This is a genomic window from Lentzea kristufekii (assembly GCF_033949925.1).
Lineage (GTDB): Bacteria > Actinomycetota > Actinomycetes > Mycobacteriales > Pseudonocardiaceae > Lentzea > Lentzea kristufekii.
In genome coordinates, this window is sequence record NZ_JAXAVV010000006.1 from 230,687 (window position 1) to 421,698 (window position 191,012).

At 70.7% G+C, this 191,012-nt stretch carries 196 protein-coding genes and 6 pseudogenes (1 of these 202 cut by a window edge); 112 read left to right on the forward strand and 90 right to left on the reverse strand.

Annotated features, from left to right (window positions below; genetic code table 11):
- Window positions 1-529, forward strand: partial view of a class I SAM-dependent methyltransferase gene (locus SK571_RS14900; protein WP_319984650.1) — the 3' portion only. The gene continues 182 nt to the left of window position 1, outside the view; 529 of the gene's 711 nt are visible here — the last part of the coding sequence; its start codon lies beyond the left edge, outside the window; it ends in the stop codon at window positions 527-529.
- A 9-nt stretch (window positions 530-538) separates the two neighbouring features.
- On the opposite strand, the gene SK571_RS14905 is transcribed toward SK571_RS14900, so the two are convergent.
- The gene (locus tag SK571_RS14905; RefSeq protein ID WP_319984651.1) at window positions 539-2,089 is read right to left on the reverse strand and encodes a substrate-binding domain-containing protein; all 1,551 of its coding nucleotides are present in this window, start codon (window positions 2,087-2,089) and stop codon (window positions 539-541) included.
- A 134-nt stretch (window positions 2,090-2,223) separates the two neighbouring features.
- Here SK571_RS14905 and SK571_RS14910 point away from each other — a divergent pair, with 134 nt between their 5' ends.
- Window positions 2,224-4,233, forward strand: coding sequence for an ATP-dependent Clp protease ATP-binding subunit (locus SK571_RS14910; RefSeq protein WP_319984652.1), 2,010 nt, complete (start codon window positions 2,224-2,226; stop codon window positions 4,231-4,233).
- Between the two features lie 7 nt (window positions 4,234-4,240).
- On the opposite strand, the gene SK571_RS14915 is transcribed toward SK571_RS14910, so the two are convergent.
- Window positions 4,241-4,999, reverse strand: a complete 759-nt coding sequence (locus SK571_RS14915; protein ID WP_319984653.1) for a YwqG family protein — start codon at window positions 4,997-4,999, stop codon at window positions 4,241-4,243.
- Between SK571_RS14915 and SK571_RS14920 the strand changes: the two are divergent.
- From SK571_RS14920 to SK571_RS14930, 3 genes and pseudogenes are all read left to right on the forward strand, one after another.
- Window positions 4,930-5,385 (forward strand): annotated as a pseudogene (locus SK571_RS14920) (nuclear transport factor 2 family protein); the annotation flags it as partial. The gene SK571_RS14915 and the pseudogene SK571_RS14920 overlap by 70 nt on opposite strands.
- Window positions 5,386-5,534: 149 nt before the next feature.
- Entirely contained in the window at window positions 5,535-5,747 is a 213-nt protein-coding gene (locus tag SK571_RS14925) for a hypothetical protein (RefSeq protein WP_319984654.1), read from the forward strand.
- Between the two features lie 32 nt (window positions 5,748-5,779).
- Window positions 5,780-6,640 carry a hypothetical protein gene (locus SK571_RS14930; RefSeq protein WP_319984655.1) on the forward strand — a complete coding sequence of 287 codons (861 nt, stop codon included), beginning with the start codon at window positions 5,780-5,782 and terminating at the stop codon, window positions 6,638-6,640.
- Window positions 6,641-6,668: 28 nt separating this feature from the next.
- On the opposite strand, the gene SK571_RS14935 is transcribed toward SK571_RS14930, so the two are convergent.
- Both SK571_RS14935 and SK571_RS14940 read right to left on the reverse strand, forming a co-directional pair.
- Window positions 6,669-6,818, reverse strand: coding sequence for a hypothetical protein (locus tag SK571_RS14935; RefSeq protein ID WP_319984656.1), 150 nt, complete (start codon window positions 6,816-6,818; stop codon window positions 6,669-6,671).
- 192 nt (window positions 6,819-7,010) lie between these two features.
- On the reverse strand, window positions 7,011-7,376 hold the full coding sequence (locus SK571_RS14940; protein ID WP_319984657.1) for a DUF1330 domain-containing protein: 366 nt from the start codon (window positions 7,374-7,376) through the stop codon (window positions 7,011-7,013).
- Between the two features lie 116 nt (window positions 7,377-7,492).
- Here SK571_RS14940 and SK571_RS14945 point away from each other — a divergent pair, with 116 nt between their 5' ends.
- The 5 genes from SK571_RS14945 to SK571_RS14965 all read left to right on the forward strand — a co-directional run bounded on the left by SK571_RS14945 (window position 7,493) and on the right by SK571_RS14965 (window position 11,506).
- The gene (locus SK571_RS14945; protein WP_319984658.1) at window positions 7,493-8,062 is read left to right on the forward strand and encodes an RNA polymerase sigma factor; all 570 of its coding nucleotides are present in this window, start codon (window positions 7,493-7,495) and stop codon (window positions 8,060-8,062) included.
- Complete coding sequence (locus SK571_RS14950) at window positions 8,055-8,933, forward strand: CU044_5270 family protein (protein ID WP_319984659.1); 879 nt, start codon at window positions 8,055-8,057, stop codon at window positions 8,931-8,933. The genes SK571_RS14945 and SK571_RS14950 overlap by 8 nt, the downstream gene beginning before the upstream one ends.
- A 73-nt stretch (window positions 8,934-9,006) precedes the next feature.
- The gene (locus tag SK571_RS14955) at window positions 9,007-9,447 is read left to right on the forward strand and encodes a nuclear transport factor 2 family protein (protein ID WP_319984660.1); all 441 of its coding nucleotides are present in this window, start codon (window positions 9,007-9,009) and stop codon (window positions 9,445-9,447) included.
- A 13-nt stretch (window positions 9,448-9,460) separates the two neighbouring features.
- Complete coding sequence (locus tag SK571_RS14960) at window positions 9,461-10,111, forward strand: TetR/AcrR family transcriptional regulator (RefSeq protein ID WP_319984661.1); 651 nt, start codon at window positions 9,461-9,463, stop codon at window positions 10,109-10,111.
- Window positions 10,112-10,258: 147 nt separating this feature from the next.
- A complete protein-coding gene (locus SK571_RS14965) occupies window positions 10,259-11,506 on the forward strand; it encodes an extracellular catalytic domain type 1 short-chain-length polyhydroxyalkanoate depolymerase (protein ID WP_319984662.1) in 1,248 nt (415 codons plus the stop codon).
- 31 nt (window positions 11,507-11,537) lie between these two features.
- On the opposite strand, the pseudogene SK571_RS14970 reads toward SK571_RS14965, so the two are convergent.
- A pseudogene (locus SK571_RS14970) lies at window positions 11,538-12,969 on the reverse strand (amidase); the annotation flags it as partial.
- Between the two features lie 160 nt (window positions 12,970-13,129).
- On the opposite strand from SK571_RS14970, the gene SK571_RS14975 reads away from it, so the two are divergent.
- The gene (locus SK571_RS14975) at window positions 13,130-13,714 is read left to right on the forward strand and encodes a TetR/AcrR family transcriptional regulator (RefSeq protein ID WP_319984663.1); all 585 of its coding nucleotides are present in this window, start codon (window positions 13,130-13,132) and stop codon (window positions 13,712-13,714) included.
- A 20-nt stretch (window positions 13,715-13,734) separates the two neighbouring features.
- The gene (locus SK571_RS14980) at window positions 13,735-15,681 is read left to right on the forward strand and encodes an ABC transporter ATP-binding protein (protein ID WP_319984844.1); all 1,947 of its coding nucleotides are present in this window, start codon (window positions 13,735-13,737) and stop codon (window positions 15,679-15,681) included.
- A gap of 23 nt (window positions 15,682-15,704) precedes the next feature.
- Here the strand turns inward: SK571_RS14980 and SK571_RS14985 are convergent, their stop codons facing one another.
- Both SK571_RS14985 and SK571_RS14990 read right to left on the reverse strand, forming a co-directional pair.
- Window positions 15,705-16,163, reverse strand: a complete 459-nt coding sequence (locus SK571_RS14985) for a YybH family protein (RefSeq protein ID WP_319984664.1) — start codon at window positions 16,161-16,163, stop codon at window positions 15,705-15,707.
- A 70-nt stretch (window positions 16,164-16,233) separates the two neighbouring features.
- On the reverse strand, window positions 16,234-16,497 hold the full coding sequence (locus SK571_RS14990; protein WP_319984665.1) for a UBP-type zinc finger domain-containing protein: 264 nt from the start codon (window positions 16,495-16,497) through the stop codon (window positions 16,234-16,236).
- A gap of 56 nt (window positions 16,498-16,553) precedes the next feature.
- On the opposite strand from SK571_RS14990, the gene SK571_RS14995 reads away from it, so the two are divergent.
- The 4 genes from SK571_RS14995 to SK571_RS15010 all read left to right on the forward strand — a co-directional run bounded on the left by SK571_RS14995 (window position 16,554) and on the right by SK571_RS15010 (window position 20,484).
- Window positions 16,554-18,221: an FAD-dependent oxidoreductase gene (locus tag SK571_RS14995; protein ID WP_319984666.1), complete on the forward strand. Its 1,668-nt coding sequence runs from the start codon at window positions 16,554-16,556 to the stop codon at window positions 18,219-18,221.
- Entirely contained in the window at window positions 18,221-19,633 is a 1,413-nt protein-coding gene (locus SK571_RS15000; RefSeq protein ID WP_319984667.1) for an ATP-binding protein, read from the forward strand. The genes SK571_RS14995 and SK571_RS15000 overlap by 1 nt, the downstream gene beginning before the upstream one ends.
- 41 nt (window positions 19,634-19,674) lie before the next feature.
- A complete protein-coding gene (locus tag SK571_RS15005) occupies window positions 19,675-20,214 on the forward strand; it encodes a hypothetical protein (protein WP_319984668.1) in 540 nt (179 codons plus the stop codon).
- A gap of 147 nt (window positions 20,215-20,361) precedes the next feature.
- Window positions 20,362-20,484 carry a hypothetical protein gene (locus SK571_RS15010; RefSeq protein ID WP_319984669.1) on the forward strand — a complete coding sequence of 41 codons (123 nt, stop codon included), beginning with the start codon at window positions 20,362-20,364 and terminating at the stop codon, window positions 20,482-20,484.
- A gap of 18 nt (window positions 20,485-20,502) precedes the next feature.
- Here the strand turns inward: SK571_RS15010 and SK571_RS15015 are convergent, their stop codons facing one another.
- Window positions 20,503-21,774, reverse strand: a complete 1,272-nt coding sequence (locus SK571_RS15015; RefSeq protein WP_319984670.1) for a DUF6357 family protein — start codon at window positions 21,772-21,774, stop codon at window positions 20,503-20,505.
- Between the two features lie 192 nt (window positions 21,775-21,966).
- Between SK571_RS15015 and SK571_RS15020 the strand changes: the two genes are divergently transcribed.
- A complete protein-coding gene (locus SK571_RS15020; protein ID WP_319984671.1) occupies window positions 21,967-22,707 on the forward strand; it encodes a ribonuclease activity regulator RraA in 741 nt (246 codons plus the stop codon).
- 29 nt (window positions 22,708-22,736) lie between these two features.
- Here the strand turns inward: SK571_RS15020 and SK571_RS15025 are convergent, their stop codons facing one another.
- The 5 genes from SK571_RS15025 to SK571_RS15045 form a co-directional block, all read right to left on the reverse strand.
- Window positions 22,737-24,014 carry a mandelate racemase/muconate lactonizing enzyme family protein gene (locus SK571_RS15025; RefSeq protein WP_319984672.1) on the reverse strand — a complete coding sequence of 426 codons (1,278 nt, stop codon included), beginning with the start codon at window positions 24,012-24,014 and terminating at the stop codon, window positions 22,737-22,739.
- A complete protein-coding gene (locus tag SK571_RS15030; RefSeq protein ID WP_319984673.1) occupies window positions 24,011-26,020 on the reverse strand; it encodes an ABC transporter permease in 2,010 nt (669 codons plus the stop codon). The genes SK571_RS15025 and SK571_RS15030 overlap by 4 nt, the downstream gene beginning before the upstream one ends.
- Window positions 26,017-27,396: an extracellular solute-binding protein gene (locus tag SK571_RS15035; RefSeq protein ID WP_319984674.1), complete on the reverse strand. Its 1,380-nt coding sequence runs from the start codon at window positions 27,394-27,396 to the stop codon at window positions 26,017-26,019. Before SK571_RS15035 ends, SK571_RS15030 begins: the two co-directional genes overlap by 4 nt.
- 138 nt (window positions 27,397-27,534) lie before the next feature.
- Window positions 27,535-27,756 (reverse strand): hypothetical protein, encoded by a 222-nt coding sequence (locus SK571_RS15040; RefSeq protein ID WP_319984675.1) that lies wholly within the window; start codon window positions 27,754-27,756, stop codon window positions 27,535-27,537.
- A gap of 47 nt (window positions 27,757-27,803) precedes the next feature.
- On the reverse strand, window positions 27,804-28,547 hold the full coding sequence (locus tag SK571_RS15045) for a FadR/GntR family transcriptional regulator (RefSeq protein WP_319984676.1): 744 nt from the start codon (window positions 28,545-28,547) through the stop codon (window positions 27,804-27,806).
- A 72-nt stretch (window positions 28,548-28,619) separates the two neighbouring features.
- On the opposite strand from SK571_RS15045, the gene SK571_RS15050 reads away from it, so the two are divergent.
- From SK571_RS15050 to SK571_RS15095, 10 genes are all read left to right on the forward strand, one after another.
- On the forward strand, window positions 28,620-29,777 hold the full coding sequence (locus tag SK571_RS15050) for a mandelate racemase/muconate lactonizing enzyme family protein (RefSeq protein WP_319984677.1): 1,158 nt from the start codon (window positions 28,620-28,622) through the stop codon (window positions 29,775-29,777).
- Between the two features lie 185 nt (window positions 29,778-29,962).
- Window positions 29,963-31,333 (forward strand): glycoside hydrolase family 43 protein, encoded by a 1,371-nt coding sequence (locus tag SK571_RS15055; RefSeq protein ID WP_319984678.1) that lies wholly within the window; start codon window positions 29,963-29,965, stop codon window positions 31,331-31,333.
- Between the two features lie 11 nt (window positions 31,334-31,344).
- Window positions 31,345-32,784 (forward strand): family 43 glycosylhydrolase, encoded by a 1,440-nt coding sequence (locus tag SK571_RS15060; RefSeq protein ID WP_319984679.1) that lies wholly within the window; start codon window positions 31,345-31,347, stop codon window positions 32,782-32,784.
- 53 nt (window positions 32,785-32,837) lie between these two features.
- A complete protein-coding gene (locus tag SK571_RS15065) occupies window positions 32,838-33,812 on the forward strand; it encodes an arabinan endo-1,5-alpha-L-arabinosidase (RefSeq protein WP_319984680.1) in 975 nt (324 codons plus the stop codon).
- 10 nt (window positions 33,813-33,822) lie between these two features.
- On the forward strand, window positions 33,823-35,298 hold the full coding sequence (locus tag SK571_RS15070) for a family 43 glycosylhydrolase (RefSeq protein WP_319984681.1): 1,476 nt from the start codon (window positions 33,823-33,825) through the stop codon (window positions 35,296-35,298).
- 185 nt (window positions 35,299-35,483) lie between these two features.
- Complete coding sequence (locus SK571_RS15075) at window positions 35,484-36,299, forward strand: rhamnogalacturonan acetylesterase (protein ID WP_319984682.1); 816 nt, start codon at window positions 35,484-35,486, stop codon at window positions 36,297-36,299.
- A 42-nt stretch (window positions 36,300-36,341) separates the two neighbouring features.
- Window positions 36,342-37,178 (forward strand): SGNH/GDSL hydrolase family protein, encoded by an 837-nt coding sequence (locus SK571_RS15080; RefSeq protein ID WP_319984683.1) that lies wholly within the window; start codon window positions 36,342-36,344, stop codon window positions 37,176-37,178.
- 47 nt (window positions 37,179-37,225) lie between these two features.
- Window positions 37,226-38,371, forward strand: a complete 1,146-nt coding sequence (locus tag SK571_RS15085) for a hypothetical protein (RefSeq protein WP_319984684.1) — start codon at window positions 37,226-37,228, stop codon at window positions 38,369-38,371.
- Between the two features lie 194 nt (window positions 38,372-38,565).
- Entirely contained in the window at window positions 38,566-40,152 is a 1,587-nt protein-coding gene (locus tag SK571_RS15090) for a glycoside hydrolase family 64 protein (protein WP_319984685.1), read from the forward strand.
- A 101-nt stretch (window positions 40,153-40,253) separates the two neighbouring features.
- Window positions 40,254-40,826, forward strand: a complete 573-nt coding sequence (locus SK571_RS15095; protein ID WP_319984686.1) for a hypothetical protein — start codon at window positions 40,254-40,256, stop codon at window positions 40,824-40,826.
- Window positions 40,827-40,861: 35 nt separating this feature from the next.
- On the opposite strand, the gene SK571_RS15100 is transcribed toward SK571_RS15095, so the two are convergent.
- On the reverse strand, window positions 40,862-42,049 hold the full coding sequence (locus SK571_RS15100) for an MFS transporter (protein ID WP_319984687.1): 1,188 nt from the start codon (window positions 42,047-42,049) through the stop codon (window positions 40,862-40,864).
- Window positions 42,039-43,370 carry an FAD-dependent oxidoreductase gene (locus tag SK571_RS15105; protein ID WP_319984688.1) on the reverse strand — a complete coding sequence of 444 codons (1,332 nt, stop codon included), beginning with the start codon at window positions 43,368-43,370 and terminating at the stop codon, window positions 42,039-42,041. The genes SK571_RS15100 and SK571_RS15105 overlap by 11 nt, the downstream gene beginning before the upstream one ends.
- A gap of 99 nt (window positions 43,371-43,469) precedes the next feature.
- On the opposite strand from SK571_RS15105, the gene SK571_RS15110 reads away from it, so the two are divergent.
- Window positions 43,470-44,306, forward strand: a complete 837-nt coding sequence (locus SK571_RS15110) for a helix-turn-helix domain-containing GNAT family N-acetyltransferase (RefSeq protein WP_319984689.1) — start codon at window positions 43,470-43,472, stop codon at window positions 44,304-44,306.
- A 58-nt stretch (window positions 44,307-44,364) separates the two neighbouring features.
- On the forward strand, window positions 44,365-45,381 hold the full coding sequence (locus SK571_RS15115) for a flavin-containing monooxygenase (RefSeq protein WP_319984690.1): 1,017 nt from the start codon (window positions 44,365-44,367) through the stop codon (window positions 45,379-45,381).
- Between the two features lie 11 nt (window positions 45,382-45,392).
- On the opposite strand, the gene SK571_RS15120 is transcribed toward SK571_RS15115, so the two are convergent.
- Window positions 45,393-45,905 (reverse strand): DinB family protein, encoded by a 513-nt coding sequence (locus tag SK571_RS15120; RefSeq protein ID WP_319984691.1) that lies wholly within the window; start codon window positions 45,903-45,905, stop codon window positions 45,393-45,395.
- A 127-nt stretch (window positions 45,906-46,032) separates the two neighbouring features.
- On the reverse strand, window positions 46,033-46,635 hold the full coding sequence (locus SK571_RS15125) for a TetR/AcrR family transcriptional regulator (protein WP_319984692.1): 603 nt from the start codon (window positions 46,633-46,635) through the stop codon (window positions 46,033-46,035).
- An 85-nt stretch (window positions 46,636-46,720) separates the two neighbouring features.
- Between SK571_RS15125 and SK571_RS15130 the strand changes: the two genes are divergently transcribed.
- Window positions 46,721-47,365 (forward strand): class I SAM-dependent methyltransferase, encoded by a 645-nt coding sequence (locus SK571_RS15130; RefSeq protein WP_319984693.1) that lies wholly within the window; start codon window positions 46,721-46,723, stop codon window positions 47,363-47,365.
- Window positions 47,366-47,386: 21 nt separating this feature from the next.
- Here SK571_RS15130 and SK571_RS46380 read toward each other — a convergent pair whose 3' ends face one another.
- On the reverse strand, window positions 47,387-48,157 hold the full coding sequence (locus SK571_RS46380; protein ID WP_406601984.1) for an alpha/beta fold hydrolase: 771 nt from the start codon (window positions 48,155-48,157) through the stop codon (window positions 47,387-47,389).
- A gap of 62 nt (window positions 48,158-48,219) precedes the next feature.
- Here SK571_RS46380 and SK571_RS15140 point away from each other — a divergent pair, with 62 nt between their 5' ends.
- The gene (locus tag SK571_RS15140) at window positions 48,220-48,975 is read left to right on the forward strand and encodes an alpha/beta hydrolase (RefSeq protein WP_319984695.1); all 756 of its coding nucleotides are present in this window, start codon (window positions 48,220-48,222) and stop codon (window positions 48,973-48,975) included.
- Window positions 48,976-48,994: 19 nt separating this feature from the next.
- On the opposite strand, the gene SK571_RS15145 is transcribed toward SK571_RS15140, so the two are convergent.
- Together SK571_RS15145 and SK571_RS15150 are read right to left on the reverse strand one after the other, a co-directional pair.
- Complete coding sequence (locus tag SK571_RS15145) at window positions 48,995-50,026, reverse strand: beta-ketoacyl-ACP synthase III (RefSeq protein WP_319984696.1); 1,032 nt, start codon at window positions 50,024-50,026, stop codon at window positions 48,995-48,997.
- A 228-nt stretch (window positions 50,027-50,254) separates the two neighbouring features.
- The gene (locus tag SK571_RS15150) at window positions 50,255-51,142 is read right to left on the reverse strand and encodes a LysR family transcriptional regulator (RefSeq protein ID WP_319984697.1); all 888 of its coding nucleotides are present in this window, start codon (window positions 51,140-51,142) and stop codon (window positions 50,255-50,257) included.
- 61 nt (window positions 51,143-51,203) lie between these two features.
- Between SK571_RS15150 and SK571_RS15155 the strand changes: the two genes are divergently transcribed.
- The 3 genes from SK571_RS15155 (at window position 51,204) to SK571_RS15165 (ending at window position 53,568) form a co-directional block, all read left to right on the forward strand.
- Window positions 51,204-51,533 carry a DoxX family protein gene (locus SK571_RS15155; protein ID WP_319984698.1) on the forward strand — a complete coding sequence of 110 codons (330 nt, stop codon included), beginning with the start codon at window positions 51,204-51,206 and terminating at the stop codon, window positions 51,531-51,533.
- 43 nt (window positions 51,534-51,576) lie between these two features.
- Window positions 51,577-53,133 (forward strand): HD domain-containing phosphohydrolase, encoded by a 1,557-nt coding sequence (locus SK571_RS15160; protein WP_319984699.1) that lies wholly within the window; start codon window positions 51,577-51,579, stop codon window positions 53,131-53,133.
- 69 nt (window positions 53,134-53,202) lie between these two features.
- Window positions 53,203-53,568, forward strand: coding sequence for a DsrE family protein (locus tag SK571_RS15165; protein ID WP_319984700.1), 366 nt, complete (start codon window positions 53,203-53,205; stop codon window positions 53,566-53,568).
- A gap of 79 nt (window positions 53,569-53,647) precedes the next feature.
- Here the strand turns inward: SK571_RS15165 and SK571_RS15170 are convergent, their stop codons facing one another.
- Window positions 53,648-54,130 carry a YybH family protein gene (locus tag SK571_RS15170; protein WP_319984701.1) on the reverse strand — a complete coding sequence of 161 codons (483 nt, stop codon included), beginning with the start codon at window positions 54,128-54,130 and terminating at the stop codon, window positions 53,648-53,650.
- A gap of 100 nt (window positions 54,131-54,230) precedes the next feature.
- Here SK571_RS15170 and SK571_RS15175 point away from each other — a divergent pair, with 100 nt between their 5' ends.
- Window positions 54,231-54,893 carry a TetR/AcrR family transcriptional regulator gene (locus SK571_RS15175; protein WP_319984702.1) on the forward strand — a complete coding sequence of 221 codons (663 nt, stop codon included), beginning with the start codon at window positions 54,231-54,233 and terminating at the stop codon, window positions 54,891-54,893.
- 914 nt (window positions 54,894-55,807) lie between these two features.
- On the opposite strand, the gene SK571_RS15180 is transcribed toward SK571_RS15175, so the two are convergent.
- Window positions 55,808-56,386 (reverse strand): TetR/AcrR family transcriptional regulator, encoded by a 579-nt coding sequence (locus SK571_RS15180; RefSeq protein WP_319984703.1) that lies wholly within the window; start codon window positions 56,384-56,386, stop codon window positions 55,808-55,810.
- Between the two features lie 87 nt (window positions 56,387-56,473).
- Here SK571_RS15180 and SK571_RS15185 point away from each other — a divergent pair, with 87 nt between their 5' ends.
- Genes SK571_RS15185 through SK571_RS15200 form a run of 4 tightly spaced genes read left to right on the forward strand, consistent with a single transcriptional unit; the run spans window position 56,474 to window position 59,887 of the window.
- The gene (locus SK571_RS15185) at window positions 56,474-57,373 is read left to right on the forward strand and encodes an NmrA family NAD(P)-binding protein (protein WP_319984704.1); all 900 of its coding nucleotides are present in this window, start codon (window positions 56,474-56,476) and stop codon (window positions 57,371-57,373) included.
- A gap of 54 nt (window positions 57,374-57,427) precedes the next feature.
- The gene (locus SK571_RS15190; protein WP_319984705.1) at window positions 57,428-58,195 is read left to right on the forward strand and encodes an arsenate reductase/protein-tyrosine-phosphatase family protein; all 768 of its coding nucleotides are present in this window, start codon (window positions 57,428-57,430) and stop codon (window positions 58,193-58,195) included.
- Window positions 58,192-58,572 carry a VOC family protein gene (locus SK571_RS15195; protein ID WP_319984706.1) on the forward strand — a complete coding sequence of 127 codons (381 nt, stop codon included), beginning with the start codon at window positions 58,192-58,194 and terminating at the stop codon, window positions 58,570-58,572. The genes SK571_RS15190 and SK571_RS15195 overlap by 4 nt, the downstream gene beginning before the upstream one ends.
- 55 nt (window positions 58,573-58,627) lie before the next feature.
- Window positions 58,628-59,887 carry an APC family permease gene (locus tag SK571_RS15200; RefSeq protein ID WP_319984707.1) on the forward strand — a complete coding sequence of 420 codons (1,260 nt, stop codon included), beginning with the start codon at window positions 58,628-58,630 and terminating at the stop codon, window positions 59,885-59,887.
- Window position 59,888: 1 nt separating this feature from the next.
- On the opposite strand, the gene SK571_RS15205 is transcribed toward SK571_RS15200, so the two are convergent.
- The 3 genes from SK571_RS15205 to SK571_RS15215 are packed head-to-tail and all read right to left on the reverse strand — an operon-like array spanning window position 59,889 to window position 62,180.
- On the reverse strand, window positions 59,889-60,731 hold the full coding sequence (locus SK571_RS15205; RefSeq protein WP_319984708.1) for a cytochrome c biogenesis CcdA family protein: 843 nt from the start codon (window positions 60,729-60,731) through the stop codon (window positions 59,889-59,891).
- Window positions 60,728-61,291 carry a redoxin domain-containing protein gene (locus SK571_RS15210; RefSeq protein WP_319984709.1) on the reverse strand — a complete coding sequence of 188 codons (564 nt, stop codon included), beginning with the start codon at window positions 61,289-61,291 and terminating at the stop codon, window positions 60,728-60,730. Before SK571_RS15210 ends, SK571_RS15205 begins: the two co-directional genes overlap by 4 nt.
- Window positions 61,292-61,319: 28 nt before the next feature.
- Complete coding sequence (locus SK571_RS15215) at window positions 61,320-62,180, reverse strand: alpha/beta hydrolase (RefSeq protein WP_319984710.1); 861 nt, start codon at window positions 62,178-62,180, stop codon at window positions 61,320-61,322.
- Window positions 62,181-62,284: 104 nt separating this feature from the next.
- Here SK571_RS15215 and SK571_RS15220 point away from each other — a divergent pair, with 104 nt between their 5' ends.
- The gene (locus tag SK571_RS15220; RefSeq protein ID WP_319984711.1) at window positions 62,285-62,728 is read left to right on the forward strand and encodes an SRPBCC family protein; all 444 of its coding nucleotides are present in this window, start codon (window positions 62,285-62,287) and stop codon (window positions 62,726-62,728) included.
- A 26-nt stretch (window positions 62,729-62,754) separates the two neighbouring features.
- Here the strand turns inward: SK571_RS15220 and SK571_RS15225 are convergent, their stop codons facing one another.
- Complete coding sequence (locus SK571_RS15225; RefSeq protein WP_319984712.1) at window positions 62,755-64,050, reverse strand: glycosyltransferase; 1,296 nt, start codon at window positions 64,048-64,050, stop codon at window positions 62,755-62,757.
- Window positions 64,051-64,268: 218 nt separating this feature from the next.
- Here SK571_RS15225 and SK571_RS15230 point away from each other — a divergent pair, with 218 nt between their 5' ends.
- The 9 genes from SK571_RS15230 (at window position 64,269) to SK571_RS15270 (ending at window position 73,137) form a co-directional block, all read left to right on the forward strand.
- Window positions 64,269-65,870 (forward strand): glycosyltransferase family 4 protein, encoded by a 1,602-nt coding sequence (locus SK571_RS15230; protein WP_319984713.1) that lies wholly within the window; start codon window positions 64,269-64,271, stop codon window positions 65,868-65,870.
- A gap of 126 nt (window positions 65,871-65,996) precedes the next feature.
- Window positions 65,997-66,539, forward strand: coding sequence for a hypothetical protein (locus tag SK571_RS15235; protein WP_319984714.1), 543 nt, complete (start codon window positions 65,997-65,999; stop codon window positions 66,537-66,539).
- A 112-nt stretch (window positions 66,540-66,651) separates the two neighbouring features.
- Window positions 66,652-67,227 carry an RNA polymerase sigma factor gene (locus SK571_RS15240; protein ID WP_319984845.1) on the forward strand — a complete coding sequence of 192 codons (576 nt, stop codon included), beginning with the start codon at window positions 66,652-66,654 and terminating at the stop codon, window positions 67,225-67,227.
- Window positions 67,214-67,891 (forward strand): anti-sigma factor, encoded by a 678-nt coding sequence (locus tag SK571_RS15245; protein WP_319984715.1) that lies wholly within the window; start codon window positions 67,214-67,216, stop codon window positions 67,889-67,891. The genes SK571_RS15240 and SK571_RS15245 overlap by 14 nt, the downstream gene beginning before the upstream one ends.
- Before the next feature lie 85 nt (window positions 67,892-67,976).
- On the forward strand, window positions 67,977-68,186 hold the full coding sequence (locus tag SK571_RS15250; protein WP_319984716.1) for a DUF2795 domain-containing protein: 210 nt from the start codon (window positions 67,977-67,979) through the stop codon (window positions 68,184-68,186).
- An 11-nt stretch (window positions 68,187-68,197) separates the two neighbouring features.
- A complete protein-coding gene (locus SK571_RS15255; RefSeq protein ID WP_319984717.1) occupies window positions 68,198-69,715 on the forward strand; it encodes an FAD-dependent oxidoreductase in 1,518 nt (505 codons plus the stop codon).
- Window positions 69,712-70,548, forward strand: coding sequence for a carotenoid biosynthesis protein (locus tag SK571_RS15260; RefSeq protein ID WP_319984718.1), 837 nt, complete (start codon window positions 69,712-69,714; stop codon window positions 70,546-70,548). The genes SK571_RS15255 and SK571_RS15260 overlap by 4 nt, the downstream gene beginning before the upstream one ends.
- Window positions 70,545-71,663 (forward strand): glycosyltransferase, encoded by a 1,119-nt coding sequence (locus SK571_RS15265; protein WP_319984719.1) that lies wholly within the window; start codon window positions 70,545-70,547, stop codon window positions 71,661-71,663. Before SK571_RS15260 ends, SK571_RS15265 begins: the two co-directional genes overlap by 4 nt.
- 1 nt (window position 71,664) lies before the next feature.
- A complete protein-coding gene (locus SK571_RS15270) occupies window positions 71,665-73,137 on the forward strand; it encodes a phytoene desaturase family protein (protein ID WP_319984720.1) in 1,473 nt (490 codons plus the stop codon).
- Here SK571_RS15270 and SK571_RS15275 read toward each other — a convergent pair.
- Window positions 73,099-73,821, reverse strand: coding sequence for a CDP-alcohol phosphatidyltransferase family protein (locus SK571_RS15275; RefSeq protein ID WP_319984721.1), 723 nt, complete (start codon window positions 73,819-73,821; stop codon window positions 73,099-73,101). The genes SK571_RS15270 and SK571_RS15275 overlap by 39 nt on opposite strands.
- A gap of 21 nt (window positions 73,822-73,842) precedes the next feature.
- On the opposite strand from SK571_RS15275, the gene SK571_RS15280 reads away from it, so the two are divergent.
- The 3 genes from SK571_RS15280 to SK571_RS15290 all read left to right on the forward strand — a co-directional run bounded on the left by SK571_RS15280 (window position 73,843) and on the right by SK571_RS15290 (window position 79,251).
- Complete coding sequence (locus SK571_RS15280; RefSeq protein WP_319984722.1) at window positions 73,843-74,682, forward strand: YhjD/YihY/BrkB family envelope integrity protein; 840 nt, start codon at window positions 73,843-73,845, stop codon at window positions 74,680-74,682.
- A gap of 122 nt (window positions 74,683-74,804) precedes the next feature.
- Entirely contained in the window at window positions 74,805-79,028 is a 4,224-nt protein-coding gene (locus tag SK571_RS15285) for a SpoIIE family protein phosphatase (RefSeq protein ID WP_319984723.1), read from the forward strand.
- A complete protein-coding gene (locus SK571_RS15290) occupies window positions 78,958-79,251 on the forward strand; it encodes an STAS domain-containing protein (protein WP_319984724.1) in 294 nt (97 codons plus the stop codon). Before SK571_RS15285 ends, SK571_RS15290 begins: the two co-directional genes overlap by 71 nt.
- A 55-nt stretch (window positions 79,252-79,306) precedes the next feature.
- Here the strand turns inward: SK571_RS15290 and SK571_RS15295 are convergent, their stop codons facing one another.
- The gene (locus tag SK571_RS15295) at window positions 79,307-79,708 is read right to left on the reverse strand and encodes a winged helix-turn-helix transcriptional regulator (RefSeq protein ID WP_319984725.1); all 402 of its coding nucleotides are present in this window, start codon (window positions 79,706-79,708) and stop codon (window positions 79,307-79,309) included.
- Window positions 79,709-79,736: 28 nt separating this feature from the next.
- On the opposite strand from SK571_RS15295, the gene SK571_RS15300 reads away from it, so the two are divergent.
- From SK571_RS15300 to SK571_RS15310, 3 genes and pseudogenes are all read left to right on the forward strand, one after another.
- On the forward strand, window positions 79,737-80,297 hold the full coding sequence (locus tag SK571_RS15300) for a hypothetical protein (RefSeq protein WP_319984726.1): 561 nt from the start codon (window positions 79,737-79,739) through the stop codon (window positions 80,295-80,297).
- A gap of 70 nt (window positions 80,298-80,367) precedes the next feature.
- Window positions 80,368-80,721: pseudogene (locus tag SK571_RS15305) on the forward strand (transposase); the annotation flags it as partial.
- A gap of 164 nt (window positions 80,722-80,885) precedes the next feature.
- The gene (locus SK571_RS15310; protein WP_319984727.1) at window positions 80,886-81,314 is read left to right on the forward strand and encodes a hypothetical protein; all 429 of its coding nucleotides are present in this window, start codon (window positions 80,886-80,888) and stop codon (window positions 81,312-81,314) included.
- Window positions 81,315-81,579: 265 nt separating this feature from the next.
- Here SK571_RS15310 and SK571_RS15315 read toward each other — a convergent pair whose 3' ends face one another.
- The 3 genes from SK571_RS15315 to SK571_RS15325 form a co-directional block, all read right to left on the reverse strand.
- A complete protein-coding gene (locus SK571_RS15315) occupies window positions 81,580-81,702 on the reverse strand; it encodes a hypothetical protein (RefSeq protein ID WP_319984728.1) in 123 nt (40 codons plus the stop codon).
- Window positions 81,703-81,771: 69 nt separating this feature from the next.
- Window positions 81,772-82,467: a glycoside hydrolase family 11 protein gene (locus SK571_RS15320; protein ID WP_319984729.1), complete on the reverse strand. Its 696-nt coding sequence runs from the start codon at window positions 82,465-82,467 to the stop codon at window positions 81,772-81,774.
- Between the two features lie 183 nt (window positions 82,468-82,650).
- Window positions 82,651-84,174: a non-reducing end alpha-L-arabinofuranosidase family hydrolase gene (locus SK571_RS15325; protein WP_319984730.1), complete on the reverse strand. Its 1,524-nt coding sequence runs from the start codon at window positions 84,172-84,174 to the stop codon at window positions 82,651-82,653.
- A 305-nt stretch (window positions 84,175-84,479) separates the two neighbouring features.
- On the opposite strand from SK571_RS15325, the gene SK571_RS15330 reads away from it, so the two are divergent.
- On the forward strand, window positions 84,480-85,424 hold the full coding sequence (locus SK571_RS15330) for an acyltransferase domain-containing protein (RefSeq protein ID WP_319984731.1): 945 nt from the start codon (window positions 84,480-84,482) through the stop codon (window positions 85,422-85,424).
- A 74-nt stretch (window positions 85,425-85,498) separates the two neighbouring features.
- Here SK571_RS15330 and SK571_RS15335 read toward each other — a convergent pair whose 3' ends face one another.
- Entirely contained in the window at window positions 85,499-86,329 is an 831-nt protein-coding gene (locus SK571_RS15335) for a glutaminyl-peptide cyclotransferase (protein WP_319984732.1), read from the reverse strand.
- A 141-nt stretch (window positions 86,330-86,470) separates the two neighbouring features.
- Here SK571_RS15335 and SK571_RS15340 point away from each other — a divergent pair, with 141 nt between their 5' ends.
- The gene (locus SK571_RS15340) at window positions 86,471-87,772 is read left to right on the forward strand and encodes a diacylglycerol/lipid kinase family protein (RefSeq protein ID WP_319984733.1); all 1,302 of its coding nucleotides are present in this window, start codon (window positions 86,471-86,473) and stop codon (window positions 87,770-87,772) included.
- Window positions 87,773-88,231: 459 nt separating this feature from the next.
- On the opposite strand, the gene SK571_RS15345 is transcribed toward SK571_RS15340, so the two are convergent.
- Genes SK571_RS15345 through SK571_RS15355 form a run of 3 tightly spaced genes read right to left on the reverse strand, consistent with a single transcriptional unit; the run spans window position 88,232 to window position 91,499 of the window.
- Window positions 88,232-88,723 carry a hypothetical protein gene (locus SK571_RS15345; RefSeq protein ID WP_319984734.1) on the reverse strand — a complete coding sequence of 164 codons (492 nt, stop codon included), beginning with the start codon at window positions 88,721-88,723 and terminating at the stop codon, window positions 88,232-88,234.
- A gap of 59 nt (window positions 88,724-88,782) precedes the next feature.
- Window positions 88,783-90,114, reverse strand: a complete 1,332-nt coding sequence (locus SK571_RS15350) for a hypothetical protein (RefSeq protein WP_319984735.1) — start codon at window positions 90,112-90,114, stop codon at window positions 88,783-88,785.
- A 5-nt stretch (window positions 90,115-90,119) separates the two neighbouring features.
- Window positions 90,120-91,499 (reverse strand): MFS transporter, encoded by a 1,380-nt coding sequence (locus SK571_RS15355; protein WP_319984736.1) that lies wholly within the window; start codon window positions 91,497-91,499, stop codon window positions 90,120-90,122.
- A gap of 158 nt (window positions 91,500-91,657) precedes the next feature.
- Between SK571_RS15355 and SK571_RS15360 the strand changes: the two genes are divergently transcribed.
- From SK571_RS15360 to SK571_RS15370, 3 genes are all read left to right on the forward strand, one after another.
- Window positions 91,658-93,055 (forward strand): DUF2252 domain-containing protein, encoded by a 1,398-nt coding sequence (locus SK571_RS15360; protein ID WP_319984737.1) that lies wholly within the window; start codon window positions 91,658-91,660, stop codon window positions 93,053-93,055.
- A gap of 22 nt (window positions 93,056-93,077) precedes the next feature.
- Window positions 93,078-93,905, forward strand: a complete 828-nt coding sequence (locus tag SK571_RS15365; RefSeq protein ID WP_319984738.1) for a class II glutamine amidotransferase — start codon at window positions 93,078-93,080, stop codon at window positions 93,903-93,905.
- A 94-nt stretch (window positions 93,906-93,999) separates the two neighbouring features.
- Window positions 94,000-94,908, forward strand: coding sequence for a universal stress protein (locus SK571_RS15370; RefSeq protein WP_319984739.1), 909 nt, complete (start codon window positions 94,000-94,002; stop codon window positions 94,906-94,908).
- Here SK571_RS15370 and SK571_RS15375 read toward each other — a convergent pair.
- Window positions 94,898-95,737 carry a patatin-like phospholipase family protein gene (locus SK571_RS15375; RefSeq protein WP_319984740.1) on the reverse strand — a complete coding sequence of 280 codons (840 nt, stop codon included), beginning with the start codon at window positions 95,735-95,737 and terminating at the stop codon, window positions 94,898-94,900. The two genes, SK571_RS15370 and SK571_RS15375, sit on opposite strands and share 11 nt — an antisense overlap.
- Before the next feature lie 124 nt (window positions 95,738-95,861).
- Here SK571_RS15375 and SK571_RS15380 point away from each other — a divergent pair, with 124 nt between their 5' ends.
- The gene (locus SK571_RS15380; protein WP_319984741.1) at window positions 95,862-98,495 is read left to right on the forward strand and encodes an MGH1-like glycoside hydrolase domain-containing protein; all 2,634 of its coding nucleotides are present in this window, start codon (window positions 95,862-95,864) and stop codon (window positions 98,493-98,495) included.
- Window positions 98,492-99,940 (forward strand): alpha-amylase family glycosyl hydrolase, encoded by a 1,449-nt coding sequence (locus SK571_RS15385; protein WP_319984742.1) that lies wholly within the window; start codon window positions 98,492-98,494, stop codon window positions 99,938-99,940. Before SK571_RS15380 ends, SK571_RS15385 begins: the two co-directional genes overlap by 4 nt.
- Here SK571_RS15385 and SK571_RS15390 read toward each other — a convergent pair.
- Both SK571_RS15390 and SK571_RS15395 read right to left on the reverse strand, forming a co-directional pair.
- Window positions 99,902-100,909: an AI-2E family transporter gene (locus SK571_RS15390; RefSeq protein ID WP_319984743.1), complete on the reverse strand. Its 1,008-nt coding sequence runs from the start codon at window positions 100,907-100,909 to the stop codon at window positions 99,902-99,904. The genes SK571_RS15385 and SK571_RS15390 overlap by 39 nt on opposite strands.
- The gene (locus tag SK571_RS15395; RefSeq protein ID WP_319984744.1) at window positions 100,909-101,313 is read right to left on the reverse strand and encodes a DUF7144 family membrane protein; all 405 of its coding nucleotides are present in this window, start codon (window positions 101,311-101,313) and stop codon (window positions 100,909-100,911) included. The genes SK571_RS15390 and SK571_RS15395 overlap by 1 nt, the downstream gene beginning before the upstream one ends.
- A gap of 151 nt (window positions 101,314-101,464) precedes the next feature.
- Here SK571_RS15395 and SK571_RS15400 point away from each other — a divergent pair, with 151 nt between their 5' ends.
- The gene (locus SK571_RS15400; protein ID WP_319984745.1) at window positions 101,465-103,288 is read left to right on the forward strand and encodes a glycoside hydrolase family 15 protein; all 1,824 of its coding nucleotides are present in this window, start codon (window positions 101,465-101,467) and stop codon (window positions 103,286-103,288) included.
- A 35-nt stretch (window positions 103,289-103,323) separates the two neighbouring features.
- The gene (locus tag SK571_RS15405; protein ID WP_319984746.1) at window positions 103,324-103,809 is read left to right on the forward strand and encodes a DUF1269 domain-containing protein; all 486 of its coding nucleotides are present in this window, start codon (window positions 103,324-103,326) and stop codon (window positions 103,807-103,809) included.
- A 127-nt stretch (window positions 103,810-103,936) separates the two neighbouring features.
- Here the strand turns inward: SK571_RS15405 and SK571_RS15410 are convergent, their stop codons facing one another.
- Both SK571_RS15410 and SK571_RS15415 read right to left on the reverse strand, forming a co-directional pair.
- A complete protein-coding gene (locus SK571_RS15410) occupies window positions 103,937-104,644 on the reverse strand; it encodes a coiled-coil domain-containing protein (RefSeq protein ID WP_319984747.1) in 708 nt (235 codons plus the stop codon).
- Window positions 104,641-105,657 carry a hypothetical protein gene (locus SK571_RS15415; RefSeq protein ID WP_319984748.1) on the reverse strand — a complete coding sequence of 339 codons (1,017 nt, stop codon included), beginning with the start codon at window positions 105,655-105,657 and terminating at the stop codon, window positions 104,641-104,643. The genes SK571_RS15410 and SK571_RS15415 overlap by 4 nt, the downstream gene beginning before the upstream one ends.
- A 178-nt stretch (window positions 105,658-105,835) precedes the next feature.
- Between SK571_RS15415 and SK571_RS15420 the strand changes: the two genes are divergently transcribed.
- Window positions 105,836-106,072, forward strand: coding sequence for a hypothetical protein (locus tag SK571_RS15420; protein ID WP_319984749.1), 237 nt, complete (start codon window positions 105,836-105,838; stop codon window positions 106,070-106,072).
- Between the two features lie 54 nt (window positions 106,073-106,126).
- Entirely contained in the window at window positions 106,127-108,745 is a 2,619-nt protein-coding gene (locus SK571_RS15425) for a LuxR C-terminal-related transcriptional regulator (RefSeq protein ID WP_319984750.1), read from the forward strand.
- Window positions 108,746-109,003: 258 nt separating this feature from the next.
- Here the strand turns inward: SK571_RS15425 and SK571_RS15430 are convergent, their stop codons facing one another.
- Window positions 109,004-109,627, reverse strand: coding sequence for a hypothetical protein (locus tag SK571_RS15430; protein WP_319984751.1), 624 nt, complete (start codon window positions 109,625-109,627; stop codon window positions 109,004-109,006).
- Window positions 109,628-109,784: 157 nt separating this feature from the next.
- Between SK571_RS15430 and SK571_RS15435 the strand changes: the two genes are divergently transcribed.
- The 3 genes from SK571_RS15435 to SK571_RS15445 all read left to right on the forward strand — a co-directional run bounded on the left by SK571_RS15435 (window position 109,785) and on the right by SK571_RS15445 (window position 112,200).
- The gene (locus SK571_RS15435; RefSeq protein WP_319984752.1) at window positions 109,785-110,621 is read left to right on the forward strand and encodes an alpha/beta fold hydrolase; all 837 of its coding nucleotides are present in this window, start codon (window positions 109,785-109,787) and stop codon (window positions 110,619-110,621) included.
- A 138-nt stretch (window positions 110,622-110,759) separates the two neighbouring features.
- Complete coding sequence (locus SK571_RS15440) at window positions 110,760-112,001, forward strand: MFS transporter (protein ID WP_319984753.1); 1,242 nt, start codon at window positions 110,760-110,762, stop codon at window positions 111,999-112,001.
- Window positions 111,994-112,200, forward strand: a complete 207-nt coding sequence (locus tag SK571_RS15445; protein WP_319984754.1) for a hypothetical protein — start codon at window positions 111,994-111,996, stop codon at window positions 112,198-112,200. Before SK571_RS15440 ends, SK571_RS15445 begins: the two co-directional genes overlap by 8 nt.
- 168 nt (window positions 112,201-112,368) lie before the next feature.
- On the opposite strand, the gene SK571_RS15450 is transcribed toward SK571_RS15445, so the two are convergent.
- The 6 genes from SK571_RS15450 to SK571_RS15475 are packed head-to-tail and all read right to left on the reverse strand — an operon-like array spanning window position 112,369 to window position 118,295.
- The gene (locus SK571_RS15450) at window positions 112,369-113,292 is read right to left on the reverse strand and encodes a fumarylacetoacetate hydrolase family protein (RefSeq protein ID WP_319984755.1); all 924 of its coding nucleotides are present in this window, start codon (window positions 113,290-113,292) and stop codon (window positions 112,369-112,371) included.
- A 1-nt stretch (window position 113,293) separates the two neighbouring features.
- The gene (locus SK571_RS15455) at window positions 113,294-114,232 is read right to left on the reverse strand and encodes a VOC family protein (RefSeq protein WP_319984756.1); all 939 of its coding nucleotides are present in this window, start codon (window positions 114,230-114,232) and stop codon (window positions 113,294-113,296) included.
- A complete protein-coding gene (locus tag SK571_RS15460; RefSeq protein WP_319984757.1) occupies window positions 114,229-115,233 on the reverse strand; it encodes an amidohydrolase family protein in 1,005 nt (334 codons plus the stop codon). The genes SK571_RS15455 and SK571_RS15460 overlap by 4 nt, the downstream gene beginning before the upstream one ends.
- Window positions 115,230-116,354, reverse strand: a complete 1,125-nt coding sequence (locus tag SK571_RS15465) for an FAD-dependent oxidoreductase (RefSeq protein ID WP_319984758.1) — start codon at window positions 116,352-116,354, stop codon at window positions 115,230-115,232. The genes SK571_RS15460 and SK571_RS15465 overlap by 4 nt, the downstream gene beginning before the upstream one ends.
- A gap of 13 nt (window positions 116,355-116,367) precedes the next feature.
- On the reverse strand, window positions 116,368-117,321 hold the full coding sequence (locus SK571_RS15470; RefSeq protein ID WP_319984759.1) for a cyclase family protein: 954 nt from the start codon (window positions 117,319-117,321) through the stop codon (window positions 116,368-116,370).
- Window positions 117,318-118,295: a fumarylacetoacetate hydrolase family protein gene (locus SK571_RS15475; RefSeq protein ID WP_319984760.1), complete on the reverse strand. Its 978-nt coding sequence runs from the start codon at window positions 118,293-118,295 to the stop codon at window positions 117,318-117,320. The genes SK571_RS15470 and SK571_RS15475 overlap by 4 nt, the downstream gene beginning before the upstream one ends.
- 106 nt (window positions 118,296-118,401) lie before the next feature.
- On the opposite strand from SK571_RS15475, the gene SK571_RS15480 reads away from it, so the two are divergent.
- Together SK571_RS15480 and SK571_RS15485 are read left to right on the forward strand one after the other, a co-directional pair.
- Window positions 118,402-119,319 carry a LysR family transcriptional regulator gene (locus tag SK571_RS15480; RefSeq protein WP_319984761.1) on the forward strand — a complete coding sequence of 306 codons (918 nt, stop codon included), beginning with the start codon at window positions 118,402-118,404 and terminating at the stop codon, window positions 119,317-119,319.
- A gap of 193 nt (window positions 119,320-119,512) precedes the next feature.
- Window positions 119,513-120,682 carry a hypothetical protein gene (locus SK571_RS15485; protein WP_319984762.1) on the forward strand — a complete coding sequence of 390 codons (1,170 nt, stop codon included), beginning with the start codon at window positions 119,513-119,515 and terminating at the stop codon, window positions 120,680-120,682.
- A 3-nt stretch (window positions 120,683-120,685) separates the two neighbouring features.
- On the opposite strand, the gene SK571_RS15490 is transcribed toward SK571_RS15485, so the two are convergent.
- Genes SK571_RS15490 through SK571_RS15500 form a run of 3 tightly spaced genes read right to left on the reverse strand, consistent with a single transcriptional unit; the run spans window position 120,686 to window position 122,793 of the window.
- Window positions 120,686-122,284: a SulP family inorganic anion transporter gene (locus SK571_RS15490; RefSeq protein WP_319984763.1), complete on the reverse strand. Its 1,599-nt coding sequence runs from the start codon at window positions 122,282-122,284 to the stop codon at window positions 120,686-120,688.
- Window positions 122,281-122,613, reverse strand: a complete 333-nt coding sequence (locus SK571_RS15495) for an ArsR/SmtB family transcription factor (RefSeq protein ID WP_319984764.1) — start codon at window positions 122,611-122,613, stop codon at window positions 122,281-122,283. Before SK571_RS15495 ends, SK571_RS15490 begins: the two co-directional genes overlap by 4 nt.
- Window positions 122,614-122,616: 3 nt before the next feature.
- Window positions 122,617-122,793, reverse strand: coding sequence for a hypothetical protein (locus SK571_RS15500; RefSeq protein WP_319984765.1), 177 nt, complete (start codon window positions 122,791-122,793; stop codon window positions 122,617-122,619).
- Window positions 122,794-123,238: 445 nt separating this feature from the next.
- On the opposite strand from SK571_RS15500, the gene SK571_RS15505 reads away from it, so the two are divergent.
- From SK571_RS15505 to SK571_RS15525, 5 genes are all read left to right on the forward strand, one after another.
- Complete coding sequence (locus SK571_RS15505) at window positions 123,239-124,852, forward strand: SpoIIE family protein phosphatase (protein WP_319984766.1); 1,614 nt, start codon at window positions 123,239-123,241, stop codon at window positions 124,850-124,852.
- 298 nt (window positions 124,853-125,150) lie between these two features.
- Window positions 125,151-126,575 carry a hypothetical protein gene (locus SK571_RS15510; protein ID WP_319984767.1) on the forward strand — a complete coding sequence of 475 codons (1,425 nt, stop codon included), beginning with the start codon at window positions 125,151-125,153 and terminating at the stop codon, window positions 126,573-126,575.
- Between the two features lie 33 nt (window positions 126,576-126,608).
- Window positions 126,609-126,974 (forward strand): P-loop NTPase family protein, encoded by a 366-nt coding sequence (locus SK571_RS15515; RefSeq protein WP_319984768.1) that lies wholly within the window; start codon window positions 126,609-126,611, stop codon window positions 126,972-126,974.
- Entirely contained in the window at window positions 126,971-127,858 is an 888-nt protein-coding gene (locus tag SK571_RS15520) for a WXG100 family type VII secretion target (RefSeq protein ID WP_319984769.1), read from the forward strand. The genes SK571_RS15515 and SK571_RS15520 overlap by 4 nt, the downstream gene beginning before the upstream one ends.
- Window positions 127,855-128,298, forward strand: coding sequence for a hypothetical protein (locus SK571_RS15525; protein WP_319984770.1), 444 nt, complete (start codon window positions 127,855-127,857; stop codon window positions 128,296-128,298). Before SK571_RS15520 ends, SK571_RS15525 begins: the two co-directional genes overlap by 4 nt.
- A gap of 248 nt (window positions 128,299-128,546) precedes the next feature.
- Here SK571_RS15525 and SK571_RS15530 read toward each other — a convergent pair whose 3' ends face one another.
- Window positions 128,547-129,296, reverse strand: coding sequence for an SDR family NAD(P)-dependent oxidoreductase (locus SK571_RS15530; protein ID WP_319984771.1), 750 nt, complete (start codon window positions 129,294-129,296; stop codon window positions 128,547-128,549).
- 90 nt (window positions 129,297-129,386) lie between these two features.
- Between SK571_RS15530 and SK571_RS15535 the strand changes: the two genes are divergently transcribed.
- Window positions 129,387-129,986: a TetR/AcrR family transcriptional regulator gene (locus tag SK571_RS15535; RefSeq protein ID WP_319984772.1), complete on the forward strand. Its 600-nt coding sequence runs from the start codon at window positions 129,387-129,389 to the stop codon at window positions 129,984-129,986.
- Here SK571_RS15535 and SK571_RS15540 read toward each other — a convergent pair whose 3' ends face one another.
- On the reverse strand, window positions 129,987-130,274 hold the full coding sequence (locus tag SK571_RS15540; protein ID WP_319984773.1) for a DUF3040 domain-containing protein: 288 nt from the start codon (window positions 130,272-130,274) through the stop codon (window positions 129,987-129,989).
- Between the two features lie 145 nt (window positions 130,275-130,419).
- Here SK571_RS15540 and SK571_RS15545 point away from each other — a divergent pair, with 145 nt between their 5' ends.
- Both SK571_RS15545 and SK571_RS15550 read left to right on the forward strand, forming a co-directional pair.
- The gene (locus tag SK571_RS15545; RefSeq protein WP_406601987.1) at window positions 130,420-130,746 is read left to right on the forward strand and encodes a BlaI/MecI/CopY family transcriptional regulator; all 327 of its coding nucleotides are present in this window, start codon (window positions 130,420-130,422) and stop codon (window positions 130,744-130,746) included.
- 70 nt (window positions 130,747-130,816) lie between these two features.
- On the forward strand, window positions 130,817-131,077 hold the full coding sequence (locus SK571_RS15550) for an ATP-binding protein (RefSeq protein WP_319984774.1): 261 nt from the start codon (window positions 130,817-130,819) through the stop codon (window positions 131,075-131,077).
- Here SK571_RS15550 and SK571_RS15555 read toward each other — a convergent pair whose 3' ends face one another.
- On the reverse strand, window positions 131,078-131,542 hold the full coding sequence (locus SK571_RS15555) for an FHA domain-containing protein (RefSeq protein WP_319984775.1): 465 nt from the start codon (window positions 131,540-131,542) through the stop codon (window positions 131,078-131,080). It lies immediately after the preceding gene.
- 162 nt (window positions 131,543-131,704) lie between these two features.
- On the opposite strand from SK571_RS15555, the gene SK571_RS15560 reads away from it, so the two are divergent.
- The 3 genes from SK571_RS15560 to SK571_RS15570 all read left to right on the forward strand — a co-directional run bounded on the left by SK571_RS15560 (window position 131,705) and on the right by SK571_RS15570 (window position 135,762).
- Window positions 131,705-132,709 (forward strand): BtrH N-terminal domain-containing protein, encoded by a 1,005-nt coding sequence (locus SK571_RS15560; protein WP_319984776.1) that lies wholly within the window; start codon window positions 131,705-131,707, stop codon window positions 132,707-132,709.
- Between the two features lie 349 nt (window positions 132,710-133,058).
- Window positions 133,059-134,714 (forward strand): RICIN domain-containing protein, encoded by a 1,656-nt coding sequence (locus SK571_RS15565; protein ID WP_319984777.1) that lies wholly within the window; start codon window positions 133,059-133,061, stop codon window positions 134,712-134,714.
- 190 nt (window positions 134,715-134,904) lie between these two features.
- Complete coding sequence (locus SK571_RS15570; protein WP_319984778.1) at window positions 134,905-135,762, forward strand: DUF6585 family protein; 858 nt, start codon at window positions 134,905-134,907, stop codon at window positions 135,760-135,762.
- A 24-nt stretch (window positions 135,763-135,786) separates the two neighbouring features.
- On the opposite strand, the gene SK571_RS15575 is transcribed toward SK571_RS15570, so the two are convergent.
- On the reverse strand, window positions 135,787-136,506 hold the full coding sequence (locus SK571_RS15575; RefSeq protein ID WP_454780184.1) for an aminotransferase class I/II-fold pyridoxal phosphate-dependent enzyme: 720 nt from the start codon (window positions 136,504-136,506) through the stop codon (window positions 135,787-135,789).
- Between the two features lie 91 nt (window positions 136,507-136,597).
- Here SK571_RS15575 and SK571_RS15580 point away from each other — a divergent pair, with 91 nt between their 5' ends.
- On the forward strand, window positions 136,598-136,990 hold the full coding sequence (locus SK571_RS15580) for a hypothetical protein (protein WP_406601985.1): 393 nt from the start codon (window positions 136,598-136,600) through the stop codon (window positions 136,988-136,990).
- A gap of 78 nt (window positions 136,991-137,068) precedes the next feature.
- Here SK571_RS15580 and SK571_RS15585 read toward each other — a convergent pair whose 3' ends face one another.
- Window positions 137,069-137,875, reverse strand: coding sequence for a metallopeptidase (locus SK571_RS15585; RefSeq protein WP_319984779.1), 807 nt, complete (start codon window positions 137,873-137,875; stop codon window positions 137,069-137,071).
- 38 nt (window positions 137,876-137,913) lie between these two features.
- A complete protein-coding gene (locus SK571_RS15590) occupies window positions 137,914-138,369 on the reverse strand; it encodes an Hsp20/alpha crystallin family protein (RefSeq protein WP_319984780.1) in 456 nt (151 codons plus the stop codon).
- A 234-nt stretch (window positions 138,370-138,603) separates the two neighbouring features.
- Between SK571_RS15590 and SK571_RS15595 the strand changes: the two are divergent.
- A pseudogene (locus SK571_RS15595) lies at window positions 138,604-138,855 on the forward strand (cytochrome ubiquinol oxidase subunit I); the annotation flags it as partial.
- A gap of 6 nt (window positions 138,856-138,861) precedes the next feature.
- Here SK571_RS15595 and SK571_RS15600 read toward each other — a convergent pair.
- Together SK571_RS15600 and SK571_RS15605 are read right to left on the reverse strand one after the other, a co-directional pair.
- The gene (locus SK571_RS15600) at window positions 138,862-140,331 is read right to left on the reverse strand and encodes a PP2C family protein-serine/threonine phosphatase (protein ID WP_319984781.1); all 1,470 of its coding nucleotides are present in this window, start codon (window positions 140,329-140,331) and stop codon (window positions 138,862-138,864) included.
- 5 nt (window positions 140,332-140,336) lie between these two features.
- Window positions 140,337-141,059, reverse strand: a complete 723-nt coding sequence (locus tag SK571_RS15605) for a GAF and ANTAR domain-containing protein (protein WP_319984782.1) — start codon at window positions 141,057-141,059, stop codon at window positions 140,337-140,339.
- A gap of 314 nt (window positions 141,060-141,373) precedes the next feature.
- Here SK571_RS15605 and SK571_RS15610 point away from each other — a divergent pair, with 314 nt between their 5' ends.
- Together SK571_RS15610 and SK571_RS15615 are read left to right on the forward strand one after the other, a co-directional pair.
- Complete coding sequence (locus SK571_RS15610; protein ID WP_319984783.1) at window positions 141,374-142,144, forward strand: GAF and ANTAR domain-containing protein; 771 nt, start codon at window positions 141,374-141,376, stop codon at window positions 142,142-142,144.
- Window positions 142,145-142,888: 744 nt separating this feature from the next.
- The gene (locus SK571_RS15615) at window positions 142,889-143,458 is read left to right on the forward strand and encodes a DUF2231 domain-containing protein (protein ID WP_319984784.1); all 570 of its coding nucleotides are present in this window, start codon (window positions 142,889-142,891) and stop codon (window positions 143,456-143,458) included.
- A gap of 37 nt (window positions 143,459-143,495) precedes the next feature.
- Here the strand turns inward: SK571_RS15615 and SK571_RS15620 are convergent, their stop codons facing one another.
- From SK571_RS15620 to SK571_RS15640, 5 genes are read right to left on the reverse strand one after another with little or no spacing between them, the layout of a single operon-like run.
- Window positions 143,496-143,660, reverse strand: coding sequence for a hypothetical protein (locus tag SK571_RS15620; RefSeq protein WP_319984785.1), 165 nt, complete (start codon window positions 143,658-143,660; stop codon window positions 143,496-143,498).
- Window positions 143,661-143,686: 26 nt separating this feature from the next.
- Window positions 143,687-144,478, reverse strand: coding sequence for an MBL fold metallo-hydrolase (locus SK571_RS15625; protein ID WP_319984786.1), 792 nt, complete (start codon window positions 144,476-144,478; stop codon window positions 143,687-143,689).
- A gap of 34 nt (window positions 144,479-144,512) precedes the next feature.
- Window positions 144,513-144,707, reverse strand: a complete 195-nt coding sequence (locus SK571_RS15630; protein ID WP_319984787.1) for a hypothetical protein — start codon at window positions 144,705-144,707, stop codon at window positions 144,513-144,515.
- A 46-nt stretch (window positions 144,708-144,753) separates the two neighbouring features.
- Complete coding sequence (locus tag SK571_RS15635; RefSeq protein ID WP_319984788.1) at window positions 144,754-145,923, reverse strand: zinc-dependent alcohol dehydrogenase; 1,170 nt, start codon at window positions 145,921-145,923, stop codon at window positions 144,754-144,756.
- Window positions 145,920-146,330, reverse strand: coding sequence for a hypothetical protein (locus SK571_RS15640; RefSeq protein ID WP_319984789.1), 411 nt, complete (start codon window positions 146,328-146,330; stop codon window positions 145,920-145,922). Before SK571_RS15640 ends, SK571_RS15635 begins: the two co-directional genes overlap by 4 nt.
- Before the next feature lie 102 nt (window positions 146,331-146,432).
- Between SK571_RS15640 and SK571_RS15645 the strand changes: the two genes are divergently transcribed.
- On the forward strand, window positions 146,433-146,675 hold the full coding sequence (locus SK571_RS15645; RefSeq protein ID WP_319984790.1) for an acyl carrier protein: 243 nt from the start codon (window positions 146,433-146,435) through the stop codon (window positions 146,673-146,675).
- Between the two features lie 119 nt (window positions 146,676-146,794).
- On the opposite strand, the gene SK571_RS15650 is transcribed toward SK571_RS15645, so the two are convergent.
- From SK571_RS15650 to SK571_RS15660, 3 genes are read right to left on the reverse strand one after another with little or no spacing between them, the layout of a single operon-like run.
- Complete coding sequence (locus SK571_RS15650) at window positions 146,795-147,427, reverse strand: DUF3618 domain-containing protein (protein ID WP_319984791.1); 633 nt, start codon at window positions 147,425-147,427, stop codon at window positions 146,795-146,797.
- Entirely contained in the window at window positions 147,403-147,819 is a 417-nt protein-coding gene (locus SK571_RS15655) for a phage holin family protein (protein ID WP_319984792.1), read from the reverse strand. The genes SK571_RS15650 and SK571_RS15655 overlap by 25 nt, the downstream gene beginning before the upstream one ends.
- Window positions 147,806-148,447: a hypothetical protein gene (locus tag SK571_RS15660; protein WP_319984793.1), complete on the reverse strand. Its 642-nt coding sequence runs from the start codon at window positions 148,445-148,447 to the stop codon at window positions 147,806-147,808. Before SK571_RS15660 ends, SK571_RS15655 begins: the two co-directional genes overlap by 14 nt.
- A gap of 480 nt (window positions 148,448-148,927) precedes the next feature.
- Here SK571_RS15660 and SK571_RS15665 point away from each other — a divergent pair, with 480 nt between their 5' ends.
- Window positions 148,928-149,329 (forward strand): AfsR/SARP family transcriptional regulator, encoded by a 402-nt coding sequence (locus SK571_RS15665; RefSeq protein WP_319984794.1) that lies wholly within the window; start codon window positions 148,928-148,930, stop codon window positions 149,327-149,329.
- 378 nt (window positions 149,330-149,707) lie between these two features.
- Here SK571_RS15665 and SK571_RS15670 read toward each other — a convergent pair whose 3' ends face one another.
- The 4 genes from SK571_RS15670 to SK571_RS15685 form a co-directional block, all read right to left on the reverse strand.
- Entirely contained in the window at window positions 149,708-150,181 is a 474-nt protein-coding gene (locus tag SK571_RS15670; RefSeq protein ID WP_319984795.1) for a MarR family winged helix-turn-helix transcriptional regulator, read from the reverse strand.
- Window positions 150,182-150,185: 4 nt separating this feature from the next.
- A complete protein-coding gene (locus tag SK571_RS15675; protein WP_319984796.1) occupies window positions 150,186-150,791 on the reverse strand; it encodes a nitroreductase family protein in 606 nt (201 codons plus the stop codon).
- 23 nt (window positions 150,792-150,814) lie between these two features.
- The gene (locus tag SK571_RS15680) at window positions 150,815-151,465 is read right to left on the reverse strand and encodes a GTP cyclohydrolase II (RefSeq protein ID WP_319984797.1); all 651 of its coding nucleotides are present in this window, start codon (window positions 151,463-151,465) and stop codon (window positions 150,815-150,817) included.
- Between the two features lie 162 nt (window positions 151,466-151,627).
- Window positions 151,628-152,068 carry a hypothetical protein gene (locus SK571_RS15685; protein WP_319984798.1) on the reverse strand — a complete coding sequence of 147 codons (441 nt, stop codon included), beginning with the start codon at window positions 152,066-152,068 and terminating at the stop codon, window positions 151,628-151,630.
- Window positions 152,069-152,205: 137 nt separating this feature from the next.
- Here SK571_RS15685 and SK571_RS15690 point away from each other — a divergent pair, with 137 nt between their 5' ends.
- The 5 genes from SK571_RS15690 to SK571_RS15710 are packed head-to-tail and all read left to right on the forward strand — an operon-like array spanning window position 152,206 to window position 156,669.
- Window positions 152,206-153,414: a cytochrome P450 gene (locus tag SK571_RS15690; protein WP_319984799.1), complete on the forward strand. Its 1,209-nt coding sequence runs from the start codon at window positions 152,206-152,208 to the stop codon at window positions 153,412-153,414.
- Window positions 153,415-153,417: 3 nt separating this feature from the next.
- The gene (locus tag SK571_RS15695; RefSeq protein WP_319984800.1) at window positions 153,418-154,098 is read left to right on the forward strand and encodes a TetR/AcrR family transcriptional regulator; all 681 of its coding nucleotides are present in this window, start codon (window positions 153,418-153,420) and stop codon (window positions 154,096-154,098) included.
- The gene (locus SK571_RS15700) at window positions 154,095-154,289 is read left to right on the forward strand and encodes a ferredoxin (protein WP_319984801.1); all 195 of its coding nucleotides are present in this window, start codon (window positions 154,095-154,097) and stop codon (window positions 154,287-154,289) included. The genes SK571_RS15695 and SK571_RS15700 overlap by 4 nt, the downstream gene beginning before the upstream one ends.
- Complete coding sequence (locus SK571_RS15705; protein ID WP_319984802.1) at window positions 154,286-155,470, forward strand: NAD(P)/FAD-dependent oxidoreductase; 1,185 nt, start codon at window positions 154,286-154,288, stop codon at window positions 155,468-155,470. Before SK571_RS15700 ends, SK571_RS15705 begins: the two co-directional genes overlap by 4 nt.
- Window positions 155,471-155,478: 8 nt before the next feature.
- The gene (locus SK571_RS15710; RefSeq protein ID WP_319984848.1) at window positions 155,479-156,669 is read left to right on the forward strand and encodes a cytochrome P450; all 1,191 of its coding nucleotides are present in this window, start codon (window positions 155,479-155,481) and stop codon (window positions 156,667-156,669) included.
- A gap of 136 nt (window positions 156,670-156,805) precedes the next feature.
- On the opposite strand, the gene SK571_RS15715 is transcribed toward SK571_RS15710, so the two are convergent.
- Window positions 156,806-157,783, reverse strand: coding sequence for an NADPH:quinone reductase (locus SK571_RS15715; RefSeq protein WP_319984803.1), 978 nt, complete (start codon window positions 157,781-157,783; stop codon window positions 156,806-156,808).
- Window positions 157,784-157,904: 121 nt separating this feature from the next.
- On the opposite strand from SK571_RS15715, the gene SK571_RS15720 reads away from it, so the two are divergent.
- Window positions 157,905-158,405 carry a MarR family winged helix-turn-helix transcriptional regulator gene (locus SK571_RS15720; RefSeq protein WP_319984804.1) on the forward strand — a complete coding sequence of 167 codons (501 nt, stop codon included), beginning with the start codon at window positions 157,905-157,907 and terminating at the stop codon, window positions 158,403-158,405.
- A 7-nt stretch (window positions 158,406-158,412) separates the two neighbouring features.
- Here SK571_RS15720 and SK571_RS15725 read toward each other — a convergent pair whose 3' ends face one another.
- A complete protein-coding gene (locus tag SK571_RS15725) occupies window positions 158,413-159,303 on the reverse strand; it encodes a LysR substrate-binding domain-containing protein (RefSeq protein WP_319984805.1) in 891 nt (296 codons plus the stop codon).
- A 79-nt stretch (window positions 159,304-159,382) separates the two neighbouring features.
- On the opposite strand from SK571_RS15725, the gene SK571_RS15730 reads away from it, so the two are divergent.
- The 4 genes from SK571_RS15730 to SK571_RS15745 all read left to right on the forward strand — a co-directional run bounded on the left by SK571_RS15730 (window position 159,383) and on the right by SK571_RS15745 (window position 162,834).
- Window positions 159,383-160,597: an acetyl-CoA C-acetyltransferase gene (locus SK571_RS15730; protein WP_319984806.1), complete on the forward strand. Its 1,215-nt coding sequence runs from the start codon at window positions 159,383-159,385 to the stop codon at window positions 160,595-160,597.
- 228 nt (window positions 160,598-160,825) lie between these two features.
- On the forward strand, window positions 160,826-161,224 hold the full coding sequence (locus tag SK571_RS15735) for an alpha/beta hydrolase (protein WP_319984807.1): 399 nt from the start codon (window positions 160,826-160,828) through the stop codon (window positions 161,222-161,224).
- A gap of 184 nt (window positions 161,225-161,408) precedes the next feature.
- Window positions 161,409-162,185, forward strand: a complete 777-nt coding sequence (locus SK571_RS15740; protein ID WP_319984808.1) for a CoA transferase subunit A — start codon at window positions 161,409-161,411, stop codon at window positions 162,183-162,185.
- A gap of 1 nt (window position 162,186) precedes the next feature.
- Window positions 162,187-162,834, forward strand: a complete 648-nt coding sequence (locus SK571_RS15745) for a CoA transferase subunit B (protein ID WP_319984809.1) — start codon at window positions 162,187-162,189, stop codon at window positions 162,832-162,834.
- A gap of 6 nt (window positions 162,835-162,840) precedes the next feature.
- On the opposite strand, the gene SK571_RS15750 is transcribed toward SK571_RS15745, so the two are convergent.
- Window positions 162,841-163,680, reverse strand: coding sequence for a class I SAM-dependent methyltransferase (locus tag SK571_RS15750; RefSeq protein WP_319984810.1), 840 nt, complete (start codon window positions 163,678-163,680; stop codon window positions 162,841-162,843).
- A gap of 70 nt (window positions 163,681-163,750) precedes the next feature.
- On the opposite strand from SK571_RS15750, the gene SK571_RS15755 reads away from it, so the two are divergent.
- Window positions 163,751-164,338 carry a TetR/AcrR family transcriptional regulator gene (locus tag SK571_RS15755; protein WP_319984811.1) on the forward strand — a complete coding sequence of 196 codons (588 nt, stop codon included), beginning with the start codon at window positions 163,751-163,753 and terminating at the stop codon, window positions 164,336-164,338.
- A gap of 41 nt (window positions 164,339-164,379) precedes the next feature.
- Complete coding sequence (locus SK571_RS15760; protein ID WP_454780185.1) at window positions 164,380-164,883, forward strand: mycothiol transferase; 504 nt, start codon at window positions 164,380-164,382, stop codon at window positions 164,881-164,883.
- Between the two features lie 15 nt (window positions 164,884-164,898).
- Here the strand turns inward: SK571_RS15760 and SK571_RS15765 are convergent, their stop codons facing one another.
- The 7 genes from SK571_RS15765 to SK571_RS15790 form a co-directional block, all read right to left on the reverse strand.
- Window positions 164,899-165,465 (reverse strand): GNAT family N-acetyltransferase, encoded by a 567-nt coding sequence (locus tag SK571_RS15765; RefSeq protein WP_319984813.1) that lies wholly within the window; start codon window positions 165,463-165,465, stop codon window positions 164,899-164,901.
- Window positions 165,462-165,653 carry an RGCVC family protein gene (locus SK571_RS46385; protein ID WP_406601988.1) on the reverse strand — a complete coding sequence of 64 codons (192 nt, stop codon included), beginning with the start codon at window positions 165,651-165,653 and terminating at the stop codon, window positions 165,462-165,464. Before SK571_RS46385 ends, SK571_RS15765 begins: the two co-directional genes overlap by 4 nt.
- 216 nt (window positions 165,654-165,869) lie before the next feature.
- Entirely contained in the window at window positions 165,870-166,739 is an 870-nt protein-coding gene (locus SK571_RS15770) for a transglutaminase-like domain-containing protein (RefSeq protein ID WP_319984814.1), read from the reverse strand.
- Window positions 166,736-166,891: a DUF6307 family protein gene (locus SK571_RS15775; protein ID WP_319984815.1), complete on the reverse strand. Its 156-nt coding sequence runs from the start codon at window positions 166,889-166,891 to the stop codon at window positions 166,736-166,738. Before SK571_RS15775 ends, SK571_RS15770 begins: the two co-directional genes overlap by 4 nt.
- Entirely contained in the window at window positions 166,888-167,412 is a 525-nt protein-coding gene (locus SK571_RS15780) for a DUF5994 family protein (protein WP_319984816.1), read from the reverse strand. Before SK571_RS15780 ends, SK571_RS15775 begins: the two co-directional genes overlap by 4 nt.
- Before the next feature lie 203 nt (window positions 167,413-167,615).
- Window positions 167,616-168,083 carry a DUF6292 family protein gene (locus tag SK571_RS15785; RefSeq protein ID WP_319984817.1) on the reverse strand — a complete coding sequence of 156 codons (468 nt, stop codon included), beginning with the start codon at window positions 168,081-168,083 and terminating at the stop codon, window positions 167,616-167,618.
- Between the two features lie 341 nt (window positions 168,084-168,424).
- Window positions 168,425-168,886 carry a MarR family winged helix-turn-helix transcriptional regulator gene (locus SK571_RS15790; RefSeq protein WP_319984818.1) on the reverse strand — a complete coding sequence of 154 codons (462 nt, stop codon included), beginning with the start codon at window positions 168,884-168,886 and terminating at the stop codon, window positions 168,425-168,427.
- An 86-nt stretch (window positions 168,887-168,972) separates the two neighbouring features.
- Here SK571_RS15790 and SK571_RS15795 point away from each other — a divergent pair, with 86 nt between their 5' ends.
- Window positions 168,973-170,196 carry an amidohydrolase family protein gene (locus SK571_RS15795; RefSeq protein ID WP_319984819.1) on the forward strand — a complete coding sequence of 408 codons (1,224 nt, stop codon included), beginning with the start codon at window positions 168,973-168,975 and terminating at the stop codon, window positions 170,194-170,196.
- A 6-nt stretch (window positions 170,197-170,202) separates the two neighbouring features.
- Here SK571_RS15795 and SK571_RS15800 read toward each other — a convergent pair whose 3' ends face one another.
- On the reverse strand, window positions 170,203-171,066 hold the full coding sequence (locus SK571_RS15800; protein ID WP_319984820.1) for an NAD(P)H-binding protein: 864 nt from the start codon (window positions 171,064-171,066) through the stop codon (window positions 170,203-170,205).
- Window positions 171,067-171,143: 77 nt separating this feature from the next.
- On the opposite strand from SK571_RS15800, the gene SK571_RS15805 reads away from it, so the two are divergent.
- Window positions 171,144-171,821, forward strand: a complete 678-nt coding sequence (locus SK571_RS15805; RefSeq protein WP_319984849.1) for a TetR/AcrR family transcriptional regulator — start codon at window positions 171,144-171,146, stop codon at window positions 171,819-171,821.
- A 140-nt stretch (window positions 171,822-171,961) separates the two neighbouring features.
- Here SK571_RS15805 and SK571_RS15810 read toward each other — a convergent pair whose 3' ends face one another.
- Both SK571_RS15810 and SK571_RS15815 read right to left on the reverse strand, forming a co-directional pair.
- Window positions 171,962-172,261 carry a DUF4342 domain-containing protein gene (locus SK571_RS15810; RefSeq protein ID WP_319984821.1) on the reverse strand — a complete coding sequence of 100 codons (300 nt, stop codon included), beginning with the start codon at window positions 172,259-172,261 and terminating at the stop codon, window positions 171,962-171,964.
- A 94-nt stretch (window positions 172,262-172,355) separates the two neighbouring features.
- On the reverse strand, window positions 172,356-173,465 hold the full coding sequence (locus SK571_RS15815) for a DNA alkylation repair protein (protein WP_319984822.1): 1,110 nt from the start codon (window positions 173,463-173,465) through the stop codon (window positions 172,356-172,358).
- Between the two features lie 318 nt (window positions 173,466-173,783).
- Between SK571_RS15815 and SK571_RS15820 the strand changes: the two genes are divergently transcribed.
- The 4 genes from SK571_RS15820 (at window position 173,784) to SK571_RS15835 (ending at window position 179,944) form a co-directional block, all read left to right on the forward strand.
- Window positions 173,784-174,899, forward strand: coding sequence for a glycosyltransferase (locus tag SK571_RS15820; protein WP_319984823.1), 1,116 nt, complete (start codon window positions 173,784-173,786; stop codon window positions 174,897-174,899).
- 181 nt (window positions 174,900-175,080) lie between these two features.
- On the forward strand, window positions 175,081-175,866 hold the full coding sequence (locus SK571_RS15825; RefSeq protein ID WP_319984824.1) for an ANTAR domain-containing response regulator: 786 nt from the start codon (window positions 175,081-175,083) through the stop codon (window positions 175,864-175,866).
- A gap of 149 nt (window positions 175,867-176,015) precedes the next feature.
- Window positions 176,016-178,733, forward strand: a complete 2,718-nt coding sequence (locus tag SK571_RS15830; RefSeq protein ID WP_319984825.1) for a SpoIIE family protein phosphatase — start codon at window positions 176,016-176,018, stop codon at window positions 178,731-178,733.
- Window positions 178,730-179,944 carry a PP2C family protein-serine/threonine phosphatase gene (locus SK571_RS15835; RefSeq protein ID WP_319984826.1) on the forward strand — a complete coding sequence of 405 codons (1,215 nt, stop codon included), beginning with the start codon at window positions 178,730-178,732 and terminating at the stop codon, window positions 179,942-179,944. The genes SK571_RS15830 and SK571_RS15835 overlap by 4 nt, the downstream gene beginning before the upstream one ends.
- 80 nt (window positions 179,945-180,024) lie before the next feature.
- Here SK571_RS15835 and SK571_RS15840 read toward each other — a convergent pair whose 3' ends face one another.
- Entirely contained in the window at window positions 180,025-180,813 is a 789-nt protein-coding gene (locus SK571_RS15840) for an SDR family NAD(P)-dependent oxidoreductase (RefSeq protein ID WP_319984827.1), read from the reverse strand.
- A 312-nt stretch (window positions 180,814-181,125) separates the two neighbouring features.
- On the opposite strand from SK571_RS15840, the gene SK571_RS15845 reads away from it, so the two are divergent.
- The 5 genes and pseudogenes from SK571_RS15845 (at window position 181,126) to SK571_RS46400 (ending at window position 183,779) form a co-directional block, all read left to right on the forward strand.
- On the forward strand, window positions 181,126-182,442 hold the full coding sequence (locus SK571_RS15845; RefSeq protein WP_319984828.1) for an MFS transporter: 1,317 nt from the start codon (window positions 181,126-181,128) through the stop codon (window positions 182,440-182,442).
- Window positions 182,443-182,483: 41 nt separating this feature from the next.
- A complete protein-coding gene (locus SK571_RS15850; RefSeq protein WP_319984829.1) occupies window positions 182,484-182,768 on the forward strand; it encodes a hypothetical protein in 285 nt (94 codons plus the stop codon).
- 93 nt (window positions 182,769-182,861) lie between these two features.
- Window positions 182,862-183,110, forward strand: a pseudogene (locus SK571_RS46390) (DUF47 domain-containing protein); the annotation flags it as partial.
- A gap of 100 nt (window positions 183,111-183,210) precedes the next feature.
- Window positions 183,211-183,495: pseudogene (locus tag SK571_RS46395) on the forward strand (erythromycin esterase family protein); the annotation flags it as partial.
- A gap of 137 nt (window positions 183,496-183,632) precedes the next feature.
- A complete protein-coding gene (locus SK571_RS46400; RefSeq protein WP_406601989.1) occupies window positions 183,633-183,779 on the forward strand; it encodes a hypothetical protein in 147 nt (48 codons plus the stop codon).
- Window positions 183,780-183,816: 37 nt separating this feature from the next.
- Here the strand turns inward: SK571_RS46400 and SK571_RS15865 are convergent, their stop codons facing one another.
- From SK571_RS15865 to SK571_RS15890, 6 genes are all read right to left on the reverse strand, one after another.
- The gene (locus SK571_RS15865) at window positions 183,817-185,007 is read right to left on the reverse strand and encodes a glycosyltransferase (protein WP_319984832.1); all 1,191 of its coding nucleotides are present in this window, start codon (window positions 185,005-185,007) and stop codon (window positions 183,817-183,819) included.
- Between the two features lie 183 nt (window positions 185,008-185,190).
- Window positions 185,191-186,384 (reverse strand): UDP-glucose dehydrogenase family protein, encoded by a 1,194-nt coding sequence (locus SK571_RS15870; protein ID WP_319984833.1) that lies wholly within the window; start codon window positions 186,382-186,384, stop codon window positions 185,191-185,193.
- Window positions 186,342-187,322 carry a glycosyltransferase family 2 protein gene (locus SK571_RS15875; RefSeq protein ID WP_319984834.1) on the reverse strand — a complete coding sequence of 327 codons (981 nt, stop codon included), beginning with the start codon at window positions 187,320-187,322 and terminating at the stop codon, window positions 186,342-186,344. Before SK571_RS15875 ends, SK571_RS15870 begins: the two co-directional genes overlap by 43 nt.
- A complete protein-coding gene (locus SK571_RS15880) occupies window positions 187,319-188,911 on the reverse strand; it encodes a carbamoyltransferase family protein (RefSeq protein ID WP_319984835.1) in 1,593 nt (530 codons plus the stop codon). Before SK571_RS15880 ends, SK571_RS15875 begins: the two co-directional genes overlap by 4 nt.
- Window positions 188,911-189,816 (reverse strand): NAD-dependent epimerase/dehydratase family protein, encoded by a 906-nt coding sequence (locus tag SK571_RS15885; protein WP_319984836.1) that lies wholly within the window; start codon window positions 189,814-189,816, stop codon window positions 188,911-188,913. Before SK571_RS15885 ends, SK571_RS15880 begins: the two co-directional genes overlap by 1 nt.
- Window positions 189,817-189,908: 92 nt before the next feature.
- Window positions 189,909-190,493, reverse strand: a complete 585-nt coding sequence (locus SK571_RS15890) for a GAF and ANTAR domain-containing protein (protein ID WP_319984837.1) — start codon at window positions 190,491-190,493, stop codon at window positions 189,909-189,911.
- A gap of 267 nt (window positions 190,494-190,760) precedes the next feature.
- Between SK571_RS15890 and SK571_RS15895 the strand changes: the two genes are divergently transcribed.
- A complete protein-coding gene (locus SK571_RS15895) occupies window positions 190,761-191,009 on the forward strand; it encodes a hypothetical protein (RefSeq protein ID WP_319984838.1) in 249 nt (82 codons plus the stop codon).
- Window positions 191,010-191,012 lie beyond the last annotated feature (3 nt).

Here is a 191,012-nt window from a genome sequence, read left to right on the forward strand (position 1 = left end):
CTCCGTCGGGGCCGCGGTGGTCGCCGTCGACCCGTTCGTCGAGGGCAGGCTGTTCGGCGGCACGCCCACCCGCACCCGGTTCGAGAAGAACCTCGCCCGTGCGGGCCTGACCGACGTCGTGCGGCTCGAAGCCGAGTACAGCACCAAGTTGCGCCGGGAGTGGGACGAGCGCATCGACCTGCTGTACATCGACGGCAAGCACGACTACTGGACCTACACCGACGACATGCTGTGGTCGGAGAACCTCGTTCCCAACGGAGAGATCCTGGTCCACGACGCGTTCTCGTCCATCGGGGTCACCGCCGGCATCCTGGTGAAGGTGCTGTGCGGCAACCGATACGTCTACGTGGACCGGGCGGGCTCCCTCGCGCGCTTCCGTTTGACGCAACCGGGCTGGGCCGATCGCAGGCGGGTGCTCGCCGAGATGCCCTGGTTCGTCCGCAACGTGTGGATCAAGGTTCTGCTCCGTCTGCGGCTGCGGCGGGTCGCACGGCTGTTCGGCCACGACGGCCCGTACGACCCGTACTGACGCTCTCCGCTACTGAGGACGGCACGCAGGCGGCTGGCAGAGCATCGTGCTCAGCGCCTGCGCGAAGATGTCGCTGATGCCGGCGGGATCGGCGGTGGTGAAAGCCCGGCCGCCGGTCACGTCGGCGATCCTCGTCAGTTCGTCGACGTCGACGTCCGGGCCCATGCCGATCGCGATGACGGGCAACGGCCTGCGCTTGTCCTGCAGCTTGCCCAGTTCGTCCAGCAACTCCCGCTGACTGATCGAGTCGGCGTCCTCGTTGCGGCCGTCGGTCATGATCGCGACGATGTTGATGCGGCCGAGCTCCCAGTTCTTCCGCGCCTCCTTGTAGGCGGCCAGCGTGGTGTCGTAGAGGCCCGTGGCCCCGTTCGCGGTCGCCCTGGTCGCCCGGACCGCGGCGACGGCCTGGCCGCTCGCGAGGTGCTCCTTGACGGACGCGAAGGGGATGATCTCCTTGTAGTCCTTGTCGCCGTCCAGCCTGGTGGAGAACTTCCACAGGCCGATCTGCGTGCCGGGCTTGAACATGCCGAGGCCGCGTTCGGCCGCGCCGACGGCCAGCGCCATCCGCGTGGTCCCCGTCCTGGGCACGGGCTGGTTCATCGAGCCCGACACGTCCAGGACGCCCAGCACCCGCGCGGTCAGCGTGAGCCCGCTCCAGAGGCGCAACGTCTCGTCCACGAAACCCTGGTCCAGGCCGGCGGCCTTGTCGTCGGGTGCGCGCAGGCCGAACCTGTCGAGGTCGGTGACGGACCGCAGGCGCGCCAGGAACTTCTCCGCCCCTGCCCGCTGCGCCTCGTTCGCATCGGGCAGCACGACGTACGGGAAGTCCAGCGGCGGCAACGGGTTCTCCGAGGCGACCGCCGTCAGCCGGGTCGCGCCGGGCGTGGAGTTGTGCCGCTCGAGAGCCTGCTCGGACGTGGGGAACACGTCCAGCGGCCGGGTGAACAGATCCTCGGCCCGCTCGGAGTAGTCACCGGACACGGGCCTGATGGCGGCGACCGTCGCCGCTGCGGGATCCTTCTCCGCCGACGCGAACCCGCGCAGCGCCAGCAACGCCGACAGGCTGGCCGGATCCCTGGCCGGATCGGCGATGCCCGCGACCGCGGTGGCACCGGGCCCGATCAGTTCCCGCCAGCTCCTGCCCTTCACGGATTCCTTGGCGGCGAGCACGACCGGCGACAGCGCCACGGAGATGCCCGCCTCGGGCACCCGCCACGCACCGGAGTCCCGCGCCTGCCGCAACCACATCGTCGACTCGGGCACCCAGACCGAGGGCGACGCCTGTCCGGCGACGAGCCGGGTCATCGTCTCGCGTGCGGGCTCGGCCTTGACCTCGACGCGGTAGCAGTCGTCGTCAGCCGCGCCCAGCTCGTCCGCGACCTCGCTCAGGGCCGGAGCGACCGCGGGGGCAGCGGTGACGAGAACCGTCGCCGGATCCGTGCAGCGGGTCGCGTTGAGCCGGTCGAGGACGGCGTCACCACCGATCCAGGCGACGACGGACAACACGAGCAGCACCGAGAGCCCGACGACGGGCGCTGTCACCCGCCGTGGTCTCACCATGGCGGACACCTTAGACAACCGGTCCACGCACCACCAGAACTCGCCGGTTCCGATTCCGGTCTGGTCTGTGTTCCTGGCCCAGGAGGCGGAGAATCGGAGACGCAGGCCCCTCGATCGAGCGGAGATGGCGGCCGATGGCAGACGACTGGGTGTTCGGCTTCGGGTCCCGTTCGTTCGAGGACCTGGTCGGAAAGCTGTTCGGCGGGCTGGTGGAGCCCCAGTCCGCGACGCGGCGCACCGACCGCTTCGGGCGTGACCTCACCGCCGCGGCACGGGACGGCCTGCTCGATCCGGTGATCGGCCGGGAGGACGTGATCGACGAGTTGCTCGAGGTGTTGTCGCGGCGCACCAAGAACAACCCCGTCCTGATCGGCGATCCCGGCGTGGGCAAGACCGCCGTCGTCGAAGGCATCGCGGCACGGATCGCGAGCGGCGAGGTGCCCGCCACGCTGAGCGGCAGGCGGCTGATCTCGCTGGACATGGCCGGCATGGTCGCCGGGGCGAAGTACCGGGGCGAGTTCGAGGAACGGCTCGAAGGGGTCATCGCCGAGGTGGCCGCGACGGACCGGATGGTGGTCCTGTTCATCGACGAGCTGCACGTCGTGGTGGGCGCGGGCAGTGCGGAAGGCGCGCCGATGGACGCGGCGACCATGCTCAAACCCGTGCTCACGACCGGACGGGTGCAGGTCATCGGGGCCACGACGGCCGAGGACTACCGGCGGTACATCGCGAAGGACGCCGCGCTGGAGCGGCGGTTCCAGCCGATCCAGGTCGCCGAACCGTCGGTCGACGAGGCGATCGCCATCCTCCGCGGCCTGCGCAGCCGGTACGAGATGCACCACGGCGTGCGGATCACGGACGAGGCGATCGTGTCCGCCGTGGAGCTGTCGGCCCGCCACGTCACCGATCGGTTCCTGCCGGACAAGGCCGTGGACCTGGTGGACCGCGCGGGTGCGCGCGTGCGGTTGCGGGAGAAGTCCGCGATGCCACCGGATCCGGTGCGGCTGGAACAGCGGGTGCGGCGGCTGGAACGGGAGAAGGACGCCGCGCAGGGCGAGGACGCGGTGTTCCTCGCCGGCGAGCTCGACCGGGCGGTCGCCGAACTGGAGGCCGCTCGCGCCGCACTGGCCGACGCGCCCCAGGTCGCGGCGAACGACGTCGCCGAGGTCGTGTCCCGCAGCACGGGCATCCCGGTCGCCCAGCTCACCGAGGCGGAACGGCACCGGTTGCTCCACCTGGAGGACCACCTGCACCAGCGGATCGTCGGGCAGGACGAGGCGGTGGAAGCGGTCGCCGACGCGGTCCGCCAGGGCCGCGCGGGCCTCAAGCACCCGCACCGGCCCGTCGGCTCCTTCCTGTTCCTCGGCCCGACCGGCGTGGGCAAGACCGAGGTCGCACGAGCGCTGGCCGAAGCGCTGTTCGGCTCGGAGGACCGGCTGATCCGGTTCGACATGAGCGAGTTCTCGCAGCAGCACGCGGTCGCGCGGCTGATCGGTGTGCCACCGGGGTACGCGGGCTACGAGGAAGCCGGTCAGCTCACCGGTGCGGTCCGGCGCGCCCCGTACTCGGTCCTGCTGCTGGACGAGATCGAGAAGGCGCACAGCGACGTCTTCAACACCCTGCTGCAGGTGCTCGACGCCGGCAGGCTCACCGACGCCGGAGGACGTACCGCCGACTTCGCCAACACCGTGATCATCATGACCAGCAACATCGGCGCCGACCAGCTCCTCGCCGCGGCCACCTCGGGTGTTCCGGTCGAGCAGCTGAGGGAACCGCTGATGGCGGCGGTGCGCCGCAGTTTCCGCCCGGAGTTCCTCAACCGCCTCGACGAGATCATCCTGTTCCGCGGCCTGAACGCCGGCCAGTTGCGGCAGATCACCTCGCTGCTGCTCGGCCGCACCCGCCAACGGCTGCGCGAGCAGAACATCACGCTGGAGGTGGACGAGCAGGCCGTCGACTGGCTCGCCGCCCGCGGTTACGTGCCCGAGTACGGCGCACGACCGTTGCGCCGGACCATCGGCAGGGAGCTCGACCGGCGCCTGTCCCGTGCTCTGCTCGCGGGCGAGCTGCGCGGCGGACAGCACGTCGTCGTGACGGTCACCGACGCGGAACTGACCCTGACCGTCACCGACACCCCGGACTGACCCGGTCTCAGGGGTTCCAGTCCACGAGGACCTCGGTGCGGTCGAAGCGTCGTGCGATCAGGTCGTCGCGCCGGATCACCCAGAAGATGGCGGCGCCCCCGCCTGACCTGTACACGTTGAACTCCAACAGCAGCACCGAATCGCCGTCGGCCGCCGCACACCCGTTGCAGTCCGTGCCGTACCCGCCCAATACCAGGGCCGCTTCACCCCACTGGTCCGCCCACACCTCGGCCAGTGCTTCGGAGTGCGGGTGCCCTGGCACCGGTACGAGGTAGGCGGGTGGAGGCGCGTCGACCGTGCCGACGAAGGGCAGGGACACATCGGGCGTGAGGTGGACATCGCCTTGCAGGAACTCGCCGCAGATCTCCGCGAAGTCCTCGCTGCACGCCGGATAGGACGATGGATCCAGCTCCCGTTCCTCGACGGCCGCGCCTTCCGGCACGTACAGCACCTCGCCCATGCCGTGCTCTTCCGGATACCCGAAGAACATCAGCCTGCCGTCGCGCGGCAGCGGAAGATCCGTCGCTTCCCGCGGAAGGGCGGCGCAGTCGATGGTGGCGACCAGGGGGTACCCCTGCGTTTCGACGTCGGCGGGAAGCATGATCGGGCCACCGAACCGGCCCACGACCGGCCCCTCTCCGTCCGGCGTCAGCAGCGCGGACGGGCGGACGAGCTCCATCCACCGCTCCACGTCGGGTGCCGGGATCTTCCTTTCGAGCGCCTCGGTTCGGAAGTCGTCGAGGATCTCCACGTTCCTGGTGTTCACGGCGGCACCGTAGCGCCGGGTCCCGGCAGTTCTGGTCGTCCCCTGTTCGGACCCGTGGCCGCCGGGTTTCCATTCGTCCAAGACCGGGCGCCCGGCGGCTGCCAGGATGCCGCGCATGGCGACGTGGGACGGCGCCTTGTCGCAGGCCGCCGGCGACCATCGCGGTCGCCGATCTGGTCGAGCTGGCCCGCGGCACCCTCGAAGGCTTCGACCGCACCCATCACGCCGCCGCGAACCCGCAGGTGCGGCTGTCGGGCGACCAGGCCGAGTGCCGTGTGCACGTGGTCGCCTACCACCACGTTCCCGCAGCTCCGGGCGTCGTCGACTTCTGCACGATGCGGGGCGGTTGGCAGCTGACGCTGCGCAAGCTCGACGGCCGCTGGCTCATCACCCACTGGGCCGTTCGGCGGACCTGCCCGTGGGAGGGGTCTCCGGACGTCTACGAGATCCGCACGGAACACGCCCGCGCCGGCTTCGGCGCGGAGCTGGCCCGGTACATGGACGACACCGTCGTCCCGCTGCAGCAGGAGAGGGGATGGCGGTGGTCGGATCCTTCACCGCGATCGACGACGAGGACACCTTCGTCTGGATCCGGCGCTTCGAGGACGACGCGGACCGCGCACGCGTCCTGGAGTCCGTGCACAGCCATCCCCGGTGCGCGGCCGTGGCCGACACCGTGCCCGCACTGGTGGGCCGGACCGAGACCACGGTCCGGCTGGAGCCGACCTCTCGATCCGGGCTCCGCTGAGGTCACGTGGCACCGAATGCCACAATGGACGAATGGCTCTGGGATACGCACTCGCTGTTTTGGCGACCCTGGCGTCAGGCAGTGGCTCGATCCTGGCGTCCACGGGTGTCCGCCGAGCGGGTGCGTACGGCGGCACGTCCCTGGATCTCATCGCACTCCGGCGGCAGTGGCTCTACTTCCTCGGTCTCGGCGTCGACCTGCTGGGATTCGCGTTCGCGGCCGCGGCGCTGCATCGGCTGCCGCTGTTCCTCGTCCAGTCGATGCTCGCGTTCAGCGTCGGCGTGACCGCCACGATCTCCGTCTTCCTGGGCTCCCGCCTCGGCACACCGGGCTGGGCGGCGCTGGGTGTCGGCGCGACCGGGCTGATCCTGCTGGGCGTGTCCGCCGAACCGGGTCCGGCACACTCCCTGCCACCGCAGTGGCGCTGGATCCTCGTGTTCGTGGCGGTACCGGTGGCGGCGATCGCCCTCTACGCCAGGAACCACAACCAGGTCTGGGCGACGGTGGCGCTGGCCTTCGGCGCCGGTGTCTCGTACAGCATCGTCGGCATCTCGGCGCGAACGCTCGACTTCCCGGACGCGGTGTGGCAGCTCGTCCTGGAACCGGCGGCCTGGGCCATCGCCCTCAACGGTCTCGCCGCGGCGGTGGTGTTCGCGATGGCGCTGCAGAAGGGCGGCCCGACCTCGGTCACCGCGATCATGTTCACCACGAACACGGCACTGTCGTCGGCCGTCGGCCTGATCTACCTCGACGACCGCGTCCGCGCCGGTTACACGACCGCGGCGGCCGCCGGATTCCTCCTGGCGATCACCGGAGCGATCGCCGTCGCCCACTACGCGGCCGACACCAGCCAGAAGGACCACTCGAAGGCACCGGCCGGAATGCGGTCGTGAGCCGCCCGCGTGCGGCCCGGCCTGGGACTCAGGCCGTCTCGGCGGTGTTCTGCGGCGTGTCGGCCGGCTCGCGGAACAGGCCGGTGTAGGAACGCTGGTCCTCGTCGGGCGACGAATGAGCTGCCGTGTCCTGGTGGTTCGTGTCCGGGTGGCTGAAAAGGCCGTTTTCTGGCTGCATGATCTCCGAGTTTCTCCGCGTCCTGTGCGTGCTCACGGCGAGTGTGCTGGAGCTGTCGCACGGCGCTAGGGGTCCGGGAAAACTGATGAATCCAGTCCCGGCTCCCCCTAGGGTACAACCTCGTGCGCCGGCGTGCGTCGCGGCTCGCTCCAGTCCCATGTGGACTTTCGGTCGTTCGCGGGGCGCCGGGGATCAGACCCAGGGGGTGGTGGCCTGGAGCACCGCCTCGGTCAACGCCTCCGTGCGCAACCGCGTCACCTCCTGGTAGCCGGGATCGGCCACCATGCGGCTGAAGGCGGTCCGGTCCGGATAGCGCACGACGACCACCGCGTCCCAGCTCTGCCCGTCCTCCGCCACCAGCGCGGTGGAGCCGGTTCCGGCGTAGAGGATCTCGCCGCCGTAGCGGGGCAGGAACGTCTCGCGCAGGTGACGCGCGTACTCCTGGTAGGACTCGGCACCGCCCTCGGCGAACCGCAGCAGGTTCAGCATCACCACCGGGCCGCCAGGGTCCTCGGCGAGCAGTCGTTTCAGGTCGGCACCACGGGGATCGACGGCCATGGGGCACAGCATGCCTCCCGGCTCCGCCGCCCGCATCGGTCGAACCGCCCGTCCGTGAACTCGTCAGGGACGTACAGCGGATAGCAGGGTGAAGACCCTTCGCCCGAAAGGCCACCATGACAGCAACCGACGCGGAGCTCATCGAGGCGTCGCTGCGCGTGCCGGAGAAGTTCGCCCTGATATTCGACCGGCACGCGCCGCACATCCAGCGCTACCTCGCCCGCCGTCTCGGCGGGCAGGTCGCCGACGACCTGCTGGCGGAAGCGTTCCTCGTGGCGTTCTCCAAGCGGGAGCGCTACGACACCTCCCGGCAGGACGCCCGGCCGTGGCTGTACGGCATCGCCACCAACCTGGTCGGCCAGCACCGCCGGGAGGAGGTGCGCCGCCACCGGATGCCCTCCCCCGGATCTTCCGTGGGCGATCACGCCGACCGGGTGGCAGCGGACGTCACCGCGCAGGCCATGCGGTCGATGCTCACCGGAGCGCTGGCGGCGTTGTCCGCCGAGGACCGGGACGTGCTGCTGCTGGTGGCGTGGGAGCAGCTGAGCTACCTCGAGATCGCCGAGGCGCTCGCGATTCCGGTCGGCACGGTGCGGTCCCGGCTGAACCGCGCCCGCCGCAAGGTCCGGGAGGCGTTGGGAACCGACAACCACACCGAGGTAGAGGAGCTGCTCAACAATGGATGACCTCCAGCTCGTCCGGGAACTGGACGAGACCCCGCTCAAGTCCGCCGACCAGCTGGCGGCCGCACGCGCGCGGCTCGTAGCGGGCATGAGGCCGCCCCGGCGCGGCCGCGCCGGGATCATCGCCGTCGCCGCGCTCACCGCGGCGGCGACGGTCACGGCCGTGGCGTTGGTGCTGCCGTCCACCTCGACGGACCCGGTCCGCCACGACGCCGCGCCCACCGAGTCCGAGGCCGCGGTGGACACCGCCGTGCAGCTGCTGAACCACGCTGCCGCGGCCGCCCGTTCGAAGCCCGACCAGGTGCCCCGGCCCGACCAGTTCTACTACGTCCGCGACGGCGGCTGGGAGGCCTGGTTCTCCGTCGACGGCACCCGTGACGGCCGGATCATCACCGCCGCGGACGCCGCACCGTCGACCACGCCCGGCTGCGTCGACGGCGTCAGGAAGGTGCTCGACAAGTACGACAAGCCCACGGGCGCGACGGAGAAGTGCACGCCGGTCCGCGCCTACCGCGACGACCTGCCCACCTCGGCGGACGAGATGCTGAGGTGGTTGAAGGGTGACGACAAGGATCGGCCGGTCAACTCGTACGGCAAGGACGTGCTGGGCACGTTCCGCTTCGCGTACCTGCCGGGACCGCAGCGGGCCGCGTTGTTCGAGGCGGCGACGCAGGTGCCGGGGCTGACGGTGGTGAAGAAGGTGTCCGCCGGTCGTCCCGGGATCGGGATCAGCTGGCCGGTGCCGGAGGGCTCGGCGCCGTGGGCCGAACCGGTGGTGATGGTGTTCGACGAGAAGACCTACGAGTACCTCGGCACGAAGAACGAGCCGCAGGACGCGTCCGGGTTCGTCGACCGGGTGGGTGACCGCGTCTAGTCCCGCCTTGCCGTTTTACGACAACCTGTCGTAATCTTCACGACAGGTTGTCGTAAAACCGGAAAGAGGGCTCATGACCACGCTCGACGATCGCGCCGAACTCATCGAACTGATCAGCCGGTACGCCGACATCGCGGACCTGAAGGAGTTCACGACCCTGCCCGACCGGGTCTTCACCGACGCGCTCACGCTGGACTTCGGGTCAGTGACGGGCATGCCGGAGATGACGATCCCGCTGACCGACTACGTCGAGGTGCTCCGCGCCGGTTTCGCGCCCTTCAAGGCGACCCACCACGCCATCACCGGTCACGTCGTCGAGATCGACGGCGACACCGCGAAGATCCACGCCCACGTCCGTGCGGAACACTGGCTCCCGGACGCCGATCGATGGCTGGTCGTCGGCTTCTACGACAACGAAGCGGTCCGCACGCCGGACGGCTGGCGCCTCACCCGTGTCAGGCTGACCGCGATCCACCAGGAGAACCAGCCCGAGCTCGTCACCGCCGCGAACTGAGGAGAACCGCACGATGCCGCGGATCCGCGCCGCCACCATCGAGGAACACCACGAGATGGTGTGGGCCGACCTCACCGAGGCGGTGCGGCGGCTGCTGCTCGAACGCGACTACGACTCGATCACCATGGGCCACATCGCGACCGAGGCCGGTCTCGCGCGCAACACCCTCTACAACTACGCCGCCGACAAGAAGACGCTGGTACTGGAGCTCGCCCGCCGGGCGAGCCGTCCGCTGGCCGAGCAGGTGGCCGCGATCGCCGCGCGGTCGCGGGAGCCGGCGGCGCAGAGGCTGCGGGAGATCATCGAGGTGATCCTGTCGGGGTCGACGAACCACGCGATGCGGCTGATGTTCCTCCCGAGCGCCGGCCCGATGGTCGCCGACCTGCCGGACGGACAGGCCAACCCGTTCACCGTGCTCGTCGTCGAGGTCGAGAAGGTCGTGAGGGAGGGCGTCACCGCCGGCGAGTTCCACGGTGTCGACGACGTGCAGCTCACCGTGGAGCTGCTGTCCGGTGCCATGCGCGCGGGATGCGACCGCATCAGCCGCGATCCGGCCTCCCTCGCCGCCACCGTCCGCGCGGCGCAGCGGATCACCCTCGCGTCGATCGGCATCGACACCGGCATCGACGCCGCCGCAGGCATCACCACGCACGACAAGAACTAGGCACGGGCAGTCGTTCGTCGAACGCCTCACCGCCTTCATTGGTCGAAACTTTGACGACCGTCACCAAAGTGAATAGCTTCGCACTCCGGGAGGACCAAGAAACCCCCTGACCGGAGGTCGGTTGTGAACACGCGCAGAACACCCCTCGTGGCCATCTTCATCGCCGTGCTCGCCCTCGCCGGGGTCGTGCCGGCGACACCGGCGTCCGCCGCGTCGCTGGTGGAGGTGACCGGCTTCGGCGCCAACCCCGGCGGAATGCGCATGCATGTCTACGTGCCGGACACCCGCCCGGCCAAGCCTGCGGTCGTCGTCGCCATGCACGGTTGCGGCGGCTCCGGACCCGGCTTCCACTCGAGCAGCGAGTTCAGCTCCCTCGCCGACCGGCACGGGTTCGTCGTCATCTACCCGAGCGCGCAACAGGAAGCCGGGTTCGGCAAGTGCTTCGACACGTGGTCCGACGCGGCCAAGCGGCGCGGCGGCGGAAGCGACCCGGTGTCGATCGTGTCGATGGTGACCTACGTCCAGCAGCGCTACGGCGGCGACCCGGACCGGGTCTTCGCCACCGGGTCGTCCTCCGGCGGCATGATGACCAACGAGATGCTCGCCCTCTACCCGGACGTCTTCAAGGCGGGCGCGGCGTTCATGGGCGTGCCGTTCCACTGCTTCGCCAACGCCGCCGACTATCCGCCCGGCAGCAGCCGGTGCACCGGGGGCGGTGGCCTGAACCGCACGCCGCAGGAGTGGGGCAACCTCGTCCGGCAGGCCTATCCCGGCTACACCGGCCCGCGTCCGCGAATGCAGCTGTGGCACGGCACCGCGGACACCCTCGTGCCGTACTCGTTGCTGCAGGAGGAGATCGAGCAGTGGACGAACGTGTTCGGGCTGAGCCAGACCCCGACGTCCACCGACACTCCACGCCCCGGCTGGAACCGCAGCCGTTACTCGGACAAGGTCGAGGCGTACAGCATCCAGGGCGCCGGCCACAGCCTGCCGTCCTCGGGCATGGCCGCCGCGGCCCTGGAGTTCTTCGGCATCACCGGCGGTGGTGCCCCCGACCCGCCCACTCAGGGCACGTGCAGCGTCAAGGCCACCGTCAACGCCTGGAACACCGGCCTGACCGCCGGCCTCTCCATCACGAACACCGGTACCGCGGCGATCAACGGCTGGTCCCTGGCCTTCACCTTGGCCGGCGGGCAGACCATCACCTCCGGCTGGAACGCCACCTACTCGCCGTCCTCCGGGCAGGTCACCGCGCGCAACGCCGTCCACAACGCCACGATCCCGCCCGGCAGGTCCGTCGACATCGGCTTCCAGGCGGTCCACAGCGGGAACACGGCCTCCCCGTCCTCGTTCGTCCTGAACGGGACGGCCTGCGCCACCGGGACACATGCTTGAAAGTTCCCGGCAACGCCGGTACGCCCTGGTTCGGCGCCTGGAAACCGCCGATCCTCTGCTCGAGCAGTTCGGCCAGCCGCAGCGGGGTGCGGTCCTCGAACATCGGACCGATGAGCTGCACCCCGACCGGCAGGCCCTCCGGGGACAGGCCGCGGGGACGGCGGTGGCGGGCAGGCCGGGCATGGTGGCCAGCCCGGCCCAGACGAGCTGGTCGAAGTACGGGTGGTCGACACCGTCGACGTCGATGCGCCGCTCCAGCGGGTTCGGGCTGTGGTCGTGCGGGAACGCGGGCGTCGGCGTGATCGGGCAGACCACGGCGTCGAACTCGGTGAACAGCTGCCGCCAGCCGTGGCGGTGGACCTCGCGGCGGTTGTTCGCCTCGATCCACTCGTGGTGGCTGCACTCCACGGCGCGCAACCGCACGGCGTCAAGACTCTGATCGTCCGCGCTGGTTCGCAGCAGCTCGTGCGATCCCATGGGAAAACGCGCGACGGTGCCCGAAACCAGCAACCGCATGTAGAGCGTCGCGGCTTCGGTCAGATCGGGCAGCAGCGGACTGTGCCGGTCGACGTGGGCGCCGCCCTCGACGAGCGCGGCGGCCACGCGGTGCACACCCGCCCGCACGGCGGACCCGGTCGGGATGAGCGGATGCTCGTCGAGGACCAGGACCCGGAAGTCGCGGAGCCGCTCGTGGCGGGCGGGCCGCAGAGCCAGGACGTGCGCCTTGCCGAGCGTCAGCGGGTCCGCTCCGGCCATGACGTCGAGCAGCAGCGCGAGGTCACGGGCGGTGCGCGCCATAGGTCCGACCACGGCGAGGTCCAGGTCGACCGGCAACGCCGACTCGGACGGCGGGACCATGCCGCGGCTGGCCGCCAGCCCGAGCGTCGGCTTGTGCGCGTAGACGCCGCAGAAGTGCGCGGGGGTGCGCAGCGAGCCGCCGATGTCGGAGCCGATGGACAGCGCGCCGAACCCGGACGCCAGGGCCGCGGCCGATCCGCCGGAGGATCCGCCCGGCGTGCGACCGTGGTCCCAGGGGTTGGTGGTGGTGCCGTAGACCTCGTTGAAGCTCTGGATGTCCTGCAGTCCCAACGGCACATTGGTCTTGCCCAGCACCACCGCGCCCGCGGCCTTGATCCGTGACACCCGCACCGCGTCCTCGGCCGGCACGAAGTCCCGGTGTTGCGGCATGCCCCAGGTCGTGGGCAGCCCGGCGACGTTGTACGACTCCTTGACCGTCACCGGTACGCCGAGCAACGGCCGGTCCTCACCACGCGCGCGTGCCTGGTCGGCACGGTGTGCGGCGGCCCGCGCGCGCGGTCGAAGTCCGGCACGCAGATCGCGTTGGTCACCTCGTCGTCGCGCTCGATGCGGGCGATCGCCTCGTCGGTCAGTTCCACTGACGTCACCGCGCCGGTGCGCATCGCGGACACGAGTTCTTCGGCCGCGTGAAAGCTCCACCCCATGAATCCGAAGCTGGTGAAGTGCTGCCGGGGGCACGAAATCCCGGTTTGCGAAAGAGGGCAACACGGCGGACGTCTCACTGCCCATCTGACGGAGTGAGCACTCACTCCGCAGTATGGGTGCATGACACCAGCACCCGAGACCCGGCGGAGAGCGCCGAGCATGAGCGCCGAGGACCGGCGCGCCATGATCGTGCACGCGGTGCTGCCGCTCCTGATGGAGCACGGCGCGAACGTGACGAGCAGCCAGATCGCCCGCGCCGCGGGCATCGGTGAGGGCACCATCTTCCGCGCGTTCAAGGACAAGGACGAGCTGTTCGACGCCTGCACGGCCGAGGCGCTGAAGCCCGACCACGTGCTCGACGCGATCGCCGAGATCCCCGTCGACCAGCCGTTGGAAGACCGGCTCGTCGAAGCCGCCGAAGCGCTCGGCGCGCACCTCGAACGGATGGGCGCGCTGATGGGCGCCCTGCACGCGTCCGGCCGGGTCAAGCACCGCGAACAGCGCACCGAGGACAAGGGCCGCACCTGGAAGGGCGGTCGCCGCGAGTCGATGGCCGCCATCCGGGGGGCGATGGTCGAGCTGTTCACGCCGGAGAAGGATCGGCTGAGGCTGCCGCCCGAACAGCTCGCAGCCCTCTTCCTGACCCTGTTGTTCGGCGGCCGCCGGCTGGCGCCGGACGTCGGCGCGCCCACCACGCGCCAGATGGTCGACTTCTTCCTCCACGGCGCCGTGGAGGCTGGATGATGCCGGGCGGCGGGGGCGGCATGGAGTTCGTGCTGGCCCGGCGCGGCCGTCGGCGGCGCGCCACGACGGTGCCGGACAGCGGGCTCACCGGACCGGTGGACATCCCCGAACCGAAGCAGGAAGACGGACCGAAGGACCTGCGCTCCCGGCTGAAGCGCGCGAAGACGTCCGTGGCGGGCACGGTCCGCGGCCTGCCGAAGGTCGCGAAGCTGACGTGGCAGGCCAGCCCGGTCCTGACCGTCCTCCTGGTGCTGATCACGGTCCTGTCGGGACTGCTGCCGACCGTGACCGCGTACATCGCGAAGCTGCTGCTGGACTCCGTCGTCGCGGCGATCCAGCACACCGGCACCACGGGTGACATCGCGAAGGTCGCCCTGTTCCAGTTCGGCGTGCTCGCCGCGTCCGCGATCAGCAGCGCGCTGACGTCGATCGCGCAGTCGCTGTTGCAGGAACGCATGACGCTGACCATCCGCCACCAGGTCATGGCACACGCCAGCGACCTGCACCTCGCGTACTTCGAGGGTTCGACGTCGTACGACATGATGCGTCAGGCCGCGCAGGAGGCGCCGACGCGACCGCTGTCGATGATGAACTCCGCGCTGGGACTCCTGCGGACGCTGATCACGTTCACCAGCATGGTCGCGCTGCTCGTCTCGATCAGCCCGCTGCTGGCCCTGGTCGCGCTGGTGGCGCCGATCCCGGCGTTCATCTCGCAGTCGCGGTACGGCTCGCGCGCGTTCTGGCTGACCTTCATGATGTCGCCGATCAAGCGGCGGATGGACTACCTGTCCTCTTTGGTCACGACGGACACCTACGCCAAGGAGACGAAGCTGTTCGGGCTCGGCCCGTACTTCGTCGACAGGTTCCGCCGGCTCGGCACGGTCTCCTACGAGCGGCAGCGGAAGCTGACGATCAACCGCAACATCAGCTCGACGTCCTGGGGGCTGCTGAGCACGCTCTCGGGTTCGGCGATCACCTTGTACATCGCGCTGGAAGCGGTCGGCGGACGGCTCACGCTGGGAGACCTGGCGCTGTACACGGCCGCCGCAGCGTCCGTGCAGACATCAGTTTCCGGGCTGTTCACGGCGTTCTCGGGGATGTACGAGAACAACCTCTACCTCGACACGCTGTACCGGTTCCTCGACACCAAGCCGGAGATCACCGCACCGGCGTCACCACGGCCGATGCCGTCCACAGTGGAGGGTCACATCGAGTTCGAGTCGGTGACCTTCAGCTACCCGGGAGCCGAGGAGCCCGCGCTGGACGACGTCAGCTTCGAGATCCGGCCCGGTGAGACGGTGGCGGTGGTGGGCCGCAACGGCGCGGGCAAGTCGACGTTGTTCAAGCTGCTCTGCCGGCTCTACGACCCGACCGGCGGCCGCATCCTGCTCGACGGCGTGGACATCCGCGAGTACGACCCCGTCGAGCTGCGCACGCGGATCAGCGCGATGTTCCAGGACTACGTGACGTACCAGGGCACGGCCGCGGAGAACATCGGCCTCGGCGACCTGACACGCCTGGAAGACAGGCCGCACATCGAGGACTCGGCCCGCCGCGCCGGCGCGGACGAGCGGATCGAGCGGCTGCCCCAGGCGTACGACACCCCGCTCGGCCGCTGGTTCGACCAGGGCGTCAGCCTGTCCGGCGGCGAGTGGCAGAAGATCGCGCTGGCCAGGGCGTTCCAGCGGGAGGCGCCGATCCTGGTGCTCGACGAACCGACCTCCGCGCTGGACGCGCGGGCCGAGCACGACCTGTTCTCGCGACTGCGGGAGCTGTCGGAGGGCCGGACGACGCTGTACATCTCGCACCGGTTCTCGACCGTGCGGCAGGCGGAGCGGATCTTGTTGCTGGAGCACGGCAGGGTCGCCGAGTACGGGACGCACGAGGAGCTGATGGCGGCCAAGGCCGGGTATGCCGAGCTGTTCACGCTGCAGGCGCAGGCTTACCTGGACGAGGTGCCCAGCTGAGTGACGGCGGTCCGGCACTGGCTTCAGGCGTCGTCGAAACGGCCGTCGAGCTCCCCCACCGGCAGGACCGCGGTGGAGTTGTGCTCACGGACGATCCGCCACCCGTCCGGCGTCCGGCGCCACACCAGCGAGGTCGTGGTCCGGATGTCCGTGGCGCCGGCGGGTGTCACGATCCGGGCCACGAACCTCAGGGTGGACGTGGCCAGGTCGCCACCCGCGACGACGTGCGGTCCGTCGTCGATGGCGTGGTGCGCGGACACCATCTCGCGGAAGGCGGGCTCCCAGATCGAGCCGTAGCCGGCGGCGGTCGTAGCCACCCGGTGTTCGGGGTCGAAGTCGTCGTAGAGGCGGACGTCCGGTGAGCTGAAGTCGTAGAACTCGCCGAAGACGCGCTGGAAGCCGAACGGCGCGTCCCCTTCGCGACGGTCCCAGCCGAACACCCACCGGCGGTGCAGGTCCGCGATCAACTGTTCGTCGTTCATGATCTCGACGCTAGGACCGCACGAGGATTTCAGGCAGGGTGCGTCACACCCACCCGACGGCCCGGAGTCGTCACACGACCGTGTTGTCCACGAAGCACCAGCGCCAGGTCTCCCCCGGCTCGAACGAGCGCATGATCGGGTGCCCCTCGCCGGCGAAGTGCTTCGAGGCGTGCTTGGCGGGCGACGAGTCGCAGCAGGCGACCTTGCCGCAGCCGAGGCACAGGCGCAGGTGCACCCACCTGCCGCCGTCGGCCAGGCAGTCCTGACACCCCTCCGGCGTGGTGGGAACGGGCTCGGGCCCCAGCTCGGCGACGTGGGCGCAGGTAGTGGTCACGGCCCGACGGTACCTCGATCGCGGCCGTCGACGAGTTCGGGTGTTTGACTGGGCGCATGACGACTGCCGGTCGCGTCGCGCGGCCTTCGATCCTCACGGTGGACGACGACCCTGCCGTGTCGCGGGCGGTGGCGCGCGACCTGCGCCGGAAGTACGGCGAGCAGTACCGCGTCGTGCGGGCGGAGTCAGGGGCCCAGGCGCTCGAGGCCCTGCACGAGATCAAACTGCGCGGCGAGGAGGTCGCGGCCCTGCTCGCCGACCACCGGATGCCGCAGATGAACGGCATCGAGTTCCTCGAGCAGGCCATGGACGTGTTCCCCCAGGCGCGCCGGGTGCTGCTCACGGCGTACGCCGACACCGACGCCGCGATCCAGGCGATCAACGTCGTGGACCTCGACCACTACCTGCTCAAGCCGTGGGACCCGCCGGAGCAGAACCTCTACCCGGTGCTCGACGAGCAGCTGCGAGCCTGGGCCGTGAGCGACCGGCAGCCGGCGCGGCGGGTGCGGGTGGTCGGGCACCGCTGGTCGCCGCGTTCCTACGAGGTGCGGGACTTCCTGGCACGCAACAACGTTCCCTTCCGCTGGCACGCGCTCGACGAGCCGGAGGCGCGCTGCCTGCTCACCGCGGCGCACCAGGACGGGACGACTCTGCCGGTCGTGGTCACGGCGCAGGGCAAGGCCCTGGTCGACCCGTCCGACGCGGAGCTCGCCGCCGAGGTGGGCCTGAGCACGGAGCCGTCGGCGGAGTTCTACGACCTGATCGTCGTGGGCGGCGGGCCCGCGGGGCTCGGCGCCGCGGTGTACGGAGGGTCGGAGGGACTGCGGACCGTCCTGGTCGAACGGATCGCGACGGGTGGCCAGGCCGGTACGAGCAGCCGCATCGAGAACTACCTGGGCTTCCCCGACGGGGTGTCCGGCGGGCAGCTGACCGAACGGGCCCGCAGGCAGGCGGTCAAGTTCGGGGTGGAGCTGCTCACCACACGCGACGTCGTCGCTCTGGAACGCCGGGGAGCCGCGCGCGTCGTGCGGTTCGGCGACGGCACCGAACTGGCCGCGCACACCGTCATCCTCGCCACCGGCGTCTCGTACCGGTTGCTCGACGCACCCGGACTCGGCGAGCTGACCGGGCGCGGCGTGTACTACGGCGCCTCGACCACCGAAGGCCCGAACTGCGCCGGTCAGGACGTCTACCTGGTCGGTGGCGCGAACTCCGCGGGCCAGGCGGCCGTCTACTTCTCCGGGCACGCGCGCAAGGTGGTGATCCTGGTGAGGGGTGACTCGCTGGAGCAGTCGATGTCGCGGTACCTGATCGACCAGCTCTCGGCGATCCCGAACGTCGAGGTGCGCACGCAGACCGAGGTCCGCGGCGGCACAGGTGAAGACCACCTCGAGACGCTCACGTTGCTGCACAACAAGACCGGTGAGACGACGACCGTTGAGGCGAGCTGGTTGTTCGCGTTCATCGGCGCCGCCCCGCGCACGGACTGGCTGGACGGCACGCTGGAACGGGACGAGCGCGGCTTCCTCCTCGCCGGACCCGACCTCGGCGGCTCGCCCCCTGGATGGGACCTCGAGCGGGCGCCGTACCACCTGGAGACCAACATGCCCGGTGTGTTCGTCGCGGGCGACGTCCGGGCGGAGTCGGTGAAGCGCGTCGCGTCCGCGGTCGGTGAGGGTGCCATGGCGGTCACCCTGGTCCACCGCTACCTGGAGAGGTCGTGATGGAGAGGCTCACCGAGGCTGAACTGCGCGAACTTTTCCTGTTCGAGAAGCTCGGCCAGGAACAGCTGGACTGGCTGGCCGCACACGGCCACGTCGAGACCCGCGAGGCGGGCACGGCCGTGCTCACCGAAGGCGAGCCGGCGACGTGCTTCTTCGTGCTGCTCGGAGGAACGGTCGCCCTGTGCCGCAACATCGGCGGCCAGCGCGTCGAGGTGAGCCGCAGCAGCCTGCGCGGCTCGTACTTCGGTGCCACCCAGGCCTACCTGGAGCTCGACCAGCCGACCTACCAGATGACCGTCGAGTCGATCACCGCCACGTCGATGCTGCAGTTCGACGCCGACGAGTTCGGGCCGATGATCCGCGCGTGGTTCCCGATGGCGATGCATCTGCTGGAGGGCCTGTTCTGGGGCATGCGGAACACCCAGGCGACGGTGGGCCAGCACGAGCGGCTCACCGCGCTCGGCGCGCTGTCCGCGGGCCTCACCCACGAGCTGAACAACCCGGCCGCGGCCGCCGTGCGGGCGACCGCGGCGCTGCGCGAACGGGTCGCGGGAATGCGGCACAAACTCGCCCTTCTCGCGCAGGGTGCGATCGACCCGGCCGTGCTGCCGGCCCTGGTCAAGCTCCAGGAGAAGGCGGTCGAACGAGTCGCGAAGGCACCGAAGCTCAGCCCGCTGGAGGCCAGCGACGCCGAGGACCAGGTCGCCGACTGGCTCGACGACCAGGGCATCGGCGGCGGCTGGGACGTCGCGCCCGTCCTGGTCGCGGCCGGACTGGACGTCGAGTGGCTGGAGGGATCACTCGCCTCGTGCCCTGGGGCTGTCACCGGATCCACCGTGCACTGGCTCAGGTACACGGTCGAGACCGAGATGCTGATGAACGAGATCGAGGACGCCACCACCAGGGTGTCCACTTTGGTCGGTGCCGCCAAGCAGTACTCGCAGATGGACCGCGCGCCGTTCCAGGTGGTCGACGTGCACGAGTTGCTCGACTCCACCCTGGTCATGTTCGGCGGGAAGCTCACGGGCGTGCAGGTGGTCAAGGACTACGACCGGGCGCTCCCCCGCATCTCCGCGTACGCCGGCGAGCTCAACCAGGTGTGGACGAACATGATCGACAACGCGCTGAGCGCGATGGGCGGTCCGGGAACGTTGACCGTGCGGACCTTCGGTCAGGACGAGCACCTCGTCGTGGAGATCGGCGACACCGGCCCCGGCATCCCGGCGGAGGTCAAGGACCGGATCTTCGAACCGTTCTTCACGACCAAGCCGGTCGGCGAGGGCACCGGACTCGGCCTGGAGATCTCGTGGCGGATCGTGGTCAACAAGCACCACGGCACCATCCGGGTCGAGTCCGCACCGGGTGACACGAGGTTCCAGGTCTTCCTGCCGCTGGAGGCGACAGGGCTGTGACGGTCGAACGCCACCGAAGGTCCACACCCACCAGGAGAGGCATGCCGATGGTTCCCGAAGACCTCGCCGTATGGCGCAGCCGGCAGGAAACGGGTGCGTCGAACCCCTGGTCGGACGGCCTGCGCCTGCTCGCCGACGACGAGTTGCCGGCGGCGCTGGACACCGGTTACCTGACCGCCGCGGACCTGGCGAACCCCGACATCGTCGCCAACGTCAGGGCGATCGAGGAGACGGCAGCGCTGATCACCTGGGTCGCCGAGGACGAGGACGAGGGCCGGGCGTTCGGTTACTGGCGCGGTCCGGACGACCTCCCGCTCGCCTCGGCACCGGTCGTGGGTCTCGACAACGAGGGCCAGTTCCAGCTCCTGCGGGGCACCACCCTCAGCGAGGCCCTGAGCGACGAGTACGGGCAGTGGGCCGACGAAGGTTATGCCGGCCTGGTCGCGCTGTGCCGGGCCCAGGGCGTGACGATCAGCACCGACGATCCCGACGAACTCCCGGAGCCGGCGGTGTCGCCTGCCCCGGCCGAGCACCACGTCGCCCGCTACCGCGAGTTGCTCGCGAGCAGTGGCACCGGATGAGCGACGAGATCGTGGACGCCACGCCCGAGCAGGTCCTGGCCGTGGTCGAGCAGATGGCGGGCCTGCGGCGTCTGCCTCTGCGCCGCCTACCTCTCGCACCAGTTCTACGATCCCGCGAAGGAAGAGCACCACCGGCACGTCCGGGTCGTGGACACGGTCGCGAACGACGAGCAGTGGGTGCCCGACCGCGGCAAGCGGTTCCAGGTCGAGCAGGGCGAGTGCCACTACACCTGGTGGAACTGGGCCGAGATCTCTGCCGCCGGGGCGTGAGGTGACGTCAGCGACCGGTCACGCCCAGTTCCCGAGTTCGGCGTCGATGCGGGGGTCCGTGCGGACCCACACCTCGCCGGACGCCGCTCCCGGCGGGGTGTCGACGAGTTCGAGTCCGAGCGTCTCGACCAGGCTCAGCAGGTCGTCCCTGGCTTCCCCGGCCTCCTCGATCGTGCGGCTGTCGAAGAGGACGTGGTGGACGTCCCAGCGGTCGTTGTACCCGGAGTCCGCCCAGATCTCGCAGAAGCGATCCACCGCCTCGCGGTCCAGGGGCGCCGTCTCGGACCGCGCTCGTTCCGGTGCGGCGGCGAAGCCCTTGGCGATGTCGTCGGCGCTCCACCACGTCACGGTCTCCGCGACCGCGCCGGGCGTGAAGTCCCGTGCCGCCAGGAAGTCCCCCAGCAGCCGGCCGACGCCGGTGTCCTCGATGCCCGACCGCGTTTCCCGCAAGCACGTCACCAGTCCCTCCGCCATCGCGCAGGGACCCGAGAAGGTGAAGACCCCGGTGGCGGCCACCTGGGTGCCACCGTCAGGATGCGGGACGTTGAGCGTGGTCGTCGTGTCCGGCGCGTTCCTCACCAGAGCGAGGAGATCTGCCGGCACGCCGTCGTACAACGCCGCCTGCGCATCGGCGTCGTCGGCGCGGTTCAGCGTGCTGGAGCCGTCGAAGGTCACCACCAGGCCGCGACCGGCGGCGGTGAACCAGGCGTTGACGGTGTCTCCGTTGCCGTTGCCGTAGCCGTGGTGCGTGACTCCGTCGACCGTCACCGGCTCGTGCCCGTCGACGCGGCTCAGGACCTCCAACCGGCGGCGCAGCTCGCGCGGGTGGGTCCGCCGCAGGACGGACTCGTCGAACTCGGATCGGAGCGCTTCCCCGCGCTCGTCAGGGACTTCTTCTCGGGCAGCATCCCGCGAAGCCCGCCGGCTCAGATGTGCCGATCGTGCGCGCAGGAAGCTCTCCGCGTCCGGAAACCAGGGGCCGTGGAGGTCGAGAGCGCTGAAGCCTCCGCTGACGAAGTGGGACGCCTGCGTGCGGTAGTCACCGCGGCTGGTGACGACGCGGTACTCGGTCCGCGGGTTCTCCGCCCCCTTGACCCGGCAGATGGCCGCGATCTCGAACAGGAACAACAGCGCTTCCTCGTTCTCCTCGTCCTCCATGCAGAACGACGAGTTGCCGGCGTCGCGGTGCCGGGCGACGAAGTCGAGGAACGCGTCGACGGCGGGCTGCGGATCACTCGGGCGCCACTGCTGCTCGGTGTCCTCGTCATCGCTGAAGGTCAGCACTCTCATCGTCATCCCCGGGGTGTAGCGCTCGTTCTCGCCGCTGGACGCCGACCGGCCACGTCATGAGATCACACCGCGATCCGCCGCACCGGGCCGCCCGGCACGCGGTGAAGAACGCGCAGCCGCTTTTGGTTCCCCCACAAGGGTTCGCGCGACTAGGCTCGAGTCGATCAGCGCGGATCCGAGGGAGCTACCGACGTGGTCGAGACGCACGACATCGTTCGCCCGCCCGCAGAACTGAGTGCGGCCCTCGCGGCCATCGGCAGCGCGACGGCCAGCGGCGAGCTCAGCCGCATGGGCATCCGCAGCGCGTTCATCCGCGGCCCGGTCTCGGTGACCCCCGGCGTGCGGGTGGCCGGGCCGGCGCTGACGCTGCAGTTCCTGCCGAAGCGGGAGGACCTCTACCCCGTCGACGAGTACGAGGAGCCGGAGAAGCAGCTGCACCGGCACGTCATGTACCACGCCCAGCCCGGCGACATGATCGTCGTCGACGCGCGTGGTGACATGAGCAGCGGTGTGTTCGGCGAGATGATGCTGACCTACTTCAAGGGCCGTGGCGGCCTCGGCGTCGTGGTCGACGGGTGCCTGCGCGACACCGGCGAGGCCAAGCAGCTCGGCCTCGGGCTGTGGATCCGGGGCGCCACACCGAACTTCCACGCCCAGACCGGCATCGTCCCGGCCGCCGTGAACGTGCCGGTGGCGTGCGGAGGCACGCTCGTCGAGCCGGGAGACATCGTCGTCGCCGACGACGACGGGGCGGTCGTGGTGCCGGTCAAGCTCGCACCCGCTGTGGTGGCTGCCGCTCAGGAGCACGCCGACTGGGAGGAGTTCTCCCGGATCCGGCTGGCCGAGGGCGGCGACCTGCGGCTGTACTACCCGCTGTCGGACGAGGCCCGGCCCGAGTACGAGCGGTGGCGCGCCGAGCAGGGCCGGGCCTGACGGGCCCTGGTGGTGTGGCCCTTCCGGGCCTAGCTCCACAGCCGGTCGTGGCTCGACTCCGCGTCCCAGTGCGTCGTCTCGGCGAAGAACACCGGATCGCGCGGGTCGAGGTGGCGGCGCAGCAGTTCCTCGTCGACGTCGCCGAATCCCAGTCCTGGCGTGTCCGGCACCGTGATGTGGCCGTTCTGGATCAGCGGGCGGGGCAGGCCGGTGACGAGGTCGCTCCAGAACTCCACATCGGCCGCGTGGTGTTCGAGTGCCAGGAAGTTCTCCGTGGCGGCGGCCAGGTGCACGCTCGCCATCGTCGCGATCGGCGACGCCGCCAGGTGCAGCGCCATCGGGATCCCGCGCTCCTGCGCGTAGTCGCCGAGCCGCTTGGTCTCCGCGATCCCGCCCGCCGTCGCCGGATCGGGGTGCACGACGCGGATGGCACCGGCGTCGAGCAGCGGCCGGAAACCTTCGAGGAGGTAGATGTCCTCCCCCGTGCACGTCGGGATGGCGACGGCCTCGGTCAGCCGGCGCCACTGGTCGGTCAGCTGCCACGGGATCAGGTCCTCGATCCACGCCAGCGTGAACGGCTCCAGCGCGCGGCCGATGCGGATGCAGGAGTCGAGGGCGATGTGGCCGAAGTGGTCGGCGGCGAGCGCGACGTCGTAGCCGACGACGGAACGGACCGTGTCCACATAGGACGCCAGGTGGTCGACGCCCTTCACGGTGACCTGGATGCCGGTGAACGGATGCATCGTCGTCAGGTCCGCGCGGGCGCCCGGAGGCGCGATCAGCGCCCCCGGCACGTCCCACAGCAGGTCGATGCCCACGTCCATCTTGAGCATCGTGAACCCGCGCTGCTTGCGTTCCAGCAGCCGGGCGCCCATCTCGTGCGGGTCCGGCAGCGAGGGAGTGTCCGCGTAGCACCGGATCTCGTCCCGGAACCTGCCCCCGATCAGCGCGTGCGCGGGCACTCCGTACGCCTTGCCGGCGAGGTCCATCAGCGCCATCTCGACGCCGGAGACCCCGCCGCCCTGGCGGCCGTGGAACCCGAACTGCTTGATCTTGCGGAAGATCTTGTCGACGTTGCAGGGGTTCTCGCCGACGAGCCGGCTCTTGAGGATGAGCGCGTAGGTGGCGCTGGCCTGGTCGCGCACCTCCCCGTACCCGGCCAGGCCCTGGTTGGTGTCGATCCTGATGATCGACGACCGGAACGGCACGCCGGCCGCGGTGGCCACCCGCAGATCGGTGATGCGCAGGTCGCTCGGCCGGGACGCCGTCGCGACGTGCTCCTCCGTGATGGCCGGGTGCTCGCTCATCCCTTCACCGCCCCCGCGGTGAGGCCCTCGGTCAGGAACCGCTGCCCGAACCCGTACATGACCACGACCGGGATGCTGATCAGCAGTGAGGCCGCGGCCAGCTGTCCCTGCGGCACGACGTCACCGAAGATCATCGACTGCATGCCGACGGGCAGCGTCTTGTAGTCGTCCTTGGTGATGAACACGAAGGCGAACAGGAACTCGTTCCACGCGTTGGTGAGCGTGAACAGCGCGACCGCGAGCAGGCCCGGTTTGGCCAGCGGCAGCACGATCCGGATGAACGCCCCGAACCGCGTGCAGCCGTCGACCAGCGCGGCCTCTTCGAGGTCGGCCGGGATCGACTTGAAGTAGCCGACGAGCAGCCACGTCGCGAACGGCAGGGTGAACGTGGGATAGGCGAGCACGAGCGCCCACAACGAGTCGTTGAGCCCGATCCCGCTCATCATCTGGTACAGCGGGATGAACAGCAGCGCGCCCGGCATCACGTAGGTGAGCAGGATCGTCACCGTGAAGCTCTCCGAACCGCGGAACTTCAGCCGTGCCAACGCATATCCGGCCAGTGCCGCGCAGACCAGGGCGATCGCGGTGGACGCCACCGACACCAGGATCGTGTTGACGTACCAGGTGCCGAACGCCCTGCCCGTGAACAGGTTGGTGAACTGCTCGGTGCTCCACGGGGTCGGCCAGAGGTCGTCGGTGCGCGAGACGATCTGGGTGTCGGACTTGAACGCCGTCACCGTCATCCAGTAGAGCGGGGCGAGCACGAAGCCCAGCAGGCCCACGAGCGCGATCCCGGAGCCGGTGCCGCTGACCACGCGTGCGGCCAGCCGGTTGCCCCGCGCGGCGAGTGCGGAGACGACCCGTCCGACGGCGGCCGCGAGCACCACGAACACGCCCAGCACCACCGCGGCCTTCCACACGATGTGCGGCGACGCCCAGACCAGCACGAGCACCGAGGCCACGACGATCACCCACGGCATCGCCTTGCGCTGGCCGGGAGTCAGCCGCCTGCGCCCCAGGTCGCCCGTGCCCGGCAGGTCGCTGCGCCGCATCATCCGCACGAGGATCACCACGAGGACGGTGATGACCGGCAGCATCACCAGCGTGACCGCAGCGCCCGCGCCCAGCTGCAGCTGCTGGATGGCCTTCGAGTACGCCACCATCACGTACGGGGCGGTGGCGTCCCCCGGTCCGCCCTGGGTCATCAGCCAGATCAGGTCGAAGTTGTTGAACGTCCAGATCGACGACAGCAACACCGTCACGATCATGATGTGGCGCAGACCCGGCAACGTGATGTGCTTGAAGCGCTGCCACGGCGACGCACCGTCCACAATGGCCGCCTCGTACAGACCGCTGTCGATGGCCTTGAGCCCGGCGAGGAACGTCACCGTGAAGAACGGGATGCCCTTCCAGACGTTGACGAGGATGACCGTCGGCATCGCGAGCGCCGGACCGGACAGCCACTCCGCGGGCCATCTGTCGACGAGCCCGACCGCGGCGAGGGCAGGCCCGATCCCGGAGTCGGTGAGCAGGACGTTGACGCTGCCGAAGATCGGGTCGAACAAGGACCGCCAGGTGAAGGCCGTGACGACCGTCGGCACCACCCACGGCAGCAGGATCACCCCGGCGATGATCGCCCGGCCGCGGCGCATGTGGTGCAGCATCAACGCCGCGATGAGACCGAAGGTCACCTTGAAGATCTCGGCGTACGCGGTGAAGACGAACGAGTTGAGCACGCCCTTGTGGAACACGGCGTCGCCGATGAGGGCGATGTAGTTGTCCAGCCCGACGAAGACCGTCTCCGCACCATGGCGTTCCGTGGTGCTGGTGAGGACGGAGCTGACGATCGGGAACAGGATCAGGCCGGCGACCAGCAGCAGCGTCGGCCCGATGAACACCGCGGCGAGGCGCCAGTCGCGCCCGAGCAGCCGCTGCGACGGGGTGAGCGACGACGACCTGCCCGGCGCCGGACGGACCGGCGCCGGCCGCTCACGCAGGACGGTCACTGCTTGTAGCCCTGCTGCTCGAAGACCTGGACGATCCGGGCGTGGGTCGAGGCGACGGCCTCGGCCGGCCGGGTGCCCTGGATGACCGACTGCATCATGTCGGTCAGCAGGTAGGCGGCGGTGGCGGCCTGCTCGCCGGGACTCGGCGCCTGGGGGAACTTGAAGCCGGTCCTGGTGGTCAGCGGCAGCTGCGTGCGGGTCTGCTCCCGCAGCGCGGGGAAGGCCGGGTCACCGCTGGTGTAGTACGGGTCGGAGTCCCACACCTTGTCCCACGAGGGGTTGACCAGGCACGGTGCTCCCTTCGCGACACCGAGCAGCGCGCTCCCGCCGACCATGAACTTCGCCACCAGCTTGGCGAGGTCGGGGTTCTTCGCCCCCTTGAACACGACGAACGAGTTGGACTCGCCGAACGCGAGCGGCTTGTCGATCGCCGGTCCGGTGGCGCCGTTGAACGGGTGGGTGTTGGCGTAGACCGGGTTGCCCTTGGTCTTCGAGTCGGCGTAGACGCTGAACTGGTTGAGCGTGAGCCCCAGGATCTGGGCCAGCCAGTTCTCGTTGTTGCTCGAGTCGGTCCAGCTGCCGATCCCCGGCGGCAGCATCGGCGTGTACTTCGGGTTCGTGTAGATGTCGCCGATGAACGTGACCGCGGCGACGGTCTCCGGCGAGTTGAACACCACCTTCGTGCCGGTGTTGTCGGCGATCGCGCCGCCGTAGCAGTTGATGACGTTCGCGATGAAGCCGTTGGCGTCGCCGGAGCGGTTGACCGTGAGACCCCAGCCGAAGCGCCGTTTCGCCGGGTCGGAGACCTCCAGCGCGTTGTCGCGCAGCTCCTCCCACGTGTAGTGGGGCTTGAGCGCGAGACCCTTCTCCTGGTACCAGTCCTTGCGCAGGTACATCGCGGACGCGATGAAGTGGTAGGGGATCGCGAACCAGCGCCCGCCGAACACGCAGTACGTGCTCGCCTCCGTCGCGGGCTCCCCGTAGAGCTTGCGCATCTCGTCGACCACGTCGGTGACGTCGGTGAGGGCGCCGAGGTTGTGGAGCTGGCCGACGAACCGCCGATCGCTCACGAAGGCGAGGTCGCGGCTGGTGCCCGCCTTCACCTCGGCGTCCATCTTCGCGACCATGTCGCCGGCGTCGCCGGAGACCAGGTCGTTGCGGACCGTGGTGCCGGTGGCCTGTGCGAACACCTGCAGCGACCGGTCCAGCGCCTGGTTGGCGGCCTCCGCGTACAGCTTCTGCGAGAGCATCCCCACCGACCCGCCGCGGAGCGAGGCCGCCTGGTCGAGCAAGGCCTGGGGCACTTGGACATCGACCTGCGGCGCGGCGGGGCTGCCCCCGCACCCGGCGAGACCGAGCACGCCCAGCGCGCTCATTCCGAGAAAAGTGCGCCTGGATAAGTCCGTTTTCTCTTCCATGACCACTCCTCTCGCGTCCGGTCGACCGGACGCGTACCGACGGGGCGACGTTGCAACCGGCGGGACAGCGAGGCGTGCGCCGCGCTGCCGGGTCGTTCATGCGGCGAAGTACGGCGAACTGGTGGTGCGTTGTGCTGGAAGTCCGCCCGACTGGACGGCAGGGGTGAAGCCGGCGAACTCCGTGCGGTGGCCGGTGGCGCGGAAGACCGCCGCGTGGTCGGTGAAACGGGTGTGGCGCACGCCGGCGTCGAGGCGCTCGACCGCGAGCCCGGTGCCGGTCGGCCCCAGCCGGATCGGCGGGATCGCAGGTGCCCCCATGCCTCGTCCGTCCTCGTCATCGGTCCGGATCTCGGTCGTGCCGTGCGTCAGCGCCGCCGGGCGGCCCTTTTGGTCTGCTGCTCCTTCTCCGCGAGGAGCGTGGAGTTGTTGCTCAGGTGCTTGCGCATCGCCGCGCGGGCCCGGTCCGGGTCGCGCGCCACGAGCGCCTGGTAGATCTCCGTGTGGTCGGCGGTGGCCCTGCACAGCGCGGCCGGCGCCTCGTTGGTGATGCGCCGGCTGGCCGTGCCGAGCCAGCGGGCGGAGTACATGATCCGGTCGAGGATGCGGTTGTCCGCCGCCCGGCAGATCTCCATGTGGAACTCGTGGTCGACCTCGAGATAGGCGTCGGGGTCCGCCTCCAGCGCCGACATGCGGTCGACCTCGCCCCTGAGCCGGTCCAGCGTCTCGTCGGTGACGCTGACCGCGGCCATCGCGGCGAGCTCGGGCTCGAGCAGCACGCGCATCTGGTGCAGCTCCTGCAACAGCTCGCCGACGATCTCGGCGGGCATCCACTCGATCAGCAACGGGCTCAGGTAGTCCCACTCCGCCGGAGGGCGCACGACGACGCGGCGGCCCTGCGCGACCTCGACGATGTCGAGCGAGGCGAGGATCTTGAGCGTCTCCCGCGCCACCACGCGGGACACCCCGAACTCCCGGGAGATGTCGAGCTCCGACGGACCCCGGCCGTCCTCCACGTCGCCGCTGACGATGCGCCGGGTCAGGTGTGCCGCCACCTGCACCGGCAGAGTCCGGACCTTGACAGCGTCCAGAGACTCTTGTCCCCTTTGCATGTCATCAGCTTATAGGACAAGTTGGAGATCGCGACAGTCCCTTCATCTGCACGACCCGGCGGCGGGAGAGCAATGCGGATCGTGAACGTCACGACGGCAGTGGTGGCCTACCACGGTGAGGCCACGCTGGTGCGAATCGACACCGACGAGGGCCTCAGCGGGTTCGGCGAGGCCAACCCCGACGCCGGCGCGGGCGCCGTCGTCGGAATGATCAAGTTCCTGACACCCCTGTTGCTCGGCGAGGACCCGCGCAACGTCGAGCGGTGCTGGGAAAAACTGCGGCGCAACACGGTCTTCGCGGGTCCCCAGGGCGGGGTGTCCGTGATCGCCCTGTCCGGGATCGAGCTCGCGCTGTGGGACCTCGCGGGCAAGGCCGCGGGCCAGCCGGTCTACCGGTTGCTCGGCGGGAAGTTCCGCGACCGGATCCGCCTCTACGCCGACTGCGGCGACGGCGACGACCCGGCGGGTTCCATCGCCGGGTGCGTCGACCGGGCCCAGCGGATGGTCGCCGAAGGCTTCACCGCCATCAAGTTCGACATCGACGACCTGCGCCACCCCGGCAAGTTCGACGACTTCAACCACACGATCAACGCCGCAGAGCTGCGGTCCATGGTCGAGCGCGTGGCGGCCGTCCGGGAGGCGATCGGACCGGACGTCGACCTGGCCATCGACCTGCACGCCCGCTACGACGTGCCGAGCGCGTGCCGGATCGCCTGGGAGCTCGAGCCGTTCCACCTGATGTGGCTCGAAGAGCCGCTGCCGGCGGAGAACGTCGACGCGCTGGTGCGGGTGCGCGAACAGACCCGCACGCCGATCTGCGCGGGCGAGAACCTCTACCTGCGGTGGGGATTCCGCGAGCTGCTCGAACGCGGCGCCGTGGACGTCATCGAGCCGGACGTGCCGAAGTGCGGTGGTCTCGCCGAGGCCAAGAAGATCGCCAACCTCGCGGAGATGCACTACATCCCCTTCGCGCCGCACCTGGTGTCGACGCCGCTGGGCACGATGGCCACGTCGCACCAGTGCGCGGCGATCCCGAACTTCTTCGTCCAGGAGTGGCACGCCCTCGAAGAGCGCGCGGTGTGGGACAGCTACGTCCGGGCCCCCGACGGGAGCGGCTCGATCGTGAAGGACGGCTACATCACGGTTCCCGACACTCCCGGCATCGGCGTGGAGCTCGACATGGACGGCGTCCGGGCACACGCCGTCGCGGGTTACGGCATCTTCGATTAGCGGTGGATCGTCGAATTCTCGTCGAACGGCGGGCGGCGAGAATTCGACGACAGCCGCCGGACCTCGTTGTTATCGCTAACTTGAGAGTTGTCCCAGCACACAGCATTGCCAGGACCAGCGGCCTTACCACATAGTGTTAACGCTCACTGCCCGAGCCTCCTCTCAATGGCGCTAGGAGCCGGTCCATGCGTTTCCCCCTGCCGCGTGCCGTCCGCTCGTTCCGAAGGCGTGTGCTGATCGCGGTCACAGCCGCGTTCGCCGCCGGAGCGGCCGTCGTCGCCCCGGGTCCGGTGGCGTCGGCCGCCGGTCCTGTGCCGCACTACCTGATGACCGCGTTCACGAACAGCAGCGAGTCGAACATGTACGTCTACGACTCGGCGAACGCCACCAGCTTCACCCAGGTCCGGGCCAACGCCTACACGCCGCCGTCGGGACTGATCCGCGATCCCAGCGTCCTGCGGCACACCGACGGCTACTACTACCTCGTCTACACGACGAACTGGACGGGCGACACCATCGGCTTCGCCCGCAGCGCGGACTACGTGTCCTGGACGTTCCTGCGCAACGTCCGGGTAGGACTCAACGGGGCCACCGGCAGCACGTGGGCGCCGGAGTGGTTCAAGGACTCCGACGGCAGCGTGCACGTGGTCTTCTCCGCGTCCACGGCCGGAACGGCGGGACAGTTCCGCCCGTACCGGATCACCGCGACGAACGCGGACCTGTCGGCGTGGAGCAGCCCGGTGGCGCTCGGCATCCCGGCCAACTTCATCGACAGCTTCCTGGTCAAGGTCGGCGGGACGTACCACAACTTCCTCAAGAACGAGACCACGAAGTACATCGAGCACGCCACCGCCACGTCGCTGAACGGGCCGTGGACCTTCGTCGGCACGGGCAACTGGGCGGGCTGGGGCTCGGGTCTCGAAGGGCCCGCGCTCGTGCGGCTGCCCGACGGCCGGTGGCGGATCTACTTCGACCAGTACGGCCAGCGGCGGTACTTCTACGCCGACAGCACGAATCTCACCAGCTTCGGAGCCAAGGTCGAACTGGCCGGCCTGTCCGGCACCGCGCGGCACTTCACCGTGCTGCGGGAGGACTCCGGCGACGGCACGGCGGTGGCCACGGGCGCCCGGTCGTTGCGCTCGGCCAACCTCCCCGACCGCTACGTCCGTCACCGCGACAACCTCGGCTTCGTCGAGCCGGTGAGCTCGTCCAGCGCCCTGTCGGCGCGCCGGGACGCGACGTTCACCGTCGTGGCCGGCCTGGCGAACGCGAGCTGCTACTCGCTGCGCTCGGTGAACTTCCCCGACCGCTACCTGCGGCACTACGACTTCCGCGTCCGGCTGGACACCAACAGCGGTGACGCGGTGTTCGCCCGTGACGCCACGTTCTGCGGCCGGGCCGGTCTCGCGGGCGGCGGGAGCACGTCGTTCGAGTCCTACTCCCACCCCGGCCGGTACCTGCGCCACCTGAACTACGAGCTGCGCGTCGACTGGCGCACCTCCGGCTCGGCGTTCGCCGGTGACGCCTCCTTCACCGTCGCCGCACCACTGGCCTGAAAGGACAGACGATGAAGACCGTTCTCCTTCGCCTGGCCGTGCTGGTGCTGGCCGCCGTGACCTGCGTGGCCGGGATGCCCGTGCCGCAGGCGGGTGCGGCGCCCGCGGTGCGGTACACCAACCCGATCGCGGAACGGCGTGCCGACCCGCACGTCTTCAAGCACACCGACGGCTTCTACTACTTCACCGCGACCGTCCCGGAGTACGACCGGATCGTCCTGCGCCGCGCGACCACGATCCAGGGACTGGCCTCCGCGCCGGAGACGGTGATCTGGCGCAAGCACTCCAGCGGCGAGATGGCCGCCCACATCTGGGCACCGGAGATCCACTTCATCAACGGCAGGTGGTACGTCTACTTCGCGGCGGGCCGCAGTGACGACATCTGGCGCATCCGGATGTACGTGCTGGAGAGCTCGAGTGCCAACCCGCTGACCGGAGCGTGGACCGAGCGCGGCCGGATCACGACCCCGTGGGACACCTTCGCCCTGGACGCTTCCACGTTCGTGCACAACGGTGTGCGTTACCTGACCTGGGCGCAGCAGGAGCCGGGAATCGCCACGAACTCCAACGTCTACCTCGCCCGCATGGGCGCGAACCCGTGGACGATCACCGGCACGGTGACCCGGCTGGTGGTGCCGACGCTCGCCTGGGAGACCCGCGGGTTCAAGGTGGCCGAGGGACCAGCGGTGTTGCAGCGCAACGGAAAGGTCTTCCTGACCTACTCGGCCAGCGCCACCGACGCGAACTACTGCCTCGGCCTGCTGACCGCGTCGGCGTCGGCGAACCTGCTCGACCCGGCGTCGTGGACCAAGAGCCCCAACCCCGTGTTCACCAGCAACGACGCGACCGGTCAGTACGGGCCCGGCCACAACTCGTTCACGGTGTCCGAGGACGGCGCCAGCGACGTCATGGTCTACCACGACCGCAACTACCGCGACATCAGCGGCGACCCGCTCAACGACCCGAACCGCCGCACCCGCGTGCAGAAGGTCTACTACAAGGGCGACGGCTCACCGGACTTCGGCATCCCGGTCCCCGACGGGGCCACCCCGGTCAGGCTCAGGTCCTATGCCGCCGCCGACCGCTTCGTGCGGCACTGGGAGTACCGCGCACGCCTGGAACCGAACGTGGCACCGTTGGCCGACTCCCAGTTCAAGCTCGTCACGGGGCTAGCCGGTTCCGGCGCGGTGTCGCTGGAGTCGACCAACTTCCCCGGCTACTACCTGCGGCACCGCAACAACGAGCTGTGGGTCGAGCGGAGCGACGGCAGCACCCTGTTCCGCAACGACGCCAGCTTCACGCAGCGAGCGGGCCTCGCGGCCGCCTCGGCGGTGTCGTTCGAGTCGGTGAACTTCCCCGGCCGCCACATCCGCGCCAGCGCGGGACTGCTCTACCTGCAGGCCGTCACCGACGCACAGGGACGGGCGGACGCGACGTTCGTCCTGGAGTGACACGGGTTTCCACCGCCGCCGCGACAACTCCGTCCAAGAGATCGAGGTGTCTCATGGCCGCTTCGAGGAAGTACGCACTGGCAAAGACGATCCTGGTCGCGGCGGTGGTCCTGACCACCACCGTCGCGACGGCACCGCACGCGTCGGCCTATCCCCTGCCGGGCCTGGTCACCGGTGACGTCGGCGTGCACGACCCGAGCTCGGTGAAACGCCCCGACGGGAGCTATCTCGTGGCGCACACCGGCAGGGACGTCGCGCTCAAGACCTCGGCCGACCGGATCGCGTTCCGCAACGCGGGTTCGGCGTTCCCCGGCGGTGCGCCGTGGGCTTCGTCCTACACCAACGGCGACCGCAACCTCTGGGCGCCGGATCTGTCCTATCGCGACGGACGGTACTGGTTGTACTACTCGGCTTCGACGTTCGGCTCGAACCGGTCGGCGATCTTCCTGGCCACCAGTTCCAGCGGAGCGTCCGGTACCTGGACCCACCGCGGCTTGGTCGTCGAGTCCCGGACGTCGGACAACTTCAACGCCATCGACCCGGACCTCGTGGTGGACGACCAGGGCCGCTGGTGGCTGAGCTTCGGCTCGTTCTGGTCGGGCATCAAGATGATCGCGCTCAACCCCGCCACCGGCCTGCGGTCCGACTCGGTGATCCGCTCCGTCGCGGGCAGGAACGGCGGTCCGATCGAGGCGCCGACCATCGTCAAACGGGGGGCCTACTACTACCTCTTCGTCTCGTTCGACTACTGCTGCCGAGGCGCGTCCAGCACGTACCGGGTGATGGTCGGCCGCTCCACGAGCGTCACCGGCCCTTACGTCGCCCGCGACGGCACCGCGATGACGTCCGGCGGCGGTACGGAGGTCCTGGCGGGCCAGGGAAGCGTGCACGGGCCTGGGCACCAGGACGTCCTCGCCGACGTCGACGGAGACCTCCTCGTCTACCACTACTACACCGACAGCGGCGCGTCGCGGCTCGGCATCAACCTGCTGGCCTACGACTCGGCGGGCTGGCCGTTCCTGCGCTAGGGAGAACACCTTGACCTCGATCACCGTCCGATGGCGCACCACCACGGTCCTGGCCGCCACGGTCACCCTGCTGGGCGGCATTACCGCCGCCGTGCCGACGGTGGCGTCCGCCGCGGTCGTGGACACCAGCGCGTCGTACGCGCTGGTGAACCGCAACAGCGGCAAGGCGCTGGACGTCTACGAACGGGCCACCGCGGACGGCGCCCGGATCGCGCAGTACGCGCGCAACGACGGCGCCTGGCAGCTGTGGCAGTTCGTCGACTCCGGCGGCGGCTACTACCGGGTGAAGTCCCGGCACAGCGGCAAGGTCCTGGACTTCCCGTCGACCGCGGACCGGGCCGGGCTCGTGCAGACGACGGACGCCGGCCGCACCGGCCAGCAGTTCCGGCTGGCCGACTCGCCGGACGGGCACGTCCGGCTGGTCAGCCGTGCGAGCGGCAAGGCGGTCGACGTCCTCGACTTCTCCGCCGCCAACGGCGCGCAGGTGATCCAGTGGCCCGACACCGGCGGCACGAACCAGCAGTGGCAGCTGATCAAGATCGGCGCACCCGGCAACGTCGCCAACCCGATCAAGGCCGGCGGGCCCGACCCGTGGCTGCAGTTCCACAACGGCTACTACTACCTGGCCACCACGACGTGGAACTCCACGATCACCATGCGCCGTTCCCGCACGCTGGCCGGCCTGTCGAGCGCGGCGGACACCGTGGTGTTCTCCCTGTCCGGACGGCCGAACGGGTGCTGCAACATGTGGGCGCCGGAGTTCCACCTGCTGAACGGCCGGTGGTACCTGTACTACGTGGCCGGCCAGAACGTGCCCGACTACAACCCCACCCAGCGCCTGCACGTGCTGGAAAGCGCGGGCACCGACCCGATGGGCCCGTACACGTTCAAGGCGGACCTGGGCAGCACCTGGGAGCTCGACCCGAGCATCCTGCAGCACAACGGGAAGCTGTACCTGATGGGCAGCGCGATGGACGGCACCCAGAGCCTGACCATCACCCCGCTGTCCAACCCGTACACCATCAGCGGCGCGCGGCGCACCATCTCGCAGCCGACCCTGGCGTGGGAACGGCAGACCGCGCCGGTCAACGAGGGTGCGGAACCGCTGTACCGCAACGGCCGCACCATGATCGTGTACTCCGCCAGCGCGTGCTGGGGTCCGGACTACAAGCTCGGCCTGCTCACCCTCACCGGGTCCGACCCGCTCAACCGCGCGCACTGGACGAAGTCGCCCGACCCGGTGTTCCAGCGCAACGACGAGCACGGGGTGTTCGGTCCCGGCCACAACGGGTTCTTCAAGTCCCCCGACGGCACCGAGGACTGGATCGTCTACCACGGCAACACGAGCGCCTCGGCCGGCTGCGGCATGGAGCGGTCCGCCCGAGCGCAGAAGTTCACCTGGAACGCCGACGGCACCCCGAACTTCGGCACGCCGGTCCCGCTCGGCGCCCAGCTCCCCGCGCCGTCGGGCGAGCCGGCCGGATGACCCGACCGTCCTGATCGGACTGTTCCGGCATGTGAACCGACTGCCGCGGAAGCGAATCCGCGGCAGTCGATTCGATGTCGAAACACCTAAATCTTCGTGCCCTGTCGCGCTTTCCGGCCCGTGAGCGGCATACTCCGAGCTGCTGGAAAGCGCTTACCAAACCCTGCGGCTTCGAAGGGAACTCCATGCTCCTGAGGCGCACGTCCGCCGTCGTCGGCATCGCCGCCGCCTTCTCGCTCCTCTCCACAGCGGTCGCGGGATCCGGCACGGCGGCGACACCCGTCACCGTCCACGTCGCGGGAGACTCCACCGCCTCCACGTACACCTCGGCACTGGCTCCCCGGGCCGGGTGGGGTCAGGCGCTCCCGGTGTTCTTCACCGGCGGTGTCGTCACGGCGAACGAAGCGCTGTCCGGGGCGAGCTCGAAGAGCTTCGTGGACCTGGGCCGCCTCGACCGCATCCTGTCCAGGATCAAACGGGGCGACCACCTGCTCATCTCCTTCGGTCACAACGACCAGAAGAAGGAAGACCCGGCCCGCTACACGGAGCCGTCGACGACGTACAAGGCCTACCTCTCCCAGTACATCGACAGGAGCCGGGCCAAGGGCGCGAAGCCGGTGCTGGTCACGTCCGTCGAACGACGCCGCTTCACCAGCACCGGGACCGCCTCCCCCAGCCACGGCGCGTACCCGGCCGCGATGCGGGAGCTCGCGGCGGCCAAGGGCGTCCCCCTGATCGACCTCACCGCGTCCAGCACGGCGTTGTGGAACCGCGCGGGCGTCGAGGGAACGAAGAAGTACTTCCTGCACCTGCCGGCCGGGCCCTGGCCCAACTACCCGGACGGCGTCGAGGACAACACGCACTTCCAGGCCTCCGGAGCGATCGAGGTGGCCCGGCTCGTCGCCACCGCTCTGCGCGACCAGCGCGTCCTGCCGCCCGCCTCGTTCCGCCGGCTCACCGCCCCGGTCCCGGCGAGCGCGATCGTCTGGCCCCAGGGCTGAGAAGTCCCCATCGGACAACCCCTGCCTGTCTGGAGAACCCCTGTGAAGAAACGCGTTCTGGCCTTGGCCGCGCTCGTCGTGCTGCCGCTGCTCACCGCCGCCGGCCCCGCGTCGGCCGGCGAACCCGCCTGCGCCCCTGCCGGCTCGGCGTCGAGCAGCGCGGCGGCCGTGAAGGTCTGGCTCGCCGGTGACTCGACGATGGCGGATCCGAGGACGAGCTGCCCGGTGGGCTGGGGCAGCCGGTTCGACCCGCTGTTCACCGGCGACGTCACCGTGGTGAACAGCGCCGTGGCCGGTCGGAGCATCCAGACGTGGCTGTACGAGTCCAACGTGCAGAGCACCAAGGACGCGGCGGGTGAGTGCGTCGTCAGCCCGAGGACGTTCCACCAGCGCTGGCTGACCATGCTGGACCCGGCCGCCGGCATGAAGGCCGGCGACTACCTGATGATCCAGTTCGGCATCAACGACGGCAGCCGGGACTGCCCGCGGCACGTCGGAAGCGCCCGGTACAAGGAACTTCTCGCGCTGATGGCCAAGGCGGCCAAGGACCGCGGCGTCACACCGATCTTCCTGACGCCGGTCTCCGCGATCAGGTGCAGCGGCAGCACGGCCGTCGGCACGCGCGGCTTCCTCACCGAGACGGCCGACGCGGGCAGGGCCGCCGGTGCGACCGTCATCGATCTGCACAAGCTGAGCTACACGCTCTACAACGCGCTGAAGCTGTGCCCCAACGACGGCGACTACACCAAGGGCCCGGTCGGCGCCTTCTTCTGCAACGACCACACGCACTTCGAGGCCGCGGGAGCCGAGCAGATCGCCCGTGTCGTGGCCAAGGCCCTGCGCGACCAGCGCATCCCGTTGTCCGGCTACCTCAAGTAGGACAGCCGACGCCATCCGTCGCCGCACACACCGAAAGGGGATTTCGCATGCTCTCGACCAGGTGGCGCATCGGCGCGGCCGTGGCGGCGGCGACCGTGCTCGGAGGTCTCGCGCCGGCCACCGCCTCGCCTCAGATCATGGCCTGCGGTGACCGGACGTTCAACGCCGAGGCGGTGCTCAACGGCAGCACGTGGACCTCTCGCAACGGCAGCCGGACCGTCTACACCGGCGCCGACATGCGGTCCGCCGTCCAGGCCGCCGTCGACAGCCTCACCGGGGGACGCACCTCGAAGCAGTGGGTTCTGGTGCGCGGCAGCGGGTCGGTCGGCGCGGGCTCGCGGATCTCGTTGCCCAGCTACACCGGTATCGACGTCTGCGGCACGATCAACGTGACCGGCACCGGCTCCGGCGACCAGGCCCCGATCTACTCCAGGGGCACCCGCGACGTCGAGGTGCGCCACCTCAGCGTGACCGGCCGCCCGCTGTACGGGATCTTCCTGCGCAACGTCGACAACGTCGTGCTCGGGCAGATCGACCTGCGGTTGTCCGGCGGCCTCGGCGTGCGCATCGACAACCGCGGCAACACCAGCGTGCGCAGCCGCAACATCAGGATCGACAACGTCTTCGCGTCCGGTGCGAGCAGCCACGCCGTCGAGACCTACGGCGTGGACGGTCTCACGATCGGCACGGTGACCGCCCGCAACGTCGGCGAGTCCGGGCTGTTGCTCAACGACACCATCAACGCCACCGTCGGCACGGTCGACGCGGAGAACGCGGGCGCGGGCACCGGGTACGCGGCGTTCCGCACCGCCAACCGCAACGGCCGCGTCGGCACCGGTTACCCCACGAACATCCGGGTCGGCACGGTCCGGGCCCGTGGTGGCGGCCGGGGTGTGTTCTGCGTGTCCGAGAGCGGCGGGCTGACCATCGACCGGATCGACCTCGCGAACACCGGCAGCAACGCGGTCCTGATCGAGAACTGCACCAACGTGACCCTCGCGGCGCAGAGCGGCACGGTGACCGGTGGCGGCGAGATCCGGCTGGCCGCGCGCTCGGAGTTCCCGAACAACCGCGACATCACCGTCCAGAACCTGACGGTGACGAACTCGTCGGTGCGTGAGAGCCCCTGCGGGACGAACACGACGTTCCGCAACCTCACGTTGAACAACAGCACGTCGAACGTCTGCTCCTGACGGCGATCGGGTGAGTCGTGCCGCCTGATCGGCGGCACGACCACCACCTCCGGTATTGACAGGGCTCGCATCTGCACCTGACCATGGAAGCGCTCTCATAACCGGTCTGGACCATTTCTCGGACCGGGGGCCGCCGACCGCCCTGAAGCCGGTCGGGGGACCTGCTGGTGGAGCACCCCTGCACAAGGAGTCAGATGCGCACTCGAACAAAGTGGTTCAGCGCGCTCGCCGCGCTGGCGGCGACCGCGTCGGCGGCTGTCGCGATCACCCCGGTACAGGCGATCGGGCCCGACCTGCTGCCGCTCAACGTCACCAACAACAGCGGCCGGTCCGAGGGCGTGCACCTGTACGTCCTGGGCACCGACATCCGCAACGGACGTCTCGGGTACGTCAACCAGGCGGGCGCGTTCACGCCGTGGTCGCCGGGCGGCAACCCGCCCACGCCCGCACCGGACGTGTCCATCGCCGGCCCCGGTCCCGGTGGCACCGCCACACTGCGCGTGCCCCGGTTCATCTCGGGCCGCGTCTACATGTCGTTCGGCGAGAAGCTCAAGTTCTTCCTGACGCCCGACGGCCTGGTGCAGCCGGCGCCGTGGGCGTCCGGCGACCCGAACAGCGGCATCCTGTTCGACTGGAGCGAGTTCACCTACAACGACGCCGGCCTGTGGCTCAACAGCTCCCAGGTGGACATGTTCGCGGTGCCGCACGCGGTGACCGTGACGGGCGCGAGCGGCGCCACGAAGAAGACCGGCGAGCTGAAGTCCGGCGGGCGGGACGCCGTGATCAACGGCATCCGCAACCAGGCCGGCTGGGGCGGGTCGATCATGTCCCGTCCGGACGGCACGGTGCTGCGGGTGCTCGCGCCGGGCAAGGCGGCCGACGTCGGCAACTTCGACCGCAACTACCTGGACTCGTACATCACGCAGGCGTGGAACGCGTACACGACCAAGACGCTGACCGTGCAGCCGTTCGGCGACCGCCCGGACGTGAAGTACTTCGGCCGCACGTCCGGCACCACGATGAACTTCACGAACTCCGCCGGTCAGCAGGTGGCGTCGTTCGCGAAGCCGTCCACGGCGAACGTGTGGGGCTGCGACGGCGCGTTGCACGCTCCCAACGACCAGGTGGTCGGCCCGATCGCGCGCACCCTGTGCGCCGCCCTGCACCGCTCCACGCTCGGCCGCATCGACGTGCAGCCCGGCGGCGGCCCCGCCGACTTCTACCAGGGCGCGATCACCAACCACTACTCGCGGCTGGTGCACCAGAACATGGTGGACGGCAAGGCGTACGGGTTCGCGTTCGACGACGTGCAGGCGCAGGAGTCGCTGGTGCACGACGGCGACCCGCGTTCGGCCGGGATCATCCTCACCCCGTTCGGCGGCTCCGCTCCCCCGCCCGCGGTCAGCAGCATCGTCAGCGACTGGCACGGCAAGTGCATCGACGTGCCGAACTGGAACTTCGCCGACGGCCAGCGCCTGATCGTGTGGAACTGCACGGGCGGCACGAACCAGAAGTTCGAGTTCGTGGGCGGCACGCTGCGCACGGAGAACAACAAGTGCGTGGACGTGGCGTGGGGTTCGACGGCCAACGGCGCGGCCGTGCAGCTCGCGACCTGCTCGGGCAACCCGGCCCAGCAGTTCGTGCTGACCGGGGCGGGTGACCTGGTGAACCCGCAGGCGAACAAGTGCGTGGACATCGCGGAGTGGAACCCGGACAACGACGCCGTCCTGCACATGTGGGACTGCGTCGGCGGCGCCAACCAGAAGTGGCACCGCGGCTGACATCCGACGCTCGACCGACGCCGGGGTGCTTGTGCGCCCCGGCGTTTCATTCGTTCGTGAATGGACGGTTGCGCTCACCCGAAAACGGGCACGCAATGCGCGTGACGACCGACCACCAGGACCTGCCGCACGCGCACCTCAGCCGCGAGGCGCAGGAGTTGTTAGATCCCCACCACCACCGTGCGAGCGTTCATCTCGGCGACCGGCTCGTCGTCGACCCGGACCAGGTGCTCGCGAACGTCGCGATGGCGATGGAACGCCTGGACCTCGACATCAGCACACCGGTCAGCATCGAGGAGGACGTCGCGACCCTCGACGAGCTGGTCGCGATGGTGGACCACTTCGGCAAGGGGCCGGAGCTCATCGCCCACGCGCTCAACACGGCGGCGCGCGTCGTGAACGCCCGCTACCCCGCCGAACTCGTCCGCCACCCCCTGCCGCCCGACTGCGACCTGCGCCGGCTGTTCCACGCGGACGTCGACGAACGCAGCCAGAACGTCGCGCGAGCGGTGTTCAACCAGCGGCTGGCGCGGGAGGTCGACGTGCGGGAGACGGAGATCGCGGTGGACCTCGACGAGCTCTCGCCGGAGCAGCGGATCGAGGTGTTCATGGCGGTGTTCTTCCTGTACGGCACGAAGATCGGGGCGCTGCAGAACCGGACGGGCATCCGATGACGTGGCCGTGCCGGTGCGCGAGCGCGACTGACTGACTACCGCGGCACGCTGGCGGTCGACAACGCCGCCGCCAGCACGCCGATCACGCCCAGCACCACGAACACCGCCGGGTAGCCGCCGAGCCAGGCGGCCAGGGCGCTGCCCGCCCACGGCGCGATCGCCGCCGTGAGCATGACCGGTGCGGTGAGCAGGCCGTTGAGCCGTCCGTAGTGGACAGGACCCCACCGGTCGGTGATCGCGGTCGCCTGCACCAGCGTGAAGATCCCGCGCGTGACACCGGCGAGCACCGAACCCGCGATCAGCAGCAGGGCCGGACCGGGCACCACACCCAGCAGAACGGTCGCGGCGGCGCTGACCAGGAGGACCAGCAGGGTGCGGGTGCGCACCGAGGTCCTCGCGGCCAGCCTGCCGTAGCCGAGGCGGCCGAGCACCTGGCCGATCCCGCCCACACCGAGCGCGACCGCGGCGGCCGAGGTCGTCATGCCGCGTTCGGTGAGCAGCGGCACGAGGTTGATCACGACGGCGTACACGCTGAACGCGGCCAGGCTCATCGCGATCACGAGCACCAGGAATGGTCTGCTGCGCGCCACCGCCGACGGCGCGTGGGCGGTTTCGTGCTCGATCATCGGCCACGGCAGGCGCAAGCCCAGGAGGTGCAGCGGAATCGTGGTGACGGCGAGGAACCCGGCGAGCACGAGATAGGTGCCTCGCCAGTCCACGAGGTCGTTCAGCACCGCCGTCAGCGGCGCGAACACGGTGCTGGCAAGGCCTGCGACCAGGGTCAGCGCGGTCAGTGCCGACACGCGGCGCGGCCCGTACCAGCGGGTGAGCGCGGCGAACGCGGGCGCGTAGAAGACCCCCGCCATCGCCACGCCCGCCAGCAGCCACGCCGCGGTGAACCACGCCAGCGAGTCCGCTGTCGCCAGTGCCACCAGCGCGAGCACCGCGATGACCGAGCCGGTGGTCATGACGGCGCGCGGGCCGTGCCGGTCGAGCAGCCTGCCCACCGGAATGCCCACCAGGCCCGCGACGACCTGGCTCGCGGAGAACCCGGCGGTGATCGCCGCGAGCGACCACCCGGTGCTCGTGCTGATGGTCGGCAGCAGCACCGGGAAGGCGTAATAGAGCACGCCCCAGCTGATGATCTCGGTGGCGCACAGGACGATCAGCACGCGGCGCGGCCCGGCGTGGGTGCCGGGCCGCGCCGCTGTGTCAGCGTGCACTGGGCGCGAGGCCGATCGACACGTCGGCCGTCTCCGGCGTGCTGCAGCATCCGCCGCCGTTCTTCTGCTCCGCCGGTGCGTCGAACACACCGGCACCGCCGCAGACGCCCGTCTCGGGCAGGACGAGCTCGACGCGCCCGGCCGCCTCGTGGTCGCCGGCGATCGCGGCGACGACGGACCGCACCTGCTCGTAGCCCGTCAGCGACAGGAAGGTCGGCGCACGGCCGTAGCTCTTCATGCCCACCAGGTAAACACCCGGCTCGGGGTGCCGCAGCTCGGCCTCGCCGTGCGGGTAGACCGTGCCGCACGAGTGGACGTTCGGGTCGATCAACGGCGCGAGCTTCGTCGGCGCCTGCAGCACCGGGTCCAGGTCGAGCCGGATCTCCGACAGCCACGACAGGTCCGGCCGGAACCCGGTCAGCACCACGACCTCGTCGACGCCCTCGACCTGGTGGCCGTCGAACGACTCCAGCGTGAGGCTGCCGTCCGCGGCACGGTCCACCGACGCGGTGCGGAAACCGGTGACCGTCTCGATGTGCCCGGCCTCGGCCGCCTTCCTGGCTCGCAGGCCGAGCGCGCCGCGTGCGGGCAGCTGGTCGGCTTCACCGCCACCGAAGGCGTTGCCGACCGCACCGCGCCGCAGCAGCCACACGATCTTCGTTCCAGGCTCCTGCTCGGCCAGTCCGGCCAGCGCGACGAGCGCGGTGAGGGCGGAGTGACCGCTGCCCGCGACCGCGATCCGCCTGCCCGCGTAGCGAGCGCGTTCGGTCACGAGGTCGGGCACGCGGTAGTTGATCCGCGCGGCCGCCGCCTGCTCTCCCAGCGCGGGAAGCCCGTCCCCGCCGAGCGGGTTCGGTGAACCCCACGTGCCGGACGCGTCGACCACCGCACGGGCGGTGATCCGCTCCTCGCCGGCAGCGGTCCGCACGTGCACGGTCAGCGGCTCGTCCTCGCGGCCCGCGTCGACCACCCGGTCACGACCGCGGCGAGCGACGCCCACAACGCGTGCACCGAGCCGCACCCGGTCACCGAGGGCTTCGGCCAGCGGCTCGAGGTAGAGGTCGGCCCACTCCGCACCGGTCGGATACGCGCCACCGTCGGGACGCACCCACCCGGTCGGCGTCAGCAACCGTTCGGCGGCGGGGTCGACCAGCTCGCTCCACCGCGAGAACAGCCGGACGTGGTTCCACTGCGACACCGCGGCACCCGCCCGGTCGCCCGCCTCCAGCACGATCACCCGCTCGCCTCGTTCGGCCAGGTTCGCCGCCGCGGACAATCCCGCCGGCCCGGCACCCACCACGACGACTGGCAACTCGTTCACGACACACCCCTTGTATCGACAGATTTCAAATCAACACCGACGACTGTATCGACCGCGATCGATTGACGCAACCATCGATCTGTGTCGATACTTCACCCCATGACGACGACAGCGGCCTCGCCGGCCGTCCTGCCCGCAGGCGATGCCGCGACCTACGCGGAGTGGTTCGCGTGCCTCGCCGAGCCCACCCGCGTGCGGTTGCTGCACGCCGTCGCGACCGCGGGACGCGCGATGACCGTCGGCGAACTGACCGAGCTGCTCGGCACCAGCCAGTCCACGTGTTCCCACCACGTGCGCAAGCTCGCCGAGGTCGGCTTCCTGCGGGTGCACAAGGAAGGCACCGCCACGCAGGTCACGGTGAACCCGTCCTGCTGCACCGGCCTCCCCCACGCCGCCGACATCGTCATGGGAGTGCTCGCACCTCGCCCCTGCTGCCCGCAGGACCTGCCGCTCGACGTGACCGTCCGCGCCCTGCGCGAGGACGACTGGACCGCCGTCCGCCGCATCTACGCCGAGGGCATCGCCACGGGCGACGCGACGTTCGAAACCGAGGTCCCCCAACGCAGGACGCTCGAGGCCAAGTGGCTGCCCGAGCACCGCTGGATCGCCGAGATCGACGGCGAGACGGCGGGCTGGGCCGCGGCGACACCGGTGTCCGCGAGGGACTGCTACGCCGGCGTGGCGGAGACGTCCGTCTACGTGGGAGCCGGCTTCCGCGGCCGAGGCGTCGGCAAAGCCCTGCTGCACCAGCAGGTCACCGCAGCGGACGGCGCCGGCCTCTGGACGTTGCAGACCTCGATCTTCCCCGAGAACCGCGCGAGCCTCGCCCTGCACCACTCCGCGGGCTTCCGCACCCTCGGCGTCCGCGAACGCATCGCGCAGCACCACGGCGTGTGGCGCGACACCGTCTTCCTCGAACGCCGCAAGGCCGACTGACACCCGTCTGACCACTCCTCCCGTCGCCGTGCTCGGCGACGGCTACTTCGAGGTGCCCATGAACAGCCACGACGCCATCGTCATCGGCGCCGGCCAGTCCGGTCTCGCTTCCGCCCACGCCCTCATCTCGCGAGGCCTGCACCCGCTCGTCCTGGAAGCAGGCGACGAACCGGCCGGCTCCTGGCCGTTCTACTACGACAGCCTCACCCTCTTCTCCCCCGCCCGCTACAGCGCTCTGCCCGGCTCGCCGTTCCCCGGCGATCCGGAGCGCTATCCGCACCGCGACGAAGTCGTCGACTACCTCCGCGACTACGCCAAGCACCTCGACGCCGATCTCCGCACCGGCCACCGTGTCGCAGAAGTGTTGCGCGACAACAGGTTCCGGGTGACGATCGCGGACGGGACGAGCTTCACCGCACCGATCGTCATCGCCGCCACCGGCGGCTTCGGCAACCCGCACCGGCCCACGGTGCCCGGTCTCGACGAGTTCCCCGGCACCGTGCTGCACGCCGCGCGGTACCGCTCTCCCGGAGAGTTCCACGGCCAGCGGGTCATCGTGGTCGGCGCCGGCAACTCCGCCGTCCAGATCGCCGCGGAACTCTCCGAACACGCCCGCGTCACCCTCGCGACCCGCAAGCCGGTGAAGTTCTCCGCCCAACGCCCGTTCGGCCGCGACCTGCACTTCTGGCTCGACCACACCGGCCTCGACCACCTCCCGATCGGCCCCTGGCTGCCCAACGGCTTCACCACCCCGGTTCTCGACACCGGCCGCTACCGCAGCGCCCTCGACGCCCGACGCCCCGACCGCCGGCAGATGTTCACCGCACTGGAGGGATCGAAGGTCATCTGGCCCGACGACCAGCGCGAACACGTCGACGCGATCATCCTCGCCACCGGCTACCGCCGCGACCTGCCGTACCTGGACGGACTGGGAACCGAGCACGACCGCGGTGTCTCGCGCCGCCACGGCGGACTCGGCTTCGTGGGCCTCGAGTGGCAGCGGAGTCTCTCCTCCGCCACCTTGCGCGGTGTCGGCCGCGACGCCGCTCACGTGGTCGGACGCCTGCTCCGGTGACGGATCGCTGATCAGCTCAGCGAGAGCTGCTCACGGTGGAAGTCGAAGTGCTGCACCGGGAAGCGGTACAGGTCCGCCACCGTCATGAACTCGCGGAAGAACGGATCCCATCGGGTCGGGTACGGCATCCCCTTGGCCAGGCTGCTCTCGTCTTCCCGGTCGAGGCGCCGGTGCAACGCCGCCACGGTGCGGTCGCACAGCACCACCATCGCCCCGCGAGGCAGGAGGGTGCCGCCGACCCACGAGCCGACGAAGTTGACCGCGTCGAAGGGCTTCGTGCCGGCGTTGAGCAGCCTCGCCCAGCCACGGCCCGCTCCGTCCGGCAGCCGCGCGACGATCCTCGCCAGCGCCAGCAGGGCACGCATGATCAGGAACCCGAGCAGTATGTGGAACAGCAGCTGCCGGTTGTTCCACCGCGTGCCGCTCGAACGGCGCCTCAGCTCCTCGTCCGTGGCTTCACCGAGCAGGGCGCGGAAAGTCGCCCGTGCTCGATCGAAGTCGTCGTGCACCGATGACCTGTCCACCCGCTCATGGTGCGCCGACCGGGCACCGTGTTCAACGGGTCAGTTCCCTGCGCACCACACGCGGTTCGGTCCTGCTTGAGCCCGCCCGCGAAGTGATCAGCGTGGTGCTGTGCCGCGAGAAGACGCGCTAGGTCAGGAACGCCAACGTGCTCTCCGCAAGCCGTGCTTCGATCGCTTCGGGGTCGGCAGCCGTGGTCCGGCGGAACTTCTGCGAGGCGACCAAGGAGATCAGCCACCAGGCGGCGGCCTCGGTGTCGAGATCGGCACGGAGCTCGCCGCTCGCCCGGCCGCGGTCGAGAAGGCCGGTGATCGCGGCGGCGAACCGCTGGACGGCCCGGCGGGTGGCTGCCTCGATCTCCGGTTCGTCGTGGATCGTGGAGGCGTCGGCGAAGATCGCTCCCACTGAGCCCGCGCTGTGCACGTGCCGGAGGTGCTCGGGGTCGAGCATCATCTTCAGCAGGCCGGAGACCGGCACGTCGGAGGTCGTGACGCGGTCGACCATGCGGCAGATGTGGTCGGCGGCGCGGTCGACCACGGCGGCGAACAAGGTCGCCTTGGTGCCGAAGTTCTGGAACACCACCGGCTCGCTCACGCCGATCCTGCGCGCGACCGCCGACGTCCTGCCGCGCAGGTAGCCGACTTCGGCGAACAGTTCTGTCGCCGCCACGAGGATCGACTCGCGGCGCTCCTCGGCGGTCATCCGGGTCCGGCGCTCCCGTTGTTCGGTCACGGATGCATCCTAGACACCCCTACTTAGTCGTGACTAAGCTCGCGGCGTCAGCTACTTAGTCGTCACTAAGTTAGAGGGGCACGCGATGCACAAGACCCATCCGAACGGGAAGTCGCCGGAGGGCGCTCCCGGTGCGATTCGCCACGCACGCGCCTACGAACTGCTTTCCGCACTGGCGTTCACCGGAAGCCGTCGCCGCATCTTCGGGCGTCTCGTCGCACTCGCCGAGGTCACCGCGGAGGACGAGGTGCTCGACGTGGGCTGCGGACCCGGTTACCTCACCTCGCTCGCCGCGCAGGCCGCGCCGGCAGGACGCGCGGTCGGCGTCGACGTGTCGGAGCCGATGATCGAGGAGGCCCGGCGCAAGCGGGCGAGCGCGAACTGCTCGTTCGTGGTCGGCAAGGCAGAGGCCCTCGACCTGCCTGACGCCTCCTTCGACGTCGTGCTGTCCAGCCTGGCGGTGCACCACATCCCCGAGGACGCCCGTGCGCGGGCGTTCGCGGAGATGTTCCGGGTGCTGCGGCCAGGCGGCCGCGTGCTGATCGCGGACTTCCTGCCACCACAGGGACGTCTGGCCAGGCACCTGGTGGGTGCGACGACGGGCGAGGCGATGCGCGACAACCCGGTGGGGCGCATCGGTCCCATGCTCGGCGACGCCGGCTTCCAGGTCGGCCGGACCACGCGGACCAGCTGGTTCCTGCACTGCGTTCGAGCGGACAAGCCGCTGTGAGACAACGACTCGCACGCAAGCTCACCATCGTCGCCGTGCTCGCCGGCCTGGCCGTTCACATCGGACTCGGCTATCGCGCGGGTCTGGTGGTCGCCGGGATCGCCATCGCGGCACACCTGCTCGTGGGTGTCGCAGCCCGCAGAGCGTGGGGCTCCGGCGCCCGGCACGGTCGTGGACCGCCCGTGGGGTGCTGCCGCCGCGAGCCGGTCGAGCCACCGCTGGGGCGCGAAGGCGTCGTGTTCTCCGCGGGCGAGGAACACCGGGCACCGGACACCGGTGATGACGTGCTCGGGTTCGTCGCGCTGCGCGGAGCGGACGAACCGCGCGAGTGCCCTCGGGCCTCCGCGCAGGTAGCAGGGCGCGGTCGCCTGGAACAGACCTGGTGGCTCGTGGCGGGAGTTGCGGGTGAAGCCGCACCAGTCCACTGAGGACATGTTGCTCCGGCGGGAAGGTCGGTCCCAGCAGGACCAGTGCGCTCACGCGGTCCGGATGTGCCGCGGCGACGTGCAGTGCCGCCTGAGCACCCGCGGAATGCCCGGCCAGCACGACCGGACCGCCGGCGACCTGTGCCAGCCACGCCGACACCGTCTCCGCGATGGCGGGAACCTCCGGAGGGCAGCCCTGCGGACCTCGACGGCCGAAGCCGGGCACGTCGAGCAGGAACGTCCTGGCCCAGACGGCGCACGCGTCCACCGTGTCCTTCAAGTAGCCCAGCGCGCCCAGGCCGGGCACCACGGCCACGACCGGGCCCGAGGTGTGCTCCCAGCCCGCCTCCAGGCTCCGCACCGCCACACGGCCGGAAAACGTGATCGTTCCCCCTGTTTACCGACCACCTGCGGGGCGAATCCTGCGCCATGTCCTTGAGCACTCTGGCCCGCGAACACGTCCTGTTCGCGATGCTGGGCATCCCCCGGCTGCTGTGTCATCCCGTCTGGCGCAACCCCGATCCCGGTCAGGGCGACGGGCTCGGCGTACTGCTCGTCCCCGGCTTCGCCGCCGCCGACCTGAGCCTGCAGCTCACCTCGACCTGGCTGCGCGACCGCGGCTACGAGCCCGCCGGTGCGAACATCGGACTCAACCTCGGCTGCACCACCGCACTGGTCGACCACCTCGAGCAACGGCTCGAGCAGCACGCCGACGCCACCGGTGACCGCGTGCTGCTGCTGGGTCAGAGCCGCGGCGGCGCGCTCGCCCGCCTCGCCGCCGTGCGCCGGCCCGACCTGGTGCGCGGCCTGGTCATGCTGGGCAGCCCGGTGGTCGACCCGATGGACGCGCATCCGCACGTGCTCAGGGCGGCGAGGTTGCTGGCGCGCCTGTCCGCTGTCGGCGTGCCCGGCCTGATGGACGACGACTGCTTCACCGGATCCTGCTTCGAGAACAACACCCGTGCACTGGCGGAACCGCTGCCACCGGAGGTTCCCGCCCTGTCGGTGTACTCCCGATCGGACGGCATCGTCCCGTGGCGTCTCAGCCTCGACCCGTCCGCCGACTGCGTGGAGGTCCGCAGCACCCACACCGGGATGGGCTTCGACCCGGACGTCTACACGGCACTGCAGGAGCGGCTCGTCGCCTGGAGCACCGAGACGCGACCGGCTCTGTGTGCCGTCTGACCGGTCACGGGACCAGCGCCTAGTCGGCTTCCGGCCACACCAGCACGGCGGATCCCCAGGTGAGACCGCCTCCGAACGCGGTCAGCAACACCCGTTCCCCGGCGTGGATCTCCTGGCGTGCCACCGCGTCCGCGAGTGCGAGCGGGATGGACGCGGCCCCGGTGTTGCCGACCCTCTCGATGTTGCCGACGACCTTCTCGTCCGGAATGGACAGTCGGCTGCCGACCAGCGAGAGGATCCGGGCGTTGGCCTGGTGCGCGACAAGGCGATCGACGTCCGCCGTCGTCCACCCCGCGCTCTTCAGCACGGCCAGCGACGATTCGGTCATCCGGGTGATGGCGTGCTGGTAGACCTCGCGCCCGCTCATCCGGAAGTGCCGGTCCGGCTCTCCGTACCGGCCCGGCTCCGCCCGATCGCGCGCTCCGCCGCCCGGCACGGTGATGAGGTCGTGTTCCGTACCGTCACTGCCCAGGTCGAAGCCGAGGACCTCGCCCGGCTCGCCCCGCTCACCCGCGCGCAGGACCACCGCACCGGCTCCGTCGCCGAACACCACACCGGCGCTGCGGTCGTCCGGGCCGATCAACGTCGAGTAGACGTCGGCCGCGACCAGCAGCACCCGCCGGGCGATCCCCGACGCGATCATTCCGCTCGCCGTGGCCAGCCCGTACACGAAACCCGTGCACACCGCGGAGACGTCGAACGCCGCGACGCCGGCCAGCCCCAGCTTCGCGGCCAGCGCGGGTGCCATCGCCGGAATCGGGTGGTCGGGCGTGGACGTCGTCACGAGCACCAGATCGACCGACCTGGTCTCGCACTTGGCCAGCACGGCTTCGGCCGCGGCCAGCGCGAGGTCGCCCGTGGACGTGCCCTCCTCGGCCCAGTGCCGGGTGCCGATCCCGGTCCGCCTGCGCACCCAGGTGTCGTTGGTGTCCCAGTGCGCCGGCAGGTCGTCGTTCGACACCACCCTGGGCGGCACGCAGCCAGCTACGGCTTCCAGGACGGGAATCGGGCGCTCGGCGTGCTCGGTCAACGGGTCGTCTCTTCTCAGCATGTGGATGAACTGAGCCCGAAAGTACCCGAGCCGGACGGGGCGGTGACACGCCCGGTGCGGTTCATCACGTGACGACCGGTGGTTACTCGCCGGTAGCGAATCCGTTGGCGCACAAGGAATGCCGATGTGAAAACGACTCAGGTTCGGTCGTCCACAGTGCGTCCCGTCGCCGCCGGTAGTCCCCTACTCGCCGGTACAGGTCCCTGACGTGCGGACCTGGCTCGGCGGTCACACCTGAGGGTCGGTCCGGGTGAGTGCCAGGCAGCACCGGACGAAGTCCGTGACGGCCTCGTCCGCGTCCGGTTGCCACGCCACGCCCACCTCGCTGGGGCTGACACCGGTTACCGGTCGGTACACCACACCGGGCCGCGCGTAGAAGCGGGCGGTGGACGCCGGAACCAGTGCTATGCCGTCACCGTGGGCGATCGCGTTCAGGAACTCGTCGGGTTGCTCCGTGACGGCACCGACGCGCACCTCCCGACCCTCCCTTTCGGACATCGCGAGCCAGTGGTCGCGCCAGACCCCGTTGCCTCCCGGCGCGGCGACGACCGGCTCGTCGACCAGCTCGGCGAAGGCGATCTCGTCGCGTCCCGCCAACGGGTGCGTGGAAGACAAAGCCACACAACGGGGTTCGTGGAACAACGACCGCACGCCGAACGACTCCTGCCCGGGGAACGGGAGGCGCAGCAGCGCGACCGGTACCTCCGCGGTGGCGAGCCCGGCGGTCGGGTCCGACCACGGCGACTGCCGCATGTCGACCCGCCAGCCCTGCCGCCGCTCGCGGAAGGCCGCGACGATGTCCTGGGTCGCCTCGTTCGCCGCGCTGGACAGGAACCCGACGCGCAGCACGAGGGCGGCCGTCCTCGTCTCGGCCACCGCCTCGTCCCAGGCCACGAGCACCGGCGGCACGCGGGCGGCGAGCGCGTGACCCGCGTCGGTCAGCGTCATGCCCGTGCTGGACCTCGTGAAGAGCCGCACGCCCAGGTGCGACTCCAGGTGCTTGAGTTGTTTGGTCAGTGCTGGTTGCGACACGAACAGGCGTTGCGCCGCGCGCGTGAGGTTGCCCTCCTCGGCGATGGCGGCGAAGTAGCGCAGCAACCTCGTGTCCACGTCCATTCCGCAAGGTTATGGCGGCGGGTATTGGACGGGCACGGGTTTCCACGCCGACAGTGGGAACATGATCGTCGAACTGGTCACCATCGCACTCAACGCGGGTGCGGCCACCGCGGACTTCGCCGGCGCCGGGTTCGTGCGCGACAACGCGAAGAAGCTCGGCATGTCGCCCGGGTGGATCCTGCCGCTCGGCGTGCTCAAGGCCGCCGGCGCCCTGGGCCTGGCCGCCGGGCTCGCCGGGGTACCTCACGTCGGTGTCGCCGCGGCGGGCGGGTTGACGTTGTTCTTCGTCGGGGCGGTGGCGCTGCACGTGCAGCGGAGAGCGCTGCGCAACATCGTGTACCCGGCCGTGTTCCTGGGGTTCGCCGCCGCTTCGCTCGTCAGTCAGTGGTGACTTCCAGACGGTCGAACCGACGTCGCGCAGCTACTCTGCGCCGGTGGAGGATGCCGATCGTGATGCCGGGATCCACCTGGGCGAACTGCTGGCGGCGTTCTCGCTGGCGACGGACCTCGGGCTGGGCCAGCCGATGGAGCACGTCCTCCGGTCGTGGCGGATCGCGGAGCGGCTCGCCGAACGCATGGGCCTGCCGGAGGACCAGCGGCGGTCGCTCTTCTACGTCTCGATGCTCGCCTGGGTCGGCTGCGTCGCGGACTCCCCGGAGGTGGCCGCGTCGTTCGGCGACGACATCGCCTTCCGCGCCGACAGTTACGGGTCCGATCTCGCCGGGCTGGAGGGGTTCGGCTTCTTCCTGCGCCGTGCCGGTCGCGGCAGGCCGATGTGGCACCGGCTCCGGGTGGCGACGACGATCCTGACGACCGGCGGCCAGAACATCATGCAGGGCATGCAGTCGCACTGCACGACGACCTCGACGCTGGCGGAGCGGCTCGGGCTCGGCCCGGACGTGGTGACGGCGTTGCGGCAGTTCTTCACCCGCTGGGACGGGCGAGGGGTGCCGCAGGGGGTGGGTGGCCCGGACATCGCGCCGATCGTCCGCCTGCTGCACCTGGCCGACGTGGTCGAGGTCCGGCACCGGACCGGTGGCGTCGAGGGCGCGCTCGAAGTCGCCAGAGCGCGACGCGGCCACCAGTTCGCGCCCGATGTGGTCGACGCGTTCGTCGCGCACGCCCCCGAGGTGCTGTCCGACGCCGGCACCGGGATCGACGTGCTCGCAGCGGATCCGCGGCTCCGGCGCCCTCTGACGGAGGGCGAGCTGGACACGGCGCTGGAAGCGCTGGCCGACTTCACCGACCTGCGCTGCGCCTCGCGGGCCGGGCACTCCCGTGGCGTCGCGGACCTCGCCGGCGCGGCGGCCCGGTCGATGGGGCTCCCCGCGGGCGACGTCATCGCCACCCGGCGCGCGGGCCTGCTGCACGACATCGGGTTGCACGGGGTGCCGGCGACGATCCTGGACCAGCCGGGACCGCTGTCGGCCACCGACTGGGAGCGCGTGCGGCTCAGCTCGTACTACACCGAGCGCGTCCTCGCCCGTCCGGCGGCACTGGCCAGGCTGGGCACGATCGCGGCGACGGCCCACGAGCGCATGGACGGCAACGGCTACCACCGCGGCCTGTCCGCCGCGGGGGTGCCGATGACCGGGCGCCTGCTGGCCGCGGCGTGCGCGTACCGGGCGATGCTCGAACCGAGGGCGCACAGGCCGGCGTTGACCGACAAGCAGGCCGTCAGCGCGGTGCGGGAGGCGATCCGGACCGGCGCGCTCGACGGCGACGCGGCCGAGACCGTCCTCGCCGCCGCGGGCAACGGCGCCCGGCGGCGGGTGTCGGGTCCGGCGGGACTCACCCCGCGTGAGGTCGAGGTGCTGATCCTGATCTCGCGCGGCGCGCAGACCGGCGAGGTCGCCGACCGGCTGGGCATCTCGCGCAAGACGGCAGGGACGCACATCGAGCGGATCTACACCAAGACCGGGGCGTCGTCACGCTCGACCGCGACGTTGTTCGCGCTGCGCAACGGCCTGCTCGACCCGCTCGATCTGTAGGGAGAACGCCCGACGACACGGGCCCTCCCCCGCTCCTAACGTCGTGTCACCGACGAAAAGGAGCAGGTCATGTCGAACAAAGCAGTCATCAGTCTGTCGACGGGGCTCGAGGACGCGGAGAAGGTGACCGTCGCGTTCCTCGTCGCGATCGGCGCCGCCGAGACCGGGCGCGAGACGATGATGTTCCTGTCCAAGGAGGCCGTACGCCTCTCGCTGACCGGCTTCGCCGCGGGCGTCGCCTGCGACGGCTGCCCGCCGCTGAAAGACCTCCTCCAGCGCTACGAGGCAGCGGGCGGGCGCTACTACGTCTGCCCGCTCTGCTTCAACGCCAAGCAACTCGACGCCGACCACCTCATTCCCGGCGCGGAGGTCAACGGCACCATCCCGCTGTGGAAGTGGATCGGCGACGAGCCCGCGACCACGTTCAGCTACTGAACGTGGCGGGTTCCCCCAGATCGCCGGAACAGGTGCCCGAGGTCGCCTGAGCACCTGTTCCGCTTTGCCTGCAACGAAGTCACGCCGCCGCGGGAGTGCTCCACGGTGCTCCGCGGTCGCGCTTCATCGGCGGGATCTTGAAGTTCGCGTAGGAGTACTTGCCGGTGATCAGTCCCTCGGCGTCGAAGTGGAAGACGTCCATCCCCTGCCAGACCATGCGCGGGCCGTACCGCAGCAGCCCGAGCAACCGCAGGAGGGGGAAGACGCCGCGGCCGTGCCGCCCGGAGACGTCGATCCGGCACGCCCAGCGGATCGCCGCGCGTCGCCCGGACTCGTCGACGAGCTTGTCGTGCACGTCGAAGCGCATCGCGCCGTACCTGCCGGCGAACTGGGGCGCGAACTCCGCGCGGATGGCCGCCTTGCCCCGGTGCTGCGCGCCGTCGCCCGGCTCGTACTCGGCGTCGTCCGCGAAGAAGGCCATGACGCGGTCGAGGTCGTTGGCGTTGAAGGCGTCGACGAACTCGTCGACCGTCGCGGACAGGGAGCGCTGGTGCTGGGTCATCGGTCGTGGCCTCCGGCCGCGCAGGGTGTCGTGCTGACCGGCCAGACGATAAAGGAACACCGTACTTTTAACAAAACCGCCTGGTAGGGTGCCCAGCGACATGGAAGCGTCGTTCCGGCGGGCACGGCGCCCGGACCAGAAGGAGCAGCGGCGGGAGACGATCCTCGCGGCTGCCCGCGACCTCGCCCTCGACAAGGGCGTGGCCCAGGTGAGCCTGGGTGACATCGCGGCCGCCGTCGGCCTGGTGAAGTCCAACGTCCTGCGCTACTTCGGCACCCGCGAAGAGATCTACCTGCAGCTCACCATGCGCGACGGCACGGACTGGGCCGAGGCGGTGCTGGACCGGCTGAGGAGTGCCTCCGGCATCGACTCGATGGCCTCCGCGCTGGCGGACTCCTTCGCCGAGCGGCCGCTGTACTGCGACCTCATCGGCCACGCGGAGACCATGCTGGAGCACAACGTCTCGCTCGAGGTCCTGCACACCTACAAGCTGTGGGCGATCGACATGTACGCGCGCGTCGGCGAGCAGATCATGGCCGCCTGCCCGGAGCTGACCGGCAGGGACGGCTCCTCCGTGGTGTTCGCCGCGGGGGCGTTCGTCGGCAGGCTCCACCCCCTGTCCCAGCCACCGCCGACGCTGGCCGAGCTCTACGCCCGCGAACCCGGCATCGCGGCGGTGTTCCCCCCGTTCCGGCCGACACTGCAACGCTTCATCGCGGCGACGGCCGCCGGCCTGCCCTCGGTCCGGGGCGATTCGTCCTGACGGCGATCACCCCGTCGTCGTCTGTCCATCTGGAACCGCTTGACACGATTTGCGTTGCGTACTATAAGAAAAGTGTCGGTCAGAGACCTGGTGACAGTTGCCTGGGAGTGATCGAGATGGTCAGCGAAAGCGGTGTTCCGCACCTCCACCCCCGGGGTGGAACGACGTTCCACACGGACAGACGTGTGTTCGCGGACGTTGTCGCCGCCGACCTCGACTGGGTGCGGGCGGAGTTCGACGCGATCGTGGCTGCCAACTTCGCCGATCCGTCCGCCCGGCCGCCCCGTCGACACCACCCTCGGCCTGCTCGCCGGCATCCTCGCCACCCGGAACCGCCGGTACCGGCGGCGAGGTCCTCCGTCCGGCTGTCCGGGGACCTCAGCCGGACATCACGCAGAGTCGGCGCGCGGGAGCGTTCTCCTCCGCGCACAGGGTGAACGGTGGACCACGAACGCCACGCAGGAGGTGATAGCGGGCAGGGTACGACTCGTCCGCTGTGGCTGTTCGCCTCTCGCTCTGCCGGTTCCCGCCTCGGCGCGACAACCGGTCTGCGTCTCGCGACGCGATCAAGGCGATCGCCACGGCAGCACACGGAGCAGTCCCCGTGCTGCGAGCCGGCCATGTCCTGATCGTTCGTTTCCCGTGTACCGAAGTCGAGTCCCACCTCGCCCGCCGCGGCCCCGGTTGCCGCGGCGGGCCTGACCTGTGCGGGAACGAGGTTGCCGCCGGCTCGAGCGCCCACGGCTGGAATCTCGCCCCAGCAGGCCTGGGGTGTGTCCCGTAAGTCCGTTCGATGAGAGCCACGGTCGAGAGACCCGGAGGCGGTGCCGCCGCAATGCCCTCATACCGGGCGTATTCGGGCTTTGCGGCGGTGCCGCCTCCGGGGCCCTCGGCCGCGACGATCGCGGACGGACTTACGGGGCACGCCCTAGTTGCTCGGCGCACGCGCTCGGGGCGATGCCGGTGATCGCCAGGCCCAGCAGGCGTTCGGCGTCCGCTCCGGGATCCCGGTCGGCCAGCAACGAGATGGCGTTCACCAGGGACAGCACGTCCACGGCGGTGACGTCCGCGCGCACCTGCCCGGCCGACTTGGCCGCCACCAGCAAAGGCTCGGCCGCGGCACTCAGGGCGTCGTGGCCGCAGTAGCCCTCGTGGTTCTCGTCCGGCAGCGGGACCAGGGTGGTGGCGAGGCCCCGGTTGGCCAGCGTGTAGCGCAGAACCGCCTGCAGCCAGTGGAAGAGCGCCGGTCCCGGGGGTTGTTCGGCCGCCAGGCGGGTGGCCTCGGCGGCGACCGCGTTCGTGCTGCCCCGGAAGACCGCTTCCACGAGTTCGCGGCGCGAGCGGAAGTGGCGGTGCAGGGTGGCCGAACCCACTCCCGCGTCCTTCGCGATCGCCTCCAGGGAGGCCTCCACGCCGTGCCGGCGGAACGCGGTCTCGGCCGCCTGCACGATCCGTTCACGGCTGCGCTGGGCGTCGGCCCGCAAGGTCTTCATCCACCGCTCCCGCTTGCTAACTGGGGTCAGGCCCCATATGTTAGCAGCCATAAATGGGGGCACACCCCATTTCCGTGGGAGGCAGTGATGACGGACGTGGTGGTCGTGACGGGTGCGACCGGGCAGCAGGGCGGATTCGTGGCACGGCGGCTCCTGGCGGACGGGGTGCCGGTGCGGGCGCTGGTGCGGCGGCCCGAGGTGGCCGCGGCCCAGGCACTCGCCGAGGCGGGGGCCGAGCTCGCGTCCGGCGACCTGACCGATCCGGACTCGCTGGTGGCCGCGCTGCGGGGCGCCAGGGCGGTGTTCTCGGTGCAGACCCCGAGTCTGGCGGACCTGGGGTCGAACGCCGAGCGGGTGATGGGACTCAACCTGGTCGCGGCCGCGCGCCGGACCGGGGTGGCGCAGTTCGTGCACTCCTCCGTGTCCGGACTCGGCGACTACCTGCGGGCCGCCGCGCTGGGTGAAGCCGCACACCGGGGCGACCCGCACTACTGGCTGAGCAAGGCGGCCGTCGGGCAGGCGTTGCCGGACAGCGGGTTCGACGCGTGGACCGAGCTGCGGCCCGCGTTCTTCGCGTCCAACCTGCGCCGCCCGTCGATCTGGTTCGAGAACATGACGGGCGAGGCGATCGTGACCGCCCTCGACCCGGACAAGCGCCTGGCGGTCTTCACCCCCGACGACATCGGCACCGCCGCGGCGGCCGCCTTCGCCGACCCCGCCCGCTTCCACGGCAACGCGATCGAACTCGCCGGTGAGCTGTTGTCGTTGCGGGAGATGGCCGACGCGCTCACCGCCGCCGGCGCGCCCGCGCACGTGGAGCACGTCACCGTCGAGCAGGGCGAGGCCCGCGGCATGCTGCCTCAGCTCCTGGCCAACCAGGCGGGCATGAACGACACCGAGATCGCCGCCGACCCGGCGGTCGCGGCCCGCTTCGGCATCCCGATGACCCCCTTCGCCCACTGGGCGAAGCAGCAGACCGACCGCTGAGCGCCTTGCAGTTCAGGAGTGTTCAATCAACCTGGATTGATGTAGTTTCGGCGCGTGGCCACCGACCGCCGAACTCCGGGCGCACCGCAGTTCCTCCGCCTCGCCGGGGAGCAGCTGCGCTGGGAGTTGCTGCGCGAGCTGGCCCGGAGCGACCAGCGGGTCGGCGATCTGATCACCGCCGTGGGCCAGCCGCAGAGCCTGGTGTCCTACCACCTGCGCAAGCTGCGCTCCGGGGGCTTGGTCACCGGTCGCCGCAGCTCCGCTGATGGCCGCGACACCTACTACCGCCTCGACCTCGGCCGGTGCGCGGAGTTGCTCGCCGACACGGGGCAGGGCCTGCACCCGGCCCTGGAACTCGTGCCGCCGCCACCACCGGCGGAAGGCGCGGTCCGGGGCAGGATGCTGTTCCTGTGCACCGGCAACAGCGCCCGTTCCCAGATGGCCGAAGCGCTCCTGCGCCGCCGCGCGCCGCAGGTCGAGGTCATGAGTGCGGGCAGCCACCCGAAACCGCTGCACCCCAACGCGTTCGTGGTGATGCGCGAGTACGGCATCGACCTGTCCGGGCACCGCAGCAAACACTTCGACGAGTTCGCCGGGCAGCGCTTCGACCACGTCATCAGCCTCTGCGACAAGGTCAGGGAGGTGTGCCCGGAGTTCCCGGGCACTTCCGATCTCGTGCACTGGAGCATGCCCGACCCGTCCGCGGCGGGTGCCACCCCCGAGGCCAGTCGCCCCGCTTTCAGCCGCGCGGCGGAGGAGCTGTCGACCCGAATCGGGTTCCTGCTGCAGAACCTCGCCCACACACAGGAGACGCGATCATGACCGAGGACTTCGCGCAAGTGCGCTACCTGGTCGACGACGTCCAGGCCGCTGTCGACTTCTACACCACCCATCTCGGGTTCACCCTGCGCTCGTCGGCGGCTCCGGCCTTCGCCGACGTCGTGCGCGGGCCGTTGCGGCTGTTGCTGTCCGGTCCGGCGAGCTCCGGCGGGCGTCCCATGCCGGACGGCGAGGTTCCCGTGGCGGGTGGCTGGAACCGGATCCACCTGGTCGTGGACGACCTGGACGCCGAGGTCGCCCGGCTGCGCCAGGCCGGGATCCGCTTCCGCAACGACGTCGTCACCGGGCCCGGTGGCAGTCAGATCCTGCTGATCGATCCCGCCGGGAACTTCGTCGAACTGTTCCAGCCACGGCGATGACCTCCGCGGCGCACGACGAGAATCGGCACGACGACCGGGAACGTGAGGACGTACGGTGACTTCACCTGCACCAGGGCTGGCGCGCCGGCTGGGCACGAGGGACGCGGTGGTCATCGGCCTCGGCTCGATGATCGGCGCCGGGGTCTTCGCCGCCTTCGGCCCCGCCGCGCGGGCCGCCGGCACCGGGTTGCTGATCAGCCTGGTGATCGCGGCGGTCATCGCCTACTGCAACGCCACCGCCTCCGCGCAGCTCGCCGCGACCTACCCGACGTCCGGCGGTACCTACGTCTACGGCCGCGAACAGCTCGGCCACTGGTGGGGGTTCACCGCGGGCTGGGGCTTCGTCGTCGGCAAGACCGCGTCCTGCGCCGCGATGGCGCTCACGTTCGCCACCTACGCCGTCCCCGGCCCCTGGTGGGCACAACGGCTCGTCGCGGTCGCGGGCGTGATCGGTCTCGCGGCGCTCAACTACCGCGGTGTCACCAGAACCGCCGCCCTCACCCGTGTCCTCGTCACCGCCACGCTGATCGCCCTCGCGACCATCCTCGTCGGCATCGCGGTCGGAGGCGCGGCGACCGCCGACAACCTCGGGGGCTGGCGCGCGCTGGGCACCGGCGGGATCTACGGAACGCTGCAGGCAGCCGGGCTGCTCTTCTTCGCCTTCGCGGGGTTCGCCCGCATCGCGACCATGGGCGAGGAGGTCCGCGATCCGCAGCGCACGATCCCCCGTGCCATCCCGATCGCCCTGGGCATCACCGTGGTCGTCTACGTCCTCGTCGGCGGCGCCGCGCTGCTCGCCGCGGGCCCCGACCGGCTCGCCGCAGCAGCAGCGCCTCTGACCGAGGCCATCACGGCCGCCGGTTCACCCGGTCTGGCCCCGGTGGTCCGCATCGGCGGGGCGCTGGCCAGTCTCGGCGCGCTCCTGGCGCTCATCGCCGGTGTCGGCCGGACCACCCTCGCGATGGCCCGCAACCGCGACCTGCCGCACTGGCTGGCGGCAGTCCACCCCCGCTACCAGGTGCCTCACCACGCGGAGATCGCGCTTGCCGTCGTCGTCAGCGTCCTCGTGTTCACCACCGACCTGCGGTCCGTGATCGGGTTCTCGTCGTTCGGCGTGCTGGTCTACTACCTGATCGCCAACCTCTCCGCCGCGAGCCAGCCGGACGATCAACGCCGCTGGCCCCGCGCGCTCAACGTGCTCGGCGCCGCCGGCTGCGTCACGCTCGTCGCGACCCTGCCCCTGCCGTCCGTGATCGCCGGACTGGCGATGTTCGCCGTGGGCCTTCTCGGGCGTCTGTTGGTGCTGCACCGCTGACTCATCGCGTCCGGCTGCGCCGCCGGACGAGCACCACGCTGCCCGCCACCAGCACCGCGAGCACGACGACGAACGGCACCGGTCCGATCGTGGCGAACCAGTCGACGAACAACCCCTGCAGCCGTCCAGCGGCGTCGACCACCGGATCGACCGGGTCGCCGTCTCCGAAGAAGAGCCGCAGCTCGTACACGCCGTAGTACGCCACGTACGCCCCGACGAGCACCAGCAGCACGCCACCCAGCCGGGACACGTGCGGCAGCAGCGACCGGGCCCGTCGCGTCACCACGTCGCTGGCCAGAGCGGTGGCGACCGCGAGCACGGTCACCACCAGGCCCATGCCCGCCGCGTAGGCGAGGAACGCGGTGACGCCGTCCAGCACCTCGCCGCTGCGCAGCGTCGACCCCGCGACGGCGAGGAACGGGCCGATGGTGCAGGACAGCGACGCGATCGCGTACGCCACGCCGTAGCCGAACATCGACCCGACGTGCCGGTTCGGTGCTCCCCTGGCCGGCTTGGGCACCAGCACCGTGATCTCCCGGCCCAGCACCAGCAGCACGCCCAGCACGACGAGCGCGAGTCCGATCAGGACGGTCACGAACGGCAGGTAGCGCTGCACCGACGACGCGACCACCGAGAAGGCCAGGCCGAAGAGGCCGAACACGGTGACGAACCCGAGCGTCATCATCGCGCTGGACACGACGGCCCTGGTCAGCAACCGGGCACGGGACTGCTCGCTGGCACCGGTCACGACGAGTGCCAGGTAGGCGGGCAGCATCGCGAACCCGCACGGGTTGACCGTGGCGACCATGCCGGCCACCAAGGCCACCAGCAGTGTCTGCGTCATGCCAGCGCGCTCAGCCGCTGCTTCAGGTCCTGCTCGGACAGCTGGCTCGTCACGATCTCCACTTTCCCTCCCGCGCTGACGAACGCGTAGGCGGGCTGGGCGGTCACGCCGAAGCGCTTCCACACCGCGCTGTCGACGTCGGCGACGTGCTGGAACGACTGCAGCCCGTACCGCTGCACGAACTGCTGCATCGCCGGCACCTGGTCCTGCGCGGCGACGCCGAGGAACGTGACCTTCTCGCCGTGCTCCTTCGCGGCCGCGGCCATGCCCGGCGCTTCCCGCTGGCACTTGGGACACCACGGCGCCCAGAACCACAGCACGACCGGTTTGCCGGCGAGATCCGCCCCGGAGATGTCCTTGCCGTCGACGGTCTTGGCGGTGAACTTCAGCTGCTCCGGCGCGGCCGCCACCGCGGAGGTGCCGCTCGACGACGGCACGGTGCTCGCCGAGGACGTGGCCGGCGGAGCCGACGCGGGACCGGGTGAGCTCGCCGGGCTGCCGCACGCGGCCAGGACGGCGAGCAGAGCGAACGAGACAGCCGTGACACGAATTCCGGGCATGGTGTGATCGTGCCGCAGTCCAGGGTGGTCAGTTATTACGAATCGCGGAAACCGAACGACCCGTTTCGGCGAGGGCGGCCGTGGTGTGGGCGACGATCTTGTCCTGGGCTTCGGCCCGGGACGCGGTCGGGACGCCATCGCCCGGCTGGTCGCCGTAGTCGCCGAAGAACGCGTGCACGGCCCCAAAAACCTGTTCGAACCGCGTGTCCGCCGGCAGCAGGTTCCGCGAGTCGGCGACGTCCTGCGGTGTCGTGAAGCCGTCCTGCTGGCCGTGGATCGACCACGCGTCGAGCCCATCGCGACCTGACAGGTCGTCGACCGGGTAGGACGCCCACAGCACCAAGCCCCGCACCGACGAGTCCGCGAGGACGTCCCGTGCCGCGGCCACGCCTCCCAGGGAGTGCCCGCCGACCGCCCAGACCGGTACCTCGGGGTGTTCGGCACGCAGCGCCGCCGTGTCGCCGCTCAGCAGTGCGATGTTCAGCGGTTCCTTCACCACGACCACCAGGAATCCCTGCGAGGCCACGCGACGCAGCAGCGGGAGGTAGGCGCGGTAGTCCACCCTCGCACCGGGGTGGAACACCAGTCCGGCCCGCACCGGACCGTCCGGCCGCAGCACCGTCGCGCCGTCCCCGTCCTGAGTCGCCCGGAACGGCTGGAGGTACAGCAGCGGTGCGAGCAGGACGACCGCGGACGCCACGACCAGCCACGACGGCGTTCGCCGCCACAACGCGAGCGCGACGCCACCAACGGCGGCCACGCCCAACAGCACCAGGTGAGCGGGGTGCCCCGCGGTCAACGGCCCCCACCCGGCGACCAGGAGGACGAGCGGAACGCCGACGCAGGCCGCGGCCGCCAGGCGGCGCGGCCAGGACAAATCGTTCAGCACGCTGAGCATTATGCAGATGCTCAGCGCACTGAACAAACCGCGCGCGTACCTGTGACCTGGCCGCTCATCATGCAAGCTCCGGTCGCCGGTGCTTGGCTGGAAAGGTGCCCAAGAGAAGCGTCTCCGCCACCAGGACCGTGCACGCGACCGCCGACCGGATCTTCGACCTGCTGGCCGACCCGTCGAAGCACCCGCTGATCGACGGATCCGGGTCCGTCCGCGCGCCGCGGCCGAGTGCGCCCGAGAGGCTGGCGCTCGGATCGGCGTTCGGCATGGACATGAAGATCGGCCTGGCGTACCGGATCGAGAACACCGTGGTCGAGTTCGAGGAGGACCGGCTGATCGCGTGGCGCCACATCAACGGGCACCGCTGGCGGTGGCGGCTCACACCGCTCGCCGACGGCACCACGGAGGTCACGGAGACGTTCGACTGGTCGACCGCGCGCCTTCCTCTGTTCTTCGACCTCTCCCCCGTCCCGAGGCGCAACCTGGTGTCGATGGAACGGTCCCTGGAGCGGTTGCACGCGCTCTTCGGCACGAACGTCTGACGACATGAGCCAGAAGCGTTGTCCCATCAACGATGCAGCACGTCCAGCAGTCGTGCGGCGCCCCGGTCAGGACCGGCGGCTCGGACGTTGTCGCGCAACACCGCGAACGGTTCGGGTTCCTCCAGCAACGACCGCAGCGCCTTCGTCACGTCCTGCGGTGCGGCGGTGTTGGGATCGAGGCACACTCCCGCGCCCGTCCGCTCGGCGTCGTGGGCGATGCAGAACTGGTCGCTGGAGAACGGCAGCACCACCGCGGGAACCCCCGCCTGGAGACATTCCGTGAAGGAGTTGTTGCCACCGTGGTGAACCATCGCGGCGACGTGCGGCAGCAGCGCGCGCTGAGGAACGACGGATTCCAGGACCACACGCGGATCGGTGGCCAGATCAGCCAGTTCGGCCACACGGCCTCCCGCGGCGACCACCACGGTCAGGTCGGGGATCTGCAAGGCTCCGCGGACGACCGTGCGCAGAACATCGTGTCGTGCGGACAGGAACGTGCCGAGCGCGACGAGGACCACCTGGCGTCCGCGCACGCGATCGAGCCACGCGTCGTCGAGTGGTTCGGGAGCCGTGCAGTGGCCCAGGAAGATCTGCTCCTGATGTGCCGGCAACGGCGGCAGCCAGGGCAGTTCCGGGTAGTTCACGACCGCGGCGTGGGAGGAGGTCATGGCGAACGCGCGAGGCGGCACCGGCCGCGGGGCGAAGTCGCGCAGGAACTTCGTGAACGCGGCGGTGAGAGCGCGATCGGTGAGGCGCACTTCTGCGGCCAGTTCAGCGAGTTCCTCCGGTGACGGGCGCACCGCGGACGGCCACACCTGCGGCAGTCCGAAGAACTGGTCGTCCTGTGCGACCAAGTACGTCGGATGCCCGGTGACGTAAGACACGAACGGCAGATCGAGTGCGTGCAAGGCAAGTGTTGTGGCGTAGTCGATCTGGTCCACGACGTACCAGTCCGGCCGCAGCCGGTCGTGCAGCGAACGAAGAGCGTGCAACACCTGGTCCGGCGCGGCCAGTGGATCCGCTCTGCGCCGCCGCGTCTGCGCCAGCAGTGCCGCCGCCGCACCTCCTTTCGTGGCTTCGAGGAAGTCGGTGACATCACGGGCCGAGCGTGCGTCCTGCGCGGTTCGCTCGGCGATGCCGCTGTTCGAGTCGCGCGTGGTTCTCAAGTCCTCAAAAGGAACATCGGGCGCGAGATCGGCGAACTCCGCGCCACAGGCGAACGTCACGTCCTGAGCCCCCGCCGTGCTCAGGGACGTGGCGAACACGGACATGGGCTGGGCGTGCGAGCGGAAGGGCGGACTGACCACGACGAATCCCGGCACCGGGCTCCTCCTTGTTGCTGTGACTGAAAATTAGTTCGATCCGACCGGCCCGTTCGGTTCGAACACCAGAGGTGCGGACACATCACGAGGTACAGCGAGCACTGGAATCCCGAGGGGCCGAGACCGAAGTTCCGAGCCCACACGAGCTGATCGCGACCCTTCTCCGCGATCCACGTCCGGCCACCTTCTCCCTTACCTGCGAACAGATCCCCGCGACCGTGCAGACGCACGGCGCTCACGCGACGACCGCCGAGGTCCGCCGGGCGATCATGTCCACAGAGGACGGCGAGGTCACCACGTGGCTGCTCGACGCGTCCACACTGCACCGGCTCACGCCGCTGAACCCCGGCGAGGCACGCGCGATCGCCACGGGTCCGGCGCTGTGGCGCTACCTGGACGCGCTGGGTGAGCCGGTCGACGCCGATCCCCGCTCCCCCTATGAAAAACTGATGCTCGACGTTCTGCATGACGACATCTCGCTGCCGGTGGCCCCGCCCGCGACCGGGCCGACGGTCGCGCAGTCGATGCTCATCGGCGGAACGGCCCGGCCGGGAGAGGGCGCGAGCGGCGGTCTCACCGTGTTCCTCGCCTCCCTGGCCGACGCGCTGGTGCGGCGCGAGGACATCGGTCGTGTGGTCACCGTGGTGCTCGCACCGGAGCCGACCACCGTGACCGTGCGGAAGGACGCCGGGCGCGACCACTGGACGGTGCACGTGCCCGTCGACTCGCCGGTCGCACCCGCTCAGCCGGACATGGCACGTCATCGGGCGGGAATCACCTGGTGGCTCACGAGACTTCTGCGGCAGTGCGGTCTGGCACCGGACGTCGTGCACGTCCGCTACTCCGACGACGGGTCCCTCGCGGTGGCCGACGCCGCCCGGCTGCTCGGCGCCAAGCTCGTGTTCACCGTCACCCCGGACCCGCACCGGCACCTGGCCGAGCGTCATCCGGAGGGCACCGCGGACCTCGCGGCCATGCGGTTCGACCTGCACCGCGTGCGCGCGGCCGACCACCTGGTCGAGCGCGCTGACCAGGTGATCACCATCGGTGGCAAGCAGGACGAGGTGCTGACGCACTTCCCGCGGCTCGATCCGGCGACGTTGTGCGCGCTGGAAGAAGGCATCGCACCGTCACCGGCACCCACCGGACACCCGCTGGTGCGGGAGTTGTTCGCACCGGCGGCACTCCCCCGTCTCGACGCCTCCGCCGCAGGCCTGCCCGTCCTGCTCAACGTGGGACGGCTGCACGCCATGAAACAGCAGCCACTGCTGGTGCGCGCCTGGCTGGAGGCGGGTCTGCACCGCTCGACCGCTCTGGTGATCATCGGTGGCTCCTCCACCGACCGGACACCGGACGAGCAGGCGGTGCTCGACGAAGTGCTGGAACTGTCCCGTTCCGCGCCTTCGGCACGCGGACGGCTCGCGGTCCTGTCCGCCTGGTCGAACCACGACATCAGGCGGCTGCAACACGAACTGGCGGCCACGGCGCCGTCCTCCGGCGCACCGCACGTCTACGCCTGCGCCAGCGCCAAGGAGGAGTTCGGCATCGCGGTGCTGGAGGCGATGGAAGCCGGGCTGCTCGCGGTCGGCCCGCAGCGCGGTGGCCTGCGCTGCTACGTCGACCACGGGCGCAACGGGTTCCTGATCGACACCTCGACCGCACGGTCACTGGGCGAGGGGCTGGCGCAGGCCGTAGGTCTCGGCGCGGCGACCGCACCGATCGCGGCAGCCGGGCAGCGAACCGTGCGTGAGAGGTTCCACATCGATGCCGTCGCGGACCCGTTCGCGGCGCTCTACCACCGGCTGTCAGGGACGTCCTGATGCTGAAGCTCCTCGATCGCCACTGCTCGACGACACCGGGAAATTCTGCGGCAGGTGCATCCGCGGAGGCAGTACCGGTCGTACCCCTCGTGAACTGTTCCGCACGACCAATGAGGAGTGCTTTCGATGCGCAACCGCATGATCGCTGCCGCAGTCGCCTTCGGCATCGCCCTCGCCGGTGGCGCGGCGTTGGCCGCACCCGCCACCGCCGCCCCGGCCTCCGCGGCGACCTCGAACGGCAAGGCGTGGGGCAACTTCTTCAAGGGGCGCACCGACCTGACGCTCGACCCCGCCGCCGCGGCGGCGCTGACCTCGCTGGGCGTCAAGGTGAAACCCGTCTTCGCGGGCAGGACGGGATCGGCGATCAGCTTCGCCATCGTCGGCGACCCGTCCGACGGCACGATCGAGCACGTCGGCGGGCTCGTGCTGCAGGCGGGACACACTCGGCTGTACCTGACCAACTACACGATCGACCTCAACAGCGGGGTGCTGTCCGGCCTGGTGAACTTCCGGCAGCGCGCCGACCTGTTCACCATCGGCGCCGCCACGCCTCAGGGTGTCACGCTCGCGCTCACGCCCGGTGCCGCGTCGGTGCTGAACACCACGTTCGGCGTGACGGCGTTCACCGCGGGACTCGTCATCGGGTACGGCAACCCGGTCCTGCGCTGAGGTCTTCCCGGTCCGGGCCCGCCCGCAGCGTCGCGGGCGGACCTGCCCCGGCCGTCGGGCGAACCCCGTCCGCGGCCTCTGGATTCGGTCAGGTGGTGGGATCTTGCCCGCGGTGGTCACCGTGATGACCGGCGCCGCCGACACCGTCGACGAGACGACCAAGTCCTTCGTCGCCGGCGACGAAGGCGCGCTGCGCGCGGTCTACGAGCGCTACGCCCCCGCGGTGCTGCGGGTGGCGTCGTCGAGCCTGCCGTCGCGTGCGGACGCCGAGGACGTGGTGCAGACGACGTTCGTGACGGCGTGGCGCAGCAGGGAGAGCTTCGACCCCGCCAAGGGCAGCCTGCTCGTCTGGCTGCTCACCATCGCCCGCCGCCGTGCGATCGACCTGCTGCGGTCGCACACCCGCGACGAGCACGTCGTCCGGGTGCTGCACAGCACCGGCGGCGGCTCACCGTCCGACGAACCCGTGCGACCCGAACGGATCGTCGACCGGATGGTGGTGCTGGAGGCCATCGGCGAGCTGCCGCCCCAGCAACGACAGGTGCTGCTCCTGGCCTTCTACGACGACCTCACGCACGAGCAGATCGCCGCGACCACGGGCCTGCCGCTGGGCACGGTGAAGAGCCATCTGCGCCGCGGGATGACCAGGCTCAGGCAGCGTTGGGAGGTGGACGGTGGCGCACGCTGACCCCGGCCTGCTCACGTTGCTGGCCCTCGGCGAGCCGGTGCCGGACGAGTCCGTTGAGGACCATCTGCGCGCCTGCGCGACCTGTCGCTCCGAACTGGCGGCACTCCGCGAGGTCGCCACCCTCGGCCGCGAGACCCGCGTGGAACGCGACCTGTCCCTGCCTTCCGAGGACGTCTGGGCCCGCATCGCCGCCGACACCGGGCAGGACACCTCGTCCGTCGTCCCGCTCCGGCCTCATCGGTGGCGTACGTTGCTCGCCGTCGCGGCCGCGGCGGCCGTCATCGGCGCGGCAGGCGCGGTCGCGGTCGACCGGTTCACGACCGATCCGGCGATCTCCGAGCAGGTGCTGGCCCAGGTGGACCTGGCCCGGCTCACGACGGCTCCCGACACTGCTCGCGGCAGCGCACGGGTCGTTCGCACCGGCGGCCGCACCGTGCTGCGCGTCTCCGTCGACGGCATGCCCGCACCGGACGGGCTGTACCAGGTGTGGCTCTTCGACGGCGTGACCACGATGATCCCGCTGGGCGTGCTCGCGAACGGCCAGGCCGACATGCCGGTACCGGAGACCGTCGACCTGAACACCTACCGCGTGGTGGACGTGTCCGCACAACGGTGGGGTCAGCAGGAGCACGGAACCAGCATGCTCCAGGGACAGCTGGGCTGAGCCGCGCCGGCTGACGGCGCTTGCACGTTAGCAGCGGGAAAGCGTGGGTAACCGGAGGCGTCAGGAGCCGAGTTGGAGGAGAACGATGAGCGACACGACGACAGTCGACCGCCTGCGCACCGCGCTGGATGACGTGACCTACCCCGCGGACAAGGGGCAGCTGGTCGACCACGCGTCACGCAACAACGCCGACGAGGACACCGTGCACGCGCTGCACTCCGTTCCGGACGGCCTGTACGAGTCGTTCGACGAGGTGCTCGGCGTGATCGCCGTCGACCAGGACCGCGAAGCCTGAACAGGAACCTGATGAAGGATCGCAAGGCGGTGCGGATTCCCGCACCGGCGGGACGTCCCCGCCTCACCGGCGACGTGCCGGTGGTTGCCGTGGTGGGCGGTGGCATCGCGGGTCTCGCAGCGTCCACTTTGCTCGCGGAACGCGGCGCGCGTGTCGTGCTGTACGAACGTGAGTCGTACTTGGGCGGGCGGGTCGGCGGTTGGCGCACGCGGCTGGCGGACGGCAGCGACGTCACGATGACCCGTGGTTTCCACGCGTTCTTCCGGCAGTACTACAACTTGCGCGCGCTGCTGAGGCGCGTCGATCCGGACGGCCGTGCGCTCACGCCGATGGCCGACTACCCGTTGTGGCACGCGCGGGGCGACCGCGACTCGTTCGCCGGCATGCCGACGACAGCGCCGTGGAACGTGCTGGCGTTCCTGCGGCGCAGCCCGACGTTCCGCTGGCGTGATCTGCCGGACATGAACCCCGAGGCGGCGCTGAAACTGCTGGACGTGTCCGTGCCGGGCGTCTACGACGAGCTCGACGGCATCGACGCCGCCGAGTACCTGCAACGCGTCCGGTTCCCGGAGGCCGCGCACGCACTCGCGTTCGAAGTGTTCTCCCGCAGCTTCTTCGCGCATCCGCGGGACATGTCGGCCGCCGAGCTCGCCGTGATGTTCCACATCTACTTCCTCGGGTCGAACGAGGGACTGCTCTTCGACGTCGCGGCGGACCCGTTCCCGCACGGCCTGTGGGATCCGCTCGGCCACCGCCTCGTCGAACTGGGCGCCGAGGTGCGCACGGGTGTGGACGTGGAGTCGGTGGAACGGGGCGGGGCAAGGCGTTTCACCGTCACCACCGGAGACGGTGTGGTCGACGCCGACGCCGTGGTGCTCGCCGCTGACGTGAAAGGACTGCGTGGGATCGTGCGGTCGTCACCGGACCTGGGAGACGCCGGCTGGCGTGCCCAGGTGGCGGGATTGCGGACCGCGCCACCGTTCCTGGTGTCGCGGTACTGGCTGGACCGGCCGGTCGACCGGCCGGGTTTCATCGGCACCAGCGGGTACGACCTGCTCGACAACGTGAGTGTGCTCGACGCCTACGAACACGAGGCGAGGGCCTGGGCGGCGCGCACAGGTGGCTCGGTGGTGGAGCTGCACGGCTACGCCATACCATCCGATGTGGACGAACGCGAGGCAAGGCTGCGCCTCTGGGAGCAGCTGACCGAGGTCTACCCGGAGACCAAGGGCGCCATCGTGATCGACGAACGGCACGAGTGGCGGTCCGACTGCCCGTTGTTCCCCGCGGGCGGCTACGAGGACAGGCCTCGGGTGAGCACGCCGGACGACTTCCTGGTGCTGGCGGGAGATCTCGTGCGCATCGACCTGCCGGTGGCGTTGATGGAGCGCGCGGCGACGACCGGTTTCGCCGCCGCCAACCAGCTGCTCGGCCGGTGGGGTGTGACCGGGACCGACCTCTGGACGGTGCCGGTGGAAGGCCGTGTCCCGCTCCTGCGTGCGGCTGCGCGCCGGCGGAGGTCTGCGTGAACGTCGGCGTCGAACGCGGCGCCTCAGATGTCGTGGCTCGCAAATACGTCGGTGCTTTGCGCGCCGTGGCGTGGATCTGCGGTGCGCTCGTCGTGCTGGCGCAGATCGTCTATTCCATGACAGAGCCGGAGGCGAGGCTCTTCACAACGGTGGCGTCGGTGATCGCGTTCGCCGTGGCGTCGGTGTGCGACGCCTTCGCCCGATTCGGACCGCGAGCGGCGGCCCTGCTGGTGGTGATCGCCGGAGGCGGCGGTCTGCTGGCCGAGACCGTCGGCGTGCACACGGGCTTTCCGTTCGGCGACTACCGCTACTCGGGCACGCTCGGCCTGGACGTCGCCGGAGTGCCGATGGTCGTGGCCCTCGCGTGGGTGATGATGTGCTGGCCGGCGTTGCTCGTCGGCCGGTCGCTCGCGGCCTGGGTGCGGGTGGACCGCCCGGCCTGGCTGGTCGTCGTGGTCGGCGCGTGGGCCCTGGCGTCGTGGGACGTGTTCCTCGATCCGCAGATGGTCGACGCCGGGCATTGGGTGTGGGCCGATCCCAGTCCCGCACTGCCCGGTGTGGACGGTGTCCCGCTGACCAACTACGCCGGCTGGCTGCTGGTCGCGGCGCTGATGATCACCGCTCTGCACTGGAGCGTCGGCCGGCCGCGCGTCACCAGGGAGCTCGACCTGCGGGCGGGGCCGGGTCCGGTGCTGTACCTGTGGACCTACGGTTCCTCGGTGTGGGCGCACGCGGCGTTCTTCGACCGGCCCGCGGTGTCCCTCGTCGCCGGTCTGCTCATGGGAGCGGTGGCCGTGCCGTTCGCGTTCACGTTGTGGCGGGCACATCGGTGAGGAGACTTCTCGGCGCCGCGGTGCGTTCTGCCGCCGTCGGCTCTCTTGTGGCCGCGGCGCACGCTCTTGTGAACGCGCGGCTGATGCGGGTGCCGGCGGCGGATCCGCCTCAGTGCCAGGAAAAGGTGTCGGTGCTGGTACCGGCGCGGGACGAGGCGCACCGGATCGCGCCGACCATCAGGTCGCTGCGGGCTCAGCGCGGTGTGCCCGAGCTGGAGATCATCGTGCTCGACGACGGCTCGGCCGACGGCACCGCCGACGAGGTGCGCCTGGTGGCGGGTGACGACCCGCGACTGCGTGTCGTCACGGGCGATGCGCCGCCTGCCGGGTTGCCCGGCAAGCCCCACGCCTGCGCCCGGCTGGCCGAACTGGCAGAGGGTCACGTGCTGGTCTTCGTCGACGCGGACGTCGTGCTCGCGCCACATGCGGTCGCCGCGGCCGTCGCGATGTTGCGCGAGAACGACCTCGACGTGGTGTCGCCGTTCCCGCGCCAGCTCGCCGACGGTGCCGGGGCCCGTCTCGTCCAGCCGCTGCTGCAGTGGTCGTGGCTGGTGTTCCTGCCGTTGCGACTGGCCGAACGCTCCCCCAGGCCGTCGTTGTCCGCGGCGAACGGGCAGTTCCTCGTGGTGGACACCGCCGCCTATCAGCGCAGTGGAGGTTTCGCGGGGATCGCCACGGCGGTGCTCGACGACATCGCCCTGATGCGTGCGGTCAAGCGCAGTGGCGGCCGCGGCGTGGTCGTCGACGGCAGCACCGTGGCGGTCTGCCGGATGTACGAGGACTGGGCGGAGGTCCGGGACGGGTACGAGAAGTCGCTGTGGTCCGCGACCGGCACCCCGGCGGCCGCGGCGGCGCTGTCGGTCGTGCTCGCGTGGCTGTACGTCCTGCCGCCGATCGCCGCGCTCACGGGGTCGCGCGCCGGTGCCGTCGGATACGCGGCGGGGGTGCTCACCAGGGCCGTGACGGCACGGCACACCGGTGGACGGGTGTGGCCCGACGCCCTGGCCCACCCCGTGTCGGTGGGGTTGTTGCTCACGCTCGTCGCGCGGTCGTGGCGAGCCCGGCGGGCAGGACGGCTGCACTGGAAGGGCCGATCGTTGCGGGAGAGCAGCTGACGTGGCACGGGTAGCGGTGGTCGGCGCGGGCATGGGAGGACTGGCCGCGGCCGCGCGGCTGGCGAAGTCCGGACACGAGGTGACGGTGTACGAGCAGGCTGCCGGCCACGGCGGCAAGCTCGGCACGGTGCAGCGCGACGGCTTCACGTTCGACACCGGACCGTCGCTGCTGACCCTCCCCCACGTCTACCGCGACCTCTTCGCGGCCACGGGCGCACCGCTCGACGACCTCGTGGAGATCGTGCCGGTGGAGCCGACCTGCCGCTACCGCTTCCCCGACGGCTCCGAGCTCGACATGCCGCACGCCGAGCAGCACGTGGAGGCCGCGCTGACCGACGCGTTCGGGCCTGAGGCGGCCCGGCAGTGGCGGGCGGTGCTCACGGATGCGGAACGGTTGTGGGACCTCGTCGGCGAACCGGTGCTGCAGAACCCGCTGAGCGGTGTGGGGGATCTGCTGCGCCGGTCGGCGAGCGTCCGCGACCTGATGGCGATCGCGCCGTGGCGCACGCTGCGCGGACTGGGCGAGCGACGGCTGAGCGATCCCCGGCTGCGCATGCTCCTCGACCGCTACGCCACCTACAGCGGCTCCGACCCGCGCCGCACCCCCGCGTTGATGACGGTGATCCCGTTCATCGAGCAGCGGTTCGGCGGCTGGTACGTGCATGGCGGGCTGCGCAGGCTCGGCGACGCCCTGTACGGCCGCTGCGTCGACCTCGGAGTGCGCTTCCGCTTCACCGCGACCGTCACCGCCGTGGAGTCCGGCAGCGGCGGAGTCACCGGCGTGCGCCTGCGGGACGGGGAACGACAGCCCGCCGACGTCGTGGTGTCCGATGTGGACGCCGAACATCTCTATGGAAACCTGCTCAGCGACCGGCGCTCGCACCGTCCGCACCGGATGCTGCGCAAGACTCAGCCGTCGTTGTCGGGGTTCGTGCTGTTGCTCGCGCTGCAGGGGAAGTCCCCGCAACCCGTGCACCACCGCGTGTCGTTCCCCGCCGACTACGACGCCGAGTTCGACTCCATCTTCGGCCGGCACCCGCGCCCCGTACCGGACCCGGCGATCTACGTGTGCGCACCGGACGACCCCGCTGTCGCGCCCGAGGGAGACGAGGCGTGGTTCGTGCTGGTCAACGCGCCACGGCACGGAGACGTCGACTGGACCACGCCAGGTCTCGCCGACTCCTACGCCGACCGCGTCCTGCGGGTGATGGCCGACCGCGGGCTGGACGTCCGGCACCGGGTGCGGTGGCGCGTGGTCCGCACACCGGCCGACTGGGCGCGCGACACGGGAGCCGTCGGCGGGTCGATCTACGGCTCGTCGTCCAACGGACCGCGGGCAGCGCTGCTCCGGCCGGCCAACCGCGCTCCCGTTCCCGGACTGTTCCTCGTCGGCGGCTCGGCGCATCCCGGCGGCGGGCTGCCGCTCGTGGCGATGTCAGCGCGGATCGTCGCCCGCATGATCGGACCGGCCTGACGCGAACGGCCCCGTCCACGGCCGGCCCGTGAGCTCTCGCCGGATGCCGGCGGCGAGCTGACCGAACCCGGCCACGGCGCACGCCGCCCACACCAGTGCCGACACGACGGCCCAGCTCCACCCGGTGCCCGGTGTGCCGCCGGGCGCCAGACCCGTTCCCGCACAGGCGATCGCGACCACGATCACCCTGATCGGGCGCTCCGCCACCGTGATCGCACCGGCCGAGGCCATCCCGACGGCCTGCGCCTTCGCCCGCGCGTACTCGTGCAGCAACACGGTCACCCCGATGGCGGCGCACCACCACGCCTCGACCCCGAGCACCAGCAGGACCAGCACCAGCGACAGGTCCGCCAGCCGGTCGGCGACCGCGTCCACCACCGCGCCCAGCGGCCGCGCCCGGCCGGTGCGCAGGGCGACCGCGCCGTCCAGTCCGTCGAGCACTCCGGTCGCCACGACCAGCAGCAGCGCCAGCAGGGGCCACCGTCCACCCGCACCGGCGGCGGCGACCGCGCCCGCCGCGACCACCACACCGGCCACCGACAACAGATCGGGAGGAACGCGGTCGAGCGGACGGGCCAGCGCGTGCACGAACCGCAGCCAGCCGACGACGAGCCTGCTCGCGGACACGTCCTCACCGTGCAGCCGGGACCACCCGTCGACTGGGTTCGCCTCGTCACCGGTCACGCCACCACGGTAGGCCGGTGGATGACTTCACGCAGGTTCGGGTACTTCCCGATCATGCATGTACTCCGCGCCGTGGCAGCGGCTACGTCGAGCGCGCTGCGCGGCCGGGACCTCCTGCTGTGGGCCGCCGGGCTGACGTTCTTCTCCGCGCTCGGCCTGGTGCCGCTGTTGCTCGCACTGCGAGGAGTGGCATTGCTCTTCGGCCCGGAACTCGTGATCGGCGGCGCACGCACGGTCGGCGGGTCGTTGCCACAGGCCCACGACCCCACCGCCGCACTGGTCGGGCTGGCCGAGGCGGCGACGACCACCTCCTGGCCGTTGCTCGCCGCCGCGCTGTTCCCCGCGTCGCTCTACGGCGAAGGACTCCGCCGCAGCCTCGTGCAGGCCGCCGGCGAACGGCCGACCAAGTGGACCGGCTGGGCCGGGCGGATCGCGTTCCTCCCCGTGCTCCTGCTCGCGCCCCTGCTGGTCGCGCTACCGCTCGCGTTCGCCTCGGTGGTCGGCCCGCTCTACGAGGCCGGGGGCTGGTCGACCGTGCTGGGAGTCGTGCTGTCGTTCCACCTCGACATGGTCCCGATCTGCGTGACCGTCGGCCTGGTGTTCGCCTTCGTCGGTCCGGTCGCGCTGCCGGTCAGGACGATCCTCGCCGCCGGGGTCGCCGTGGGAGCGGTGCTCACGGGATTCCTGCACGGGTTCGCGACGTTCCTGCTGATCCCCGTGGACTGGTCGATTCCCTACGGTGGCCTGGCGATCCCCGGCGCGGTGGCGGCGCTCGGGCTGTGGCTGTTCCTGCTGCACGCCCTGCTGTTGTTCGGCTACCGGATCACGCTCAGCACGCACGACGTGCTCCGCCAGAGGTGAAGCGGATGGACGTGCGTGACGGTGGCGCGGCGCACACTCGCCACCGCTCGTTGTGCGGCCCGCGCCGGGTGTCTGCACTCTGGACGGATCAGCATGTCGCGGTCTGGCGAAGGGAATGGTCGGTGGGGCGCTCTGACGGCAGTGGACACGAACACGACCGTTCCGTGCTCACCGACGTGTTCGCCGAGGACCCGGAGATCGGCCGCGACCTCGCCGCGGTGGACTGGGCCGCCACCCCGCTCGGACCACCGGGCGACTGGCCGCCGAGCCTGCGGACGGCCGTCAGCGTCCTGCTGTCGTCCAGGTTCTCGATGTGGATGGCGTGGGGACCGGAGCTGACCTTCTTCTGCAACAACGCCTATCGCCTCACCACGCTGGGCCGCAAGTACCCGTGGGCACTGGGCCGGCCGGCCGCCGAGGTGTGGGCGGAGATCTGGGAGGACGTCAAGCCCAGGGTGGACACCGTGCTCCGCACCGGACGGGCGACCTGGGACGAGGCCCTGCTGCTGTTCCTGGAGCGCTCGGGGTACTCGGAGGAGACCTACCACACCTTCTCCTACAGCCCGCTGCGCGACGAACGTGGTGCGGTGGCAGGGATGTTGTGCGTGGTCAGCGAGGAGACCGAGCGCGTCATCGGTGAACGGCGGATGGCGACCCTGCGCGATCTCGGCTCGGATCCCACCGTCGCGCGCGAGGAGCGGGAGGTGCTGGCGTTCGACTGCACGCAGCTCGAGCGCAACCGGCGGGACCTGCCGTTCACCCTGATCTACCTCGTCGACGACGGCGGCGCCCGTCTGGCGGGGACGACGGGCATCGCGCCGGGTCATCCGGTCGCCCCGGCGGCCATCTCCCCCGCGGACGGGTCACCGGTGTGGCCGGTGGCGGCGGTGATGGGCGGCGACTCCGTCCTGGTCGAGCTCGACGGCGAACGGTTCGCCGATCTGCCCGGCGGCGACTGGAACAGACCTCCTTCCGGCGCGCTGGTGGTGCCGCTGCAACGGCCGGGCGGCGCACCGCACGGGTTCCTGGTCGCCGGCCTGAACAGGCACCGTCCGCTCGACGACGGCTACCGCGGGTTCGTCGACCTGGTCGCGGGCCACATCGCCTCGGGCATCGCCGGAGCCCACGACTTCCAGGCCCAGCAACGACGTGCCGAGGAGCTCGCCGAGCTCGATCGCGCCAAGACCGCGTTCTTCTCCAACATCAGCCACGAGTTCCGCACCCCGCTCACGCTCATCATGGGCCCGGTGCAGGACCTGCGGGACCGGCTGGGCCAGGCGGACCCGCAGGCGGGTCAGGAGCTGGAGGTCATCCACCGCAACGGTCTGCGGCTCGGCAAGCTGGTCAACACCCTGCTGGACTTCTCGCGGCTCGAAGCGGGCCGCATGCAGGCGCACTTCCAGCCCGTCGAGCTCGCGACGATCACCGCGGAGCTGGCCGGCGTGTTCCGCTCGGCCGTGGAGCGGGCGGGACTGAGCTTCGAGATCGACTGCTCTCCCCTGCCCGAACCGGTGCACGTCGACCTCGGCCTGTGGGAGAAGGTCGTGCTGAACCTGCTGAGCAACGCGCTCAAGTTCACCGTCGAGGGCTCGGTCGGCATCACCGTGCGCGGCGGCGCGGGCAAGGCGGTCGTGACCGTCAGCGACACCGGGGTCGGTGTGCCGCGGCACGAGATCCCCAGGTTGTTCGAACGCTTCCACCGCATCGAGAACAGCTGGTCCCGGTCGCGGGAAGGCAGCGGCATCGGGCTCGCGCTCGTGCAGGAGCTCGTCCACCTGCACGGCGGCTCCATCCAGGCCGACAGCGCGGAGGGCGAGGGCACCCGCTTCACCGTCGAGCTGCCGTTCGGCACGGACCACCTGCCCGCCGAGGCGCTGTCGCGGGAGGCCGTGCCGCCGACGGTGTCCGACATCGCCGCCCCCTACGTGCAGGAGGCGCTGCGCTGGCTGCCGGATCCCGGCCTCGTCGCCGAGGACCTGCTGCCCACCGCGGCCGCCGGCACCGCACCGCAGGTGCCCGCCACCGTGCTCGTCGCCGACGACAACGCGGACATGCGGGAGTACCTCACCCGGCTGCTGCTCAGGGCGGGCTACGAGGTCCGCGCCGTGAACGACGGCCAGGCGGCGTTGGAGACGGCGCGCGCTCATCCGCCGGACCTCGTGGTCAGCGACGTGATGATGCCGCGGATGGACGGTCTCTCCCTGGTCACCGCCCTGCGGGCCGACCCGCGCACGATGGCCGTGCCGGTGCTGCTGTTGTCGGCCCGTGCCGGGCAGGAGGCGTCCGGTGAAGGACTGCGGGCCGGCGCGGACGACTACCTCGTCAAGCCGTTCGCCGCCGCGGACCTCCTGGCGCGGGTGCGGGCGAACGTCGACCTCTCCCGGTTGCGCGGCCGGCACGCCCGCTGGCGCGACGCGCTGATCGACTCGCTGCAGGAGGCGTTCTTCGTCTGCGACGACGACGGCACCGTCGTCGAGGTCAACGCCGCGTTCACCGACATCCTCGGCTACGGGGCGGACGGCGTGCCTTACGCCGTGCCGCACCCGTGGTGGCCGGACGAGCGGACCGATCCCGAGGCGCACCGCCAGTTCGCCGACGCGTTCGCGGCGCGGTCCGGGCGCGACCAGCGCAGCCACACCGTCCCGGTCACCCATCGCGACGGCAGGAGGCTGTGGGTCAGCGCCCTCATGAACCCCGCCCGCGACGCCGACAGCGGCCGGACGGTCACGGTCGGCACGTTCCGCGACGTCACCGCAGACCACCACGCCCGCAGGCGTGAGGCCGCGCTCGCGGAGCTCAGCGTGCGGTTGTCCCGGGCGACCAGCGCCTCCGAGGCGCTGTCCGGTGCGCTCGAGCACCTGGAGACGCTGTGGCGGACCGAGCAGGTGCTGGCCGTCGTCTTCGGCCGCCACGAGACGCCGTGGGTCACCACCGTCACCGAGCGCCTCGCCTGGGACGACCTGCCGGCGCGCCGGCGGTCGACGCTCGACGCGCTGAAGGACCACAGCGCGCTGACCCCCGTCGCCCTGGAGGACGGCAGCACCGCCGTCACCGTCGAGCACCCCGACGGACCGATGGTGCTGTGGCTGCACCTCCACTCGCACACCCACTTCACGGAGCAGGACGAGCTGCTGCTGTCGTTGCTGGCCGGTCATCTCACGCAGGGCCTGTCCCGGGCGCGTCAGATCGACCAGCAGCGGGAGACGGCGCTGGCGTTGCAACGGGCCATCCTGGGCCCGTCGCACCTGCCCGGTGGCTTCGCCGTGCGCTACGAACCGGCGGCGCGTCCGCTCGAGGTCGGTGGCGACTGGTACGACACGTTCCCGTTGCCCGACAAGCGCATCGGCATCGTCGTCGGGGACTGCGTCGGCCGCGGGCTCAGCGCCGCGGCGGTGATGGGTCAGCTGCGCAGCGCCTGCCGTGCGTTGCTGCTGCAGGAGACCGGGCCCGCACGCGCCCTCATGGCGCTCGACCACTTCGCCGACGGCGTTCCAGGAGCCTTGTGCACCACGGTGTTCTGCGGAGTCCTCGACCCCGCCACCGGACACCTCGTCTACTCGAGCGCCGGACACCCGCCCGCGATCCTGGCGCTCCCCGACGGCACCACCCACCTGCTCGAAGGCGGACGGTCGATCCCGCTCGCGGTGAAACTGGGCGTGCGGCGCACGGAGGCCGAGTGCCACCTGCCGCCCCGTTCCACGCTGCTCACCTACACCGACGGGCTCGTCGAACGCCGTCGCAGCTCGCTGACCGAGGGCATCGACAAGGCCGCACACGCGGTCCAGGAGGGCCGCGCGAGCGGGCTGGAAGACCTCGCAGGGCAGGTCATGACGGCTCTCTCCCCGGAAGGGGGCTACGACGACGACGTGGCCCTGCTCCTGTACCGGCACCCGGCACCGCTGGACATGACCTTTCCCGCGGAGCCCGGCCGGCTCGGGGACGCCCGGCACGCGTTGCGCACCTGGCTGCGGGAATGCGGGCTCTCCGCGAAACGCGCCCAGAGCGTCCTGCTGGCCGTCGGGGAGGCGTGCACCAACGCGATCGAGCACGCCTACCGGGACACCACGCGCGAGGCCGTCCGGGTCCGGGTGGAGACGGCGGGTGGCGCCGGGCTGCTCGCGACCGTCGCCGACACCGGCACCTGGAAGCCACCGACGACAGACCCCGCGACGAAACGCGGCCGGGGCACCGCGATCATGCAGACGGTGATGGACGAAGTCACCATTCGCCCCGATCCCTCCGGTACCACCGTGACGATGCAGGTGAGGATTCTCGATGACGACGCCGCTGACGCTGACCAAGACCGTCGACCCGCAGGGCAGGTCCGTCATCAGGGCGGTGGGTGAGATCGACCTGAGCAACGCCCAGGCGTTCGCGGCCGCTGTCACGGACACCACCGGACCGCTGGTCGTCGACCTCACCGAGGTGCACTACATCGACAGCGCCGGCATGAGCGTGCTGTTCACGCACGCCGAGCGGACCGAACTGATCGCGACCTCGTTGCTCTCCCCCATCCTCGAGATGTCCGGGCTCACCTCGATGACCACCGTCCGGGAAAGGGAGGAGTGACAACGGGTTCGCGTCGCGATCGGACTGTCCACCGCGTCCGGTGGGCACGAGGGGATCAGGCGATCATGTCCGCGCAGCTCATCGGAACTGCCGGCGAGGCCTCCCCCTGTGTGCGTCGCAGATGGGCCTCGCCCCACACCCTCACCCCTTCGACGACGGGCAGAACCGTTGTCCCGTAGGGGGTGAGCCGGTAGACGACGGGCGCGGGAACCGGCCCGGTCTCCACGCGCTCGACGAGTCCGTCGGCCTCCAGCTCGCGCAGCTGCTCCGCCAGCACCTTGGGCGTGATCGGGGCGGCGCGGCGGCGCAGGCCAGCGAAGTGGGTCTCGCCGTGGGCGAGCCAGTAGAGCAGGGTCAGCTTCCACTTCCCGCCGATCGCGGCGAACGCGGCGGCCATCGGGCAGCCGGGCAACGGGTTGGGGCGCGAGGGGTTACCTGCAGGTGCCTTCTTGTCCACGACCGGACTCCGCTCCGATAGTCAGGCCATGACCTTGCCACACAAGCGAATCCTCGTCGCGGTGCTCTCCGTTGCACTGGCGGCCGCGACCACCGCCTCCGGACACGCCTCGCAGACCACGGACGGTCAACGCGACTTCGACTGGGAGATCGGCGACTGGCGCACCACCGTGCGCGTGCTCGCCGAGCCGCTGTCGGAGTCCGCCGACCGCTGGCTCCAGTTCAGCGGAACCAGCGTCGTGCGTCCCCTGATGGATCGGCGCGCCAACGTCGTCGAGCTGAGGATCGCCGGCCCGAGCGGGCGCATCGAGGGCCTCAACCTGCGGCTGTACGAACCCCAGGCCCAGCGGTGGAGCCTGAACTTCGCCGGCATGCGCGACGGTGTGCTCACCCCGGCGGTGTTCGGCGGATTCCGTGACGGCGCAGGCGAGTTCTACGGCGACGACCAGCTCGGCGGCCGCCCGATCAAGGTGCGGTTCCTGGTCTTCCGCCAGGGGCCCGACCAGGCCAGGTTCGAGCAGGCGTTCTCCGGCGACGGTGGAACGACGTGGGAGACCAACTGGATCGCGCTCGACCGCCGGGGTCGCTGACGACAGCCGCCACCGCGTGCCCCGCACGGCCGGCCACCACTCCCGCGCCGCCGGCATCCAAGGCCGCCTGCTCGCCGACACCGGCGGCGACCTGCGCGCGATGTTCGGCAACTCCGGCCGCATGGCCGCCTACGCCGGACTCGCACCCGTGCCCCGCGACTCCGGGCGAGTACGGGGCAACCTGCACCGGCCCAAGCGCTACCACCGCGGCCTGCGCCGCGTGTTCTACCTGGCCGCCCTGTCCGCGATCAAAGTCCAGGACGGCCCATCCCGACGGTTCTACCTGCGCAAACGAGACCAGGTCAAGCTTCACACCCAAGCGCTCATCGCACTGGCACGCCGCCTGGTCGACGTCATCTGGGCACTGCTGCGCGACGGCCGGGAGTTTCATCGCTCACCACAACCCACGGCCCAGGCCGCTTGACACGATCATTGAAACTCCTCGACGAGTGCTCGCCGCAACCACGTCGCCGACCCCGCCGGCTCGACACGATTTGAATGTGACCTGGGTCATAGTCACGCGGTGTCGAGGGCGGTGCGGCGGCTCCGAGGTACCGGCGCACGACAACCGACCTCGAGGAGAACGAGATGACCGAGACGACCGTGCAGCCGAGTGCCGAACTGCAGGCGCTGGACCGGCTGGTGGGCGCGTGGACCGTGACCGGCGGCGCCGAGGGAACCGTGCGCTACGAGTGGATGCCCGGCCGGTTCTTCCTGCTCCAGCACGTCGAGCTCACCCAGTTCGGCCAGCCGGTCACCGGCGTGGAGGTGATCGGCAACCTGCGCCCGTTCGGCGAACCCGCCGGAGTGGACGTGGTGTCCCGGTTCTACGACTCGACCGGCAACACCCTCGACTACGTCTACGAGTTGAAGGACGACACGTTGACCATCTGGGGCGGTGCGAAAGGCAGCCCGGCGAACTACCGGGGCACCTTCAGCCTGGACGGCACCGCGGTGACCGGGGAATGGGTCTACCCCGGCGGAGGCGGGTACGCCTCCACCATGACCCGGTTCTGAGCTGCGGGCCCGGACTCTGCGAAGCGCCTCTGCGGTCGCCGAGGACCGGCCGGGTCAGGCGATGAGTCCGGACCCGGCCGAGCTGCCGGAGGAACTCGTCCGGGCGGTGGCCGCGTTGCTTCCACAGCACGGCGAGCCACCGCAGCCCGGTCGCGCGGCGGGGGTGCAGCCAGTCGAGCAGGTTGGCGTCACCGCAGCCGACACCTTCGGTGCGGGCCGGGCGAGGGGGAAGGCGCCTTCGTCCGCGGGGCTGCCGGAACCAGGGTCATGACGCGGGCAGGCCTGCCGGGATGCTCGTCGAGCCGCAGAGGCCGGGCCGCGACCCCAGCTCCGCGACGTGGCGCAGGTCGGCCAGCGGTGCGCCGGGAACGGTCCTGCGGGCACCCACGACGCTCCTCCTCAGCCGGACAGCGTCGTGGCTTGTCCGGCGGAGGAGGAGCGCGTCATCCGACGAGGCTCACCTCACCGTGATGTTGGAGTTGCCACTGCTCCGGTATCCCTCGGTCGCCATGATCATGTAGTAGCTGAAGTTGCCGAGCCGCATGTTGGCCCGGTTCCACGCGTCGAAGTGGTTGCCGGTGGTGATCGATCCGCCCGTCCGCCTCTGCTGCCGGACGCTCCAGAACTGCGGGAACGTCTTGGTGCCTTCCACAGAGGGCGCGTTGTAGCGCATCGTCTGGTAGATGTCGTACGTGCCGCCGTCGGTGGTCACCGTGCCCTTGTACGTGCCGGTGGGCCGGTAGTTTCCCCAGTTGTCGACGATGTAGTACTCGACCAGTGGGTTCGACGTCCACCCGTACAGGGTGAGATAAGCGTTGCCGGACGGGTTGAAGCTGCCGGAGTAGTTCACGGTCCGGCGTGAACCGTTGCTCCACCCCTTGCCGCCGACGAAGTTGCCGACGTTGCTCCACGAGGTGCTGTAGTTGCCGCCGGATCCGAACTCCATGCAGACCCGGCCGCCACCATCGGTCCAGAACGAGTAGTAGTACCCGCCGTTGTTGCCCGTCTGGCTCGAGCACGTGGCGGTGATGCCCACATCAGCGCCGGCGACGACCGGCGTCATCGCCATGACGAGCGCAGTGCAGGCACCGCCGACGAGCAGTGCCAATCGGCCGCGTTTGCGGCTCGACGGTCGAAAATGGGCTTCAGCCATATGTGGTACTCCTCAGCATTGAGGTGGGCACGGCAGCGGTCGAAACTTTTTCGACACTAGCAGCGCCGAACCGGCTTCATAAGACCGCCGAGAAGTTTCGATAATTTTTCGAAACTTCTCGGCGGGTCAATGGTGAAGCCGTTCTTCGATCATTCCAATTCGCGGACGGGGTGCGTCCGGTGATCAGCGTTGCAGCGTCAGCAGGCCCGGCCGGTACGGCAGCCGGCCGTAGTCGCCGCCGGAGTTCGGATCGCGCCCTTGGTAGAGCAGCTGCAGGTTGCAGGGGTCGATGGTCTTGGTCTGGTCGGGGTTGGTGCGGATCAGGTCGCCGTGGCTGATGTCGTTGGTCCAGGTCGCCCCGCTGTTGGCCTTGCCGGCGAACGGGTTGCTCTCGGTGGCGGCCTGCGGCGTCCACGAGCCGCTCAGGCTGCTGGACGTGAACGAGCGGAAGTAGCGCCCGCCGGACCCCATCGCCTCGACGATCATGAGGTACTGGTTCCGGCCCTGGACCTTGTAGACCTCGACACCCTCGAACAGGTTCGCCTGCGTGTCGCTCATGATCTGGGTCCAGGACGAGCCGAAGCTGCCAGGGAAGTTCCCGATGGGCATGCTGGCGCGGTAGATCTTGCCGTTGTCACCGGCGAAGAACAGGTACATGTGCGTGTCGTCGGCGATGAGCGTCTGGTCGATCGGGCCCGTGCCGGAGCCGGGGATGCTCCCGGTGAACAGCGTCTGCGGCGACGACCAGCCGTTCGCGTTGGTCGGGTCGTTCGACGTCCGGTAGCTGAAGGCGGTCGGACCCCACTGGTAGGCCAGCACCCAGATGTTCTTCGGCGCGAAGTAGAACAGCGTGGAGGCGACGGCGCCGGTGCTCATCCCGTTCTGGCTGGCAGAGCCCATGTCGGACCAGTTCGTGAAGGTCCCGAAGTTCATCGAGCCCCACGTCGTGCCCGTGTCGTGCGTCGTCGCGTAGACCAGGTGCTTGCCGTTGTAGAGGACGTGGGTGAAGTCCTTGAGCGACACCCAGCCCTGCTTCGGCTGCGCCAGCGGGCCCGTGGACGACCAGCGGTAGGTCGACGGGAGCGAGCAGCCGCCGGGCGGGTTGCTCGTCGTGGTGGTGGGGTTCGTCCCGCCGCCGACGCGGACGAGCTGCCACTGCTGGTTGGCACCGCCCCAGTCGCTGTACTGGACGACGTTGCCGCCGTCGGCGGTGGAGCCGCCCTGCACCTCGACGGCCTTGTTGCTGTTGCGGTTGATCAGCCGCACGTGCCCGCCGTCGGAGTCGGCGAGGCGGAACTGCTGGTTGGTACCGTTGGAGTCGGCCCACTGGACGATGTTGCCGCCGTCGGCGGTGGAGAAGTTGTGGACGTCGAGGACCTTGCCCGACAGCCGTGACTTCAGCCGGTAGTAGCCGCCGCCGGAGTCGACGAACTGCCACTGCTGCTGGTTGCCGTCGTTGCGGGCCCACTGGGTGATGCGCGCGCCGTCGTTCGTGGCGAGGTTGTAGACGTCCAGCGCCTTGCCGCTGTTGCGGTTGACCAGGACGTACCAGGCGGCGGTGTCGACGGTCGCCGCCGACACGGGCGCCGCGCTGAAGGCCGCGACCAGACCGCCGATCAGGACGGCCACGGCGGCGGTGATGCCGGCCGCGCGACGTCTGCGGGCGCGGGGGACGAAAGTGGACGGGTGGTGGCCTGATCCGGCCATGAACGTGCTCCTCTTCATCGAGGCAGGGATCGCGAGATGCGACGTTCGGCGGACCGCTTGCGCCGAGCGGTCCGTCGTGCCCTTTCAGGGCGAACGACAATTGCGTCACAGAGATGTCTGTGCGGCGGATACGGCCGCCTCCATCAACTCTGAGGGATGACCTCCGCGCGGTCAAGAACTGTCGAATGCGTTCGACAGGGAACGCGGACAGCAGGTCCGGCGCATTGTTCGTTGCTAAAAAAGACGGATTCTTTGAGCGCATTCGAACAGCACCGGCGCAGGAGCGGCCCGGTAGGGTCGGCCGTGTGGATCTGGAGGACACCGCCGCCCGGCTCGGCGTCACCGTCGAGGAGGTCGGCCGCGTGCACAGGCTCGCCGGTGACCGGCCGTCCGCCCCGCTGCCCGCCAAGGCCGACGCGCCCGCGATCCTCGACCGCCTCGGGGTGCGGCCGGACGACGCCGCCGAGGTCGTGGCGGGCTGGCCCGACCCCGGCTCTCCGCTGTGGACGCCGGAGCTGCGCTGGCTGCTGGACCGCTCGACCGCCCTGGTCCGGGCCGATCTCGGCGGCCACCAGTGGCTGCCACCCGGCCCGGCGCTACCGCGCGACCGGGGCCCCGCCTGGCGGCACCTCTACGTGTACGCATACCTGGCCCTGGTCGACGTCGTCACGAACTACCACCGCGAGCACGGCATCCCCGACGCCGTGTCGTGGACGACCCTCGCCGACCTGGGCCGCAACCTCGCGATCGACAGGCGGATGAACCGCGAGGGCTGGCCGGTCATGCAGAGCTGGCTGACGTTGCACACGCGCGGAGCCGTCTACGAACTCGGCCGGCTGCAACACCACCGCGGCGACACCGCTCTCTCCCTGCACATCCCCGACTCGGGCCCGCTGACTCCGCAAGCGGTCACGGCGTCACTCGACGAAGCCCGCGCCTTCTTCCCGCGCCACTTCCCCGACGAGCACTACACGGCGTTCTCCTGCGGCTCGTGGCTGCTCGACCCGCAGCTGCGGGAGTACCTGCCGGAGGACTCCAACATCGTGCGGTTCCAGCAGAGGTTCGAGCTGGAACCGCACGAGGAGCAGGAAGGGCTGGACGCCGACGTCGAGGTGCGGCGGTTCGTGTTCCGCACGCTGTCCACCCCGCTCGAGCAGTTGCCGCGCGACACGGTGCTCCAGCGCGCGGTCGTCGACCACCTGCGGGCAGGCCGTCACTGGTACTGGCGTCGTGGCCGGTTCCCGATCTAGCGGTTCCGACGCACTCCTCGCCGCGAATGTTTGATTTCGGTCAACACTGAAGCTATAGAGGACATGATATTTCGTCACCGGGGCCGCAGCCCGACCCGGTAGCGGTGCTGGTAGTGCCTGCCGGTGAGCCACAGCTCCCCCGCCGTGTCCGGCACCGCCGCGATGCCCCCGATCACCTGGTCGCGGCCCGTCGGCAGTTCGGCGACGGTGACGGCGGTGAGGTCGGCGTCCGCGGTGACGGCACCGGAGGCGAGGTCCACGCGGATCATCCAGTCCGTCCCGGTGACGGCCGCCCACACCTGCGGGTGGCTGTCGACGGTCACGCAGTGGAGCTCGCCGAGACGTGCGGTGGACCATTCACGGGCGCCGAGCCGCAGCTCGCGGACCAGCGCGGCGGTGTCGCGGTCGCGTAGCAGCAGTCTGGCGGCGCCGTCGGACTGCACGAGGTGCGTTCCGTCGTAACAGAGTCCCCAGCTCTCGCCGATGATCGCGGTGCGGCGTCGTTCCGCCAACGACCGCGGATCGAGCACCACGGCGGCTTCGGTGCCGGTGTGCCACAGCCCGGCCGGTGTCAGCGCGGTTGCGCTGCCCGGCTGCACGGGCCGCTCGACCCGGACCTCACCGGTGGTGGGTGCGATCACGCGGATCATCGGGCCCGTGTTCTCCACCAGGAGGTCACCGACCAGTTCCAGACCGCGTGCGTCGGCCCGGTCGGTGGGGACACGCGCGAGGACCTGCGCGCGGAAGTGCCGCGAGGGGGCGCGCAGCGCAGCCGGTGCGGGACTGGCCGTGGTGGCCGGTGCCGGGCTGTCGTGGGCGTCGCGGTGGGGAGCCGAACAGGCGGTGAGAGCCAGCAGTGCTGCCGACAGCGGACAGAGAAATCTGTTGACGCGCAACGGTTTCACCGCACTGATCGTCGTGACGGCCGACCCGGGCCGCTTCCACCTCCACAGGTGAGCCCGCCCGGCCCGTTCATCCGCCCGGGGTGAGGCCGCGTGCGCAGGTGCGGGGCCAGGCTGGACGGACATTCCACTTTGGAGGATGCCGTGACCGATGTGACAGTGCCGCCGGGACGACGACGGCTGGCCAGGCTCGCTTTCCTGGCCGCAGGAGCGGCCGTGGCGGTCGTGCTGGTGGCGGCCGGTGTGCGCGCCGGCGTCGGACTGGTGCTGGTCGGCGGGGCGGGAACGGCGATCGCATTGGCGGGTGCCTGGTGGTTCCTCGCACACCGCGGTGTCCTGCGGTGGCTCGCCGGGACGCTGGTGCTGCTCGCGCCGCTGGCCGTGACCGTCCTGTACGTGCAGGCGCGCCTGGTGTGGGTGGTCGTGGTGTGCGCCCTGCTGTGGTCGGTCGCACTGGCCTGCGGACGGCGCGCTCTCACCGCGGGCGCGGGAAAACGCCGTCCGGCCGAGTCCGAGGTGCCACCACCGCGGCGGCCGTATCTGATCATGAACCCGAGGTCCGGTGGCGGGAAGACCGGGCGGTTCGGGCTCCCGGAACTGGCCCGCGGGCTCGGCGCGGAGGTCTGCGTGCTCGACGGGTCGCAGAACGCCGCCGTGCTCGCCCGGCGGGCCGTCGACGACGGTGCCGACCTGCTCGGCGTGGCCGGGGGTGACGGCACCCAGGCGGTCGTGGCGGGCGTCGCGGCGGAACTCGGGGTGCCCTTCATGGTCATCTCGGCGGGCACCCGCAACCACTTCGCGCTCGACCTCGGCCTGGACCGGGACGACCCCCGCCGCTGCCTCGACGCGCTCACCGACGGCGTCGAGGTGCGGATAGACCTCTGCACGGCCGGGGATCGCGTCTTCGTCAACAACGCGTCGTTCGGCGCGTACGCCGAGGTCGTGCAGAGCCCCGCCTATCGCAACGGCAAGACGCGGACGGCGCTGGGGCTGCTGCCCGGTCTTCTGGTCGGGCCGCGGGCGGCGACGTTGTGCCTGCGGGCGGGCGGGGACTGGCTGGCCGGGGCGCAGGCGGTGCTGGTCAGCAACAACCCGTACGGGTCGGGCGACCTGGCGGGGCTGGGGCGCAGGCCGCGGCTGGACAGCGGTGCGCTGGGCGTGCTCGCCGTGACGGTGCGCAACGCGGCGGACGCCGCCGGCCTGCTGCGTGGCCGGCGGCGGTCGGACGCGGTGTACCTGCGGACCGCCACGGAGGTCGTCATCACGGCGGACACGCTGTCGTTGCCCGTCGGTGTCGACGGCGAGGCGGTCACGATGGCGACTCCCGTGCGGTGTGCGGTCAGGCCGCGGGCGCTGCGGGTGCGGGTGCCGCGCCACCGGCCCGGTGTGCGGCCGCCCCGGCCCGAGCTGGGCTGGAAGCGGCTGCGCGAGCTGGCCCTGTCCTAGCGGCCCCGGAGATCCGCCGCTGTTCGTGCCGCACGCGGGGCCCTTTCGTACCGCACAAGAGCACGAAGGCGCCCCGCGTGCGGCTCAGCGACGAGCGAGTCTTGGGCGACGGCTCAGGGCACTAGGGCCTGTATCGAAGTCTGGTTCGATGAGAGCTGCGCTTGAGGTGGTTTCTGGTGGTGCGGCCGGACGGCCCGCATACCGGTGTTGTATGTGGGTCGTCCGGCCGTGCCGCCAGGGGCCGCCTCGGGCCCGGCTGTCGCGGATCAGACTTCGATACAGGCCCTAGCGGCGCCGGGCCATCCGGCGTGACCTGAACATCCCCGGAACTGCGGTCTTCCGCCGCACCGTGCGTCGTGCGGTGCGGCGGGCCACGCGGCGTGACCCGAACATCTCTGCCTCCTCAGGGCGTCGAGCCTGCTGACTCCAGGTCGTGCAGTTGCCGGGCCTCCTCCGCGCTCACCAGACCGATCGCGACCAGGTCCAGGGGACTGATGAAGCCGTCGGAGACGCGAAAACCCTGAGCACGGCGACGGCGTCGCGCAGCGGCACGGCCCAGTGGTGCTCGATGAGCAACAGTGCCGCCGCGCTGTCGTCGGGAATCTCGGCGAGCACGTCCCACGCGTCCGCGTCGCTGAGCGGGTGGACTCCTCCCTTCTCCTCCGCCGACTCGGCTCCCGCGACCGCACCGGCCCGCGCGCCCTCCTGTCCCGCCGCGCCGAGGCCGATCAGCGCGCCGATCTGGCTGCCCAGCTCGACGGCTTCTCCTGGCGACAGGTTGCTCAGGTGCTCGACCGCGATGGCACCCTGCGGGTCCTTGTGGACGGCCAGAGCGTCGATCACGCGGATGGTGTCGGTCTTGCGCAGCTTCTCCAGTTCGGCGATCACCTCACCGCGGAAGTCCGGGTGGGTGAAGCCGAGCACGATCAGTTGAATCGGCCCGATGGCCATAAAACCCTCCTTGACTCGATCAGTCGTCTCATCGTCACGGCGCGCGGATCCCGGTCACCTCATCCGCTTCGGGTGGAACTCCAGGCGAGAGCGGTCACCAGCAGCTCGTAGACCACCAGCAGCACCACGATCGACAGCAGGGCAGGCCACGAAGAGATCAGCAACGCGAGCACGACCGCGACAGCGACGCCACCCACGCGCACGGCGTCGAGGTGCCGTGCGGTCCAGCTCGGGCCGTGCGCGGCCAGTGCCCGCCCGCCCGTCACGGCACCGCTGCGGATCGCGCGCCAGACGGCGACGGTCCGGGCGCGCAGCCACACCGGTCCGCGGCCGGGTCCGACCAGGTACATCAGCAGGGCGAGCAGCGCGCCGGTCCAGATCCTCTGCCAGCCGCGTGTGCGCAGCTGGCTGAAGACCGTCGTCACGACGTCCGCGGCGCCGTCGCGGTACAGCCCATCCGGCACGTTCTGGAGGATCTGTTGCCGGACCGCGCGCAGCGCCACCGTGACCACCACGGCGGCCACGACCAGCCACAGGCCGAGTTGCAGCAGCGTGCGCCGGCGACCGGGCGAGACGAGCAGTGCGAGCGCGAGCAGCACAAGAGTGCCGAGCAGGAACAGGACGAGACTTCGCTTGGCCGTGACCACGGCCTGCTGAGCCGCCCACAGCTGCCCGGAGTCGTAGATGGTGAACTGCGCGAAGTTCGCCGGCAACGTGACGCCGAGCGAGTCCTGCACCCGGACGCGCAGATCCGCGGGGATCTCACCGCTGCTGAGGTCCGGCAGCGAGAGCTGCTTGCCGAACAGGGTCGGCAGCTGTGCGCTGAGCGTCCGGAGCACCTCGTTGATCAGCGGCAGCAGGTCGATGTCGACCCGGTCCTGCTGGGCGACGACGACGTCGCTGTCACCCTCGACGATGGCGAGTGCGCGGTGGTGGGCGCGCCGGTTGAGCTCGGTCCAGACGCGCTGGAACTGGTCGCTGCCCAGCACTTTGGTCGCCGTGGCGCGCACCGGGGCGTGGAGCTGGCTCGCCAGTGGCCCGGCGACGAACGCGGCCTGTTCGGGCAGCACCGCGCGCAACCGCTGTTCGACGTCGACGGCCTCGAAGAGCTTGACGGTCGCGAAGTCCGCCACCGCGGCGGCGACCTCCGGGTCTTTGGGCAACGGCGCGACCGTGGCGACCCACCGGTCGGTGTTGAGCGCGGTGCGCGCGCTCCAGACGCCGACGACGCTCATCACGAGCGCGAACGCCGTCACCGCTGTCAGGACGGCGGCACCGGCTCGGCGCAGCATCGACACCGTGGCCGCGCGCCGCTGCCGGCGGTCGAGCCGTGCCTGCAGCGCGTACACCTCCGCCCGCAGCCGGGGCAGTTCGCCGGGGTCGTTCGTCATCCCGCTCACCGCGCCGCGCTCGTCGTGGTGCGCGGCAGGAACGAGGCGACCACCATGCCGCCGAGCGCGACCAGCGCCAGCACGACCATCGCCAGCGCGTACGCGCGTTCGGGTGTTCTGGTGATGCCGGCGACGAGGATCGTGCCCGCGATCGCGGCGCCGAGTGAGGACCCGAGGTTGGACACGCTGCGGGACAAACCCGAAATCTCGCCTTGCAGGGCGTCCGGGAAGCTCGACTGCACGACGTTCACCGACGGGGTCAGCATGGCGCCGATGCCGAGCCCGATCAGGAAGAGGCCCGGCAGGAAGGTCCACACCTGCGGCGAGAAGGCGAGCAACGCGAGGAAGAGCGCGATGCCCGTGACCGTGACGGCGAAACCGGTCAGCACGAGGCTGCGCTGGGCATGCCGTCGTGCGAGGCGCTCGGCCGACAGCGACGCGAGCAGCACGCCCGCCGTCGCCGCCGTGAGGATCAGGCCCGTCTCGATCGCGTTGTAGCCGCGCACCACCTGCAGGTACGCCGACACCACGAACGAGACGCCCATGAGCACGAGCCACTGCAGGTTCTGCGTGACCAGGCCGAGGTTCGAGGTGCGGCTGCGGAAGAGCGCGGTCGACAGCAACGGTTCGACACCCGCGCGTTCCTTGGCGCGCACCGAGTGGAAGAACCACACGAGCGTGAAGACACCGGCGACGATCAGTCCTGCCATCAGCCACAGGTTGTCGTCCGCGGCCAGCACACCCGACACGATCAGGACGAGCCCGGTGGACGACAGCACCGCGCCCCGGACGTCGAACGGGCGGGTGGGGTCCGGTGGCCGCGGATCCCGGACGTACCGGCGGCTCAGCACGAGGATCACCACGACGACCAGCGCCTGGAACAGGAAGGCCACTCTCCAGCTGAGCGCCGTCGTGATGAGCCCGCCGATCAACGGACCGGTGGCGGCGCCGATGCCCGCCATGCCGTTGATCGCGCCGAACGCGCGGGCCCGCGCGGTGACGCCGGTGAACAGCATCGTCGCGAGGATGTAGACGGGCGGGATCAGCAACGCGGTGCCGACTCCCTCGAGGATCGAGTTGCCCAGGATCAGGACGGGCAGGCCGGGCGCGAACGCGCTCAGCACGGCGCCGACGCCGTAGATCGCCAGGCCCGCGGTGAGACATCTCTTGCGGCCGTAGCGGTCGGTCAGCTTGCCGCCGGGGATCATCAGCGCCGCCATGACCAGCAGGAAGATCGTGATCGCGAGCTGGACCCCCTGGACGGTGGTGTCCAGGTCGCGGCCGATGTCGTTGATCATCACGTTCATGTTGGAGCCGGCGAAGCTGCAGATGAACTGGGCGAGGGCGAGTGGGACGAGCACTGTGCGCAAGGCGTTGGAGTCCACCCGAGCAGACTCCAGCGGCCGCGTCCGAGCAGCTTCACGCGCCGCGGATGAGGCACCGCACCGGCTCTCCCCCGCGGCGGGTGGTGCGCCGGCGATCACGACGGTGTTGCGTCGCAAGTGGACCGGAGCGACCGGTTCCGTCGCCGGGGAGGTGCGCGATGACCGGTTCAGTGGCCGCGAGGACCGCCAAGGGTCTCGCCGCTCGCAAGGACGTTCCGCTCGACGCCCTGATGCTGATGCCGCAGGACGGGGACCGGCTCGACCCGGTGGAGGTGCTGGCCGCGCAGGACGACGCACGGGTGCCGGAGCTGGTTCCCATCCGGTACGGCCGGATGCTGGCCTCCCCGTTCGCGTTCTTCCGCGGCGCGGCGTCGGTGATGGCGGCGGATCTCGCCGTCAGTCCGTGCTCCGGCCTGACCTGTCAGCTCAGCGGGGACGCGCACATCGGCAACTTCGGGGTCTTCGCCTCCCCGGAGCGGCGGCTCGTGTTCGACCTCAACGACTTCGACGAGACGCTGCCCGGTCCGTGGGAGTGGGACGTCAAGCGCCTCGCGGCCAGCCTGGCCGTCGCCGGACGCCAGATCGGGCTGGGGCGCAAGGCGCGGGAGAACGTCGTGCGCGCCGCGGCGGGCCGGTACCGGTCGGCGATGGCCCGCTTCGCGGAGCAGGGTGATCTCGAGGTGTGGTACACCCACGCCGCTGCCGAGGACGTGAAGATCCTCCTCAAAGCTCACGCGGACAAGGCCAAACAGCACCGTTTCGCGCGTGAGCAGGCGAAGGCCCGTGCGCGGGACAGCCTGCAGGCCTACCGCAAGCTCACCTCCGTCGTCGGCGGGCGTCGCCGCATCACCGCCGACCCGCCCCTGCTCGTGCCGGTCGGTGACCTGCTGCCCGACACGGACCGGGAAGACCTGGAGTTCCTGATCCAGGACCTGCTCGCGAGCTACGCCACCACCCTGTCCCCCGACCGGCGTCATCTGCTGAGCGGGTTCCGGTTCGTCGACATGGCGCGCAAGGTCGTCGGTGTCGGCAGCGTGGGGACCCGGTGCTGGATCGTGCTGCTGCACGGGCGTGACGAGAACGATCCGTTGCTGCTGCAGGTGAAGGAGGCGTCGCGGTCGGTCCTCGCGGACCACCTGCCCGGTCGTCCGCGCGCGCACCACCGCAGCGAGGGCGAGCGGGTCGTGGCCGGGCAGCGGCTGATGCAGGCCGTCGGCGACATCTTCCTCGGCTGGGAGACCGCCGAAGGCATCGACGGCCTCACCCGGGACTTCTACGTCCGGCAGCTGCGCGACTGGAAGGGCTCGGCCTCGGTCGAGACGATGGACGAGGCAGGACTGCGGCTGTACGGCGGGCTGTGCGGGTGGACGCTGGCCAGAGCACACGCGCGCACCGGCGACCGGATCGCGATGGCCGCGTACCTCGACGGAGGCAAGGCCTTCGACGTCGCGCTCGCCGAGTTCGCCGAGAGCTACGCGGACCGCAACGAACAGGACTACCGGCTCCTGGCGCAGGCGGCACGGACCGGACGCATATCAGTCCAGAGTGGACTTTGATGAACCCCTTGGGAGAACAGGCATGTGCCGATGGCTCGCGTACTCCGGTTCCCCGGTCCTGTTGGAGGAGCTCCTCTACGTTCCGGCGAACTCGCTCGTCACCCAGAGCAGGCACTCGCGGCTGGGGGTGGAGACCACCAACGGTGACGGCTTCGGCGTCGGCTGGTACGCGAACGCGCCGACGCCGGGTCTGTTCCTCAGCACGGAACCCGCCTGGAACGACCGGAACCTGCGCGAGCTGGCGGCGCAGACCTCGTCCGGTGTCGTCTTCGCGCACGTCCGCGCGTCCACCGGCACGGCGATCCAGCAGACCAACTGCCACCCCTTCCGGCACGGCCGCCGGTTGTGGATGCACAACGGGCTCATCGCCGCGTTCCCTTTGGTGCACAGGGAACTCGCGCTGGCGATCGACCCGTCGCTCTACCCCGAGATCGAGGGCTCGACGGACTCCGAGATCCTCTTCCACCTCGCACTGACCTTCGGCCTGGAGCAGGACCCTCCCCTCGCCGTCGCCCGCACCGTCGGGTTCGTCGAGGCGATCGGCGCCAAACACGGCGTGGCGCACCCGATCCAGATGACGGTCGCCACGACCGACGGGGAGACCACCTGGGCCTTCCGCTACTCCAGCGAAGGCCGCTCGCGCAGCCTGTTCCACAGCACCGACATCACCACGTTGCGGCACCAGTACCCGGACAACCCGACACTGCACTCGCTGTCCCCCGACACCCGGCTCGTGGTGTCGGAACCGCTGGGCGACCTGCACGGTGCCTGGCGCGAGGTGCCCGAGTCGACCTGTCTCGTCGCGCGGGGCGGGGTCGAGGAACTCCGCCCGTTCCGGCCTCGCCGCTGACCGCACCGGCTTCGCCCGCTCCGGGTGATGCGGCGGGGACGACCCGTCCGGAGTGTTGTGCCCGCACGTCCGAGGTCGAAGGGGAGGAACCAAGATGATGGAACCCGCCGCACCAGTGGTGGCCGGTGTCGACGGCTCGTCGTCAGCGCTCGCCGCGGTCATGTGGGCCGCCGACGAGTGCGCCCGGCGCGACGCCCCGCTGCGGCTGGTGCACGCGTTCTCGTTGCCCGCCGCAGGACACCTCCCGTCCGCCGGCACGGGCGACGACGTCCGGCGCGCGGCCGAGGAGCGGGCAGGGGCGTGCCTGACCGAGGCCACCGCGGCCGCCCGCGCCGCGGGGCCGGACGTGGAGATCTCGGCGGAACCGCTCAGCGGTGGCGCGACGAGCCTGCTGATCGAGGAGTCCCGGCACGCGCGGCTGCTGGTGATCGGGGCGGAGGGCATGGGCAACGTCCGCGGCCTGCTGGTCGGGTCGACAGCGGCCGCACTCGCCTCGCACGGGGAGTGCCCGCTGGTGGTCGTGCGCGGTCTCGCGGCGACCGACGGCCCGATCGTGGTGGGCCACGACGGTTCCCCGACCAGCGAAGCCGCGCTGGCGTTCGCCTTCGAGGCCGCGTCGCTGCGCGACGCCCGGCTCACGGTGGTCCTGTGCCAGCCCGGTTTCACCGTGGAGAGCGCTTACCGCACGGCGCGGTTCGCCGCGGCGAGGGACGCGGCGGAGGGCGACGACCTCGAGGTGCTCGCCCGGTGGCAGGCCCGGTACCCGGACGTGCGAGTGGAGCGCGCGTTGCCGCGGGACCGCCCGGTGCGGGCGCTCATGAGGTACGGCGCCGAGGCACAGCTCCTGGTGGTGGGCAGTCATGGGCGCGGCGGGTTCGACGGCATGTTGCTCGGCTCGACGAGCCAGGCTCTCGTCTCGCACGCGCCGTGTCCGTTGGTGATCGTGACTTCGGAGAGCCGGCGCGGTTCGGTTCAGGACTGCCGGGAACGCATCACCGGGTGACCGGGTGGGTGAGACCGGGCCCGCCTGTCCGGCCGGCCGCGAGCCAGTCGACGGTGCTCTCGTGAGCGGCGTCGATGAGCTCGCGGGACCGGCTGAAGTCCGCGGGTGAGACGCTCAAGGGGCACAACGGCGGCACCACCCGGAGGTCGACCTCGTCCCGGTAGCGTTCGACGTCCACCGCGAGCCGGTGGTTCACCAGCAACGTCAACGCGTGCAGCGCCATCGCCAGGGCGCTGCGCGGTGGCCGTTCGAGATCGCACGCGTAGCCGGTCGGCAGCACCCACACCCGGTCGGCGCCCAGCGCCACCGCGTGCGACACGGGGTTGTTGTTCACCGCGCCGCCGTCCATCAGGTACCTGCCCCCGAGCGAGACCGGCGGGAACACCGCCGGAATCGCGGTGCTCGCCATCAGCGCGTCCACCGCGTCGCCTTCGGAGAGCAGCACCTCCTCCCCGGACAACACGTCCGTCGCGCCGACGTGCGCGGGCACCGGCGTGTTCTCGAGCGTGGTGCCGGAGAGGTGGGCCCGCAGCAGGCGCCGCAACGCCGTGCTGGGCACGAGGTGGTCGCTCAGCCCGAGCACACCGAGGAGGCCGCGCACCGGCCGGATCGGGAAGACGTCGTTTCGGGACAACGACGTCCACAGGTCCGTGAGGGCGAGGACCCCCTCGGGTCCCGGGTGGGTCGCGTACCAGACTCCGTTGACGGCACCGACTGAGGTGCCGACGACCAGGTCGGGCTGGATGCTCTCGTCCGCGAGCGCCGAGAGCATGCCCACCTCGACCGCGCCGAGGCTGCCGCCGCCGGCCAACACGAACGCGGTCTTCACCGCCGCATTCTGCCGCCGGCCGGGCCGGCTCACGAGGGGCCAGTCGCCCGGCGTCCGCGGCCGAACCACCCGCGCCGGGTGACCCGCCGTGCGCCGCCCGCCACCAGCCTGGTGATCACCTGGTGTGCCGAGCGAAAGGCGGGACGACGTGGTCGGTGCGGAGAAGGAAAGGCTGCGAGAGGCGGACGAGTGGCGGCGCTGGGGGCCGTACCTCGCGGAACGGCAGTGGGGCACGGTGCGGGAGGGGTCGAACGGTGACGACGCGTGGACTTCGTTCACCCACGACCAGGCGCGCTACCGCGCCTACCGCTGGGGAGAGGACGGCCTCGCGGGCTTCTGCGACGACCGGCAGCGGGTGTGCCTGGCACTGGCCCTGTGGAACGGGACCGACCCGATGCTCAAGGAACGGCTGTTCGGCCTGACCAACGGCGAGGGCAACCACGGCGAGGACGTCAAGGAGTGCTACTTCTACCTCGACGCCACGCCCAGCTCGTCGTACCAGCGGATGCTCTACAAGTACCCGCAGCGGGCCTTCCCCTACGGGGACCTGGTCGCCACCAACGGGCAGCGCGGCCGTCACGAACCGGAGTACGAGCTCCTCGACACCGGCGTCTTCGACGACGACCGCTACTTCGACGTGGTCGTGGAGTACGCCAAGGCGGCACCCGACGACGTCCTGATGCGGGTCACCGCGCACAACCGCGGGCCCGACGAGGCCACGCTGCACCTGTTGCCGACGCTGTGGTTCCGGCACACGTGGTCGTGGGCGGGCACCACCGAACCCTCCCTGCACACGCTGGGCACGGGCACGGTGCGGGCCGCGCACCCCGAGCTCGGGGTCTGGTGGTGGTACGTCGAGCAGCAGGTACCGCTGCTGGTGACCGGGAACGAGACGGACGACGAGCAGGTGTTCGGCGTTCCCAACACCAGCCCGTACGTCAAGGACGGCGTCGAACGCGCTGTGCTGCGCGGAGACCTCGAAGCGCTCGCTCCCGACGGGGTGGGGACGAAGGCCGCCGCTCACCACGTGCTCAGGATTCCCGCGGGTGGCAGCGAAACCGTCCGCGTGCGGTTCACGGCCACGGGCACCGACAGGCCGTTCGCCGGGTTCGACAACGTGATCTCGGTTCGCCGCGAGGAGGCCGACGACTTCTACGACGAGGTGCTGGGCGGCGATCCGGCGAGCGACGAACGGCTCGTCTGCCGGCAGGCGCTGGCCGGGCTGCTGTGGTCGCGGCAGTACTACGGGCTCGACGTCGAACGCTGGCTCACCGAACGCGGCGCGGACCCGCTCGGCGCACCGGCCGGTCTGCCCAACGAGGACTGGCGACATCTGGCGGCCGGGGACGTCGTCGTCATGCCGGACAAGTGGGAGTACCCCTGGTTCGCCGCGTGGGACCTCGCGTTCCACGCCGTGCCGCTCGCGGTCGTCGACCCGGCGGCCGCGAAACGGCAGGTGGAGCTCCTGCTCAGCCGCCGTTACCTGCACCCGAACGGCCAGCTGCCCGCCTACGAGTGGAACTTCTCCGACGTCAACCCGCCGGTGCACGCCTGGGCGGCCTGGTTCGTCTACCAGTACGACCGCGACACCACCGGGATCGGTGACCGGGCGTTCCTGAAGCGGGTGTTCCCACCGCTCCTGCGCAACTTCGGCTGGTGGCTCAACCGCAAGGACGCCGACGGCCGCAACCTGTTCCAGGGCGGTTTTCTCGGACTGGACAACATCGGCGTGTTCGACCGCAACGCGCCGTTGCCGACCGGCGGGCGGATCGACCAGGCGGACGGCACGGCGTGGATGGCGCTGTTCTGCCAGAACCTCCTGCAGATCGCGCTCGAACTGGCCCGCGAGGACTCGTCGTACCTGGAGCACGCCGCGACGTTGCTGGAGAACCTCGCGTGGATCGCGGCGGCGACGAACCACGTCGGCACCGGGCTGTGGGACGAGGAGGACGGCTTCTTCCACGACGTGCTGCGACGTCCGGACGGCACGTCGACGCCGTTGCGCGTCCGGTCGGCCGTCGGGCTGATCCCGCTCGCCGCCGCGACCGTGGTCGGCGCCGAGCTGCGGCAGGACCACCCCGGACTCGTCGGCGGGATGCGGGAGTTCCTGGACCGGCACCCGGCGGTGCGGGCCTCGCTGTGGGGCCACGGCACGCAGACCGACGGCCACGGGCCCGTGCTGTTCGCGCTGTTCGACGAGAGCCGCCTGCGCCGCATCCTGGCCAAGGTGCTCGACGAACGCGAGTTCCTGGGGCCGCACGGGATCCGGTCGCTGTCGAAGTGGCACGCCGAGCACCCGTACGTGCTGACGGTGGACGGCGCCGAGCACCGCGTCGGGTACCAGCCCGCGGAGTCGGACAGCGCAATGTTCGGCGGCAATTCCAACTGGCGCGGCCCGGTGTGGTTCCCGATCAACGCGATGGTCGTCCGCGCGCTGCTGCACCTGCACACCTACTACGGCGACGGGTTCACCGTCGAATGCCCGACCGGATCAGGTCGGCACCTCACGCTCGAGGAGGTGGCACGCGAGATCGGCGACCGGCTGCTCGCGACCTTCCTGCGCGACCGGGACGGGCGCCGTCCGGTCCACGGTGGACAGACGCGGTACCGGGACGACCCGCACTGGCGGGACCTGCCGCTGTTCTACGAGTACTTCCACGGCGACAACGGAGCGGGCATCGGCGCGAGCCACCAGACCGGCTGGACGGCGCTCGTGGCGCTGCTCACCCGGCTGCCCACGAGGGAGGGCGTGCGATGAGCGGATGGCCGGACCAGCCCGTCATCTACGAGATCAACACGGCCGTGTGGCTGGGCGAGCTCTCCCGGGCCGCCGGGCGTCCGATCACGCTCGCCGACGTGCCCGCCGCCGCCTGGCAGGCCGTGACACCGGCCGGCGTCGACGCGGTGTGGCTCATGGGCGTCTGGGAACGCAGCACGACCGGGCTGGCGCTCGCCAACGCGCGCACCGGGTTGCGGGCCTCGTTCCACGCCGCGCTCCCGGACCTGCGACCGCAGGACGTGAGCGGGTCGCCCTACTGCGTGCGGCGCTACGTGGTGGCCGACCAGTTCGGCGGCGACGAGGCGCTCGCGACGGCACGGGCGCAGCTCGCGTCGCGCGGGGTGCGGCTGGTGCTCGACCACGTGCCGAACCACGTGGCACCGGACCACCCGTGGGTGACCGACCACCCGGAGTACTTCATCCGCGGCGACGTGGACGACTACGCGGAGAACCCCGAGCACTGGCTCGCGATCAGCGAACACATCTTCGCGCGCGGACGGGACCCGTACTTCCCGCCGTGGCCGGACGTCGCGCAGCTCGACGCCTTCTCCCCCGCCCTGCGGGCCGCGACGACGGTGACGCTCGCCGGCATCGCGGCCCGCTGCGACGGCATCCGGTGCGACATGGCGATGCTGATGACCAACGACGTCTTCGCCCGCACCTGGGGCCGCGAGGCGCCGGAACGGGAGTTCTGGCCGGAGGTCGTCGCCGGCCTGCGCGACCAGGACGCGGGCACCGTGCTGATCGCCGAGGCGTACTGGGACATGGAATGGACGTTGCAGCAGCAGGGTTTCGCCTTCTGCTACGACAAACGCCTCTACGACCGGCTCGTCTCCCGGAACGTCGAAGGGGTGCGCGCGCACCTGCGTGCCGATCCCGACTACCAGGCGGGGCTGGTGCGGTTCCTGGAGAACCAGGACGAGCCACGGCTCGCGGCCACGCTCCCACCGGACGCCGCGAGGGCGGCCGCGGTCGTCATCGCCACGCTGCCGGGCGCGACACTGTGGCACGAGGGCCAGTTCGAGGGCAGGACGGTCCGGCCGCCGGTGTTCCTCGCCCGCCGCCCGGACGAGCAGCCCGACCACGACCTCGCCGTCTGGTACCGGCGCCTGCTCGCGACGGTGCGGGACCACCGGATCCGGCTCGGCGAGTGGTTCCTGCTCGACACGGAAGGCTGGCCGGACAACCAGTCGCACCGCTCGCTGCTCGCGTGGGAGTGGATCGAGATCAACGGGTCCCGGCACGTCGTGGTGGTCAACTTCTCCGATGCGCCCGCACAGGGCCGGGTCGCGCTCGACTGGCAACCGCGGCCCTGGCGGTTCACCGACCTGCTCGGCGGTGAGGTCTACGACCGCGACCTCACCGCCGAGGGTCTTTTCGTCTCACTACCCCCGTGGGGTTTCCACGTGCTGTCGGCGATGTGATCCGGTCCGCGTGCGGAGCAGGGCGGCAGCCCAGCCCGCACGCGGATCCGCGTCGACCAGCAGCACCTTCACCAGCACGGTCAGCGGCACCGCCAGCAGCGCGCCGAGCGGTCCCAGCACCCACGCCCAGAACGCCAGCGACAGGAACGTCGTGGTCGTCGACAACCCGGCGGCGTCGCCGGTGTAGCGGGGTTGCACCAGTGACTGCACCACGAAGTTCAGCAGCCCGTACACGGCCAGCACCGCGAGTGCACGGCGCGGACCCTGCTGCAGCAAAGCGAGCGCTGCGGGCGGCAGCACCCCGAGCAGGAACCCGATGGTGGGAACGTAGTTGGTGACGAAGGACAACACGCCCCAAAGCAGGGCGAGCGGCACGCCCAGCAGCGCCAGCGCCGCCACGCCCAGCACCGCCACCACCGCACCGAACACCGTCGTCACCAGCAGGTAGCGCCGGGTGCGGCGGGCGAACTCCCGCAACGCCACGGTCATGTGCGGGCGCTGCTTCGCGATCTCCGCCAGCCTGCTGTCGGTCCAGTGCACCTCGACGCCGAGGAACAGCAGCAGCGCCAACAGGAACACCAGGCTCGTGGTGAGCCCGGTGAGGTCGGTGAGCAGTCCCCCGAGCGAAGCGAGCACCCTGCCCCGGTCCAGGCCGGCGATCACGTGCTCCGCCTGCCGCACCAGGTGGTGGTCCGCGTACTCGGGCAGCATCCCGGCGAGGCGCACAGCGGACACCACCACCGTCACCGCGATCACGGCCAGCACCGAGTACACCAGCACCACGACGGCCGTGGTCGCGAGCCACGACGGCGCCCCGCGTCCGCGCAACCACCGGTGCGCGGGGCTGATCGCGATCACGATCAGCCCCGCCAGCACGGTGGGCGCCACCAGCCACGCGATCGCCTTCACCCCGGCGACCACGACCACCGCCGACGCGGCGCCGAGCAGAATCGTCACTGCACGGGGCATCAACGAGATGACGACTCGAGCGTCGCCGCTGCTTCGTTGCCGTGCACCACCACGGCCCAGATCACCACCACGCACAAAGTGATGACGATCGTGGACCACAGCGGGTGCACCGAGACGAATGCGAGTTGTGCCACCGCGTTCACCACGGCGAGCACCACCGTGACCACCCTGGCCCACGCCGCTCCGGAGAGCAGCGCGGCGCCCGAGAGCGCCACCAGCACGCCGAGCAGCAGGGTGATCCAGCCCCAGGTGGTGAGGTCGAAGACGATCACCTGCTCGCCGTTGGCGACGTAGTACTCGCCGCGGAACAACCCGACGAGCCCTTCGATGGCGTTGAACGCCCCCATGACGATCATCATGATGCCCGCGAACCAGATCCAGCCGAGCCAGCCTGTGTCCTGCATCGTGCCTCCGTTGTCTCGCGAAGCGTTGGTCGGGCCCACCGTGCCCCGGTGCCGGCGCGTGGATCTTCACCCGCCGCGTGTGAGTGCCGGGGCACGTGTCCGCTCCACCGGGTGAAGACCACGACCGTGCGCGGGGCCGAGCGTCGTCACCATGACCACACCCCCGTACGCCCCGATCGCCGACCACGGGCTGATCGGTGACCTCCAGACCACCGCGCTGGTGTCCACCGACGGCACCGTGGACTGGTTCTGCTGCCCTCGCTTCGACTCGCCCTCGCTGTTCGCCGCGCTGCTGGACCGGAAACGGGGCGGGTTCTGCCGCATCCGGCCCGCCGGGTTCACCGGCAACGGCAAGCAGCTGCACTTCCCGGACACCGCGGTGCTGATCACCCGGTTCATGACCGAGGACGGCACCGGGGAGATCGTCGACTTCATGCCGCCGCTGCCGGGCGAGGGCCCGGCCGAACGGCACCGGCTCGTCCGCCTGGTGCGCTGCGTCCGCGGCCGGATCACCTTCGAGCTCGACGTCGCCCCTCGGTTCGACTACGGCCGCCGGGCGCACCGCGCGCACCTCACCGACGACGGCGTGGTCTTCGCGTGCGGCCAGTTCGGCGTGGTGCTGCACGCCGTGCGCGAACCAGGGGACGCCCGGCTGGCGTCCGGGCAGATCACCGACACCGGCGACCTGCGCGCCACCATCCACCTGGAGGAGGGGCAGACCCGCGGCATCGTGCTGGAGTCCGGTGTGGACGGTCCGCCGCGCGCGGTCACGGCGGCCGAGGCGCAGGCGCTGTTCGAGAGCACCGTGCGGTTCTGGCACGACTGGATCGCACGCGGCACCTACCGGGGCCGGTGGCGCGAAGCGGTCGACCGTTCGGCCATCACGCTGAAGCTGCTCACCTACGCGCCGACCGGGGCGATCGTCGCCGCTCCGACGGCGGGACTGCCCGAACAGCTCGGCGGCGAACGGAACTGGGACTACCGCTACACCTGGATCAGGGACGCCTCGTTCGCCGTCGGTGCGTTGCTGCGGCTGGGCTTCACCGACGAGGCGGAGGCGTTCGGCGGCTGGCTCGCCGAGCGGTTCGTGGAGGGTGAACCGTTGCGGGTGATGTACGCGGTCGACGGGTCGGCCGACCTCACCGAGCACGTGCTCGACCACTGGGAGGGTCATCGGGGGTCGTCGCCCGTGCGGGTGGGCAACGACGCGGCCGGGCAGTTGCAGCTCGACGTCTACGGCGAGCTGCTGGACAGCGTGCACGCCGCCCACCTGCGCGGCGTGCGGATCGGGCACCGCGGCTGGCACGCGGTGGTCGAACTGCTGGACTGGCTCGCGGAGAACTGGAACCAGCCGGAGGAGGGGATCTGGGAGACGCGGGGCGGCCGCGCGGACTTCACCTACGGGCGGGTGATGAGCTGGGTCGCGTTCGACCGGGCGATCCGCATCGCCGAGAGCGAGGGCAAACCCGCGCCGCTGGGGCGGTGGCGCGCGCAGCGCGACCGGATCTACGGCCAGGTGTGGGAGCAGGGCTGGGATCACCGCACCGGGGCGTTCGTGCAGCGGTACGGCTCGCAGGTCCTCGACGCGTCGTTGCTGCGGATGGCACAGGTGGGGTTCGTCGCGCCCCGCGACCCGGTCTGGCTGGACGCGCTCGACGCGATGGAGTCGCTGGTCAGCGACAGCCTCGTGCGGCGCTACGACACCGAGGCGGCACCCGACGGGCTGCGCGGCTCCGAGGGCTCGTTCTCGTTGTGCACCTTCAACTACGTGACCGCGCTGACGCTGTCCGGTCAGGCGGGCAAGGCGCGGCTGGTGTTCGAGAAGATGCTGACCTACGGCAACCACGTCGGGCTCTACGCCGAGGAGATCGCGGTGACTGGGGAACAGCTGGGCAACTTCCCGCAGGCGTTCACCCACCTGGCCCTCATCGAGGCCGCGGTCACCCTCGACGAGCAGCTCACTCGCGACGGGTGAGGACGCGGCGGCCCGCGTCTCCCACAGTGATCGGCATGGCGACTTTGACCGTGTGGAAGTTCGACACGACCGACGGGGCGCACAGCGCGCTGCAGGAGCTGACGAGGCTGCAGGACCAGCAGCTGATCGTGGTGCGCGACGCGGCCTACGTGTACTGGGAGCCGGACGCGAAACGGCCGAAGACCAGGGAGCTCGGCAAGCTCACCGGTGCGGGAGCACTCGGTGGCGGCTTCTGGGGGCTGCTGTTCGGGCTGATCTTCTTCGTACCCGTGCTGGGTGCGGCGATCGGCGCCGGTGTCGGCGCGCTGGCGGGATCGATGTCCCGCGCGGGCATCGACGACGACTTCATCAAGGAGGTCCGGGACACCGTCACGCCCGGCACGTCCGCGTTGTTCGTGATGTCCGAGCGCGCCGTCGTCGACCGGGTGGCCGCCAGGTTCAAGGAGACCGGCGCCACCCTGCTGACCACCAACCTCACGACCGAACAGGAGGAGCTGCTGCGGGAGACGTTCGCGTCCTGACCCGCACGACGATCTCGGCGGTGGTCGGACCGGCAGCGACTGTCGGGGTGCCGAGGCCGGCCTGACCCCCGCCTGCCGATGGACCGGCCGGAGCGCGGAAACACCGCGCTCCGGCCGGTTCTGGCGTTCACCGGGCCGGATCGGCCACCCGGACCTGTGCGGCCGCCTCGCCCAGCAGGGAGTGCACGACCCGCAGCACCTCCGCGACGTGGTCGCGGTGCTCGGTGATGACCTCGGCCCGCCGGGTCGCCTCCCGCACCAGGCTGTCGGCCCGCCGGCGCGCGGTCTCCTCCATCAGCCGCACGTCCTCGCAGGTCTGCCTGCGCCGCAACGCCAGCGCCAGCTCGAAGTCCTCGGTGAGCCCGGCCCGGTGGCGGGCCGCCGCGTCGTCGAGCGCACGGCGGCCCGCCTCCCCCTCCCGCAGGATCCGCGCCATCCGCGCACGGGTTCCCGCGAGCAGCTCCCGGTGCTCGGTGTGCGTGCGGCGGGCGGACTCCCACGCGTGGTCCTCGATCGCGGTGGCCCGGTCGATGATCTCGGCCGCCTGGGCGAGCGTGCTCTCCACGACGTGCCGCAGCCGTTCACCGACCGCGTACGGGGACAGCGGCACGGCGCACAGCCGGTCGAGCCGTGCCCGCAACTCGCGGTTGTCCTGGCGCTCGTGCTCCAGGTGCCGGGCGAGCGCCTCCGCCCTGGCCTCCGCCGCGTCGCGGTCCGCGGTGAGCGCCTCGATGTCGCGCTCCGCCTCGTGCACGTAGTGCCACACCTGGTCGCGGCGGAAGCCCAGCCACGCCACGTCGAACCCGGTGCGCAACGGCACCAGCTCCGCGGTCACGGCCGCACCAGGGTCAGCGGCACGCGGCACAGCGCCCCGATGCCGTCCTCGGGAGTCTGCCGGGTGCCCGCGTTGACCACGTGCACCCGCGTGCCGCTCAGCAACGCCGCTCGCACCGCCACGTCCGCGAGCAGCCCGCAGCGGTGGCGGGACCCCGCGGACCGGCCGGGAGCCACGTCGGTCGGCGCGAGGCCGTACCAGGCGGTCGCGGTGACGTCCTCCGGCTGACCGACGAACAGCTCGTCCACCCGGCCGTCGGCCAGGGCGCGGAGGGTGTCGTCCACGCCTTCGACCCCCAGCCGGTGGACCCGGCCGCGGTCGTGGAAGTCCTCCAGCACGCACGCGGTCCACGTGCGGGCCGCCGCGCGCACCTCGTCCTCGACCCGGCTCGGGCTCAGGTCGGTGCCGGCCCAGCGCACCGTGGTGTCGCGCCGCACCGGAGCCGGCAGCGCGGCCCACAGCGCCGCCACCACCTCGTCCTCCCCCGCCACGACCAGCACCCTGACATCCTCGCGGACCAGCGTCTCCGCCACCGCCGCGGCCGCGGACCGCACCCCTTCGCGCCAGTCGTGGCCGCGGTAGTGCAGCGACATCCGTCCGGCACCGGCCGTGCTCAGTTCGGCGGCGTCGCGGCCGACGGCGACGACAACGCACGGCGGCCGTTCCTGCACCCATGCGAGCAGCGGGAGCACGTGCGCCGGAGAGCTGAACCACGCGAGGTCCAGATGGCGCAGTCCCGGTGCGTGGAAGACGCGTGGAGGCACCTCGGAGCCCGCGAACGCCACCAGCGTTCCGGCAGACGGGTCAGCGGCGTGCGCCCGGTGCAGCGCGGCGCCGATCGGACCGACCACCTCGTCGCCCGCTCCGTCACTGCGCAGCTGGTCGGCGAGGCGGACCCAGCGCGAGCGCCACGGACGCGACGGACTCGATCCCATGTAGACGGACGCGACCGGCCGTGCGGGCCGGACGACGTCGATCAGATCCCGCAGCGCGGGTCGGCAGGTCTTGGGCACAGCAGCGACTCCTCTTCCCGTCGTGGACTGGCCCAGATTCCGGGGAGGTGGTGATCCGCCTCTTCACCCGGCGCGGATGAACCCGCTGTGCGGCACCGGCGCGGTACCGCCCCGTGCGGGGGAAGTCCGCGGCGCGCGCCGCGAGCAGCGTCGGAGCTCTAAGGAGGTGCGGACTCCCATGAGCCGTCAACCTGATCGTTCCCGATCCCGCCGCATCGTGCTGGCCGTCGTGCTGTTCGCGTTCATCATCTCCCCCACCGGCGACGACAAGTGCGAGAAGTCGTCTCCGGCCGAGGTCACCGGCGTGCTCGCGGCCGCCGCACTGCTGCCCCGGCTGATCGGGACAGCGGGACGGGCACTCGTGTTGATCTCCCATCCGAGTAGGGCCGTCCGGCCCCCCTGCACGGCGAAGTGATGCGGTTCGATCACGTGATCATCCACGGAAATTCCATCGGGGAGAGTCATCGTCATGTCCGACAGTTCGGAGTCCGAACGAGAAGCGCGCGACACCGGCCAGCCGAGGTTCCGGGTTCCCGTCTCGGCGGTTCCGCTCGTGCCACGGGAGCGACTCTTGTCCATTGTGGACGATCACGTCGCAGCCGCGCCGGTCATCCTCGTCACCGGGCCCGCGGGGTGCGGCAAGACCACGTTGCTCGCGGAATGGGCGCGACGCCGCGCCCACCGGGTCGCGTGGCTGTCGCTGGACGAGCACGACAGCGTGCCCGCGCGGTTGCGCGTCGCGATGCGGGACGCGCTCACCGGAATCTGGCCGGACCAGGGCCGTCTCGACTCGATCCCGTTGTCCGAACCGGGCTTCTCCTCGGCGATCGTGGCCGCGTTCGACCAAGTGCCCGTGCCCGCGTGTCTCGTGCTGGACAACGTGCACGAGCTGCGGGACCCGGACGCTCTCGCCACCATCGACCTGCTCACACGGCAGCCACCGGACCGGCTCAGGCTCGTGCTGCTCGGCCGGTTCCCGCCACCGTTGCACCTCGCCCGGCTGCACCTGGAGGGACGGCTGCGCGAGGTGCTTCCCGGTGAGCTGGCGTTCGACCGCGCCGAGACCGAGGCACTGCTCGCCGCCTACGACATCCACCTCCCGCCCGAGGAGGTCACCTCGCTGCTCAGCCGCACCGAGGGCTGGGCGGGCGGGCTGAAGTTCGCGGCGATGCGGATGAGCACGACGGGCACCCGGCCGGCGGACCTGCTCATGTTCGCGGGCCAGGACGAGATCGTGAACAGGTACCTGACCGAGGAGGTGCTCGCGCCGCACGCACCGAGCACGCACGACCTGCTGGTCGCGAGCAGTGTCTGCGACACCGTGAACACGAGCCTCGCGAGCGCGCTCGCACCCCGGCACCCGAGCCCCGGCGTCGCGCTCGACCAGCTCGACAGCGCCAACGCGTTCGTGAACAAGCTCAGCCGCACGCCGGAGTGGTACCGCTGCCACCCGATGCTGCGGGCGCGACTCCTCGCCGAGCTCCGCCGCACCCGCCCGGACGAGGAGAGATCGCTGCACCGCTCCGCCGCCCACTGGCACCACGAGCACGACCTGCCCGTGAAGGCGTTGCGGCACGCGATAGCGGCCGGTGAGGACCAGCTCACCGCGGGGATCATCGAGCACTCGGTGCTGCGCGAGACGCTCCACGCCGGCAGCCTGAACGTGCACGCCGTGCTGGGTGCGGTGCCCGGCCACGTGCTGGCGCGGCCCGCGGTCGGGGTGGTCGCCGCGCTCGTCGCGCTCGACGCGGGTGACGTCGCCGCCGCCGACCGGGTGCTCGCCGGGATCGGCGGCACGTCACCCGCGCTGCGACCGGAACGGGTGCGGGTGCTGCACAGCACGGCGTTGCTGCGCCGCAGCCGGTCCGACGCGCACGTCGGCGAGGCGCTCAAGATCATGGCCAGGACGCCCGCGGGGCTCAGCGGCGTGCCGGACGCGGACGTCGCCGCCCTGCTCGACCGCGGCGTCGCGGCGTTGTCGCGCGGCGAGCACCGCGACGCGGAGACCGACCTCATCCGCGCGGCGGCGATCGCCAGGACGGAGGGGTTCGACCACGCGGAGCTGGACTGCCGGGTGCACCTGGCGGCGTTGGCCAGCGCGATGGGTGACATCGCGGAGGGAGCGCGGCAGGCGCGGGCGGCGGTCGAGTTCGCCGAGCGGAAGGGATGGCAGACGCACTTCGCCTGCGCACTCGCCTATTCGATTCTGGGCGTGCACGCCTATCTGCGCATGGAGGACGCGCGAGCGTCCGACTTGGCCACCCGCGCGACGGCGGCGCTGGGTGACCGGCCGGACCTCGTGGTCGGGATCGCGGTCCGCACGCTGGAAGCGGCGGTGTCGTTCACGACGACCGGCGACCCCCGCATCGTCACGGGCAGCCTGCGCCGGCAGTGGCAGGACGCCGCCGGACGCGAGGTGACACCACCGGTGGTCGCGCACGTGGCACCGGCGCTGCAACGCATCGCGCTGCGCAACGGAGACGAGCAGTGGGCGGCGGCGATGCCCGGTCAGGTCGAGGCGATGTTCGGCCCGTGTGGAGAGCAGGCGGTGCTCCAGGCGGTGCTGCACTCCCACCACTCCCGCCTCAACCAGGCCCGCAAACTGGTGGAACCCCTGCTGTCCGGCGAGCTGGCCGTCGTCGCCGCACCCACCGTTGTGGAAGCCTGGCTGCTGGAAGCCGTGCTGGTGGAGCGTTCCGGCGACCAGCGGCGCTCACACGAGGCACTCACCAGGGCACTGGCGGCCGCGGAGCCCGTCGGCACGATCCGGCCGTTCGTCCACGCGGGCAAGCCCGTCCGGGAGCTCCTCGCCCGCGGCGCGGGCCGGTTCGGCAGGCTCGACCGCTTCGCCACGACGACGATGACGGCCCTGCCCGCGCCCGCGGCGACCTCGACGAGCGTGCTCACGACCCGCGAGCGCGACCTGCTGATCGAACTGCCGTCCATGCGCACCACCGAGGAGATCGCGAACTCGCTGTTCGTCTCCGTCAACACCGTGAAGACGCATCTGCGCGGCATATACCGGAAGCTGGGCGTGAACCAGCGGCGCGACGCCGTCCTGGCCGCCCGACGGCTCGGCCTGATCTGACCTCGATTGGCCCCTTGGACCGCGGTCCCCGCACTCGCCACACTTGATCGGCACGGTCGCGCCACACCGCGGCCCCGCCCCGAGCCACCGACACGATCGTGTCCGGCTCTGTCATCGAACGCTCGAGCAGGCACCCCCGGCGGTGCTCAGTTCGGCCTGCGCACAGTCGGGTGCAGGGCCCGGTCGTGAGTGGTTTCCGTCCCCCGATGTCGCCCTTCGGTGCTGCGGAAGCCACTCATGGCCGCTCGCGCACTCGAACTACTCGCACGCCGCCAGTACGAGGCAGATCAGGTCGTCCCGGTCGTCGGTGATCTCGTAGCCGGTGAGGTACTCCGCGTGGTGCACGGGGAGGACGAAGGCGTTGGCGCCGGTTTCCCGGTCCAGCACCACGTTCGTCCAGTTGTCCCGCCGGTGCCGCGGGCCTCTGGCCCGGATCTCGTTCGGCGCGTCACGGACGAAGGAGGGTGTGCCGTCCTCGTCGTGCGGGAGAGACGCGCGCATCGCTTCCTCACCCCACAGCACGGCGTAGTCCTCGATCAGGTGGACGTCGTGGTAGCCGGGGACGTCCCAGTTCGCCGCCGCGATCCGGGAGGGCTCGGCCAGCGGGATCACGACCAGCGTGACGGTGAGCCAGGACGCGTCCGGGTCCTCGCCGTCCGGGGTGTGCGGGGTGGAGCCGACGTGCACCGGGTGGCTGCCCGGCGGCAGGTCGTGGGCGAACCCGCCCTCGGTGCGCCACGGGGTCTCCCAGGTGATCGGGCTGTTCAGCACGACCAGATCACCGGCGTGGTCGAACCACGTGGGTCTGGTCGCGACCGAGCGCGCGGGTGGGGCGGGCGCGTACCTGTCGGTCAAGCGCCACAGCAGTTCTTGCGTTTCCACGCGGTGGTGTCCTTTCCCCGGCTTCGGTGCCGTCCTGCAGTCACGCGCTCCCGATCATCTCAGGCTCATTCCCGGCCGGGCCCCGCAGCGTTGACACCCGTTGGCTAATGCGCTTAGCTTATGGCTAAGGATGTTAGCTTTCGTTTCGGAGGACGGCATGACCGAGTACCTGAACATCGACGGCGGCACCATCGCCTGCGACGTGACCGGCCAGGGGCCGCTCGTCGTGCTGGCGCACGGCATCGGTGACAGCCGCCACTCCTACCGCTTCCTCGCACCGGCGCTGGCCGCGCAGGGCTACCGGGTCGCGAACGTCGACCTCCGCGGTTGCGGTGACTCGAGCCTGGACTGGAACGGCTACAGCCGCACCGACATCGCGGGCGACCTGGTCGCCGTCGTCCGCCACCTCGGCGGCCCCGCCGTGATCATCGGCCAGTCGATCAGCGGCGGTGCCGCGACCATCGCGGCCGCCACCGCGCCCGACGTGATCACCGGCGTCGTCGAGCTCGCGCCGTTCACGCGCGCGCAGTCCCTCGACCTCGGAGGCCTGTTGCGCGTCAAGCGGTTCCGCGCGGGTTACACGCAGCTCGCGAAGGTCATGTTCGGTGGCAGCCTGGAGAGCTGGAAGCGCTACCTCGACCTGGCGACGCCGGCCAAGCCCGCCGACTGGGACGCCGAGCTCGCCCGCATCGACGCCAAGATGCGCGAACCCGGCCGCATGAAGGTCCTGCAGGCCATGTGCAAGACCAGCCCGGCCGACGCCGGCGCGCAGCTGGCCAACGTCACCTGCCCGGTCCTGGTCGTCATGGGCACCGCCGATCCCGACTGGGCCGACCCGCGCGCCGAGGGTGAGAAGGTCGTCGCCGACCTGCCTCGGGGGCGTGGCGAACTGGCGGTCATCGAGGGAGCCGGGCACTACCCGCACGTGCAGACGCCCGACGAGGTCCTCGCGCTCGCCCTGCCGTTCCTGGCCCAGACGCTGACGCGCGCGTAGCCACCACGTGACCGGGGCGGCCATCCACGCGATGGATACCCGCAGTCAGGATTAGTGATTTCCGCACGGGATCCCGCGCACCAAAACTGAGGCCAGTGTTGCCGGTCATCGGAGATCGGCAGGTGCACCTCACCGGAGATGCCTGTGTCGCAACAAGCCTCACGTCCCGAGAAGTCAGCGAGACGCCCCGGCGGCAGCCTCCTCACTGATCACGAGCGACCTGCCGGACGTTCCCAAGCTCTTGTCCTGCTGCTGGCGAGCTGTCTCCCGGTGCTCGGGTCGGTGCTGCTCGCACCGGTGCTGCCGGCGATCCAGGAGGCGTTCGCCTCGACGCCGGGGGCTTCGGCGCTCGCTCCGATCGTCCTGACCGCGCCCGCCCTGATGATCGGGCTGACCGCTCCCTTCGCGGGCCGGGTCGTGGAACGAACCGGGCGCAAGAGGCTGCTGGTCGTCGGGCTCGTCGCGTACGGGATCTTCGGCACCGCACCGCTGTGGCTGCCCACGCTGGAACTGGTCGTGGCCAGCCGCGTCCTCGTCGGGATCGCCGAGGCCGCCATCATGACGTGCTGCACCACGTTGCTCGCGGACTACTTCCACGGCCGGCAGAGGCAGCGGTACTTCGGTCTTCAGACCGTGTGCACGACCGTCGCGGCCACGTTGTTCTTCGCGTTGGGCGGGCTCCTCGGAGCCCAGGGCTGGAGAACGCCGTTCTGGCTCTACGCCGCGAGTCTGCCCCTCGCGCTGATGGCGATCCGGTACCTCTGGGAGCCCGCCGACCGTCAGGACCGCGCCGGGAGGGTCGCGCTCGCGTGGCGGCTGCTGGCGGCGCCCATCGGCGTCACGCTGGTGGGAGGTCTGGTGTTCTACACGCTGATCGTCGAGTTGCCGTACGTGCTGGGCGGTGTCGGTGTCGTTTCTTCCGCCACCATCGGCATGATCAGCGCGCTGGCCTCGCTCGCCACCGCCGCCGGCGCGTTCCTGTTCACCCCGCTGGCACACCGGGGCCCCGGGGTCACCGTGACCCTCGCGTTCCTGCTGTCCGGGATCGGTCTGGCCGTGCTCGCGTTCGCGCCGAGCACTCCCCTGGTCGTCGTGGGCGCCGCGGTCACCGGCCTCGGGAACGGCCTGCTGCTGCCCGCGCTGGTCACCTGGGCGCTGGGCCGGCTCACCTTCGCGCAGCGCCCGCGCGCGTCGGGCATGTGGACGGCGGCGTTGTTCATCGGGCAGTTCGTGTGCCCCCTGGTGGTTCTGGCCCTGTCCGCGGCGATCAGCGGTCTCTCCTCCGCGCTCCTGGTGATCGGCGCGCTCTCGATCCTGCTCTCCGTGGTCACCAGAGCGGTGAGGTCGACCGACGCGAAGCCGGTGCTGGCCGATGGGTGACCTGATCGACCTGGTCGTGGCGGAGAAGCCCGCGGTGGCGCACGGCGTCACCGCGGTGACCTTGCGCCATCCCGAAGGGCGCCGGCTGCCGGACTGGTCCCCTGGCGCGCACGTCGACCTGGTGCTGCCCAACGGGATGATCCGCCTGGTGACCGCGTCACCGTTGTCCCGCAGGACGATTCCGGTCTGCTGGACCTAGGTGCGCACCGAACGGTTCCTGTCCGCCGCAGACATCTCTGCCGAGCGTGGGAAGCGCTCCCGATACGTGTGCGACTCGCGTAGGAACGGGGCCGGTGCCGAAAGGCACCGGCCCCGAGCGCCAGGTGTTCGAACCCAAGCTGGTGGAACGCGTGTCGTCGTGAGCCGGTCACGGCCTGGTCCGGGGCCGGTCGCGGGCGCGCGGCAGCGGCCTGACCTCCGCTCCGGGAACCACGGTGATGCTGATGCGGCCGATGCCCTCGACGGTGAGGGTGACGACGTCGCCGGGACGCAGGGAACTCCGCTCGGCTCCCCTGCCCCACAGCTCGGCCAGGCAGCCGCCGTTGCCGCAGGTGCCGGAGCCGAGCACGTCGCCGGGCCGCACGGCGGTGCCCCGCGAGGCGTAGGCCACCATCTCCTCGAACGTCCAGCTCATGTTGGACAGCAGGTCGGAGCCCACCACCCGGCCGTTGACCTCGGCGGTCAACGCCAGGCGCAGCAGGCCGTCGGTGTCGCGGTGGTGCTCCAGCTCGTCGGGCGTGACGAGCCAGGGGCCGAGCGTCGTGGCGGTGTCCTTGCCCTTGCACGGGCCGAGACCGACCGCCATCTCCGCGGTCTGCAGGTCGCGAGCGGACCAGTCGTTGAAGATCGTGTACCCGGCGATGTGGTCGCGGGCCTGCTCCGGTGTGAGGTCGCGGCCTTCGCGTCCGATGACGACCGCGACCTCCAGCTCGAAGTCGAGCGCCTCCGAGCCGGGTGGCACGGGCACGTCGTCGTGCGGGCCGATCACGGCGTAGGGGTTGCCGAAGTAGAACGTGGGCGCGGCGTACCACTGCTCGGGCACACCGGCCCCCGCCCGCATCCCCTCGACGTGTTCCTCGAAGGTGACGAAGTCGCGAACGGTCGGAGGCCGCAGCGGTGCGAGCAGGCGCACCTCCGACACGTGCGGCCCCGCCGGACCGGCGAGGGCAGCGGCGCCCGGCAGGTCGCCGAGCACGTCGATCAGCGAAGTACCGATGGGACGCAGCCGCTCGTCGTCGTCCAGCACGCCGGCCTGCTGCCGGCCGTCGTGGAGGTAGGTGGCGAACCGCATGTCACACCGGAGGGGCGACGAAGCAGCCGCGGTCGGGGTCGTTGAAGGACTCCTTGGCCACCAGCTCGTTCATCGGGTTGGCGGTGCCCCACTGGTCGGTGACCTCGGGCTGCGAGAAGTCGTGCACGCTGGGGTGCCAGGTGTCCTCGTCCAGCAGCTCGAGCTCGGTCGTGTACTCGACGGTGTTGCCGTGGGGGTCGAGGAAGTAGGAGAACGTGTTGTCGCCCGCCAGGTGACGGCCCGGTCCCCAGATCTTGCGCACTCCGGCGCGCATCAGGCGGCCGGTGCCGCGCATGTACTCGTCCACGCCGCGCAGCTCGAACGAGATGTGGTGCAGCGCGGTGTGCGGCCCCTTGGCCAGCGCGAGGCTGTGGTGCTGCGGGTTGATGCGCATGAAGTGCATGACCTCGCCCATGTGCGGCGAGCTGAGGGTGTCCGACAGCGCGAACGACAGGTGCTGCTCGTACCAGGCCCTGGTCCGGTTCAGGTCGGGCGAGTTCAGCACCACGTGCGAGAGCCGGACCGGGATGGCCTCCTTCTCCTCGACGCGGCGGTGCTGCCGGTTCTCCACGTCGGCGGAGACCTCGACGGTGCGGCCGTCGACGTCGAAGAACCGGAAGCCGTAGCCGCCACCGAGCGTGCCGAGCTCGTCCGGGGTGCTGATGAGCGTGACACCGGCGGCGATGAGCTGGTCGGCGAGCGCGTCCACGTCGGCCGCGGTCTCCGCGCCGAACGCGACGAGGTCGAGGCGCTTCTCCTCAGCCTTGCGCAGCCGCACGACGTACTGCTCGGGCGAGCCCTCCGCGGCGAGGAAGCTCAGGCCCGAGTCGTTCGCGACCTCGGTCAGGCCCCAGACGCCGGCGTAGAACTCCCGTTGCTTGTCGTAGTCGGGCACGGCGAGGTCGACGTGCCGCAGGTGGGTGAGCAGTCGCCTGGTCACGGGGTCTCCTTCAGGGTGAGCAGGGCGGCGGCGGTGCCACCGCGGACGGCGTCGAAGCCGGGTCGGTCCAGGCCGGCGGCGCGCAGGGCGCCGACCGGGTCGTCGGTGCCCATGTCGAACGGGAAGTCCGAGCCGAGCAGCACCCGGTCCGGTCCCGCGACGCGGACGAGTTCACGCAGCACCGCGGGGTCGTGGACCAGCGAGTCGAACCACAGCCGCCGGGCGTAGTGGCTCGGCGGGTGCGCGCAGTTCCTGGCGTCGGGACGAACCCGCCACGCGTGGTCGGCGCGGCCGAGGTGGGTGGGCAGGTAGCCGCCACCGTGCGCGGCCACGATCCGCAGCCGCGGGTGGCGGTCCAGCACGCCGGAGAAGATCAGGTGGGACAGCGCGACGGCGTTCTCCGCCGGCTGGCCGACGCTGTTGGACAGGTACCAGCGGTCCAGGCGCTCGTCCAGGGTGCAGCCGAACGGGTGCAGGAACACGACCGCTCCGGTCTCGGCGGCCAGGTCCCAGAACGGCTCGTACGCCGGGTCGGACAACTCGCGGCCGGGTGCGTGGCTGCCGATCTCCACCCCTGCCAGTCCTTCTCCCAGCGCGTGGTCGAGGGCCTGCACCGCCAGGTCCGGGTGCTGCAGCGGCGCCAGCCCCAGGCCGCGCAGCCGGTCCGGCGCGTGGGCGCAGTGCTGGGCGGTCGCGGTGTTGGCCGTTTCCCACACCGTCCGGGCAAGGTCGCGGTCCGCCCAGTAGTGGTAGTGCGACGGGGAAGGGCTCACGAGTTGCACGTCCACCCCCGCACTGTCCATAGCGGACAGTCGTTGCGCGACGTCGGTCAGCAACCCGAGCCGGTCGCGGACCATCTGGCCGTTGACGGCCAGCGCGTCGGGGCCGTTGCGGCGAGCGTCGAGCTCACGGGCGGCGGCCAGCACGGGCTCGTCGGCGACGAGCCGTTCCACCTCGGGCAGCAGGACGTGGGCGTGCACGTCCACGGTCGGGGCGGTCACGGGCGCCGCGCCAGCATCGCCATCGTGCGGCCCATCAGTCCGGGCACATCGGCATCGCGCACGCCGTCGAGCAGCCACTGGCCGAGCTGAACGGAGGCGTCGACGACCGCGCGCACACGTGGATAGCGGCGATCGCGGTACTCGGTGAGCAAGGCGTCGTCCCAAGTGTCCTCAGTGGACAGGAGTTCGGCGAGGACGAGTGCGTCCTCCAGCGACATCGCGGCGCCCTGGGCCAGGGTCGGCGGGCAGGCGTGCGCGGCGTCGCCGACGAGCACGACCCGGCCGCGGTGCCACGACCCCTCCACCAGCAGCCGGTCGAACCAGGTGTAGTTGACCACCGCCGCGTCGGTCAGCGCGGCCTGGATCTCCTGCCACGGCCCGCCGTAGCCCTGGGCCAGCCGCAGCATCTCCTCGGCGTGGGCCGCCGGGTCGATGGTGTCGCGGTCGCGGTTGCGTTCGACCAGGTACGCGTAGGCGGTGTCCGGGCCGGTCGGGCAGCAACCGGCGATGAAGCAACGGCCGCCGTAGATCATCTGGGTGTGGCCGAGGCCGGTCGGGCGAGGCACCGGAGCACGCCAGATGGCCATGCCGGTGGGAACGGGCCGTTCCTCGACACCGATCAGGGCGCGGGTCGCGGAGTTGAGGCCGTCCGCGCCGACGACGAGGTCGTAGCGACCGGTCGTGCCGTCGCTGAAGCCGACGTCCACCCCGTCGCCGTCCTGGTCGAGGCTGGTGGCGGTGAGGCCGAGGCGCACCGTGGCACCGGACGCGCGGACGGCGTCGATGAGGATCTGCTGCAGACGCGGGCGTTGCATGCCGAGGGTGCCGGGCAGGTCGTCGCCGCCGATGCGGGCGGTCGGCTGCACGGTCAGCACCGCGCCGGTCGGGGCGAGGATGCCCAGTTCGTCGAACGGGAACCCGTCGCTCAGCACCTCCTCGACGACGCCGACCTCGCGCAGGACGCGCAGGGCGTTGCCCTGCAGGGTGATGCCGGATCCGGCGGTGGCGTTCCAGTCGGGTCTGGCCTCCACCAGGTCGACGGCGTGTCCCGCGCGGCGCAGCAGGACGGTCAGGGCGTTGCCGGCGGTGCCACCGCCGAGGACGAGCACGGTGCGGGTCATCAAGGCTCCTCGGTCACTTCACGGCGACGGGGTTCACCGGCGAGCCGACGGCTCCCGTGATCGGCAACGGCGCGGCGGTCAGCCAGAACTCGTGCACACCGTCGGCGGCGCAGTCCTCGGCCAGCGCGTCCAGGTCCCACATCTCCCCCACCAGCAGCCCGATGTGCGGGATGACGACCTGGTGCAGCGGCTGGAAGGCGTCGTCGAACTCGTTGGGCCGCACCTCGAAGCCCCAGGTGTCGGTGGCGATCGCGGCGATCTCGGTGCGGTGCAGCCACGGCGCGGTGGTGAACGACAGTCCCGGCGCCGGTCCGCCCGCGTAGTCGCCCCAGCCGTCCCGCCTGGCGCGGGCCAGCTGGCCGGTGCGGACGAGCACGATGTCGCCGGGGCCGACGTCGACGCCGTGCGCCTCGGCGGTGGTGACGAGGTGGGTCTCGGTGATGGCGAAGCCGTCGGGCAGTTCGCCACCACCGACGACTCGGCCGACGTCGAGCAGCACGCCGCGCCCGGCGACGTGGGCCGCCATGTGCTCGATGCCGGTGACCAGGTCACCCGCGGACGTCACGGTGGTGGCGGCGTCACGGCCGTTCCACGCCATGCCGTGGTCGAAGATGTGCCCGAGGCCGTCCCACTGGGTCGAGCACTGCAACGGCATGGAGATCACGTCGTCCGCGCCACCGATGCCGTGCGGGAAGCCCTGCAGCCCCGCGGCCGCGTCGGTCCCGGTGTCCAGCATCGTGTGCACCGGGTTCGTGCGGCGACGCCAGCCCTTCTGCGGGCCGTCCACGTCGAACCGCTGGGACAGCGAGAAACTCACGCCCCTGCGGATCAGCGCGGCGGCCGCGCGGCGCCTGTCCTCGGTGAGGAAGTTCAGCGTGCCGAGGACGTCGTCATCGCCCCAGCGGCCCCAGTTGGAGCACGTCGCGGCCGCCTCGGCGATGGCGGACTCGGGGTCGGCGCGGTTCATGCCCGCTCCTGCGCGACACAGCGGGTGCGCTGGACGCCCAGCCCGGTGATGGTGCTCTCCATGACGTCGCCGTCGCGCAGCAGCCGCCCGTGGTGGATGCCGTTGCCCGCGGGAGAACCGGTCAGGACGAGATCGCCGGGCAGCAGCGTGGTGGTCTGCGAGACGTACGAGACCATCCGGGCGACGTCGAAGATCATGTCCTTTGTGGACTCGTTCTGCATGGTGCCGCCGTTGAGCTTGAGGGTCAGCCGCAGGTCCGACGGGTCGGGCACGAACTCGGCCGGCACGACGTACGGGCCGAGCGGGGTGAAGCCGGGCGCGTTCTTCGAGCGCAGCCAGTCGGTGCCGATCTCCCGCATGTCCTTGCGGAACACGAGATCGCGGGCCGTGAGGTCGTTGGCGATCGTGTAGCCGGCGACGTGGCGCAACGCTTCTTCCGGCGACACGCGGTACGCCGGAGCGCCGATCACGGCGGTCAGCTCCAGCTCCCAGTCCGGCTGCTCGCACCACGAGGGCAGCACGACGTCGTCGTAGGGTCCGGTGATCGCCGACGGCAGACCGATGAACACGTACGGCTGGTCTTCGCGCGCACGACGGTCCATCAGCTCGGCGGCGCGCGCCCGTGCCTGCTCCTCGCTCTCGGCGGAGTCCGCCGGGCGGTGCGCGACCACGAGGTCGATGACGTGCTGCCGGTAGTTGGCTCCCGACTGGAAGACCTGTCGCGGCGCGACCGGCGCGTGCACGCGCAACTCGTCCAGCGGCTGCCACTCCTGTGCCTCGCTCGCCATCCGGCGCAACGAGGGCAGTACCTCCGGCCACCGCTCGAGGACGTCGAGCGTCGAGGCCGGCCGCCAGTCCAGGGCCCGGCCGAGGTCGGCCACGCGGTCGTCCACCACCAGGCCGGGGAACGACGGGCCTGCCGTCCCGGAGAAGGTGCCGAGCGCGAACCGGACGGGTTGCGGCGGTGTTGCCATGAGGTGTCCTCCCGTGTCGTGAGGACTACTGTGGCCGCCACCAGAGGATCACGGAAATGAATGTTCTTGATGCTCTCCATCCACACCGTGGATGACTGGAGGTGCGGTGAACCTGTCGAATCTCGACCTCAACCTGGTCGTTGCCCTGCGCGCCCTGCTGGAGGAGCGCAACGTCACCAGGGCGGGGCAACGGATCGGCCTGACGCAGCCGGCCATGAGCGCGGCCCTGGCGCGTCTTCGCCGCCACTTCGACGACCCGCTGCTCTCCCGCACCGGCTCGCACTACAGCCTCACCCCGCTCGGCGCCGTTCTCCGCGACCGCGCCGCCACCGCCTGCGACGTGCTGGAACGCGTGTTCACCAGCCAGGCCACGTTCGACCCCGCCACCGACACCCGCGAGTTCACGCTCGTCAGTTCCGACTACGGCGCAACGGTCCTCGGCGTCCCCCTGGCCCGCGTGCTGCACGCCGAGGCACCCGGAGTACACCTCACCTTCCACCAGACGTCCCCGACGTTGCTGGACAGCCTCGGCACGTTGCTGAGCACGGTGGACGGTCTCCTGCTCCCGCACGGCGTCATCGACGGCTACCCCGCGGTGGAACTGTTCAGCGACCAGTGGATCTGCCTGGTCGCCGACGACAACCCCGAGGTCGGCGACGAGCTGACCCTGGACCAGCTCGCGAACATGCCGTGGGCGGTCTACCAACGCGCCTACGACGCACCCGTGACCCGGCAGCTGAGCATGCTCGGCATCAGCCCGCACGTGGACATCTCGGTCCCCTCGTTCCACCTGCTGCCCATGCTCGTCGCCGGCACCGGGCGCGTCGCGCTCGCCCAGAGACGACTGGTCGAGCTCCTGCCGACTCCCGGCGTCCGCGTCCTGCCTTCCCCGTTTCCCTCCGTGCCGCTCCAGGAGGCCATGTGGTGGCATCCGGTGCACGCCCAGGACGCAGGACATGCGTGGTTGCGCGAGGTGATCGAAAAAGTCGGTCGAACCGTGGACGGCAGGTCTCGAGAAACGTGAGACAGTTGACGTCTACGCCTGCCCCGCGGTTCACCACCCCGGCGGCGCGCCTTCACCCCGGAGCGGACGCCGCCTCATCCAGGCGCGTTTCACCGCTCCCGGTCAGTTCGCCCCCACTCCACGCCCATGACCGGGTACAGGAACCACCCCACGAGGGAGATCTCCCATCACCGCTTCCGCGCTCACGCCGATCTTGGCCCCCCGCACGCTCACCGACATCTACGGCCCTGACATCGCCGTCTGCGCGCGCCCCGCCCAGGAACCGACGGTGCCGTCGAGCAGACACCGCAACACCCGCGACGTCCTGTCCGCCCGTCCCCTCGCCATCGCCGCCGACACCCCCGTCATCAGCAGCGCGGGCGGCACCGAACCCAACCTCCTCGCCGCCCTCCGCGACGGCGGCCTGCCCGTCGGCACCGACCCGCGTGAGTTCCGCACCGAAGCCGAGTTCGCCACCCGCGTGACCGAAGCGCTCAGCGACGGCCTGCTGATGTCGATGGAGTATCCACAGCCCACCAGCCTGTACCCGGACGAACGCTCCGTGAAGAGCGCCGAGCTCGTCGGCTACCTCAACAACAAAGCCAGCATCAGCACCTTCGTCGACCCGCGCTTCCAGGCCCGCCGGCAGATCGTCACCATCGACGAACTGGCCCAGGCCACCCCCGCCGAGAAGTCCTGGGTCCTCAAAGCCGCCACCAACGCCGCGCACGGCGCCAGCCTGGACGTCTACCTGCACCGAGCCGGGGAGCCGGTGAACCTGCCCGCGTTCACCGACATCCTCAGCGAGGTGGTCGTCGAGGAGTACCTGGACATCCACCGCAACTGGGGCGTCCAGCTCTACGTCGCCGCCGACGGCAAGGCCCGCCTGCTCGCCGTGACCGACCAGCGCATCGACGCCGACGGCATCTACACCGGCGGCCGCTTCGGGCTCGTCATCCCCCTGCCCGCCGACCTGCTCACCGAGTGCCTGGCGATCGCCCAGCGCGCCGCCGACGTCGGCTACCGGGGCATGTGCAGCCTCGACTGCGCGCAGACCGAGGACGGCAGGATGGTCATGCTCGACCTCAACTTCCGCATCACCAGCGGGTCGATCCCGCTGCTGGCGCTGCACACCATCCGCCCCGACGCCCTGGACCGGCCGTCGGAGTCCACGAAGATCACCACCTCGGCCCCCGTCTCCGCACTGCTGGCCGCGCTGAGGCCCGCGCTGCTGCGCGGAGGGCTCCTCGTCACCGGCGGCCACGACACCCGCCGCACCGACAACCCGATCAACCAGACCACGCTGCACCTGCTCGTCTTCGGCGACGATCCGGACGACGTCACCACCCGCCGCGCGGCGCTGGAACGCATGTACGACCACTGACCGTCAGGGCAGTGTGCCGTTGCGGCGCAGGTGGTTTCGCGCGTGCTCGATGGCCTCGGGGGTGCTGGCGAACGTGCGCACCCCGTGGGTCTCCAGCTGGCGGCGGTGTTCCTCGCGCACGCCGGAGAGCAGCACGGTGACGCCCCTGTGCTCCAGCCTCTCGACGGCGTCGCGCAGGACCAGCACCCCGGTGCCGTCCATCGTGGACACGCGGGACATGCGCAGGATCACCACGGAGACCGCCGCGATCTCGGTGAGCTCCAGCAGGAAGCGGTGTGCCGCGGCGAAGAACAGCGGTCCGTCCAGGCGGTAGGCGACGATGTGCTGGGCGAGCAGCTCGTGCTCCTCCAGGGTGTGGTCGCCGGGCTCCAGCGGTTCCTCGTCGATCCGCGCCGACCTGGCGACGGCGCGCAGCGCCAGCGCGCCCGCCACGACGAGGCCGACGATCACGGCGGTGACGAGGTCGAGTGCCAGTGTCGCGATCGCGGTGAGGGCGAGCACCACCGCGTCGGAACGGTTCGCGCGCATCAGGACCCGGACCGAGCCGACCTCGACCATCCGCACCGCGGTGGCGAGCAGAACGCCGGCCAGCACGGCCAGCGGGATCCGTCCGACCACGGGGGCCGCGGCCAGCATGATGACGGCGAGCGTCAGGGCGTGCACGAGGGCCGCCAGCCGCGAGGTCGCACCGGACCGGACGTTGACCGCCGTCCTCGCGATCGCCGCGGTGGCGGGCACGCCGCCGAACAGGGGCGTGATGACGTTCGCGATGCCCTGACCGAAGAGCTCCCGGTCCGGGTCGTGCCGCTGGTTCACGCTCATGCCGTCGGCGACCGTCGCGGACAGCAGGCTCTCCAGGGCGGCGAGCGCGGCCACGGCGACGGCGGACGGCAGCAGCGGCCACAGCGTGCCCAAGTCCAGAAAGGACAGTGACGGCGCGGGGAGCAACGCGGGCAACGTGCCGATTCGGGGCACGGGAAGCGACCAGATCTCCGCCACCGCCGTGCCTGCCGCGACGGCCAGCAGCGAGAAGGGGATCGCCGGTTTCCAGCGCGCGCCGACGAGCATGATCACGACGACTCCGCCCGCGAGGGCGACGGCGGGCAGAGCGGGGCCGGACCCGAACGCGCGGACGGCGTTCACCACGACGTTGTGCCCGTCCGGGGTGGGCACACCGAGTGCCGCGGGGATCTGTTGCAGCGCGATGACCGCGGCGATCCCGAGGGTGAAGCCCTCGACCACCGGAGCGGGCACGTACCGCATGTAACGCCCGGCTCCGGCCACCGCGAGAGCGAGGAGCAGCACGCCCGCGAGCAGGCCGACGGTCAGCACACCGCCCGGGCCGAACGCCGCGACGATCGGCACCAGCACCACGGTCATCGCGCCGGTGGGCCCGGACACCTGCAGGCTGGAGCCGCCGAAGACCGCAGCCAAGGTGCCGGCGACGATCGCGGTCGCCAGTCCCGCGGCGGCGCCGAGGCCCGACGCCACCCCGAATCCGAGTGCCAGCGGCAACGCCACGACCGCGACGGTGAGACCCGCGACGACGTCCCTCGGTGTCGCGGCCGACCAGTCCGCCTTCGCCGGCAGGAACGCTCTCACGCGGAGTCCGCGCGCAACTGCGCGAGCAACTCGTTCTGCCCGGCCAGCAGCTCGGTGAGGATCCTTCTCGCCGCCTTCATGAGATCGGCCACGTCCGCGCCCGCCAGCGCGTACACCACCGTCGACCCCTCGCGGGTCGCCGTCACGATGCCCGACCTGCGCAGCACGGCCAGCTGAGCGGAGAGGTTGGACGCCTCGACCTCGATCTCGGCGAGCAGGTCACGCACGGCCTTCGGGCCGTCCTGCAACAGTTCCAGTACCCGGATGCGCACGGGGTGGCCGAGCATCCGGAAGAACTCGGCCTTCGCCTGGTACAGCGGAACCGGCACCGCTCAGCCCTCTCTCGGCGCGGCGACCGGCACGCCGTGCTCCGCCGCCAGGCGCCGCAGGTTGGCGAGATCAGCGCCGTGCACCTCGGCGCCGTACTCGTCCTGCTGCTCCAACGCCTGCCGCACTGCCTGCTCCGCCTGCTCGACGCGGATGAGCAAGCTGTCCTCGAACTCGTTCACGGCACCACGACCTGTCGAATTGAAGAATTCTTCAATTCGACACTCTACAACTCCGCCAACTGCGGCGCACCCGGCATCGTCACGGCGGCGACCGGTTCAGCCGAACGGCGGTTGTCGTTGCAGGGGCGGTGCCGGCGCCAGATCACAAGGGGCCGTTCGACGGAGCCGGAAGTCCCTGTTGCCAGGAAACACCGTTGACGACGCTGGAGAGCGGCGGCGGCGCGCGGCGCAGATTGTCACGATCACACCACCGCGCCGCCGCTCCTCCGTGTTCTCCCCTCTGCAGGAGACCGACGAATCGCCTCGAAGCCCGTGGGCCAGCGACGGATCTTGTGTTTACCAGCGCGCCCAGCCGGGTATCAAAGTCGCCGCAAGTACTGCCACGCAAAGGAGTTGGAGTCAGACCTGTGTGGTGAGACAGGAGGAACCAGCAGTCATGTGGTCCGTGGACGGGAAAGACGCGGAGTTTCTCGAGGCCGCGCAGGCAGGCAGCATCCGGATGGCGCGCGACATCGCCGGTTCCGGCGGATCGCTGCTGGACATCACGGCGGTGTTCGAACGGGCACCCGTCGGCTTCGCGGTGGTGGACGCGCAGATGCGGTTCCTCTACGTCAACCCGGCATACCTGTCGGTGCACGGCGATCCGGCGACCAGTGACCACGTCGGGCGCATGATGAACGAAGTGGTTCCGGCCGCCTACACGGCGACCGTGGAACCTCTCATCGCCGAGGTGCTGACCTCCGGCGCCGTGCACCGCGACATCGAGATGAGCGCCGAGGCGGGGAGCGCCACCAAGAAGCTGCTGCTCAACCTGTTCCCGTTGTGCGACAGGGATGACAACGTGATCGCAGCCGTGATCGCGGTTCAGGACGTTACCCGGTCCCACGAGGCAGCCGAGCTCGAAGGGCTGCGCCTGCACGCGGAGTGGACCGACCGGCTGGACCGGGCGCACCGTGCCGGCGGCACCGGTTCCTGGGAGTTCGACCTGCGCAACGGCAGGATCGTGTGGTCGGCCAACCTCTGCCGCATCGCCGGTCTCAGCCAGTCCCCCAACAGTGTTGAAGACGTCCTTGCGCTCGTGCACCCGGAGGACGTCGACGTGGCCAGGGCGTCCTTCACCGGCCTCACCGCGCACACGTCGACACCGGAGGTCGAGTACCGGCTGTGCACACCGGACGGACGGGTCGTCGTGCTCTCGTCGATCGCGGAGCCCGTCACGGACACCACCGGCACGATCGTGTCGCTGCGCGGCATGTGCGTGGACCGCACCCTTCGAAGAACCGCGGAGGCCGACAAGCGCGCGGCCGTGGTCCGGGCGGACCGGATGACGGCCCAGCTGGAGGACGAGCGGCAGATCGTGCTGCAGCTGCAACGAGCTCTGCTGCCACCCAGCATCCCCGTGGTCGACGGAACCGACCTGGCCGCGACCTATCTGCCCGCGAACAGCTCGGCCGGGGTGGGCGGCGACTTCTTCGACGCGTTCCCCCTGCCCGACGGCAGGCTCGCGATCGCGGTCGGCGACGTGATCGGCCACGACGTCGAAGCCGCCGTCACGATGGGCAGGGTCCGCAGCGCCATCCGTGCGTACGCGATGCAGAACCCGCTCCCCGACCGCGTGCTGCGCGAACTGAACCAGCTCGTCTGCGCCTCCGGCGACATGACGATGACGACCGTGTTCTACGGCGTCTACACGCCCTGGGACGGCTCCCTCTGCTACGCCAACGCCGGCCATCCCCACCCGCTGGTCGTCCGGAACGGCGTCGCCGAACCGATGGCACACCGGCACGGGCTGATCACGGGAGCTGTGAAGCACGCCGGCTACCTCCCGTTCGAGACGTCGTTGCGACCAGGCGACGCGCTGGTCGTCTACACCGACGGGCTGGTGGAACATCGCGGCGAGGACATCGACACGGGGACCCGGGCGCTGTGCGCCGCCGTGACGGCGCCACACCTGCCGGAACTCCTTGACGACCTCGTGCCGGCCGTGATCAAGGCTGTCGCGCCCGAGCAGGGTCGCGACGACATCTGCGTGCTCGCGCTGCGCCGCAGCCCGCGCTGAGTGACCCGCGGGAGCCGTCCGCACGTCCTGCTGGCCTCCACGCCACTTTCCCCGACCTGGCGGGACGGACCATGTTCGACGCTGACGCTCTGCCTGCCTTCGAGCCGCCGGAGTTCGACGAGCACCAGGACGAGAGCGACGACGAGGAGCGGCCGCCGTTGCGCGACAGCACCACGCCACCCGCCGGTCTGCACGACGTGGACTGGGCCTCCCTGGACGACGCGTACGGCACAGCCGACGAGACGCCGCTGTTCATCGAGGCACTCACGAGTGACGACGCCGTGACAGGAACTTCGGTGTGTACGGCCTGTATTCGGCCACCACGCACCAGGGGTCGGTCTACCCGGCGTCCAAGGCCGCGATCCCCTTCCTCGCCGAACTGGTCCGCCACGACAACGCGACGGCGTTGGTGTTCCTGGCCCGGATCGCCGTCGGCGAGACACATTTCGTGACGCGACCGGACGATGTCGGCAAGGCCACGAGCGAATACGCGGACGTGGTCGCGGAGTTCGCCGGCGACATCGAGGCGATGTGGGCTCGCACCGGCGACGACGAGGCGTTGCGGCTGCTCGTGCTGCTGGGCCGGGAACCGAAGGAACTGCCCGCGCTCTCATCGGACGCGACCGCGGGCCTGTGCCTCGCCCACGCCTTCCTCGCCGCGCGGGACGACGGCGTCACCCCTGGGGCCGCGAAACGCACCGACGCGAGGGCGGAACACGTTGCGGCGGCACGGGATCTGATGGCGACCAGTCCGTCGCTGTACGTGCGGGGTGCGGCCGCGGCGTGCGTGGTCTACTCCGGATTCGCCGACGACGACTCGCTGGCGCTGCTCCACCACCTCGCGCAGGGCGAGTACCCGGTGCACGACGCGTGGACGACGGACCTCGCCGAACTGGCCGCCTCGGCGTGGAGTTTCGGCACGGACGACGACGGGCTGCTGACTGCCCCCAAGAACAGCTGTCCCAACCTGCACTCACGGCTGCTCGAACGGATGGCGCGGCAGTTCCGCCCCAGCGGCGAGGTCTACCGCCCGCTGGCACCGGAAGAGCTGACGGCCGCCCAGCGCGCGACCCTGGAGACCGCGCTGCGCACCTCGCCGGAGACGATCACCGGCGTGGACGTGGACCACCTGTGGATCGACGTCCCGGGAACGGTGGCCGCGGCACACCGGCTGCTCGGCACCGCGACCGGCGAGCTGAGCAGGCGGACGTCGCGGGGTCTGCTGTGGTTCGTGCTGGAGGACGGTCTGCTCGCCCGCGACGACCGCGAGTCCGCACTCGCCGCCCTGGCCGAGGTGGACGTGTGGGCCGCACTCGCGGAGGTGTTCGCCGCCCAGCAGCCGAACGCCACCACCGAGTCGATCAGTCTGACCGTGCGCCGCTTCGGCGACGACCGCGAGAACACCGTGACGCTCGCACTGTGCTCGGCCTTCGCCGACGCACTCGCCGGCCACCGCTCCCAGGCGGAGGCGTTCCTGGACGAGTGGCTACCCAGAGTGTCCGAAGTGGACGGTTACGACCTGGCGTTCGCGGTCCCGGCCCAGCGCATCGGAACGGCACTGGCGGCGCTGGCCCGGTCGGGCGGGCTGCCGGCGCGCTTCCACCCGATGATCAAGCCGTACCACCGCTTCCCGGAGTACTCCGAGGTTCCCCTGCCGCTGCTGCGCGAGCTGGCGGAGGTGCTGCCGGCGGACGCCCGCGATTCGAATCGTCTATGGGGCTGAATGCCGCGGAACCACCCACGGGGGTCAGGCGTCATGACCGCCATGGGAGAGAAGTTCCACGTCGAGCCGGATGAGCTGCGTGGCTACAGCGGGCTGCTCGAACGTCAGGCAGAGCACTTCCTGACGATCCGGGAGCACGCGATCGTCAAGGGTGGGGACACGTCCGGGTTCACCGGGCTGTTGTCGCTGCTCGACCCCGTCGTGACCGGGGTCGCGCAGCTCTACGGCGAGACGCTCGAGGCCGCCAGCAAGAAGATGGACCAGGACGCCGAGGCGTTGGTGAAGTCGGCCCGCGCCTACGAGAAGGCGGACGAGGTCGGCGTCTGCCTGATCGACACCGCGGGCGGCCGGATGGAGCCCCCGTCCTGGCTGGAGCGGTTCCTGGGGGTGGGCGAATGACCGGCGGGGTCTGCAACGGCTACCAGGACATCGAGGATCCGAATGTCGCGCTGCGCGCCGCGCCCGACGACCGGCCCGGCCGGCAGACCGTCAAGGAGCTGATCGAGGCCGCCGGGTGGAAGATCCAGGGCGTCAACTGGATCTACCAGCAGGTCACCGGCGACGACCTGGTGCGCGACCTGGTCATGCCGCTGGCGGGCGACTTCGAGAAGATCGACGCGAACGCCGCCGCGTGGGACCGGATCGCCAAGTCGCTGGACAACGTGCGCCACAACGTCAACAACGGCATCGAGGAGCTCTCGCCGAGCTGGGACGGCGGCGCCGCGCAGAGCTTCGAGAACCGGATGCGCCGCACGTGGACCACCGCGATCGAGTGGGACTCGCAGGTCGCGAAGTTCATCGGCGACCGGTTCAAGAACATGGCGAGCTCCTGCCGGACGGCCGCGAAGCTCGCGCTGACCCTGCTCGACAAGATCTGCGACAAGCTGATGAAGGCCGCGATGACGGCGTGGATCCCGCTCGTCGGCTGGGGCCGTGCCGTGTGGATGGTCTACGACGTGGTCAACATCGTCGACCAGGTGCGCAAGCTCATCCAGTCCATGCAGACGCTCATCGAGGGCGTCAAGGGCATGATCAGCGGCATCAAGCTGATGGGCACCGCGCTCTCCAAGATCCCGGACGTGCGGGACGTCAACGACTTCTTCGACGTGGTCGACACGTGGCAGGACGGCACGGAGAAGTTCGGCGACGGCACGGCCGCCGTGGGCAGCGGCGCGTGGGGCATGGCCAAGAGCGGCTACAAGGCGCGCGGCAAGTACGTCGACGCGGCGAAGGAAGAGCGCTGGGCGGAAAGCGGTTCTTCGAGTTCGGGTGGTGGGGAATGACGTTCCCGTACGACAGCGCACGTCAGCAGTTGCAGGCGTGGCAACAGGACCTCGACGCCAGGGGCGCACGGCTGGAGAAGGTCGCTCTCGAAGCGTCCAGGGTGCAGACCCGCGGCGCCGACCTGTCCCCCGCGGACATCGCCGAGATCGAGAAGTTCGCACGGTCGAAGGACGCGCCGAACGCGCTGAAGGACCTGCAGCGCAAGATCGACTCTGGCGAGATGTCCTGGCGGGACATCGCGTCCGGCAAGGCCGTCGGCGATCCCGACGTGCAACGCGCCATGCAGACCAGCATGCCGTCGCTGAAGCGGGCGTACACGGCGATCAAGGAGGGCCAGAACCTCGACGAGATCGTCGCGGCGGGTCAGCAGCGCGCACGGCCGTCGCGCGGCGACTACGACGACGACCTGCCGAGCGACTTCACCGAGGACGCCTTCTGAGCACCTGACCAGAGGTGTTGTCCGGAACATCTGGGCTCGGTGGCGCCGAGTGCGTCTGCAAGTACCACCAACTCATGATCGAATCGCCGTCAACCACACCCAGCCCGCCGCTCGCCCGCCGGACCGTTGTACCTCCCTCAGGCCAGAACAGGCCTGTTGGTAGTAGCGAAGTGCCTGTTGATGTTGAGTTGGTGGTACTTGCAGACGCCAGGGGACCGGACGCACGGGATGGCGCACGTCCGCGAGCGTCAGATCTGGTTCTCGCCGCCGTCGACGTACAGGTTGGCGCCGAGCATGAAGCTGCTGTCCGAGGAGGCGAGGAACGCCACCGCGGCGGCCACCTCGTCGACGTGGCCCATCCGCCCGATGGCGATCCGGGCGGCCTCCCCGGACTTGAAGGCGGTCGCGTTCTCCTCGCCCACGAGCTCGGTGATCCCGGAGGTGTCGATGGGCCCCGGCGAGATGGCGTTCACCCGGACACCGCGGCCCTTGAGCTCGTTCGCCCAGGTGCGCGTGAACGTCCGCAGGGCCGCCTTGGACGCGGCGTAGGCGCCGAACGACGCGGTGCCCCGGTCGGCCGCGGTGGAGGCGTTGATGATCACCGAGGCGCCCTCGTTGAGCAGTGGGAGCGCCTTCTGCAGCGTGAACAGGGTGCCCTTCACGTTGACGCCGAAGACCTGGTCGAAGTCCTGTTCGGTGATCGTCTCGATGGTCGCGAACGACGCCGTGGCCGAGTTGGCGAACAGCACGTCCAGCCCCTGACCGCGAGCGGCGACCACCTCGTAGAGCCGGTCGAGGTCGTCCATGTTCGTGATGTCGCCCGGCACCGCGGTCACGTTCTGACCGATGACCTCCACCGCCTCGTCCAGCTCCGTCTTGCGGCGGCCGGTGATGAACACGTGCGCGCCCTCGGCCACCAGCCGCGCCGCGGTGGCCCTGCCGATCCCCCGCGTGCCGCCACCGGTCACCACCGCGGTCTTGCCTTCCAGCCTGCGCATTCCTGACCTCCACGCTTTTGTGCACCGATCGGTGCATAAAGCGACCGTAGCACTTCTGCACCGATCGGTGCGGAAGGGTAGGATGCGGTGGTGGAGAAGGCGCAGATCGGTCGGCCGCGGGAGTTCGACGCGGAGGAGGCGCTCCAGAAGGCGATGGTGGTCTTCTGGGAGCAGGGTTACGAGGGCGCGAGTCTCGCCGGCCTGACCGAGGCCATGGGCATCTCCCGCAAGAGCATGTACGCGGCCTTCGGCAACAAGGAGGAGCTCTTCCGCAAGGCGTTGCAGCGCTACTCGGAAGGCACGGTCTCCTACATCGTCGACGCGCTGGAGGCAGCCACCGCTCGTGAAGTGGCGGAGGTGTTCCTCACGGGCTCGGTCCGCGCCAACACCCGGCCCGGCTGCCCCTCCGGGTGCCTCGGCGTGCAGGGCGCGCTGGCCGTCGGCGAAAGCGGGCGGGTCGCGCGCGACGTGCTGGCCGAGTGGCGCGCCGGCGGCCAGGAGCACCTGCGCGACCGGTTCCAGCGTGCCGTCGAGGAGGGCGACCTGCCCTCGGACGCCGATCCGGACCTGATCGCCCGCTACGTCATGACGATCGCGAACGGCATGGCCGTGCAGGCGGCGGGCGGTGCGACGCGCGAGGAACTCCTGCGCGTGGCCGGCGCCGCCCTGCTGAACTGGCCGCCCGCCTGATCAGCCTTGTTTCTCGCGCTCGCGCCAGGCGCGGACCACGAACGCGGCGAACACGCCGAGGACCACGCAGCCCCCGAGCGCGACGACCACCGCGGAGGACGAGCTCACTCCGGCCATCACGACGAGCAGGCCGATCACGTGGAGCGACAGCATTCCGGCGAGCACCAAGGTCCGGCGCGGCATCCTGGGTGCCGGGCGGTTGAGCTTGGCGGCCAGTTTCGGGTCGTCCTCGGCGAGACGGCGCTCGATCTCGTCCAGTTCCCGCTGCTCGTGGTCCGGCAGTTTCACGTCCGGTCCTCCCGCTGGGTCGCTCGGGGCTTCACCAGAGTCAACGCACGAGACCGGCCAAGGTTCCCGATCACATCCGGCCCGCACCGGCTGTGACACCATCGCCGGTGTGCTGAGCAGGCTGGGTGAGCTGGAACGGGCGGCGATGGAGGTCCTCTGGGACAGCCGGTCCCCCGCGCTCGTGCGCGACGTCGTGCAGGCACTGGCCGGGCGCGACCTCGCCTACACCACCGTGATGACCGTCCTGACCCGCCTGACCTCCAAGGGTTTCGTGCGGCGCGAGGCCGACGGCCGGGCCTGGCGGTACTCCCCCGTCGCCAGCCGCGAGCAGTACGTCGCCCAGCTCATGCTCGACGCCCTGTCGCTGACCGGTGACCGCGAGGCGGCGCTCACCCACTTCGCGCGCTCGGTCAGCAGCCCGGAGGCCGAGGTGTTGTCGCAGGCTCTCGCGGACAAGCAGGACGAGACGTGAGTGCCGCGCTGCACCTCGTCGTCACGCTCGCGATCTGCGCGGTGGCGGCGCACTTCCTGGTGCGGGCCCGATGGGTGTGGTGGACGGCCGCGCCGTGCTCGAAGTGGCCGACCGGGGTCCCGGTCTGCCCGCCGGCCAGGCGGCCCGCGTCTTCGACCGCTTCTACCGCGCCGACCACTCGCGCAACCGCGCGGACGGCGCCAACGCCGGACTGGGCCTGGCGATCGCCCTCGCCCTGGCCCGTGCGCACGACGGGGACGTCGAGCTCGACACGACCGTGGGCGAAGGCGCCTGCTTCCACCTCGTCCTGCCGTTGCCCGGCCGGCACTGATCAGGCGCAGGTGCCGGCCGGCTTCGGCACGATGTCGTGAGCGAACTCGGCCAGGACCGTGCCGCGGTGCGTCCCGCTCGCAGGCGGGCGCGGTGAGGGAACAGTCGTTTCCCAGTCGGGCAGGCGGAGCAGCCGCGCCACCGGTGGCGAACGGAAGGTCATCCGGTGGTCGCCGATCCAGATCGTGTCGCCGTCGTGCACCACGGCACTTTCCACGGGCGTGCGGTTGAGGTAGGTGCCGTTGAGCGAGCCGAGGTCCGTGAGGACGACCGCACCGCCCTCGCGGCGCAGTTCCGCGTGCCGCCGGGAGACGGTGATGTCGTCGAGAACGACACCGCAGCCGCGATCACGGCCGATGACGACGACCGGCTCGGTCAGCGCGATGGTGACCGGGTCGTGGCCCGCGATCGTCAACGACGGCGTCGCGGCGCCGGCAGGCGCTGTCTCCGTGGCTTCACCGATCATGCCGTGCTCCCGCGGTTCCCTTTCTGGCACTCTCCACGTTCGAGTGCCAAGTGTAGTCGGCGATGGCGCGCGCCTGGCGGATCGGGGTTGACCCTCACACGGTGTGAGGGTCGAAGGTGGTCAGCCGGACGATCCAGCCGATACCAGCCCTCCAGGAAGCACATGATCATCGACAACGTCTCGTACCCCGGCGGCCGGCACTGCGAAACCACCGCTCTCGGTGCGCTGCTGCACCACGCGGGCGTCGAGATCTCGGAGCCGATGCTGTTCGGCCTCGGCGAGGGGCTGGGCTTCGTATACTGGGACGCCAAGTACCTGGACTTCCCGTTCCTCGGCGGTCGCGTCAAACCGATGGCGATCACGCGGACCGCGGCCGACCGGCTCGGCCTCACGCTGCACGTCCAGCAGACGGCCTCGCCGAGCAAGGCGTGGCAGAACGTCGCCACCGCACTCGGAGAAGGACTACCAGTCGGACTGCAGCTGGACTCGTACCACCTGGACCACTTCACCGAGAAGGTTCACTTCGGAGGCCACTTCGTGGCCATGTACGGCTACGACGACGACCACGCCCACCTGGTCGACACCGCCCAGCAGGGCGGCGCCGTGAGGACCTCGCTGGCGAGCCTGGAACGCGCTCGCAACGAACGCGGGCCGATGACCGCCCGCAACCTGTCCTACACCGTCACCGTTCCCGATACCCGGCCTGATCTGGCCGCGGCCGTCCGGACGTCCATCGCCGGCAACGCACAGGCCTTCCTGAACCCACCCATCGCGAACCTCGGTCACCGCGGCATCGGCAAGGCGGCCCGGCAGGTGACGCGGTGGCTCGACCGCTCCAGCGACCCGGCTCGCGATCTGCCGCTGACCGGCACGCTGATGGAACGCGGCGGCACCGGCGGCGCGCTGTTCCGCGCCATGTACCGCGACTTCCTCGCCGAGTGCGCCGCGATCGTCGACGACGACGACCTGCGTCTCGGTCACCAGCTGTACGCCGAGATCGTTCCACTGTGGACGGAAGTCTCGCGCCTCATCACCGACGCCGGGCTGACAGGAGACCGGGAATTCCTCACCCGCGCCTCGGTGATCCTCTCCGAACTCGCGGACCGGGAACGCCGTGCGATGCAGGTCCTGGCGGGAACGCACTCCGGCTCCTCACGAACTCGATAAAACCGCGACGCCGACCGCGAAGAAGTCTCGAAGATTCATGGTGATGAACCGAAAATAGTCCGTCCGAGTGCTGTTTCAGCCGCCACCTGTTCACAAGCATGACCATTCCGAATTCGTCGAACCGTTCGGTGATCGATTCGACGATCATTGACCTGGACATTCGATTCATTCGACTTCGAGAGGCCGTTGACCTCGCACAATTTCACCATTGACCCACACTTGGAAGGCCTCCTAGCATCCGACGGGAAATGGCGGCACATCCGGCCGGACCTCTTTCTCGCTCAGTGTTGGAAGCGGAGTCTCCATGGGAATTTCAGAACGGCCTGCCCCCTTGGCGAGAAAACGTCGCGTGCGCGCCGGACTGGTGTCCGCAGGCGCGGTCGTCGCGCTGGTCACCACGCTCGCGGCCTGGCCGAGCACCGCCGCGCTCGCCAACGCGGCCGGCACGTACGTGCTGAAGAACGCCGGCAGCGGGCAGTGCCTCGACGCGGGAACGAGCCCGGCGAGCGGCACGCAGCTCCGGCAGCAGGCGTGCGCTGATCAGGCGTGGGTGCTGACCGAGGTCAGCGGCGGGTTCCGGATCACCGCCGGAGACCTGTGCGTCGGCGTGCGGGACGCGTCGACCAGCGCGGGCAAGCCGGTCCAGCTGGAGGCGTGCAACGGTGCCCAGAGCCAGGTCTGGGCGTTGACGGCGAGCGGCAGCAACCACCGCCTGGTCAACGCCAACGGCGGCAAGTGCATGAACGTCAAGGACAACGCCACGACAGCAGGGGCCCTGGTGCAGACCAACTCCTGTGATGGCGCGGCCACCAAGCAGTGGACGCTCGCACCGGTCGGTGGCGGGCCGACCAGCACCACGACGTCCACCACGACGACAACCACCACGACAACAACGACCACCACCACAAGTGTGCCGCCGGCCGACGCGCTGTACGCGTCGCCGACCGGTCGTGACGGCGCTTCCGGCACGCTCTCGGATCCGACGACGCTCACGTCCGCCCTCACGCGGGTGGCGGCCGGTGGCACGATCTTCCTGCGTGGTGGCACGTACAGCTTCTCGCAGACGGTGACGATCCCGCCCACCAACAACGGCACGGCGAGCGCCCGCAAGAAGCTGACGGCCTACCAGGGCGAGAAGCCGGTGCTGAACTTCTCGGCGCAGGCGGAGGACCCGGCCAACCGGGGCCTGGCCGTGAACGGCTCGTACTGGCACGTCCAGGGCATCGTCGTCGAACGCGCCGGGGACAACGGCATCTTCGTGGGCGGCAGCAACAACATCTTCGAGCGCACCATCACCCGCTTCAACCGCGACACCGGCCTGCAGCTCTCCCGGATGCTGTCCACCACGCCGAAGGAGCAGTGGCCCGCCAACAACCTCATCCTCGGCGCGGAGTCGCACGACAACGCCGACTCCGACGGAGAGGACGCCGACGGGTTCGCCGCCAAGCTCACCTCCGGACCCGGCAACGTGTTCCGCTACTCGGTGGCGCACAACAACATCGACGACGGCTGGGACCTCTACACGAAGTCGGACACCGGCCCGATCGGCGCCGTCACCATCGAGGACTCCCTGGCCTACGAGAACGGCACGCTGAGCAACGGCGGCCAGGCGGGCAACGGCGACCGCAACGGTTTCAAGCTCGGCGGCGAGGACATCGGCGTCAACCACGTCGTCCGCCGCACCATCGCCTACGACAACGGCAAGCACGGCTTCACCTACAACCGCAACCCCGGCACCATGACCGTGTCGAACAACCTCAGCATCGACAACACCGAGCGCAACTTCTCCTTCGACGCGGGCAGTTCCGTCTTCCGCGGCAACACCTCCTGCCGCAGCGGCAGCGGCAGCAACGACAAGACCGTCGGGAACTCGGACACCTCCAACCAGTTCTGGGCGGGAACCAACGGCTCCCGGTGCGCCTCCTACAGCGGGGCACTCGGCTGGTCGTTCGCCTCCGACGGCAAGCTCGTCGTCACCCTGGGAGGCAGGCCCGTCGCACTCTGACCGCCGCCACCTGAACCAGGCCGGGTCCGCACGTCAGCCGTGCGGACCCGGCCTGGGCCGGTCCGCCGGCCCATCAACCCCGTGAATCCTCCCATCGGACTCCTGCCGGTCCGATCTCCGCGAAGCGCCACCGAGCTCCCCCGCGCCGTGGTTCGATCAAGGTTTCGCCGAGCGCGCCAGTGGAGCACGGATGTCGATTCAGTACTTGGGAAACCACGCGATCCCGCCCGAGGTGACGATCGCGGCCTCCAACAAGGGGCTGGGCCAGGCCAAAGCGGTGCACCAGGTGCCGCACCGGGTGGGCACCGAAGAGGAGGCCGCGAAGGAGAAGGGCGCCGAACGCCGCCAGGCCGTGCTGGTCTTCGCCGCGATCGCCAGCCCTCTGACCATCGGCCTGCTCCTCTGGTGGGCCACCGGCAGCCCCGGCCTGGGCATCGGCGTGGGTGTGGTGCTGACGCTCGTGGCCTGGGGCGCGAGCACGTACTTCATGGACCGCGACGACAACCAGGGCAACGAGGACCGCGAACGCGTCTACGTGTTCAGCGAGGGTTTCGCGCTGCCGCCGCAGGACAGGGCTCCCGCCCGCGCGTTCAGCTGGGACGAGGTCGAGGCCCTCCACCGCTTCGCGACCGACAACTACGTCGCCGGCCGGCTCGTCATCACCGTCCACGTCTACAAGCTCGTGCTGGCGGGCGGCGAACTGGTCGTCTTCCGGGGCACCGAACAGCCGGACAAGGTGTCGCCCACCGACGTCCTCCAGCTGGGCCCGCTGTTGCAGAAGGAGATCTTCGACCGGCGACTGCCACCGGCGGTCGAAGCGATCAACGCGGGCCGGACCGTCACCTTCGGCGCACTGGCTCTCTCCACGTCGGGCATCACCACCCCCGCCGGTCTCGCGCCGTGGAACACGGTGCGAGAGCTGTCGACGAGCGCCGGCCACGTGGTGATCACCGCGGCGGGTGGAAAGCCGGGCACCTACGAGATGGGCGAGATCCCCAACTTCGAGGTCTTCTGGACGTTGGCGCAGAACCTGCACGCACAACACTGACTCTCCACCGACCGCGGGCAGACCTCAGGCGACGTCGAGGACGGTCTTGAGCCAGCCGTCCTCGCGCCGGTCGAACGACTCGTAGGCCTCGTCCGCGCCGGCGTCCATGCCCCACTGCGGGAGGTCCGGGTGGAACGGCAGGTGGGCGCCCCACGCCTCGTCCACGATCAGCGGCTTGCCGAACTCGTGGCAGACGTCGGCGACGGCCTGGATGTCACCGCACGTGCCGTAGTCGTTCGGGGTGACCAGCAGCATGCCCTTGGCCTCGGGTTCGGCCTCGAACAGCTTGCGCACCTCGTCGGCGGCCGGCGGGTGGGACAGGTGCCGCTCGGCGTCCCAGTGCGGGGACAGCCACACCGGTGACACACCGCTCAGGATCAGCCCCGCCACCACGGACTTGTGCACGTGCCTCGGAATGATGATCTTCTCGTGCGGTCCGGCGACCGACAGCATGGCGCTCTTGACCGACAGCGAGCTGCCGCAGGCGGAGAAGAACGCCTGGTCGGCGTCCACGGCGTCGGCCATCAGCTGCTGGGCGCGCTCGATGACACCGTTGCGCATCAGCCGGTCGTCCAGGCCGTTGACCGAGATGACGTCCGAGGCGAACACCGCCTCACCGACGACGTCCAGCACGCGCGGGTCCACTCCCCGCCCCTGGCGGTGGCCGGGCGGGTTGAACGGGGTGAACCCCAGTTCGCGAAACGCCTGCAACGCTTCCAGAACAGGTGCTTTGCTGTGATCCATGCGAACGGAGTAACCGGAACGCCGCCACTTGAACACTCTCCGCGCCCTGATCGAGGCGATTGGGCGAACGGCCGCCGGGTACACGACGGTCATGGCTACGCATGACATGGATTCGGGCGAAGACCTTGCGTCCTACGCGCCACCGCACGACACCGGATCGCCCGACGCCGTCGAGACCGACCCGGCCGCTCTCAGCAGTGCGGAGGACCTGGACGAGGACCGGCTCCGGCTCGACCCGCTCGAAGCGGGCATGGACCCGCCGGAACGGTGGAGCGGCGTGGACAAGTACGGCATGACGCCGTACGAGGAAGCCCATCCCCGTCCGCTGGAGGACCGGCTCGCCGAGGAACAGCCCGACGTGCCGGTCGCCGAGACCCCGCTGGACGAGGAGGTGCGGGCGGAGGCCGCCGGACGCGGACAGCTCGCGGACGAACCCGGCGGCTCGGAGGCCGCCGCAGCGCGCACGCCCGAAGACCCGATCTGACCCGGCGAGCACGGCGCCAGTCCCCTGTGGACGGAGCCGTGCTCGGTCCGGACGCCTTTCGCGGCCGGGAACAGCGGGTCAGCGGCGAACAGGCTCGCGGGTGTGCCGGTCGTGGCGGATGACCTGCACCGGCACCACGGGTCCCTCTTCCGGCGCCTCCTCCGGTAGAGGGCACAGCAGCAGCTCGGTGTCGGCCAGCAGTGCCTGTGCCGCACGGAGTTCCCCGGCGATGCGGTCGCGCTGGCCGCGCAGCGCGTCGATCCGCGCCTGCGCCCGCTGCTGTTGCTCGGCCAGGACGCGCATCGCCTCCGCCCGGCGCAACGCCATGGCCTGCTCGAAGTCCGCCTCGACCTGCTGACGCAGCCGCGCGGCCTGCTCGTCGAGCTCGCGCCGCCGGCGTTCGGCCTGCCGGGTCGTCGCTTCGACCTGCCGGTGGGCGCGGTCCATGAGCTCGCGGTGCTCGGTCTCCATCTCCGCACGTCGCCGGTCGAGGTCGCCCACGAGCTGCTCGGCCCGCTGCCGCAGCCGGTCGGCGGCCCGCTCGGCGTTCGCCCAGTGCTGCTCGGCGGCGGCGCGGGCGCGGGTGGTGATCTCCTCCGCTTCGCCGTGGGCGAGTTCGACCATGCGGCGCAGGCGCTCGGTGAGCGCGTCCGGTTCGACCGGGGTGCGGCAGATCCGGTCGACGCGGGCACGCAGCTCCGCGTTGTGCGTGCGAGCTTCTTCCAGTTGCCGCGCAAGGGACTCCGCGTGAGCGAGGGCGGCGTCGCGATCGGCGGCGAGCAGCCTCAGCTCCTCCTCCGCCCCTCGCACGTAGTCCTGGACCTGGTCGCGGTCGTAGCCGCGCCGCCGCAGGTCGAAATCGGTGCGCAGCGGCAACAACTCCACTCTTGTTCTCCCTCCGGTCACCGGTGCGGCCTCCGGTGTCACTTGCCGTTGATGGCGATGCGGCGCGGCTTGGCCGCCTCGGTCTTGGGAACGCGGACCGTGAGCACGCCGTCGGCCAGATCGGCCTCGATCCTGTCGGCGTCGACGTCGCGCGGCAGCGTGATCCCGTAGGAGAACTGCCCGACGCGGCGAGTGCGGTGCCGGAACAGGCCCTGCCGCTCCCTCTCCCCGACCTCACCACTGATGGACAGCTCGATGCCGGCGAGGTCGACGACGACGTCGTCGCGCTGGACGCCGGGCAGCTCGACCTCCACCAGATAGGCCTCGGCGGTCTCGGTCACGCCGGCCGGCGGCGCCCACGCCCGCACGGTGTCACCGACGGAACCGGCCACCGACTCCAGCAGACTGCCCAGCCGGCCGTGCAGGTCCTCGAACTCGCGGAACGGATCCCACCGGCCGAGTGGGCCGGACGATCGCACAGCAGGCAACGCCATGGCTTCACACCTCCTATGAGAGCCGAACGATTTTTCCGTCCTCCTAGACGAACTCGCGCCCGCCGTTGTTCCCGGACATGAGCCGCTCGGACTCAGTCCTCCGGGTGATCCGCGCCACGGCGCCGTGCACGCGCTCGACGTCATCACCCGGCGAACCGCTTCGTGCCGGCGGCGACTTCGCCGTCGCCTGGTCCCCACCGCGATGAGTCCGCAGTGGACTGCTGCTCAGGCGTTGGCGGAGCAGTGCTCGGCGCGTCCGCGCTTCCGTTCGTCCACAACGTCTTCCGCAGCTACCGGTTCGGCGAGCCGGCCGGGCGCGGCGACCCGCAAGGCTTCGGCAACTCGCTCGAGTGGGCCACCACCTCTCCCCCGCCCCGGCACACCTTCCACGAACTGCCGAGGATCCAGTCCGAACGCCCCTCGTTCGAGCTGCACCACCCGCACGTGGTCGAACGGATGCGCGCCGAGTCGCACGTGTCGGTCACCAAGTGGTCACAGCTCCAGTTCGTCGCTCTTCATCCAGCGGGCCAGCAGGATGGAGGCGTCGTCCTGCAGGGCACCGTTCTGGTGCGCCAGCACGGCTTTGATCAGCCGCCGGGCCGTCTCCGGTGGAGGGTTCTGCGCCGCGGCCTCCCGTTCGAGGAGGTCCGTCAGCCGGCTCTCGCCGAAGAACTCGCCGGCGTCGTCGCGTGCCCTGGTGATGCCGTCGGTGTGCAGGACCAGCCAGTCGCCGGGCTGCAGCGTCTCCTCCGCGATCACCAGTTCACCGGTTCCCCGGCCGAAGGGCGGTCGTCGTCCGCCGGTGAGACGCTTGACGACCTTGCCGGACCGCAGCACGAGGGGTGGCGGGTGACCGGCGTTGAGGTAGCGCAGCCGCCCGCTGCCCAGATCGAGCTCGGCCAGGACACCGGTGGCGAACGCGCCGTCGGGGAACTGGCCGCTGATCGTCTCGTCGATGGTGCGGGCCTGTTCGAACAGGCCGTGGCCCACGCGGCGGTTGCTGCGGCAGGCGGCCAGTGCCGCCGCGGCCACGAACCCGCTGCGCAGGGTGTGCCCGACGGCGTCGAAGATGGCCAGTGAGGCCGTGCCCGGCGACAACGTGTAGTCGAAGGCGTCACCGCCGACCTCGTAGCAGGGCTCCAGCATGCCGGCGAGGGCGAAGCCGTCGACGGCCGCGGTGAGCGGGGGCAGCAGCTGCCAGATCAGGTCCGCCGCCGGGGTCCTCTGCCGCTGGAGGCGGATCGCGTCCAGGCCGTCGCCGTAGCCGGTGCTGACGGTGACCAGGTGACCGATGAGCGCCGACAGCCAGCGGCACCACAGGTGCAGCTCCGGGTCGTGCAGATCCGTTCCTCCGGCTGGAGTCACACCCAGCACGCCGAGGCGTTCCACCCCGTCGAGCAGCGGCACCCACAGCTGCTGGTGCCCGCCGGAGTCGCTGGTGAGCGTCTGCACCGTGCGGAACGCCCGACCCGGCAGGCTCGTGTCCACTCCGACGGGAACGCGATGGGGGTCTTCCGGGTCGTGCAGCGGGTGCAGGGTCTGCTGGTCGTAGTCGACGAGGTAGATCGCGATCCGCAGCCCCAGCGCCCTGCCCGCGCGCGCCGCGGCCGCAGGAAGGCGCTCCGGTGGCGCCTTGTGCATGCCGTCGAGCAGGCCGACCAGGCCCGCCAGCGGTCCTGTCCGCGGACTGCTGCCCCGTGCCGGGAAGGTGTAGGGCACCCGCTGCGGCCAGGTCAGCTCGTCGAGGCGCTCGTTGATCGCGTGCGCCAGCATGTCGCGCTGCAACGCGGGCAACGGCATCAGGCCGTGCAGGTACGCCTCGACCTCCATCAGCCCTGCCGCTCCACCGAGAGCGAAGTACCGCGTCCACAACTGCTCCGGCGTCAGGCCGGCCCTGCTGAAGGCGAGCGCCAGCGCACGGCGCTGCTCGTCCTGGTGTGAGGCCTGCCGGTCGGAGGACATGGCGATCAGCGGTCCCGCCGGACGGTGGAGCGCACGAGCGTGCCGGCCAGGTCGCGGAGCTTCTTGTTCTCCTCGCGGGCGTTCCGCGCCAGCAAGGCGAAAGCGGTTCCTTCGTCGACGTGCTCACGCGCCATGACGATCCCCTTGGCGATGCTGATCATGTCGCGGCCGCGCAGCGCGTCCGCGAGTGCTTCACTGAGCTTCGTCGCGTTCTCGAACGTCCGCACGTTGGCCACCAGGATCGCCGACTGCGCCGCGAACATCGTGAGCAGGTACTCGTCCCGTTCCCCGAAGGTGCCCGGCTCGCGGCCGTAGACCTTGATCGCGCCCAGTGCGTCGCCTCCCGCGACCAGCGGCGCGCTCAACACCGACCGCATGACCGACTCCTTGGCAGCCGCTGTCCAGCGCGGCCACCGGTCGTCCTCGGTGATGTCGTCGACCCTCACCACGTGACGCTGTTCCCACGCCGTCAGGCACGGTCCCTCCCCCAGGTCGTACTGCAGCCCGTCGAGGTGTTCCACGACCGGGCCGGTGGCCGCCGCGGTCGTCCTGCGGCCGTGCTCGTCGAGCAGCGACACGCCCGAGCCCGCCGAGCCGGGAAGCGCTTCCCCTGCCAGGGACGTCACGAGCTGCAGCGCCGTGCCGACCGTCTCCCGAGACAGCAGCAGGCCCGACATCCGCGCGGACACGGCCGCCAGTTCGTCGGCCAGCGGCAGGTCGTGGTTCATTCGCGTCACACCTTCGGCACTGGCTCATCGCCTCTCCGGTGACGGACGTGCACCGATGCCCCCGGCTTCCCTGCCGTCGCAGCTCCAAACCGGCAGACGGCGCAGCGTTGCGCCGGCAGTCGTTGAACGCGCTACGCTCGTGAGATCTGTGGTCCTCCGTGCGCCGAGTCGCGGCACACGCCTCGGATGCGTTTTGCGGTGGACGAGCACACCCGATGTCGTCGCACGAATTTTCCGGTTCAGACATGTGCCGGTGGGGCCACTCCCGCCGTGCGTCTCGTCTGGGGTTCTCGTCAGTGGGCGAGGAAATGACCATGGGGACGTCGAAACACCTGGACCGGCCGCTGCCGATCGTGCTGGACGAGGTGACGACCGCGCTGGAGCGCCTCTCGGATGCACTCAGCCACGAGGACGACCTGCGGAAGCTGATGCACCAGGTCTGTGAGCAGGTCGTGCGCGCGGTGCCCGGTGTGGACGAGGCGACCGTGACACTGCTGGACAGCGGCACGCCCTTCACCGCCGCGAGCACGAGCGACCTCGTGACCCGGCTGGACGGTGTCCAGTACCGCTCGGGCGCCGGCCCGTGCCTGGACGCCGCCTCGACGAGCCGGGTGGTGCGGGCGACGATCAACGAGGCACAGCAGCTCTGGCCCGCCTTCGGGGCCGAGTCCCACGCCGCCGGGATCGGCAGCTTCCTGTCCGCGCCGCTGACCGTGGACAACGAGCACTCCGGCGCCATCAACGGCTACTCCCGGCAAGGCCATGGGTTCCACGAACTGGATGCTCCCCTGCTGGCCCTCTACATCACCGCCGTGGAGACGGCCCTGCGCAGCCACAGCATGTACCTGCGGGCGTACAGGCTCGCCGCGCAACTGCGTTCCGCGTTGCAGTCCCGGGCCGTGATCGACCAGGCCAAAGGCGTTCTCATGGCCGTGCACGCGATCCCCGCGGAGGAGGCATTCCGGCTGCTGGTCGAGCGGTCGCAGCGCGAGAACGTCAAGCTGCACGCACTCGCCGAACGGTTCATCGCCGACCTGATCCGCAACTCCGGCCCGACGGAGGCCGGTTCCGGAGCGAAGCCGTGACGGGCATGCGGATCGCACTGGTGACCAGTCACATCGGCAGAACCTCCCGCGGAACCGCGGTCGCGGGGCTCGCCAGGGCGTTGGCTCGCAGCGGACACGACACCGTCGTGTACATCCGCAAGGACACGGCGCACCTCCCCAAGCGCGAACGCACCCAGGACGGCTACGAGGTGGTGCACCTGGCTCTCGGACCTGCCCGTCCGATGTCCGAGGACGCCGCGTGGTCCTACACCAACGAGTTGGCCCGGTTCCTGAACCGCGAATGGGCCGAGAGACCTCCGGACATCGCCCACACGCATCGCGAGCGCCGATCGCGTCCGGGCGCGGTATCGGTGGGACCGCGTCGTCACCGACACGCTTCTCATCTACCAGCGGGCGCAGTTCGTTCGCGCGTGACACCGCCGGGCGTGCTCGGGTTGTTTGCCTGCCAAGCCGGCTACCGGCCGCGAACGACGCCGTGCTGGACGCCTGTTCCGGGCGGCTGGCCGCGTTCTGCCGGGTCGTGCCGGAAGACGACCCGACCGGCGACGGGTCCGCGGAGCGTTCTGGCGCACGCCGGTCTCAGAGGGTCGGCCTCGCCAGGCTGTGCGCTCCGCACCTCGGGACCGGCAACGAGTACGCCCCTGGCTGCGACCTGCTCGCCACCGCGGCGGTGACCGTCCGCACCCCCGGCCCACGACCTGGTCCGCGCGCAGCGGAGGCCGCTGGCCGGGATGGGTGGTTCCTGGCGGGGTATACGCAGCCATGAACCTTCACGAGATGTTGCGGGCGGTGGAGAACCTTCGTGCCGCTGACCGGCCGGCGGGTGCGGTGGCTGCGGTCGCCCGGCGGCTGCTGCGGCCGCCGGGCCTGCGCGAGGTGCTGCGCGGGTCCTGGCTCGGCCATCCGCTGCATCCCCTGGTGATCACCGTGCCCATCGGGGCCTGGGCGTGCGCGTCGGTGCTGGACGCCCGCGCGGGCAACGAGGAGGCGGCACGTCGCCTCACCGGCATCGGGCTGGCGGCGGCGCCACCGGCAGTCCTGCTGGGACTGGCGGACTACGACCGGCTGAACCGGCGGCAGCAGCGGGTCGGCGTGGTGCACGCGATCGCCAACACCGGCGCGTTGGCGTGTTTCGCCGCGTCCTACGCGGCACGACGACAGGAGGCCCACGCCCAGGGGAAGGTGCTGAGTCTGCTCGGCATGTCGGTGCTGGGCGTCGGTGGCGCGCTCGGCGGGCACCTCGCCTACGCCCAGGGTGCCGGTGTGTTCCGCTGGCAGCGCCCGGCGGAGGACGGCAACGTGTACCCGTTCGAGGCGCGGCGCGTCCGGTGAACTCGGCTCGGACGCGCCGTTCGGGCCTGGGCGCTGGTCAGCCGTCGTCGCCGTACCGACCGCCGCCGTCCAGACCGGCGCCCGGGCCGCTGGGGTCGCTCGGCGCCCGGTTCGACGCCTCCTCCTCGGTGGGCGTCAACGGCGCACCGCTGTTCTCCTCCGCGGCGCCGCGTTCGACGTCGTCATGTTCTGGTTCGGTCACAACGCACTCCTCTCATCGGTGATCGTTCACATCGGCAGCGCGAAGGTGTCCCCGCGCGCCACCACCTGGACCTCGAACCCCGCCCGGCGCCGCGAGATCTCCGCGGTGAAGTCGGGCAGCGGTGACTTCATGACCCCGTACTCCTCGTAGTGCACGGGCACGGTGGTGCGCGGGGCGAGCAGCTCGATCAGGTCGGCGCCCTGCCTGCCGTCCACGGTCAGCAACACGCCGAGCACCTCGGTGCCGCCGAGGTGCACGACCGCGAGGTCGATGCCGTCGAACCGGTCGCGGATCTGGCGCAGCTCCGGGTGCACCAGGGTGTCGCCGCTCAGGTAGATCCGGAACGGCAGGACGCCCGCCGCCTCCCGGTACTCGAGCATGGTGCCCATCACGGGAGGCAGCAGGCGTCCCAGCGGCCCCAGTGCGTGCCGGCCCGGCAGCGACGTGATCGTCAGCTTCGCCGCACCGCCCGACAGCGTGGTGGTCTCCCAGGTGCGCAACGGCGCCGCCTCGCGGAACCCGCGTCGGGACAGGCGTTTCGCCGCGTGCGGGGTGGTGAGCACGGGCAGGTCGCGCGCGAGCTCCCGGCTCGCCACCCGGTCGAAGTGGTCACCGTGCAGGTGGGAGAGCACCACGGCGTCCAGCTCCGGCAGATCGGCGATCTCGATCGCCGGATCGGTGAGCCGTCGCGACACCAGGCCCTGGCCGATGTACGTCCACTGTCCTTTGTGGAGGAAGTTGGGATCGGTCAGCAACGTGAACGACCCGAGCCGGAGCACCGTGGTGGCGTTGCCGACGAAGTGCAGCGAGCCCGTCATGCCAGACCTCTCCGGGAGGAGGCGGGAGCGGTGGTCATCCCCGGTCCGGGTCGTCGCCGACCGAGTAGTCCGAGATGCCGACGTTGCCCGTCGGATTCGGTTCGGGATGCGGGGAGCCGGAACCGCTCCGCCCCGGGACCGTGTCGGCCTCGTCCGTCCCCGCCTCCTCCAGTGAGGTGCGGCTCGCTTCGTCGTAGTCCTGCTGCGGGTTCTGCCTCTCGGTGTTCATGCCGGTCGGCTACCCCGGCACCGCCGCGGTGAACGTCCGCCCGGGATCAAAGGCGGAAGACCGAGCGGACGCAGTCGTCCTCCTTCTTCTTGAACAGCTCGTAGCCCCGCGCGCCCTCGCTCAGCGGCATGACGTGCGTCGCCAGGTGACTCGTCGTGAGCTCACCGGACGCGATGCGGTCCAGCAACATCGGGATGTACCGCTGTCCGTGCTGCTGCGCACCGCGGACGGTCAGACCCTTGTTCATCAAGGCGCCCAGCGGGAACTTGTCCACGACACCGGTGAAAACACCCAGGACGAACACCGAACCGCCCTTGCGGCAGTTGTAGATCGCCTCGCGCACCGCGATCGGGCGGTCCGTCTCCAGCTTCAGCTTGCTCTTCACCTGGTCGTACACGTGCTGCGGGCCGGTGGAGTGCGCCTCACAGCCGACCGCCTCGATGCACACGTCCGGGCCACGGCCACCCGTCGCCTCCAGCAGCGCGTCGCCGACGGACGTCTCGGCGTAGTTGATCGTCTCCACGCCGAACGCCAGTTCCGCCTGCCGCAGCCGGTAGTCGAAGCGGTCGATGACCAGCACGCGTTCGGCACCGAGCAGCTGCGCCGCGCGGGCGGCCATCTGTCCCACCGCGCCAGAACCCCACACGGCCACGACGTCACCCTGTTTCACGCCACCGAGATCCGCGCCCATCCACCCGGTGGGAGCGGAGTCCGAGGCGAACAGGGCGCTCATGTCGTCCACGGCATCGGGAATCGGGATCGCGGTGTGGTCGGCGAAGGGCACGCGCACGTACTCCGCGTGGCTGCCGCGGAAGCCGCCCATGGCGTGCGAGTAGCCGAAGATGCCGCCGGGATCTGCTCCCCACAGGTGCTGCGTGATCGCGGGATTGGTGTTCGTGTTGTCGCACAACGAGTACAGCTCGTTGCGGCAGTACCAGCAACGGCCGCAGACGATGAACGAGCACACGACCACGCGATCGCCCGGCCGGTGCCTGGTGACGCCGGGTCCGACCTCGACGACCTCGCCCATGAACTCGTGGCCGATCACGTCACCCGCCTGCATGAACGGGATGTGGCCGGTCAGCAGGTGCAGGTCAGAGCCGCACACCGTGCTCAGCCGCACCTTGAGGATCATGTCCTGGTCGTTCAGCAGCTGGGGATCGGGCACGTCCTGCACCCGGACGTCGTTGATCCCCTCCCAGCACAGCGCCTTCACAGCCGACCACCGCCGCCGGCCCGGTTCGTCACCGCTTGCAGCGCCTTGCCCATCGGCCCAGGATGCGTGGGAGCCGTGTCGGGGCGGACCACCTCACCGGCTTCCAGCACCGCCTTCGCCCGGCGCAACGCGAGCCTGAGCTCGTGAGCCGACACCTCACCGGTGGGCTTCGCCCTGAGTTCGGTGCCCTTGTCCCCCGTCGCCGGCCGGACGCTGATCTCGACCTGGTCGCGCCACCGCGCGAGGTCGTCCGGCATCGAGGACTGGACCTCGTCCGGTGCGCGGTTCACGGTCACGGCCAGCCAGCGCTCGGGAGCGTCGTCGTGCGGCGCACGTCGCCGTCGCCTGGCCACGGCGACCGCTGTCGCGACGCCCGCGGCCAGCAGCGCTTTCCCTGCTGTGTTCATGTTTTCGGCCTCTCTCGGAGCACGAATGCCGGAAATGCTCTTGGCGGTTCAACGCGATTCGCTCGGGTACCACCTCCCTACCGACAACCACTGGAGGTACCGATGGCAACCGGTGAGACCGGCTTCGACGACGTCACCTACGACCTGATCTCCGTGCAGTACCACGCTCTCAAGGCGGGCCACGACTACGGCCAGTACGTCCGTGACGCGGACAACGCGGGCCGTCAGGACATCGCCGACTTCTTCCGCAGCGTGATGGAGGAGGACTCGGCGCGCGCCCGGCGCTGCCACGAGTTCATCAAGGAACTGTCCGGATCGGGCGAGTCGGGCCCCGCGGTCAGCTGAGCAGGTAGCCGAGGTCGTGCCGCCGCATCCGTTGCCCAGCAACGGATGCGGCGGCACGGTCGTCTGGCCGGACGTGTCGGGTGAGCCGCTCCGCCGAACGGCTCACCCGGACAGCCGACTCACCGGCCGGTCGCCTCGCCGGACACCCTCTGCCCGGACTCGCGGGCGTGACCGCCCACGTCCTGCGCCGCCTCTTTCGCTTCTCCCGCAGTGGTCTGCGCGGCGTCCGAAGCGACCTGCTTCACCTCGCCGGCCGCGTCACCCACGGAGCTCTTCACGTCCTCCTTGAGGTGCCGCGCCGACTCCGTGAGAGCTTCCTTCGCCGGTTCCACCGCGTCACCGAAGCTGTCGGAGAGCTGTTGCACCGCTTGCCTTTCGGCGTCGGTGCGGGGCAGGACCGCGGCGAGCAGCAGGCCGCTGCCGAACGCGATGAGCCCGGCGGCGAGCGGGCTGCCCTGCGTCTGCCGTGCGACCTGTCGCGGTGCGTCCTGCACCGCCCGCACGGCCTGGTCCGCCCGTTCGGAGACGGCGCTGCCCGCGTCGTGTCCCTGTTCCCGCACGGTGGACGCGGCATCCGCGGCAGTGCCCATCACTTTCTCCCTCATCGAGGCCAGCCCCTGCCGCACACCGCGGACACGTCGCTGGGCGATGCTCCGCGGGCTCGCGTGATCGACGAGCCGGTTCGCGTCGTGCCGGAGCTCGGCGCGGGTCATCTCGATGTCACGACTTATCTGGTCGGGTGTTTCGCCCATTCCGCGTCCTCCTTCAGCGTTTCCACGGTGCGTTCGGGTTTCGGGTTGACGGTGCGCAACCGGGCGCGGCCGGTGGAGTACAGGACGGCGCCGGCGATTCCCCAGACCGCCCCGACGATCAGCGCGGCCCAGCCGAGCGGCATGACGGCACCGAGTGCGAACACCAGCGCGAGGCTGATCAGCACGGTGGTCATGTACCCGGCGAACCCCGCGGCCGCGAGCATTCCGGTCGCCTTGCCGGCCTTGACGGCCTCCTGCCGCATCTCGGCCTTCGCGAGCTCGAGCTCCTGCCTCATCAGCTTCGACAGGTCACCTGTGAGCTCACTGACGAGATCACCCAGCGACTCCCCGGCACCGTCCACTCGCGACGACGGCATCTCAGGGCTCGACATGGGGCACCCCCGCCGCGGGCATCGCGGGCGCCGCGCTCGGCGTCAGCGGCGCGCCGAAGTCCGTTGGCGCACCGGCTCGTTCCGGCGCCACCGGCACGTCGGTCCGTTCCGACGTCACCGGCACGACTCCGCCCTGCTGCCGCGGCTCTTCGTCACCACCGGTGGCGCTCTTCGCGACGCGTCCGACCAGGAATCCCGCCACGGCGGCACCCAGCAGGAACGTGCCGGGCTTGCGCCGGGCGTAGTCCCGTGCCGAGTCGAGCAGGCCCTGGGCGCCTCGTTCGTCGAGGAACCTCGCGGCCTGCCTGCTCGTGTCCGCGGCGCTCTGAATCGCTCCGGCCGACATCGAGTCGGACGGCGCGTTGCCCGCCATCTGGCCCAGCTCGTCGGCGATGCGACCGAGCTGCCTCGACACCCGCTGCGCCTGATCTTCCGCTTCTGCCGCAACGCGTTCCCGCACGTCCCTGACGACGTGACGGGCCTGGGCCGCGGTCTCCTGGGTCACCTGCGAGGCCTGCTCCCGGACAGTGCTTCCCACCTGTCCCGCCGCCTCTTTGGCGTGCTGTGCGACCTCGAAGCCCTCGTCCCGGGCCGCCGTGCGCACTCCGCCCATCTGGTTCTCGGTCACGGCTGACTCCTCAGCTCATCGTCGTGTCCTGGCCTACGAGCTACCCTGCGGAACTCAGCGCAAACGAGACCGGTGGCGAAACTGTTCTTCTTTCCACACTCACGACTTCCGCGCTGCCGCCGGCGCGGTCCGGCTGAGGAGCACACCGACCGAGAGAGGAGCGAGCCCGCACGATGACCGGACCGATCCCCGCGCCGGAACCCCGGCTGCACCTCCAGCTGCTCGACGGTTTCCGACTGGGCACCGGCCGGACACCGGTCCACGTGGTGCCTGGTGCACAAAGACTCCTCGCGCTCCTGGCACTGCACCCGAGCCCGGTGCCGCGGCCCGTCGCCGCGGCTCTGCTCTGGCCGGAGGCAACCTCCCGCCGCGCGGCCGCGTGCCTGCGGTCGTCGTTGTGGCGGTTGAACAAACCGGCACCGCTGGTCGTGTTCGAGGACGCGCTGACGCTCGATCTGAAGGTGGACATCGACTTCCGCCGTGCCTGCGCCCTCATCGCCGAACCGGGCGCGAACCCCGGCGCGGTGGCCCTGCTCAAGGCCGGCCTGCACCCACGGCTGGGCCCAGCCGTGGGTGCAGGCCGAGCGGGACTGGTGGCGGCAGGCACGGCTGCGCGCGCTGGAGGTGCTGAGCGAGCGGCTCCGGTCGAGCGGCGACCACCACCACGCGCACCAGGCCGCCCTGGCGGCCGTTCAGACCGACCCGTTGCGGGAAAGCGCTCACCGCACGCTCGTCCGACTGCACCTGGCCGACGGCAATCCAGCACAGGCGTTGCGCCAGTACCAGACCTACCGGGCCCTGCTCCGCGCGGAACTCGGCCTCGAACCGTCCCCGCACATCCACGACCTCATGCGGCCGCTGCTGAGGAGCGCGCGCTGCTAGGCCCTGTCCTGCAGGTCTCGACCGTGACTCTCATCGAACGGACCTACAGGACAAGGCCTAGTCGCAATGCCGATCGGTTTGGCATTACGGCTGGTCAGATGCCTCGTGGCGGACTCTTCCTGGGAGTGCGGCAGGCGACTGACCGCAGTGCGGTCAGTCGCGGCGGCCCAAGATCACTTGCGGGAGCGCTCTAAAGGCTGCGAACAGCCCGGTTGGTGGTAGTTATGCGCTCGATGATCATGAGTTGGTAGTACTTGCAGACGCCCGGTTCGCTGTGAGAGCGCGAACATCGAAATCGGCATGACCACTGGAATGCGCGACACGCGGCTCGTCGAGGGCCACAGCCTGCGCATACCCCTCAACCGACCGGCATTGGGCCTAGTCGGCGAGTGACGGGAGGAGCTTGGCGGTGATCTCGCGGAGGCGGGTGACGTCGTCGTCGGTCAGGTGGTCGAAGACGAGCCGGCGGACCTCGGCGACGTGGCCGGGTGCGGCGGAGCGCAGGAAGTTCCAGCCGTCGCTGGTGAGCCGTGCGACCTGGCCGCGCTTGTCGGTCGGGCAGGCGGACCGCTCGACCCAGCCGCGTTCCTCCAGCACGGACACCGCGTGCGAGAGCCGGGTCGTCGTCGTGCCCGCCCTGCGCGCGAGCTGCGTCATGCGCATGCTCCCGTCGCGCTCGGCGCTGAGCATGGTCAGGATGCGGTAGTGGGCGTGCGGCAGGCCCGCGTCGTCACGCAACTGCCGGTCCAGCGCGGTCGGCAGCAACATCAGCAGCTGCGTGACGTTCAACCACGCGTCCATCTCGGTGCTGGTGAGCCACCGCGGTTCCGCCGCGGGTCGTGCTTCGGTCACCGCGTCATCCTTCCTGCCGGACTCGTACCGGGAGGAGCAGGTCGCCGACGGGCAGGCGCACCCGTGCGGCGGTCTCCCGCTGCGCGAAGGGCTCGGCGAGCCGGGCGGGCTCGTCGCGCAGACCGACGGCGATGACGACCAGCGGCACCACGTCGTCTGCAGCGAGCACGGCAATGAGGCGGTCGCGGTCGAAGCCGCCGATCTGGTGCACCGCCAGCCCTTCGGCCTGGGCCTGCACCGACAGGTGCGCCACGGCCTGCCCGGCGTCGTAGACCGCCCACGGCTGCGCGGCGCCGTCGGCACCCGTGGTCCGCGCCGCCACGACGACCAGTGCCGACGCCGCCCGCGCCCACACCTGGTTGCCGGCGGCCAACGTGTCGAGCACGGCCGCGTGCTCGGCGGTGCCGCGCCGGGTCACGGCGAAGCGCCACGGCTGGGTGTTGGACGCGCTCGGCGCCCAGCGGGCGGCCTCCAGCAACGCGGCGAGTTGCTCGTCCGTCACCTCGTGGTCCGGGTCGAACGCTCGCGAACTCCACCTGCGCGCCAGCAACGGATGAAGCGGCACCACCGTCGACGCCGTCTTGTCCACGGTCGACTCGAGCGTGGCCATGTCGTTTCCTCTCCGGGGGGTGGTCAGCCGGCGAGCGGCAGATCGATGGTGTGGTGGGTGTGGGCGACCTTGGCCGACAGGTAGGCGGCGTTGGCGTCGGTCAGGTGCACGCCGGTCGGGACGCGGCTCGTCACCCGCACGCCCAGCGCGTCGAGCTGCAGCGCCTTGTCGGGGTTGTTGCTCAGCAACCGGATCCGGTCGACACCCACCGCGTGCAGCATCTGCGCCGCCGCCGAGTAGTCGCGCTCGTCCTCACCCCGCCCGAGCGCCAGGTTCGCCTCGTAGGTGTCGAGTCCGGCGTCCTGCAGGGCGTAGGCGTCGAGCTTCGCGTACAGCCCGATACCGCGGCCTTCCTGCCGCAGGTAGAGCAGGAAGCCACCCTCGCCGGCGATGCGCTCCACCGCCTCGCGGAGCTGCGGACCGCAGTCACAGCGCTGGGAGCCGAACACGTCGCCGGTGAGGCACTCGCTGTGCGGCCGGACCAACGGCGCCGCGTCTCCGGCCACCGCCGCCCGCCAGTCGCCCAGGCCCAGCGCCAGGTGCTCCAGGCCGTCGCCGAGACCGGTGAAGGTGAACACCTCCGCGGTGGTGGCGTACCCGTCCGGGAACTCGAGCGGCACCGTGACCTGCGTGCGCACCGTCGCCGCTGGCGCCTTCAGCTCCGTGCTGGTCATCCGGGCCTCCGCGTTGTTGAAGTTTCACATATGAGTCTGCAACTCCACTATTGAAACTTCAACAACAACGGGGATGGCCCTGATCACATGCGAACGATCGTGGCGCAACTCAGGCCCCACGACATGTGGTGGTGCGGCTCAACCCACGCCCTGCGATCCGGGTCAGCGGCGCCCAGCGGCCAGGACGACGAGGAACTGGCCGCCACCCGCCTCGACGCCGGCGGTCACCGGCAGGCCGGGAACCAGCCGGGAGAACCGGTCCACCAGCCACTCCGCCACCTCGTGAGCGTCCTTTTTGGTCGGACAGCGGCCCACCATCTCGCGGCCCCCCTTGCGTTCCAGCCTCCCGGCGACGGTGATCAGCGGCGCGGGTTCGGCCACGTGCAGGTGGTCCGGCCAGGCGATGACGACCTTGACCGCGCCCTTGCGGCTGTTGCAGCCGCGGTGCGCGAGCCGCTCCGCGACCTTGGCCTTCCGGTCGGCGGTCCTGCTGTCGACGCTGGGGCCTCGCGCGTCGTTCACCGACATGTCCGGGTCCACCGGTTCGTCGCACACCCAGCAGCGCCAGCTGTCGCGCTCGGCCACGTCATCAAGTTGACTCACCTGCGCAAACCTAGCCTGTCCGACCCGCACGGCCGCCCAGCGACCCACAGCTTAAGTCAGTCGCTTGACTTAATCTTCTCGGATCTCCAAGCTGTGGGTGAGCGGCCGAACACGGGCTGCTGCGAGAGGAGTCTTTGGTGACGCAGGTCGAAGAGCCGTTGCGGTACCCGATCCCCGCCGGGAACGCGCTGGATCCACCAGAGGAGTGGGCACGGCTGCGTGATCGGTGCCCGGTCGCGCACGTGACGCTGCCCAGCGGCGACGGCGCCGCGCTGGTGACCCGGTACGACGACGTCAAGCAGGTGCTGTCCGACCCCAGGTTCACCAGGACGGGGCCGGGCAGGGGCGCCAGGGTCTCCGCCGAGGACGGCGGGGTGTTCAACAGCGAGATGGCGTCGGTGCTGCCGCAGCACGGCCCGGAGCACCTGCGCTGGCGGCGGATGATCGGCAAGTGGTTCACCGCCAAGCGGATGAACGCCCTGCGGCCCGGCATCGAGGCGATGGCCGAGCGGCTGGTCGACGACATGGTCGCCAAGGGTGGGCCGGCCGACCTGAAGGCGGCTCTGGGTTTTCCGCTCCCGGTCTGGGTGATCTGCGACATGCTCGGGGTCCCGGACGCCGACCGCGACAGGTTCGCGCACTGGTCGGACATGCTGCTCAGCATGACCCGCTTCTCCCAGGAGGAGATGAACGCGGCGCAGGCGGAGTTCGGTGCCTACATGGCGGCGCACATCGCGGCCAAGCGGGCGGAACCGGGCGAGGACATCCTCAGCGCGCTGATCTCGGAGACCGACGCCGAGGGCGAGCCGTTCTCCGACGTCGTTCTCATCTCGACGGGCATCGGTCTGCTGGTCGCCGGGCACGAGACCACGGCCAACATGATCGCCAAGATGATCGCGATGCTGCTCGCCGACCGGAGCCGCTGGGAGCGGCTGCTGGCGGACCGGTCGCTGGTGCGCTCCGCCGTCGAGGAGGCGTTGCGGATGGACGCCAACTCCGGCTTCGGCATGGTGCGGTACTTCGACGAGGACGTCGAGCTCGCCGGGACGGTCCTGCCCGCCGGCACGACGGCGGTGTGCAGCATGGCGGCGGCCAACCGGGACGAGCGCGCCTTCGTCCACGCGTCGGAGATGGACCTGCACCGCAGCCCGAACCCGCACCTGGCCTTCGGCGCCGGCGCCCACGCGTGCATCGGGCAACCGTTGGCGCGCACCGAGCTGCAGGCCGTGCTCGACGTCCTGCTGCGCAGGCTGCCCTCGCTCGAGCTCGCCGTCGGCGCCGACGACCTGCGCCGGGTGGAGGGGCTGGTCGTCGGCGGGCTCACGGAGCTGCCGGTGAGGTGGTGACCGGTGACGAGTGAGGCCATTAGGACCGGCAGGTCCGAGCGGACGCAGTCGACCAGGGAGCTGATCCTGGTGGCGGCGGAGCGGCTGTTCGCCGAGCACGGGGTCCTCGCGGTGTCCAACAGGCAGATCAGCGAGGCCGCCGGGCAGGGCAACAACGCCGCAGTGAGCTACCACTTCGGCACCAAGGCCGACCTGGTGCGGGCGATCGCCCGCAAGCACTCCGCGCCGATCGAGGAGATCCGCCGGCGGGTGGCGGACGAGGCCGGCGACAGCACCGACGTGCGGGACTGGATCGCCTGCCTGGTGCGCCCGATGGCCGAGCACCTCGACGCGCTGGGCAGCCCGACGTGGTTCGCGCGGTTCGGCGCGCAGGTGATGACCGACCCCACCTTCCGGCCGATCATGATCGACGAGTCGCTGTCGTCACCGTCGCTGGTGCGCATCGTCGAAGCGCTGAACCGGTGCCTGCCCGACCTGCCGCCCGAGGTCCGGGCCGAACGAGGCGACATGGCGCGCCAGCTGATCGTGCACACGGTCGGCGAGCGGGAACGCTCCCTCGCCGAAGACACCACCACACCCCGGTACACGTGGAACTCCGCCGCGGCCGGGCTGATCGACGCGCTCACGGGGATGTGGCTCGCGCCCGTCTCCCCCACCGAGCCGCGGGAGAAGAAGGAACGATGAAGGTAACTGTCGACCAGGAGAAGTGCTGCGGCGCCGGAACGTGCGTGCTGCTCGCGCCGGACGTGTTCGACCAGCGGGACGAGGACGGCATCGTCGTCCTGCTCGACGAGACACCGCCCGCGGAACTGGAGGACGTCGTGCGCGAGGCCGCCAGCGTGTGCCCCGGCGTCGCGATCTCGGTGACCGGGTGAGCACTCCTGACGGCGTGCTCGTGGTCGGGGCTTCCGCGGCCGGTCTCAGCACCGCGGAAGCCCTGCGGCGCAAGGGTTACCGCGGCCCGATCACCGTGCTGGGCGCCGAGCGGCACCTGCCGTACGACCGGCCACCGCTGTCCAAGCAGGTCCTCGCCGGCACGTGGACGCCGGACCGGGCGCGCCTGCGGCCGCCGGACGTTCTGTCCACTCTGGACGCCACGTTCGTGCTCGGCGACGCCGCCGTGAGCCTGGACGTTCCGGCACGGACCGTCCGCACGGCCTCCGGTCAGGAGCTCACCGCGGAAGCCGTCGTGGTGGCCACCGGGTTGCGGGCGCGCACCCTGCCGGGCCAGGACGGCCTGGCCGGAGTGCACGTGCTCCGCACGCTCGACGACACCCTGGCCCTGCGCGAGGACCTGCTGGTCTGCTCACGGGTCGTGGTCGTCGGCGACGGGGTGCTCGGCACCGAGATCGCCGCCACCGCGCGGATGATGGGACTCGCCGTCACGATCGCCGGACCACAGCGAGCACCGCTGGCCCACCAGTTCGGTGCGTTGCCGGCACGGCTGCTGGCGGACCTCCACACCTCGAACGGCGTCGGCCTGCGGCTCGGCTCCGGCGTCACGGGCCTGTCGTCGCACGAAGGCCGGGTGACCGGGGTGTGCCTGGAGACCGGCGAGGTGCTGCCGGCGGACGTCGTCGTGGTGGCGTTCGGCGCCGCTCCCGCCGTGGAATGGCTGGCGGGCAGCGGGGTGCCGCGCGACAACGGGATCGTGTGCGACTCGCAGTGCCGCGCGGCGGACGGCGTCTACGCCGCCGGCGACGTGGCCCGGTGGCACCACGAGGCGCTGGACGTCCTGATGCGCCTGGAGAACCGCACGAACGCGGCCGAGCAGGGCGTGGCGGTGGCCGGCGCGATCCTCGGTGAGACGAAGCCGTACACGCCGGTGCCCTACTTCTGGACCGACCAGTTCGACGTCAAGATCCAGGTGCACGGCGTTCTCGGCGCCGACGCCGAAGTGTCCGTTGTGGACGGTGATCCGGCCGGCAACCGCTTCGTCGCGACGTACCGCCAGGACGGCGTCGTCACCGGCGTGCTCGGCTGGAACATGGCCAAACAGGCCCGTCTTCTCCGGCAGGAGATCGGGAGACCAGCACTCGTGGGAGGAAAGTCGTGACGGGCACCATGGAGACCTTCCCGGGGGTGCGGGCGGAGAGGTGCCCGTTCGACCCGCCTCCGGCCATCCAGTCGTTGCAGCAGCGGGCACCGCTGACGCGGGTCCGGCTGCGCAACGGCACCGAGGCGTGGCTGGTGACCAGGTACGCGGAGCAGAAGGCGCTCCTGGCCGACTCCCGGCTCAGCTCGGACGCCACGCGGCCGGGCTATCCGATCGAGGTCGACGTCTCGGCGGGCGGCGGCACCCCCATCAGCTTCATCCTGATGGACGACCCCGAGCACGCCCGGCTCCGCCGGATGGTGACCTCGTCGTTCACGATCAAGCGGGTCGAGGCGATGAGGCCCGGCGTGCAGAAGATCGTCGACGACCTCCTGGACGACCTGCTCGCCGGTCCCAAGCCCGTGGACCTGGTGCAGGCGTTCGCGCTCCCGGTGCCGTCACTGGTGATCTGCCAGCTGCTCGGCGTGCCGTACGACGACCACGAGTCGTTCCAGGAGAACAGCAAGGTCCTCATCAACCGGGACGCCACCGGGGACGAGCGCCGCGCCGCGGGCGGCCGGCTGTTCCAGTACCTCGACGGCCTCGTCGGCGAGAAGATCGGGAACCCCGGCGACGACCTCCTGTCCGGACTGGCCGGGCGGATCGCCGACGGCGAGCTGACCCGGCCGGAAGCGGTGCAGATGGGCGTGCTCATGTTGCTCGCCGGGCACGAGACCACCGCGAACATGATCGCGCTCGGCACCCTGGCGCTGCTGGAGCACCCGGACCAGCTCGCGAAGCTCCGGGAGTCGGACGACCCCGCGTTCGTGGCGTCCGCCGTCGAGGAGTTGTTGCGCTACCTGCACATCACGCACAACGGCCGCCGCAGGGTCGCGCTGGAGGACGTCGAGATCGCCGGTGAGACCATCCGCGCGGGCGAGGGCGTGATCATGGCCAACGACATCGGCAACCGCGACCCGTCGGTGTTCCCGGATCCCGACCGGCTGGACCTCGGCCGCAACCCCCGCCGGCACGTGGCGTTCGGGTTCGGTGTGCACCAGTGCCTCGGCCAGCCGCTGGCCCGGATGGAACTGCAGGTCGTGTACAGCACGCTGTACCGGCGGATTCCGGCGCTGCGGCTGGCCACCGAGCTGGAGAAGATCCCGTTCAAGCACGACGGCTCGGTGTACGGCGTCTACGAGCTTCCCGTGACCTGGTGACGGCGGCGAACTCCAGGCACGAAAGGACCCCACATGCTCACCACACTCGACGAACGCGCCGCGCTCATCGTGGTCGACCTGCGGAACGGCGCCCTCGCCCAGCCGGCCGCCCCGCACCCCGCCAAGGACGTCACCGTCATGCGACGGTGACGAGCACGCGGCCCCGGCCCCCGGCGTCGACCCGGTCGTGGGCCGCCGCGATCTCGGTGAGCGGGAACAACTCCCCCACCTGCACCCGCAGCGCGCCCACGGCGGCCGCGGAGGTGAGGTCCCGGGCAGCGGCACGTTTCGCGGCGGCGGGGAAGTCGTCGCTGCCGAACAACCGCACGGTGACGTTGGCGAACAGCAAAGGCCAGAACGGCAGTTCGGTGCGGTCGGCCCGAGTGCCGTAGGCGGCGATGATGCCGTCGTTCGCGATGACGGCGACGTCCAGGTCGGCGTTGTCGGACAGGGAGACCTCGACGATCCGCTGCACTCCGTCCGGGGCGCTCGCGCGGATCTCTTCGGCAGCGCCGGGGTTGTCGAGCGCCACCGCGTGCGTGACGACGGCGGGGTCCACCAGGTCGAGGTCGCTGGTCTTGGTCACCGTTCCGAGCACGGTGGCGCCACCCCAGCGCGCGAGCTGCGCGGCGAGTGAACCGACACCGCCGAGCACTCCCTGCACCAGGACGGTCCGCCCGTCGACCGGGCCGTCGGCGAACACCGTGCGGTGGGCCGTGATGCCGGGGATGCCCAGGCTCGCCGCCAGTTCGTCGGGCACGTGGTCCGGCAACGGCACGGCCAGGTGCTCGGGCACCACGACGTATCGCGCGGCGGTGCCGAACGCCCGGTACGACTGCGCGCCGTAGACCCACACGCGCCGTCCCACCCGGCCGGCGTCGACACCCTCACCGACGGCGTCCACCACACCCGCGGCGTCGCTGTGGGGAACGACCCGCGGGAACGGCATGGAGGATCCCAGCCAGCCGCGCCGCTTCTTCGTGTCGCCGGGGTTCACCCCGGACAGCCGCACCTCGACGCGCACCTCACCGGGGCCGGGCTCGGGGTCGGGCAGCTCCCCGACCCGCAGGACCTCGGTGGCGGCGCCTTGCCGGTCGTACCAGGACGCGAACATGGTGCTCCTCCAGGCTCGTGCGGGAACTCAGCTGTCCTGACAGCCTGCAGTTAGTTGAAATTCGAACTTCCTGCGGCCGACGCTACGGACGAATAGTTCAAGCGTCAAGTAATTTGGGGACGTGACCGCAGACCCGGAGGACCCGCGCTGGCTGACGGCGGAGCAACGGCTGGCCTGGCTCGACATGGTCCGCCTGCTGACGCGGCTGCCCGCGATCCTCGACGCCCAGCTGGAACGCGACGCCGGACTGTCCTTCTTCGAGTACCACGTGCTGTCGATGCTCTCCGAGGTTCCCGGCCACACCCTGCGCCTGAGCCGCCTCGCGCAGCTGACCAGTTCCTCGCTGTCACGCCTGTCGAACGTCGTGAAGCGCCTCGAAGGCCGTGGCCTGCTGCGCCGCGAGCCCGATCCCGACGACGGCCGGGCCAGCCGCGCGGTCCTCACGGCCGCGGGCACGGCTGCCGTCGAACTGGCGGCACCTGGTCACGTCACCGTGGTCCGCGAGCTGGTCGTGGACCCTCTGGACCCGGCGCAGCTGAGCCAGCTGCACGCCGCCCACGAACGCATCCTCGGCCGGCTCGACCCCGCTTCCGCCACCCGGCCGGAGTGGCTGGAGACCTGACCGCGGCTCAACTCGTCCTTTCCTGCCACCGGACCAGCAAGCCGAGCGCCCGCGCGACGACCGGTGAGTCGTCGTCGGCCCGCACGGCGGCCACGAGATCGACGCCGTGGTTCCCTGCCAGCGGGCGGTAGGTCGCGCCGGCCACGCCGAGCTCCGCCACGGGTTGGGGCACCACGGCCACACCGAGTCCGGCGGCGACGAAGGTGACCAGCGTCGAGGTCTCCGCCACCTCGTGACGGATCCGAGGCTCGAACCCCGCCGAGCGGCACAGGTCCGCGACGATCCCGTGCATGACGGAACGGCCGCGTGACGCGTGCACGATCAAATCTTCCTCGCGCAGATCCCCGATCTTCAACCGCTTCCGCCGCGCGAGCCGGTGGTCCTCGGGCAACGCCACGATGAGCCGGTCGCGGCGCACCACGGCCACCCGCACCGCCGGGTCCTCGACCGGTGGGCGCAGCAGGGCGAGGTCGACGCGGCGGGCGAGCAGGGACTCGAGCTGGTCCGGTGCCAGCATCTCGCCCCGGAACACGAAGTCGACCGCCGGCAGCTCCTCCCGCAGGGCACGCGCGAACGCGGGCAGCAGGCTGTAGGTGGCCGAGCCGACGCACCCCACGACCAGGCGGCCCTGCAGCCCGTCGGCCACTCGTTGCGCCTCCGCGGCAGCGTCGTCGACGGCGGCGAGCACGGCTCGGGCGCGGTCCAGGTAGACCATCCCGGCGCCGGTGAGCTCGACCTTGCGGGTGGTGCGGTGCAGCAACGTCACCCCGAGCTCGGCCTCCAGCTGCTGGATCTGCTGGGAGAGCGGCGGTTGCGCCATGTGCAGGCGTTCGGCGGCACGGCCGAAGTGCCGTTCCTCGGCGACCGCGACGAAGTAGCGCAGGTGACGGAGTTCCACCGAATTGATACCCCCGAAGTCTCAGCCAGCGCCAAATGAGTATTTCTGAATATAACCGCGCCGCACTAGCGTCGACGGCATGACCGACGTCGTGATCTGCGAACCCCTGCGCACCCCCGTCGGACGGTTCGGCGGTGCCTTCGCCTCGCTGAGCGCCACCGATCTCGCCACCGCCGTGCTCACGGAACTGGTGCGGCGCACGGGCCTGCGCGAGGGCGACGTTGACGACGTCGTGCTCGGGCAGAGCTACCCGAACGGCGAGTCGCCGGCGATCGGCCGGATCGCGGCACTGGACGCGGGTCTCGGCACCGGCGTTCCCGGCCTCCAGATCGACCGCCGCTGCGGATCCGGCCTGCAGGCGGTGCTCTACGCGGCGGCTCAGGTGGCGACCGGCGCGGCGAACGTCGTCGTGGCGGGTGGCGCAGAGTCGATGTCGCAGGTCGAGCACTACGCGCTGGGACTGCGCACCGGTGTTCGCAGCGGTGGCGTCCAGCTCGTCGACCGCCTCGACCGGGCCAGGGAGACGGCCGGTGGCCGGTTCCACCCGGTGCCGGGAGGCATGCTCGAGACCGCGGAGAACCTCCGCCGCGAGTACGGCATCTCGCGCGTCGAGCAGGACGAGTTCGCGGTGCGGTCGCAGCGGCGCTGGGGTGCCGCAGACGAGGCAGGGCGGTTCGCCGACGAACTGGTGCCGGTGACCGTGCCCGGCCGCCGAGGCAAGCCCGATCTCGTCGTCGACCGCGACGAGCACGCCCGTCCGGACACGACGCTCGAAGACCTCGCGGCGTTGCGGCCGGTCAGGCTGAAGCTCGATCGTGAGTCCACGGTCACCGCGGGCAACGCGAGCGGCCAGAACGACGGTGCCGCGCTGTGCGTGGTCACCACCCGCGCCGAAGCCGAGAAGCGCGGCCTGCGCCCAATGCTCGCCCTCAGATCCTGGGCCGTCGCCGGTGTGGGACCGGAGGTCATGGGCATCGGTCCCGTCCCGGCCACGGCCGCCGCGCTCGACCGGGCCGGACTCACCCTCGACGACATGGACGTGATCGAACTCAACGAGGCGTTCGCCGCCCAGGTCCTCGCGTGCCTGCGCGAGTGGAAGCTCGACGCGGCAGACGACCGGCTCAACCCCAACGGTTCCGGCATCTCGCTCGGACACCCCGTCGGTGCGACCGGCGCACGGATCCTGGCGACCCTCGCGCACGAGATGGGCCGCCGCGGCAGCCGCTACGGCCTGGAGACGATGTGCATCGGCGGTGGCCAGGGGCTTGCCGCCGTCTTCGAGGCGGTGCGCTGATGAGCGTCGCCGCGGTCGACCACGTCGTCACCGGCAGGCGGGACGGCTCGGTCGTCACCGGCAGGTCCGACGGCCCGGACGTCACAGGCAGGCCGGACGGCCCGGACGTCGAGTTGTCCAACTCGCTCGGCTCGACGCTGGAGATGTGGGACGCCAACGTCGCCGCGCTCGAAGAGCACTCCCAGGTGGTGCGTTACGACACCCGCGGCCACGGACGCTCCCCCCGTCGTGCCCGGCCCGCACACCGTCGACGCCCTCGCCGACGATCTCGTCAGGCTGCCCGACCGGCTGGGCGTGGAGAAAGCGCACCTGGTCCGGCTGTCGCTCGGGGGCATGGCCGCGCTGCGCCTGGCCGCGCTGCGCCTGGCCGCGCTGCGCCTGGCCGCGCGCGACCCCGGACGCGTCGACCGGCTCGCGGTCCTGTGCACGAGCGCTCTCCTCGGGCCGGCGGCGAACTGGACCGAGCGCGCGGCTCTCGTCCGCCCCGAGGGAACGGCAGCGGTCACCGAGGCCGTCGTCCAACGGTGGTTCACCCCCGCGCACGAGGATCGTGCCCCGTGGGAGGCGACGGTGGCTCTCACACCGACGGAGGAAACGACGGTGGCCATCACACCGGTGGAGGGGTGACCAATGTGCCACCGTGGCCGAACTGCCGTGCCACCGCTCCCCGCGCGATTCCTCATGACGCAACGCGCGATCCCCGGATTTGGTTCCCGCTCTGTCCACAGGCTATCCGAGTCCGGATAACCGCAGGTCAGCCGCGAAGCAGCCTGTGGACAACTCACGATCATGCCACGAAGGAGAGCCACTCATGAGTTTGGACAAGGTGGTCAGCGGACCGGCCGATGCCGTGGCGGGCGTCCGGTCCGGCGCGAGCGTCGCGGTCGGCGGGTTCGGACTCGCGGGCATCCCGTGGTTCCTCATCGAGGCGCTGTTGGAGCAGGGCGCCGACGACCTCACGATCGTGTCCAACAACTGCGGCGTCGACGGCGCCGGTCTCGGGCTGCTGCTCGAGCACCGCCGCATCAGCCGGGTCGTCGCGTCCTACGTCGGCGAGAACAAGGAGTTCGCGCGCCAGTACCTGTCCGGGGAGCTGACCGTGGAGCTCACTCCGCAAGGGACGCTCGCGGAACGGCTGCGCGCCGGAGGTTCCGGAGTGGGCGCCTTCTACACGCCCACCGGAGTCGGCACGCTGGTGTCCGAGGGCGGTCTGCCGTGGCGGTACCACCCGGACGGCACCGTCGCGCTCGCCTCACCGCCCAAGGAGGTGCGCACCTTCCACGGCAAGGAGATGGTGCTGGAGGAGTCGATCGTCACCGACGTGGCCCTCGTGCGCGCCGCCGCCGTCGACCGGGCAGGGAACTGCGTCTTCCACGCCGCCGCCCGCAACTTCAACCCGGCCGTCGCGATGGCCGGCCGGTTCACCGTCGTCGAGGCCGAACGCGTCGTCGAGGTCGGCGAGATCGACCCCGACCACGTGCACCTGCCCGGTGTGTTCGTGCAGAGCGTCGTCGCGCTCACGCCGGAGCAGGCCGCTCGCAAGGACATCGAGAAGCGCACCACCCGCGCCCGCCAGGAGGCGAACTGACATGGCCTGGACCCGCGACCAGATGGCCGCCCGCGCCGCGCTCGAACTGCGCGACGGCGAGTACGTCAACCTCGGCATCGGCCTGCCCACGCTCATCCCGGACCACCTGCCGGCGGACTCCGCGGTGACGCTGCACGCGGAGAACGGCATCCTCGGCGTCGGCCCGTTCCCCTACGACGACGAGGTCGATCCCGACCTGATCAACGCGGGCAAGCAGACCGTCAGCGTGCTGCCGGGAGCGTCGTTCTTCGACTCCCCCACCAGCTTCGCGATGATCCGCGGCGGCCACATCGACACCGCGGTCCTCGGCGGCATGCAGGTCTCCGCGCACGGCGACCTCGCCAACTGGATGGTGCCCGGCGCGATGGTCAAGGGCATGGGCGGCGCGATGGACCTCGTCAGCGGCGCCCGCCGGGTCATCGTCCTGATGGAACACGTGTCCCGCTCCGGTGACCCGAAGCTGGTCGGCACGTGCTCCCTGCCGCTGACCGGACGCCGGGTCGTCTCCCGCGTGATCACCGACCTGGCCGTGCTCGACGTCGCGGACGGCGCCTTCCGCCTGGTCGAGCTCGCGCCCGGCAGCACGGTCGAGGACGTGGTGGCGAAGACGGGCGCGCCGGTGCTCGCCGGGGAGCTCAGCGTCGGCTGACAGCCCTCACTTGCCAAAAAGCCGGAGTGGCGCGTCGGTGCGGATCGCGGTGAGGCCCCAGGTGGCGTAGGGCAACGTGACGGTGCCGCCCATCTCGTCGACCGCGGCGCCCAGGGCGGCCACCACTTCCGCCAGCCGCTCGGGCGGCAGGGTGGTGAGGCCGCCCGAGGTGGGCACCAGGTCCAGCAGTTCTTCCCGGCTGTACGCGCGTTGCCAGTCGTAGCGCCACAACTCGGGCTCGTCGAACCCGCCGGCCTCGCGGATTCCGTCCGCGGCCCTCGTGTACAGGCCCTGGTAGGCGTCCAGGACCGGCGCCTCCGACCGGCCGGTGAAGCTCAGCGGCGAGTCCGGTGCCAGCCGCCGGAACGCCTCGTCGAGTGCCTCCGCCAGGGCGGGCGGAAGCTGGTACACGTGCCCGAACGGCGCCAGCACACCTCCCGGTCGCAGGACCCGCGCCGCCGTGGCCGCGCCCACGACCGGGTCGACCCAGTGCCAGGCCGTGCCGGAGACGACCGCGTCGAAGGTGCGGCCCGCGGGCTCCCACTCCTCGAACTTCGCCACCTCGACCTCAAGGCCGGTGCCCCGCGCGAAGGCGGCCATCCGCCGGTCGGGCTCGATGCCGAGCACCGTGCGCCCGGCCGCCTGGAACTGGCGGGCCGCGATGCCGGTTCCGCAGCCGACGTCGAGGACGTCCGGGCCAGGGCTCGCGGAGACGATCCGCTCGATCATCGCCTCGGGGTACTCGGCGCGAGTCCGGTCGTACCTCTCGGGGTCGACGCCGAACGACTCCGCCACGCGGCGGTGCCGATGCGGTTCCGGCGCAGGTGACGACGGTAGAGTGACCATGTGCCCACTCTAGTGGGCATATGCCCATTAGACGGCCGGGTTCGCTCTCGGCGATCGGAGAGGAGGCGTCGTGCCGACTGGCGTCGCGCTGCGCGACCCGCGCCGGCAGCTGTTCGACGCCGCCGGCCGCGTCCTGCTCCGGGACGGGGCCAGCGAGCTGACCAGCCGGGCCGTCACCACCGAGGCGGGCGTCGCCAAGGGCGTCCTGCACCGGTACTTCGCCGACTTCGACGCCTTCCTCACCGAACTGGTGCTGGAGCGCATCGAGCAGGTCAAGGCGCAAGGCGCCGCCCTTCGGGACGTGGCGGGCACCGGTACCGTCACCGACAACCTGACCAGCGCTCTGACGACCGGCTTCGATCCGGTCATGGTGGCCGTCGTGGTCCTGGTCATCGCACGGGACGAACTGCGCACACGGCTGCGTGCGGCAGGCACCGCCCGGCTTCCACTCGTCGGTGAGTTCACGGCCGCGGTCGCCGACTACCTGACGGCCGAGCGCGACCTCGGCCGGATCGCACCCGACGCCGACATCACCACGCTCGCTCCCACGGTCATCGGCGCCGCACATCTGCAGTTCACCGAACACGGGGACGACCCCGCGAAGGCCGTGGCCGTGCGGAAGGTCGTGACCACGGTCCTGGCCGGCGCCGTGCGCTGAGTGGACGGACGGGTGATCGGGTACACGGGATCATGAGTGAGATCAGTGCGACGGACGTGCTGCTGGACGGGTTCGACCGCGTTCAGCAGACGGTCACGCGAATCCTCGAAGGCCTGTCCACCGACCAGCTCGCGCACCGCGTGAACGGCTCGGCGAACTCGATCGCCTGGCTCGTCTGGCACCTCACCCGAGTGCAGGACGACCACGTCGCCGATCTGGCGGGCACCGAGCAGGTGTGGACCGACGGCGGCTGGTTCGAACGGTTCGGCCTGCCGCTGTCGGCCGAGGACACCGGCTACGGCCACGACGCCGGACAGGTCGCCGCGGTGGTCGCGCCGTCCGACCTGCTGCTCGGGTACCACCGGGCCGTGCACGAGCGCACCGCGGCGTATCTGCGCGGCGTGAAGGCCGGGGACCTGTCGGTGGTGATCGACGTGTCGTGGGATCCGCCGGTCACCCGCGCGGTGCGGCTGGTCAGCGTGCTGGAGGACGACCTCCAGCACGCCGGGCAGGCCGCTTTCGTGCGCGGCTGCTCGCGTAGGTGACGTTCGCGGGCCAGGTCAGTCGCGGGCGGGTGGCCCGGCCGACGCGGGTGCGGCGGGGTCGATGTCCGCCACGCGGAGGCGGAACACCTCCAGGTCGAGGCCGAAGTACTTGCTGGTCTCACCGACCCAGTGCATGCCGTTCTTCCTCACCGTGGACGAGGCGCGTGTGTTGCCCGGCCGGACGACGGCGAACACCTCGTACACGTCGTGGCGGAACGCCCACGCCGCGAGGGCGTGGGTCGTTTCGCTGGCGTAGCCGTGGCCCCACAGGTCGGGCCGCAGCTGCCAGCCGACCTCCAGGTCCTCCTGGCCCGGTGGCAGCGGGAGCAGGAGGGCTCCGCCGATCACCTGACCGTCGTCCTTGCGTTCGATCGCCCACCGGCCGGCCGGAGCCGCGAGGCGGGCGCTTTCGGCGATCCACTGCTGCAGCAGCAACTTCATGGCCGTCGCGTCCGGGACCTGGTCCATCTCGGGGCTGAGCCAGCGGGTCACGGCGGCGTCGCCGTAGACCTCCAGCGCGGCCGATGCGTCCTCCACGAGCCAGGGACGCAGGGTCAGCCGGTTGGTGCTCAGCACGTTCATGAGCAGATGCACCCTCGAGTGAGCGCAGAGGCCGTGGTCGCGGTGCAGTACCGCGCGCCGAGCGGGTCGTGCTCGCGCCACAGGTGAGGACACACGACGCAGCTCGCATCGTTGTCGGGGGCTGGGATTCGTGATTCGGGCATGCGGACACTCCGATGATCGGCGCTGGAACGGGACATGGGGTTCATCAGCGCGTACGCCTGACCGGATTCCGCGTCAGTCTTCTCCCGCGTGACGCGGGAGAAGTCGTAGTGGTGCAGAGCTGAGCCGAGTTCATCTCGGCGCTCCTGCCTCCAGCCGAACCGGCCGGGCTTCCTGATGCGCCCAAGGCGGCACCAGCTTGAGCGCTGCTGCACGACGTGCCCTCGGTGACTCCACCGTACTCCGCGGAGGGTGTGGCCCGCTCAGCGCCACGTCGGTGCCAGGTCCTCTTCCGCCTGGACGACCATCGACTCCAGCTGCGGGCCGCCGTACGTGGTGACCATCGCGACGTCGGCCGCGTCCCGGCCCCTGCCGATGACGACGCGACCCTTGCGCGGCTGGTTGTTGCGCGGGTCGAAGGTCCACCACCGGTCTCCCAGCCAGACCTCCATCCACGCCGCGAAGTCCATCTCCGCGTCGCCGGGCGCCACGTCGAGGTCCGGCAGGTAGCCGAAGACGTACCGGGCGGGGATGTTGAGCGCGCGGCAGAACGAGATCGCCAGGTGCGTGAAGTCGCGGCACACACCGAACCCCGCCGCGTTGACGTCCGCGGCGGTGGACAACGCGGTGGAGGTGCCGTAGCCGAAGTTCAGCGACTCGTGGACGTGCCGGCAGATCTCCCGCACCCGCCCGTAGCCCGGCGGATGAGCGCCGAACCGCGACCAGGCCTCGTCGCCGAGCACGTCGGACACGCAGTACCGGCTCGGCAGCGTGTACATCAGCACGTCGTCCGGCAGACCGTCGGGCAGCGTCTCCGGCACGGACTCGTCCACGTCCTCCGTCCTGTCCGGCACGTCCACCCACGCGTTGTAGTGCACTGTGGACAGACCAGGGGGAAGCACGACACGGGTGTTGCGGTTGCCGTACAGGTCGAGGTAGTGCCGCATCGACACGTCCGGCTTCACGTCCAGGTGCTCCTGGCTGACCCGCACGTCCGCGCTCCACAGCGGCCGCACGAGGAAGACCGCCGGTGTGGGCACCTCGGCGCGGTAGGTGAACGCACAGCCGACGCGGAGCAGTCGGGTGCCCCACGTCAGCTGTTCCGCGCCAGTACCGTAATGGCGCGAGTTCAACGCACCTGCTCCGGTATGTGGTCCAGCGCGCGCAACACGCGCACTGCGAGATCCCGCGTCGCCTTGCCGTCGAGCTCGGCCTGGCCGGTCAGCACGTCCTGCACCATCTTGAGCCTGCGCTCGTAGGCGGACGTGTAGGTCGAGGTGGTCATCGAACTCCTTGGAACATCTGTTCGGGTATGCAGGTGCTGCGAGCGTCCACAGTGGATTCGTGCGCCGCGATGCCGTGCAGCAGGACCTCGACGGTGTCGGTGTTCCCGCGCTCGGCGGCGCACATCATGGAGTCGTGAGCGGCGGAAGGTTCGGCGTCCGGCGGAACGAGGAGCAGCGTCAGGCGGCGCCGGTCTCCCGCGACGACGTCCACGGTGTGCGCGGGCCTGGACCAGAACCCGCTGAGCCGCACCCGGACGCCGTCCACGGCGATCTGGCGTGGCGCGGTGTCCCACTCGGTCAGGTTGTAGCTCACCCGAGGGATCTCACCCAGCCGAACCGCCAGCACCGCGAGCAGTGCGGGCAGTTCGGCGGCGAGGTCCCGGGAACGCGGCCACCAGGCACCGTCGACATGCCCCGTGGAGAGCGCATTCGGCCGCAACCGCAATCGCAGCGGAGTCCGGAGCTGCTCGTTGGCCGTGACGGCCGGAGGGGTCGTGGAAAGGTGAGGAGCCGACGTCATGCCGAGACTCCCGTCTCCGGCCCGAAGAGGACCGGTTCAGGTTTCGCCGAGTGCGACGTGAGCTTGAGTGCTCAGGTGCGAGATGCTCTCAGCAAATTCGACACTACACCATTTCCCGCATGATCGGTCGAAAAGGGTCGTCGTTTCCGGAAAATGACGATCCGCCATTCGCCCCGAAATCTCCGGGCGAAAATCATGCGGCGTCAGGGCGCGTAGCGTTCCATGCACTCGGCGAGGTCGGACCACCCCATGAGCGGCGGGCCCGCCACCGGCAACTGCCGGACGCCGGGACGCGTCATGGACTCGGCCACGAGACCCGCCACCGCCTCCGGTGCCTGCACGATGTCCCCGGAGAGCCGGCCGAGCACGATCAGCGGCTCGGCCGGGTCGGTCTCGATCGACACGGCCCAGCCCTGCGTCGCGCTCCAGACGAGCATGACGTCGCGGTCCGGATGAGCCACCGCACGGCAGCCGAGCGCGATGTAGGCGGTGGCGGTGTCGGTGACCTCGAAGCTGGCGCCTTCGCGCGGCACGCCGAGGGCCTCGGCGACCTTCCACACGTAGCGCTCGAGGGCCCCGGCCAGCAGGTGAGTGCCCTCCGACGTCGCCTCCGGCGCGACGTCCCGGCGGCGTGAGACTCGATCATCACTGATGGGCGCGGTCACTGCCATGCGACTCCGTGTTCCTCAGATCGCCGCGGAACCACAGCGGGCGGGCTCACAGACCGCGGAGGTGACGAAGCGAGTGGACGAGCCGATCAACGACTCTGCACCTCCACTGTAACCGCTCGCAACAGAGGCGAAGCGCTCCCCCGCACCCGTTCCGGCAGATTTCCCCGATCTTCGCCGCGGACGCGCGGAGGCGCGCCGCCGCCCGGCCGGCCTCGCCGCGGCGGCGATGTGGGCTCGCCGACGCCCGCCGGTCCCAATGGAAAATCAGGTGAGTTCCAACAAAGACCAGTCGTGTTTTTTGTTGCGAGCGAGTTTCACGCGAGCTACCGGTGAGCAAATGGTCACTCCGCATCGGGCGGAGTTCGCCGGCTCGACCAGTTCGCACTGTCGCGGCTGTAGCGGAGGAGGAACCGGGCGAACTGCTCGCGCTCAGCGGCCGTCCACTCGGTCGTGATGAGCTCGAAGGTCTCGCGCTGCTCCGAGGCGAAGCGGCGGCGTTCGGCCTCGCCGGCGTCGGTGAGCTCGAGGACCGTGCGACGACCGTCCGCCTGCGAGACGGCACGCCGGAGCAGGCCGTCCGCGATGCAGGCGGCCACGGTCCGGCTGGCGACGGGCTGGGCGACCCGCATCTCGGCGGCGAGCCCGCCCACCGTCATCTCGCCGGGACTCTCGTGGACGAGGTTCAGGACGAGGTTGCGCGTGAGGTCCCCGCGTCCACCGGAGGTGCGGCGACGCAGCCGTGACAGTGCGGGCCCGACCTGGTCGAGCAGGTCGTCGTCGCCGGGCAGGGGCGAGTTGCTCATCCGCTCACAGTAGCAACTGTGAACCACATGACATCTACATACCTAGGGTTATTTACATATCTAAAGGTATGTGATTCAGTGGGGACATGAGCACAACCACCATCACCGGCGCCAGGGTCTTCGACGGCGAGAAGACCCTGGGTGTCACCACCGTGTCCCTTGAGGACGGAAAGATCGTCCGGATCGGAGGGGAAGTACCCGCCGGAAGCGATGTGGTCGACGGAACCGGCGCGACGCTGTTGCCGGGCCTGATCGACGCGCACGTCCACACCGGTCCCGAGTCCCTCGCACTGGCACTGCGCTTCGGCGTCACCACCGAGCTGGAGATGCAGGGCCTCAACACGCGCGACCGGCGGGCCGGCATCAGCGAGAACGACGCCGTCGCGGACGTGCGCTCGGCGGGCTTCGGCCTCACGCCACCGGGCGGACATCCCAGCGAACTGTTCCCGCCGGGCTTCACCCCCGGTGGCCGGGGAGGTCCGCGCGAGGCGGGCGAGCCGCCGTTCCACCCGGACGCCACGAGCCCCGAGGGCGCCGCGGCGTCGATCCCCAGGCTGCTCGCCCACGGCTCGGACTACGTCAAGTTCATGATCGACGACGGCAGCGTCGAGGGGCACCCCGGTCTGCCGATGATCGACCAGGCCACCCTGAACGCGGGCGCGGCCGAGGCCAGGAGGTACGGCGCGCTCACCGTCGCGCACACGCTGACCATCGACGCCGTCAGGATGGCCGTGGAGGCCGGGATCGACGGCTTGGCACACGTGTTCGTCGAGCCTCACAACGACGAGATCATCGCCATGATCAAGGACGCCGGCATGTTCGTCGTCCCGTGCGCGGTCCTCAACGCCTCCCTCATGGGCATCACCGGCGGCGAACTCGCCGACGACCCGCGGGTGTCGTCCCGGCTGGACGAGGACTGGGACAAGACACTGCGCTCCAGCTTCAACTGCTACCCGCAGGGCGACATCAAGGACGTCCTGAAGACCATCGAGGTGCTCAACGACGAGGGCGTCGACATCCTGGTGGGCACCGACGCCTCCCACCCCCTGCCGTTCCTCGGCGGTCTCGCCCACGGCGCGAGCGTCCACCACGAACTGCAGTACCTGGTGCAGGCCGGACTCACCCCCGAACAGGCGCTGCGCGCCGCGACCGCCACGACGGCCCGCCGTTTCGCGCTGTCCGACCGCGGCCGCATCGCCGAAGGGCTGCGCGCCGACCTCCTCCTCGTCGACGGTGACCCCACCACCACGATCTCGGACACCCTCAACACGCGTGCCGTCTGGCGCCGCGGCACTCGCCTCAGGCGCTGAACGGGATCACGCCTCGCCGAGTGCCGCCGCCAGGACCGAGCGCAACGGGGTGGCCGGGCGCGGCAGCAGCTTCTCCACCTGGTCCCCCGTCGTCGCGAACTCGCCGCGACGCGAGGCCCGGAACATGCCGAGCAACAGGGTCGCCCGGTCCTCGGGCACTCCGTGCCGCACCAGCGATGCGGCCCACTCCTCGTCCGCGACGACGACCCGCCGGATCGTGCGGCCGGTGAGCTCGGTCAGCATCACGGCGACGTCGTCGAGGTCGTGCGCGTCCGGTGCGGAGAGCGGCGGAGTCGGTCCGTCGAACAGTCCGTCCTCCGCGAGCACGACGGCCGCGGCCTCGGCGAGGTCGGCGTGCGCCGTCCAGGACACCGGGCCGTCCGCGGGCGCGACGAGTTCGCCGGTCGTCAGCGCCTGGCCGAGCAGGTGCGGGACCGTGCTCGCGTAGAAGCCGTTGCGCAGCGCGGTGAACGGCAGACCGGTCCCTGCCAGGTGTTGTTCGGTGGCCGCGTGGTCGGACATCGGTGCGAAGAGCGAGTCGCTCGCAGCACCCTGGTGGCTGGAGTACAGGACACGGCCTGCTCCGGCAGCGCGGGCGGCGTCGATCGCGGTGACGTGCTGCGCGAGCGCGGCCGGGCCCGTCTCGTTCGTCGAGACGACGAGGACCTGCGTGGCGCCTTCGAACGACTCGGCGAGCGAGTCCGGGTCCGAGAAGTCGCCGCGCCGCACCCTGACCCCGCGGGCGGCCAGCGCGGCAGCCCTGTCGACGTCGCGCACGCTCACGCCGACGCGGTCCGCGGGCACCCGCGCCAGCAGCCGGTCGGCGATCTGGGAACCGAGCAGGCCGGTCGCTCCGGTGACGATGATCATTTCCACGCCTCGCTAACGTTGGTAGTAACGCTGATAGTAACCACGTCAGCAACGTTGGCACTAGGGTGGGCGCCGTGATGGAGAGCAGCCGGGGCAAGGCACGCGCGCACATCGTGGAGGTGGCAGCGCGGCTGCTGCGGGAGCGAGGTGCCGGCGCGGTGACCATCCGCGCGGTGGCGCAGGCGGCGGACACCCAGGCGCCGACGATCTACCGGTTCTTCGAGGACAAGGACGCACTGCTCGACGCGGTCGCCGAGCACGTCTTCGCCGAGTATGTGGCCACCAAGGCGACGACAGAGCCCGGCGACGACCCCCTGGCCGACCTCCGGGCCGGGTGGGACACGCACCTCGGCTTCGGCCTCGCCAACCCCGACCTGGTCAGCCTGCTGACGGACCCGGCGCGCGCGGCGCGTTCGCCCGCGATGACCAGCGGGATGGAGGTCCTGCGGGCGCGGGTGCACCGCGTCGCCGCCGCGGGACGGCTTCGCGTCACCGAACGACGAGCCGTCGAACTCCTGCACGCCGCCGGCACCGGCGCGGTGCTGACCCTGCTGTCCACACCGCCACAGGACCGGGATCCCGGTCTCGCCGACGCGATGTTCGAGACGGTCATGCGGTCGGTCCTCGACGACGAGCCGCCCGCCGCGGAGACGCCGTCCACGGCCACCGACACGGTCCGGCGGTGCCTGCCGGAACTGCGGCAGCTGACCGAGGCCGAACGCACGCTCCTGGGCGAGTGGCTGACCCGGCCCTGAGCCCGAACGCCGAAGCCGCAGCGCCGGCGGTCCCCTCCGCGCGACCGAAGCGGCCGAAGCCGTTGGGCACGAACTCCTTGGTGGCGTTGGGCGCGACGTCCTCCCACGTCCCGCCCCACACCCTCGCCGGCCGCTCCTGACTACACCCGCTCGGACTCGACCGTCGTCACCGTCGTCACGGAGTGGCCATCGGACGACTCGCGGTTCTCCAGCGAGATCCCGCACTTGCCGACCAGCGCGGCACCGGCACCGATGGTCGTGACCACCGGAGCGGCGAACGCCGCGATCAACCCGAGAGCGACCGGCACCTCGAGCACCACGTCGTTCTTGCTGTCCCGCACGACGACGCGGCGGTTGAACCCCTCGCTGACCAGTCCGCGCACGGCGTCGACCGCCGAGTCGACGGCGGTACGGGCGGACTCAGGCCTGGATTCGCTCATGATTCTCCTCGCACTGCGGATGTCCCTTGACGACTCCAGAGTGCCCTCGGCCGGGGACCCCGCCATCAGGGTTTCCCCCTGAGCTCCACCTGATCTATCCCTCACCCGCCACCAGGGCGAACTCGGCGAGACCGGAACGCACACCGTTGACCTGCAGCTCGACGGCGTGCTGCCCGGGGTGGTAGCGGCGCGTGGTCAGCACCCGGAACGAGTGCTCCCGGCTGAGCTCGTACGTCTCGCCGGGTTCGACGGTCCGGGTGGTGAGCTTGAAGGTCTTGCCGGTGAGCGTGCCGTTGGCCTTGCGGTGGTGGACCACGTAGTCGATCACCAGCCGCGCGGGCTCCTGGCCGAGGTTGCGCACGGAGCCGGTGAACGACAGCGTCTCCCCGATCACCACGGTCTCGGCGGTGAGCAGCGGGCCGGTCACGTCCAGGTTCGCGGAGGTGAACCCCAGCAGCTCCAGCGCGCCGGGATGGCCTTGTTTGACGAGCGTGCGCAGGCCGTGGCGCACGACGCGTGCGGTGTTGTCGTCGGGTGCGGCCATCCACGCTTGCGCGGTCGCGACGACGAGTTCCGGATCGTGGCGGCTGATGTCGTTGAGGTGGTTGGCGACCGACCGCCGGACGTACTCGCTCTCGTCCCGGTACAGCGCGTCGAGGATCGGCAGCGTGGCCTTGGGTTCGGCGAGGATGCCGGGCACGCGGACGGCCCAGGGCAGCAGCGGACGCGTTCCCTCGGAGGCGAGCCGGCGCACGTCCGCCGACTCCGAACGGGTCCAGGGCCCGATCGCGCCCAGTGCTCGCCCCAGATCGGTGTTGAGCAGGGCCCGCAACGCGAACTCCGAGGTCAGCCGGGGCGTCAGCTCCGCCAGCAGAGCGAGCGCGTCGTCGAACGCGTCCACACCGCCCTCGCCGATCGCCTTCGCGGCGACGGCACTGGTGACCGGCCAGATCATCCATCCGGTGAAGGACGGCGACTCGGCGGCCGCGGCGCGCACGGTCCGCGCGAACGAGGTGTAGTCGCCCGGCAGGTCGGCGAGCAGCGCGTCGCGGATGAGATCGCTGCGTTCCCTGAGCGGCAGCGGCGCCAGGGCGGTTTCGGCCGCGTCAAGCCGGGTCAGGCTCGCTCCCGGTGACACGGTGTGCAGGGCGGCGGCGAGGGCACGAACGGTCTGAGCACCGATCAGCTCATCGGCAAAGGGCATGTCGATCTCCGCCGGAAACTGGTCCGGAGTAGGGGGAAGCCAGGCAGGACAACGCTTTCGGGCTGCCGCTGCCGGCAGCGGCGGGCATGGACGGGATGCTACCCGGCGCGAACATCGGGACCTGGTTCTTCGCCAGATCTCCAGCTAAGCTCGTCCGGTCCGCGGTCTTCACGCGCCGAGCAGCGGCGCCGGCCTCGGATTCGTGATGGACGGGTACGCCGAACATCGCACGATCATCCGGTTCAGCAAGAGCCGGCGGGAACTCTCCCCGCCGTGCGCCTCGTTCCGGAGTCCTCGTCAGACGGCGAGGAGATGATCATGCGAATCGCATTGGTCAGCAGCCACACCGGCAAGGTGCCCCACGAGAACGGGTTCGCGCGAGCGTTGGCCCAGCACGGGCACGAAACCGTCGTCCACGTCCGCAGGGATGACGCACACCTCGAGGAACGCGAGCGCACCAAAGACGGCTACGAGGTCGTGCGCGTGCCTTTCGGGCCTGCTCGCCCGCTGTCCGAGGACGCCGTCTGGGACCACACCGACGACTTCGCCCGGTTCCTCCGTCGCGAGTGGGACCGGACGAGGCCGGACATCGCCCACTCGGACGGATCGGTGGCGGGCCTCGCCGCGTTGCTGGCCGCACGCGAGCACGCCGTTCCTGTGGTGCACACCCACCACGAACCGGCCCCCGAACACGAGCGGATCGCACGGCTGATCTGCCGGCACGCCGCTCACGTCGTGGTGACCAGCAGCGATCAGGTGCACGGCCTGTGTCTGGCGGGCGTGCCCCGCTCCCGGATCACCGTGTCACCGGCCGGCGTCGACTTCGACGGCCAGGACCTGCCCGGTGTCGCCGAGCACGGCTCCGGACCGGTGCGGCTGCTCGGTCTGGGCGGACTGCTGCCCGGTCATGGTTTCGACACGGTCGTCGCGGCGCTGGCCGACGTGCGCAACGCCGCGCTCGTCGTCGCCGCACCGGTCGAGACGCTCGACAGGGACACCGATCTGGAAGCGAGGCGGCTGCGGCACATGGCCGTGCGGCTCGGCGTCCAGGACCGGGTGTCGGTGGCCGGAACCGCGAGCCGGGCACAGGTGGCCGCGCTGCTGCGCTCGGCCGACGTCGTGGTGACCGCGCCGCGGCGGGACCCGGCCGGAGTCGTTGCCCTGGAAGCGATGGCGCGAGGACTGCCGGTCGTCGCCTCGGCGGTGGGAGCGCTCGCCGACGTGGTCGTCGACAAGATCACCGGCCGGCTCGTGCCGCCGGGCGACGCCCGCGCACTCACGCTCGCCCTGCGCGAGCTGGTCGCGGACCGGTCCAGACGGGACGCTCTCGGTCTCGCCGGCGCCGACCGGGTGCGGGCGCGATACGGCTGGGACCGCGTCGCACGTGACGCGCTCCTCGTCTACGAGCGAGCCGCACACCTCGTCCGCGCGTGAGATCGGCTGACCGCGGCAGAACCGAGCCGGTGCGGGCCGTTGAGGACGACAGCACCCCGCTCCGGTTCGGTTTCTCACCTTTCCGCGGCGTGCACGCCGAATCACGCAGGCTTTAACATTCCGAGCGAGCGCGTTGAGCGACCAGCGCCGCGAACTCGATCCCGGAGAGAGGACCGGCGGAATGGACGACTTGACGATCCCACCGAGTCAGGACGGCGCGCACACCGCCGGAGCCGATCGGCAGGACGCGGTGGAGCGACTCGACGACGCCACCTCCGCGCTGATGATGCTGCGGGACGGTTTCTCCGGCGAGGAACCGCTCGACGAGGTGCTCCACCGGCTCAGCGCGACCGCCACGAGAGCGATCCAGGACGCCGACGCGGTCACCGTCACGGTGAACCCTCAGCAGCCGAGAACCGCGGCCGCCAGCGACGCCTCGCTCATCGACATCGACGAGAAGCAGTACAGCGCCAACCGAGGTCCGTGCCTGGAGGCCGCCCGCACGCTCCAGGCCGTGCGCGCCGTGGCCGGCGACGACAGCAACGACTGGCCCGAGTTCGACGCGGCCGCCGAGCAGCACGGTGTGCGCGCCTACCTGTCCGTGCCGATCCTGCTCCCGGCCTCGGACCGCAGCGACGCCAAGCACGTCGGGTCGCTGAACATCTACAGCTACAACGCCTCGGCGTTCGACCCCTTCGACGAAGGCCTGATGCGGCTGTTCACCACCGCCGCCAGCGCCGCGATCGACAACGCGCACCGGTGGCAGCGTTCCCGCGACCACATCGCCCACCTCGAGACCGCGCTCGTCTCACGCGCGGTCATCGACCAGGCCAAGGGCGTGCTCATGGCGGTGCACTCGTGCACCGCGGACGAGGCGTTCGCCATGCTCGTGCAGGACTCCCAGAAACGGAACGTCAAGCTGCGCGAGGTCGCCCAGGGCCTGATCGACAGCGTCGCCCCGCGCTGAGCCCGCGGCCGACGTTTGACGGGCTCCCTCCTGCGGAAACCCCTCTGCACTGATCGAGACGAAGGGGCCGCACCATGCGTTCGTTGCGTCCGGCGAACCTCGGCCGCGTGCGGTTCGCCGCACCGTCGCCGGCGTGACAGGCTTTCCACATGAGCACCGCCCGACACGAGATCGACTCCGACCGGCTGCGCGGGCTCGTGCACAACCTCGGTGTGGTGTTCTGGGCGGCCGACGCCCGGACCCGCGAGCTGACCTTCGTGTCGGGCTACGTCGAACAGCTGCTCGGCCATCCCGTCCGGCGATGGCTGGAGGAGCCCGGGTTCTGGGACTCGGTCGTGCACCCCGACGACCGCGACAGGTCCCAGCGGGAACGCTGGCACCGATCCGGTGACCAGGACGACTACGACCTGAGCTACCGCGCCCTCACCGCAGGGGGTGAAGTCGTGTGGCTGCACGAGAAGGTCCACGTGGAGCGGGACGGGGCGGGCGCGCCGCGGGTGCTCCAGGGCGTGCTCCTCGACGTCACCGGCCAGCGCGTCGCCGCCGAGAGGGAACGGTTCCTCGCCGTGCTCGACCGGGAGTCGCAGAAGCTCGACGACGCCGACGACCTCATGGCGCTGGCGACCCGGATGCTCGGCGAGCACCTCGCCGTCGACCGGTGCGCGTACGCGAGGACGGAGGAGGACGAGAACCACTTCGTCATGAGCGGTGACCACGCCACCGGGCTGCCCCCGTTGCCGGGACGGTTCGCCATGCGCGAGTTCGGCGTGGGAGCGCTGCGCGCGATGCGGGCGGGAGAGCCGTGGGTGGTCATGGACAGCGGAGACGATCCACGACTCGACGAGGACGACCTGGCCGCCTACGCGGTCACGGGCATCCGCGCGGTGATCTGCCTGCCCCTGCTGCGCGGCGGGCGGTTCGTCGCGGCCATGGCCGTGCACCAGGCGCAACCGCGGCAGTGGACCCAGGACGAGATCGACCTCGTGTCCGTGGTGGTCAACCGCTGCTGGGAGTCGATGCAGCGCGCACACTCCGACCGTGCCCTGCGCGACAACGAGCAGCGCCTCCGTCTGCTGATCGACCGGGCAGTCGACTGCATCTGGGTCCTCGACGGCGAACGGCGGTTCGTCGAGATCAACCCGGCGGCCTGCAGGCTGCTGGGCTACCGGCGCGAGGACCTGATCGGCCGCGGCGGCGAGGAGCTGTTCGTGCTCGGCGACGACGGCCGGGAACTGCCGCACGACCAGGAGCAGACCGATGTCTGGAACCTGCGCTGCGCCGACGGGTCGATCGTCGCGCTGGAGCTCAGCGTCCAGGTCACGCCGGGCGGGCTGCAGGCCATCGGGCGCGACGTCACCGAACGGCAGCGCACCGAGGCCGAGCGCGAACTGCTGTTGCAGCGCGAACACGAGATCGCCACCACGTTGCAGCGCAGCCTGCTGCCCCGCGAGCTGCCGGTGCTGGAGCGCCTCGCCACCTCCGCCCGGTACCTGCCCGCGTCGAGTCACGCGCAGATCGGCGGCGACTGGTACGAGGTGCTCCCGATCAGCGGCACGGTGGCCGGGATGTCGGTCGGCGACGTCGTCGGCTCGGGCCCGACGGCCGCGGCCGTGATGGGGCAGCTCCGCAGCGCCCTGGCCGGGTTCCTGGTCGACGGGCACTCCCCCGCCGCCGCGCTGGAACGCCTCGACGCCTTCGCCTCCAGGGTGAACGGTGCCACCGGCAGCACCTGCGCGTGCATCACCTTCGACTGGGCCACCGGACGGCTGTGCTGGGCCAGCGCGGGTCACCTGCCTCCGCTGGTGGCCGACGAGCAGGGAGCCCGGTTGCTCACGAACAACACCGGCGCGGTGCTGGGCACCCCGGGGCGAGCGCGGTACGAGGAGCACAGCACGGCGCTCGCCCCTGGTGCGACGATCGTGCTCTACACCGACGGCCTGGTCGAACGCAGGGGCGTCGTCGTCGACGAGGGTCTCGGCCAGCTGCTGGCGGTCGTGGCGCAGGCGCACCACCAGGCGCCCGCCGAACTGACCGGCACGATCGTCGACGCGCTGCTCGCCTACGGCCACAGCGACGACGTCGCGCTCGTCGTCGCCCGCCACCTGCCCGCGCCACTGCGCGTGACGTCCCCCGCCGAGTCGCACCGGCTGTCGGAGCTGCGAGGTGCCGTGTCCGAGTGGGCCGCCGCCGCGGGGTTGTCCGACGACCTCGCCTACGACCTCGTGCTGGCCTGCGGAGAGGCCGCCGCGAACGTCGTGGACCACGCCTATCCCGGCACCACGGGCACGTTCGACACCGAGCTCTCGCACACCGACGGCGTCGTGCACGTCACCGTCCGGGACCGCGGCAGGTGGCGTCCGGCGCCCGAGGATCCCGGCCACCGCGGCCGCGGGCTCCAGATGATCCGCGCCATGGCCGACGACGTCGAGCTCGACGCGAGCGGCACGGGCACGACGGTCAGCTTCCGGTTCTCCACCGCACCGGCCGACGTACCGCCGGCACCGGCTCCGAAGCTCGCCAGGCCGTCCGACGTGATCGGCCTCGCCGCGCAGGAGGCTCCCGACGGCACGCAGGTGCTCCGCCTGACCGGCGATCTCGACACGCACACCTCCGGCGGCCTGCGCGCCCCACTGCTGGCCCACCTCGGAGCCCGGCCCCAAGGCCTGGTCGACATCGACCTCACCCGCCTCGGCTACCTGAGCAGTTCCGGCGTCGCGCTGCTCCTCGAGGCCGCGGACGCCGTGCGGCGAGCAGGGCGGACGATCAGCGTGACCTGCCTGCCCGGCAGTGCTCCCGACCGCATCCTCACGCTGTCGGGCCTGCGCGACGTCCTCGCGGTGAGCAGCCGGTCCGAGGAGTTCACGTGACCGAGAAGGCCGAGGCCTGGAGCTCCGCGCTCCGCCACGTCGTCAACGGCGCCCACCTGTCGACGGCCGGCGACCTCGCGGAGCTGCTGGACGAGGCCGCCGCCCAGGTGGACGTGACCGCGCAGCTGTACGTCGTCGACATGGGTCAGCAGTGGTTGCGCTCGGTCCGTCCCGGGGGAGGGCCGTCGTTGCGGGTGGACTCCACCACGGCCGGACGTGCGTTCCAGCGGACCGACATCATCCCCGTGGGCGGCTCGCCGCCGTGCCTGTGGCTGCCGGTGCTGAACGGCACCGAGCGGCTCGGCGTCGTCCAGATGGTCCTGCACGGCGACCGGGACCCCGGCGACCGGTCGATCCGCGAGCACTGCTGGGAGCTGGCCGGTCTGCTCGGGCATCTCGTCATGAGCAAGCTCCACTACAGCGACTTCCTGCACGTCCTGCGCCGCACCACGCCGTTGTCCGTGGCGTCCGAGCTGCTGTGGCAGCTGCTGCCACCCCAGACGTTCGCGTGTGACCAACTGACGGTCACGGCGGTGATGGAGCCCTATCACTCCGTGGGCGGCGACGGTTACGACTACGCCGTCGACAACGGACGCGCGTACGTCTCGATCTTCGACTCGACGGGGCACGACATCCACGCGGGCCTCACCACCGCGATAGCGCTGGCGGCCACGCGCAACGCACGCCGCAACGGCCTCGGGCTGCTCGAAGCGGCCGAACTGGCCGACCAGGCCGTGCGGCAGCAGGCGGCCGAAGGACTCAGGGCTCCGTTCGCGACGGCCGTGCTCGCCGATCTCGACCTCGCGACCGGGGCGTTGCAGTACGTCATCGCGGGACATCCGCCTGCCCTGCTGTTGCGCGGCGGCAGGATGGTCAAGGCGCTGAAGAGCCCGGTCCACGTGCCGCTCGGACTCGGCCACCTCGCCAGGACGCCCCGGCGGCTCGGGCGTGAACACCTCCAGGCCGGCGACCGGATCCTGCTGCACACCGACGGCGTCACCGAGGCGCGCGACCCGAGGGGCGAGGAGTTCGGCGTGGAGCGCCTGGTCGACCTCACCGAACGGCACGAGGCGGCCGGTCTGCCCGCACCCGAGACCCTGCGCCGGGTGTCCCGCGCGGTGCTCGACCACCAGCACGGGAATCTGCAGGACGACGCCACCCTGCTCCTGCTCGAGTGGAGCAGGACCGCGGCGCACAACGTGCTGCCCTGACTCGATGAGAGCTGTCACCTGGCACGGCGGCTGTGCCAGATGACGGCGCGGCTTGTCCACAAAGGAGGGTCGGCCGGGTCCTACTCCGCCGAGCCGGGTTCGGACATCTTGCGGTGCGCCTTGGCCTTCACCGGGTCCGGCAGCGCCCGGCCCGCGAGCGCCTGCGCCTTGTTCTTCACCGAGCCGGCGACGACGTGGTCCTCGCCCTTCATCAACGCCTCGAACCCCTCGCGCGCGACCTGCGCCGGATCGTCCTTGGCGGACTGGGCGACCTTGGTGTCCTGCATGCCCGCCCGGTCGAAGAAGTTCGTGTCCGTCGGACCGGGCATCAGCATGGTCACGCTGACACCGGTGTTCTTCAGTTCCTCCCGCAGGCCCTGTCCGAACGAGGCGAGGAACGCCTTGGACGCCGCGTACACGGCCTGGAACGGCCCCGGGGTGGTGGCCGCGATCGACGACGTGAACAGCACGCGCCCTTCCTTGCGGTCCACCATGTCCGAGAGCACGCGGTGCGTCAGGTGCACGGCGGACGTGACGTTCAGGTTGACGATCTCCAGGTTGTCGTCCACGGACGTGTCGCGGACGAAGTCGCCGCCGACCCCGACACCGGCGTTGACCGCGAGCGCGTCGACCGGCCGCCCGCTCGCCCTGATGCGCGCCACGAGATCCTCGACGCCTTGGTACGACGACAGGTCGACCTGCACGGCGTCCACCTGGACGCCACCACGGCCTCGAATCTCCTCGGCGACGGTGTCGATCGCGTCGTCCTCGGCGGCGATGACGAGATCGTAACCGTTGTCCGCGAACACCTTCGCGAGCTCGAGCCCGATACCGCTCGACGCTCCCGTCACGACTGCCTGTGGGTTCACCGATCCTCCTCCAGAGCGCGTGGCCAACACCACGGAGGTACCCCGGACCGCCCGGGGCATTCGCGGGTGCCGGGCTCGGTGCCGCAGGAGCTGTGCGAGCCGGTTGCGGGCGAAGTCGAGGAACGGCACGGCCTCGACGGGTGTCCACTGTGGATCATGGGGCCGATCGGAAGTGGTCTCCACCAAAGGGCGTGAACGAACTCACGTTTAGATCCGGGATAACCGCACATAGGCTCCTTCGGGTCCGGGCCGTGTGGTGTCTGGCCCAATCCCCGTTCGAGGAGTTGTGTTTTGCGGCGAACGATGCCGCCGATGTTCCGCGCACTGAGCCATCGGAACTACCGCCGGTGGGCCGCCGCGGACCTGATCTCCGTGACGGGCTCGTGGATGCAGGTCATCGGTGTGAACTGGGTGGTGCTCGAGCGCACCGGCTCGGTGACCTCGGTCGGGTTCTCGGTGCTGCTCAGCACGTTGCCCAGCGTTCTGCTGGGGCCGTGGGCGGGCGCGCTCGCCGACCGGTTCCCGGTGCGCCGGATCGTGCTCGTCTGCCAGACGCTGCACGCCGTGCTGGCGATCGTGCTCGCCTGCGCCGTCTGGTCCGGGCTGCCGATGGCGCCGGTCTACGCGCTCACCTTCGCCGCGGGGCTGGTCACCGTGTTCGACGGTCCCGCGTTCGGCCGGCTGAGCAGCCAGATCGTCCCGCGTGACGGTCTCGCCAACGCGGTCGCGCTCGGCTCGGTGATCAGTTCGGTCGGCCGCATCATCGGGATGAGCGCGGCGGGCGTGCTCGTGGCGCTGGTGGGCGCACCGGTGTTGTTCGCGCTCAACGGCCTCAGCTTCGTCGCCGTCATCGCCGCGGTGCTGACCATTCGCCGTGAGGAGTTCCACCCCCTCGCCACGAGCGCTTCCAGCCGGGCGGGCGTGCGGGACGGCCTGCGGTACGTCGCCGGCAGCGGGCGTCTCCTGCTGCTCGTCACGCTCGGGTTCGTCCTGTCCTGCCTGGGCCGCAACTACCAGGTCACCATGGCGGCGATGAGCACCGATGCGGCGATGTACGGCCTGCTCTCGTCGGTGTTCGCCATCGGCACCGTGCTGGGCGGGCTGGTCGCGGCGGCCCGGCGCACGCTGTCCGTGCGGCTTCTGCTCGTGTGCGCGGCTCTCGCGAGCCTGCTCCAGGCGGCCGGCGGCCTCCTGCCGGGACCCGTCGCGTTCGCCGTCGTGCTCGTGCCGATCGCCGCGGCGGCGGTGCTGATCGACACGACCATGAGCACCCGTCTGCAGCTCGACTCCGAGGACGGCATGCGTGGCCGGATGCTCGCGATCAGCGGCTCCGCCGGGGCCGCCGCGGGTGCGATCGGCGCGCCCCTGCTCGGCTGGCTGTGCGAGCGGGCCGGGGCGAACACGACGCTGGTGCTGGCGGGCACCGTGACCCTGCTCGCGACGCTGAGCGCGGCCTCGCTCTTCGGCGCGTCCCCGCAGCGGCGGACGGCGTTCGCCCACCGGGTGCTGCACCGGCGGCGCGGTGTCGCGCACCCGGCCGGACATCCGCACCAGCCCGCGCCGGTCACGCGCCCGCGCCGCCGTGCTCGGGTGCGGGCGAGGAGCAGGGCCGAAGCACACGGACGGTGACGGCGGCGTTTCCGACCGCTGTTCGCGGGTAGCCAGCCGCCATGAACACGGATGTCCGCATCACCTCCATGGCCGACAACGAGTACGCCGCCGAAGTGCGCGAAGGAACGGAGACGACCACTCATCACGTCGTGCTGACGCAAGGCTTCCTCGACGATCTCGCGGTGCTGGAGCCGGACGGGGCCACGCTGGTCGAGGAGATCATCCGGTACCTGCTCGACCGCGAGCCGAACACGTCCGTCCCGCACGAACTGGATCCCGCCGCGCTGGTCGGCCAGGACGCCGAGTTCCTGCCGGAGCTGCGGCGGCGCCTGGGTGCGGAGTGAGGCCTCGGCGTGCGCATCAGCCGCAAGCCGACGGGTGCGAGGTTCTTCGAGCTGTTCGCGGAGATCGGGGCGAACATCGGTGCCAGCGTGGAGGTGCTGCGCGAGTTCGTGCGCGCACCCGTCGAGCGGCGTCCCGAACTGGCCGCGCGGATGCACGCGCTCGAGAACGTCGGTGACGACGCCACGCACGCGATCTTCGAACACCTCGACCGGTCGTTCGTCACGCCGTTCGACCGCGAGGACATCTACCGCCTCACGTCCAGGCTGGACGACGTCGTCGACCACATGGACGCCGCGGCCGACCTGACGACCCTCTACCACCTGGGCGAGTTGCCCGAGGGTGTCGAGACGCTGGTGGACCTGCTGTGCCAGGCGGCCCGGCTCACCGCCGAGGTGGCAGAACGCCGAGGTCGTCGCCGGTGCCGAGCGCTACCACCGGGCCATGCTCGGTGGCGGCAGCGAGTCGTGGAACGTCCGCGACCGGCACATGGACCACATGCTCGACCGGCTGCTCAACCGCTACGGGCCGGGCGCCAAGGCCGTCGTGTGGGCGCACAACACGCACGTCGGCAACGCCCGCGCCACCGGCATGGCCGCCCGCGGTGAGGTCAACATCGGCCAGCTCGCCCGCGAACGGTATGGCGAGGACCAGGTGGTGCTGGCCGGGTTCGGCACCCACCGCGGCACGGTGATCGCCGGTGACTCGTGGGGCGCGCCCCTGCGGGAGATGCCGGTGCCACCCGCCCGTCCCGGCTCGCTGGAGGACGTGCTGCACGACGCGGCGCCCGGCCGGCGCTCTTCGTGTTCCCCCGCGTCGGCGGTCCCGGCCTGCTCACCACCGAACTCGGCCACCGCCCCATCGGTGTGGTCTACCAGCCCGCACACGACCGTCGGCGCAACTACGTGCCCACCGTGCTCGGCGACCGCTACGACGCTTTCCTCTGGTTCGCCGAGACACACGCCCTCCACCCGCTGTCCTCCACAGTGGACAGCGGAGCATTCCAGTTCTGACAAAGACTATAGGCGTCGCAGATCCGCACGACGGTCATCACACCATCGCCAGCGACGGCCGGGCGACGCGCAGGTACAGGTGTTCGGTCCTCCGCGCGACCTCGTCCCAGGTGTAGCAGGCGGAGACCCGGTCGGCACCGGCGGTGCCGTAGACGTGGCGCCGGGAGCGGTCCGCGAGCAACACCCGCAGCTCCTTCGCGAGCCGTTTCGGATTGCGCGGCGGCACCAGCTTTCCGGTGACGCCGTCGACCACGGTGTCGAAGAGCCCTCCGACCGCGGATGCGATCACCGGCAGGCCGCACGCCATCGCCTCCAGCGGCACGATGCCGAACGGCTCGTACCGCGGCACGCAGGCGACGACCTCCGCCGAGCGCAGGAGGTTCGGCATGTCCTGGCGGGCCACCTGCCCAGCCAGCCGGACGCGGTCGCGCACCCCGAGGGCCTCCGCGTGCGCGAGCAACCGCTGCGCCTCGCGGTCCGACCTCAGCTTCCTCGCGGGCGGCCCGCCCGCGATCACCAGTTCGGCCTCCGGCACCATCTTCAGCGCGGTGATCAGGTCCTCGAACCCCTTGCGCGGCACCAGCCTGCCGACCGACACGATCCGCCGCGGGTGGGGAGAGGCCGGGGCGGGGTGGAACAGCTCGGGGTCGACGCCGCACGGCACGATGGCGGTGTGCGTGCGCCGGATTCCCATCCGCACCAGCTCGTTCACCTCGTTCTCGCAGGTCGCGGCGATCAGGTCGGCCTTCTTGCCGATGATCCGCTCGATCGCGATCCGCTGGGGAGGACTGGTGTCCGCCTCGTGCTGGTGGCGGCGTTTCACGGTGCCGAGCGCGTGGAAGGTCTGCACCACCGGCACGTCGAGGTCGCGTGTCGCCATGATCGCGGCGAATCCGGACATCCAGAAGTGCGCGTGCACGACGTCAGGTGGCACAGCACGCCAGTCCGCGGCCAGAAAGCGGGCGAACTCCCCCATGAAAGGCAGGAGTTCGTCCTTGGGCACGTGTTCCACAGGTCCGGCGGGTACGTGCACCACCTCGTAACCGGCCTTCGTACGCACCCGATCAGGGAGCTCCCCGTCGTCACGCCGTGTGTAGACCACGACCTCGTGTCCTCGCGCCACCAACGCCTCCGACAGCGCGGCCACGTGCACGTTCTGCCCACCAGCGTCGACCTCGCCCAGCACCGCCAGTGGGCTGGCGTGCTCGGACACCATCGCGATCCTCATGCCCCTCACCTCCGTCGTACAGCCGATCCCCGCCCGCGACATCGGCGTCCACATCGCGTCGTCACGATCGGAGGGCCCCGCGGCGGAAGTCCGGTCCACAGAGGAGATTTATCCCCGGAAAAGGCTTCGAAACACCACTCGCCGAAGCGCTGCCCGGCGTCACCACATCGCGCTCATCCGACGTCATCGTCGTCCGTCCGGACGTCCCACGCTGACCAGCCGAAAGCCCGCCTCGCGGACCTTGTCGGCGGGGACGACGCCTCGGGTGTCGACGAGCACCGGTGTCGCCATCCGGCCGGCGAGCGCCGGCCAGTCGAGCTCGGCGAACTCCGGCCACTCGGTGAGCACCACCAGCACGTCGCGGCCGTCCGCCAGCTCCTCCGGTGTGCCGACGACGGTGATGCCGTCGACCTCCTGGCTGATCGCCGGGTCGTAGGCGCGGATGTCGCCGTCCAGCAGCCGCGCTATCGCGAGCGCGGGCGAGTCGCGCAGGTCGTTGGTGCCCGCCTTGAACGTGAGGCCGAGCAGCCCGATCCGGTCACCCTCGATCTTCTCCGCGATGCGGCGGACCTGGTGGTCGTTGGTGTCGACGGCGGCGCGCAGGGTCGCGAACTCGACGTCCTGCTCCCGTGCCGTGCTGAGCAGCGCGCGGGTGTCCTTGGGCAGGCAGGAGCCGCCCCAGCCGGGGCCGGGCTGCAGGAACGCGGCACCGATGCGCTCGTCCAGGCGCATGCCCTCGGTGACGCCGTCGATGTCCGCGCCGACGCGTTCACACAGCTCGGCGAGGGTGTTGACGAACGACAGCTTCACCGCGAGGAAGCTGTTGCAGGCGTACTTGATCAGCTCGGCCGTGGTGTTGTCGGTGAGCACGACCGGTACGTCACCGTAGAGCGCGGCCACCCGTCTCGCCGCGTCCAGGTCGGCCGAACCGACCACCACGCGTTGCGGTCGCAGGAAGTCCTCGACCGCATGGCCTTCCCGCAGGAACTCCGGGTTCGACACGGTCTGCTGGTGCGCGATGCCCCGCGCGGTGCCGACGGGAACCGTCGACTTCAGCACCAGCACGGTGTTCTCCGGCACCTGCGCGACGACGTCGTGCACGGCGGTGAGATCGGCTTCACCGCGCTCCCCCGCCGGCGTGGGAACGCAGACGAACAGGAAGTCCACGTCACGCGGAAACACCGTGGTGAACTCGATGTCGTGCTGTTCCAGCAGTTCCGCGAGCCCCGGCTCGACCAGGTCCACCTCGTTGCGCCGCAACCGCCCGACCTTGGCGTCGTCCACGTCCGCGCAGACGACGTCGTGGCCGAGGTGAGCGAGGCAGGCGGCCGTGGTCAGGCCGACGTACCCGGCACCAACGACACCGATTCGATGCACGGTCGCCCTCCCGACATGTCCTGTGCTGCGGTCTGCGTCTCGTTCTGGGTCACGCGCACCTGGAACTCGCCACGGACTCGGTGCAGACAGGCGGCCGGCGGGATGGCGGCACTCGTCACGATCATCCGCACGACCTCCGGCGCCGTACGAGGCCCTGGCGCGATGCGCTGCGCCGCGAAGCGCGCTGTCATGGCGGCCCACCCCAGTCCCGCGACGGCCGCGGCACGCCTGTGGCCGGTAAGTTCACAGAGGACGGACGTGACCGCGAGGCCGGTCGTGAGCACGTGTTCGCGCAACCGGCCGCGATGTCCGCCGATCTTCTCCCGCCACCGCGGGCCGTGCACCTTGCGCATCAACGCGTCGTCGGCGTTCCCGCGCTGCTGCTTCACGCTGGTGAAGAAACCGTTGCGCCGCACGGGATGCGTGGTGATCCGGTCACCGAACACGACCCGGTACCCGAGGTCGATCACGCGCAGCGCGAGGTCGGCGTCCTCCCGGTAGGCCCGCGGGAAACGTTCGTCGAAACCGCCCGTCTCCAGCAGCGCGGACCGCCGGTAGGCCATGTCCGCCGTGATCCACTTCGCGTCGGCGAGGCCGGAGGTGTTGCGTTCCCAGTCGGTGGGCCTGCGGTCCGGCGGCAGCGGCACCTCGATGCGTGCCTGACTGGCCGCCACGTCGTCCTCCAGTGCCTCGAGGTCGTCGACGAGTCGTCGTTTCCAGTCCGGCGGCGGCAGCACGTCGTCGTCGAGGAAGACCACCCACTCGCTGGTGGCCCGCCGCCAGCCGGAGTTGCGCGCGGCCGCCGGTCCGCGGCCGAACCGGTCGTACACCACGATGATCTCGTCCGGTGGCGGCCCGTCGCCGTACCGGATGGCGTTCACCACGACGTCGAGGCTCTCTCGGCCGACGGTGGGGATGACGACGGTGTAGCCGGTCATCGCCGCACCACGAACGGGCCGATCGCCAGCAGGTCGACGGGCGACGAGCCGAAGCACTCCAGCGCGTCCCTCGGGGAGTCGACCATCGGCCGTCCGGCCGTGTTGAGGCTCGTGTTGACCACGACCGGCACGCCGGTGCGGCGGTCGAACTCCTCCAGCACCCGTTCCAGCAGCGGGTCGTCCGCCACGGTCTGCACACGGGCGGTGCCGTCCACGTGCACCACGGGCGGTATGCGGTCCCTCCACTCTGGACGGACGTCGTGCACGAAGAGCATGTAGGGACTGGGAACCGGTCCGCGCTCGAACAGCTCGTGCGCCCTGCTCTCCAGCACCATCGGCGCGATCGGGCGGAACTGCTCGCGGCCCTTGACGTCGTTCATCCGTTCCAGGTTCGCGGCGAAACAGGGGTTCGCGAGCAGCGACCGGCGGCCCAGCGCACGTGGCCCGTACTCCGACCGCCCCTGGAACCAGGCGATGATCTTGTCGTCCGCCAGCGCCCGCGCCACCACGGCGGCCAGGTCCGCCGGCTTCTCGTACACGACCTTCGCCGTCTTCAGCACCTGCTCGATCTCGTCGTCGCTCCAGCTCCGGCCGAGGTCGGCCCCCGGCATCGGCGCCAGCGGCTCACCCGACGCCACGTGCAGCGCGGCCCCGAGCGCGGTGCCCGAGTCACCGGCCGCGGGCTGCACCCACACCTCGTCGAACGGTCCCTCGGCGAAGATCCGCGTGTTCGCGACGCAGTTCAGCGCCACCCCGCCCGCCATCGCGAGCCTGCGTTCACCGGTCTGCTCGTGCAGCCACGTGGTGAGCTCCAGCAGCACCTCCTCCAGCCTGCGCTGCACGCTGGCGGCGAGTTCGGCGTGTTCCTGCAGCAGCTCACCGTCCGGCGGCTTGGCCAGGGTGTTCCACTCGATCGGCACGATCTGGAAGCCGCCGCCGGCCGTGGTGATGTGCTCGCGCATGAGGTCGAGGTGCACCGGTTCGGCGTGCGAGGCGAGCGCCATGACCTTGTACTCGTCGCTGGACCGCAGGAACCCGAGGTGCTCGGTCAGGTCCTCGTAGAGCAGGCCGAGCGAGTGCGGCAGCCGTTGCTCGGCGAGCTTGACCAGCTGCTGGTCGTCGTACCGCCCGGCCAGGTAGGAGCCGCACTCGCCGCGCCCGTCGGCCACCAGCACCGCGCAGTTCCCGCCGAACGGTGCCGCGAGCCCGGTCGAGGCCGCGTGGGCGGCGTGGTGCGGCACGAACCGCACGATCTCCGGGTCCAGGCCGGGCAACGCGGTGGCCAGGAACTGCGGGGCCCGCCAGGCGTAGGTGGTGCGCAGCTCCTCCCACGGTGCGGTGTCGTCCTCCGCGAGCGCCGGATCGTAGGAGTACGCGACGGCGTCGAGATCGGCCGGCGTGAGCCCTGCCTGCTCCAGGCACCACCTCGCCGCCATCTCCGGCAGCTCCCAGGCCGAGAACGGGACCGGCCGCTTGCCGTGCTTGCGCCGGGAGAACCGTTCCTCCTCGGCGGCCGCGACCGTGTGCCCGTCGATCACGAGGGCGGCCGCGGGGTCGTGAAAAATCGCGTTGATGCCCAGAACCCGCATCACGCCTCCTTCGCCATCAGTCGAAGTCCTCGTTCCAGCGGGATCTCCGGCTCCCAGCCGAACAGCTCCCGCGCCCTGGTGATGTCCGGCCTGCGTCGCCGGGGGTCGTCGGTCATCGCACCGACGTGCAGGATCTCGGAGCCGCTGCCGGTCACCTCGATGACCTGCTTGGCGACCTCCAGCACCGTGACCTCCTCGGGGTTGCCGAGGTTGACCGGCCCGGCCTCGCCGCTGTCCGCCATGGCCAGCACGCCGCGCACCAGGTCGTCCACGTAGCAGAGCGACCGCGTCTGCGTGCCGTCACCGTGCACGGTCAACGGCTCGTTCTTGCGGGCCTGCGCGAAGAACGTCGGTAACATCCGGCCGTCGCTCGACTTCATCCGCGGCCCGTAGGTGTTGAAGATCCTCACCACGCCGACGTCGAGCCCGTGCTCCCGCCGGTACGCGAACGCGAGCGCCTCGCCGAACCGCTTCGCCTCGTCGTACACGCTGCGCGGCCCGATCGGATTGACGTTGCCCCAATAGGTTTCCCGCTGCGGGTGCTCCAGCGGATCGCCGTACACCTCGCTGGTGGAGGCGACGACCACCCGCGCGCCGATCCGTCTGGCCTCCTCCAGCACGTGATGGGTGCCGAACCCGCCCGTCTCGAGCGTGCCGACGGGGGACGCCAGGTAGGCCGACGGCGACGCGGGGCAGGCGAAGTGCAGCACCAGCTCGCTGGGCGGCAACCGGAACGGTTCGCGCACGTCGACGTGCATGAGGTCGACGGCGGGGGGCACGTTCGCGGGTTCTCCCGTGCTGAAGTCGTCCACACAGGTCACCCGCATGCCGCGCGCCACAAGGGCATCGCACATGTGCGAACCGAGAAAGCCCGCACCTCCGGTCACCACAGCACGTTCTGCCATGAGATTGAGCTACCCGGCGAAACGCTCCCTACACCGCTTCGCGAAAAAGCAGGCGACTTGCCAGCCGCTCCATGTCGTTCGGCATGTAGTGCTCAGTTCGCGAGACGGTCGACGGGGATCCGCTGTTCCAGCACGTCGCGCGACACCGCCACCAACGTCCGGTGCTCGGCGAACGCGTGCGCCCGCAGCCTCGCGAAAGCCTCTTCAAGACCGATCTCCAGTCCCGCGGCCAGCACACCGGTCGCCAGGCGGACGTCCTGATAGGACACTTCCATCCGCAGCTTCTCGTGCTCGTCCGCGAGCTCGCTCTCCAGCAGCGCGAGGGCCGCCAGGTCAGCCAGCACCGCGGCGTCCGCGAGCGCGTCCGCCGACAGACCACCGGGGCGCCGCCGGTAGAGGTTCAGCGCGCCGAGGCGGATACCGCCGACGTGCAGGGGAAACGCGAACATCGCGCCGAGGCCGGCCTCGGCGCTCGCGGCGGCGTACCAGGGCCATCTGGCGCGCTCGGCCTTCATGTCGGCCACCAGCACCGGATCACCGCCGCGGCGAGCCTCCGCCACGGGCCCCTCGCCGAGCGAGTACTGGAGCTCCTCGATCGCCTCGCTCCACCCGTCACTGGCGGTGACCATCTCCTGTGACCGCTCGTCGACCCGCATGACCAGCGCCGCGGCGTCCACCGGAAGCACCTTCACGCACACCGTGCACAGCGCCTGCGCCACTCCACACCCGTGGCGCACTGCGCGATCATTCGCTCAAGCCGATCCCTGCGCTGTCCGTCCGCCCTCGGCCTCTCGTGCGGCTGCCCACTGGATCGCGAATCCGGTACCGCTCCCGATTCATCCACAGTGGACTAGTCGCAACATGTGACCTCGCCGAACAGTACCCCGGCGACATCGGCCGGGCACAGGGTCGCTATTCCCGGCGATGAGGAGGAGGCTGGACACATGACCTCATCCAGCCGCGGTTCCGGCGATGCCGCCGCGGCACAGCGCCTCGTCGAAGCGATCACGAGGCGAGCGGCACTGCACGAAGCCATCGGCGTCGTGCAGGCCTGGAGTGGCGACCAGGACGACGTGCTGGAGCGGTTCGGCGACCGGCACAGCGACGCCGAACGCGAGGCGGAGGTCGCGCGGGTCAACGCGGTCGTGGACGCGGCGGCCGAGCGGCGCGCGGACCCCGACTGGGGCGACTAGGCC

What these genes read in the sequence shown, in the direction of transcription:
- SK571_RS15845 (WP_319984828.1), top strand. Translation starts at nt 181,126, where the DNA reads ATGTTCCGCGCACTGAGCCATCGGAACTACCGCCGGTGGGCCGCCGCG.
- SK571_RS15000 (WP_319984667.1), top strand. Translation starts at nt 18,221, where the DNA reads ATGGAGAGGCTCACCGAGGCTGAACTGCGCGAACTTTTCCTGTTCGAG.
- SK571_RS15060 (WP_319984679.1), top strand. Translation starts at nt 31,345, where the DNA reads ATGAAGACCGTTCTCCTTCGCCTGGCCGTGCTGGTGCTGGCCGCCGTG.
- SK571_RS15895 (WP_319984838.1), top strand. Translation starts at nt 190,761, where the DNA reads ATGACCTCATCCAGCCGCGGTTCCGGCGATGCCGCCGCGGCACAGCGC.
- SK571_RS15825 (WP_319984824.1), top strand. Translation starts at nt 175,081, where the DNA reads ATGGACGACTTGACGATCCCACCGAGTCAGGACGGCGCGCACACCGCC.
- SK571_RS15035 (WP_319984674.1), bottom strand. Translation starts at nt 27,396, where the DNA reads ATGAGCGCGCTGGGCGTGCTCGGTCTCGCCGGGTGCGGGGGCAGCCCC.
- SK571_RS15300 (WP_319984726.1), top strand. Translation starts at nt 79,737, where the DNA reads ATGACCTTGCCACACAAGCGAATCCTCGTCGCGGTGCTCTCCGTTGCA.
- SK571_RS15790 (WP_319984818.1), bottom strand. Translation starts at nt 168,886, where the DNA reads ATGAGCAACTCGCCCCTGCCCGGCGACGACGACCTGCTCGACCAGGTC.
- SK571_RS15605 (WP_319984782.1), bottom strand. Translation starts at nt 141,059, where the DNA reads ATGAACCACGACCTGCCGCTGGCCGACGAACTGGCGGCCGTGTCCGCG.
- SK571_RS15785 (WP_319984817.1), bottom strand. Translation starts at nt 168,083, where the DNA reads ATGGCAGTGACCGCGCCCATCAGTGATGATCGAGTCTCACGCCGCCGG.
- SK571_RS14985 (WP_319984664.1), bottom strand. Translation starts at nt 16,163, where the DNA reads ATGAACGACGAACAGTTGATCGCGGACCTGCACCGCCGGTGGGTGTTC.
- SK571_RS15615 (WP_319984784.1), top strand. Translation starts at nt 142,889, where the DNA reads ATGAACCTTCACGAGATGTTGCGGGCGGTGGAGAACCTTCGTGCCGCT.
- SK571_RS15830 (WP_319984825.1), top strand. Translation starts at nt 176,016, where the DNA reads ATGAGCACCGCCCGACACGAGATCGACTCCGACCGGCTGCGCGGGCTC.
- SK571_RS15185 (WP_319984704.1), top strand. Translation starts at nt 56,474, where the DNA reads ATGACGGACGTGGTGGTCGTGACGGGTGCGACCGGGCAGCAGGGCGGA.
- SK571_RS14995 (WP_319984666.1), top strand. Translation starts at nt 16,554, where the DNA reads ATGACGACTGCCGGTCGCGTCGCGCGGCCTTCGATCCTCACGGTGGAC.
- SK571_RS15820 (WP_319984823.1), top strand. Translation starts at nt 173,784, where the DNA reads ATGCGAATCGCATTGGTCAGCAGCCACACCGGCAAGGTGCCCCACGAG.
- SK571_RS14935 (WP_319984656.1), bottom strand. Translation starts at nt 6,818, where the DNA reads ATGCAGCCAGAAAACGGCCTTTTCAGCCACCCGGACACGAACCACCAG.
- SK571_RS14980 (WP_319984844.1), top strand. Translation starts at nt 13,735, where the DNA reads ATGGAGTTCGTGCTGGCCCGGCGCGGCCGTCGGCGGCGCGCCACGACG.
- SK571_RS15450 (WP_319984755.1), bottom strand. Translation starts at nt 113,292, where the DNA reads ATGCGGTTCGCCACCTACCTCCACGACGGCCGGCAGCAGGCCGGCGTG.
- SK571_RS15140 (WP_319984695.1), top strand. Translation starts at nt 48,220, where the DNA reads ATGTCCTTGAGCACTCTGGCCCGCGAACACGTCCTGTTCGCGATGCTG.
- SK571_RS15655 (WP_319984792.1), bottom strand. Translation starts at nt 147,819, where the DNA reads ATGTCGAGCCCTGAGATGCCGTCGTCGCGAGTGGACGGTGCCGGGGAG.
- SK571_RS15640 (WP_319984789.1), bottom strand. Translation starts at nt 146,330, where the DNA reads ATGAACACAGCAGGGAAAGCGCTGCTGGCCGCGGGCGTCGCGACAGCG.
- SK571_RS15470 (WP_319984759.1), bottom strand. Translation starts at nt 117,321, where the DNA reads ATGAACCGCGCCGACCCCGAGTCCGCCATCGCCGAGGCGGCCGCGACG.
- SK571_RS15025 (WP_319984672.1), bottom strand. Translation starts at nt 24,014, where the DNA reads ATGAGCGAGCACCCGGCCATCACGGAGGAGCACGTCGCGACGGCGTCC.
- SK571_RS15180 (WP_319984703.1), bottom strand. Translation starts at nt 56,386, where the DNA reads ATGAAGACCTTGCGGGCCGACGCCCAGCGCAGCCGTGAACGGATCGTG.
- SK571_RS15395 (WP_319984744.1), bottom strand. Translation starts at nt 101,313, where the DNA reads ATGCAGGACACAGGCTGGCTCGGCTGGATCTGGTTCGCGGGCATCATG.
- SK571_RS14910 (WP_319984652.1), top strand. Translation starts at nt 2,224, where the DNA reads ATGGCAGACGACTGGGTGTTCGGCTTCGGGTCCCGTTCGTTCGAGGAC.
- SK571_RS15145 (WP_319984696.1), bottom strand. Translation starts at nt 50,026, where the DNA reads ATGCTGAGAAGAGACGACCCGTTGACCGAGCACGCCGAGCGCCCGATT.
- SK571_RS15630 (WP_319984787.1), bottom strand. Translation starts at nt 144,707, where the DNA reads ATGAACACCGAGAGGCAGAACCCGCAGCAGGACTACGACGAAGCGAGC.
- SK571_RS15040 (WP_319984675.1), bottom strand. Translation starts at nt 27,756, where the DNA reads ATGGGGGCACCTGCGATCCCGCCGATCCGGCTGGGGCCGACCGGCACC.
- SK571_RS15385 (WP_319984742.1), top strand. Translation starts at nt 98,492, where the DNA reads ATGAGCGGATGGCCGGACCAGCCCGTCATCTACGAGATCAACACGGCC.
- SK571_RS15715 (WP_319984803.1), bottom strand. Translation starts at nt 157,783, where the DNA reads ATGTTCGCGTCCTGGTACGACCGGCAAGGCGCCGCCACCGAGGTCCTG.
- SK571_RS15775 (WP_319984815.1), bottom strand. Translation starts at nt 166,891, where the DNA reads ATGACCACCTCGACCTACACGTCCGCCTACGAGCGCAGGCTCAAGATG.
- SK571_RS15515 (WP_319984768.1), top strand. Translation starts at nt 126,609, where the DNA reads ATGACCGCCATGGGAGAGAAGTTCCACGTCGAGCCGGATGAGCTGCGT.
- SK571_RS15065 (WP_319984680.1), top strand. Translation starts at nt 32,838, where the DNA reads ATGGCCGCTTCGAGGAAGTACGCACTGGCAAAGACGATCCTGGTCGCG.
- SK571_RS15045 (WP_319984676.1), bottom strand. Translation starts at nt 28,547, where the DNA reads ATGCAAAGGGGACAAGAGTCTCTGGACGCTGTCAAGGTCCGGACTCTG.
- SK571_RS15800 (WP_319984820.1), bottom strand. Translation starts at nt 171,066, where the DNA reads ATGATCATCGTCACCGGAGCGACCGGCCTGCTCGGTTCCCAGATCGCC.
- SK571_RS15405 (WP_319984746.1), top strand. Translation starts at nt 103,324, where the DNA reads ATGGCGACTTTGACCGTGTGGAAGTTCGACACGACCGACGGGGCGCAC.
- SK571_RS15815 (WP_319984822.1), bottom strand. Translation starts at nt 173,465, where the DNA reads ATGCCCTTTGCCGATGAGCTGATCGGTGCTCAGACCGTTCGTGCCCTC.
- SK571_RS15420 (WP_319984749.1), top strand. Translation starts at nt 105,836, where the DNA reads ATGAGCCGTCAACCTGATCGTTCCCGATCCCGCCGCATCGTGCTGGCC.
- SK571_RS15730 (WP_319984806.1), top strand. Translation starts at nt 159,383, where the DNA reads ATGACCGACGTCGTGATCTGCGAACCCCTGCGCACCCCCGTCGGACGG.
- SK571_RS15675 (WP_319984796.1), bottom strand. Translation starts at nt 150,791, where the DNA reads ATGGCCACGCTCGAGTCGACCGTGGACAAGACGGCGTCGACGGTGGTG.
- SK571_RS15150 (WP_319984697.1), bottom strand. Translation starts at nt 51,142, where the DNA reads ATGGACGTGGACACGAGGTTGCTGCGCTACTTCGCCGCCATCGCCGAG.
- SK571_RS15345 (WP_319984734.1), bottom strand. Translation starts at nt 88,723, where the DNA reads ATGGCCATCGGGCCGATTCAACTGATCGTGCTCGGCTTCACCCACCCG.
- SK571_RS14975 (WP_319984663.1), top strand. Translation starts at nt 13,130, where the DNA reads ATGAGCGCCGAGGACCGGCGCGCCATGATCGTGCACGCGGTGCTGCCG.
- SK571_RS15085 (WP_319984684.1), top strand. Translation starts at nt 37,226, where the DNA reads ATGCTCTCGACCAGGTGGCGCATCGGCGCGGCCGTGGCGGCGGCGACC.
- SK571_RS15750 (WP_319984810.1), bottom strand. Translation starts at nt 163,680, where the DNA reads ATGGTCACTCTACCGTCGTCACCTGCGCCGGAACCGCATCGGCACCGC.
- SK571_RS15210 (WP_319984709.1), bottom strand. Translation starts at nt 61,291, where the DNA reads ATGCCCGGAATTCGTGTCACGGCTGTCTCGTTCGCTCTGCTCGCCGTC.
- SK571_RS15575 (WP_454780184.1), bottom strand. Translation starts at nt 136,506, where the DNA reads ATGGATCACAGCAAAGCACCTGTTCTGGAAGCGTTGCAGGCGTTTCGC.
- SK571_RS15015 (WP_319984670.1), bottom strand. Translation starts at nt 21,774, where the DNA reads ATGAGAGTGCTGACCTTCAGCGATGACGAGGACACCGAGCAGCAGTGG.
- SK571_RS46385 (WP_406601988.1), bottom strand. Translation starts at nt 165,653, where the DNA reads ATGAACCCCATGTCCCGTTCCAGCGCCGATCATCGGAGTGTCCGCATG.
- SK571_RS15165 (WP_319984700.1), top strand. Translation starts at nt 53,203, where the DNA reads ATGTCGAACAAAGCAGTCATCAGTCTGTCGACGGGGCTCGAGGACGCG.
- SK571_RS15700 (WP_319984801.1), top strand. Translation starts at nt 154,095, where the DNA reads ATGAAGGTAACTGTCGACCAGGAGAAGTGCTGCGGCGCCGGAACGTGC.
- SK571_RS14960 (WP_319984661.1), top strand. Translation starts at nt 9,461, where the DNA reads ATGCCGCGGATCCGCGCCGCCACCATCGAGGAACACCACGAGATGGTG.
- SK571_RS15435 (WP_319984752.1), top strand. Translation starts at nt 109,785, where the DNA reads ATGACCGAGTACCTGAACATCGACGGCGGCACCATCGCCTGCGACGTG.
- SK571_RS15885 (WP_319984836.1), bottom strand. Translation starts at nt 189,816, where the DNA reads ATGGCAGAACGTGCTGTGGTGACCGGAGGTGCGGGCTTTCTCGGTTCG.
- SK571_RS15365 (WP_319984738.1), top strand. Translation starts at nt 93,078, where the DNA reads ATGTGCCGATGGCTCGCGTACTCCGGTTCCCCGGTCCTGTTGGAGGAG.
- SK571_RS14940 (WP_319984657.1), bottom strand. Translation starts at nt 7,376, where the DNA reads ATGGCCGTCGATCCCCGTGGTGCCGACCTGAAACGACTGCTCGCCGAG.
- SK571_RS15130 (WP_319984693.1), top strand. Translation starts at nt 46,721, where the DNA reads ATGCACAAGACCCATCCGAACGGGAAGTCGCCGGAGGGCGCTCCCGGT.
- SK571_RS15645 (WP_319984790.1), top strand. Translation starts at nt 146,433, where the DNA reads ATGGCAACCGGTGAGACCGGCTTCGACGACGTCACCTACGACCTGATC.
- SK571_RS15765 (WP_319984813.1), bottom strand. Translation starts at nt 165,465, where the DNA reads ATGAACGTGCTGAGCACCAACCGGCTGACCCTGCGTCCCTGGCTCGTG.
- SK571_RS15745 (WP_319984809.1), top strand. Translation starts at nt 162,187, where the DNA reads ATGGCCTGGACCCGCGACCAGATGGCCGCCCGCGCCGCGCTCGAACTG.
- SK571_RS15850 (WP_319984829.1), top strand. Translation starts at nt 182,484, where the DNA reads ATGAACACGGATGTCCGCATCACCTCCATGGCCGACAACGAGTACGCC.
- SK571_RS15175 (WP_319984702.1), top strand. Translation starts at nt 54,231, where the DNA reads ATGGAAGCGTCGTTCCGGCGGGCACGGCGCCCGGACCAGAAGGAGCAG.
- SK571_RS14945 (WP_319984658.1), top strand. Translation starts at nt 7,493, where the DNA reads ATGACAGCAACCGACGCGGAGCTCATCGAGGCGTCGCTGCGCGTGCCG.
- SK571_RS15680 (WP_319984797.1), bottom strand. Translation starts at nt 151,465, where the DNA reads ATGACCAGCACGGAGCTGAAGGCGCCAGCGGCGACGGTGCGCACGCAG.
- SK571_RS15530 (WP_319984771.1), bottom strand. Translation starts at nt 129,296, where the DNA reads ATGCGCAGGCTGGAAGGCAAGACCGCGGTGGTGACCGGTGGCGGCACG.
- SK571_RS15475 (WP_319984760.1), bottom strand. Translation starts at nt 118,295, where the DNA reads ATGGCAACACCGCCGCAACCCGTCCGGTTCGCGCTCGGCACCTTCTCC.
- SK571_RS15590 (WP_319984780.1), bottom strand. Translation starts at nt 138,369, where the DNA reads ATGGCGTTGCCTGCTGTGCGATCGTCCGGCCCACTCGGCCGGTGGGAT.
- SK571_RS15205 (WP_319984708.1), bottom strand. Translation starts at nt 60,731, where the DNA reads ATGACGCAGACACTGCTGGTGGCCTTGGTGGCCGGCATGGTCGCCACG.
- SK571_RS15050 (WP_319984677.1), top strand. Translation starts at nt 28,620, where the DNA reads ATGCGGATCGTGAACGTCACGACGGCAGTGGTGGCCTACCACGGTGAG.
- SK571_RS15400 (WP_319984745.1), top strand. Translation starts at nt 101,465, where the DNA reads ATGACCACACCCCCGTACGCCCCGATCGCCGACCACGGGCTGATCGGT.
- SK571_RS14930 (WP_319984655.1), top strand. Translation starts at nt 5,780, where the DNA reads ATGGCTCTGGGATACGCACTCGCTGTTTTGGCGACCCTGGCGTCAGGC.
- SK571_RS15740 (WP_319984808.1), top strand. Translation starts at nt 161,409, where the DNA reads ATGAGTTTGGACAAGGTGGTCAGCGGACCGGCCGATGCCGTGGCGGGC.
- SK571_RS15280 (WP_319984722.1), top strand. Translation starts at nt 73,843, where the DNA reads ATGACTTCACGCAGGTTCGGGTACTTCCCGATCATGCATGTACTCCGC.
- SK571_RS15810 (WP_319984821.1), bottom strand. Translation starts at nt 172,261, where the DNA reads ATGAGCGAATCCAGGCCTGAGTCCGCCCGTACCGCCGTCGACTCGGCG.
- SK571_RS15545 (WP_406601987.1), top strand. Translation starts at nt 130,420, where the DNA reads ATGGAGGTCCTCTGGGACAGCCGGTCCCCCGCGCTCGTGCGCGACGTC.
- SK571_RS15115 (WP_319984690.1), top strand. Translation starts at nt 44,365, where the DNA reads ATGAACAGCCACGACGCCATCGTCATCGGCGCCGGCCAGTCCGGTCTC.
- SK571_RS15310 (WP_319984727.1), top strand. Translation starts at nt 80,886, where the DNA reads ATGACCGAGACGACCGTGCAGCCGAGTGCCGAACTGCAGGCGCTGGAC.
- SK571_RS15170 (WP_319984701.1), bottom strand. Translation starts at nt 54,130, where the DNA reads ATGACCCAGCACCAGCGCTCCCTGTCCGCGACGGTCGACGAGTTCGTC.
- SK571_RS15795 (WP_319984819.1), top strand. Translation starts at nt 168,973, where the DNA reads ATGAGCACAACCACCATCACCGGCGCCAGGGTCTTCGACGGCGAGAAG.
- SK571_RS15075 (WP_319984682.1), top strand. Translation starts at nt 35,484, where the DNA reads ATGCTCCTGAGGCGCACGTCCGCCGTCGTCGGCATCGCCGCCGCCTTC.
- SK571_RS15780 (WP_319984816.1), bottom strand. Translation starts at nt 167,412, where the DNA reads ATGACGTCGGCTCCTCACCTTTCCACGACCCCTCCGGCCGTCACGGCC.
- SK571_RS15580 (WP_406601985.1), top strand. Translation starts at nt 136,598, where the DNA reads ATGGCTACGCATGACATGGATTCGGGCGAAGACCTTGCGTCCTACGCG.
- SK571_RS14955 (WP_319984660.1), top strand. Translation starts at nt 9,007, where the DNA reads ATGACCACGCTCGACGATCGCGCCGAACTCATCGAACTGATCAGCCGG.
- SK571_RS15865 (WP_319984832.1), bottom strand. Translation starts at nt 185,007, where the DNA reads ATGAGGATCGCGATGGTGTCCGAGCACGCCAGCCCACTGGCGGTGCTG.
- SK571_RS15710 (WP_319984848.1), top strand. Translation starts at nt 155,479, where the DNA reads ATGGAGACCTTCCCGGGGGTGCGGGCGGAGAGGTGCCCGTTCGACCCG.
- SK571_RS15560 (WP_319984776.1), top strand. Translation starts at nt 131,705, where the DNA reads ATGATCATCGACAACGTCTCGTACCCCGGCGGCCGGCACTGCGAAACC.
- SK571_RS15610 (WP_319984783.1), top strand. Translation starts at nt 141,374, where the DNA reads ATGGGGACGTCGAAACACCTGGACCGGCCGCTGCCGATCGTGCTGGAC.
- SK571_RS15650 (WP_319984791.1), bottom strand. Translation starts at nt 147,427, where the DNA reads ATGGGCGAAACACCCGACCAGATAAGTCGTGACATCGAGATGACCCGC.
- SK571_RS15425 (WP_319984750.1), top strand. Translation starts at nt 106,127, where the DNA reads ATGTCCGACAGTTCGGAGTCCGAACGAGAAGCGCGCGACACCGGCCAG.
- SK571_RS15465 (WP_319984758.1), bottom strand. Translation starts at nt 116,354, where the DNA reads ATGACCCGCACCGTGCTCGTCCTCGGCGGTGGCACCGCCGGCAACGCC.
- SK571_RS15525 (WP_319984770.1), top strand. Translation starts at nt 127,855, where the DNA reads ATGACGTTCCCGTACGACAGCGCACGTCAGCAGTTGCAGGCGTGGCAA.
- SK571_RS14950 (WP_319984659.1), top strand. Translation starts at nt 8,055, where the DNA reads ATGGATGACCTCCAGCTCGTCCGGGAACTGGACGAGACCCCGCTCAAG.
- SK571_RS15350 (WP_319984735.1), bottom strand. Translation starts at nt 90,114, where the DNA reads ATGACGAACGACCCCGGCGAACTGCCCCGGCTGCGGGCGGAGGTGTAC.
- SK571_RS15880 (WP_319984835.1), bottom strand. Translation starts at nt 188,911, where the DNA reads ATGCGGGTTCTGGGCATCAACGCGATTTTTCACGACCCCGCGGCCGCC.
- SK571_RS15250 (WP_319984716.1), top strand. Translation starts at nt 67,977, where the DNA reads ATGAGCGACACGACGACAGTCGACCGCCTGCGCACCGCGCTGGATGAC.
- SK571_RS15550 (WP_319984774.1), top strand. Translation starts at nt 130,817, where the DNA reads ATGGGTGTGGTGGACGGCCGCGCCGTGCTCGAAGTGGCCGACCGGGGT.
- SK571_RS14905 (WP_319984651.1), bottom strand. Translation starts at nt 2,089, where the DNA reads ATGGTGAGACCACGGCGGGTGACAGCGCCCGTCGTCGGGCTCTCGGTG.
- SK571_RS15625 (WP_319984786.1), bottom strand. Translation starts at nt 144,478, where the DNA reads ATGACGGGCTCGCTGCACTTCGTCGGCAACGCCACCACGGTGCTCCGG.
- SK571_RS15445 (WP_319984754.1), top strand. Translation starts at nt 111,994, where the DNA reads ATGGGTGACCTGATCGACCTGGTCGTGGCGGAGAAGCCCGCGGTGGCG.
- SK571_RS15805 (WP_319984849.1), top strand. Translation starts at nt 171,144, where the DNA reads ATGGAGAGCAGCCGGGGCAAGGCACGCGCGCACATCGTGGAGGTGGCA.
- SK571_RS15110 (WP_319984689.1), top strand. Translation starts at nt 43,470, where the DNA reads ATGACGACGACAGCGGCCTCGCCGGCCGTCCTGCCCGCAGGCGATGCC.
- SK571_RS15440 (WP_319984753.1), top strand. Translation starts at nt 110,760, where the DNA reads ATGCCTGTGTCGCAACAAGCCTCACGTCCCGAGAAGTCAGCGAGACGC.
- SK571_RS15090 (WP_319984685.1), top strand. Translation starts at nt 38,566, where the DNA reads ATGCGCACTCGAACAAAGTGGTTCAGCGCGCTCGCCGCGCTGGCGGCG.
- SK571_RS15570 (WP_319984778.1), top strand. Translation starts at nt 134,905, where the DNA reads ATGTCGATTCAGTACTTGGGAAACCACGCGATCCCGCCCGAGGTGACG.
- SK571_RS15320 (WP_319984729.1), bottom strand. Translation starts at nt 82,467, where the DNA reads ATGGCTGAAGCCCATTTTCGACCGTCGAGCCGCAAACGCGGCCGATTG.
- SK571_RS15325 (WP_319984730.1), bottom strand. Translation starts at nt 84,174, where the DNA reads ATGGCCGGATCAGGCCACCACCCGTCCACTTTCGTCCCCCGCGCCCGC.
- SK571_RS15290 (WP_319984724.1), top strand. Translation starts at nt 78,958, where the DNA reads ATGACGACGCCGCTGACGCTGACCAAGACCGTCGACCCGCAGGGCAGG.
- SK571_RS15370 (WP_319984739.1), top strand. Translation starts at nt 94,000, where the DNA reads ATGATGGAACCCGCCGCACCAGTGGTGGCCGGTGTCGACGGCTCGTCG.
- SK571_RS15390 (WP_319984743.1), bottom strand. Translation starts at nt 100,909, where the DNA reads ATGCCCCGTGCAGTGACGATTCTGCTCGGCGCCGCGTCGGCGGTGGTC.
- SK571_RS15005 (WP_319984668.1), top strand. Translation starts at nt 19,675, where the DNA reads ATGCCGATGGTTCCCGAAGACCTCGCCGTATGGCGCAGCCGGCAGGAA.
- SK571_RS15875 (WP_319984834.1), bottom strand. Translation starts at nt 187,322, where the DNA reads ATGACCGGCTACACCGTCGTCATCCCCACCGTCGGCCGAGAGAGCCTC.
- SK571_RS15555 (WP_319984775.1), bottom strand. Translation starts at nt 131,542, where the DNA reads ATGATCGGTGAAGCCACGGAGACAGCGCCTGCCGGCGCCGCGACGCCG.
- SK571_RS15195 (WP_319984706.1), top strand. Translation starts at nt 58,192, where the DNA reads ATGACCGAGGACTTCGCGCAAGTGCGCTACCTGGTCGACGACGTCCAG.
- SK571_RS15360 (WP_319984737.1), top strand. Translation starts at nt 91,658, where the DNA reads ATGACCGGTTCAGTGGCCGCGAGGACCGCCAAGGGTCTCGCCGCTCGC.
- SK571_RS15600 (WP_319984781.1), bottom strand. Translation starts at nt 140,331, where the DNA reads ATGTCCTCCGACCGGCAGGCCTCACACCAGGACGAGCAGCGCCGTGCG.
- SK571_RS15055 (WP_319984678.1), top strand. Translation starts at nt 29,963, where the DNA reads ATGCGTTTCCCCCTGCCGCGTGCCGTCCGCTCGTTCCGAAGGCGTGTG.
- SK571_RS14925 (WP_319984654.1), top strand. Translation starts at nt 5,535, where the DNA reads ATGGCGGTGGTCGGATCCTTCACCGCGATCGACGACGAGGACACCTTC.
- SK571_RS15235 (WP_319984714.1), top strand. Translation starts at nt 65,997, where the DNA reads ATGCGCAACCGCATGATCGCTGCCGCAGTCGCCTTCGGCATCGCCCTC.
- SK571_RS15255 (WP_319984717.1), top strand. Translation starts at nt 68,198, where the DNA reads ATGAAGGATCGCAAGGCGGTGCGGATTCCCGCACCGGCGGGACGTCCC.
- SK571_RS15155 (WP_319984698.1), top strand. Translation starts at nt 51,204, where the DNA reads ATGATCGTCGAACTGGTCACCATCGCACTCAACGCGGGTGCGGCCACC.
- SK571_RS15520 (WP_319984769.1), top strand. Translation starts at nt 126,971, where the DNA reads ATGACCGGCGGGGTCTGCAACGGCTACCAGGACATCGAGGATCCGAAT.